Annotated in this window: 190 protein-coding genes and 1 tRNA gene (1 of these 191 cut by a window edge); 86 read left to right on the plus strand and 105 right to left on the minus strand. The window is 33.7% G+C overall.

Annotated elements, in window-relative coordinates; translation table 11 throughout:
- Positions 1 to 122: 122 nt before the first annotated feature.
- Positions 123 to 1,466: an RIP metalloprotease RseP gene (gene rseP / locus ACTJIW_RS03820; protein WP_012023243.1), complete on the minus strand. Its 1,344-nt coding sequence runs from the start codon at positions 1,464 to 1,466 to the stop codon at positions 123 to 125.
- A gap of 200 nt (positions 1,467 to 1,666) precedes the next feature.
- Between rseP and ACTJIW_RS03825 the strand changes: the two genes are divergently transcribed.
- The 9 genes from ACTJIW_RS03825 (at position 1,667) to ACTJIW_RS03865 (ending at position 13,078) form a co-directional block, all read left to right on the plus strand.
- Entirely contained in the window at positions 1,667 to 2,737 is a 1,071-nt protein-coding gene (locus tag ACTJIW_RS03825; RefSeq protein WP_440714727.1) for an NADH:flavin oxidoreductase/NADH oxidase, read from the plus strand.
- 186 nt (positions 2,738 to 2,923) lie between these two features.
- Positions 2,924 to 3,964, plus strand: a complete 1,041-nt coding sequence (locus ACTJIW_RS03830; RefSeq protein WP_440714726.1) for a Gfo/Idh/MocA family protein — start codon at positions 2,924 to 2,926, stop codon at positions 3,962 to 3,964.
- Between the two features lie 308 nt (positions 3,965 to 4,272).
- On the plus strand, positions 4,273 to 5,490 hold the full coding sequence (locus tag ACTJIW_RS03835) for an MFS transporter (protein ID WP_012023251.1): 1,218 nt from the start codon (positions 4,273 to 4,275) through the stop codon (positions 5,488 to 5,490).
- A 235-nt stretch (positions 5,491 to 5,725) separates the two neighbouring features.
- Positions 5,726 to 8,545 carry a carboxypeptidase-like regulatory domain-containing protein gene (locus tag ACTJIW_RS03840; protein WP_440714725.1) on the plus strand — a complete coding sequence of 940 codons (2,820 nt, stop codon included), beginning with the start codon at positions 5,726 to 5,728 and terminating at the stop codon, positions 8,543 to 8,545.
- 19 nt (positions 8,546 to 8,564) lie between these two features.
- Positions 8,565 to 9,914, plus strand: a complete 1,350-nt coding sequence (locus ACTJIW_RS03845; protein WP_440714724.1) for a DUF5689 domain-containing protein — start codon at positions 8,565 to 8,567, stop codon at positions 9,912 to 9,914.
- 126 nt (positions 9,915 to 10,040) lie between these two features.
- On the plus strand, positions 10,041 to 10,898 hold the full coding sequence (locus ACTJIW_RS03850; protein WP_012023254.1) for a hypothetical protein: 858 nt from the start codon (positions 10,041 to 10,043) through the stop codon (positions 10,896 to 10,898).
- A 148-nt stretch (positions 10,899 to 11,046) separates the two neighbouring features.
- Positions 11,047 to 12,276, plus strand: a complete 1,230-nt coding sequence (gene hflX, locus ACTJIW_RS03855) for a GTPase HflX (RefSeq protein WP_121362647.1) — start codon at positions 11,047 to 11,049, stop codon at positions 12,274 to 12,276.
- A gap of 87 nt (positions 12,277 to 12,363) precedes the next feature.
- Entirely contained in the window at positions 12,364 to 12,936 is a 573-nt protein-coding gene (locus tag ACTJIW_RS03860; protein WP_440714774.1) for a zeta toxin family protein, read from the plus strand.
- The gene (locus ACTJIW_RS03865; RefSeq protein ID WP_165768436.1) at positions 12,923 to 13,078 is read left to right on the plus strand and encodes a hypothetical protein; all 156 of its coding nucleotides are present in this window, start codon (positions 12,923 to 12,925) and stop codon (positions 13,076 to 13,078) included. Before ACTJIW_RS03860 ends, ACTJIW_RS03865 begins: the two co-directional genes overlap by 14 nt.
- 53 nt (positions 13,079 to 13,131) lie before the next feature.
- Here ACTJIW_RS03865 and ACTJIW_RS03870 read toward each other — a convergent pair whose 3' ends face one another.
- The 6 genes from ACTJIW_RS03870 to ACTJIW_RS03895 all read right to left on the minus strand — a co-directional run bounded on the left by ACTJIW_RS03870 (position 13,132) and on the right by ACTJIW_RS03895 (position 17,326).
- The gene (locus ACTJIW_RS03870) at positions 13,132 to 14,082 is read right to left on the minus strand and encodes a DUF3078 domain-containing protein (RefSeq protein WP_073408210.1); all 951 of its coding nucleotides are present in this window, start codon (positions 14,080 to 14,082) and stop codon (positions 13,132 to 13,134) included.
- 77 nt (positions 14,083 to 14,159) lie between these two features.
- Positions 14,160 to 14,669, minus strand: coding sequence for a DUF2480 family protein (locus ACTJIW_RS03875; RefSeq protein ID WP_440714723.1), 510 nt, complete (start codon positions 14,667 to 14,669; stop codon positions 14,160 to 14,162).
- Positions 14,670 to 14,752: 83 nt separating this feature from the next.
- On the minus strand, positions 14,753 to 15,076 hold the full coding sequence (locus ACTJIW_RS03880; RefSeq protein WP_012023258.1) for an SUF system Fe-S cluster assembly protein: 324 nt from the start codon (positions 15,074 to 15,076) through the stop codon (positions 14,753 to 14,755).
- Positions 15,077 to 15,244: 168 nt separating this feature from the next.
- Positions 15,245 to 15,670, minus strand: a complete 426-nt coding sequence (locus ACTJIW_RS03885) for a SufE family protein (protein WP_440714722.1) — start codon at positions 15,668 to 15,670, stop codon at positions 15,245 to 15,247.
- A gap of 2 nt (positions 15,671 to 15,672) precedes the next feature.
- Positions 15,673 to 16,098 carry a hypothetical protein gene (locus ACTJIW_RS03890; protein ID WP_440714721.1) on the minus strand — a complete coding sequence of 142 codons (426 nt, stop codon included), beginning with the start codon at positions 16,096 to 16,098 and terminating at the stop codon, positions 15,673 to 15,675.
- Between the two features lie 13 nt (positions 16,099 to 16,111).
- On the minus strand, positions 16,112 to 17,326 hold the full coding sequence (locus tag ACTJIW_RS03895) for an aminotransferase class V-fold PLP-dependent enzyme (protein ID WP_440714720.1): 1,215 nt from the start codon (positions 17,324 to 17,326) through the stop codon (positions 16,112 to 16,114).
- 219 nt (positions 17,327 to 17,545) lie between these two features.
- On the opposite strand from ACTJIW_RS03895, the gene ACTJIW_RS03900 reads away from it, so the two are divergent.
- Complete coding sequence (locus tag ACTJIW_RS03900; RefSeq protein ID WP_440714719.1) at positions 17,546 to 18,895, plus strand: serine hydrolase domain-containing protein; 1,350 nt, start codon at positions 17,546 to 17,548, stop codon at positions 18,893 to 18,895.
- A 122-nt stretch (positions 18,896 to 19,017) separates the two neighbouring features.
- Here ACTJIW_RS03900 and sufD read toward each other — a convergent pair whose 3' ends face one another.
- The 6 genes from sufD to ACTJIW_RS03930 form a co-directional block, all read right to left on the minus strand.
- Entirely contained in the window at positions 19,018 to 20,334 is a 1,317-nt protein-coding gene (sufD, locus tag ACTJIW_RS03905; RefSeq protein ID WP_440714718.1) for a Fe-S cluster assembly protein SufD, read from the minus strand.
- A 117-nt stretch (positions 20,335 to 20,451) separates the two neighbouring features.
- Positions 20,452 to 20,820 carry a four helix bundle protein gene (locus ACTJIW_RS03910; RefSeq protein ID WP_012023264.1) on the minus strand — a complete coding sequence of 123 codons (369 nt, stop codon included), beginning with the start codon at positions 20,818 to 20,820 and terminating at the stop codon, positions 20,452 to 20,454.
- 50 nt (positions 20,821 to 20,870) lie between these two features.
- On the minus strand, positions 20,871 to 21,617 hold the full coding sequence (sufC, locus tag ACTJIW_RS03915) for a Fe-S cluster assembly ATPase SufC (protein WP_008466070.1): 747 nt from the start codon (positions 21,615 to 21,617) through the stop codon (positions 20,871 to 20,873).
- Positions 21,618 to 21,628: 11 nt separating this feature from the next.
- Entirely contained in the window at positions 21,629 to 22,117 is a 489-nt protein-coding gene (locus ACTJIW_RS03920) for a flavodoxin family protein (protein WP_440714717.1), read from the minus strand.
- 7 nt (positions 22,118 to 22,124) lie between these two features.
- Complete coding sequence (gene sufB / locus ACTJIW_RS03925; RefSeq protein ID WP_012023266.1) at positions 22,125 to 23,573, minus strand: Fe-S cluster assembly protein SufB; 1,449 nt, start codon at positions 23,571 to 23,573, stop codon at positions 22,125 to 22,127.
- Between the two features lie 79 nt (positions 23,574 to 23,652).
- Positions 23,653 to 23,982: a HesB/IscA family protein gene (locus ACTJIW_RS03930; RefSeq protein WP_012023267.1), complete on the minus strand. Its 330-nt coding sequence runs from the start codon at positions 23,980 to 23,982 to the stop codon at positions 23,653 to 23,655.
- A gap of 375 nt (positions 23,983 to 24,357) precedes the next feature.
- On the opposite strand from ACTJIW_RS03930, the gene ACTJIW_RS03935 reads away from it, so the two are divergent.
- The gene (locus ACTJIW_RS03935; RefSeq protein ID WP_440714716.1) at positions 24,358 to 25,284 is read left to right on the plus strand and encodes a hypothetical protein; all 927 of its coding nucleotides are present in this window, start codon (positions 24,358 to 24,360) and stop codon (positions 25,282 to 25,284) included.
- An 84-nt stretch (positions 25,285 to 25,368) separates the two neighbouring features.
- A complete protein-coding gene (locus ACTJIW_RS03940) occupies positions 25,369 to 26,226 on the plus strand; it encodes an MBL fold metallo-hydrolase (protein ID WP_440714715.1) in 858 nt (285 codons plus the stop codon).
- A 79-nt stretch (positions 26,227 to 26,305) separates the two neighbouring features.
- On the opposite strand, the gene ACTJIW_RS03945 is transcribed toward ACTJIW_RS03940, so the two are convergent.
- Positions 26,306 to 30,475 (minus strand): T9SS type A sorting domain-containing protein, encoded by a 4,170-nt coding sequence (locus ACTJIW_RS03945; RefSeq protein ID WP_440714714.1) that lies wholly within the window; start codon positions 30,473 to 30,475, stop codon positions 26,306 to 26,308.
- 182 nt (positions 30,476 to 30,657) lie between these two features.
- Positions 30,658 to 35,697, minus strand: coding sequence for an RCC1 domain-containing protein (locus ACTJIW_RS03950; RefSeq protein WP_440714713.1), 5,040 nt, complete (start codon positions 35,695 to 35,697; stop codon positions 30,658 to 30,660).
- A gap of 275 nt (positions 35,698 to 35,972) precedes the next feature.
- Between ACTJIW_RS03950 and ACTJIW_RS03955 the strand changes: the two genes are divergently transcribed.
- The 11 genes from ACTJIW_RS03955 to ACTJIW_RS04005 all read left to right on the plus strand — a co-directional run bounded on the left by ACTJIW_RS03955 (position 35,973) and on the right by ACTJIW_RS04005 (position 48,868).
- A complete protein-coding gene (locus ACTJIW_RS03955; RefSeq protein ID WP_440714712.1) occupies positions 35,973 to 37,607 on the plus strand; it encodes a S8 family peptidase in 1,635 nt (544 codons plus the stop codon).
- A 64-nt stretch (positions 37,608 to 37,671) separates the two neighbouring features.
- The gene (locus tag ACTJIW_RS03960) at positions 37,672 to 39,552 is read left to right on the plus strand and encodes a M1 family metallopeptidase (protein WP_440714711.1); all 1,881 of its coding nucleotides are present in this window, start codon (positions 37,672 to 37,674) and stop codon (positions 39,550 to 39,552) included.
- A 188-nt stretch (positions 39,553 to 39,740) separates the two neighbouring features.
- Positions 39,741 to 40,532, plus strand: coding sequence for a hypothetical protein (locus ACTJIW_RS03965; protein WP_440714710.1), 792 nt, complete (start codon positions 39,741 to 39,743; stop codon positions 40,530 to 40,532).
- Between the two features lie 5 nt (positions 40,533 to 40,537).
- A complete protein-coding gene (locus ACTJIW_RS03970; RefSeq protein ID WP_012023275.1) occupies positions 40,538 to 41,383 on the plus strand; it encodes a hypothetical protein in 846 nt (281 codons plus the stop codon).
- 5 nt (positions 41,384 to 41,388) lie between these two features.
- On the plus strand, positions 41,389 to 45,456 hold the full coding sequence (locus ACTJIW_RS03975) for a PAAR-like protein (protein WP_440714709.1): 4,068 nt from the start codon (positions 41,389 to 41,391) through the stop codon (positions 45,454 to 45,456).
- Positions 45,434 to 46,456, plus strand: coding sequence for a hypothetical protein (locus ACTJIW_RS03980; protein WP_440714708.1), 1,023 nt, complete (start codon positions 45,434 to 45,436; stop codon positions 46,454 to 46,456). Before ACTJIW_RS03975 ends, ACTJIW_RS03980 begins: the two co-directional genes overlap by 23 nt.
- Positions 46,449 to 46,688 (plus strand): hypothetical protein, encoded by a 240-nt coding sequence (locus ACTJIW_RS03985; RefSeq protein ID WP_440714707.1) that lies wholly within the window; start codon positions 46,449 to 46,451, stop codon positions 46,686 to 46,688. Before ACTJIW_RS03980 ends, ACTJIW_RS03985 begins: the two co-directional genes overlap by 8 nt.
- The gene (locus ACTJIW_RS03990) at positions 46,685 to 47,458 is read left to right on the plus strand and encodes a hypothetical protein (RefSeq protein WP_440714706.1); all 774 of its coding nucleotides are present in this window, start codon (positions 46,685 to 46,687) and stop codon (positions 47,456 to 47,458) included. The genes ACTJIW_RS03985 and ACTJIW_RS03990 overlap by 4 nt, the downstream gene beginning before the upstream one ends.
- A 26-nt stretch (positions 47,459 to 47,484) precedes the next feature.
- Positions 47,485 to 47,649 carry a hypothetical protein gene (locus ACTJIW_RS03995; RefSeq protein ID WP_440714705.1) on the plus strand — a complete coding sequence of 55 codons (165 nt, stop codon included), beginning with the start codon at positions 47,485 to 47,487 and terminating at the stop codon, positions 47,647 to 47,649.
- Between the two features lie 42 nt (positions 47,650 to 47,691).
- Complete coding sequence (locus ACTJIW_RS04000; RefSeq protein WP_440714704.1) at positions 47,692 to 48,036, plus strand: hypothetical protein; 345 nt, start codon at positions 47,692 to 47,694, stop codon at positions 48,034 to 48,036.
- Positions 48,020 to 48,868 (plus strand): hypothetical protein, encoded by an 849-nt coding sequence (locus ACTJIW_RS04005; protein ID WP_440714703.1) that lies wholly within the window; start codon positions 48,020 to 48,022, stop codon positions 48,866 to 48,868. The genes ACTJIW_RS04000 and ACTJIW_RS04005 overlap by 17 nt, the downstream gene beginning before the upstream one ends.
- Positions 48,869 to 49,103: 235 nt before the next feature.
- Here the strand turns inward: ACTJIW_RS04005 and ACTJIW_RS04010 are convergent, their stop codons facing one another.
- The 3 genes from ACTJIW_RS04010 to ACTJIW_RS04020 form a co-directional block, all read right to left on the minus strand.
- On the minus strand, positions 49,104 to 50,303 hold the full coding sequence (locus tag ACTJIW_RS04010; RefSeq protein WP_440714702.1) for a DUF418 domain-containing protein: 1,200 nt from the start codon (positions 50,301 to 50,303) through the stop codon (positions 49,104 to 49,106).
- Between the two features lie 148 nt (positions 50,304 to 50,451).
- Positions 50,452 to 51,648 (minus strand): DUF418 domain-containing protein, encoded by a 1,197-nt coding sequence (locus tag ACTJIW_RS04015; RefSeq protein WP_149205758.1) that lies wholly within the window; start codon positions 51,646 to 51,648, stop codon positions 50,452 to 50,454.
- A 176-nt stretch (positions 51,649 to 51,824) separates the two neighbouring features.
- Positions 51,825 to 52,763: an L-threonine 3-dehydrogenase gene (locus ACTJIW_RS04020; RefSeq protein WP_012023282.1), complete on the minus strand. Its 939-nt coding sequence runs from the start codon at positions 52,761 to 52,763 to the stop codon at positions 51,825 to 51,827.
- A 296-nt stretch (positions 52,764 to 53,059) separates the two neighbouring features.
- Here ACTJIW_RS04020 and ACTJIW_RS04025 point away from each other — a divergent pair, with 296 nt between their 5' ends.
- The 6 genes from ACTJIW_RS04025 to ACTJIW_RS04050 all read left to right on the plus strand — a co-directional run bounded on the left by ACTJIW_RS04025 (position 53,060) and on the right by ACTJIW_RS04050 (position 59,693).
- On the plus strand, positions 53,060 to 53,668 hold the full coding sequence (locus ACTJIW_RS04025; protein ID WP_073408196.1) for a hypothetical protein: 609 nt from the start codon (positions 53,060 to 53,062) through the stop codon (positions 53,666 to 53,668).
- Positions 53,661 to 57,026, plus strand: coding sequence for a transcription-repair coupling factor (gene mfd, locus ACTJIW_RS04030; RefSeq protein WP_440714701.1), 3,366 nt, complete (start codon positions 53,661 to 53,663; stop codon positions 57,024 to 57,026). The genes ACTJIW_RS04025 and mfd overlap by 8 nt, the downstream gene beginning before the upstream one ends.
- Before the next feature lie 200 nt (positions 57,027 to 57,226).
- Positions 57,227 to 57,991, plus strand: coding sequence for a hypothetical protein (locus ACTJIW_RS04035; protein WP_440714700.1), 765 nt, complete (start codon positions 57,227 to 57,229; stop codon positions 57,989 to 57,991).
- A 28-nt stretch (positions 57,992 to 58,019) separates the two neighbouring features.
- A complete protein-coding gene (locus ACTJIW_RS04040; RefSeq protein WP_121362621.1) occupies positions 58,020 to 58,481 on the plus strand; it encodes a hypothetical protein in 462 nt (153 codons plus the stop codon).
- Between the two features lie 26 nt (positions 58,482 to 58,507).
- Entirely contained in the window at positions 58,508 to 58,972 is a 465-nt protein-coding gene (locus ACTJIW_RS04045) for a hypothetical protein (protein ID WP_149205753.1), read from the plus strand.
- 166 nt (positions 58,973 to 59,138) lie between these two features.
- Positions 59,139 to 59,693: a DUF5683 domain-containing protein gene (locus ACTJIW_RS04050; RefSeq protein ID WP_012023289.1), complete on the plus strand. Its 555-nt coding sequence runs from the start codon at positions 59,139 to 59,141 to the stop codon at positions 59,691 to 59,693.
- Positions 59,694 to 59,792: 99 nt separating this feature from the next.
- On the opposite strand, the gene ACTJIW_RS04055 is transcribed toward ACTJIW_RS04050, so the two are convergent.
- The 12 genes from ACTJIW_RS04055 to ACTJIW_RS04110 form a co-directional block, all read right to left on the minus strand.
- Entirely contained in the window at positions 59,793 to 62,909 is a 3,117-nt protein-coding gene (locus tag ACTJIW_RS04055) for an Ig-like domain-containing protein (protein WP_440714699.1), read from the minus strand.
- A 323-nt stretch (positions 62,910 to 63,232) separates the two neighbouring features.
- Positions 63,233 to 65,380, minus strand: a complete 2,148-nt coding sequence (locus tag ACTJIW_RS04060) for a glycoside hydrolase family 97 protein (protein ID WP_440714773.1) — start codon at positions 65,378 to 65,380, stop codon at positions 63,233 to 63,235.
- Between the two features lie 81 nt (positions 65,381 to 65,461).
- The gene (locus ACTJIW_RS04065; protein ID WP_440714698.1) at positions 65,462 to 66,844 is read right to left on the minus strand and encodes an alpha-amylase family glycosyl hydrolase; all 1,383 of its coding nucleotides are present in this window, start codon (positions 66,842 to 66,844) and stop codon (positions 65,462 to 65,464) included.
- Positions 66,845 to 66,949: 105 nt separating this feature from the next.
- Positions 66,950 to 68,032 (minus strand): SusE domain-containing protein, encoded by a 1,083-nt coding sequence (locus ACTJIW_RS04070; protein WP_433814694.1) that lies wholly within the window; start codon positions 68,030 to 68,032, stop codon positions 66,950 to 66,952.
- 13 nt (positions 68,033 to 68,045) lie between these two features.
- Positions 68,046 to 69,554 carry a RagB/SusD family nutrient uptake outer membrane protein gene (locus tag ACTJIW_RS04075; RefSeq protein ID WP_440714697.1) on the minus strand — a complete coding sequence of 503 codons (1,509 nt, stop codon included), beginning with the start codon at positions 69,552 to 69,554 and terminating at the stop codon, positions 68,046 to 68,048.
- Positions 69,555 to 69,562: 8 nt separating this feature from the next.
- Positions 69,563 to 72,775, minus strand: a complete 3,213-nt coding sequence (locus ACTJIW_RS04080; RefSeq protein ID WP_440714696.1) for a TonB-dependent receptor — start codon at positions 72,773 to 72,775, stop codon at positions 69,563 to 69,565.
- Positions 72,776 to 72,965: 190 nt separating this feature from the next.
- A complete protein-coding gene (locus tag ACTJIW_RS04085) occupies positions 72,966 to 74,144 on the minus strand; it encodes a FecR family protein (RefSeq protein ID WP_440714695.1) in 1,179 nt (392 codons plus the stop codon).
- A gap of 543 nt (positions 74,145 to 74,687) precedes the next feature.
- Positions 74,688 to 75,248 carry an RNA polymerase sigma factor gene (locus ACTJIW_RS04090; RefSeq protein ID WP_440714694.1) on the minus strand — a complete coding sequence of 187 codons (561 nt, stop codon included), beginning with the start codon at positions 75,246 to 75,248 and terminating at the stop codon, positions 74,688 to 74,690.
- Between the two features lie 390 nt (positions 75,249 to 75,638).
- Positions 75,639 to 76,295 carry a hypothetical protein gene (locus tag ACTJIW_RS04095; protein ID WP_012023298.1) on the minus strand — a complete coding sequence of 219 codons (657 nt, stop codon included), beginning with the start codon at positions 76,293 to 76,295 and terminating at the stop codon, positions 75,639 to 75,641.
- Positions 76,296 to 76,416: 121 nt separating this feature from the next.
- The gene (locus ACTJIW_RS04100) at positions 76,417 to 76,788 is read right to left on the minus strand and encodes a YraN family protein (protein WP_440714693.1); all 372 of its coding nucleotides are present in this window, start codon (positions 76,786 to 76,788) and stop codon (positions 76,417 to 76,419) included.
- A 163-nt stretch (positions 76,789 to 76,951) separates the two neighbouring features.
- Entirely contained in the window at positions 76,952 to 77,851 is a 900-nt protein-coding gene (locus tag ACTJIW_RS04105; protein WP_012023300.1) for a S66 peptidase family protein, read from the minus strand.
- A gap of 139 nt (positions 77,852 to 77,990) precedes the next feature.
- Positions 77,991 to 79,064 (minus strand): serine hydrolase domain-containing protein, encoded by a 1,074-nt coding sequence (locus ACTJIW_RS04110; protein WP_440714692.1) that lies wholly within the window; start codon positions 79,062 to 79,064, stop codon positions 77,991 to 77,993.
- 139 nt (positions 79,065 to 79,203) lie between these two features.
- Between ACTJIW_RS04110 and ACTJIW_RS04115 the strand changes: the two genes are divergently transcribed.
- From ACTJIW_RS04115 to ACTJIW_RS04125, 3 genes are all read left to right on the plus strand, one after another.
- Positions 79,204 to 80,295 carry an endonuclease/exonuclease/phosphatase family protein gene (locus ACTJIW_RS04115; protein WP_440714772.1) on the plus strand — a complete coding sequence of 364 codons (1,092 nt, stop codon included), beginning with the start codon at positions 79,204 to 79,206 and terminating at the stop codon, positions 80,293 to 80,295.
- A 98-nt stretch (positions 80,296 to 80,393) separates the two neighbouring features.
- Positions 80,394 to 80,933 carry a 3-hydroxyanthranilate 3,4-dioxygenase gene (locus ACTJIW_RS04120; RefSeq protein ID WP_121362613.1) on the plus strand — a complete coding sequence of 180 codons (540 nt, stop codon included), beginning with the start codon at positions 80,394 to 80,396 and terminating at the stop codon, positions 80,931 to 80,933.
- Between the two features lie 141 nt (positions 80,934 to 81,074).
- A complete protein-coding gene (locus ACTJIW_RS04125) occupies positions 81,075 to 81,386 on the plus strand; it encodes a hypothetical protein (protein ID WP_121362612.1) in 312 nt (103 codons plus the stop codon).
- A gap of 2 nt (positions 81,387 to 81,388) precedes the next feature.
- On the opposite strand, the gene ACTJIW_RS04130 is transcribed toward ACTJIW_RS04125, so the two are convergent.
- Positions 81,389 to 81,679, minus strand: a complete 291-nt coding sequence (locus tag ACTJIW_RS04130; RefSeq protein ID WP_440714691.1) for a type II toxin-antitoxin system RelE/ParE family toxin — start codon at positions 81,677 to 81,679, stop codon at positions 81,389 to 81,391.
- Between the two features lie 109 nt (positions 81,680 to 81,788).
- Complete coding sequence (locus tag ACTJIW_RS04135; protein WP_440714690.1) at positions 81,789 to 82,748, minus strand: MBL fold metallo-hydrolase; 960 nt, start codon at positions 82,746 to 82,748, stop codon at positions 81,789 to 81,791.
- 182 nt (positions 82,749 to 82,930) lie between these two features.
- Here ACTJIW_RS04135 and amaB point away from each other — a divergent pair, with 182 nt between their 5' ends.
- From amaB to ACTJIW_RS04165, 6 genes are all read left to right on the plus strand, one after another.
- Complete coding sequence (gene amaB / locus ACTJIW_RS04140) at positions 82,931 to 84,484, plus strand: L-piperidine-6-carboxylate dehydrogenase (RefSeq protein WP_012023307.1); 1,554 nt, start codon at positions 82,931 to 82,933, stop codon at positions 84,482 to 84,484.
- A gap of 103 nt (positions 84,485 to 84,587) precedes the next feature.
- On the plus strand, positions 84,588 to 85,334 hold the full coding sequence (locus ACTJIW_RS04145) for a hypothetical protein (RefSeq protein WP_440714689.1): 747 nt from the start codon (positions 84,588 to 84,590) through the stop codon (positions 85,332 to 85,334).
- 10 nt (positions 85,335 to 85,344) lie between these two features.
- The gene (locus tag ACTJIW_RS04150) at positions 85,345 to 86,157 is read left to right on the plus strand and encodes a leucine-rich repeat domain-containing protein (protein WP_440714688.1); all 813 of its coding nucleotides are present in this window, start codon (positions 85,345 to 85,347) and stop codon (positions 86,155 to 86,157) included.
- Between the two features lie 39 nt (positions 86,158 to 86,196).
- Positions 86,197 to 87,240, plus strand: a complete 1,044-nt coding sequence (locus ACTJIW_RS04155; RefSeq protein ID WP_440714687.1) for a hypothetical protein — start codon at positions 86,197 to 86,199, stop codon at positions 87,238 to 87,240.
- A 6-nt stretch (positions 87,241 to 87,246) separates the two neighbouring features.
- On the plus strand, positions 87,247 to 87,810 hold the full coding sequence (locus tag ACTJIW_RS04160; RefSeq protein WP_440714686.1) for a LemA family protein: 564 nt from the start codon (positions 87,247 to 87,249) through the stop codon (positions 87,808 to 87,810).
- Positions 87,794 to 88,195 (plus strand): hypothetical protein, encoded by a 402-nt coding sequence (locus ACTJIW_RS04165; RefSeq protein WP_440714685.1) that lies wholly within the window; start codon positions 87,794 to 87,796, stop codon positions 88,193 to 88,195. The genes ACTJIW_RS04160 and ACTJIW_RS04165 overlap by 17 nt, the downstream gene beginning before the upstream one ends.
- A gap of 61 nt (positions 88,196 to 88,256) precedes the next feature.
- On the opposite strand, the gene ACTJIW_RS04170 is transcribed toward ACTJIW_RS04165, so the two are convergent.
- The 18 genes from ACTJIW_RS04170 to aspS all read right to left on the minus strand — a co-directional run bounded on the left by ACTJIW_RS04170 (position 88,257) and on the right by aspS (position 108,264).
- Positions 88,257 to 91,016 (minus strand): pectate lyase family protein, encoded by a 2,760-nt coding sequence (locus ACTJIW_RS04170; RefSeq protein ID WP_440714684.1) that lies wholly within the window; start codon positions 91,014 to 91,016, stop codon positions 88,257 to 88,259.
- 432 nt (positions 91,017 to 91,448) lie between these two features.
- Positions 91,449 to 92,222, minus strand: coding sequence for a Bax inhibitor-1/YccA family protein (locus ACTJIW_RS04175; protein ID WP_012023314.1), 774 nt, complete (start codon positions 92,220 to 92,222; stop codon positions 91,449 to 91,451).
- 163 nt (positions 92,223 to 92,385) lie between these two features.
- Positions 92,386 to 93,777 (minus strand): NADH-quinone oxidoreductase subunit N, encoded by a 1,392-nt coding sequence (locus tag ACTJIW_RS04180; protein WP_073408174.1) that lies wholly within the window; start codon positions 93,775 to 93,777, stop codon positions 92,386 to 92,388.
- Positions 93,778 to 93,856: 79 nt separating this feature from the next.
- Positions 93,857 to 95,308 (minus strand): complex I subunit 4 family protein, encoded by a 1,452-nt coding sequence (locus ACTJIW_RS04185; protein ID WP_012023316.1) that lies wholly within the window; start codon positions 95,306 to 95,308, stop codon positions 93,857 to 93,859.
- Positions 95,309 to 95,318: 10 nt separating this feature from the next.
- A complete protein-coding gene (gene nuoL / locus ACTJIW_RS04190; RefSeq protein WP_440714683.1) occupies positions 95,319 to 97,202 on the minus strand; it encodes an NADH-quinone oxidoreductase subunit L in 1,884 nt (627 codons plus the stop codon).
- A 7-nt stretch (positions 97,203 to 97,209) separates the two neighbouring features.
- Positions 97,210 to 97,530 carry an NADH-quinone oxidoreductase subunit NuoK gene (gene nuoK, locus ACTJIW_RS04195; protein WP_012023318.1) on the minus strand — a complete coding sequence of 107 codons (321 nt, stop codon included), beginning with the start codon at positions 97,528 to 97,530 and terminating at the stop codon, positions 97,210 to 97,212.
- Positions 97,530 to 98,069, minus strand: a complete 540-nt coding sequence (locus ACTJIW_RS04200; RefSeq protein ID WP_012023319.1) for an NADH-quinone oxidoreductase subunit J family protein — start codon at positions 98,067 to 98,069, stop codon at positions 97,530 to 97,532. The genes nuoK and ACTJIW_RS04200 overlap by 1 nt, the downstream gene beginning before the upstream one ends.
- Entirely contained in the window at positions 98,069 to 98,614 is a 546-nt protein-coding gene (locus ACTJIW_RS04205) for a NuoI/complex I 23 kDa subunit family protein (protein WP_012023320.1), read from the minus strand. Before ACTJIW_RS04205 ends, ACTJIW_RS04200 begins: the two co-directional genes overlap by 1 nt.
- Before the next feature lie 84 nt (positions 98,615 to 98,698).
- Positions 98,699 to 99,751, minus strand: a complete 1,053-nt coding sequence (gene nuoH, locus ACTJIW_RS04210) for an NADH-quinone oxidoreductase subunit NuoH (RefSeq protein WP_012023321.1) — start codon at positions 99,749 to 99,751, stop codon at positions 98,699 to 98,701.
- A gap of 6 nt (positions 99,752 to 99,757) precedes the next feature.
- The gene (locus ACTJIW_RS04215; RefSeq protein ID WP_012023322.1) at positions 99,758 to 100,786 is read right to left on the minus strand and encodes a 2Fe-2S iron-sulfur cluster-binding protein; all 1,029 of its coding nucleotides are present in this window, start codon (positions 100,784 to 100,786) and stop codon (positions 99,758 to 99,760) included.
- A gap of 93 nt (positions 100,787 to 100,879) precedes the next feature.
- Positions 100,880 to 102,250: an NADH-quinone oxidoreductase subunit NuoF gene (nuoF, locus tag ACTJIW_RS04220; protein ID WP_012023323.1), complete on the minus strand. Its 1,371-nt coding sequence runs from the start codon at positions 102,248 to 102,250 to the stop codon at positions 100,880 to 100,882.
- A 1-nt stretch (position 102,251) separates the two neighbouring features.
- Positions 102,252 to 102,782 (minus strand): complex I 24 kDa subunit family protein, encoded by a 531-nt coding sequence (locus ACTJIW_RS04225; protein WP_012023324.1) that lies wholly within the window; start codon positions 102,780 to 102,782, stop codon positions 102,252 to 102,254.
- Between the two features lie 146 nt (positions 102,783 to 102,928).
- Positions 102,929 to 104,167, minus strand: coding sequence for an NADH-quinone oxidoreductase subunit D (locus ACTJIW_RS04230; protein WP_073408169.1), 1,239 nt, complete (start codon positions 104,165 to 104,167; stop codon positions 102,929 to 102,931).
- 18 nt (positions 104,168 to 104,185) lie between these two features.
- Positions 104,186 to 104,707, minus strand: a complete 522-nt coding sequence (locus ACTJIW_RS04235; RefSeq protein ID WP_012023326.1) for an NADH-quinone oxidoreductase subunit C — start codon at positions 104,705 to 104,707, stop codon at positions 104,186 to 104,188.
- A gap of 1 nt (position 104,708) precedes the next feature.
- Entirely contained in the window at positions 104,709 to 105,257 is a 549-nt protein-coding gene (locus ACTJIW_RS04240) for an NADH-quinone oxidoreductase subunit B (protein WP_012023327.1), read from the minus strand.
- Between the two features lie 148 nt (positions 105,258 to 105,405).
- Positions 105,406 to 105,771: an NADH-quinone oxidoreductase subunit A gene (locus ACTJIW_RS04245; RefSeq protein ID WP_012023328.1), complete on the minus strand. Its 366-nt coding sequence runs from the start codon at positions 105,769 to 105,771 to the stop codon at positions 105,406 to 105,408.
- 241 nt (positions 105,772 to 106,012) lie between these two features.
- Positions 106,013 to 106,207, minus strand: coding sequence for a cold-shock protein (locus ACTJIW_RS04250; protein WP_007137066.1), 195 nt, complete (start codon positions 106,205 to 106,207; stop codon positions 106,013 to 106,015).
- Positions 106,208 to 106,512: 305 nt separating this feature from the next.
- The gene (aspS, locus tag ACTJIW_RS04255; RefSeq protein ID WP_440714682.1) at positions 106,513 to 108,264 is read right to left on the minus strand and encodes an aspartate--tRNA ligase; all 1,752 of its coding nucleotides are present in this window, start codon (positions 108,262 to 108,264) and stop codon (positions 106,513 to 106,515) included.
- A 157-nt stretch (positions 108,265 to 108,421) separates the two neighbouring features.
- Between aspS and ACTJIW_RS04260 the strand changes: the two genes are divergently transcribed.
- On the plus strand, positions 108,422 to 109,417 hold the full coding sequence (locus tag ACTJIW_RS04260; RefSeq protein ID WP_012023330.1) for a TlpA family protein disulfide reductase: 996 nt from the start codon (positions 108,422 to 108,424) through the stop codon (positions 109,415 to 109,417).
- A 210-nt stretch (positions 109,418 to 109,627) separates the two neighbouring features.
- Complete coding sequence (locus tag ACTJIW_RS04265) at positions 109,628 to 109,975, plus strand: toxin-antitoxin system YwqK family antitoxin (protein WP_012023331.1); 348 nt, start codon at positions 109,628 to 109,630, stop codon at positions 109,973 to 109,975.
- 47 nt (positions 109,976 to 110,022) lie between these two features.
- Here the strand turns inward: ACTJIW_RS04265 and ACTJIW_RS04270 are convergent, their stop codons facing one another.
- The 6 genes from ACTJIW_RS04270 to ACTJIW_RS04295 form a co-directional block, all read right to left on the minus strand.
- Positions 110,023 to 111,132, minus strand: coding sequence for a PepSY-associated TM helix domain-containing protein (locus ACTJIW_RS04270; protein WP_440714681.1), 1,110 nt, complete (start codon positions 111,130 to 111,132; stop codon positions 110,023 to 110,025).
- Between the two features lie 57 nt (positions 111,133 to 111,189).
- Positions 111,190 to 112,746 (minus strand): PepSY-associated TM helix domain-containing protein, encoded by a 1,557-nt coding sequence (locus tag ACTJIW_RS04275; protein ID WP_440714680.1) that lies wholly within the window; start codon positions 112,744 to 112,746, stop codon positions 111,190 to 111,192.
- Positions 112,747 to 112,751: 5 nt separating this feature from the next.
- Positions 112,752 to 113,051 carry a hypothetical protein gene (locus ACTJIW_RS04280; protein WP_440714679.1) on the minus strand — a complete coding sequence of 100 codons (300 nt, stop codon included), beginning with the start codon at positions 113,049 to 113,051 and terminating at the stop codon, positions 112,752 to 112,754.
- A 14-nt stretch (positions 113,052 to 113,065) separates the two neighbouring features.
- Positions 113,066 to 113,398, minus strand: coding sequence for a hypothetical protein (locus ACTJIW_RS04285; protein ID WP_440714678.1), 333 nt, complete (start codon positions 113,396 to 113,398; stop codon positions 113,066 to 113,068).
- A gap of 227 nt (positions 113,399 to 113,625) precedes the next feature.
- Positions 113,626 to 114,873: a 2-oxoglutarate dehydrogenase complex dihydrolipoyllysine-residue succinyltransferase gene (odhB, locus tag ACTJIW_RS04290; protein WP_440714677.1), complete on the minus strand. Its 1,248-nt coding sequence runs from the start codon at positions 114,871 to 114,873 to the stop codon at positions 113,626 to 113,628.
- Positions 114,874 to 114,956: 83 nt separating this feature from the next.
- Positions 114,957 to 117,731 (minus strand): 2-oxoglutarate dehydrogenase E1 component, encoded by a 2,775-nt coding sequence (locus ACTJIW_RS04295; protein WP_274252075.1) that lies wholly within the window; start codon positions 117,729 to 117,731, stop codon positions 114,957 to 114,959.
- 116 nt (positions 117,732 to 117,847) lie between these two features.
- On the opposite strand from ACTJIW_RS04295, the gene ACTJIW_RS04300 reads away from it, so the two are divergent.
- Positions 117,848 to 118,399 (plus strand): hypothetical protein, encoded by a 552-nt coding sequence (locus tag ACTJIW_RS04300; RefSeq protein ID WP_012023338.1) that lies wholly within the window; start codon positions 117,848 to 117,850, stop codon positions 118,397 to 118,399.
- A gap of 113 nt (positions 118,400 to 118,512) precedes the next feature.
- On the opposite strand, the gene ACTJIW_RS04305 is transcribed toward ACTJIW_RS04300, so the two are convergent.
- Positions 118,513 to 118,866 (minus strand): hypothetical protein, encoded by a 354-nt coding sequence (locus tag ACTJIW_RS04305; protein ID WP_073408162.1) that lies wholly within the window; start codon positions 118,864 to 118,866, stop codon positions 118,513 to 118,515.
- Between the two features lie 41 nt (positions 118,867 to 118,907).
- Positions 118,908 to 119,933 (minus strand): LacI family DNA-binding transcriptional regulator, encoded by a 1,026-nt coding sequence (locus ACTJIW_RS04310; RefSeq protein WP_440714676.1) that lies wholly within the window; start codon positions 119,931 to 119,933, stop codon positions 118,908 to 118,910.
- Between the two features lie 165 nt (positions 119,934 to 120,098).
- Here ACTJIW_RS04310 and ACTJIW_RS04315 point away from each other — a divergent pair, with 165 nt between their 5' ends.
- From ACTJIW_RS04315 to ACTJIW_RS04325, 3 genes are all read left to right on the plus strand, one after another.
- The gene (locus tag ACTJIW_RS04315) at positions 120,099 to 122,738 is read left to right on the plus strand and encodes a TonB-dependent receptor (protein ID WP_440714675.1); all 2,640 of its coding nucleotides are present in this window, start codon (positions 120,099 to 120,101) and stop codon (positions 122,736 to 122,738) included.
- A gap of 244 nt (positions 122,739 to 122,982) precedes the next feature.
- Positions 122,983 to 124,203: an MFS transporter gene (locus ACTJIW_RS04320; RefSeq protein WP_433814746.1), complete on the plus strand. Its 1,221-nt coding sequence runs from the start codon at positions 122,983 to 122,985 to the stop codon at positions 124,201 to 124,203.
- Positions 124,193 to 126,058 (plus strand): trehalase family glycosidase, encoded by a 1,866-nt coding sequence (locus tag ACTJIW_RS04325; RefSeq protein WP_440714674.1) that lies wholly within the window; start codon positions 124,193 to 124,195, stop codon positions 126,056 to 126,058. The genes ACTJIW_RS04320 and ACTJIW_RS04325 overlap by 11 nt, the downstream gene beginning before the upstream one ends.
- A gap of 128 nt (positions 126,059 to 126,186) precedes the next feature.
- Here the strand turns inward: ACTJIW_RS04325 and ACTJIW_RS04330 are convergent, their stop codons facing one another.
- Positions 126,187 to 127,161, minus strand: coding sequence for a polyprenyl synthetase family protein (locus ACTJIW_RS04330; protein ID WP_012023344.1), 975 nt, complete (start codon positions 127,159 to 127,161; stop codon positions 126,187 to 126,189).
- A 266-nt stretch (positions 127,162 to 127,427) separates the two neighbouring features.
- On the opposite strand from ACTJIW_RS04330, the gene ACTJIW_RS04335 reads away from it, so the two are divergent.
- The 5 genes from ACTJIW_RS04335 (at position 127,428) to ACTJIW_RS04355 (ending at position 134,427) form a co-directional block, all read left to right on the plus strand.
- A complete protein-coding gene (locus ACTJIW_RS04335) occupies positions 127,428 to 127,949 on the plus strand; it encodes a YceI family protein (protein ID WP_012023345.1) in 522 nt (173 codons plus the stop codon).
- Positions 127,950 to 128,058: 109 nt separating this feature from the next.
- Positions 128,059 to 128,658: a TetR/AcrR family transcriptional regulator gene (locus tag ACTJIW_RS04340; protein ID WP_012023346.1), complete on the plus strand. Its 600-nt coding sequence runs from the start codon at positions 128,059 to 128,061 to the stop codon at positions 128,656 to 128,658.
- Positions 128,659 to 128,746: 88 nt separating this feature from the next.
- Positions 128,747 to 130,081, plus strand: a complete 1,335-nt coding sequence (locus ACTJIW_RS04345) for a TolC family protein (RefSeq protein WP_440714673.1) — start codon at positions 128,747 to 128,749, stop codon at positions 130,079 to 130,081.
- A gap of 9 nt (positions 130,082 to 130,090) precedes the next feature.
- Entirely contained in the window at positions 130,091 to 131,158 is a 1,068-nt protein-coding gene (locus tag ACTJIW_RS04350) for an efflux RND transporter periplasmic adaptor subunit (RefSeq protein WP_121362590.1), read from the plus strand.
- Positions 131,159 to 131,250: 92 nt separating this feature from the next.
- Entirely contained in the window at positions 131,251 to 134,427 is a 3,177-nt protein-coding gene (locus ACTJIW_RS04355; RefSeq protein WP_440714672.1) for an efflux RND transporter permease subunit, read from the plus strand.
- Between the two features lie 138 nt (positions 134,428 to 134,565).
- On the opposite strand, the gene ACTJIW_RS04360 is transcribed toward ACTJIW_RS04355, so the two are convergent.
- From ACTJIW_RS04360 to ACTJIW_RS04385, 6 genes are all read right to left on the minus strand, one after another.
- Positions 134,566 to 137,196, minus strand: a complete 2,631-nt coding sequence (locus ACTJIW_RS04360) for a T9SS type A sorting domain-containing protein (RefSeq protein ID WP_440714671.1) — start codon at positions 137,194 to 137,196, stop codon at positions 134,566 to 134,568.
- Positions 137,197 to 137,247: 51 nt separating this feature from the next.
- Positions 137,248 to 137,685 carry a retropepsin-like aspartic protease gene (locus ACTJIW_RS04365; protein ID WP_012023351.1) on the minus strand — a complete coding sequence of 146 codons (438 nt, stop codon included), beginning with the start codon at positions 137,683 to 137,685 and terminating at the stop codon, positions 137,248 to 137,250.
- Complete coding sequence (locus ACTJIW_RS04370) at positions 137,637 to 140,291, minus strand: CHAT domain-containing protein (RefSeq protein WP_440714670.1); 2,655 nt, start codon at positions 140,289 to 140,291, stop codon at positions 137,637 to 137,639. The genes ACTJIW_RS04365 and ACTJIW_RS04370 overlap by 49 nt, the downstream gene beginning before the upstream one ends.
- Positions 140,292 to 140,383: 92 nt before the next feature.
- Entirely contained in the window at positions 140,384 to 142,336 is a 1,953-nt protein-coding gene (locus tag ACTJIW_RS04375) for a PKD domain-containing protein (protein WP_440714669.1), read from the minus strand.
- 111 nt (positions 142,337 to 142,447) lie between these two features.
- Positions 142,448 to 143,437, minus strand: a complete 990-nt coding sequence (locus ACTJIW_RS04380) for a hypothetical protein (RefSeq protein ID WP_440714668.1) — start codon at positions 143,435 to 143,437, stop codon at positions 142,448 to 142,450.
- 78 nt (positions 143,438 to 143,515) lie between these two features.
- Entirely contained in the window at positions 143,516 to 143,815 is a 300-nt protein-coding gene (locus ACTJIW_RS04385) for a hypothetical protein (protein ID WP_012023355.1), read from the minus strand.
- A 128-nt stretch (positions 143,816 to 143,943) separates the two neighbouring features.
- On the opposite strand from ACTJIW_RS04385, the gene ACTJIW_RS04390 reads away from it, so the two are divergent.
- From ACTJIW_RS04390 to ACTJIW_RS04415, 6 genes are all read left to right on the plus strand, one after another.
- The gene (locus tag ACTJIW_RS04390) at positions 143,944 to 144,528 is read left to right on the plus strand and encodes an RNA polymerase sigma factor (RefSeq protein WP_012023356.1); all 585 of its coding nucleotides are present in this window, start codon (positions 143,944 to 143,946) and stop codon (positions 144,526 to 144,528) included.
- A gap of 2 nt (positions 144,529 to 144,530) precedes the next feature.
- Positions 144,531 to 145,253 carry a tetratricopeptide repeat protein gene (locus ACTJIW_RS04395; protein ID WP_440714667.1) on the plus strand — a complete coding sequence of 241 codons (723 nt, stop codon included), beginning with the start codon at positions 144,531 to 144,533 and terminating at the stop codon, positions 145,251 to 145,253.
- A 126-nt stretch (positions 145,254 to 145,379) separates the two neighbouring features.
- Complete coding sequence (locus ACTJIW_RS04400; protein ID WP_440714666.1) at positions 145,380 to 147,023, plus strand: S41 family peptidase; 1,644 nt, start codon at positions 145,380 to 145,382, stop codon at positions 147,021 to 147,023.
- 228 nt (positions 147,024 to 147,251) lie between these two features.
- On the plus strand, positions 147,252 to 148,031 hold the full coding sequence (locus ACTJIW_RS04405; RefSeq protein ID WP_121362581.1) for a TatD family hydrolase: 780 nt from the start codon (positions 147,252 to 147,254) through the stop codon (positions 148,029 to 148,031).
- 64 nt (positions 148,032 to 148,095) lie between these two features.
- Positions 148,096 to 149,232, plus strand: a complete 1,137-nt coding sequence (locus ACTJIW_RS04410; protein ID WP_012023360.1) for a 1-acyl-sn-glycerol-3-phosphate acyltransferase — start codon at positions 148,096 to 148,098, stop codon at positions 149,230 to 149,232.
- A complete protein-coding gene (locus ACTJIW_RS04415; RefSeq protein ID WP_149205719.1) occupies positions 149,222 to 150,250 on the plus strand; it encodes an asparaginase in 1,029 nt (342 codons plus the stop codon). Before ACTJIW_RS04410 ends, ACTJIW_RS04415 begins: the two co-directional genes overlap by 11 nt.
- 259 nt (positions 150,251 to 150,509) lie before the next feature.
- Here the strand turns inward: ACTJIW_RS04415 and ACTJIW_RS04420 are convergent, their stop codons facing one another.
- Positions 150,510 to 151,751 (minus strand): MFS transporter, encoded by a 1,242-nt coding sequence (locus tag ACTJIW_RS04420; RefSeq protein WP_440714665.1) that lies wholly within the window; start codon positions 151,749 to 151,751, stop codon positions 150,510 to 150,512.
- Between the two features lie 91 nt (positions 151,752 to 151,842).
- Between ACTJIW_RS04420 and ACTJIW_RS04425 the strand changes: the two genes are divergently transcribed.
- Together ACTJIW_RS04425 and ACTJIW_RS04430 are read left to right on the plus strand one after the other, a co-directional pair.
- Positions 151,843 to 152,724, plus strand: a complete 882-nt coding sequence (locus tag ACTJIW_RS04425) for a LysR substrate-binding domain-containing protein (RefSeq protein WP_073408143.1) — start codon at positions 151,843 to 151,845, stop codon at positions 152,722 to 152,724.
- Between the two features lie 51 nt (positions 152,725 to 152,775).
- Positions 152,776 to 152,862 (plus strand) — tRNA-Ser (locus tag ACTJIW_RS04430).
- 353 nt (positions 152,863 to 153,215) lie between these two features.
- Here ACTJIW_RS04430 and ACTJIW_RS04435 read toward each other — a convergent pair.
- The 6 genes from ACTJIW_RS04435 to ACTJIW_RS04460 form a co-directional block, all read right to left on the minus strand.
- Positions 153,216 to 153,722, minus strand: coding sequence for a GNAT family N-acetyltransferase (locus ACTJIW_RS04435; protein WP_440714664.1), 507 nt, complete (start codon positions 153,720 to 153,722; stop codon positions 153,216 to 153,218).
- Positions 153,723 to 153,796: 74 nt separating this feature from the next.
- Positions 153,797 to 154,762: a nitrilase family protein gene (locus ACTJIW_RS04440; RefSeq protein ID WP_440714663.1), complete on the minus strand. Its 966-nt coding sequence runs from the start codon at positions 154,760 to 154,762 to the stop codon at positions 153,797 to 153,799.
- A 69-nt stretch (positions 154,763 to 154,831) separates the two neighbouring features.
- Positions 154,832 to 155,656, minus strand: coding sequence for an AraC family transcriptional regulator (locus ACTJIW_RS04445; RefSeq protein ID WP_440714662.1), 825 nt, complete (start codon positions 155,654 to 155,656; stop codon positions 154,832 to 154,834).
- Positions 155,657 to 155,721: 65 nt separating this feature from the next.
- Positions 155,722 to 156,486, minus strand: a complete 765-nt coding sequence (locus ACTJIW_RS04450) for an SGNH/GDSL hydrolase family protein (protein ID WP_440714661.1) — start codon at positions 156,484 to 156,486, stop codon at positions 155,722 to 155,724.
- Positions 156,487 to 156,548: 62 nt separating this feature from the next.
- On the minus strand, positions 156,549 to 157,331 hold the full coding sequence (locus ACTJIW_RS04455) for a DUF3050 domain-containing protein (RefSeq protein ID WP_012023370.1): 783 nt from the start codon (positions 157,329 to 157,331) through the stop codon (positions 156,549 to 156,551).
- A gap of 85 nt (positions 157,332 to 157,416) precedes the next feature.
- Positions 157,417 to 158,598, minus strand: coding sequence for an acyl-CoA dehydrogenase family protein (locus ACTJIW_RS04460; RefSeq protein WP_073408136.1), 1,182 nt, complete (start codon positions 158,596 to 158,598; stop codon positions 157,417 to 157,419).
- A 171-nt stretch (positions 158,599 to 158,769) separates the two neighbouring features.
- Here ACTJIW_RS04460 and ACTJIW_RS04465 point away from each other — a divergent pair, with 171 nt between their 5' ends.
- Positions 158,770 to 160,527, plus strand: a complete 1,758-nt coding sequence (locus ACTJIW_RS04465; RefSeq protein ID WP_440714660.1) for a helix-turn-helix domain-containing protein — start codon at positions 158,770 to 158,772, stop codon at positions 160,525 to 160,527.
- Between the two features lie 6 nt (positions 160,528 to 160,533).
- Here ACTJIW_RS04465 and ACTJIW_RS04470 read toward each other — a convergent pair whose 3' ends face one another.
- Entirely contained in the window at positions 160,534 to 160,686 is a 153-nt protein-coding gene (locus tag ACTJIW_RS04470) for an rSAM-modified peptide (protein ID WP_440714659.1), read from the minus strand.
- A gap of 55 nt (positions 160,687 to 160,741) precedes the next feature.
- A complete protein-coding gene (locus tag ACTJIW_RS04475; protein ID WP_012023374.1) occupies positions 160,742 to 160,879 on the minus strand; it encodes a hypothetical protein in 138 nt (45 codons plus the stop codon).
- Positions 160,880 to 161,139: 260 nt separating this feature from the next.
- Here ACTJIW_RS04475 and ACTJIW_RS04480 point away from each other — a divergent pair, with 260 nt between their 5' ends.
- The 6 genes from ACTJIW_RS04480 (at position 161,140) to ACTJIW_RS04505 (ending at position 168,408) form a co-directional block, all read left to right on the plus strand.
- Positions 161,140 to 162,702: a vitamin K epoxide reductase family protein gene (locus ACTJIW_RS04480; RefSeq protein ID WP_440714658.1), complete on the plus strand. Its 1,563-nt coding sequence runs from the start codon at positions 161,140 to 161,142 to the stop codon at positions 162,700 to 162,702.
- Positions 162,703 to 162,766: 64 nt separating this feature from the next.
- A complete protein-coding gene (locus tag ACTJIW_RS04485; RefSeq protein ID WP_159436628.1) occupies positions 162,767 to 162,943 on the plus strand; it encodes a hypothetical protein in 177 nt (58 codons plus the stop codon).
- Between the two features lie 612 nt (positions 162,944 to 163,555).
- Positions 163,556 to 163,747, plus strand: a complete 192-nt coding sequence (locus ACTJIW_RS04490) for a hypothetical protein (protein ID WP_012023376.1) — start codon at positions 163,556 to 163,558, stop codon at positions 163,745 to 163,747.
- A 219-nt stretch (positions 163,748 to 163,966) separates the two neighbouring features.
- The gene (locus ACTJIW_RS04495; protein ID WP_012023377.1) at positions 163,967 to 166,159 is read left to right on the plus strand and encodes a peptidase domain-containing ABC transporter; all 2,193 of its coding nucleotides are present in this window, start codon (positions 163,967 to 163,969) and stop codon (positions 166,157 to 166,159) included.
- 2 nt (positions 166,160 to 166,161) lie between these two features.
- The gene (locus ACTJIW_RS04500; RefSeq protein WP_012023378.1) at positions 166,162 to 167,457 is read left to right on the plus strand and encodes an HlyD family secretion protein; all 1,296 of its coding nucleotides are present in this window, start codon (positions 166,162 to 166,164) and stop codon (positions 167,455 to 167,457) included.
- Positions 167,458 to 167,481: 24 nt separating this feature from the next.
- Complete coding sequence (locus tag ACTJIW_RS04505) at positions 167,482 to 168,408, plus strand: DUF6625 family protein (protein ID WP_073408130.1); 927 nt, start codon at positions 167,482 to 167,484, stop codon at positions 168,406 to 168,408.
- Positions 168,409 to 168,436: 28 nt separating this feature from the next.
- Here ACTJIW_RS04505 and ACTJIW_RS04510 read toward each other — a convergent pair whose 3' ends face one another.
- The 3 genes from ACTJIW_RS04510 to ACTJIW_RS04520 form a co-directional block, all read right to left on the minus strand.
- The gene (locus tag ACTJIW_RS04510) at positions 168,437 to 169,144 is read right to left on the minus strand and encodes a tRNA1(Val) (adenine(37)-N6)-methyltransferase (RefSeq protein ID WP_121362568.1); all 708 of its coding nucleotides are present in this window, start codon (positions 169,142 to 169,144) and stop codon (positions 168,437 to 168,439) included.
- 77 nt (positions 169,145 to 169,221) lie between these two features.
- Positions 169,222 to 169,746, minus strand: coding sequence for a ribosome maturation factor RimM (rimM, locus tag ACTJIW_RS04515; RefSeq protein WP_012023381.1), 525 nt, complete (start codon positions 169,744 to 169,746; stop codon positions 169,222 to 169,224).
- Positions 169,747 to 169,761: 15 nt separating this feature from the next.
- Positions 169,762 to 170,328 (minus strand): 30S ribosomal protein S16, encoded by a 567-nt coding sequence (locus ACTJIW_RS04520; RefSeq protein WP_149205706.1) that lies wholly within the window; start codon positions 170,326 to 170,328, stop codon positions 169,762 to 169,764.
- 186 nt (positions 170,329 to 170,514) lie between these two features.
- Here ACTJIW_RS04520 and ACTJIW_RS04525 point away from each other — a divergent pair, with 186 nt between their 5' ends.
- Positions 170,515 to 171,006, plus strand: coding sequence for a DUF6252 family protein (locus ACTJIW_RS04525; protein ID WP_440714657.1), 492 nt, complete (start codon positions 170,515 to 170,517; stop codon positions 171,004 to 171,006).
- A 126-nt stretch (positions 171,007 to 171,132) separates the two neighbouring features.
- Positions 171,133 to 171,477 (plus strand): RNA recognition motif domain-containing protein, encoded by a 345-nt coding sequence (locus ACTJIW_RS04530; protein WP_012023384.1) that lies wholly within the window; start codon positions 171,133 to 171,135, stop codon positions 171,475 to 171,477.
- A gap of 154 nt (positions 171,478 to 171,631) precedes the next feature.
- Here ACTJIW_RS04530 and leuB read toward each other — a convergent pair whose 3' ends face one another.
- From leuB to ACTJIW_RS04560, 6 genes are all read right to left on the minus strand, one after another.
- Positions 171,632 to 172,687 carry a 3-isopropylmalate dehydrogenase gene (gene leuB, locus ACTJIW_RS04535; RefSeq protein WP_121362566.1) on the minus strand — a complete coding sequence of 352 codons (1,056 nt, stop codon included), beginning with the start codon at positions 172,685 to 172,687 and terminating at the stop codon, positions 171,632 to 171,634.
- 98 nt (positions 172,688 to 172,785) lie between these two features.
- Positions 172,786 to 174,306, minus strand: a complete 1,521-nt coding sequence (locus ACTJIW_RS04540) for an alpha-isopropylmalate synthase regulatory domain-containing protein (protein ID WP_440714656.1) — start codon at positions 174,304 to 174,306, stop codon at positions 172,786 to 172,788.
- Between the two features lie 248 nt (positions 174,307 to 174,554).
- On the minus strand, positions 174,555 to 175,151 hold the full coding sequence (gene leuD, locus ACTJIW_RS04545; RefSeq protein WP_012023386.1) for a 3-isopropylmalate dehydratase small subunit: 597 nt from the start codon (positions 175,149 to 175,151) through the stop codon (positions 174,555 to 174,557).
- A gap of 169 nt (positions 175,152 to 175,320) precedes the next feature.
- Positions 175,321 to 176,715, minus strand: a complete 1,395-nt coding sequence (leuC, locus tag ACTJIW_RS04550) for a 3-isopropylmalate dehydratase large subunit (protein WP_012023387.1) — start codon at positions 176,713 to 176,715, stop codon at positions 175,321 to 175,323.
- Positions 176,716 to 177,233: 518 nt separating this feature from the next.
- A complete protein-coding gene (locus ACTJIW_RS04555; protein ID WP_440714655.1) occupies positions 177,234 to 178,154 on the minus strand; it encodes a helix-turn-helix domain-containing protein in 921 nt (306 codons plus the stop codon).
- Positions 178,155 to 178,395: 241 nt separating this feature from the next.
- A complete protein-coding gene (locus ACTJIW_RS04560; protein ID WP_440714654.1) occupies positions 178,396 to 179,199 on the minus strand; it encodes an SDR family oxidoreductase in 804 nt (267 codons plus the stop codon).
- A gap of 471 nt (positions 179,200 to 179,670) precedes the next feature.
- Between ACTJIW_RS04560 and dnaE the strand changes: the two genes are divergently transcribed.
- Positions 179,671 to 184,203: a DNA polymerase III subunit alpha gene (dnaE, locus tag ACTJIW_RS04565; protein WP_440714653.1), complete on the plus strand. Its 4,533-nt coding sequence runs from the start codon at positions 179,671 to 179,673 to the stop codon at positions 184,201 to 184,203.
- Positions 184,204 to 184,380: 177 nt separating this feature from the next.
- Positions 184,381 to 185,352 (plus strand): outer membrane beta-barrel protein, encoded by a 972-nt coding sequence (locus ACTJIW_RS04570; RefSeq protein ID WP_440714652.1) that lies wholly within the window; start codon positions 184,381 to 184,383, stop codon positions 185,350 to 185,352.
- Positions 185,353 to 185,450: 98 nt separating this feature from the next.
- Here ACTJIW_RS04570 and ACTJIW_RS04575 read toward each other — a convergent pair whose 3' ends face one another.
- The 4 genes from ACTJIW_RS04575 to ACTJIW_RS04590 form a co-directional block, all read right to left on the minus strand.
- Positions 185,451 to 186,446, minus strand: a complete 996-nt coding sequence (locus ACTJIW_RS04575) for a Gfo/Idh/MocA family protein (RefSeq protein WP_440714651.1) — start codon at positions 186,444 to 186,446, stop codon at positions 185,451 to 185,453.
- Between the two features lie 293 nt (positions 186,447 to 186,739).
- Positions 186,740 to 188,842, minus strand: coding sequence for a prolyl oligopeptidase family serine peptidase (locus tag ACTJIW_RS04580; protein WP_440714650.1), 2,103 nt, complete (start codon positions 188,840 to 188,842; stop codon positions 186,740 to 186,742).
- Between the two features lie 246 nt (positions 188,843 to 189,088).
- On the minus strand, positions 189,089 to 191,296 hold the full coding sequence (locus tag ACTJIW_RS04585; protein WP_440714649.1) for a TonB-dependent receptor: 2,208 nt from the start codon (positions 191,294 to 191,296) through the stop codon (positions 189,089 to 189,091).
- 156 nt (positions 191,297 to 191,452) lie between these two features.
- Positions 191,453 to 191,803, minus strand: coding sequence for a hypothetical protein (locus tag ACTJIW_RS04590; protein ID WP_044047550.1), 351 nt, complete (start codon positions 191,801 to 191,803; stop codon positions 191,453 to 191,455).
- A gap of 223 nt (positions 191,804 to 192,026) precedes the next feature.
- On the opposite strand from ACTJIW_RS04590, the gene ACTJIW_RS04595 reads away from it, so the two are divergent.
- Positions 192,027 to 192,734, plus strand: coding sequence for a porin family protein (locus tag ACTJIW_RS04595; RefSeq protein WP_012023396.1), 708 nt, complete (start codon positions 192,027 to 192,029; stop codon positions 192,732 to 192,734).
- Here ACTJIW_RS04595 and ACTJIW_RS04600 read toward each other — a convergent pair.
- Positions 192,729 to 193,163 (minus strand): hypothetical protein, encoded by a 435-nt coding sequence (locus tag ACTJIW_RS04600; protein WP_235023002.1) that lies wholly within the window; start codon positions 193,161 to 193,163, stop codon positions 192,729 to 192,731. The two genes, ACTJIW_RS04595 and ACTJIW_RS04600, sit on opposite strands and share 6 nt — an antisense overlap.
- 436 nt (positions 193,164 to 193,599) lie before the next feature.
- On the opposite strand from ACTJIW_RS04600, the gene ACTJIW_RS04605 reads away from it, so the two are divergent.
- The 7 genes from ACTJIW_RS04605 to ACTJIW_RS04635 all read left to right on the plus strand — a co-directional run bounded on the left by ACTJIW_RS04605 (position 193,600) and on the right by ACTJIW_RS04635 (position 200,534).
- Positions 193,600 to 196,068, plus strand: coding sequence for a bifunctional UDP-N-acetylmuramoyl-tripeptide:D-alanyl-D-alanine ligase/alanine racemase (locus tag ACTJIW_RS04605; protein ID WP_440714648.1), 2,469 nt, complete (start codon positions 193,600 to 193,602; stop codon positions 196,066 to 196,068).
- Positions 196,069 to 196,136: 68 nt separating this feature from the next.
- Positions 196,137 to 196,517: a large conductance mechanosensitive channel protein MscL gene (mscL, locus tag ACTJIW_RS04610; protein WP_012023399.1), complete on the plus strand. Its 381-nt coding sequence runs from the start codon at positions 196,137 to 196,139 to the stop codon at positions 196,515 to 196,517.
- 126 nt (positions 196,518 to 196,643) lie between these two features.
- Complete coding sequence (locus ACTJIW_RS04615; protein WP_440714647.1) at positions 196,644 to 197,309, plus strand: hypothetical protein; 666 nt, start codon at positions 196,644 to 196,646, stop codon at positions 197,307 to 197,309.
- Between the two features lie 151 nt (positions 197,310 to 197,460).
- Positions 197,461 to 198,450, plus strand: a complete 990-nt coding sequence (locus tag ACTJIW_RS04620) for an aspartate-semialdehyde dehydrogenase (RefSeq protein WP_440714646.1) — start codon at positions 197,461 to 197,463, stop codon at positions 198,448 to 198,450.
- A gap of 172 nt (positions 198,451 to 198,622) precedes the next feature.
- A complete protein-coding gene (locus tag ACTJIW_RS04625; RefSeq protein WP_440714645.1) occupies positions 198,623 to 199,462 on the plus strand; it encodes a hypothetical protein in 840 nt (279 codons plus the stop codon).
- 117 nt (positions 199,463 to 199,579) lie between these two features.
- The gene (locus tag ACTJIW_RS04630) at positions 199,580 to 199,981 is read left to right on the plus strand and encodes an immunity 22 family protein (RefSeq protein ID WP_440714644.1); all 402 of its coding nucleotides are present in this window, start codon (positions 199,580 to 199,582) and stop codon (positions 199,979 to 199,981) included.
- A gap of 43 nt (positions 199,982 to 200,024) precedes the next feature.
- Complete coding sequence (locus tag ACTJIW_RS04635) at positions 200,025 to 200,534, plus strand: SMI1/KNR4 family protein (protein WP_440714643.1); 510 nt, start codon at positions 200,025 to 200,027, stop codon at positions 200,532 to 200,534.
- A 51-nt stretch (positions 200,535 to 200,585) separates the two neighbouring features.
- On the opposite strand, the gene ACTJIW_RS04640 is transcribed toward ACTJIW_RS04635, so the two are convergent.
- The 4 genes from ACTJIW_RS04640 to ACTJIW_RS04655 form a co-directional block, all read right to left on the minus strand.
- On the minus strand, positions 200,586 to 200,903 hold the full coding sequence (locus ACTJIW_RS04640; protein WP_012023404.1) for a 2Fe-2S iron-sulfur cluster-binding protein: 318 nt from the start codon (positions 200,901 to 200,903) through the stop codon (positions 200,586 to 200,588).
- Positions 200,904 to 200,959: 56 nt separating this feature from the next.
- On the minus strand, positions 200,960 to 201,439 hold the full coding sequence (locus ACTJIW_RS04645; protein WP_012023405.1) for a hypothetical protein: 480 nt from the start codon (positions 201,437 to 201,439) through the stop codon (positions 200,960 to 200,962).
- 213 nt (positions 201,440 to 201,652) lie between these two features.
- Positions 201,653 to 201,892, minus strand: coding sequence for a NifU family protein (locus tag ACTJIW_RS04650; RefSeq protein WP_012023406.1), 240 nt, complete (start codon positions 201,890 to 201,892; stop codon positions 201,653 to 201,655).
- 74 nt (positions 201,893 to 201,966) lie between these two features.
- Positions 201,967 to 203,097: an Mrp/NBP35 family ATP-binding protein gene (locus ACTJIW_RS04655; protein WP_012023407.1), complete on the minus strand. Its 1,131-nt coding sequence runs from the start codon at positions 203,095 to 203,097 to the stop codon at positions 201,967 to 201,969.
- Positions 203,098 to 203,475: 378 nt separating this feature from the next.
- Between ACTJIW_RS04655 and ACTJIW_RS04660 the strand changes: the two genes are divergently transcribed.
- Entirely contained in the window at positions 203,476 to 205,095 is a 1,620-nt protein-coding gene (locus ACTJIW_RS04660; RefSeq protein WP_012023408.1) for a L,D-transpeptidase family protein, read from the plus strand.
- A gap of 61 nt (positions 205,096 to 205,156) precedes the next feature.
- On the opposite strand, the gene ACTJIW_RS04665 is transcribed toward ACTJIW_RS04660, so the two are convergent.
- From ACTJIW_RS04665 to ACTJIW_RS04675, 3 genes are all read right to left on the minus strand, one after another.
- Complete coding sequence (locus tag ACTJIW_RS04665) at positions 205,157 to 207,586, minus strand: ABC transporter permease (RefSeq protein WP_440714642.1); 2,430 nt, start codon at positions 207,584 to 207,586, stop codon at positions 205,157 to 205,159.
- 133 nt (positions 207,587 to 207,719) lie between these two features.
- Positions 207,720 to 208,427, minus strand: coding sequence for an ABC transporter ATP-binding protein (locus ACTJIW_RS04670; RefSeq protein ID WP_012023410.1), 708 nt, complete (start codon positions 208,425 to 208,427; stop codon positions 207,720 to 207,722).
- Positions 208,428 to 208,539: 112 nt separating this feature from the next.
- Entirely contained in the window at positions 208,540 to 209,778 is a 1,239-nt protein-coding gene (locus tag ACTJIW_RS04675) for an efflux RND transporter periplasmic adaptor subunit (protein WP_073408110.1), read from the minus strand.
- 157 nt (positions 209,779 to 209,935) lie between these two features.
- Here ACTJIW_RS04675 and ACTJIW_RS04680 point away from each other — a divergent pair, with 157 nt between their 5' ends.
- Together ACTJIW_RS04680 and ACTJIW_RS04685 are read left to right on the plus strand one after the other, a co-directional pair.
- Positions 209,936 to 211,279: a sigma-54-dependent transcriptional regulator gene (locus tag ACTJIW_RS04680; protein WP_440714641.1), complete on the plus strand. Its 1,344-nt coding sequence runs from the start codon at positions 209,936 to 209,938 to the stop codon at positions 211,277 to 211,279.
- Positions 211,280 to 211,403: 124 nt separating this feature from the next.
- A complete protein-coding gene (locus ACTJIW_RS04685; protein WP_440714640.1) occupies positions 211,404 to 212,729 on the plus strand; it encodes a sensor histidine kinase in 1,326 nt (441 codons plus the stop codon).
- Between the two features lie 28 nt (positions 212,730 to 212,757).
- On the opposite strand, the gene ACTJIW_RS04690 is transcribed toward ACTJIW_RS04685, so the two are convergent.
- From ACTJIW_RS04690 to ACTJIW_RS04710, 5 genes are all read right to left on the minus strand, one after another.
- Positions 212,758 to 213,084 (minus strand): MGMT family protein, encoded by a 327-nt coding sequence (locus ACTJIW_RS04690; protein WP_149205683.1) that lies wholly within the window; start codon positions 213,082 to 213,084, stop codon positions 212,758 to 212,760.
- A 128-nt stretch (positions 213,085 to 213,212) separates the two neighbouring features.
- Positions 213,213 to 213,851 carry a LysE family transporter gene (locus ACTJIW_RS04695; RefSeq protein ID WP_440714639.1) on the minus strand — a complete coding sequence of 213 codons (639 nt, stop codon included), beginning with the start codon at positions 213,849 to 213,851 and terminating at the stop codon, positions 213,213 to 213,215.
- Between the two features lie 39 nt (positions 213,852 to 213,890).
- Entirely contained in the window at positions 213,891 to 214,568 is a 678-nt protein-coding gene (gene trmB / locus ACTJIW_RS04700; protein WP_073408106.1) for a tRNA (guanosine(46)-N7)-methyltransferase TrmB, read from the minus strand.
- A 312-nt stretch (positions 214,569 to 214,880) separates the two neighbouring features.
- The gene (locus tag ACTJIW_RS04705) at positions 214,881 to 216,263 is read right to left on the minus strand and encodes an ammonium transporter (RefSeq protein ID WP_012023417.1); all 1,383 of its coding nucleotides are present in this window, start codon (positions 216,261 to 216,263) and stop codon (positions 214,881 to 214,883) included.
- Between the two features lie 262 nt (positions 216,264 to 216,525).
- Positions 216,526 to 217,014: a nuclear transport factor 2 family protein gene (locus ACTJIW_RS04710; RefSeq protein ID WP_012023418.1), complete on the minus strand. Its 489-nt coding sequence runs from the start codon at positions 217,012 to 217,014 to the stop codon at positions 216,526 to 216,528.
- Between the two features lie 256 nt (positions 217,015 to 217,270).
- Between ACTJIW_RS04710 and ACTJIW_RS04715 the strand changes: the two genes are divergently transcribed.
- The gene (locus tag ACTJIW_RS04715; protein ID WP_440714638.1) at positions 217,271 to 217,939 is read left to right on the plus strand and encodes a hypothetical protein; all 669 of its coding nucleotides are present in this window, start codon (positions 217,271 to 217,273) and stop codon (positions 217,937 to 217,939) included.
- 193 nt (positions 217,940 to 218,132) lie between these two features.
- On the opposite strand, the gene ACTJIW_RS04720 is transcribed toward ACTJIW_RS04715, so the two are convergent.
- On the minus strand, positions 218,133 to 218,447 hold the full coding sequence (locus tag ACTJIW_RS04720; protein ID WP_012023420.1) for an HPF/RaiA family ribosome-associated protein: 315 nt from the start codon (positions 218,445 to 218,447) through the stop codon (positions 218,133 to 218,135).
- A gap of 341 nt (positions 218,448 to 218,788) precedes the next feature.
- Here ACTJIW_RS04720 and ACTJIW_RS04725 point away from each other — a divergent pair, with 341 nt between their 5' ends.
- The gene (locus ACTJIW_RS04725; protein ID WP_440714637.1) at positions 218,789 to 219,022 is read left to right on the plus strand and encodes a hypothetical protein; all 234 of its coding nucleotides are present in this window, start codon (positions 218,789 to 218,791) and stop codon (positions 219,020 to 219,022) included.
- A gap of 88 nt (positions 219,023 to 219,110) precedes the next feature.
- Here ACTJIW_RS04725 and ACTJIW_RS04730 read toward each other — a convergent pair whose 3' ends face one another.
- Together ACTJIW_RS04730 and ACTJIW_RS04735 are read right to left on the minus strand one after the other, a co-directional pair.
- Positions 219,111 to 219,911, minus strand: a complete 801-nt coding sequence (locus tag ACTJIW_RS04730) for an HNH endonuclease (RefSeq protein ID WP_440714636.1) — start codon at positions 219,909 to 219,911, stop codon at positions 219,111 to 219,113.
- A gap of 118 nt (positions 219,912 to 220,029) precedes the next feature.
- Complete coding sequence (locus ACTJIW_RS04735; RefSeq protein ID WP_440714635.1) at positions 220,030 to 222,492, minus strand: AsmA family protein; 2,463 nt, start codon at positions 222,490 to 222,492, stop codon at positions 220,030 to 220,032.
- A gap of 243 nt (positions 222,493 to 222,735) precedes the next feature.
- Between ACTJIW_RS04735 and trxA the strand changes: the two genes are divergently transcribed.
- A complete protein-coding gene (gene trxA, locus ACTJIW_RS04740; RefSeq protein WP_012023423.1) occupies positions 222,736 to 223,053 on the plus strand; it encodes a thioredoxin in 318 nt (105 codons plus the stop codon).
- A 189-nt stretch (positions 223,054 to 223,242) separates the two neighbouring features.
- On the opposite strand, the gene ACTJIW_RS04745 is transcribed toward trxA, so the two are convergent.
- Together ACTJIW_RS04745 and ACTJIW_RS04750 are read right to left on the minus strand one after the other, a co-directional pair.
- Positions 223,243 to 225,333 (minus strand): ATP-binding protein, encoded by a 2,091-nt coding sequence (locus ACTJIW_RS04745; protein WP_440714634.1) that lies wholly within the window; start codon positions 225,331 to 225,333, stop codon positions 223,243 to 223,245.
- A complete protein-coding gene (locus ACTJIW_RS04750) occupies positions 225,334 to 226,038 on the minus strand; it encodes a LytR/AlgR family response regulator transcription factor (RefSeq protein WP_274252144.1) in 705 nt (234 codons plus the stop codon).
- 202 nt (positions 226,039 to 226,240) lie between these two features.
- On the opposite strand from ACTJIW_RS04750, the gene ACTJIW_RS04755 reads away from it, so the two are divergent.
- From ACTJIW_RS04755 to ACTJIW_RS04770, 4 genes are all read left to right on the plus strand, one after another.
- On the plus strand, positions 226,241 to 226,804 hold the full coding sequence (locus ACTJIW_RS04755) for a collagen-like triple helix repeat-containing protein (protein ID WP_440714633.1): 564 nt from the start codon (positions 226,241 to 226,243) through the stop codon (positions 226,802 to 226,804).
- A gap of 65 nt (positions 226,805 to 226,869) precedes the next feature.
- Positions 226,870 to 227,454: a hypothetical protein gene (locus ACTJIW_RS04760; protein WP_440714632.1), complete on the plus strand. Its 585-nt coding sequence runs from the start codon at positions 226,870 to 226,872 to the stop codon at positions 227,452 to 227,454.
- 134 nt (positions 227,455 to 227,588) lie between these two features.
- Complete coding sequence (locus ACTJIW_RS04765) at positions 227,589 to 230,177, plus strand: M1 family aminopeptidase (protein WP_440714631.1); 2,589 nt, start codon at positions 227,589 to 227,591, stop codon at positions 230,175 to 230,177.
- Positions 230,174 to 230,686, plus strand: partial view of a DUF58 domain-containing protein gene (locus tag ACTJIW_RS04770; protein ID WP_149205674.1) — the 5' portion only. It continues 414 nt past the right edge of the window; only the first 513 of its 927 coding nucleotides appear in the window; it begins with the start codon at positions 230,174 to 230,176; the stop codon falls past the right edge of the window. Before ACTJIW_RS04765 ends, ACTJIW_RS04770 begins: the two co-directional genes overlap by 4 nt.

Consider the following 230,686-nt stretch of genomic DNA (forward strand, 5'->3'; position numbering starts at 1 on the left):
TTAACAGTCAGATGCTCTAACCAACTGAGCTAAGGAGGAAGTTGTTGCTCTTTTTAGCGAGTGCAAATATAAAACTATTTTTAGTTTCTCAAAAACATTTTCGCTCTTTTTTTGACTTTTTTTTACTTGCCTACAATTGCCTTGTAAATGTCGTTACCATTAGCAAACAGTAGTAGTGAAATAAGTAAAACAAAACCAACCATTTGTGCGTTCTCTAGGAATTTATCACTCGGTTTTTTACCGCTGATCATTTCGTATAATAAAAACATCACATGACCACCATCAAGTGCCGGAATTGGCAATAAATTCATAACTCCAAGCATAATTGATAATAAAGCCGTAATTGACCAGAAAGTTTCCCAGCTCCAAAAACTAGGGAAAATGTTGTAAATCGCAGCAAAACCACCTACTTGTTTGTAAGCTTTTGTTTCTGGATTAAAAATCATTTTTAATTGCTTTCCGTAACCTACCAACTGATCTTTTCCTTTTTCAAGACCAACCGGAATCGATTCGAAGAAACCATATTCTTTTGTGCTTACTTTATAGTAACCTAATTTTTCTAAAGAGTCCATTCCTAAACCGCCCACAGCAACCCCAAGTTTCCCTGCATTAGATACTTTTACGGTAATAGGAGTTTCTTTTAAATCACGCAAAACAACAGCAGGAATAGATTTTCCTTTATTGCTTTCTAAAATAGCTTTAGCTTCATCAAAATATTTAATTTTCTGCCCATTCAGGCTTACAACTAAATCTTTTGGTTTTAGAGCAGTATTTTCAGATTCTTCAGAAATTTTGCCCACAACAAATGGCATTCTAATGCCAACTAATAAGCCTTTTTCATGTTTAGACAACTGATCGACAAAATCAGTAGGCATTTTAATAGTCTGCTGTTCGCCGTTTCTTTCTATAAGAACTTGTTTTGCCATAATGATATTCATATTCATATCACTGTCAAAATTCTCTACTTTTTTTCCGTCAATAGAAATAATCTTGTCTCCAGTTTTAAATCCGGCTTTAAGCATTGCAGGATTGTCTATTGCCACACCATCTTTTAAATCAGAGTTTGCAATATACGTATCGCCATAAGCAAATGCCATTCCTATATAAATGATAAACGCAAGAATAAAATTTACAGTAACACCGCCAAGCATAATAATTAAACGCTGCCAAGCTGGTTTAGAACGAAATTCCCACGGCTGCGGAGGAAGCGCCATTTGCTCTTTGTCCATACTTTCATCGATCATTCCGGAAATTTTTACATAACCTCCAAGCGGTAACCATCCGATACCATATTCAGTTTCGCCGATTTTCTTTTTTAACAGCGAATATTTAACATCAAAAAATAAGTAAAATTTTTCAACCCTCGTTTTAAATAATTTAGCAGGAATAAAATGTCCTAATTCGTGAAGAATAATAAGTAAAGATAAACTCAATAAAAATTGAGAGAGTTTGATAACTATATCCATTTTGTATTTTTAATTCGTATTTAACGCACAAAAGTAGCGTTTCTATTTTAATTTGATAGTGCAATATAATACATAAGGTTTTAAATGTTTGTTAATTAATAAACATTTCAATTTCTCGTTTTAGCAAGATGCCGTAACTTTACTTTTTATAAAGGCTCCTATTTTTAATTGGTAGCACTAATCTATTAAAAGTTACAAATATGGCTTCACAATTATTTTCTCCCTTAACTTTAAAAAGCATCACCTTAAAAAATAGAATCGTTATTTCGCCAATGTGCCAATATTCAGCCGTTGACGGATTTGCAAACGACTGGCATCTGGTTCACTTAGGAAGCCGTGCAAGCGGAGGCGTTGGTTTAATTATTCAGGAAGCGACTGCCGTTTCTCCCGAAGCCAGAATTTCTCCTTCAGACCTAGGGATATGGAAAGACGAACATGTCGAAAAACTCAAACAAATCAACGCATTTATTGTTTCTCAAAATTCAGTTCCGGGAATCCAGCTGGCACATGCCGGAAGAAAAGCAAGTGTTTCGGCTCCGTGGCTCGGAAATAAAAAATTAGATTTTGCTCAGGGCGGATGGCAGACTGCTGCGCCAAGCGCGGTTCCGTATCACGAAGGAGAACCTTTTCTTCCCGAAGCTTTAGACCAAAACGGAATTCAAAAAATAATCTCCGATTTTAAAACCGCAACAAAAAGAGCCGTTGAAGCCGGATACAAAGTATTAGAAATTCACGGTGCGCACGGTTATTTACTGCACCAGTTTTTATCGCCTTTAACAAATATCAGAACCGACGAATATGGCGGAAATTTCGAAAACCGAATTCGTTTTACACTCGAAATTGTAGAAGCAGTTCAAACCGAATGGCCTTCAGATTTACCTTTAGTTGTTAGAATCTCAGCAACAGACTGGGCAGAAGGCGGATGGAATCCTGAAGAATCTGTACAGCTTTCAAAAATTCTAAAAGAAAAAGGAGTAGATTTAATTGATGTTTCGTCTGGCGGATTAGTTTCACATCAAAAAATTGCAATTGGTCCGGGTTATCAGGTTCCTTTTGCAGAAAAAATCAAGAAAGAAGCCAATATTCTTACAGGCGCTGTAGGTTTGATTACCGAAGCGAAACAAGCCGAGGAAATTTTAAATAAAGGCCAGGCCGATTTAATTTTCTTTGCCAGAGAATCGCTTAGAAACCCTAACCTGCCATTAGATTTCGCCAAAGAATTAAACGACGATATTCAATGGCCAAAACAATACGAAAGAGCTAAAATTTAAATTTTTATTGCCCGCAGATTGCACAGATTAAAGTGATTTTTTAGTTTTATTTGCCACTAATTTCACGAATTTGCACAAATCGGTACGTTTAAAAAGGCTTAAAAATTCGTGATAATTCTTGGAATTCTTGACAAAAGAAAAAATCCTTTTAATCACATTAATCTGTGGCAAAAAAACACACACAACATGCAAAAAATAAAAACAGCACTATTATCATACGGAATGTCAGGAAAGGTTTTTCATGCGCCTTTTTTAGATATTCATCCCGGTTTTGAATTATTAGGATCTTGGGAAAGAAGTAAAAAACTCATCCAAGAAGATTATCCCTATGTAAAAAGTTATCCTTCAATCGACGATTTATTGGCAGATGATGTTGATTTGGTAATCGTAAATACGCCCGTTGGAACGCATTACGAATATGCAAAAAAAGTGCTTTTGGCAGGTAAACATGCCGTTGTAGAAAAAGCATTCACCACAACTGTAGCCGAGGCTCAGGAATTGGCAAAAATTGCAGAAGAAAAAGGAGTAAAATTAGCCGTTTTTCAAAACAGAAGATGGGACAGCGATTTTAAAACCGTTCAAAAAATTATAGACGAAGGCGTTCTGGGAGATTTGGTTGAAGCAGAAATCCATTTTGACAGATACAATCCGTTATTAAGTCCAAAAGCACATAAAGAAACAGCAAACGACGGCGCAGGAGTTTTAAAAGATTTAGGTCCGCATATTATCGATCAGGCCGTTTGTTTATTTGGTTCACCAAAGTCGGTTTTTGGAGATATCAGAATTACAAGAGAAAATTCATTAGTCGATGACTGGATCGACTTGTTATTGATTTACGAAGATTTCAGGGTACGTTTAAAAGCTGGTTTCTTTGTGAGAGAAGCAAATCCTGCTTATACAATTCACGGAAAAAAAGGATCTTTCTTAAAACCTCGCGGAGACGTTCAGGAAGACGAATTGAAAGTTGGAAACAAACCAAATTTAGAAACATGGGGAACAGAATCTGAAGATTTAAAGGGAATTCTGCACACTGAAATCGACGGAAAAGTGGTTCGCGAAAAAGTACCGACACTTCAGGGAAATTATTTCTCATTTTTTGACGGTGTTTTCAATTCTATTACAAACAATGCTGCAGAACCTGTTATTGCACAAGACGGCGTAAAAGTAATGCAGATTATAGAAGCGGTCATTGCAAGTAACGCGCAGCGTACTGTAATTAATCTGTAACGATTATAGCCCGCAAATTTTACAGATGAAACGGGTTTACACTGGTTTGATTTTATGATTTGTGTTGAAATATATAACGACGATCAAAGACGCACAACAGTGCGTCTTTTTTTTATGTGTAAAATAAAAATATCATCTGTGTAAACCCGTTTAATCTGCTAAATCTGCGTGCAAAATTTGTCAAAGTCTGCGTGCAAAACCAAGCAATTTATAAACAATAACGTTGTAAATAATCGAACAATTTGTACTTTTAAGTAAATATGCTGCTTTTTTGTAATTTTATAACATAATCCCGTAAATACACTATTTTGATAAACTTCAATCCGTTACAACTTTTTCAGACAAAAGGAAAAATCAAGAAAGTTTTTAGAGAAGCAAAAGCATCTTATCTAAACAGAATTCGTTTTGCTGTTGGAATGTTTTATTTTGGAATGGGATTAAGTTTTGCAACCTGGGCAAGCAGAATTCCGGATATCAAAACTGCTTTGCATTTAACCGAAGGAGATTTGGGTTCTATACTTTTTGCCCTGCCAATGGGACAATTAATTGTAATGCCCTTTTCGGGAAAAATGGTAACAAAATTCGGGAGTCATCGTATTTTGATTTTCTCCTTAATAATGTATGTTTTGTGTCTGGCTAATTTAGGTTTGGCTACAACTGGTCTGCAGTTATCAATTGGATTATTCTTATTTGGATTATTCGGAAATCTGGCAAATATTGCTGTAAACACACAAGGCGTTTACACCGAAGTGCTTTTCAAAAAAACAATCATGTCTTCTTTTCACGGAATGTGGAGTTTTGCCGGATTTACAGGAGCATTAGTTGGTTTAGGAATGCTGGCTTTAAAATTATCTCCTTTACATCATTTCCTTATTGTGGGCGGAATAGTGCTTTTGATGATTGCTTTTAACTTTAAATTTTTAATTAGAGCCAAAGAAAAAATCAAACATAGTACAGAGAAGAAAAAAATGTTTACCAAACCAGACAGCGCTTTAATCTGGCTGGGCGTTATTGGTTTTTGCAGTATGGCCAGCGAAGGCGTAATGTTTGACTGGAGCGGGGTTTATTTTAAAGATATTGTACAGGCTCCGGGACCTTTAGTGGTTTTAGGTTATACTTCATTTATGATTATGATGGCCGGCGGAAGATTTTTGGGCGACGGATTAATCAATAAATTTGGACGCGAACGTGTTATGCAGATTAGCGGCGTTATGATTTCTGCCGGACTTTTCACAGCAGTTTTTCTTCCTTATATCATTCCTTGTACAATTGCATTTATGGCTGTGGGTCTGGGTGTGGCGACGATTGTGCCAACCGTTTACAGTCTGGCAGGAAAAAATCCAACAGTTCCGGCAGGCGAAGCTTTAACAATAGTTTCAAGTGTAAGTTTCTTAGGGTTTTTAATGGGACCGCCTGTTATTGGACACATTGCACAAAACTTCGGGCTTCAGTTTTCTTTTGCTTTTATAGGAATCTTTGGCGTTTTAATCGCTTTTATGGTTTCTAAAATTAGAACATCTGCTTAATTTATTGCCCGCAGGTTTAACGGATTAAACTGATTTACTCTGCATTTTTTTTAATTTCCAAGTCTATAATAAATTATTTTTTGTAAGAATTTATTTTCTTTTATAATAATTTATCTATATTTGAAACTTCTATCGTTTGTATTATAAACGAGACAAAACCTTTTCCAAAAACCAATTTTATCTTTTGAATAGGATGAATATCCGAAAACAATTTTGAAAGTTAATTGGAATTTTAATGGTAAAAAAATACGCAGTCTTCCTTATTTTATGGTCTTTTAATCTGGCATTTGCACAGCAGGAAATAACAGTGACGGGAATTGTTATTGACGCCCGCACACAAAATCCGCTGGAAAATGTAGTGGTAACTTTACAGAACACAGCAGTAATGCAGCTTACTTCCAAAAAAGGAAAATTTGAGCTTCATGTATTTCCAACTAAAGAAAAACTGCTTTTGCTGAGAAGTCAGGGATACAAAGATTTACTTTTAAAACTTCAATACAATTCAGGACAAAATATAAATCTTGGTATTTTGCAATTAGAAGATACTTATACAGATGAAGTTCCTGCGGCCTTGATTACTTTGTCAGATAATGATCTTTCTGATGATAACAGCTCTTCAGAAATGACATCGGGTTTATTGCAGTCTTCAAGAGATGCTTTTATGCAGGCGTCGGCATTTAACTGGGGTCAGGCCCGATTTAGAATGCGCGGTCTCGACAGCGAGAACGCAACGATGATGCTCAACGGTATGACCATGAATAAAATCTACGATGGCAGACCGCAATGGAACAATTGGGGCGGATTAAATAATGTACTTCGTAATCAGGAATTTTCAGTTGGAAATGCAGCATCTAATTATACTTTTGGCGGTGTTTTAGGAACACAGCAAATATTTACACAAGCTTCTTTATATCGAAAAGGAACACAGCTTACCTTTTCAGGAAGTAATGCCTCTTACACTCTGCGTGCTATAGGAACGTATGCTTCAGGAATGAGTACTTCGGGCTGGGCTTATGTGGTTTCTGCTGGTAAAAGATGGGCAGACGAAGGTTATTTTGAAGGAACAAATTTCGATGCCGATTCCTTTTTTATGAGTGTTGAAAAAAAACTAAATAGCAAACATTCAATCAATTTTACCGGGTTTTACACGCCGAATTCACGCGGAAAAAATTCTCCAAATACAAACGAAGTGACAGCTTTAATGGGAGAAAAGTACAATTCATACTGGGGGTTTCAGAATGGAAAAAAACGAAACGCAAGAGTAAAAATGGTAGAAGAGCCTTTGTTTATGCTGAATCATTATTTTAAAATTGATGAAAAAACAAAGCTGAATTCAGGTGTAATGTATCAATTTGGAAAAGTTGGAAACAGCAATATTGATTATCAAAATGCTGACAGTCCAGATCCGGTTTACTATCGAAAAATGCCAAGTTATTTTAGTTCACTTTATGGAAAAGACAAAGGTGAATTTTCTGGAGACTTTACTCCGGATTATGAAAATGCAGACAAAAGCAGAACGACATTTTTAGCCAATTCCCAAATTGATTGGAACGCCATGTATCTGGCCAATCAAAAACCAGGTCAAAATGGTTACGAACCTTCGCAGAGTCATTATGTTTTATATGAAGACAGAACCGATGATAAAACTTTTGCAGTAAATTCTAACTTAAATACGCAGCTTACTCCAAATATTTCTTTTGATGGAGCAGTTATGTATCGAAATTTAAAATCACATAATTTTCAATACTTACTGGATCTTCTTGGCGGAAAATACTTCGAAGATATTGATCCGTTTTATAAAGGAGACCTTTCTCAATCTGATTTACAAAATCCAAACAGACAGGTAAAAGAAGGAGATGCTTACGGTTACAATTATAACTTTTTAGCCAACACGATTGATGCTTTTACACAGTTTAAATTTTCATATAATAAAACCGAATTTTATTTGGCTCAGTCTTATTCAATGTCAAATTATCAAAGAGAAGGTTTATACCAAAACGGACTTTATCCAACAGCATCTTTAGGGAAAAGTGAAAAAGTAAACTTTGAGAATTTTGGCTTTAAAGGCGGATTCGTCTATAAGGTTTCAGGTAAACAATGGCTGTTTTTTAATGCAGCACATTTAACAAGAGCACCTTCACTTCGAAATACATTTGCAAATTCACGCTTAAATAATAATGTAGTAAATGGAATTGAAAATGAAAATGTTACCAGTGCTGAGGCGAATTATGTCTATAGTTCTCCAAAACTTAAATTAAGGCTGACGGCTTATTACACTTTAATTAAAAATTCTTCAAAAACGTCTTTTTTCTATGCAGAAGGAATTTTTGATAACGGAGCCGGATATGATCCAACAGACGCTTTTGTAAGTCAGACTTTGACAAAACTGGACAAGAAAAATACTGGTGCAGAATTGAGTTTGGAATATCAGATTACATCTACTTTAAAGTCAACCTTAAGTGCTGCTTACGGAAATTATATTTACAACAGCAATCCAAATGTTTCGATTACAAATGATGCAAATGCATCAAAAGATGGAGTACAGACTACTTTTGATTTTGGCAAAGCTTATCTTAAAAACTACAAACAGTCCGGAACACCGCAAAATGCACTTTCGTTGGGGTTGGAATACCGTGACCCTAAATTTTGGTGGATTGGAACCAATATTAACTATTTGACAGATAATTATATTGATGTTTCGCCTATTTCCAGAACCTCTCAATTTTACATTAATCCGGCAAACGGATTTCCTTTTCCAGAAGCATCTTCTGAAAGAGGAAATGAATTATTAAAACAGGAAAAATTTGACCCTGTAACCTTATTAAATATTAATGGGGGAAAATCCTGGAGAGTTCATAAAAAGTACATTGGTCTTTTTGCCAGCGTTAATAATGTTTTGAATGCAGTATATAAAACCGGTGGCTTTGAACAGGCGAGAAATGCCAATTTTAGAGCTTTAAACCAAGATGTATCAAGCGGAACACCTTCATTTGGACCCAAATATTATTACGGTTACGGAAGAACTTATTTTTTAAATCTTACTATCGGTTTATAAACCGAAATTTTAATTTGTTATGAAAAACATCGTTTTAAATTTATTTTTTGGAATAGCATTATTGTCTGTCTGCAGCTGTAATAATGAAATAGAAACACCAGTATTAGGCTGTACTCAGCCGGATTTTAAAGTCAATAAAACAGTTGAAAAGGTTTATGAACTTTCGGCAAATACAGCAAAACAATATTTATATGATGACATAGTTGAAGCCTACGTTGTTTCAAGTGATGAAGGAGGGAATTTTTTCAAAAGCATATCACTTCAGACAAAAGCCTCAGCAAATAATCCTGCAATTGGTTTTAGTGTTCCTGTAGATGCTTCAAATACATATATTGATTATCGAGTTGGGAATAAAGTATATGTGAAACTTAAAAATCAATTCACAGATTTGTATTATGGCGGATTAAGAATTGGAAGTTTATATGTGAGTAATGCGGGAGATCCAACAGTAGGAAGGATTTCTCAAAATGAATACAAGAATGTTTTAAATGCATCATGTACAATCATTGATGAAAATGAATTAGTACAATCTCTTTCTGTAGAAGAAGCACTTTCAGATAATAAATTAAATACCCTAATAGAACTTAATAATGTTGAATTTACCGAAGCAGCATTGGGACGTCATTATTTTGAAGAATCAAATAATGTAGGAGGATCAACAAATTGGTATTTGAGAGATAAAACAGGAAATCAAATTATTTTTAGAACCAGCAGTTATGCAAAATTTGCAGATCATTTTGTTCCTGAAGGAAGCGGAAAAGTAAAAGGAATTCTAACAAAATTTGGTACCGATTATCAATTTATGGTGCGATATGAAAGTGATATTGTAATGAATGGAAAAAGAAATATTCCGTTTTTTGCAGAAGACTTTCAGTCGGTTAAAAACAATGTGAATTTTGCCTTGCCGGGATGGAGCAACATTGTAGAAAAGGCTTCAAAATTATGGAAAAGCATGGTATATGCCGGAAATGGTTATGCCGAATTTAATACTACAAGTACAACAGCTGCAGAAAATATTGCCTGGCTGGTTTCTCCTAAAATTAATTTAACAGGCTACAAAAATGCGGTACTTTCTTTTAGAAGTGCTCAGCACGATTTAAAAGTAGATTCTCCATTAAATACGCTGGAAGTATACGTGTCGACAAATTTTGACGGTTCGAGTGTAACGAAAGCAAAATGGACAAAACTTGAAGCAAAAGTTCCAACGCTTTCAAATCCTTCTCGTGAATTTATGAGTTCTGGCGGAATAGATTTATCGGCCTATTCAGGAAATATAAATATTGCTTTTCGATATGTAGGTTCAGGGAAAGATAAAACACTAAATGGGGCTTTTATGGTTGATGATATAAAGATTTTTGGCGAGAAATAAGTGTCGCGTTTTTAAGTGTTTGATTTTTAGTTTTATAAAGATGTTTTTTAGTTTTTTTAAACTTATAATTGTTGATTTCTGACAGAATTTTGTATTTTGGTCATCCCAAATCAATACAAAAACAACATGAAAACCTACTTTATTGCCATCTTAATGATGGTGTTTCCATTCTTGATCCATAGTCAGGACAACGTTCGACTAAAACAGATCAACATTGTAAAAACAAATTACCAAAACTCTAAAGACGGCGAGATTGTTAATAAAACAATGGTTTTTAAAGATGGTAAACTTCAAACGATTACAACTTCAGATGTTGTACAGCATTTCTATTACAACAAAAACGGACTGTTGGATATGACAGTAAAAGACAAAGTAGGAAGTGACTGGAAAGAAGTAATCAATTATACTTACGATGCTGATAACAATATTATCAAGTTTGTAAAAAAATATCAGGAAGGGCCAAACTATATTACAAAAGTGGTTTCATTCGTTTATGAAGGAGCAAGAGTAAAAGTAACAACCAAAAAGAGTACAAACCACCAGAATTTAGTTGATGATATTGAATATCTGGTTGAAAACGGAATTATTGTAAGACGTACTTCACGCGATAGAAATAAAGCAATTATTGGAAAATTAGAATACGTTTATGTAAATGATAATGTATCTAAACATAAAGGATTGGTTGGAGACAAAATATCTAAATCATATACTTATGATGATAAAAAATCAGTAGATCAATTAATTGTTCAAAGTCTTTTTGGAGATAATTATAAAGTAATTGTTCCAATGATCTCATATCATGAAGATGAATTTGCCTTTGAATCGATTTCATATAATAATGAAGTAAATTTCAGCCCTTCGTCTGCAGCTTTGGTAGCAGTAAGCAGAAAATACAAATACAACAAATTAAACTTCCCAATTTCTTGTTCACAAATTGAAGAAAACGGAATCGTTAAAACAGAAAAAACATTTATTTACGAATAACACTGTTTTTTAAATTATACTTTGAACCATTTATAAGTCAAGTTAATGCCTGATTTGTAAATGGTTTATTTTTTTATAGAATTTAAAATTGAAATTCTATAATTGTAGTAGTTTACAAATGATTAAATTTGCAGGATTATTTTAAGATATGCTAGAGAAAGAAGTTATAAATTTTGAGAAAACAGCCATTGTAGGTATTGTAACTCAAAATCAGAGTGAGGAAAAACTTAATGAATATTTAGACGAATTAGAGTTTTTAACTTTTACCGCTGGCGGGGAAGTTATTAAACGTTTTTCGCAGAAAATGGAACGCCCTAATCCGAAGACTTTTGTTGGAACGGGAAAAATAGATGAAATCAATCTTTTTGTAAAAGAAAATAAAATATCGACAGTTATTTTTGATGATGAGCTGACCCCTTCTCAGCAAAAAAATATTTCAAGAATTATCGATTGTAAAATCCTTGACAGAACCAATTTGATTTTAGATATTTTTGCGCAGAGAGCTGAAACTTCGTATGCAAGAACACAGGTTGAATTAGCACAGTGTATTTATTTACTGCCAAGACTTTCTGGTTTATGGACACACCTTGAGCGTCAAAAAGGAGGAATTGGTATGCGTGGTCCCGGTGAAACGGAGATTGAAACAGACAGACGTATTGTTCGTGACCGTATTTCGTTATTGAAAGAGAAAATCAAAACGATTGATAAACAAATGAGCATTCAGCGCAGCAATCGTGGTGCAATGGTTCGTGTGGCACTTGTTGGTTATACCAATGTTGGAAAATCGACTTTGATGAATGCTATTGGAAAAAGTGAGGTCTTTGTTGAAAATAAATTGTTTGCAACTTTAGATACAACCGTTAGAAAAGTTGTAATTAAAAACCTGCCGTTTTTACTTTCGGATACGGTTGGATTTATTCGAAAACTGCCAACTCAATTGGTTGATTCTTTCAAGAGTACACTTGATGAGGTTCGTGAAGCCGATTTACTTTTACATGTTGTAGATATATCTCACCCGGATTTTGAAGATCACATTGAATCTGTAAATCAGATTTTACAGGAAATCAAAAGTAATGATAAGCCAACGATTATGGTTTTTAACAAAATCGATGCTTATAAACACCTTACAATTGACAACGATGATTTAATCACCGAAAGAACCAGAAAGCACTGGACACTTGATGAGTGGAAGCAAACCTGGATGAGTAATGTAGGTCATGATAAAGCATTGTTTATCTCGGCAACCCAAAAGGAAAATTTTGAAGAATTCAGAGAAATGGTTTACGAAGCTGTTCGCCAGATTCATATTACCCGATTTCCATATAATAACTTTTTATATCCTGATTATAAGGATGCTATTGAAAAGGAAGAAGAATAAAATAGAAACGGCTTTTGAAATTTCAAAAGCCGTTTTTTTATAAATTAGATTAGAAGTTATATTCTTATCTTGTAGTAATGAGTAAGAATTTATATAATTTCAGGCTGTAATGGCGCAGGCAAAACTACTGCTTCTTTTACTATATTACCTGAAGTTTTAGATTGCAGAGAATTTGTAAATGCAGATGAGATTGCAAAAGGTCTTTCCCCATTTCAACCTGAAAAGGTGGCTTTTGAGGCTGGTAGAATAATGCTTCACAGGATAAGTGAGCTTTTAGAAAGTGGCCAGGTATTTGCTTTTGAAACTACACTTGCTACAAAAAGTTATAAATCTAAAATTGCTTTAGCCCAAGAAAAAGGTTATAAAGTTATTCTTTTATTTTTTTGGCTGCAGGATGTTGAACTTGCTATTGAAAGGGTAAAAACAAGAGTTTTGGAAGGAGGCCACAATATTAAAAAAGATGTTATTAGACGTAGATATATAAACGGAATAGCAAACTTATTTAATATATATTTGCCAATAGTTGATGAGGTTATGATTTTTGATAATTCATTTGGCAAACCTGAATTGATTGCAGAAAAAATGTTAGATACTGAAATTGATGTAATAAACGAAATGAAATACGATAAACTTAAAAATATCTACAATGAAAACATATAAAAGATCAGCAACACAAACTAAAATTTTGGATGCAATGGATCAGGTTTATGACAAGTTAATTGAATTCAAAAAAAAATCAAATAGTGAGTTGGTTATCATGAAAGATAATAAAATTGTGAAGATAAAACCTAAATCATTATAGAATAAAAAAAGATAAAGCCTCAATTCAATTGAGGCTTTATCTTTTTTTATTTATTAAAATCCAAAATTGATTCCTAAACCAAATACTTCTCTTGTTTGAAGACCTCTAAAAGCATTGTCGTCATAAATGGCTTGGAAAGCTAAATTAGCCGACAAAAACTTGTTTACTTTCATGACAATATTTAAAGAGTAATTGATGTCTACGTTTTGAGGATCTTCCAGATAATTAGAATATAAATTTAGCGTATTTTCGGCCGTTACATTGGTCATAATGGCTAATTTATAATAAACTGAAGCATAAAAACCGAGCTCATATCGCATAGTTTTGCCTTCGTCAACTCCAAAATAATCACCATCTACATAAGGCAGACCGGTAAATCTATCTATACCGCTTGTATAAGCGTTGTCTACAAAAGTGAATTTTGAAGTCAGCGGTGCGAAGTTTATTTTCAGGTTTTCATCTTTAGACCAGTAAATACCAGGTCCAGTGGTAAGATATCCAGGAGACATAAATTTAGTCTGCTCGGTTCTAATTTCTTTACCGTTGGCATCCTGACCATAAATATAACCTGTTGTAAATTGTGTTCTAAAGTTTAAAAAGAATGAGTAATACCATTCACCGAAAGCTTTTTTTCCAACAATTGAATTAAACTCTAAACGGTCATCAGTCTTTTTTCCAAAATCGGTATTTTTAGTTTGTAAAAGACCGTATGAAGCAAGAATTTTATTATCCCAGGTTACATCGTCTTTTTTGTAGTTAAAGTCATAGTTTATTCCTAAAGTTCCGGAGAAACTATCTTCGCCTCCTGCAATCCAGTTATTAAAGCTGGATTGATTTAATAAAAGTGATACAATTCCTTTTGCTTTCCAGCCTTCTTCTTCGATGGTATCATTGATTTTTTTTACGGCTTTTTCTGTATTTTGAATTAATTCTTTTTCTGAATTTTGTGCCTGAACAATAGTAAAGTTCGCTAAAATGCATAGTAATAACGCCAGCTTTCTCATGGTTGTTTAGTTTAGTGTATTACCAAATATACTAAAAACGAATGGAAAACTAAATGATAATCTCTTGTAATTGCAGGTTATTTCTTAGATTCCTTGTACAAAGGTACTGCAGAACATGCTTCGCCATACATAATACTGCGGGCAAATGGCTGTAAATAGTTTGTAGCCAAAATGTAGGCACGCATTGGAACCGGTTTTTTAGAACAGCCTTTTACAATAACGGGTTTACTTTTGTAAACAGAATAATCTATTTTGCTTAAAATTTCTTCGTAAAGACTTGCATCAAGATCTTCGATAGTTCCGTTAACTACTTTTTTTGCAAAAGGAGCTAAATGAACGCCAACTAAAATTAATGCCCAAGCGGGAATAATGGCATCTGTACTGCAGTGTACAGCAACGTATTGGTCCTGATATTGCGACCAGTCGTGATTTTTAAGATGCTCTCTAAAGTCTTTTTCTTTCAATAAAAATCCTTCCAAAAGCCATTGCGAAATGTCAATCTGCACACGCAAACCTTTTGGATAATAATCCTCAAGATCAAAAACTTCTAAAGCACTATTAGCAACTTTATTGATGATTTCTTCCATTCTTTAAGTCTTAAAGTCGAAGGTCGAAAGTCATAAAGTCTTTTTACTTTGGACTTTATGACTTTCAACTTTATGACTATTTTTTAAAGCATTCCTAATTCTAATTTTGCTTCTTCGCTCATTAAATCCTTGCTCCAAGGTGGATCAAAAGTAATTTCTACGTCTACATCTTTGATGTTTTCAATTGTTTTTACTTTTTCTTCTACTTCCCTTGGTAAACTTTCAGCAACTGGGCAGTTTGGAGAAGTAAGTGTCATAAGGATTTTTACTTCGTAATCTGTGTTTACCATTACGTCATAAATTAATCCTAATTCATAAATATCTACAGGAATCTCAGGATCGTAAATGCCTTTTAAAACTCTTACGATTGATTCTCCTAATTCGTTTGTGTCTATTTCTTGTTCCATTGTTTTTTGTTTTTGAACACTAAGTGTTTTTGTTTTTTACCATTAAGACATTAAGAAAATTAAGTTTTGCTTTGTGTCAAAACGGTAAGCTTAATTTACTTTTGACTATTAAGGAAATTAAGCATGTCATCTTTATGAAACTTAATTTCTTAATGGTTTAATTAAAATTTAATTTTTGTTTTTAGCATCAAAAGCCAAAGCGTACATTTTGATGTTTTTTATCATCGAAACCAAACCGTTGGCACGTGTTGCAGATAAATGTTCTTTTAAACCGATTTCGTCTATAAAATCAGTATCAGCTTCTAAGATATCTTTTGCTTTTTGATTAGAGAAAGCACGAATTAAAATCGCAATTATTCCTTTGGTCAAAATAGCATCACTGTCTGCTGTAAAAACGATTTTATCATCGTTTTGTTCACCTTGCAGCCAAACTTTTGACTGACAGCCTTTGATTAAATTATCGTCGGTTTTGTATTCTTCTTTAATTAGCGGAAGACTTTTTCCTAATTCGATGATGTATTCATAACACTGCATCCAGTCATCAAACATTGAAAATTCGTCTATTATTTCGTTTTGTATTTCTTTTATCGTCATAATTATTCTTTAGAAAAATCAACTAATAGATCAACTAGTTTTTTAATTTCTTTTGGCGGAAAACCATTGTCAAAACCTGGTGTCTCGTATGTTTTTCCATCTTTTGTTATTTTTAAATTTCCTATTGCAGCACCATCATAAGTACGTTTGTCTGTTGGCGCTTTTAAGGAAGAAAGACTGTCTAAATTCACTTTTGAATATGCAGAAACAATCTCGCTCCATTTTGCATCATCAATTTTGCTTTGAACAGCTTCACCGTTACGTTGTTTAACAACAGAAACAGATTTGTTTTGTACTACAATACTCTTGTAATAACCTCTTGACATTGCAGAGTATTCAATTTGAGTTGATGTCATATCTGCTTTTTTTTGACTGCAGCATCCCGTAGCAATAAAAAGTGTCAGGAGTAATAATGATACTATTCGCATATAATTTGTTTTTTTAGCTTAACATAGTTTGTGCTTTCTTAACAGCATCAACCATTTGATCGATTTCTTCTTTTGTATTATAGAAAGAGAAAGAAGCACGAATTGTTCCCGGAATACAGAAGAAATTCATAATTGGCTGTGCACAATGGTGTCCGGTTCTAACGGCAATTCCTAATTTATCTATAATAGAACCAACATCATACGGATGAATTCCATCAATATTAAACGAAACTACAGAAGCTTTATTTTTAGTGTTTCCGTAAATTCGGATACCTTCAATTTCGTTAAGGCGTTTTGTAGCGTGTTCTAACAATTCATTTTCATATTCATGAATTTTATCAAAACCAATCTCGTTTAAATAATCAATTGCAGTTCCTAAAACAATTCCGCCAGCAATATTTGGCGTTCCTGCTTCAAATTTATGAGGAAGATCAGCGTAAGTCGTTTTCTCGAAAGTAACTTCTTTGATCATTTCGCCTCCGCCTTGATAAGGAGGAAGTTTGTTTAACCATTCTTCTTTTCCGTATAAAATTCCAGTTCCGGTTGGCCCGCACATTTTATGTCCTGAAAAAGCATAAAAATCGCAGTCTAATTCCTGAACATTTGGTTTTAAGTGCGGAACTGCCTGTGCACCGTCAATTAAAACTGCAGCGCCAACTGAGTGTGCTTTGTCAATAATATATTTGATTGGATTGATAACACCCAATGCATTTGAAATATGATTTACAGTAACAATTTTCGTTTTGTCTGAAAGCAGTTTGTCAAATTCCTCAATGATTAATTCTCCATTGTCATTGATTGGAATAACTTTTAAAACAGCTCTAGTTTTCTCGCATAACATCTGCCAAGGCACAATGTTACTATGGTGTTCTAATGAAGAAACAACCACTTCATCGCCTGGTTTTAAAATCGAAGCAAAACCGTTTGAAACTAAGTTAATTCCGTGTGTTGTTCCCGAAGTAAAAAGCACTTCATGAGCATGTTTTGCGTTGATGTGATCTTTTACTTTTCCGCGAGCAACCTCGTAAGCATCAGTTGCTAACTGGCTCAAAGTGTGAACGCCGCGGTGAATATTGGCGTTGATTTCCTGATAATATTTTACTTCTGCATCAATCACAACTTGTGGTTTTTGCGAAGTAGCTCCGTTGTCGAAATATACTAATGGCTTTCCGTTTACAGTTTGAGAAAGTATCGGGAAATCAGCTCTTATTTTTTGAATATCTAGCATGTCTTATTTAGAAAAAATCTATTTACAAAAGTACTAAAACTAAATTTGTTTATACAGCAATTCTATAATTTCCTTTTATGATACCATTGTTACAGGTCTTAAATGCTGATTCCTTAAAAATCAATTCTGTTTTCTGAATTATCCGAAACAGATTTATAATTTGGGTTCTAAAATCGTGAACATAAATTATTTATATTGCATTAAAAATAACTAACTATCATGAAAAAATTTCTCAAAGTACTTTTGCTTGTTGTGGTTCTTGCTTTTTTATATTTTGGATTTACGACTTATCCAAAGCTTGATTTAATTTCAGGTTTCTCTGCCAAAAGTGTTGCGTCTGGGCATTTTATAGATAATCGCCCGTTGGATTTAATTCAGAAAACCGACAATGATATCAATTTGGTTGACTTGGCTAAAAACTCGATTGATGATGCTGGAAAATATGCCATTTCTTCTGTTTATGGGTTAAAAGAAAGAAAAGCGATTTATCGCGAAGGATTAGGAGCGACTTTGATTAATGATGATTTTGATGTTTCGAAACCGTATCTTCTTCCAAAAAGAACGAAATTAGAAAGCAATCTTCCTTTTCCATACGGAAATAATGAACCAAAAGATACTTCATTTTCTAATGTTGACTATTCGAAACTGAAAAAAGCAGTTGATAATGCTTTTGACAAAACAGGTGGAAGAATTAAAAGAACTCGCGCTGTTGTAGTTTTATATAAAGATAAATTGATTGCCGAAAAATACGATAAAGGTTTTAATAAAGACAGTAAAATTTTAGGTTGGTCAATGACAAAAAGCATCACAAGTTCAGCTTTCGGAGTTTTGGCAAAACAAGGGAAAATTGATATTTATAAACCTGCTCCAGTTGTAGAATGGAAAAATGATGAGCGTAAAAATATTACGCTTAATGATTTGCTTCATATGAATTCTGGTTTAGAATGGGAAGAAAATTACAGCACTATCTGCGATGCTACAAAAATGCTTTTTCAGGCCGAAGATATGGGAAAAGTACAATTGGATAAACCAGCACAATTTAAACCCAATACACATTGGAATTATTCATCAGGAACGACCAATTTATTGTCTCTGATTTTAAGAAGACAATTTAAAACACAGCAAGAATATCTTGATTTTTGGTACAGCGCCGTAATCGATAAAATCGGAATGAACTCGATGATTGTGGAACAAGATATGTCGGGAACTTTCGTAGGTTCATCTTACGGATGGGCAACGCCACGCGATTGGTCAAAATTTGGTTTGTTATATCTTCATAAAGGAAACTGGAATGGCGAACAAATTCTGGATGAAAGCTGGGTAAAATATACTGCGACACCAACCAATACTTCTGAAGGAAAATATGGTGCGCAATTTTGGTTAAATGCGGGAGGAAAATTCCCAGATGTTCCTAGAGATATGTTTTATTGCAGTGGATACCAAGGGCAAATGGTGGCAATTATTCCGTCAAAAGATATGGTAATCGTGAGAATGGGAGTAAGGGAAGAAGAGCCTGGATTTGATTTTAATGGGTTTTTGAAGGAAGTGATTGCTTCAATTGGGAAATAGATTTAACCGCAATCCCGATAGCTATCGGGAGCGCAAGGTATAAATGCGCAAAGTTCGCAAAGCTTAATGAAAAACTTTGCGAACCTTGCGTAAACCTTAGTGCTCTTTGCGGTTAAGAATATCTACAAATCAAATCCTAAATTCACACCTAGTTTCGTGGCAATGATTTTAGTAATTCTTTGTTTTAATTCTGGTATTTTAATGCTTTCGATTACTGCATTTGAGAATGCATACATCAATAGAGCTTTAGCTTCTTTTTTCGGGATTCCGCGTGACTGCATGTAGAACATTGCTGTTTCATCAAGTTGTCCAACTGTACATCCGTGAGAACATTTTACGTCATCAGCGAAAATCTCTAATTGAGGTTTTGCGTTGATTGTCGCTTTATCACTCAATAAAATGTTGTTGCTTTTTTGGAAAGCATTTGTTTTTTGAGCTTCTTTTTCTACCAAAACTTTTCCGTTGAAAACTCCTGTCGAACGATCAGAAAAAATTCCTTTATAATCTTGGAAACTTTCGCAGTTTGGTTGTGCGTGGTTTACCAAAGTATAGTGATCAACGTGTTGTTTGTCATTTAAGATCGAAATTCCATTTAACGTACTTGTTAATCTTTCTCCGTAGTGGTAAAAGTTTAGGTTGTTACGAGTTAAATTTCCACCAAAAGAGAAAGTATGCACATAAGCATGGCTTTCTTGTTGTTGCGAAACGTAAGTGTTGTCAATTAAATTCGCTTCACTATTATCGTTTTGAATTTTGTAATAATCAACAATCGCACGTTTTTGAGCAAAAATCTCAGTAACAGAGTTTGTTAAAACTGGATTTTCGTTCAAACTTTGGTGACGCTCAATAATTTGAACATGTGAATTTTCACCCACAATAACCAAATTTCTTGGCTGAACCATTAATGCAGCTTCGTTTCCAGTTGAGAAATACATGATCTCGATTGGTTTATCAGCTACTTTTTTCTTTGGGATATTGATAAACGCACCTTCAATTGCAAAAGCCGTATTCAATGAAGTCAAACTATCATCTTTACTTGCAATTTGATTAAAGTAGGTATCAATAACCATTTTATATTTTGGTTTGGTCAATGCCGATGACATCAAGCAAACATCGATTCCATCGTGAGTTGTAGAAGACAAATGCGAACTGAAAACCCCATCGATAAATACTAATTTGTAAGTATCAATTTCATGTAAAAAGTATTTTTTTACCTGATTAAATTCGATTGCATTTTCCTGCTTTGGAAAAACCGTAAAGTCATTTTTTAAGATGGCATTTAGCGATGTATATTTCCAAGCTTCTTCTTTTTTGGTTGGGAAACCTTTATTTTCGAAGTTTTTTAAAGCATTTGTGCGTATGTCATGTAAATCTGAATGTACATCGACACGCTCTTCAAAAGCCATAAAAGACGATACTAATTTTTCTTTTAAATCCATTGTTCTTTTTAGTCTTAAAGTCGAAAGTCGAAAGTCGAAAGACTTTGGATTGTCGACTGTTTTGCCAAAAGGTTAAAAATTTAAAGCATAAAGTTTGAGACTTTATGACTTTCGACTTTATGACTTTGGGCTCAAATATTTAATGAAACCGCTTAATAGTTTCGATATTTCTGTTATCGATTCTAAAAGCATTTCAAATTCTTCTTTTATAATATATTCTAAATCAAAAGCTAAATATAATTGAGATCTTACTTCTCCTGCGGATGCTTTGGCTACATATAAAAAGTAAATAAACTCTTTGTCTGTATTTCTCTCAAAACCTTCTGCTATATTTGACGATATAGAAAGTGATGCGCGTCTTATTTGTCTAACAAAATCAAAGTCTTTTTTGAAATTAGAATTTTCGGTAATCAAATATATTTTCTTATTGAAGATTCGAGATTTTTGCCAAGAATTTATTTCCTCAAAAGATTTGAACTTACTCATATTGTATTTCCGACTTTACGACTTTTGACTTTCGACTTTACGACTTAGAATTAGTTTTCTGCCTTGATCCAGTCGTATCCTTTTTCTTCTAATTCGTATGCTAATTCTTTTCCGCCAGATTTTACAATTCTTCCGTTGTAAAGAACGTGAACGAAATCAGGAACGATATAATCTAACAAACGTTGGTAGTGCGTGATCACAATAATAGCGTTTTTGTCGCTTTTTAATTTGTTTACACCATTCGCCACGATTCTTAAAGCATCGATATCAAGACCAGAATCTGTTTCGTCTAGGATCGCTAATTTTGGCTCTAACATTGCCATTTGGAAAATTTCGTTTCTTTTTTTCTCTCCTCCAGAAAAACCTTCGTTTAAAGAACGAGAAAGAAATTTACGGTCGATTTCTAATAACTCAGATTTCTCACGAATTACTTTCAGCATTTCGTTTGCAGGCATTTCTTCCTGACCATTTGCTTTACGAGTTTCGTTGATAGCAGTTTTCATGAAGTTAGTAACGCTAACTCCAGGAATTTCTACCGGATATTGAAAAGAAAGGAAAACACCTTTGTGTGCTCTCTCCTCAGGAGCTAAATCTGCAAGATCTTCTCCGTCAAGGATAACCTCTCCATCTGTAACTTCATAGTTTTCATTTCCTGCAATAACAGCAGAAAGCGTACTTTTTCCAGAACCGTTTGGTCCCATGATGGCGTGTACTTCACCAGCTTTTACTTCTATGTTAATTCCTTTAAGGATTTCTTTATCACCAATTGCGGCGTGAAGGTTTTTTATTGATAACATTGTTTTTTATTTTATATAAATGTCAATTCTATTTTTGTTGTTTGGTTTAGAACATTGGCATTAAAATGCGCATGTCCTAAATATTCCATGCCTAAATAATCAGACGTTTTTTTGAACGGAATGTAAAAACTGTCTTCAATTATATTGTCGTGTGAATTAGATATTACACCAATTTTCTTTCCTCTCAGTTTTCTTCCTGTTTCTTTTTCAATTCGGATTAAATCTGAAAACCGATCAAAAAAGACTTTTAAAATCCCGCTCATATTATACCAATAAACAGGCGTTGCAAAAATAAGAGTGTCATATTTTTCGATAATTCCTCTAATTAAAGGCAAAAAATCATCGTCTATATTTTTGCTTTCGTAATCATAATACGAAATATTATAATCACTTAAATTAACTACATCAATGTTGTGTTCTTTTGAAAGAACATCTACAATTTTTGTTGTATTTCCGTTTTTTCTGGAAGAACCTAAAATGATGATTTTTTTATTTTCCATCTTCAAATTATCCTACAGAACCTTCTAAAGAAATCTCTAATAATTTTTGCGCTTCAACCGCAAATTCCATTGGAAGTTTGTTCAATACATCTTTACTGAAGCCGTTTACAATTAAGGCAATCGCTTTTTCAGTCGGGATACCTCTTTGGTTACAGTAAAATACTTGGTCTTCTCCAATCTTACTTGTAGTTGCTTCGTGCTCGATTTTTGCTGTTGGATTTTTACTTTCGATATAAGGGAAAGTATGTGCTCCGCAATTGTTACCCATTAACAATGAATCGCATTGCGAAAAGTTTCTTGCGTTTTCTGCTCTTGGAGAAATCTGCACTAAACCACGGTAGCTGTTTTGTGATTTTCCTGCCGAAATACCTTTAGAAATAATAGTCGATTTAGTGTTTTTACCTAAATGGATCATTTTTGTTCCAGTATCTGCTTGTTGGAAATTATTAGTAACAGCAATAGAATAAAATTCTCCTACTGAATTGTCTCCTTTAAGTACACAAGAAGGATATTTCCAAGTCACGGCAGAACCTGTTTCAACTTGTGTCCAAGAAATTTTAGCGTTAGTTTCGCATAAACCTCTTTTGGTTACGAAGTTGTAAACACCACCTTTTCCTTCTTTGTTTCCTGGGAACCAGTTTTGAACTGTAGAATATTTAATTTCTGCATCGTCAAGAGCGATTAATTCAACTACAGCAGCGTGTAATTGATTTTCGTCACGGCTTGGAGCAGTACATCCTTCAAGGTAAGAAACATAACTTCCTTCATCGGCAATAACCAGCGTTCTTTCGAATTGCCCAGTTCCTGCCTGATTGATTCTGAAATACGTTGAAAGTTCCATTGGGCATTTAACGCCTTTTGGAATATAACAGAAACTTCCGTCAGAGAAAACTGCTGAGTTTAATGCTGCGTAGAAGTTGTCTTTTTGAGGAACAACGGTACCTAAATATTTTTTTACTAATTCTGGATGTTCTTTAATTGCTTCAGAAATCGGGCAGAAAATAATTCCTTTTTCAGCCAGTGTTTTCTTAAAAGTTGTTGCTACTGAAACAGAATCGACAACAATATCCATAGCGACATTGTTCATCTTTTTTTGCTCATCAACAGAAATCCCCAGTTTTTTGTACATCTCTAATAATTCCGGATCAACATCGTCCAGCGTTTTATTAGGATCTACTTGTTTTGGAGCTGAATAGTAAGAGATTGCCTGAAAATCTGGTTTTTCGTATTGTACGTTTGCCCATTCTGGCTCGATCATTTCTTTCCAGGCACGGAAAGCCTCGATGCGCCATTCGGTCATCCATTCAGGTTCTTCTTTTTTAAGCGAAATAGCTCTTACAATTTCTTCGTTTAAGCCAATAGGGAAAGTTTCGGATTCAATATTGGTATAAAATCCGTACTCATATTCTTTAGTTTCCAGTTCGATTTTTAAATCGTCTTCTGTGTATTTGCTCATTGTTGATTTTAAAGATTCAAAGATTTAATTCAGAAATTTCAAAGAATTAATCTTTATTAGTCTTGGTATTCTCTATTATTTATAGTGAAAATGATTCACCGCAGCCACAAGTTCTGCTTGCATTTGGATTATTGAAAACAAATCCTTTTCCGTTTAATCCGCCAGAGAATTCTAAAATTGTTCCGGCTAAATACAGAAATGATTTTTTTTCAACTGCAATTTGTATGTCGTTATCTACGAATATTTTATCATCTTCTCCTTTGGTTTTGTCAAACTTTAAATCATAAGACAAACCAGAGCATCCACCGCTTTTAACGCCTACTCTTACGTAGTCGCTTGCGGCATCAAAACCATCATCAGTCATCAAATCGATGATTTTCTTTTTGGCTGTATCAGAAACCTTTATCATTGTTTATGGTATTTGTTTTTAAAAGATCATTTTAATTTGCATTTCGATAATAATCAAATTATTACAGAAAATTTAAATGCCAATTTCAATGTTCAAATGAAATTGTCTGCAAAGATACGACTTAAAAACCTTTTTCCATAACGGTTCACATTATTATAACAAATGTTAAAATAGATAGAAGTTATTTTGCGAAAAAGAAATCAATTGAAGTCTCTTTTATTTTACAACAATTAAACGTTTTGAAAGAAAAGCTTTATTTTTATGTAAAATACTGATATTATGGCGATTAAGTTGTCGTTAAATGATAAAAAACAGTATTTCTACTTGTTTTGTCGAATAAAATAATATTATTTTTACAAGAAATTGTGACGAATCATGAAGAAAAACTACACTAATGAATGGTTAAGAGCATTTTTAGCTATATTTTTTATTTTAGGAATAGGAGCTACATTTTTTTTGTTTAGTAATGAACTAAAAGAAAGTGCAGAGAAGGCTAAAATAATCACCAAAAAGTCTGAACTTACCGGACCCAGTAAAGAAACAATCGCACAAAAAAGCATACTGGATTCTTTAAATATTTTAAAATTAGAATACGATGTAGCACTTCTTGAAAAAACATCGTTATCTGAGCAATTAGAACTTGAACGTAAAAATGTTCAAAATTTAATGGAAATTATAAAAGTTTCTAAAAATCCTTCGATTGTTCAAATACAAATTTACAGAAAACAGCTTTTAGATTTAAAAACGGCGTTAGCAGCCAAAATTGTAGAAATTAAAAATTTAAAATCTCAGAATAAAAGTCTGCTTACTGAAATCGAAAGCCAAAATGTGGTAATGTATAAGCAGAAAACAGAAAATGATACACTCTTATTACATCAAAAAAAATTAGAATTAGCGATAAAAGATGCTGCGAAACTTTCTCTCAGTAATTTTAAAGTAGCAGCATTTCGCGAAAAAAAATCAGGAAAAGAACTTGAAACTGAAAAAGCCAGAAATGCTCAAAAATTAAAAGTAAGTTTTTCTGTTAATGGAAATTCAATTGCAAAAACCGGAAAAAGAGTGTTCTACATTCAGGTTTTAGATCAAAAAAATACAGTTTTAGGGGAGAATAAATTAATCGAATTTGAAAATGATAAAGCTTTGGTTTACAGTTTTATCGTTGCTGTAGATTTTCAGGGAAAACCCCTAAATGCCTATGGCGTTTTAAATTCTGATGGAAATGAATTTAAAAAGGGAACTTACTTTGTTAACTTTTTTGACAAGCAGGAAATAATGGGAAGTGCTTCTGTTACTTTAGAGTAATGGCTGTTTTGAGTTTTTAAATAGAATTTTAGCATAACGAAATTGGATTTCCTAGCTTTGTTTTCTTATTAGAAATTTATACTCATGAAACTTTACCCAATAGAATCCGGAAATTTTAAATTAGATGGCGGCGCTATGTTTGGTGTTGTGCCTAAAACAATTTGGAATAAAACTAATCCGGCAGATTCAAATAATCTGATAGATATAGCCGCGAGATGTTTGTTAATTGAAGACGGAAACAGATTGATTTTAATTGATACCGGAATGGGAGATAAGCAGTCTGAAAAATTCTTCGGATATTACTCGCTTTGGGGATCATATTCAATAGATAAATCGCTTGCAGAATATGGTTTTAACCGAGATGATATTACGGATGTTTTTATGACGCATCTGCATTTTGATCATTGCGGAGGAAGCGTTCAGTGGAATTCTGATAAGACTTTTTATGAACCGGCTTTCAAGAATGCAAAGTTTTGGACAAATGAAAACCACTGGCAATGGGCAGTAAAACCTAATGCCCGCGAAAAAGCTTCATTTTTAACAGAGAATATTATCCCAATGCAGGAAAGCGACCAATTGAATTTTATTGAAAGACCTGAAAGCGATTTTGGTTTTTCAAAAGAATTGGGTTTTGGAATTTTTTATGCAGACGGACATACAGAAAAACAGATGATTCCGCATATTCAATATCAGGATAAAACAATTGTTTTTTGTGCCGATTTATTAGCAACAGCCGGACATATTCCGCTTCCATATGTAATGGGATATGATACAAGACCGCTTTTGACTTTAGATGAAAAAGCAAAATTTTTAAATTCAGCTGCTGATAATAATTATTATTTGTTTCTGGAACATGATGCTCATAATCAAATTATAACGGTTGAGCATACAGAAAAAGGTGTTCGATTAAAAGACGTTTTTACCTGCGAAGATATTCTGTAGAAAAAAGTTTAAGACATAAAAAATCCCATTTTCAAATAATTATGAAAATGGGATTTTTAGTTTAACTAAATTCTAATTTTTATTCTACAATCACTTTTTTAGCCGAAGCTGTATCCTGATTGATTAAATACACATAGTAAACTCCTTTTGGTAATCCAGATAAATTGATTGTGTTATCTGTGTTATTTGAGTTTAGTGTAAATGATTTTACAAGCTGTCCTAAAACATTATAAACATTTGCTTTTTCCAGGTTTACATTTTTAATGTTTAATTCGCCTTTGGTTGGGTTTGGATGTATAACAACATTATTAATAGCAGATTCTGGAACACTTAGAGTCTTACAAGTATTTGAATAGGTGGTAGTTGATTCTTTGATGTTTGACCAATTTGCGTTCGAATAAGCCTCATTATCAACTTGTATACAGCCAAGAGTTTTAAGTCCTAAAAATGTAGTGTATAAACCAGATGCAGATTTACCAGTATTTGATGGCAGAATAAAGTTTGCATTGTTTCCGTTTCGCAGATTTAATGAAACCAGTGGATTGTTAACTACATACACAATTCTGAGCTTAGTATTATTTGATAAATCTATCGTGGTAAGCTGATTTGAAGAAGCGTTTAATGTTTCTAATTTAATATTCTTACTTACATTTAAAGCTGTTAATTGGTTGCTGCTGACATCTAAATAGGTTAAAGAGGTAAAATATTCAATCCCTGTTAGATCTTTAATACTGCTGTTTGATAGATCTAGAGTAGTCACAGCAGTTGCATCTGCAATCGTAATTTTTCCGTTTAAACTATCAGTATCTATTCCTAAATCAATTAGTTTTTGTTCGAAATTTGAATCTGAGATTTGAACAAATTCGGTAGAACAATCTAGACTGTATTTTGTTGCTGCATCTTTTAGATGTGCCCAATTTGCATTAGAATAGTTAACATCATCAACAAGAATACAAGTTAAATCTGGGTTATTGTTGAAATTTGTATACTTACGGTCTAATATGGTGTTATTTCCATTTTTTAGATTCAATGATGTTAATTTATTCAGATCGACCTGTAAACGAGTTATTTTCGTATTGCTAGAAATATCAACGCTTGTTAATAGATTAGAATAACAATAAAAAGTATTCAATTCAGTATTTTTTGAAACATCAAGAGTTGTCAAAGAATTGCCATAAACACTTAAGGATACAAGCAATATGTTTTTTGATACATTTAAAGCTGTCAATTGATTTACATCGCAATATAAAGAATACAAGTTAATGTTCTTTAAAAGATCAAGAGAGGTAAGATTGTTCTCAGAACAATCTATAGAGTTTAATTGTATGTTATTTGCAGTATTAAGACTTGTTAAAGCATTTTTTGAGCAGATCAAATTTCTTAAAGCAATATTGTCTGATAAATCTAAGGAAGTCAATAAATTTTGCTGACATTCTAACATAGAGAGAATCGAGGCATTTTTGATGTTTAAACTTGTCAATTTGTTATTACCACATTGCAGATATTCCAGAATAGTATTTTTAGATAAATCTAAAGTTGTTAATTGATTATATGTAAGATTTGTAACATATAACAGTTTGTTGTTAGATAAGTCTAAAGTTGTTAAGTTGTTATACTCTGCATTTAAAGAAGTTAATTTTGTATTTTGACTTAGATCTAGTGTCGTTAATTTATTTTTTCCAATTGATAAATTGGTTAATTGAGTATTTTCTCTAACATTTACATTTTCCAATTTATTTTCTCTAACAAGTAATGAGGTTAATTTTGGATTTGAAGAAAGATCTAATGTTGTTATTTGATTTTTATTTGCATACAGTCCTGTTAATTCTCTAAAATCTTCAATTCCCGTTAGGTCTTTAATAGAAGAATCTGTAAGGTCTAAGTTAGCTATAGAAGCAATATTTGTGGTTAAAACTTTTCCATCTGGAGCTCCTGAGTCGATTCCTAAACTAATTAATTTATTTTCAAAATTGAGATCAGGAATTAAAGTATAAGGTCTGCAATCTGTACTAAAACTTGCTTTTGGGTTTTTTTGGTTTGACCAGCGTGCATTTGCTTCTTCTACATTGTCGACCTGAATACATGCCAGATAATCATTATTATCAAAGCGTATGAGGGAACCGGAATTATAGAATAGATTATTTGCTCCATTTTTGATATTTAAACTACTTAGGCTGTTAATATTGGCAACCATAGTAGTCAATTTGTTATTTTTACTTAAATCAAGACTTTGTAAGCTATTAGCATTACAGAGCAGAGACTGCAGATTTACATTGAAAGACAGGTCGATATTTTGTACTCTGTTATAACCAAAATCCAGACTTTCTAATGCTAATTGTTTAGAAACATTTATATTAGAAATGAAATTGTTGTAGCATCTAATCGATTTAAGCGCTGTGTTATTAGAAAAATCAAGTCCAAATATATTATTGTTAGAAACTTCCAATGTCAGTAACGCTGAATTATTAGACAAATTCAGTGCGGTTAACTGATTATTATTACATTCTAAAGAGGTTAGTAAAGTGTTTTTAGACACATTTAATTGAGTCAGTCGATTGTTCGAACAATTTAAAGTTTTTAAAGCAACAAAAGCTTCAATCCCGGTAAGATTTGAAATGGAGCTTTGTGATACATTCAGAGAAGTCAAAGAAGCTACTTTAGAAGTTAAAATTTTTCCATCGGCAGTTCCTGATTCTATACCCAGACTAATCAGTTTGTTTTCAAAATTACTATCGGGAATTAAGGTAAAATATTCTAAAAGTAAACAAGCAGTTGACGAAAATGATGTCATTGGGTCTTTTTTATCGAACCAATTTGTGTTTGCATATGCTAAGTCACTAACCTGAACGCAATACAATTCTGGATTTGATTTAAAAGAGACTGCATTGGTAAGTAAAGTATTATTAGTAAGATTTAAAATCGCTAATTTATTTTTCTCTAAAGATAAAGTTGTTAATGCTTTATTGTTTAATAAATCTAAACTTGTTATTAAATTTTCATCTAATTTTAAAGAAGTTAATGCTCCATTGTGGTTTACTTCTAACTTATCAAGTTTGTTTTGGCTGATATCCAAAACCTGTAAAGAACTATTATAAGACAAGTCAATTTTTGTCAATTGATTGGAAGAGCAGTATAGCGTTTTTAGGGCTCTATTATTAGACAGATTTAGAGCTGTTATTTTATTTTGATTACAGTTTAAATCTGTTAAATAAACGTTTTTGGTAATATCCAGTGTGCTGAGTAAGTTTCCGTTACAGGATAAATTGGTCAAATTGTGAAAATCCTGAATACCAGTCAGATCAGAAATAGAACTATTTGATACATTCAGAGAAGTTATAGCAGTAATATCTGCTGTTAAAACTTTACCATTTTCACCATCCTTGTCAATACCCAAAGCAATTAGTTTTTTCTCAAAATTGGTATCAGGAATTATCGTATAAGGAGAACAATATGTACTGTATTGTACATCACCTTTTACACTGGCCCAGCGAACATTTGCTTCTTCGACATTGTCAACCTGAACACATTTTAGATTTGGACTGTTGAAGGTTAATGTAGAAAGAGATGCATCAAACAAATAGTTTGTACCATTTTGGATATTGAAACTGATTAAAGGATTGTTATGGGCTTGTACATAATGGACTTTAGTATTTTTGCTTAGGTCAAGATTCTTTAGCAGATTAGTGTGACATGCTAAGCCAGACAAATTCACATTAGAAGACAAATCGAGAATTTCGATTTTATTGGTATAACAAAAAAATTGCTCCAGCATTAACTGCTTAGAAACATTTAAAGCTGTAAGTTGATTACTGGAGCAATAAATAGTTTTAAGTGCCGTATTATTAGAAAAATCAAGTGCTGTAAGTTTATTTTGAGAGCAGTCTAATTTCAGCAGTAATGGATTGTTGGATATGTCCAATGCAGTTAATAGATTGTTGCTGCATTCTAAAGAGGTTAAAGCCTTGTTTTTAGACAGGTTTAACTGTGTCAATCGATTGGAAGAACATTTTAACTCTTTTAATGATATAAAGTCTTCAATGCCGGTGAGGTCTGTAATCGAACTTGTATCAACATATAAATAAACTATAGAAGCCACATTGGATGTTAAAACCCTCCCATCGGGAGCACCAGAATCGATACCCAGGCTAATCAGCTTGTTTTCAAAATTCACATCAGGAATAGAAGTGTATTGTTGGGCATGAATAGAAAAGCTTGCTAATAATAGCAATAAGAGTAGTTTTGTTTTCATAGATTGAATTTATGGTTAGGTCGCGCAATTGTACAAAATTTAAACGGATATTCCTTACGGGAAACCGTAAAGCAGAGCTTCTTTTATTTATATTATTTGAGAATTCTAAAACAGACATTAGTAAATAAAAAAATCCCTTCTTCATTTAATGAAAAAGGGATTTTTACAAGATATTTTTTGATTTATTCTACAATCACTTTTTTAGCCGAAGCAGCATCCTGATTGATTAAATACACATAGTAAACTCCTTTTGGAAGTCCAGATAAATTGATTGTATTATCTGTATTATTTGAATTTAATGTAAATGATTTTACAAGCTGTCCTAAAACATTATAAACGTTTGCTTTTTCAAGGTTTACATTTTGAATATGTAATTCACCCTTGGTTGGATTAGGATGTATAATAACATTTTTAAGAGCAGATTCAGGAACACCCAGTGTCTTACAAGTATTAGAATAAGTTGTAGTCGATTCTTTGATATTTGACCAATTTGCGTTTGAATAGTTCTCATTATCAACCTGAATACAGCCCAATGTTTTCAATCCTAAAAAGGAAGTGTACAATCCAGAAACTGATTTTTTTCCGGTATTTGATGGCAGAATAAAGTTTGTATTGTTTCCGTTTCGCAGATTTAATGAAACCAGTGGATTGTTAACAACATATACAATTCTAAGTTTAGTATTTTTAGAAAAATCTAATGTTGTAAGCTGATTTGAAGAAGCATTTAATGTTTCTAATAAAATATTTTTACTTACATCTAAAGTTGTCAATTGATTATTGCTTACATCTAAATAAGTTAAAGAGGTAAAATATTCAATCCCAGTTAGATCTTTAATATTACTGTTTGAAAGATCTAAAATAGTCACAGCACTTGCATCTGCAATCGTAATTTTTCCGTTTAAACCATCAGTATCTATTCCTAAATCAACTAATTTTTGTTCAAAATTTGAATCTGGAATTGAAATAGAACCACAGTTTTCGCTGAAAGATGCTGCAGCATCTTTTGCTGCCGGCCAATTTGTATTAGAATATGCAGCATTGTCAACCTGAATACAAGTTAAATCAGGATTTTGCGTAAAATTTAAATCAATAGTTGCTAATAATGTGTTATTTCCATTTTTTAAATTTAATGCTGTCAGCTTATTGTTTTTACAGTCTAAATTAGTAAGTGCATTATTTTTTGATAGGTCAAGACTTGTGAGCTGATTGTTTAAACAATACAATTCTTTTAAAAGAGAATTATTAGATAAGTCTATCGAAGTTAACTGATTATTAAAAAAGTTAAGATGGAATAATGCAGCATTTTTAGTAACATTAAGAGTAGTTAATTGATTAGAATAACACTCTAAATAATACATTAAAGTATTGTTCGATACATCAAGAGTTGTTAATTTGTTCAATCCGCATTCTAATCCAAGTAAGTTTAAATTTTTACTAACATTTAATGAAGTTAACTGATTGCTAAAACAATAGAATTGTTCTAATGCTGTGTTATTAGTTACATCAATATTTGTTAACTGGTTATTTATGCAGTATAAATTCTTTAAAACCAGATTTTTTGAGATGTTTACATTTTGCAATTTATTGTAACTGCATTCTACTGTTATCAAACTAACATTATTACTCAGATCTAAAGTAGTCAGCTGATTTTGTTCACAATATAAAGTTTTAAGATTTTTATTATTTTTAAGATTTAAGGATGTAAGATTATTTTTTGCACAATTTAAAGTAGTAAGAGATGTAAAATCTTGTATCCCGCTTAAATTAGAAATACTTTTTGAAGACACATTCAAGCTTGTAATGTTTGAAATATTTGCAGTAAGCACTTTTCCATCTGCACTACCAGAATCATAACCCAAAGCGATCAGCCTGTTTTCAAAATTAACATCAGGAATTAAAGTATAATTATCGCATCTAACATTAAACGCAGCGCCGGCATCTTTTTTATCTGTCCAGTTTGCATTAGCAAAGGCCGCATCATCAACCTGAATACAATTTAAATTAGGGTTGTTTTTAAAATTTAGATATATAAGTTTATCATTGTTTCCATTCTTTAAATTTAGATTTATTAATTGATTATAATTAGGAAATAAACCAACTAAGGCAGTATTTGTGCTAATATCCAAAGTGGTTAGTTGATTTTTTGAACAATTTAAAAATTCTAAAACTTTATTTTTGCTTATATCTAAATCTTTTAATTCATTAGACTGACAATACAACTCTGTTAATGTAGTGATTTTAGAAACATCCAAGGTGGTTATTTTATTTTCACGACAATCCAGAAGTTTTAAAGCGGTATTATTGCTTACATCTATAGTGGTTAATTGACTGGTATTACATCCTAAAAATGTTAAAGCGGTATTATTGCTTACATCCAGTGAAGTATATTGGTTTGAACCAGAATCTAATTTTGTTAAAGCTGTATTTTTTTTAACATCCAAAGAGGTTAATTTATTTGAGTAGCAAGCTAAGTCAGTTAAGGCAAGATTATTACTTACATCTAAGTATGCAATCTGGTTGTTATTACAATCTAAAACTGTCAAAGCAGTATTATTACTTACGTTTAATGCTTTCAGATTATTTTGACCACAATTCAAATTAGTTAATGATACGAAGTCTTGTATTCCGGTTAAATCTGAAATAGAAGAAGAAGACACATTAAGAGATTCCACTGAAGCGATATCTGAAGTACGGACTTTTCCATCTACAACCCCGGAATCAATTCCTAAATTGATCAGTTTTTGTTCAAAACTCGGATCTGGAATTAAAGTATACGCAGGCTGCTCACCAGGGGTATACATAGCCGCAATTTCTTCCTGAGTCAAAACACGATTCCAGATACCAATATCATCGATTTGTCCTTTAAAATACTCATTAGTTGTATCTCCTGAAATTCGTTTTCCTATTCTAAAAAGATTGTTCGTAGTATTTAAGGCAGCATTTTTTTCTGAAACAAATACACCATTTACATATAATGATACTTTGGTTCCGTTATAGGTAAGTGTAAAAAAATACCAGTCATTACTTAAGTAATTAAAGTTGTTTACATAAAAATCATCGCCTATGGCATTTGGTCCGGTTGAAGTTTCAAGATAACCTTTTGAATAAACAGTAAGTCCAAATCTTTGTAATCTTGATAACGCGCCATAATTAAAAATACATACATCTCCATTTTCACCCGGATTTGGAGTATTTGTTTTAAACCAGCCAGAAACTGTTCTTGCAGCATTGCCTTGAGGAATATTGGCAATTGCAGCATCAATATAACTGCCGGCTCCATCAAAACTATAGGCGCTATTGCTGTTTCCAAATCGGTCAGATGCCAGATTTGTGCTTACAGCAGTTCCATTAAATCCATTTCCGCTGGTATCATTTGCATTTCCATTAAAAGTATAATAAGCAACCAAACCATTTGTTGGTATTTCGCCGTATGATGCAGGTAGAATAGTTATATCAACTGCAGCTCTTACACTTTCGCACCCGTTAATTGTTTGAGAAACATAATATTTACCCGTTTGCAGTGAAGCAGATGCCGCTAAAGCACTTCCTCCTGTAAGTGTAGTAAACCATTTTAGATTACTGCCAGCAGCTTTTAAATCAGCAACAGTTGCAGAAGCGCTCAGCGTTTGTGCACTTACGGTTGGAACTGGAGTACTTTCTTTTTCAATAGTTACAAAAGTGGTTACATAACATCCATTATTGTCCTTTACTATTATTTGATAATTTCCTGATGGCAGACCGGTAAAAATATTAGAATCTTGATAAATTATATCTGGCCAAACTGCATACTGATATGGTAATGTCCCTCCATTTGCTATAATTTCAATACTGCCATTATTGTTGTTGCAATTTGTATTAACAACTGTTACAATAGAAAAAAGCGCTGGTGGCTGTGTAATAGTAATGTTTTTTGTAATGGATAGTGAAGAAGCATCTGTTATAGTACAAGAATAATCACCCGCAGCCAATTCTGTAATCGAAGAAGTTGTTTTTCCATTAGACCAAAGATAAGTATATGGCGTTGTTCCGCCTGAAACAGATGTTATTGAAGCAGAGCCTTCATTACTGCCGGCACAACGTACATTGGTTTGAGATACATTTACTATCAATGAACCTGCACAATTTAAAAGTGTAGGAATATTTTTTTCAATAGATGTACCATCACCTAATTGACCAGAAGAATTATTACCCCAAGACCATAAACTTTCATCTGTTTTTACAGCAACTGTATGAACTGAACCGCCATTAACCATTTGCCAGTTCTTTTCTGTTCCTATTTGTACAGGGATTAAACTGTTAATTTTTGAACCATTTCCCAGTACTCCGTCTGCATTATAACCCCATGCCCACAAAGTGCCGTCTGTTTTTATAGCAACAGTATAATCTACACCGCCTTCTGCAGATTTCCAATCTGTATCTGTTCCAATTTTTGTTGGAACAATTTTATCTATTGTGGTATTATCTCCTAATGCGCCATTAGTGTTTTTCCCCCAGATCCATAAACTACCATCATTTTTTATAGCAATAGTATGATCACTTCCTGCGGCTATTGTTTTCCAATCAGTATCTGTTCCAATTTGTTTTGGTACACGATTATTTGTTGTAGTGCCGTCTCCCAATGTGCCATAAGTATTTTTTCCCCAAGCCCATAAAGTTCCGTCTTTTTTCAGTGCAATTGTATAAAGCCCACCTGCGGCTATAGCCAGCCAGTTAGAATCAGATCCTATTTTCGTTGGAGTGTTTCTGTCAAAAGAAGTTCCATTACCCAATTGTCCAGAAAAATTATTCCCCCAGGCCCATAAAGTGCCGTCGTTTTTTAAGGCGACTGTATGACCATGCCCAGCGGCTATTGTCTGCCAGTCATTTTCTGTTCCTATTTGTTGAGGAAGATTAAAATTAGTATTATAAGAACCATTTCCTAACTGTCCTAAGCCACCATATCCCCATGCCCATAATGTTCCGTCTGTTTTAAGAGCCACAGTATGTCCCCAGCCAGCTGCTGCTGTTTTCCAGTTATTAGCAGTTCCCATTTTTGTGGGAATATTTATTGCTGCAGGCGTACTGTTGCCTAGTTGTCCCTCATCATTATTTCCCCAGGTCCATAAAGTACCGTCATTTCTTACAGCGACAGTATGACTGTATCCGGCAGCTGCTGTTTTCCAGCACTGTGCATTTATTTGTATGAAAGAAAAGATTAAAATTAAAAGTAGAGTTTTTCTCATAAAGTGTTTTTAAGTTTTTGGCAGTACAATAATACAATATTGATCCTAAATCTTATTACGGGAAGACGTATTAATAAGAAATATTTTTTTATCTGCCGAAACTTTATACTTTGTTAATCTGTTAGTTAGAATTAAACATCGTAATACTTAAGAAAAATCTGCTTTGAAATCATTTTTTAATCAAAATTTCATAACACAGTGTTAACAGTTAGTTTTTTGTAACAAAAAAGCATAATTTAGACCCATCTTTTAACTTTACAATTATAATTAGATACATGAGTCATATAAAACCTCTTAAATTATCTGCTTTTGCATTGCTTGTTTTAGCAGGATGCAGCGCTACGGTACAAGCGCAAGTTTCTACTCAAAAAGAGTTTATTAAAGCGCCTGCGGCGATTGTTAAAAAAGCGCCTGTAAGCGAAAATGAATTAAAAAGATGGAGTCACCTTGATTTATTAAAAGATTCTATTCCGGGGATGAGTGTTGATAAAGCTTACGCTGAATTACTACAAGGAAAAAAAGGACAAAAAGTAATCGTAGGAATTGTAGACTCTGGTGTTGATATCGAACACGAAGATCTAAAAGGAATGATCTGGACAAATCCAAAAGAAATTCCTGGTAACGGAATTGACGATGATAAAAACGGATTTATTGATGACGTAAACGGCTGGAACTTTCTTGGAGATGCTGTTCACGAAAATCTCGAGTTAACACGTATCGTTAAAAAAGGAGACGACGGTTCAGCACAATATAAAGCTGCCCTTGCTCAATATACTGAAAAATACGAAGAAGCTTTGCAGGATAAACAACAAGTAGATTTTTTACTTGATGTGCACAATACAATCAAAAAAGAGCTTAATAAAACGACTTATAAGTTAGAAGACTTAAGCACCATTACTTCGGCAGATCCAAAAGTTCTGCAAAGTAAAAAAGTAATGACGCAGATTTTTACAAACGCAGGCTCAACTTTTGATCCTGAGTCTGAACTAAAAGAATATGGCGAGCAGGTTTACGATCAGTTAAATTACAATTTAAATAAAGAATTTGACGGAAGAAAAATCGTAGGCGATAATCCTGAAGATATTAAAAACACACGTTATGGAAATAACATCGTTTTTGGTCCAGACAAAGAAAAAGCACTTCACGGAACACACGTAGCCGGAATTATTGCGCAAATTCGCGGTAATAATTTAGGAGGAGACGGAGTAACAAATAATGTTGAAATTTTAACAGTAAGAGCTGTTCCGGATGGAGATGAATATGATAAAGATATCGCTTTAGCAATTCGTTATGCAGTTGACAACGGCGCAAAAGTAATCAACGGAAGTTTTGGAAAAAGCTTCTCTCCGCACAAACAATGGGTTTACGATGCTATCAAATATGCAGCAAAAAAAGATGTTTTAATCGTTCACGCAGCAGGAAATGACGGATACAATATTGATGAAACAAAAAACATCAACTATCCAAATGACTCTGAAGATAATGTAAAAGAATTTGCTGATAACGTGATCACAATTGGAGCAATTAATAAACAATACGGAGAAAATGTTGTAGCAGGATTTTCTAATTTCGGAAAAATAAACGTTGACGTTTTTGCTCCGGGTGAAGAAATCTACGCAACAGTTCCAAACAACAAATACAAGTTTTTACAAGGAACATCAATGGCATCTCCAAATGCAGCAGGTGTTGCAGCATTGATTCGTTCTTACTATCCAAAATTAAAAGCATCTCAGGTAAAACATATTTTAATGGATTCCGGAGTTGCGCTTCCTGCACAAGTTGTTTTAGGTAAAGGTGAAAATCCAGGTGAGAAACCTGCAGCAGTATCTTCTGCAGAATCATCAAAAACAGCTAAAATGGTAAATGCTTACAATGCTTTATTAATGGCAGATAAAATGTCTAAAAAATAAAGAATAATACACTATTAATCTAATGGAAGAGTTCGCACTCTTCCATTTTCTATTACATATAAACATGCGAAAAATTATCTTATTGTCATTTCTGAGTTTGGGTATAAACTCGACATTTGCACAAAGCGCTCCATATTGGCAGCAACATGCCGATTATAAAATGGAGGTTTCAATGGATGTAAAAAACTATCAGTACAAAGGAAAACAAGAGCTGGTGTACACCAATAATTCTCCTGATACCCTGAAAAAAGTTTTTTATCATTTATTCCCAAATGCCTTTCAGCCGGGAAGTGAAATGGATGCACGTCTCCATTTTATCAAAGATCCTGACGGAAGAATGGTCAATAAAGTAAAAGGTGCCGACGGAAAAGAGGTTAAACAAAGCCGAATAGAAACTTTAAAGCCGAATGAAATTGGATTTTTAAAAATCTCTGATTTCAAACAAGATGGTGTTACTGCACAGACACGAGTTTCAGGAACAATTTTAGAAGTAACTTTAGCAAAGCCAATCCTGCCAAATTCAAAAACTATTTTTACTTTAGATTTTGATGGTCAGGTTCCGGTTCAGATTCGTCGTTCAGGAAGAAACAATTCTGAAGGAGTTGAACTTTCAATGTCGCAGTGGTATCCAAAATTAGCCGAATTTGATTTCGAAGGATGGCATGCAGATCCATACATTGCAAGAGAATTTCACGGTGTTTGGGGTAATTTTGATGTTAAAATTACAATTGATAAAGACTATACAATTGGAGGTTCTGGATATCTGCAGGATAAAAATTCAATCGGACATGGTTATGAAGATGAAGGCGTAACGGTTACATATCCTAAAAAAACAAAAACTCTAACTTGGCATTTTATCGCACCAAATGTTCACGATTTTACATGGGCAGCCGACAAAGAATACACGCATGATATCGTAAAAGGACCAAACGATGTCGATTTGCATTTCTTCTACAAAAACAATCCAAAAACTACAGCAAACTGGAAACAGTTAGAACCATTAATGGTAAAAGTTATGGATTATTATAACCATAGAGTAGGACAATATCCGTACAAACAATATTCATTTATTCAAGGCGGTGACGGCGGAATGGAATATGCAATGTGTACTTTAATGTTAGGAAACGGAACTCTTGAAGGAATTCTTGGAACAGCAACTCACGAATTAGGACACTCTTGGTTCCAGCACATTTTAGCATCAAATGAATCAAAACACCCTTGGATGGATGAAGGTTTTACCACTTACATCGAAGACAGTGCTTTGAATGAATTAAAAGGAGACAAAAAAGAAGTAAATCCTTTTACAGGAAATTACAAAGCGTATTATAGTTTAGTTAATTCAGGAAAAGAACAGCCGCAAACAACGCATGGAGATCGTTATGACGAAAACCGTCCATACAGTATTTCATCTTATGTAAAAGGAAGTATCTTTTTATCACAATTAGAATACGTAATTGGAAGAGAGAATGTTGATGCTGCTTTAAAAAGATATTTCAACGATTTTAAATTCAAACATCCAACTCCAAACGATATTAAAAGAAGTGCAGAAAGAGTTTCTGGTGCCGAATTAGACTGGTATTTAACAGACTGGGCTCAAACAACTAATACAATTGACTACGGAATTAAAGATGTAGCAGATAATGCAGGAAAAACAACTGTAACTTTAGAGAGAATAGGAAGAATGCCAATGCCTATCGATTTAAAAGTTGATTATACTGACGGAACTTCTGAAACTTTTTATATTCCGTTAAGAATGATGAATTTCATTAAACCAAATCCAAATCCAAGCGAAAAAAGAACTGTTTTGGATGACTGGACCTGGGCACAGCAAAACTATAGTTTTACAATTGACAAAAACAAAACGTCAATCAAAAAAATCACTATCGATCCAAGCGGATTAATGGCTGATGTAAAACAGACAAATAACGTTTTTGAGGTAAAATAAAAAAATCTCAATTTTTTCAACAAAAAAACCAACGCTGTCAGCGTTGGTTTTTTTGTTTTATACTCAAATGAATAATATAATTATCTAAATAAGTTAGTCTTATAATGCTGCAAAAATACCGTTTAAGGGATAAAATATAGAATAATTGATCCATATTTTTAGCCGTTAATATTTTTAATTGTTTAAAAATGAGTGGAGAGGAAAAGTATAATTTCAAAATTCAACATAAAATAAATTATGAGCTATTTGACAAAAAACATGAAGCCGTTGCTGCTTATGAAATTGAAATTAAAAAATTTGAAAACTACAATTTTAGATTAGAATTAAACCGTCATAATTTTAAGATAAACGATCATAATCCAGAAGCAAAGTTTGAAAAAATAGCTCATGCTTATAATGATGCACTGTTTCCTGTTTTGTTTGAAGTACGAAATGGAAAATTTTTACTTGCTAATTTTGATGGTATTTCAGAAAGAATAGCTCAAAAAGATCAAGAGCTCAGATATAAACATCAAGGTCCAGGGTTAGAATATATTCGAAATAATTTTTTTGAAAAAACAGGAAAAGACGGCTATGCCATGGCTGAGTATATATATTCTTTTGAATTGATAAGAATACTATTGTTTTGTGTAGAAAAACCCGAAAACGACAATAATTACCATTTTAATTGGAAAATCCCGCTATTAGACAATGATGTTTTCTGGGAAGGCCAAAAAAGTTTTGACCCTCAAACGAATACCCTAAAATACAAAGGAGAAGATAATCAAAATGATGCACTTTTTCAGCATATAAAAACTGCTGGTAACGCATATCAATATCCCGACACAGTTACAGATCAGGAATCTGTAATTACTACATCAATTACTCACGAAACACAGTATAATACCACCCAGCTTGATTTTGAATTATCTGAAACAAATATCGAAATCAGTAATTCTTATTGTAATTACAGAGAAAATTTAATTCTAATTAAAAAATAGTGAACATGGATCAGGTTAATGGAGATTACAAGTTTAGGATTGTTAGAAATATACACTATAGATTAAATCAAAAGAGAGATGAAATTGTATATACGTATGAAATTCAATTTAAAACAATAGGAGAAAAAGAATTTACAGTAGAAATAAGTAATTTTTCATATACAGATTATGCAAAGAATCAAGCAACACCTGTTGTTCGAAATATGATTGAACAGTATGATGCTGTATTCTTTCCTGTTTTGTTAGATATAAAAGAAGATACCTGTTTTATAAAAAATAAAGGCGATATAATTAAAAGACTGGAGAGTAAAAATAATCAATTAAGGGTCAATCCAAAATATCTTATTGATGAAGATACCGCAAAAATTAAGAATATAACCAGACATCATGTTATAGATGATATAAAAGGGGCCTTTTTGCGAAATGCAATTGATGATTATATTCTGGAGAACTCCTGTTCCAAAGGAATAATGGAACTTTTACTTTTTAGTCTTAATGAGATAAGAGATTATGAAAGTTACGACTTACTTTTTAACCTTAGCCCGTTTAATGAGAAGATAAAGTGGGAATGCAAAAAAATATCCGAAGATGATATTCATAGTGTAATATATATTGGGCAGATAAAAGATAGAAATGAACTTTTTGAACAATTTGAGAAGTACGCAAAATTAGAAGGATATTGGTTAAATAAGATAGAAGGAGAAAAGCTGATCTATTCAGAATTAAAGCATGAAGTACATTTTGATTTAGAAAAATCTCTTTTTGATTTTTTTGAAATGAACGTAAAAATTAAACATGATTTTTATGATTATAAAGAAACCATTTACATATCAGCCATTAATAAAAAATAAGCACCATGAATCGTTCAATACCTTATTTAGTAAAAAAAGAAGATACACTTGAAAGTATTGCTAAAGAACTTGGAATAACAGATCCTTATGATTTGCGTCATTACCATAATATGAACGCAGAAATAAATGATGGAATTGGTCAGGAACCAGTTCAGGGGAAAACACTGCTGACTCCTTCTCCAGAAAAAATAAAGGAAATAAATGCCAAAAGAGCTAAACTTGATGAAGCCGAAGAAGCAGAAATACAAAAGGAAGAACAAGTAAAAGAAGAACAACATAAAGAACAGAAAGAAGAAAAAGAACAGGAAGAAAAACAAGAAAAAGAAACTGTCCAAAATGCACACAACGATAAATATTTTGTGGTGCATGGAGGTTTGTGCTCTTGTGATAAGGCAGAAAATCCAAAACAGACAGCCAAATTATTAGTTACTTCTCACAATAAAGTAATTCTAAATGCCGAGGCAGGAAAATTTTTTGCTACCGAGATTGATAAAACTTTCGATCCGGCCGCCGCGACTTTTGGTAAATGCACCCTAAAACCATCTTCAGGTGGTAATCAGCCTTGTGCGCTGGCGCCCGCACCAAAATGGACAAAGGTCTACGATAAAACAAGTATTTTTGGCAACAAAGTACTTACAGAGATTTCAACACTGCAATGCACTGTTGGAGGAAAAATAGAAGTTGCCAAACACGGACAAACCAATACCGTTATGAAAGAGCATGCCGAGAAAACAAATCCGGCGGCGCTTGCATTAATTAACCCGGCAGTAAAAATGCCCAATTTAAAAACAGCATATCCAAGTGTTTCAAGCATTGCTTTAAAAAGCTTAAAAAATGATCCTGATTTCAAAGCAGTATCATCAGCACAGACAAAGAATGTTGAGAAAATAGTTATACGCCCTAATCAGGAATGTACGTTTGAAGCAAAAGTAAGCAAAGGCAATGTCGATTTTGTTTCATGGGTAATTTATGAGGGTTTTGACGGAGATAAAGACAAGAGATTATACACAGAAGAACAAATAGGAACACGTTTTACGTACACATTTTCAACAGTTGGGAAGTACCGAATTGAAGGCTACGGAAAACCTAAACAAGACGATCCCGAAGCCGAAACAGCATATAAAAGTTATCCGGACTGCTGTCTGGACATCGAAGTGATTTTAAACAAACTGCAAGGAACTGAACTCCTGCCAATTGACGGTGGTAATTTTACCAAAATGATTGGAGGAAAAATGAGATTAAGACAAAACTTTCCTGCTAGTTTTAAAGCCAATTTTTTAATGCCTCCTACAGATGAGGAGCTTGAAAATTTGAAAATGTATGTTACAGATGCTTCAGGAAGTGTTTTAAAATCGACTAGAATTGAAAATACCATATCGTTTACTCCTTTAAATACAAAAGCAAAGTATACAATTACTGCTCAATATAAATTATCTGCCGAGGAAGTACAGAAACAAAGTTTTTCAGCAGAAACAATTACCAATTCTGTCTCTCAGATAACACATAATGCCGAGGTGATAAGACCAGGGACCCCTATGAATTTTGCTGTAAAAGAAAGCACATTTAGTCTTTATATCCCCGATGAGCAGGAAGCTGTAGCTAAAGAAGTGCAAGCTGTAAAATGGAATCTAAACGGACGCCTGATTGGCAACGGAAAAAGTATAACCATACCAGGGCATGAATTAATGAATTTTGGTAAATATGTTATAGAAGCTTATGTTACACTGGCAAATGCTTATGGGCAGAATGCCAAACATGAAGAAGACGACTGGCATTTTGAAGTAAAAGAAAATGATGTAATTTCTTTTAGTTATACAGGAGTTCCCAAAGTAGGTAAAACTACTTTTTTAGAAGCTGATCATTTAGTGTTTCCAGATTTGACTGCAAACGAAACAGTAATTTGGGATACCGCAATACCACATAAAACGACAGATAAAAAAACAATATCCATAAAGCCTCTTAAAGCTGGAAAAGAAATAGTAAAATGCCGTATAAACAGGCAGCAGGGCAAAACATTAAGTATAGATGTAAAACAGGCAAAAGTACTGGGAATGATGTTTACCGACAGCAATGGCATAGAGATCGAAAAGTCGGGCTGGCACCAAACCGTAAATATTTGGGTACAGCAGGAACATCTTATAGGAGAAGACCTCACGATTGAAATTTGGGATAATGATGCTTTTAAAGATGATTACTGCAAAGCAATTAATGTAAAAAGTTACGACGGGAATCTTATCCCGTTTACATTAGACAGCTACGTAAAAAGTAAAGCGGGAGATTGGGCTATGCTGTATGTAAAAATTAGTGCACCAAAATTGAAACTAGCCAATACCGAAGGTGTTTTTAAATCTAAAAACCGTCTGGATGTTCAGGATAAACGAGAAATTTATTCTGCTCAAATTGGATCACAAGATGCCAAACAAAGACATTATCATGTCGATTACAACCAAGTAAGTTATTTCTATGGAAAGTCTCGTGGTATAAAAGCCGGAGAAAAACTAAAAATCACAATTTACGAAAAAGGCAAGAAGTTATTTGAAGTAACTGATGCTGCAGTCGATACAAGCGGTGCTGTAAAAGCAAAGTTACAATGGGATAGAATTAGCGAAAAATTGCCATCGCGCGCAGTATATGCAGTGGTACAAGATGGTGAAGATAAGATTTTATATAATGGCAATAAAACAGCTAATGGCGGGGTTGCGATTACTAAAAAAAGCGCTTTGCTTGGTTTGGCGGAATATAAAAGTGCTGTTTTGGTTAAGAAGTCTGAGAGTAGTATTTCTAAAATGAATAATAAAAATTGTGCTTGTGAATGTGAGGCAAGAGTTAGGGCATTTATGAGTATGTTAAGGGTTAAGGAAGGAACTACTGGAGAAGTAGGTTATAAAAAATTATTTGGACATAGAGATTTTACGAAAGCTCCATATAATAAGGATTTTAGTACTCATCCCCAAATTTATATTCCTTATGGTGACACATCAACTTCTGCAGCTGGAGCTTATCAGATTATGTATGACACTTTTAAGGGATTAAATGGTTATTATAAAGATACAAATGGAGTTTGGCATTATGTAGAAAAAAACAATCGTGCAAAGCTTTATAATATTAATACTTTTAATCAAGAATCACAGGATAAATATTGCGTTACAATTTTAAAATATAGTTATGTAAGCGAGAGAAAAGAGAGTTTTTTTTGGAAAACAGATAGCAAGGGTGTCAAAACTGAAATTTCACAAAGAAGAAAATTTAGAGGGCTTAAAGGTGATATTGTTCAACTGATTATTGATGATAATCTTGAAAAGGCTGCTTTATTATCCTCTTTATGTTGGTCTAGTTTGCCAAATGCACCATATGGGCAGCAAGATCCGAATTATACTTTTGCAGATGTTAAGGATATTTATAATGATTTTTTAAAGAAAGAGTTGGCAGAAAAAAGTGATTTGTATCTTAAAAAGGGCTTTTTAAAAGAGTTTGGATATGAGTGCTGTGCAGTAAATGATAAAACTAACTGTCCAGATGATTGTTCTCAATGTTTTAATTATGCAGATGTATGGGATAATCCAGAAATAAGTTCAGACAACCATGGCAAAAATAACAATAGATATGGTACAAGCACAAGAGGCCATAAGGGGGTTGATATTCTTTCCGGCCCAAATTATAAAGATGTCCATTCCTTACTATGTGGTACAGTAGAAAATATTGTTACTTCATTTCGAACAAACGAATATGGATTTTTAAAATTAGGTAATGTTGTAAATATAAAATCTAAGGACAAAGATGGTAAAACTGTATATATTCTTTATTGTCATTTAGATTCCGTTTCTGTTAGAATAGGTCAAAAAGTGAAACACGGACAAAAAATTGCTGTTTCTGGTTCAACTGGAAATGCATCTTATGATGGATTGCCTAATGGATCAGCAGGACATGGAATTAAAAAGGAATTTTGGCATTGTCATATAGAAGCTTGTTCTGATGGCGCGAATGCAGTTACTTTTTTTGGAAAAGATAGATTAAATCCAGAAGATTATATGAAAACTAAATTTGATAAAGATGGTAATAGGATTGAGAAATAAAGGATTTTATATTTTGAGTTTAATTTTTGTTTGTATTTCATGTAAAAAAAATACTCAAAAATTTAACAATGTCGTTGTTCAAAAAACAAAAAATGAATTACATATAGATTTTTTTGATAAACATTATTTTTCAGGTTATCAATTGATTATTGATGAATCAAACTTGTCAGATCATCCTTTTTTTAGTTATTTAAATTGCAATAGAGAAGGATATTTTGCTGTACATTTTGTTCCTAAAAGCGATTCTTTAATTTCTTACTGGCAAGATAAATATTACGCAAATTTTAATTTTAATGATTTTGATAATGAAGTGGAGAACACAAAAATTAGCAAGAAACTTAAAAATAATTTTAAGAAATATAATATTTTTTGTTACTGTATTAAAAGAGAATACCTCGAATTCAAAGATGGTTGCACGCAGGAAAGTATATACCTGAAAAAAAATAGCTATGCAAATATTTATTTATATGATCAGGATTCAAAAAAATGGGTTTTAAAAAAACAGATTAAAAACGATTTGCTTCCACCTTACATCAATAATCTGTTCTTTATAAATTTATTTCCCAAAATATTTTCGATAGACAATTATAAGATTTTAAAGTATACAGATAATTCTACAGATGATTTTTTACTAAATGATAAATTTTCATGGTTTTATAATTGTAATAGCTCCAATAGTTTAAGTCTTGAAGAAAAATATTTTCAAATTACCTCGCCCGACAGAGGTTTTACTATTCAAGCGAAATTTGATAAAATCTCACCAAATTATTTTAACATGAAGTTTAATGATGCGCCATTATTTCCTTATCCTGAAAACATGGATTGGAGGAATTTTTCTAAAGATTCAATTATTTCAAACATTCAATATGTTGATAATCAAATTGAGTTTACATGGTTAGGGTTTTATAATACAAAAACAAAAAAAAGAGAGTTTTTAGAAAATCCATTCACAGGGAGAGTTGAACAATTACCAATAATTTTAAAGAAATGCGATGAATAATAAAATAATATTATTTATAGTACTTCAAATCTTTTTGAACTGTATTTCTCTATCTGCTAATAATGATGGTAATAAGCTAATATTTAATCAGCTGAGAAATTTGGAAGGAAATGATTTAGGGAGCACAATGAAACCTGAGTTTATTTTAATAGAACAAGGCGGTAAATATTACATTCAGTCAGAATGGATTGACAGTGAGTTTATTAATAAAAAAAAACAACCTAGGTTATGAGATTGAAAAAAAGTAAAAAGATATATTTATTGATAATTTTTCCAATTTTATTTGGTTGCAAAAAAACGGCAACACCAATTAAAAAACTAGAAATAAAACAAAACAAAGAACTTTTAGCTTTAGATAGAAATAGTGTTTTTAGTACAGGTGATGAATTTATAAACATCATTTGTTCAACTGCCATGGACAATGATGATTTTTATAATTTATCATGTGGTGATTTTATGATGTCGAATTCAATTATAAAATCGGATGCACAAAATCAAGTTGAGTTTATAAATATAAAGTTTAAGGATATAGACAAAGCAATTATTCGAAATATAAAAACTTCTGAATTACTAACATCTGGACCAACTGTTTTTAAAAAAAATAACACTTATGTCTTTTTGTTTCCACTGATAGGGGAATATAATTTTGGTTGGTTGCTGTATTATTACAAAGAGAATAAGTTATATTTTTTAGGAAAGCGAATTTGTTATTGGAATAATGAATATGAAGAAACAAAAACATCTTATAAAGATTTTACAAAAATTTACGAAAAAGATGAAATGATAATTGTTGAAATGGATTCTAAGAATATAATTGTTAAAGACAAAGACTATTTAAATTATCCGAATTATGATGATGGAAAACTATTTGAATTTAAAGAAAAATATCAATTTAGATTTGATTTAAAAAACATTAATTTCTTCAAAAAATATGATAATGGAGATTATGAAGGAGACTATAATAAGATGATTAATAATAACATAATTACTCCAATAGAGTAGTAAAAACAGTTTAAAATATTAAATTAATGAAAAGTGTTATCGCGATAATTTCATTGTTGTCCATTCTATCATGTAAGTATAACGAAGACAAAAAAGCAATACAAAAAAACATTAGAGAAGTTCCAGTCAAAAAAACTGAAACATTACTTAAAAAAAACAATCAGGGATTTGAAGATAAAAACTCATTATAATAATGCAAAACCAGTTCATTGGATACATCAGGAATCTAGCAAATGTTGGGTATTGCAGCTATTGAATATGTTGATGAATGTTTAGAAAGAGGTTATCCATTAAGAGCCGGTATTAATCATACGCTGGGTCTAGATTATAACGAAGAAGACAATCCAACAACTGATCACTATGTAGTAATTGTTGGAAGAAAGTGTGATAAGGGAACACTCACGTATTTATATTGGGATGTCGGCACAAAAAGAGGTGAATCAGCTGATTATAGATTTCAATTAATTGATGGATACAAATTAATAAATACAAATGCTCATGGAAAAGGGAATAATGACAATAATATATTTACAGTTACACAAATTGCAAGAAATTTTAAAGATGGAAAAATTATTTAAGTTACTATTATTAATTAGCACTTTTTCAAGCTGTCAAGAAATTAAAAATGATTTTACAGAAATTAAAAATCATTCATTTTATGAAGTAAAAAAAAATAATTCAGTAAATAGTATTTATGAGCCTTGTAACGCATCAAATAAAAAATATCTTTTAAAAGATTCAATTTTATTGTACACAAGTGCACAAGATGGTGATTTTAAATATAGGATTTTAAATATATCAAAGAATAAAGATACCTACCAGCTTAAAATAAAAAATACTGATCCAACTCAGAACATTTCGACACTAAGCATTAAAAAGATTGATAGTAAATACTTTTCTATAAATGATAAAATTTATATTGATAGTACTTTTATAAAGACGATTCCTCATATAAAACAATCATGTGAAGAATGTGGTAATTGTGATGATGCTAAGCCACAAATAAGGCCTGACAATCAAAGACTCAATGGCTATTGGAAGATTAATTGCATAAATGGAAATGCAAGTATGACAATAACTAATAAGACTGCATTTTTAGAAGTTATGTTTAATCAAATTTATGTAGAATTAGTTGAATTAAAAAGATATAATTCAGAAAACGGTATAGCATATAAATTAAAAGAAGTACCTGAAGATAGAGGTAGTTTTGGAGCAAAATTAAATTGGAATGAGTATTTAAATAATAAACCAATTGCATATGTAAAAGTAATTGATAAGAATACCCTATATTTTTATTGGTACGGTTTTTTTAATAAAAAAAAACAAAAAAGAGAGTTTGTAGAGTGTGAATTTCAACAAGAAAAAAGCAAGGATCAACAAGAAATAATTTTGAAGAAATGTGATGAATAATCATTGTCTTAAATAAAATGAAAATAATGTTTTTAAGTCTAAAAATCGACTTGATGTTCAGGATAAACGCGAAATTTATTCTGCTCAAATTGGATCACAAGATGCCAAACAAAGACATTATCATGTCGATTACAACCAAGTAAGTTATTTGTATGGAAAATCTCGTGGTATTAAAGCCCTTAAATTTAGTTTTAAGGGCTTTTTTATTTTCAGGCTTATTCCAAAATCGTAAAGGTTATATTGTTTTTATATCAGCAGGAGTAACCTCCGGCTGTATTTTTCTTAGAGGAAACCATTCTCTGTAACTTGCAGATCTCCATAACCATTCAATTGGGCCGTAGTTGTATTTTGAAAGCCACCATTTACTGATAAACAATTGAATGATAAAGATGAAAACAGCCAATAAAAAGTAAAACCAATACGGCATTGTATCAGCAATACCCAAACCAATTCCTGAGAAAATCAAGGCAGCCAATATATTTTGACTTATATAATTGGTCAGCGTCATTTTTCCGCCTGCACTAAAATAACTAAAAATCATTTTTAATTTTCCATTAATATATAAGAGGCAGATTCCTGTTGATATAAAAATCATCGTGCTTAAAACCAACCAGTAAAGCGGATGGAAAAATTTTAAAAACCCTGCTTTGTAGATTATAGCAATATTAAATCCTATTCCAATAACAACAGCACACAGAAAACTAACGATACAAACATATTGCAGCAGTTTTTTCAATTCTATTAAGCGGTTGAAAAAGTTTAGTTTTTGCAGCATAAAACCAAAAAGCATACATCCCAGCATTACATAATGAGCCGTAATCGCATAGCCCGGAACGATAATCTGCTCATACAATGAAGCCAGCAGATTAAACCTGAAAAAATCAATCCAGTTTCCAGAATGATATAGTTTTAAGTATTCAGGATTTGAAGAAATTGCAGTATGTTCTATTTTCAATCCGTTTATATAAGCCATTAAGAAAGGAACTGTAAGTACAATCACAGTAGAAATAATGGCTAAAGTTTTGGCAGAACATCTGTAAAAAAGCAATAATACAAGTCCTAGAAATGCATAATCTTTTAAGATGTCACCTAACCAGAAAGAAGAATTAATAAAGGCTAAAATAAATAGTAAAGCCATTCGCCAGGTAAAAAATGCAACGGGATTTTTTCCTTTCGAAGCGACATTATTAATTAAAATAGCAAATCCATAGCCAAATAAAAGAGTCAGTAATGTCCAGGATTTTGCCGCAAAAAAATAGCGGTTAATAGTTTGAAGTACTTCCGAAAATGTATCGTACTTAATATCTTTTTCTATACCGATGTATAAAAAATCTAAATAATTGCCAATGGCTACGCCCAGTATAGCCCAGCCCCGAAGTATGTCGACAATTGCAGTTCTTTTGCTCTGCTCGACAGGATGATAAGAATTTGTCATTTGATTGATGTTTTTGTTGTGATTTTGATTGATGATTTATGAATAAACTTGAAATTTTTTAACGCATAAGAGAATGTAGAAATTGTGTTTTGACTGTGTTATTGATTAAAGCCCTTAAACGTTCTTAAGGTATTATGTTTTTTAGAGATTAAATTGCTTTTATCTCTGTAACTACATGGGTTTCAGTTTTCTTAAAAGGAAATAATTTTCGATAACTAGCTGATCTCCATAACCATTCAATGGGCCCGTAATTGTATTTTGAAAGCCACCATTTGCTTATAAATAACTGGACAACAAAAATGACAACCGCCAGCGAAAAGTAAAACCAATATGGCATTGTATCAGCAATACCCAAACCAATTCCGGAGAAAATAAATGCACCTAAAATATTTTGGGCGATGTAATTGGTTAATGTCATTTTTCCGCCTGCACTAAAATAGTTGAATACTGTTTTTAGTTTTTTATGACTGTACAATAAACTAAGTCCAGATGCGATAAAAATCATTGTACTCAAAATGAACCAGAAATAAGGATGGAAGAATTGAAGAAACCCGGCTTTCCTTTCAATTGCAGAATAAAAAATAATACCCATTATAACAGCAATAACTAAGCTGATTACAAGTACATATAATAATCGTTTTTTCATTTCGTTTAAGCGGTCGAAAAAATCTATTTTTTGCAGCCAAACCCCAAAAAGCATACAAGCCAGCATAACAAGATGCGACGTAATCGCATAGCCGGGAACAATAACCTGCTGATAAAAAGAAGCCAATAAATTAAACCTAAAAAAGTCCAGCCAATTTCCTGAATAATATAACTTTAAATATTCTGGACTTGTAGTAATTGCTGTTCTTTCTATATTAAGACCTTTAATGTAAGACATTATAAAAGGAATGGCAAGGATAATTACTGTACAAATACAGGCTAATGTTTTTGCTGAGGTTTTGTAAAAAAACAGCAGTATGAGTCCTAAAAAAGCATAATCTTTTAAGATATCTCCAAACCAAAAACAAGAATCTATAAAAGCCAGACCAAAAAGCAGCAGCATTCGCCAGCTAAAAAAGATAACCGGATTTTTGCCCTTTGCCGCAACATTATTAATTAAAATCGCAAAACCATATCCAAACAACACTGTTAATAAAGTCCAGGATTTTCCAGCTAAAAAATACTGATCAAAGTAAGATAATATCTCAGACAAAATACTATCCTTAGTTTCGTGCGGTACACCAATGAGCAGAAAACCAGAATAATTACCAATAACAACACCCAATAAAGCCCAGCCTCGAAGTATGTCAACAATTGCAGTTCTTTTGCTCTGCTCGACAGGATAATAAGAATTTGTCATTTGATTGATATTTTTGTTGTGATTTTTATTGATGATTTTAGTATAAACCTGATTAATGTTTAAACATATTCAAAAATAGATAAATTATACAGCCAAAGTTTTTTCTATAAATAAATTTTACAAAAAAAGCGTGTTACTCTCAGAATAACACGCTTTAAAATTTTATTGTTTTTAGATTAACTCAAATGTTCAATCATATCTTTTGTCATCGATTCCAGATCAAATTTATGATTCCAGCCCCAGTCTTCTCTTGCAGAACTGTCGTCGATACTTGCCGGCCAGCTGTCTGCAATTTTCTGACGGAAATCTGGATTGTAGGTAATTTCAAATTCAGGAATATGCTTTTTAATTTCGGCAGCAATTTCAGTTGGAGTAAAACTCATTGCCGCTAAATTATAAGAAGAATGTATTTTGATCTGCTCAACAGGAGCTTTCATAATATTAATAGTCGCATCGATTGCATCATCCATGTACATCATAGGCATTTTGGTTTCAGACGACAAAAAGCATTCGTATTTTTTATCTGCGATTGCTTTGTAGAAAATATCAACTGCATAATCTGTAGTACCGCCGCCCGGAGGAGTCGACCAGCTTATTAAACCAGGATAACGTATGCTTCGAACATCAACACCATAAATATTATGATAGTATTCGCACCATCTTTCGCCAGATTGTTTACTGATTCCGTAAACCGTAGAAGGCTCCATAATCGTATATTGAGGTGTGTTTTCTTTTGGAGTTGTCGGCCCAAAAACCGCAATACTCGAAGGCCAGAAAATCTTTTGAATTTTTTTTGCTTTCGCTAAATTCAAAACATGAAAAAGTGAATTCATATTTAAATCCCACGCAAAAGCCGGATTTTTTTCAGCAGTTGCAGATAAAAGCGCAGCCATCAAATAAACATCCGTAATTTTATGAACTTCAACAAGATGTTCAATCTGGTTAAAATCTAAAGCATTTACCACTTCAAAAGGTCCGGAATTAACCACATCAGTATTTAATTTTCGAATATCAGATGCAATGACATTTTCGGTCCCGTATAATTTGCGAAGTTTTTGAGTCAGCTCAGTGCCAATCTGCCCACAGGCACCAATGATTAATATTTTTGGATTCATTTTGTTTAGATTTTAGTATTGCAAATATAACGTTTTCGCAAATATCAACGTTTTTTATAACATTAAATTATAAAATCAACAACAATAAAGATTGTTTTTTAGATTATTCTCTGACTGTGTATATTTAGTTTAGCTCACAGACAATACAGATTAAAATGATTTTTTGAAGAAATAATCCATTAAATCATTAAAATCTGTGACAAAAAAATAACCTTGATTTATAGAATCTTTAGCAAAAAACACAATTCGTAATTGTAAATTTACTTTGTAACTTTGCGGTCTAACATTATTATCAAATGAAATATAAAATAGCGCTGTTTTTACTTTTGATTTTTGCACTTCAATCCTGTCAGGATGAGAATGAAAAACGTCTTGCTGAGAATGCGAAAGAAGCTAAAAAAAATGCTAAGATTTTTAACAATATAAACAAAGCCTGGATTTTTATTGATGAACCTATAAATGAGGTTTCAGAACAAAATATAAAAACCTGGACAGAATGGCGCGATTTTATAAAAGAAATTGGAGATAAACCCAGAAAAACAATAGGGGCATTTCAGAAAAAATCTACTGCTATTTCAAAAAAAGCAATGGCTTTAAACAATAGCATTCCAAACGAATTTAATCAGCCGGCAATTAAAAGCCGAATCTCAGTTTTGATTACCAAAATTAAAATGATGGATTTATTTATTCATTTAAGCCAGATTCCAGATGATAAAGTTGCTTTTTTAATTGGCGAAATCAATAAAGAACTTGTCTCTTTAGAAAGACAAATGGATAAAATTGTTGAGAGAAGCAAAGTTCCAAAAGAACAGGGAGAAGAAGATTTTCTTAAAATGTTAGACACAACACGCGCTATTCCAAACGCATCAGTACCAATAGATCCAAATTTACCAAGAGTTGAGTAAAAACGTATTATATACAACATACGATAATCTGCCAAAAGCACAGCAGATTGCATCAGGTTTATTAGAAGGGAATCAGATAAAAATGAATATCAGCGGATTACTTGGATCTGCTGTTTCATTTATAATTCGTTCTCTTTTTAAGAAAACCGAACTGCCTTTTTTGATTGTTTTAGACAACAAAGAAGAGGCCGCATATTACCTAAACGATCTGGAGCAGATGATTGGCGAACAGGATGTTTTGTTTTATCCCGCATCATTTCGCCGTCCGTATCAGGTTGACGAAACAGACAATGCCAATGTTCTGCTTCGCGCTGAGGTTTTAAATCGAATCAATTCACGAAAAAAACCAGCTGTAATTGTTACTTATCCCGAAGCACTTTTTGAGAAAGTAGTAACGCGTCAGCAATTAGATAAAAACACTTTAAAAGTCTCTTTAAACGATAAAATTTCGATTGATTTTATTAACGAAGTTTTATTTGAATACGAATTTAAAAGAGTCGATTTTATTACAGAACCCGGCGAATTTTCAGTTCGCGGGGGAATTGTCGATGTATTCTCATTTTCAAACGACCATCCTTACAGAATTGAGTTTTTTGGAAATGAAGTAGACAGCATTAGAACTTTTGATGTTGAAACACAATTATCTGTTGAAACACATAAAAAGATTACGATTATCCCAAATGTTGAAAACAAAATTTTTCAGGAAAACCGTGAAAGTTTCTTAGATTATATTGCCGAAAAAACAGTTCTTTTTATTCAAAATACTGAAGGACTTTTCAGCCAGTTAGACAAACAATTTGCAAGGGCAGAAGAAGCTTTTGAGAAATTGTCTAAAGAAATTAAACACGCTGCACCAGAGCAGTTGTTTTTAAATCAGGCTTCGTTTATAAAACGAGCATTGGATTTTTCGGTTGTAGAATTGGCTTCAAGGCCGATTTTTAAAACGACTAAAAAATTCGAATTTCATATTCAGCCTCAGCCATCCTTCAACAAACAATTTGATTTATTGCTGAATAATTTAAGCGATAATCATTTTAACGGATATGTCAATTATCTGTTTTGTTCGAATGAAACGCAGGCAAAGCGTTTTCACGATATTTTTGAAAGCTTAGACGAAGCCAATTCAGAAAATATCAGAAAGCACTATCACACCATTGTATTGCCTTTATATCAAGGTTTTATTGATGAAGAAAATCAAATAACCGCTTATACCGATCACCAGATTTTTGAGCGTTATCATAAATTCAACATTAAAAACGGATATTCTAAAAAGCAGAATATCACGCTTAAAGAATTAACTGCACTTTCTGTTGGCGATTATGTAACGCATATCGACCACGGAATTGGAAAGTTTGGCGGACTTCAGAAAATTCAGGTTGAAGGCAAAACGCAGGAAGCCATAAAATTGGTTTATGCCGATAATGATATTGTGTATGTAAGCATTCACTCGCTTCATAAAATTTCGAAATACAACGGAAAAGACGGAACGCCTCCGAAAATCTATAAACTTGGATCGAACGCCTGGAAGGTTTTAAAACAAAAAACCAAAGCCCGTGTCAAACATATTGCATTCAATTTGATTCAGCTATATGCAAAACGTCGTTTAGAAAAAGGTTTTCAGTTTGCGCCAGACAGTTATCTTCAAAACGAATTAGAAAGTTCATTTATTTACGAAGATACGCCGGATCAAATGAAATCGACGCAGGAAGTAAAAGCCGATATGGAAAGCGATCGCCCAATGGATCGTTTGGTTTGCGGTGACGTTGGTTTCGGAAAAACAGAGGTTGCCATTCGTGCTGCTTTTAAAGCCGTTGACAACAGCAAACAAGTGGCAGTTTTGGTACCGACAACTATTTTGGCGTATCAGCATTATAGAACTTTTTCGGAACGTTTAAAAGATATGCCGGTTTCAATTGGCTATTTAAACCGATTTAGAACGGCAAAACAAAAAACACAAACGCTAAAAGATTTAGCCGAAGGAAAACTGGATATCGTAATTGGAACACATCAATTGGTAAACAAAAACGTAGTTTTTAAAGACTTAGGTTTGCTGATTGTAGATGAGGAACAAAAGTTTGGTGTAAACGTAAAAGATAAACTGAAAACTATTGCTGCGAATGTGGATACGCTGACATTAACGGCAACGCCAATTCCGAGAACACTTCAGTTTTCGTTAATGGCGGCACGAGATTTATCAGTAATTACAACGCCTCCGCCAAACCGTTATCCAATTGAAACCAATGTGGTTGGTTTTAATGAAGAAATTATCCGTGATGCAATTTCGTATGAAATTCAAAGAAACGGGCAAGTTTTCTTTATCAATAATCGAATTGAAAATATAAAAGAAGTGGCGGGAATGATTCAGCGTTTGGTTCCAAATGCAAGAGTTGGAATTGGCCACGGACAAATGGACGGTGCGAAACTAGAAGAATTGATGTTGGGCTTTATGAACGGAGATTTTGATGTTTTGGTGGCAACCACGATTATTGAAAGTGGTTTGGACGTTCCAAATGCCAACACGATTTTCATCAACAATGCCAATAATTTTGGATTGTCAGATTTGCATCAAATGCGAGGCCGAGTAGGACGAAGCAACAAAAAAGCATTTTGTTATTTCATCTGTCCGCCGTATTCATCAATGACCGAAGATGCAAGAAAACGTATTCAGGCGTTGGAACAATTTAGCGAATTAGGAAGTGGTTTCAACATTGCAATGAAAGATCTTGAAATTCGCGGCGCTGGAGATTTATTAGGCGGTGAACAAAGCGGTTTCATCAATGAAATTGGTTTTGATACGTACCAGAAAATCATGAATGAAGCCATTGAAGAGTTGAAGGAAAACGAATTCAAAGATTTATATCCAAAAGAAAATGATATAGATACCAAAGAATACGTAAAAGACATTCAAATCGATGCCGATTTTGAGCTTTTGTTCCCAGATGAATATATCAATAACGTTTCTGAACGTTTGGTTTTATACAACGAATTAGGCGCTATAAAAGACGAAGCAGGATTACAGGAATTCGAAAGAAAACTAATTGACCGTTTCGGACCTTTGCCAAAACAAGCGACAGCATTGCTAAACAGCATCAGAATAAAATGGATAGCTACGAAAGTCGGAATCGAGAAATTAGTCTTGAAACAAGGCAAAATGATTGGCTATTTCGTATCCGATCAGCAGTCAGATTATTACCAGTCTGTGAAGTTTAGAAACGTCCTGAACTTTGTTCAAAAACATAGTTCGCTTTGCAAAATGAAAGAGAAACAAACTGTAAACGGATTACGTTTGTTGTTGACTTTTGAAAATGTGAAGTCGATAAAACGAGCTTTAGAGTTAATGGAATTATTTGAAGAATAAGCTTAAATTAAAAAAGAAAAAGGCTTTTGGTTTTTAAAAATCAGAAGCCTTTTTTTATGTTATAAAATGTCTTAAACTTTTGTTTTTAAAACTTTTAAAGGATGTTTTTTCTTTTGAACTAAAATACTTTTGTTTTTTTAGAGTATTCCCTATGTGCGCTAAAAGATTAGTTTTATTTCACAATCAAAATAAAATCAAAAATGAAAAAAAATCTATTTCTGTTTCTTATACTAGCAGTTGTATCTTGTAATTCCTCTAAAAAGGAATCTAAAAATAATGAAAAACCAACTCTTTTGCTGAGTAAAGTAAAATGGACCACTGTATATAAAAATGAAGTATACAGAAAAGTTACCAGGGATTCCAATTTTTTTTCATACGACGATCATAATCGTTTAAAAACATTATCAATGTATGGTATTAAAGTAGACTCTCTTGTTTACGATCAGTCAGGTCAGGTTATTTCTTTTAGGAAATCAGATGTATCCGGAATTACTAAATCTACTGTTGTTTATCAACTAGATAGAATTACAATTAATAGTAAAATAGAAACAAACAAGAGTTTTCAATCTCCAAGAGAATATAATTTTACCACTACTTTATATAAAGATAAAACCGGCACAATAGAACTCGAAAAAGGATCTTGTTATGAATATGATAAAGATGGAGATATCTATGAAAAAGAAAGCTGTATGACCCAAAAAAGTAAACCGAAAGATACTGTGTATGCCAATGTTTACAACTTAATAGGCGATGCCATTTTTTGGCAGATTATTACGGGCAATGGTTACCAATATGGAAATAAAAAGAGAATAACATTTAACAGTCTTACAACACATTCTATTGAACCCTTTGATGTGTCAGGTTATAGTACGCCTTTGAATAAAAAATATCCTAAAAAGGAAGTTGTAGACTTTGGAGAAGGAATAACAACTGTTGAATATGAATACAAAAAAGGTATTCAATAGTAAGTCCACAATTTGAATCTGAATTAGAATGTTTGGGCAAAATAAATATAGACCTCCAGAAACTGATCGTTTAGATTTGTTTTTAGGAAAATGCATAGATGAAATGACTGAAAATAACAGTGAATATTTTTATCAAAAGCAGATGCTCTGCAGGATTAAGCTTGTAGAGAGTTTTAAAGAAAAAATGAGTCCTTTTCTTCAAGATAAGCTTCTAATTGCTGAACAATATTGGAACGCATTTATACCAAATGAAAATTATCCTACTTCAGAAATTGATTTTGAGTTTATCAATCTGAGCAAAAGAAGAGATTTTGAAAAAAATGATAATGCTCAATTACATCTTCGCATTATTAGATTATTGTTTAAAAAATATGATAGTGAATCTACTGATGAAAATATTGACTGTTTTATGTTATTTTTTGAATATTTAATTAAGTTAGGATTTTATAAAGAAGATCTCGCAGATGCAGTTGAAAATTTGTTTGAATAGAAATAGAAAGATAATAAACACATACTATGGAAACTTTAGTAGATTTAGTCAACTCAACAAATTATAATGTTTTATTAGAAAATGTTAGATCAAGAATTGAGATTGAAATCAATGATGATATCCCTCCTGTTGTTTGGAATTTTTCAATAAAAGGATTGAGTTTGGCAGATGTTAAGACTGATGAGTTAAAATCTCTAATTGAACTGCATACTGATTCAATATCGGCTTATGTAGAAGTAAAACTTAGAAAATATTCTGATGATACAGAACAAGAATACCCAAAAGGTTATGAGGTTGAAAAAGAAGATGATAAGATTGTAAATCTTCCATTTTACAAAAACTTTCTTATTGGTTATCTGTTGGAATATTGGATATTAAAAGAGAATCCATTAGAGATTGAAAAATATGTTCGCGCTATCCGTATTCCAAATGCAAAAAAATATGCTAAAGAAATAACAGTTATTTATAATGATATTAATTCGTTGAAATGATTGTGATATTTCACGATAAAGCTGTTTGATTGTAGATGAAGAAAATCCCCAAAATAGAAAGCGTTAGTTAGTTCTACTGAAAATTAAGTTTTCTTTATCTTTTATTTAAGAAATATCTTAGAACTAAAAAGTTTTCTTTGAGCAAAATTTTCAAAGCCAGCTTTATATGCAGAATCAACTCATTCTTCTATTCTTATTTTTTGGATTAACTTCAATTTTTGCTCAGGAAAAGACTAAAATCATTTCAAAAGACACTCTTACTTTAGAAGCCATTGATCCGCTTCGTCCGGCAAAAGCATCGTTTTATTCGGCAATCCTGCCGGGATTAGGACAAGTCTACAATAAAAAATACTGGAAAGTTCCATTAGTTTATGGAGCAATTGGAACAAGTACTTATTTGTATATTGACAACCAAAAGAAATATAATCTGTATCGAAACGAATATAAAAACAGATTAGCAGGAAATCCAAGTGAAACACCAAGTTTAGCTAGATTAGATAACAGCAGATTAATTACTGCTCAAAAAGGATTTCAAAGAAACCGGGATTTATCGGCTTTATTTATGGTTGGTTTTTATGTCCTAAATATTATTGACGCCAATATAGATGCCGCTTTATCGCAATTTAATGTAGATGAAAAACTGGCGTTTAAACCTGCTGTTATAAAAAACGAGATAACGTTAGATAATAATTTTGGCGTTGCTCTAAATTATTCATTTTAAGTTTTTCGCAGCGAATCGAACAATAGCGAACAGGTAAAGTAAAAAACAAAAAGGCGTATGATTTTTTCATACGCCTTTTAATTTTTAAACTAAGTGAGATTATTTAACGATTAGTTTTTTAGTTGTTTTATACTCTTTAGAAACAATATTTACAATATATATTCCAGAAGCCAAACGATGATCGATTTTTCCTGAAGAAGAAAGTCTTTCGGTTAAAACAGTTCTTCCGTTTATATCTGAAACAGAAATTAAAGCCATGTCTCCGCTTTCCAATTCTGGTAATACAACATTAAATTCATTGTTTACAGATGGGTTTGGATAAATACTGATTACTTGTTCAGTTTCTGAAACAGCATCAATTTTCAAAGCAGATTTTCCTGTTCCAACAGTTGTTGGTTCTAATTGCCATTGTGCGCTGTACCAGCTGTCCTGTGAATTTCCGTATTGCGCAGAACCTGTCTGGTTTTCAACATGAATAATATTTCCTGTCTGCCATCTGTTTCTTAAACGAACCCAGGTTCCATCTATATAATCGCTTGACCATTGTGCACTCCAGAAAGTAGTATCGGTTATGTTGCATTGAACGCTTCCGGTTTGACCTTCAATATTCATTAACTCACCTGTAGCCACATTTTTTAGAACAAAATAAGTGGCATCGATTGCAATTTTCTGCCATTTATAGTTGTTACCAGAAACGGTTGTTCCGTAACCTGTATTTGTTCCGGCATCAGATAAATAAGCGCCCGTCCATCTGTTTTTTATGGTATAATAATTTCCTCCTCCAGAAGTAGTTGAAACCGTTACAATACAAGTACTTGTTTTATTTCCATCAACAGTTGAAACGGTAATTGTTGCAGTTCCATTTGCAACCGCGGTAATTAAACCAGAACTGTTTACGGTTGCCACAGCCGTATTGTTTGAACTATAGGTTACTGATTTATTAGTCGCATTTGCAGGAAGAACCGTTGGAGTCAATTGTTGTGTTCCGCCAGCATTTAATGATGCTGAACTTGGACTTAAACTAACGCTGGTTACCGCAATACCCGTTCCCGGATTAGAATCGTACCAAGTGCTGTTCATATACCATCCTGTTTTATTTCGGCTTAAATCAGCAGTTTGATTGGTTCCGTCGTTAAAAATTAAGTTTGTTGAGTTTATATTTGTAAACGTATAGCTGTACCACCCATTTCCAGAATCGGTCATGTTTACACCTGGCCAGGTCGCATTTGCCAAAACTCCTGTTGGTAAAGCATTCCAATAGTAAATTTTAATTCCAGTTCCCCAATTTGATGGTTTATAGAAATAAACTGTAAAATTCGTATTTGGATTTACTGTAATTGCTGCCGACGCTGTTTTGTTTCCGTCTTGTGTTGTTGCTGTAATTGTTACTGTTCCAGCAGAAACAGCTGTTACAAGTCCGCTTGAATTTACGGTTGCAGCTGCACTGTTGCTTGAAGACCAGGTTACGTTTTTGTTTGTTGCATTTGCAGGTGAAATTGTCACAGTAAGCTGTTGTGTGTTTCCGGCATACAAACTTGCAGAAGTTGGAGAAACTGCTGCAGAAGAAACCGGAATTGCAGCAACAGTTATAGCAGATGTAGCTGTTTTATTTCCATCAACCGTTTTAACCGTAATGGCTGCTGTTCCTGCTGCAACTGCCGTAACTAAACCAGAAGCATTTACGGTTGCTACAGCTGTATTGCTTGATGTCCAGGTTACATTTTGATTTGTGGCATTTGCAGGAGCAATTGCTGCATTTAACTGCTGGGTTGTCCCTAAACCAACAGTTACCGTTGCCGGACTAACCGAAACTCCTGTAACGGCAACAACCGGAGCATTTGTATTAGTTAAAACCAAATATTCGAAAGCAGCAAAATTACGCGTTGCACCTGCGGTTAAAGTAACCGAAGCATTATTGTTATATGGATTTACATAAGTTCCCGCCAAAGCTGCTGGAATAACATACGATTTAGCGGCGTTTCTCAAATTCGACATTACAATTACTTTTTCTGAACCTAATGTTTTGGTGAAAATGCTGATGTCATCATTAGCATACGTCGTTAAATCGCCTCGTCTGATCGCTGCGCTGGCAGTTCTGAAATTTAAGATTTTAGCGAAGTCTGCAGCAGCAGTTGGATTTTGAGACCAGTTGAATTTAAAGTTTGTCCAGGGCCAGTCTGTTTTGGGTTCGTAGTCAATTTCCTGTCCGCTCATTAAAAAAGGAACACCTTTCATATAAGCCGAAACTAAGAAGTTAGCAACAATTCCGTTGTGATTTTTAAAGGCAACAAATGGTCTTCTTACTCCATCATCATTCGTATACGTGTCATGGTTTCCTGTGTATCTAACGATCTGCTGATTTCCCGTAGCTTTAGCATATTCATAAGTAGACTGATCCTGGAGTCTTTGAGAAACAGGTCCGCCATTGGCAATATCGTACAAACCGCTGTGAAACCATCTGTCTCCATAATTCATGTCAAAGCCAACCTGAAAGTTTTCTTGTCGGTCTCCTTCTGCTAACATTAATAAATTGTGAGAAGATATGCTTCGAAGGTTTGAATTAACTTCTGACCAAAAATCTAATGGAGGGTTATTGGCATAATCGCAGCGGTAACCGTCGATATTTGCTGCAAAAATCCAGTAACGCATAGCATCTTTTATAGCCGCTCGTGTAGCCGAATTATTAAGATCCAGCGCAGCAATATCAGAGAAGTTTCCTAACTGCTGAATTGTTGTTCCGGTTCGTTTATAATATTCAGGATGTGAAACGGTCCATCCATGATCCCAAGAAGTTCCGTTGATGGCAATATCTAAAATAACGGCCATGCCGCGACTGTGAGCGCCATCAACCAAAGTTCTTAAATCAGCCAGTGAACCGTATTCAGAACCAACGGCTTTAAAGTCTTTGATACAATAGGGCGAAGCCGAACTTCGGGAATCGGTGCCGTGCGGGAAAATGGGCATTAAATAAATTACGTTGGTGCCAAGTGCTTTTATATTGTCTAATCTGGCAGTTACTCCGGCTAAATTTCCGCTGGCACTAAATGGACGAATATGCACCTGATACATATTGACATCTCTAGGATCTGGTACTCCTGCAAATGGTGTTCCGTATTGCGGAGGATCCTGCGCATACACTGAACTTGCAAATAATAGTAGAAAGCAAATTAATGCTTTGGTAATATGAAATAATCTAGTGGTAATTTTGATTTTCATAATGATAGTTTTTTGAATGCTTGTCGGCATTTTTAACTAAAATTCATTCTCACTCGCATTGTTTTTAAATTCGACAAACATTTTGTGGTTAATAGTTTTCAAGTAGTAAAATTTTAATCTAATTATAATCGTTGAGTATACTGCATAACGATTTTATCTAACATATAGAAACATAGATATTATGATGTAAAAGGGTTCAGAAAAAGAAACAAATTTCTTCACACATAGATGGCTATGTGCGTTTTAAATAAATGAAATGTCTTTTTTTGGAGTTTACAAAATCTATGTTTCTATGTGTTAAAATAATTATGCTCAACGAAGAATTATAACTTTTTCAATCCTTTTAAATCTGAAGCAGTTCCTTCTTTAATGCTGATAGCAGCACCACCGCCCGGAGCTAAATATTGTTTCAGTTTGCTTTTTGAGTTTACGATAACTTTAGTAACGGTATACTTCTGTGGATTCTGATTCCAACTGGCATCTTTAGCATCGGCATAAATAGTGGCAACGAAATTTTTTCCTGCAGGTAAATAATCAAATGAAATGTCTGCTGTTCTGGCATTTTCATCTGTAATGCCGCCAATAAACCATTCGTTTTTGCCTTTTGCTTTACGTGCAATTGTAATATAATCTCCAGGTTCAGCTTCCAGAATGTAACTGTTGTCCCAGTCTACAGCAACGTCTTTAATGAATTGAAATGCATCTGGAAAACGCTCATAGTTCCCCGGAATATCAGCAGCCATTTGCAGCGGACTGTACATGGTTACATAATAAGCCAATTGTTTTACTAAAGTTGTGTTTACTCTTTGTGAACTTCCTGTTCCGTAATACGAAAGATCGGTCTGGAAAATTCCAGGCGTATAATCCATTGGACCTCCCATTAAACGGGTAAATGGTAAAATTGTAGTATGATCCGGAGCTAATCCTCCCATAGATTCGAACTCAGTACCGCGCGCTGATTCCTGAGCAATCCAGTTTGGAAAAGTACGGTTTAATCCTGTTGGACGAACGGCTTCGTGACTGTTAATCATAATTTTATAATCGGCAGCACGTTTTGCAACGTTAATGTAATGATTTACCATCCATTGTCCGTCGTGATGTTCGCCGCGCGGAATAATTTGTCCTACGTAACCTGTTTTTACAGCATCATAACCGTTATCATTCATAAATTGAAAAGCACGATCCAAACGACGTTCGTAATTGGTTGCCGATCCTGAAGTTTCATGGTGCATGATAATTTTTACACCTTTTGAAGCTGCATAAGCATGAACTGCTTTTACATCAAAATCAGGATATGCAGTTACGAAATCAAAAACGTCTTCTTTCCAGTTGCCAATCCAGTCTTCCCAACCAATGTTCCAGCCTTCGATAAGAATTGCATCAAAGCCATTTTTGGCAGCAAAATCAATGTATTCTTTTGCGCGTTCTGTTGTAGCTCCGTGTTTTCCGTTTGGAGTAAGTTTGGTGAAATCATCCGTCATTTTTACGTTGTTTTCTTTTCCAAAAGCCCACGTGCTTCTTCCTGCCACGAAATATTCCCACCAAATTCCAATGTATTTCACAGGTTTAATCCAGGAAACATCTTTGTAACTTGTTGGTTCGTTAAGGTTTAAAATTAGTTTTGAAGCTAAAATATCGGTTGCTTTATCGCTTACTACAATGGTTCTCCAAGGCGTTTGAGTATCAGTCTGTATATATCCTTTTGCACCAACGGCATCTGGAGCCAGATGACTTGTCATTTTGTTGGTTTTGGCATCAACTTCAAGGTACATTGCCGGATAATTGATTAATCCTGCTTCGTGAATGTTGATGTATAAACCGTCATCAGATTTCATCATTGATGGTGTTTGTACACACAATTCTTTGATTGGCTGCTGTGCATTGATTTCAATCGTAGCTTTTTTCATCAAAGAAGGAATTTCTGAAATCTTCGAAGTTGTATAAGCGTATTCGTTGGTATCATAATCTCCCGGAATCCAGAAAATTTTATGATTTCCTGCCAATTGAAATTCAGTGCGCTCTTCTTTAATTACAAAATAATTCAGGTCATTTTGTTTAGGAAATTCATATCTAAATCCCAATCCGTCGTTGAATAAACGGAAACGAATGCGGATAAATCTATTGTTGTTTTTTGCCTGAGCCAAAGTGACAACCAATTCGTTGTAATGATTGCGAATTGTTTTTTCTTCTCCTAAAACCGGATTCCAATTTTCATCAACAGAAGATTGAGCTGTGTTTGTAATGGTAAAACCATTCATAAACGAAGCATTGTTTTGAAGTTCTAAACCTAAAGAACTTGGTTTAATAACCGGTTTCTGTTTGTATGATAATTGGTAAGACGGAATGCCGCCTTCTTTTAATTCAAATTTTAGAGAAAGATTTTTGTCTGGCGAAGTTATTTCTTGTGCCTGAAGCCAAAATGTGCTTAGGAATATAAAAAATAAAAACGCTGTTTTTTTGCTCAAACGCATTTGAAGCAATGATTTTTGGGATTGAAAATTCATGTTATTTAGTTTTGTGCAAATCTAGTTTTATTAGAAGCTGCATTGGTATTAATTTTTCAATATTATGTATTGAAAAGGCTGTAAAGTTATATCTGCACCAACAGTTACAGACGCTCCGGTAAATGCGTCTTTCCAGTTTCCTTTTAAAGTATTTGGAATAAGATGTTTTACTGCAGAACTGGTTAAATTAGAAAGCACAAAAACCTTTTCAGCGTCTTTTTCCATAGTAAAAGCACTTACGGCATCACTGCTGTAACCTGTGTATTCTCCTGATTTAATGGCTTTGCTTGTGTTTCTAAAAGCGATGATTTTTTTGTATTCAGCCAGCATTTCATTATCGGCAGTACTCCAGTCGATTGGTGTTTTAGCAAAATAATTTAATCTTTTATTGTATCCAATTTCCTGTCCGTTATAAATCATTGGAACCGATTTTAAATACACAGCAACAACAAACGTCGCGATAGATCCGTTTCTGCCTCCAAAAAGTTCTAACGGCGTTCCGTCAGAAAGATTAACGTCATGATTACTTGTGTATCGTACAACTCTGTTTTCTGGATTGTAGTTGTTGGCATATTCAGTTGTATTAGATTCCTGAATAGTCACAGCTGATTTGTTTTCTTTGAAAAGTTTTTCCAGAGTGCTGAAGAAATTGAATCCAAACGTATAATCAAAACCTGATGCAAAATGGTTGTATTTTGAACCTTCAGCCAGCATTAAAATAGTCTGGTTTTTCTTGATTTTTCGAAGCTTTGAAATGGCATCTGCCCAGAAATTGTTCGGAACAAAATCTGCATAATCGCATCTGAAACCGTCAATATTGGCATTATAAACCCAATACGACATAGCATCGATCATAGCATCTTTCATTTCAGTATTATTGAAATTTAACTGCGCTACGTCATTGTAATTTGTTCCCGGCGGAATAATGATATTGCCGCTCGCATCCTGCTGATACCAGTCTTTATGCTGCGTAATCCAGGCATTGTCCCATGCAGTATGATTGGCAACCCAGTCTAAAACAACAGCCATATTTTTCTTGTGTGCTTCTTCAACTAAAGCCTGAAGGTCTTGTAAAGTTCCAAAATCTGGATTTACGGCTTTATAATCTTTAACAGCATAAGGAGATCCTAATTCGCCAGATGCTTTTTCTTTTCCAACAGGATAAATGGGCATTAAGTAAATCACATTTGCACCAAGTTCCTGAATTTGAGAAAGTCTTTCCTGAACTCCTTTCAGTGTTCCTGCCTGACTAAAAGCACGAATGTTTACCTGATAGATTATGGCGTCTTCTTTTTTGGGCATTTTTTCAAATGGCGCTCCATATTGTGTATAAGGAGAATCCGGCGTTTTGTTATCGTCATCAGAAGAACTGCAGGAAATAAAAGCCAATGCCAGCAGCAGTATATAAACGATCTTTATATTTGATTTCATGTTTTTTTGAGTTTTTTGTAATCGCTTAGACTTTTAGATAGCCTGCCTTTCGCTCAAAAAAGGCAGGTATCACTCAAACTAATCTAGCTATATTACAATGTTAGATTATTTTTTAACTATCGTACAAGTTGCAGTTTTTGGGTAACCATTGCTTACAGGATCTACTTCATCAATTTTGAAAGTTACTTCGTAAACTCCCGCTTCTGGGATGTCATAAGCACCTCCATTATCCAGGTTAATTGTGTTTGTTGAAGGATCTGCTGGTCCATAATTGATAGTCCAACTATTGTTTAGTCTAAATTTTAATGCTCCTGTTACTAAATTGGCAGTAATTTTCCATGTTTTAGTTTGATGGTCGTAATTCATAGGTGTACTGTTGTCCCATCCTCCGGCTTGAGAAGTTCCAACAATTCCCCATGAATAAGGCGTCGAGCTCCATTTTAAAGTATTTAAATTTACTTTTATTTGATAAGAGCCTGCTCCCGGAAGTACAAAGTTGGCATCGCTCATGTTTTTCAAATCAAAATTTGTATTACCCGCACCGTAGAATTGAGCCCAGTTTCTGGCTTTATTAAATTTAAAAATAGGATCTCTGTCTGGTGCAAGAGTCATATACCCTTGATACACTCCCAATTGAATTTCATTCAATGTTGCGGCTGTTTCTACATCCCATTCTCCCTGATAACTTCCCGGCATATAAATTTCGCCCATAACAACAGTTTTCAGGTAAGGAGTAACATTTATAGTGATAGGAGCAGAGTACACTTTATGATCCATAGCAGCTTCTACACGAATTACTAATTCTCCCGAAACATCTGTTTTAAGACCTAAATCTGTGGCAATTTTATTTAATTCTGCTCCGGTAAATGATTTGCTTAAAACATCTTCGCCTACAACAATTCGTTTAGCATGCAGCCATGCTTCACTTCCTTTAATATCTGTAGTCAAATCAAATTGTACAGCATAAGTAACCGGTGCTGCAATTGGAAACGTAACTTTTGGCCAGGACACCAGTAAGGCAGCATCATCTGAAGTATCTTCTTTAAGAACTATTGAAGTTGATGATACTTCAATTGCAGAAGGAAAACTAACAGATTGGAGTGTCGTTACTACGCCTTCACTTTCACAGGAAGCTGCTAAAAAAAGCAGGCTTCCTAGTAAGAATAATTTATTGATATATTTTTTCATGATAGTTTTGTTTTTAGTAACCTGGGTTTTGTTTAAGTCCGCGATTAGCATCTAGAGCAGATGTTGGAATTGGGAACAATTTTCGGTAAGCAGGAGATGCTGGTCTAAACTCGTTTGCCAATAAAAATTTGTCAAAACGAATCATGTCTTGTCTTCTGTGACCTTCCCAGTTTAATTCAAATCCTCTTTCGTTGTAGATATCATCAAGAGTAGGATTGTGGTCTAAAGCGTCTAAACCTGCACGTTGTCTGATCTGGTCTATAAAAGGCTTTGCAGCGGCAGGATTTCCTAAACGCGCATTACATTCAGCCATCATTAAAATTACATCAGCATATCTATAAATAGGAAAATCATTTGAAGCGCCGCCGCCGCTTTTAACCCCGGCCGGATAAAATTTAACGTTACGAACTCCCGCCTGAGGAGCTGCTCCAGGATTGTCTAATGAAGCAACCTCAAGTGTATAATTGAATCCTCCCGGCTGTTCTCCAACCAAAAATTGGTTTCTTCGGATATCATTTGCTGCATATTTTAAGTAGAAATCTTTAGGAACAATAGTTCCGTTCCAGCCGCTTAATCCAAACATATTTGTGCCCTGCGGACCGTATACACTTCGAACTGCATAAACATTACGAGAAACAACGTCAAGCGTAGCATAAATAGGAAGAATAGTTTCATCATCTGGAAGTATATCTCCAAATAACTCATAATATTTATTCTTTAATGGACTGGCGTCGTTTGCCTCACCTGAATGCAGCGTAAAACCGCCTTCGCTCACTTTGTTGCAGGCCGCTAAACATTCCGTCCATTTTGCTTCTCCGGTATATACTTCAGCATTCAAATACACTTTTGCTAATAAAGTATAACCTGCCCATTTGTTGAATCTTCCATAATAATTACCGCCTTTTGTTACCGAAAGTAATTCTACGTTATCTGTTAGTTCTTTAACTATAAAATTAAAAACTTCCTTACGGCTTGCCTGCGGAATTTTATCAACGGTAATATTGTTGTCTGTGTAAAAAGGTACATTACCAAAATCATCAATCAATAAATAATAAAAGAAAGCACGTAATACTTTTGCTTCGGCAATTTTTGAAGGATCGGCATTTGATTTTTCTAATAGCTCGACAGCTAAATTGGCATTGAAAACAGATTTGTATAACCAGTTCCAGGTATTGTTGATAATAAATTCAGAAGGCAGCCATTCGTGTTTGTGCAAACGGGCAAAATCCTGCTGCCAGTTACCGTCATTTCTATGCGGAATTACCTGCTCATCTGATGACATACAGTTCATGTCGTACCAGCCGTTATCTGCTCCGGCATAGCCTACACCGGGTACGCCTTTACGTTCAAAATCTCCCGGAATTTCAGCATAAACACTTGCAAGAGCAATATTAGCTCCTTCCGGTGTTCCATAAAAGCTGTCCGGCTGATATTTGTCGTATATATTTTCGTTGATATCTGTACAGCTGAAAAGTGTTAGGAAACATACGCTTCCTGCTGCTACTATATTTTTAATTTTCATCTCTTTTACTATTTAAATTTTACAGTCAAACCAAATGCAACACTTCTGGTACGAGGATAAATTCCTTTATCGCCTCCAAAATTATCATTAGGGTCGCCGCTTCCGCTTATATTTAATTCAGGATCAACGCCTGTGTAATCTGTAATTAACAGTAAGTTGTTTCCAGTAAGCGAAAGTCGAACAGAGTCTACATATTTATCAGTAAAACGGAAAGTATATCCTGCAGTTACGTTTTCTAAACGAACAAATGAACCGTCTTCTAACCATGCATCAGATCCATAAGGAGAAGAAAATATTCCTCTGTCAACAGCACTGGCCAATACATTTGAACTACCTGTATTTTCCAGCATGCTCAATCTTTGGTTAAGATTGTTATAAATTTTATTTCCTCCTGAACCTCTTACTAACATAGATGCATCAAAATTTTTGTATCTGTAAGATGGGTTAAATGCAAAAGTGTAAGTTGGGAGAGCAGAACCTGCATAGTAACGATCCGGACTTGTAGCTCCTTGATCGATTTTACCATCTCCATCGCGGTCTTTTACGGTTTCGACACCATTTTCATTTGTACCGGTACTTTCTAAAATATAGAAGGAACCAATTGGTTTTCCCTGCACTAATAAAGAATTTGGCGCTCCCCAGTTTACGAAGTTTGTATTTAAAGGAATACCGTTAATACTGCCGCTTAAATTAAGCACTTCATTTTTCATAAAAGATACATTTCCTGCTAATGTCAGTGTGCTGTTATCTGTTCTAATAACATCATAAGCAAGAGCTGCTTCTAAACCTTTGTTTGAAATACTTCCTACATTGGCTTTGATTTTATTGTAAGGATAAGGAGGCTGAGGTACAGTATAATCGAATAGAAGATTATCTGTTCTTGAGTCATAAACATCTATGCTTCCTCTTAATCGATTATCTAAAAGAGCAAAATCAAGTCCAATATTGGTTTGTTTTTTAGTTTCCCATTTCAAATCAGCATTTGCATTTTGAGAAATACCAAAATTGGTAATAATAGATCCTCCAAAATAAATATTTCCGGCACTGTCGACTAACGGCAGTGAAGTCTGCGGATAAAGACCCTGCTGATTACCAGTTTCACCATAACCTGCACGCAGTTTTAATTCGCTGAATAAAGTCTGATTCATCATAAAAGGCTCTTTGTTAATCTGCCATGCCACAGATGCAGAAGGGAAATTCCCCCATTTGTTATTGGTGCCAAATACAGATGAACCATCACGTCTGATACTTGCTGTAAGTAAATAACGATCTAATAAAGAGTAGTTTAATCTTCCTAAATAAGAAACCAATGATCTGTCGTTTTTATAAGATCTGATATCTCCGGTTCTTACTTTAGACAAATCGCCAAACTGAAGCGCATTGTAAGTAGCTTCGTCACTTATAAAACCTCTTGCCTGCGTATAATTTCCCTGATAAGTCTGGCTTTGCCATTCGTATAAAGCCAAAGCATTAAAGCTATGGATCCCGAAAGTTTTTTTATAGGTAAGACTTAAATTGGTTAATTTTTCGTTCTGTTTCTTATTATCTATATTGGCAAAACCATGCTGTTCAACTGCGTTAAAATCTGTTGATTCTGCCGGCATATAATAACCTGCCGTATAGTTTGTTTTTCTCCAGCTTCCAAACCAGTTTGCTGTAAAGCCTTTTCCTAAATCTAAATCGGCTTTTAAGCTTCCAAATAAATTATCTTCTTGTCTTTCATTTGTTACTTCATGCGCAGCTGCATAAGGATTTAAATAATGAAATACGGTTGGATCTGTAAAATACGTTCCATCAGTATTATAAACAGGATCTGTTGGTCTTGCTAATAACGCATTTGTAATCAAGTTTGATGTATAAGCAACTGTTCCAATACTTCCAATGCTGCTTGTGATATTATTTACACCGCTGTTTAAATTAAAGGTTAGTTTTAATTTATCATTTAAAGCCAATTGAGTTGCCTGAATGCGTCCAATGTATTTTTGGTTGCTCGAATTAATTACAACACCATCTTGCATAATAGCCGTTATAGAAGCTCTGTAATTAAATTTATCAGTTCCGCCTCCAAAAGACAAAGTATGAGTCTGTGTAATTCCGGTTTCAGTCAAAAGACCATACCAATTTGTATTTGAACCGTGATTAGAAGATGCCGGAACGCCAACACTTTGAGCAGTCTGCCACCATTGGTCAGCATTAAGCATGTCTAGTTTTTTCGGGATAAAATCTACTGATGTAGAACCTGTATATTCAATTGTAGTTTTCCCGGCTTTGTTTTTCTTAGTTGTAACAATGATAACTCCAGGTGCTCCTCTTGATCCATAAACAGCAGTAGCCGAAGCATCTTTTAAAACATCTATGCTTTCAATTTCACTTGGCGGAACCTGGTTTAGCAAATCCATATTTCCCTGAATTCCATCTACAACCACCAACGGATCGTTTCCACCAATTAAAGACGAAATACCGCGAATACGAACACTTGGTCCAGAACCCGGTTCACTTCCTATTTGCGTAATATTAACCCCCGCAGCTTTACCAGAAATTAATTGCAGAGGATTTACAATGGCACCCTGATTCATGTCTTTTGCAGCGATTGAAGAAACTGCTCCCGTTACATCTTTTTTAGCAGCAGTTCCGTAACCTACAACAACAATTTCCTGTAAATCTGTAGCGTCTGGAAAAAGCTGAATGTTTATTACCGTTTGATTAGCCGTTACTTTTTTCTCTTTGTACCCCACAAAAGAGACAATAATAACCGATTGGCTGCTTTCTACAGTGAGTTTGTATTTTCCATCAAAATCAGTTACCATTCCGTTTTTTGTTCCTTCTTCGATAACAGAAGCGCCGGGTAAAGGCAGACCATTTTCATCGGTAATAATTCCGGTAACGGCTTGTTTTTGAAACTTAATAACTTCAGTTTTAAGTTCCGGTTTTTTGAGGATAATTTGAGTATCCCTGATTTTAAATTCAGTCAGAGTTCCTTTAAAAATTTTGTCTAAAACGACATATATAGATTGATCTTTTACAGAAATCGAAACCGTACGATCTAAGTCGATATCGTTCAATTTGTAAATAAATCTAAAGTCGGTTTTTTGTTCAATGGTCTCAATAACCTTTTCGATTGTTGAATTGTTTAGTTCAAGAGTAACTTTTGTTTTTTGGGCATAAGTATTCCCTCTAATATTAAACATGGCGACCAAAAGAAGTAGAGTAGTTAGTTTCAATTTTAGGTCATTTTGGAACAATGAGTATAGAAACCCATTATTCTTAGATTTTTTTTTCATAATTTTGTTAATTGATTGTAGTTAATTCGTTATATTCAATCACTTAGTTAATCGGAAATTGTTCGCAGCTCTTTCCGATTTTTTTATTCCCGTAATGTTATTTCATCATATATTGTATTGGTTTTAGTGGTTATTTAATTAGTATTTGATCGTTTTTTATCGTGTAATTAATACCGTGAATGTCGTTGAAATAACTCATCACTTTATCAATAGATTCGTCTCCAAAACTTGCATTGAATTTTTCATTGGCCAGTTTTTCGTTTTTGTTTACAATTGTAACATTATAGCGTCTTTCAAGCTTAGTAATAATGTTTTTGAAAGTCATATTTCTAAAAGTAAGTCCGCCGTTTATCCATGAAGTATAAATATCTGTGATAACCGCTTTGGTCGAAATTGCAGCATTTCCTTTATTGAAAGTTCCTTTAAAACCTGGTTTTAAAATCGTGTTTTTTAAAGCATCAAATTCTTCATCTGCCTTATACATTCCAACTGATCCTTCAACTAAAACAACATCTGTAGAAGCATCTTCGGGATAGTTTGAAACATTAAAATGCGTTCCTAAAACACGTACATTTAACTCATCGGCATTTACAATAAAAGGGTGTTTTTTATCTTTTGCAACATCAAAATAAGCTTCTCCATCCAGATAAACCTGTCTGTTTTCGCCAGCAATAAACTTTACCGGATATTTTAAAGTTGTTCCTGAGTTTAAGTGTACAAATGTTCCGTCTGAAAGCTGAAGGCGGAATTTTTTTCCGTACGGAATTTTAAGTGTATTGTAAACCAGTTTTTCAGGATTTGAACTATTCTCATAAACGATTTTATCTCCGTTTTGATTTCCAATAATGTTTCCTTTTTCATCTTTTACCTGAGCAGAATTGTGTTCAGATAAAATTTGAGTTTCACCATTTTCTAATTGAAGTACAATGTCAGAACTTTTGAAATCGAATTCTTTTTCAGCCGGTTTATCAGCAAGGCTTTGTTTATAGAAAAAGCCAATTCCAAGTAAAACCACAATTGAGGCTGCAATTGAAATATATTTTCTGAAATTTGATTTTCTTTCAGGCATTTCAATCAAAGTTTCTTCTTCTTTTGAAGCTGAAAGGATATTCATAAAAATAGCATCGGCAGTCTTTTGATCCATTTTTGGCATTTCGCCAAGAAGTTGTTGAATATCTTCTACAGTTGGAAAATCATCTGTAAGCTGATTTTTTTTGTAATAAGCCACGACCTCGTTTATTTCTTCGGGTGTACATTGGTTTAAAACAAACTTTTCTAAAAGACTTTTTATTTCAGAATTTGAATTCATTACGAATTGTTTTTGGTGGGGTTTTAGTATAATACAATTGAAAAGCATTTGAGTACTACTCAAACGTTGTAAATTTTTAAATTTTAACATTTAAAAGAGTGAAAACCGCTTTAAGTGGTTGTTTTTGAGAAGGTTTTAGAATGAAGTTTTTTCTGAAAAAAATAACTTGAGATGTTTTTTTGCCCGCAGATTTAGCGGATAAAACAGATTTACACAGAGTTTTTAATTGCATTTGATTCATCTTAAAAACTGATTTTCACAGAATCTCCACAATTATATTAGCCCGTGGTTTTAACCACGGGAACGCAATATATTATACAATCCGTAGTACCTCGTGGTTAAAACCACGAGCTATGTTTGATAATGATTACGAATTATTCGAGGAAAATTTTTTCGTAAATGGAAGAAAAATATGTAGAGAGAAATAAAAACTCTGTGTAAAATCTGTTTAAACCAGTTCAATCTGTGGTCCATAATTTTCATAATAAGCAAAAAAAATCACTCTGGAAGGAGTGATTTTAATTGGTTAACATGTGGTTTTGGTTAGATAATTTCATCATGAACTTGAAAAAAGACCCGCATCGATTCTAATGCCTTGCTCATTTGGTTCCTGACAGTATTTATAGAAATGCCGAGTTCCTGACTTATTTCTTCGTAACTCATGCCTTTCTTTCGTGACATTTTAAAAATCTGCTTCCGTTTTGGGGGCAGTTGTTTTATTGCTTGTTTTCGGAGTTTTTTGCAATCTTCTTCGCGAATCGCATAATCTCCGTATTCATGCGATTTCTGGCTTTCATAAAAGACAGCTTCTTTCAATGCCAGATCATTTGCTGCTTTATTTAATATATTAAAAGCCTGATTTCGGGCAATTGTAAAAATATAAGCTTTAAAAGACTGTTCTAAATTTAGGTTTTCACGATGCTGCCACACTTTCATAAAAACATCCTGAACATTTTCTTCTGCCGCCTCTCTCGATTTTAATAAACTTATGCTGTAACCATAAATATCCTGATAATACAAATCAAAAAGGGAACGAAATGCCTTTTCGCTGCCATTTTTGAGTTCGCTCACCAATAATTTGTCATTATAGTCTTTGGCTTCCAAAATTAAATTAATTAGTTTCTATTTTAATCTAATTATATTACGATACTATCAAAAATCGATACTCTAATGCTTTGAGAGGTTAACAAATATATAAAAATAATATTCTCATAAAAAAGTGGTAAAAAAAACTTATTTGTGTTTTTTTTGGATGATTATCTCTAAAATCTCAGTAAACACGGTAGTATCTGCATTTTATGAAGTTGGTAAATTTTTGGCTGAAATTTTAAAAATTAACTATTTTGCAATTCAGTTTTTGAGAATATTCCTATTATGGAGAAAACAGAACGGAATGTTTGCTATATAATTATAACAAAAAACCCTTTCATCAAAAGACAAAAGGATTCTCGAAATTGAAATATTAATAAGATCTAAAATTTAGATGTATTTTAATTAGTTTTTTAGGTCTTTGATTACTTTAAAAGCAACATCAACCTGGTCTTCGCCTACTAAAATAGTAAACTCGTTTGAAGTAGAAATTACTTCGTTGATGATGATTCCTTCCCAAGCCAAACGCTGGAAAATGAAGTAATAAATACCAGGAACAACAATGTTTTCTTTTGGTAATTTTACAGTAATCGAAGCCAGATTATCTAATTTCTGAATTAGTTTTTCTCTCATAAAGTGTTTTTCAACTAAATGATTTACACTGCTGCTCACCACAATATTAGTTTCGTTTACCCCGCGAGATGAGGTGTAGAAAATATCAGATAAAGCATTAATGTCTGAAATTAAATCGGCTTGTTTGTTTAAAACAGTTTCAGAAGCTGCAAAAGTGTAATCTGTCAATTCAGATCTAACAGTAATCTCACCAATGTTTTTAATTACTTTGTTGATTTTGTGGTTTAATTTAAAATCTAATTCTTCAGTAAGTCTTTTTAAAGACATTACAACTGCACCCTGTTTTACCTCTTTACCAAACTCATTTTCCAGCTCAGTCATAATGTTCCGAGAGAGAGAAGTTAAGTTGATAATCCCTAGAGATAAAGCGTTTAAGAGAAATGGTTTCGTTTTGATGTAATTTTCGACGATTGAAGAAACGGTTTTCATAGTTTTTTTTCTTTTTTTTTTTGTAACTTAATTGGGTTGGTTTAGTTAATTTGATGTTATAAATCTTTGCAAAGATAAATAAAAAAACAATTTGTTACAATTATAACAATAAAAAATTATGTTAAAAATGATAAAAAGCATCAGTAAGATGTTCAATTGCAAATGATTCCCCGTTTTTATGGATCGCAACGATGTCAAAACGAACATTTATATCTTCTTCAAAATCCTTTTCCCTATAGTTTATGTAGGCATTTACTGCCTTAATAAGCAGTTGAATTTTTTTTGGTTTCACAAAATCCTGCGGACAACCAAAATCTAAACTCGATCTTGTCTTGACTTCTACAACTACCAAAATGTTTTCTTTTTGAGCAATAATATCTACTTCTGCATTTTTATAAACCCAGTTTCGCTCCAGAATTTTATAATTTTCTTTTTCAAGATGTTCTGCGGCAAGATCTTCTCCAAGTTTTCCTAATTCATTGTGTTCTGCCATATTTTTTAAAGTTTCAGTCTTTCAGTTTCTTCTGATGGATATAAGATTATTTAAAATAGAAAACGCAAAGTCACAAAGAATTAAACTTTGCAACTTTGCGTCTCTGTGAGATTTTTTATGTGTGGTATTTAAGAGACTTTCTTAAATTGAATTTATAATGCTGTTATTTCTGAAAAGTAACCGTACTTCCGGATGCATTTACATCAATAGAAATTGTGCTTCCCATAATTAAGGCACGATTGTCCTGAATATGTCCTGCCGGGAAATTGAAAATAACCGGAATGTTGTATTTTTTGGTAACATCATCAATAATTTCTAATGCATTTTTGCCCCAAGGCACTTCATTATCCTTCATTTTGGTCATACCGCCAATTATGATTCCTTTTAAGTTTTCAATGCATCCGTTACGTCTTAAATTCATCATCATACGATCAATATGATACAGATATTCGTCCAGATCTTCGATAAATAAGATTTTATCTTTACAATCAATTGCCGATGGAGAACCTAATAAACTATACAAAATAGAAAGATTACCGCCCACAATTTCTCCCGTTCCCTGACCAAATCGGTTCATTGCATGCGGAGGAATTGAATAAGACAATGGCTCACCAAACAAACTCGATTTCATTGAGCTGATCGCAGCAGGTGTCGCACGCGGAATCGTAACAGGCATAACACCATGAATTGATTTGTAGCCCATGGTATTTAAATGGTTGTGCAGTACCGTAACATCACTAAAACCAATAACCCATTTTGGATGCTGCTTGAATTTTGTAAAATCTAATAAATCTAACATTCTAACAGTTCCATAACCGCCTCGAACGCACCAGATTGCTTTTATGTTTGGATTGTCTAACTGCTTTTGGAAATCGGCGGCGCGCTGTTCATCTGTTCCTGCTAATTGGTGATAATCCAGTCCAATTGAACTTCCAATTACAGCTTCGATACCCCAGCTTTTAAGCAGGTCTATTGTAGGTTTTAAATTATCGTCGATATTTTTTCTGGCTGTTGCCACAAGAGCGACAGTATCTCCTTTTTGTAAATAAGGCGGTGTTATCATGATTTGTTGAGATTGACAGGTGAATGATTGGAAAGCAAAAATAAGAAATGCCAGTTTACAAATAGTAAAGTGTCTCTTTATGTCTTGTAATGGTTTTAGTGTCATAGTCCTATTGCTTAATTGTATTTTTATTAAATAGTCAGCCGTTATATTTTCTTTTCAGTTCATCTAAGATAAGCATTAAGCCTTTATCTGCCTCCTCAGATTGTACATTTGCAAAGATGATAAAAGCTCTGTTGGATGCTTTACAAATATACACTTTGGTTAAAAAAGTTCCCGGGTTTCCATAATGAAAAGAATAATTTAGGTTCGTTTTTTTATCTGTTTCAGAATACCATCCAAACGAAAATTCAGGTAAACCATTGTGCATCATATCAAATTCAGAAGCTGAAAACACTTTTGATTTTCCTAATAAACCTTGTAAATGCATTTGTGTAAATTTACAATAATCAGGCAGGCTGACATTTATATTTCCTGCAGATGAAAGCCAGTTTAATTTATAATTTAAGGCTGGTTTTTCAGGCTTTAGGTTTTCGTCATGTCCCCAAGGCTGGTTAACATCCATTACATTTGGCTGACCAAACCCGAAATCAATATTTAAATTCTTTCCCAATTCTTTTACTAGTGTTTCATAACTTTTGCCAGTTGCTTTTTCGAGCATAAGTCCGGCGGCTACATAACTGGGATTTGACCAATATACTTCCTGTTTTTCAGAAATTATTTTATTCTGTTTAAAAAACCACGCCATAAATTCATAACGCTGCTGCTGGTCGTTTCCTTTTATTTCTTTTTGAGTTGGAGTTTCATTTCCATAAGACCAAGTTGGAATATGGGCTCTAAAAGTTATAAAATCTTTTAAGGTAAAATCAATATCAGCATTGCTTTTTGATTTCAATTCAGGATATAAGTCGAAAAACTTAGTATCCCAATTTATTTTGCCTTCTTTAACTAAAACAGCAGCTATATAACTTGTTACTGTTTTGGTGATAGAACCCAAACGGAATTTATCCGACAAATCAGCTTTTAAATCAGTTCCAATTCTCTTATTTCCCAAAGCACTTATTTCTAAAATAGAATCAGCTGAAACCACTGCATAAGCCACTTCTGGAATGTTATATTGTATTCGAATACTGTCAACAAACCTATTGTTCTTTTGCGAATAAGCGAAGCTGAAGAATAAAGAAAGCAATAAGAACAAATGATTTTTTTTCATTTTTTAAAGAGACAAATTAAGTCAGCAAGTTACATGAGAAATTGAAAATAAAAAAAGTAATGCAAAAATTAAATATTTAGAAAATTCTTACAAATGTATAAAATTTTATAAATTGGCTTTTTTTAATTCATTAAAAGATATGCGCCGTATTTTTTCTTTTTATTTGATTCTTTTCTGTCTTTTTAATTCAAACGCACAATCTAAAAAATATAGTATACATACTGCTGCATTTTACAATTTCGAAAATCTCTTTGATATTTATGATGATGCAATTACAAATGATGACGAATGGACTCCAACGGGCGCTCAGCATTGGACAAAAGAAAAATACGAACAAAAACTTAAAAATCTTTCGAGGGTAATTTCAGAAATTGGAAAACCGGAAAACTCAAATGCTCCAACCTTAATTGGCTGTTCTGAAGTTGAAAATCGAGGTGTACTCGAAGATTTAATAAAAGAAGAAAAAATAGCCGATTACGATTACGGAATCATTCATTTTGATTCGCCTGACCAACGCGGAATTGATGTGGCACTTTTGTATCAAAAGAAATATTTCAGGCCGACTTCGTACTCTAATATTCCATTATTGATTTACAAAAACAAACCTGTGCAGCAAGAAACAAATAATGAAGATTTAGGCGATGTTGAAATAAAAATCGACACTAAAAACAGGGTTTTTACCAGAGACCAGCTTTTGATTACGGGGTTTCTTGAAAATGAGGAAATTCATATTATTGTCAATCACTGGCCTTCAAGATCTGGAGGAGAAAAAGCCAGCAGTCCGTTTCGTGAAGCAGCGGGAAGATTAAACCGAAAAATAATTGATTCCTTACAGCAGATAAACCCAATGGCAAAAGTTATAACAATGGGAGATTTAAACGACGGCCCTTTTAATAAAAGTGTAAAAATAGAATTAGGAGCAAAAGCAAAAAAGGCTGACATTCCGGAGTTTGGTGTTTATAATCCGTTTGAAGAAATGGCAGAAAGAGGATTAGGAACCATCGCTTTTCGTGATTCCTGGGATATTTTTGATCAGATCATAATGACGAAATCTTTTATTGAACCTGATTTTTCAAATTTTAAATTTTGGAAAGCAGGTATTTTCAACAGATCCTATCTTATTCAGGCTTCTGGAAAATACAAAGGCTATCCGCTGCGAAATACATTAACAGAAGCAGGTTTTAGTGATCATTTTCCGGTTTATATTTATTTAATACGAGAAATAAAATAAGCCACAGTTTTTGATCAAAGGTTGCATCTGAATGCTGTGACCGCAACTGTATACTGAATACTTTTCACTACCTTAGCTTTTCATAAATTCTGAAAAAAATGGCTATAGCAAAACCATTCAATCTAACAAAATGGATTGAAGATAACCGACAATTACTAAAACCACCAGTTGGAAATAAAAATCTATATGTTGATTCAGGCGATTATATTGTAATGATTGTTGCCGGACCAAACGCACGAAAAGATTATCATTATAATGAAACCGAAGAACTTTTCTATCAGTTAGAAGGCAGTATTAAAGTGGTAATTCAGGAAGATGGTGAACGTAAGGAAATGGAATTAAATGCGGGAGATATGTATTTACATCCTGCAAAAGTACCACACTCGCCTGTTCGTTCCGAAGGTTCAATAGGATTGGTCATTGAACGTAAACGTGCAGGACTTGGATATACTGACGGGCTTCTTTGGCATTGCGACAACTGCAATCACAAATTGTACGAAGTGTATTTTGAGTTACATAATATTGAAAAAGACTTTCTTCCTCATTTTGAACATTTCTATAATTCAGAAGAATTAAGAACCTGCGATAAATGCGGCACCGTAATGGAAACAGATCCCAGATTTACGGCTAACAAGTAATTTTATTTATCTCGAATATGAATCGAATAATAAACCCGACAGGTTTTAAAACCTGTCGGGTTTATTTTTATGTTAAAGAAAATCACGTGTATCATTTTTGATATATATTTGTATTAAATATGATATTAAAAAAGATCAATTATGATACAAGAAATAATCGCATATAAGAATATAGTAGATAATATTGAATCTTTAATGGACAAATCTCCTTATAAAAAAAACTATATTATTGAAAAAGTAGGTATTCCAAGTCCAACATTTTATCGAAAATTAAAAACCCAATCATTTACTCCAGATGAAGTATTGTCTATTGCAAAAATTCTTTCTCCAGAAGAAAATTTCATGCTGGATTTGAAGGCTGATATTGAGCAAGGAAAACTTGATTTGAAGAATGGTGATTTTATAACACATGAAGAAATGTTAGCTGAATTAAAAAGTAAAAATCTTATATAAAATTACAAGTCAATTATATTTATTGGTTTTTGACGATTGTTATAAAAAGAGATTAATTTTATATTGTCTTCCTCTGTTTTATAATATAAATTGATATGTTTTGAAATAACTATTTCTCTACATTTCAAGTTTGAGTTATATTTTCCAAGCATTGTGTTACTTTTTAATAAACTCAAAATGTGTAAAACATTTTTGATGAACTTTTGAGCTATTGTTGGTGACCAAAATTGTTCGAGGTAATTTCGAATATTATAAAAAGTGTATTGTGCTTTTTTAGACCAAATAATTTCCATTGAATAAAATTTATCCGGCTAAAATATAAAAATTAACTTACAAATAATTTGAATTTACAATTCAAATCTTCGCTAATAAAATCCGTTTAATCTGTGGTCTATACAAAAACTACAATTCAATTTTTTTCCCCTGTTCAGGATAAATGATCTTCAATCCTAAATTATTTTGATTTTTTAACTGTTCTTTAATTTTGGCAATACTTTTTGCAGGTGGTTTTAAATGGGTTATAATAATTTTAAAATTATTTAGAGAACCTTTTCCCGCTAATTCTTCTAAAAGATGAAGCTCAGTCATTAAGTGATTTGGAGTTAAATGTCCGAATAAAAATTTATCAGGCTGTTCATTAGGAAACGAAACCTCAATAAAAATTCCTTTCAATTGTCTGCTCTGAACCAAAGGTGCAACAGCAGTCCATAAAGCTTTTAACTTATCACTTTTTTCAACAGAATCAGGTCCAGTATCACCTAAATATAAAGCATAGTCATTATCATTTTTGATTAAAAAAGCCGTACTCTCAAACGGATTCACATGGCTTAGAGGAAAAGCCTTAACCGACATTGTTGTATTTGAAAGCGGTGTTTCTTCACCTAAATTTAAAGTTTGAAAATGATATTTTTTCAACGGAAATCCGGGTCCTTTATCTCCAAAATTAGCCCAAGTCTGATCATTAAAATAATGGTTTTCCATCATTTCCATACATTTTTCAGTCGCATAAACCGTTTTAGAAGAATCAGCTGGAGAATTGATGATTAAACCCGAAACGTGATCTAAATGCGCATGCGAAATCAGATATCCTTTTATATATTTTTTTAAAACCTCGCTCGTCGAAACTTTAAAGACTTTGTTGTCAATGGCTTTTTCAATTCCGGCATTTATGGTTCCCGCATCCAAACAAATAAAATCTTTTGAGTTAGAAGGCGCTAATAAATAAGCCGAAAGATTTTTTTCGTCGATTCCGCCTTTTATCCCAAGAGGTACAACCTGAAAAGAAGTTTTATGTTCTTTTTGAGAAAAAGCATTAAACGAAACCAATATAAAACAAAGCAAAAGACGGCTGAAATGGGTCATATTTATAATTTTAGGAATGCAAATTTCATCAAATTTACTGAATAAATCACCCTTGATTTGCGTTAATACTTATATAATAACACTAATTTTACTTTGTTTTTAATACTTCAATTCGATTTGAAATTAATTCTAAAACAATATCTTTACATAAAAATATAACAATTTTAACTAAAAAAGTTACAATGACAACAATAGCATCACAATTTGGCATGAATGAAGCTTTGGAACAACTGGGAATTAAACTGGTTAATGAAGGAACTTCAACTGGAACAGAGAACTTTTCATCGGGCGAAATTTTAGACAGTTTTTCACCTGTAGACGGAAAATTAATCGCATCGGTAAAAACTTCTACACTTGAAGATTACGAAAAAGTAATGCGTGCAGCGACAGAAGCTTTTAAAACCTTTAGATTGATTCCTGCGCCGCAACGTGGTGAAATTGTACGTCAGTTTGGAGAAAAATTACGTCAAAACAAAGAAGCTTTGGGTAAACTGGTTTCTTACGAAATGGGGAAATCATTGCAGGAAGGTTACGGCGAAGTTCAGGAAATGATTGATATCTGCGATTTTGCTGTTGGATTATCACGTCAGTTACACGGATTAACGATGCATTCAGAAAGACCAGGACACAGAATGTACGAGCAATATCATTCTTTAGGAGTTGTCGGGATTATTTCTGCTTTTAATTTTCCGGTTGCGGTTTGGTCTTGGAACACGGCTTTGGCTTGGATTTCTGGAGATGTATGTGTTTGGAAACCTTCTGAAAAAACACCTCTTTGCGGGATTGCCTGTCAAAATATAATTGCTCAGGTTATTAAAGAAAATAATCTTCCAGAAGGAATTTCATGTTTAATAAACGGAGATTACCAAATAGGAGAGTTGTTGACAAAAGATACACGTATTCCGTTAATTTCTGCAACAGGATCTACTCGTATGGGGAAAATCGTGGCGCAGACAGTGGCAGGAAGATTAGGAAAATCATTATTAGAGCTGGGAGGAAACAACGCCATTATTGTAACACCGGATGCTGATATTAAAATGACCGTTATTGGAGCTGTTTTTGGAGCAGTAGGAACGGCAGGACAGCGTTGTACTTCAACCCGAAGATTAATCATTCACGAAAGTATTTACGATAAAGTAAAAGAAGCGCTTGTTGCCGCTTACAAACAATTACGAATTGGGAATCCGCTAGACGAAAACAATCACGTTGGACCGCTTATCGATACGCATGCGGTTGAACAATATGCGGTTGCTTTGAACAGAGTAGTAGCAGAAGGCGGAAAAGTTCTGGTTGAAGGAGGCGTGCTTTCTGGCGAAGGTTATGAAAGCGGCTGTTATGTAAAACCTGCTATTGCCGAAGCCGAAAATTCTTTTGCTATTGTACAGCATGAAACTTTTGCTCCGGTTTTATATTTAATTAAATATTCTGGAGATGTTGATAATGCTATCGAACTTCAAAATGGAGTAGCGCAGGGGTTATCTTCTGCAATTATGACAAATAATTTACGTGAAGCCGAAAGATTTTTGTCTGTAACAGGTTCTGACTGCGGAATTGCAAACGTAAATATCGGAACTTCAGGAGCAGAAATTGGAGGTGCTTTTGGTGGTGAAAAAGAAACCGGAGGCGGACGTGAATCTGGCTCTGATGCTTGGAAAATCTATATGAGACGTCAGACTAATACAATCAATTATACAACAAATCTTCCTTTGGCACAAGGGATTAAATTTGATTTGTAAAAACATAATTTAACACAAAAACCACTTTTTCTATTAAGAAGAAGTGGTTTTTTTATGCAAAATTTGTAGTAATTTATCTAGATTTGTAAATAAACCCAAATCAATGAAACATACATTACTTGCCTTTATAATTATATTTTTAGCCGTAAGCTGTAAAAAAGAAACGGTAAAAGTTTCTGAAACTGCAAAACCAACAACAGAAACTGCTGCTGATTCGTTATCTGATGGCGAAGAAGGTGAAATTTTTGACAGCGGTGTTCTTGCTGTCTTTCCTAAAACCGGAAAAAAAGTTCAGGATTTCGTTATAGAACCTTATGAAATACAACTTGAAACAGAAGGTCTTTTAAACGATGACGAGTTAAAAGACATTGTCATTGTTTTAAAAAACAAAAACGACAATAAAGATATCCGTGCAGCTTTGGTACTTATCAAACAACAAACAGGAGGTTATGTACAGCAGGAAACTTCCTGGCATGCAGTGAATGCAGAATATTCGTATGATGGTTATAAAACCTATGATTATGAAAATATTAATATTGATAAAGACAGGATACTTCGTGTTACATTACAGGGAATTGGACCTGTTGGAACAAGAGAAACAGAATACAAATACATAAATAACGAGCTGGTTCTTACCAAGATTCATACTTTTAATATGGGAGCGGGATCGCAGATAGGAGTCGATTATGATTTGATTAACGGAGTTGCAGAAGCAGAGTTGATTAATACAATGGTTGACAGTATGCCGAGTACAACTCAAAAGAAAAAATTTAAGCTCGACAGACAGCAGCTTTTTATAAACGACAATCCGGATAATGTGTTAAATAAACTTCCGCATGCCGATTGGTAAACCATAAAAAATGAATTTAATCTTTTTAGCCGGACTTACCCCTTTTGGATACGGATTTATAGGAGTACTTCTTTTGTCGTTTATATTGGCCTATTTTTGGCTGAAATCAAACAAAAAAGAGAGTAAACCAGGTTGTATTTCAATTGGTTTTGCTGCAATCATTATTTGGTTTATTTTAATGTTTCCCACTTTTATTACTTTTTCTATTATTGAAAACGGAAACACAGCTGCCAAAACAGGAACCGGCATTTTTTGGTTTTTAGTTTTGCTTTTGGTTCTCTATTTCAAATTCGCAAAAAATACTGCCAGCGTTAAAAATCTTATTTTCACGTTTTTTAAATATTTATTTTATTTAATCGTCTTAGGATTGTTTCTGGTGCTCTTTTTCGGAATGGCTTATTATGTGTACCAGAGACTCTTTACAACAGAAAAAAATGAAGATCCAGTTTGGCCTGCCTTCTTGTGCATCTTCTTTTTAGCCTCACTTATTTTAGCAGGTTTCGGGCTTTTGAATAAAAATAAAGAAGAAACTAAAAAAGTAAAATCGACTTTTTATAATCTAAAAGAAGCAAAACAAAAACCGGAATCAGTTGTAGAGCTGGATTTGTCAAAATCAAAACTGAACCAGTTTCCTTTAGAAATATTAGGATTTAAAAACTTGAAATTTCTTATTTTGAGCCATAATGAAATCAGTGAAATTCCTAATGATATCAATAAACTGCATAATCTTATTGGTCTTGATTTGAGTCATAATCCAATTTCTGATGCTGAAAGAAATAAGATCCGCAGACTGCTTTCAAACGAAGTCGAAATTGTATTTTAGAAATTAATACAATAAAATTAAATGTAACCTTTTTTTAAGATGAATGAATTTTTGGATTTTCTTACTCAAAACGAAATAGACGGAGCGGGCGTTATATTCCTGATGATTTTCAGTTTGGGAATTGCCTTCTTTCAAACGGTTATTTTTTCAGGTTTATTTAATCTAAAATTTCCGGACTGGCTTTTTTTCATTGTGTCTCCTTTGCTTGTCGGAATCAGTTTCCTGATTCATAAAAGTTATCCTTTTGCGGTTATTTTATTCTTATTTGCTTCTGTTTTTTTATTTGCCATTATCGGAATGATTTATTCCGGCATTCGAAGCAGTAAACAAGAAAAAGAAGAAAGAGAAAAATTCAATATTAAACATAATATTCAAAAAACACCTTTAGACAAAAAACTTCTTGGTTTTTTGGTAGGAGCCTGTATTATAGGCGCTTTCTTTTATCTGGCGCAAAGTGGTAATCTGAAACTTCTGTTTTTAATTATTCCCGGTTTTATTATCATTAGTAATATCTTTTTTCCAAGCAAAAAGAGTAAGTTTATGAGGCTTCAATCTATTCTGCCGACTTCAAAAATTGCTTCTGCAGCAATGGGACAGGTTGAAGTTGTAGGAGATTTAGAAGAAATAGAACCTATTATTTCGCCTTATTTCAGCAAGCCATGTATTGGTTATTATTATAAAATTGAAAAAGAAAGCAAGCCGGATGATGATGGAAGAACAACTTACAGCACCATATTTACAGAATGCAAAACGGGTAAGTTTAAAATAAAAGATGAAACCGGATCTGTAATTGTGGATGGGGAAGGACTGGAGTATTATTTTGATCGAATTGACAATCAGCAGGGAGGTAAAACGAGGCATACTGAAACGTATTTGAAAACCAACGATTATATGCTGCTTATTGGTTATGCTTCTTCAGATAATGGAGATGTGTTTATCAAAAAAGGCGATTCAGATTCTGTTTTTGGTATTGCACTTCCCAGAAGTATTTCCTTTAGAAATAAATACAAACCGCTTTTAGATTCTCTTTTAACAACCTTGTTTTTTATAACGCTTATACTCATTTATATCATTTTAAATTAAAGAATTATGACTGTTCAAAATATTGCATTAATTGCCGGAATACTGCTTCTGATTATATTTTTTAATTTATTTATCAGAATTTATAATAAGCTGGTTACGCTGAAAAATAACTACGAAAAAGCCTTTAGAAACATCGATGTTATTTTGATGCAGAGAGCAGATGAAGTACCGGAGCTGGTAAAAATAGTTTCTAAATTTATGGAGCACGAAACAGCAATGCTCACTAGTTTGACTAAATTAAGAACAGATTTTCTAAACTCAAAAACAGTCGATGAAAAAATTGAAAATGCGAATGAGTTTTCAAAAGCAATGAAAAATCTTTTTGCAGTTTCTGAAAATTATCCAACTCTTGCTTCTAACGCTAATTTTTTGGAATTACAAAAAAGAGTTTCGCAGATGGAAGATAAAATTGCAGACAGACGTGAGTTTTTCAACGACAGTGTTAATCTTTACAATGTAGGAATTCAGGAGTTTCCTAATTTTATTCTGGCCAAAATAGCCGGATACAAGACACAAAGTTTATTTGACGTTTCACCAGAGGAAAAAAAATACGATGGGATTCAGCTTTAATACTTTTTTTGGTTACGAAAATCAAATAAACGAACTTAAAGATCAGGTTTTGATTTATGGTTTTGCCGGAATAATTTTTGGTATTCTTGGGTTATTGATTATTGCTGTATTGTTAAGAAAGATTGGTTTAAATACTATAAACAGCTTTTTTATTAATCCGTTAATGCTGGTTTTAGGTTTAACACTTTTAGTATCAATTCTGCCTACGATTATTTTGTATGTTGTGGCTTTGGATATTTCGGGTGTAAAAATTGTGTACAGCTGGATTACCATTTTTCTCGGAATGGTTTTGTATGTAATGTTTAATCTGGAAACTATTAAAAGTTTTTTTAAAGAATTTGGTAAAATGACCGAACAGCAGGAATTTAGAAATAGAAAAAGATAAATGTAATATAGAAAAGGCTTCCATATTATTGGAAGCCTTTTTTTAGAAAATATTCTAATTGCTATTTTTTTACAATTGTCTGGCTGATCGAACCATCTGCAGTAAATATTTTTGCTAGATAAGTTCCTGAAGCTAAACTGCCCAAATCGATAGATTCATTTCCTTTTTGAGATGTTTTAACTAAAACTCCTAAAACATTGTAAATCTGTACCTTTTCAACTTTCTGATTTTGATCAGATAAGTATAACGTTCCAGATGCAGGATTTGGATATAAAAATGGTTTAGAGCTTGTTGTATCCAGAGATTCTGGATGAACTGTTTTAAGCGTTGCAGTATTGTAAGCCGTAACCATGTAGAATAGGTTTGAAGCATCTTTTTTGGCAATTGTATGACTTCCTGCAGCAAGTGATACCGTAACAATTCCATTTGAAGCCGTTTTATCTACATTATCAACTTTTATTGTAGCTGCAGCTTCTACAAAAACTAAAGTCAGTGTGCTGGCCTGAGTCGTTGTAAAAGTAATACTTGTAGCAGATTCTATTTTTAAACATTGTGTAAGAGTCAAACCATTGTAAGTAACAGTTCCTTTAGTGGTAGAAAGATTACCCGTTATGGTATAGAAATCACTTGTTTTACCAGATGTTGTAAAATTGTGTATTTCATCTCCGGCAGGATTGCCGGTAGTTACTGTAATGGTTCCTGAACCTGTTGCTGCAGTTCCTGTTCCGGTTGTTGTAATAGAATAAGAAACCGTTGCTGTAGGTGTTCCGGTAATCGTAATGGTTTTAGCTGAAGTGTTTTTTACAAAGCTGATGCCAGAAGCCGGCAAACCAGTTACAGTAGCATCTGCAGCAGTACCTCCCCAAGTAAATACAATTGAATTTATTGCAGTTCCGCTGGCAACAGTCTGGCTGTTATTGTTAGTCGATGTGAGCGTTTGAGTTCCTGCAGCATTAACCGTAATAGTTCCAGTTCCCGTTGCCGGAGTTCCAGCTGAACCCGTTGTAGCAATAGAATACGTTACTGTGGCAGTTGGAGTTCCTGTAATTGTGATTGTTTTTGCTGTTGTATTTTTTACAAATGATAATCCGGATGCTGGCAGTCCTGTCACTGTTGCATCTGTTGCGTCACCTCCCCATGTAAAAACGATTGTTCCAATTGCTGTACCGCTTGTAACAGTTTGGTTATTATTTGAAGTTGAGGTTAAAGTTTGATTTCCGGCCGGAGGATTTGTTCCGCCTTGTATAGAAACTAAACTTGTCTGGTAAGTATTTAATGCATCTCTTAAACCTATGTTTACACCATCGGCAGTATCATCTACAGCATTGTTAAATGTCCATTGAAAATCACCGCCAGAAACACGACCTGCATATTGCATAACTGTTGTTTTTGCATTTTCAGGACTTTCAGGAGTATAAGCATACATTACACTCGAATTGGTGTCAAAGTTATTATACGTTTTTGCCCCCTTTTTTGATTTAATAGTGCTGCTGATTGTTTCATTTCTTGTTGCTGCAACATAAGCATCAAATTCTACAGGATACGTTGTGGCATTATACCCAACAAAACGGTTTTGTCCGCTCATAGTATTATTGTAGGCTTTAATTGTACCGCCGTCTTCACTTGAAAAAGTTCCTGTTGCGCCATTGTAAACATCAGTTCCCTGCATTGAAGTCAGCATAGGATATTTACAATTTCTAAAAAAGTTTGCTTCTACAAATACCGAAGAACCTAATGTAGATCCTACACCGTATTTAGAGTTACCATCGTAATAATTATTATAAACGTGAGCTGAATAATAACGAATTCTTGGATGACGAGAATCTGAATGGTCATACCAGTTGTGGTGATAAGTTATAAATAAACCTTCGGTAGTTCCTTCGCTTAAGCCCAAAAGATTGCTTTTTCCATTATCCCAAAAGTGATTGTATGAAAAGGTTACATAAGTTGATTTTTTACAGTCTAAAGCTCCGTCACCTTTTATTTGGTCAGCATCGCTTCCAGGTTTTCCGTAAAAGAAATCACAATTGTGAACCCATACATAATCGTTGTCCTGCTGTAATCCAATATTGTCGCCTTCGCCACTGTCTACATTCATAATTCCGATGTTTCGGATTTCTATGTTTGACGCGTTTTTAACCCTAATTCCCCATCCGTCTGCTGTAGCATCGTTTCCAATTCCTTCCATTGTGATATAGCTTGCAGCATTATTGTTGTTCTCAATTACAAGATCACCATTCATCATATACGATAAATCAGTAATTTGACCAACCAGACGAATAATTAAAGGTCTTGTGTCTTTCCCTTTTTTATAGCCGTCAAGTATTGTTTGTAATCCAACACATGGGTTTGCTGATGCGCCAGTCACCGTTAAAGAAACTGTGTTTTTGGTTTGCTGTGTAATGTAAAGAATTACGGCGTTGCTTTTTGGTGTTCCATCTGCATTGTATGCGCCGGGAATGCGTGAATTTGCAAACGCAAATCCAGATCGGTCATGAGCTTTAACCGTTAAAGAACTTGTTGTGGTTCCCGTTCCTTCAACACCAGAAATAACGGGTTTAATTTTTACAGTATAAGATCCGGCTTTTAAACCCGGAATGTCCGCGCGAAAATAAGTTCCGTAACTTCTAATAAGTTCGTTGTCTATTTTTTGATCTACAAGTCCGCCACCGGTGTAATATACATTATAAGTTTGAGCATTGCTTACGGGCTGCCATTTTACAAATACTGATTCAAGCCATCCGCTTGCTTCATTAATCTGTTGTGACCATGTTTGAAAAGCAATTAGAAACATAGTCAGAAAAAGTAGGTTTTTTTTCATAATTGTTTAAGTTAGACATTAATAATAGTTTTTGTGGTTTTTTGTGATTGTCGACACAAATTAATTGTAATCGATTACACAAAGTTATGTAAAATTTACATATTCTCAGTTTAATGTCTATAAAAAAATGTATATGAAAAAAATAATTTATTTATTTTAGTTAAAATGTAATAAATTGCATTAATTGTAATTTATTACATAATTTAGATTTTATTCCGAAGCATCGATTTTACTGACTTTTCTACTTACAAAAAAGTGAACAATTCTTAAATGTTATTTTTATATCTTTTTTTGATGTTTTTGTGAAATTTTCAGTTTATTGAAAAAACAATTCACTTTAGATGATTCAAATTATTGTGCAGTAAAGTTTTGAGCATAAAAAAAGCCTTTTTGAATTTCAAAAAGGCTTTTATATTTTTAGTTGAGAAATAATTAATCTCTGCTTGCAAATTTAGATAGTAATCTTAAAAATTCAATATACAACCAAACTAATGTTACCATTAATCCCATTGCACCGTACCATTCCATGAATTTTGGCATTCTTTGTTCAACTCCTTTTTCGATTTGGTCAAAATCTAAGAATAGATTCAAAGCAGCAATTACGATTACAAAAATGCTGATTCCAATACTCATCATTGAATTTCCGTGATGAACTGGCTGATAGTTTATAAACATAGAAACAATCCATGAAATTAAATAATAAGTAGCGATTGCCAGTGTAGCAGCAATAACAACCGATTTGAATTGTTCTGTAACTTTTACGATTCTAAATTTATATAATCCCAGACATACCAAGAAAGTAACCAAAGTTGCGCCTACGGCATTAATTACAATTCCAGGGTACATAGCTTCAAAAATAGCTGAGATTCCCCCAATAAATAATCCTTCAAATAAGGCATAACCAGGAGCCAGGTATGGTGATAAATGTGGTTTGAATGCAGAAATAAGTACTAAAACAAATCCAACAATTGCACCTCCAATAGCAGGAATCATAATATTCATTCCGTTAAATGCCATCCACCATGTTACCATTGCAGAACCGCATAAAATTAAAAATAAAATAGCTGTTTTATTTATTGTACCTGACAAGGTCATTTCCTGATTGTAGTCAATAATCTTCGCTTCGTGTACTTCTTCAGCTCTCGAAACAGCATTTGATGAAAAACGCTTGTTACTTAAAAATGGATTTTTTGAATTAAAGGCCATAGTTTTTATGCTTTTAGTGAACCCAAATATATGGAGTTTTTTCGAAGTCTAAGGATTAAGCTGAAATTTTTAACATGAAATTTTCTTTTGAAAAAACAGCTTTAAAACAAAAAATCCATCAAAAGAAACTCTTGATGGATTTGTATATTTTTAGTTTGAATTTTTAATTCAATAAGTCTAAAACTAATGAAGGGAATAAACCTAAAGCAATATTTAAACCAATAGAAATTATAGCAACAGCATAAATAAGAAATGGTTTTCCTGTACGCTCTTCGTTAGGTTCTTTAGAATACATTGCCAAAATTAATTTGAAATAGTATCCAACACTAATGATAGAGTTGATTACTGCTGCAATTACGATTGCTACATAACCGGCATGAAGCGCCTGATTAAACAAGAATAATTTTGCAAAGAATCCTGAGAAAATTGGAATACCAGCCATAGATAATAATGAACCAGTCAAAATCGCAGCTAATAATGGATTTGTTTTTCCTAAACCGTGAAAGTTTGTGATATCTTCGTTGTCCTGATTTTTACAAACGTACAAAATAACGCTAAATGCAGCAATTCCGGCTAAAGCATAAGCAGCAGTGTAATATAAAAGAACACCAGCAGAAGTTGCGATAGTTAAGAATGTCATTAACATGAAACCTGCGTGAGAAATTCCAGAAAATGCAAGCATACGTTTTACGTTTACCTGACGTAACGCCATGATATTACCAACTGTCATAGAAGCAATTGAAATAGTTAGGATAACGTTTGTAAATGTGTTTGAAAGATCCTGATTTTCTAAAGAAGGAATTAAGTTCAATCCTGAAACTAATTTAAATAAAGTTGCAATCGCTACTACTTTTGCCAAAGTACTCATCAAAGCAGTGGTTAAAGCTGGAGAACCTTCGTAAACGTCCGGCGCCCAAAAGTGAAATGGTACAGCCGCTATTTTAAAGAACATTCCAATAGTCATTAAAATCATACCGATAGGAAACCAGATTGGCAGCTCAGCAGATAAAGAGCTTTCGTGAATTTCTGCAATATCAAAAGTTCCCATTGCTCCGTAAATCAAACAAATCCCAAATAAGATAATTCCAGATGCGAAAGATCCCATTAAGAAATATTTCATACCAGCCTCATTACTTTTAATGTTCAAACGATCGCTCGCTGCAAGAACATATAATGCGATAGAAAGAATTTCGATTCCAAGGAAAAACATTGCTAAGTTTCCAAAAGAAACCATTGCAACAGCTCCTGCCAATAAAAATACTTTTATGGCAATAAAATCAGAGATTTTTGTCTGGTGATTTTCGTAAAAATTATGGCTTAATGCTACCAGGAAAATAGTCAAAATAATAAATAATGAAGAGAATGCAGTAGAGAACTTGCTTACTGTAATCATATTATTGTAATAACTTGCTGTTGTTCCAAATTCATAGAAATTAAGTGCTAAGACACCCAATAAACCCAAAATGGTAAACGGAACGATGCCTTTTCTAAAATTTAGAATTTCAAACAATAGGCAGAAAATACCCAATCCTGTTATAGCTATTAATGTATTCATTTTTGTTTTTTTGATTTAGGAAATCTAAAACGCCCTAATTTATTTTATTTAAAATATATTTTATTTTGTGTATTACAACTTAAAGTGTACTATATTTTTTTTCAATAACACTTAATATAGTTTCTAAACTTGGTGTGATCAAATCTGTAATTGGTTTTGGATAAAATCCAAAGAATATTAAAACAGCAATAATCGCGGCCATAGAAATTCCTTCGTTTATAGAAACGTCAGCAAATATTTTTGAATTTGTTTCACCTAGCATTACATTCTGGAACATTTTCAACATATAATAAGCTCCTAAAATAATAGTTGTACCTCCTAAAACTGCAAACCAGATATTAATTTGAGAAAGGCTGTATAATACTGTAAATTCTCCAACAAAGTTAAATGTAGTTGGTAAAGCAACAGATGCTAAAACCAAAATTAAAAACATAGAAGTAAACTTTGGAGATTGTGTACGGATACCGCCCAATTCACTAATATTTCTAGTTTCAAATCTTCTGTAGATAATTTCTGCTGCATAGAATAATCCAACAACCACAAAACCGTGAGCGATCATTTGTAATACAGCTCCGCGGAAACCATCAAGAGTTAAAGTGTAAGCTCCAGCTGCAATTAATCCAACGTGAGCAAGAGATGAATACGCTAATAATTTCTTTAAATCTTTTTGTCTTAATGCTACGATTGAACCGTAGATAACTCCGGCAATTCCTAAAGCTATAAAGATATTTTTGAATTCTATTGCCGCATCAGCTGCGATTGGTAACTGCCAGCGGATAACACTGTACAATCCCATTTTTAGCATGATACCAGATAAAAGCATAGTTCCAACAGTTGGTGCTTTTTGGTACACATTTGCCTGCCATGTGTGGAAAGGAATAATTGGGATTTTGATAGCATAAGCAAGAAAGAAAGCCAGGAAAATCCAAAACTGTTCGCAGGCAGATAATTGTACTTTGTATAAATCTTCAATTAAGAAAGAACCTGCTTTTTGGTATAGATAAATAAAAGCAGTTAACATGAACAATGAACCGGCAAGTGTGTAGATAAAGAATTTAACTACTGCTTTTCTGCGTTCTTCAGCATCTCCATTACCCCAGATAAGAGCAATAAAGTAAATAGGAATAAGAGCTAACTCCCAGAAAATATAATATAAAAGACCATCTGCAGCAAGGAAAGTTCCTGTCATTGCAAACGCCATAAATAAAATTAGAGCATAAAAAGCTTTTGCATTTTTATATTCATTTCCAAAAGAAGAGAATATAATAATCGGAGTTAAAGCTGTTGTCAATAAAAGCATGGCAAGAGCTAATCCGTCAGCATTCAGCGCAAAAGAAATTTTAGGCTGAGTGATCCACGCATTAATAAGGCTGATGTTTTCTCCAGCATTAAAATGGTTTAACAATACAACCGAACAGCCTAAAGCTGCCAAACTAAAGAACAAAGCTACTTTTGAAGCGATTTTATCACCAGCGAAATAAGTGACAAATGCACCAACTAAAAGAATAATTAATATAAGAGAAACGTTCATAGTTATAAAATTATTGAGCTAAAAATATATAAGAAACAATGGCGCAAAGACCTAAAACGAAAGCGAAAAGATATAATCCGATACTTCCGGTTTGAAGTTTTTTACCCTGAAACGCTAATTCGTTTGCTGCTTTTCCTAATCCAAAAACAACTGCAGATAATCCCGTTTCAATATAGTCTCTAAAGAATCTTGATAATGCATTTACCGGGCGAACAAAAATCGCATCGTAAGCTTCATCTACATAATATTTGTTATACAACACTTTTGTTAAGCCTGTAATGTTTTCGTCTGCTTCAGGAACATTATCTTGTTTAAAGTATTTAACATAAGCAATTAAGATACCTAACAATCCGCCTAATACAGCTACACCCATTAAAGTATATTCTGTTGCGCCTAAATGATGTTCTTCGCCAGCTGCTTTAGTGAAAAGAGGAGCAAGATATTCATTTAACCAGCTGTTTCCAGGTAAACTGATTAATCCGCCAAAAGCTGCTAAAATAGCTAAGATGATAAGCGGAATAGTAATTAATGAACCGCTTTCGTGTAAATGATGTTTTTGCTCTTCAGTTCCTCTAAATTCTTTGAAGAAAGTTAAGAACATTAATCTAAACATATAGAAAGCCGTCATGATTGAAGCTACAGATCCAACAACGTATAATGGAATACTGTAGTGGAAAGCTGTCAATAAAATTTCATCTTTTGAAAAGAATCCAGAGAAAAACGGAACTCCTGAGATTGCCAATGAAGAAATCAGCATAGTCCAGAACGTAATTGGCATTGCTTTACGCAATCCACCCATGTTACGCATATCCTGCTCTCCGTGTAATCCGTGAATTACAGAACCAGAACCTAAGAATAAACAAGCTTTAAAGAAAGCATGTGTGATTACATGGAAAACCGCTACTTCATAAGCTCCAAATCCTAATGCCAAAAACATTAAACCTAATTGAGAAACTGTAGAGTAAGCTAATACTTTTTTGATATCGTTTTGAACTAATCCAATCGTAGCAGCAACCAATGAAGTGATTGCTCCAATAACTGCAATTACAGTTTGTACATCAACAGCTAAATCAAAAACAAAGTTTAATCTTGTTACCATGAAAATACCAGCTGTAACCATCGTTGCAGCGTGAATCAAAGCTGAAACCGGAGTTGGTCCAGCCATCGCATCTGGCAGCCAAGTGTATAATGGAATTTGAGCAGATTTACCACAAGCTCCAATAAACAAACATAAAGCAGCTAAAGAAAGTAATGAAACATCTAAGTTAGCAGCTCCGGCAATTGCTGTTTTTAAAGTTACATAATCTAAAGTTGAGAACATTGAACCGATGATGAACATTCCGATTAAAAGACCTAAATCTCCAATTCTGTTCATGATGAAAGCCTTTTTTGCCGCATCGTTGTAATCCTGGTTTTTATGCCAGAACCCGATTAATAAATAAGAGCAAAGTCCAACACCTTCCCAACCAATAAATAATACTAATAAGTTGCTTCCAATTACAAGGGTGATCATGAAGAAAACGAACAAATTCAGGTAAGAGAAGAATTTGTGCATGTTTTCGTCATCATGCATGTAACTGATAGAGTATAAGTGAATCAAAGATCCAATTCCGGTTACGAACAATAACCAAAGAACAGATAACTGATCTAATAAAAATCCAAGATTGATTTTTAAGTTACTAATCTGAATCCAGTCAAATAAAGTAACTTCAATTCCTTTTCCGGTAGAAGTTATTTGATTAAAAAGTACAAGAGTAACTATAAAAGAAATCGCTACGGCAGCAGTTCCGATAAATCCAGAAACTGTTTTTCCTAAGCTTTTCCCAAAGAAAACATTGATTAAAAATCCTAAAAAAGGAGTTAATACTAAAAGTAAAGCTAAATTGGTATCCATTTTTTATTTATCCTTTTAAGTTTTTTAAATTATCGATACTAATTGAGCCGATGTTTCTGAAAATAGAAACTAAAATCGCTAAACCTACCGCAACTTCGGCAGCGGCAACAGCCATCGAGAAGAATACAAAAACTTGTCCTTGTGCATCCTGATGATAAGTTGAAAAAGCCACAAATAAAAGGTTTACTGCATTCAGCATAATTTCGATAGACATGAAAACGATAATTGAATTTCGTCTGTACAATACACCAAAAACACCAATACAAAAAAGTACAACACTTAAAAAGATGTAATTTTCAATACCTATTTGATTTAATATATTACCCATTACTTATTTAATTTTTCTTTTTTAGACAATAATACAGTTCCAATCATTGCAACTAAAAGTAAGATTGAAGCAAATTCAAACGGCACCATATATTCGTTCAATAATATTTTACCCAATACTTCAATAGACTGGAAATCCTCTCCTGTTGAATCGTAATCACCTACAATAGGTTTAGAGTTGATGAAAATTGCGATTAAAACAATAACAATTAAACAGAAAGATACAATAGCTCCTAAACGTGTAATTCTAGGCCTGTGAACGTCTTTTTGTTCGTTAAGGTTCATCAACATAATCGTAAACAGGAACAAAATCATGATTGCTCCAGAGTAAACTATAATATGTACGACTGCTAAAAATTGAGAATTCAATAATAAATAATGACCAGCAATAGAGAAGAAACAAATCACTAAGTAAATAGCGGAGTGAATAGGGTTTCTGCTAAAAATAGTCAGGAAAGCGGTGATTACCGTAATTAACGCTAAGATACAAAATATCACTCCTACAGGAGTTGCGTTTGCAAGATCTGGAATGTGTATCATTAGTTAGCGTTATTAAGTTGAGTATTTTTAATTGCCATTTCTAAAGGCATCACTAATTTATCTTTTCCAAAAATGAAATCTTCTCTGTCATAATTAGCAGGAACTAATACTTTAGATGTTGTCAAATAGATCGCATCTTTCGGGCATGCTTCTTCACATAAACCGCAGAAAATACAACGAAGCATGTTGATCTCATAGATTTCAGCATATTTTTCTTCTCTGTATAAATGTTTTTCATCTGCTTTACGTTCAGCTGCTTTCATTGTGATAGCTTCTGCAGGGCATGATAAAGCACATAATCCGCAGGCAGTACAGTTCTCACGTCCTTGTTCATCACGTTTCAACATGTGTTGTCCGCGATAAACAGGGCTCATTTCACGAACCTGCTCTGGGTAATGAATGGTAATTTTTTTTCTAAAAAGGTGTTTAAGCGTAATTGCCAAACCTTTTACAATCGCCACAAGATACAATCGCTCAATAAAAGTCATCTCTTTATTAGAGACCACTTTTTTTCTACCCGATAATGATATAGTTTCTATTGACATTTTTACTATTATAATTATGATTCAAAATTTGATGGCTCAAATTCAAATCTATTTTGTTTTTTATTTGAAGCTGATTACAGTTTTTTAGAATCCTAAAGCTGCTGCGATATCGTGTCTTAATATAACTGCACCTGTAATCATAATGTTAATAATCGAAAGCGGAATTAAAATTCTCCAGCCTAAGTTCATTAACTGGTCATATCTAAATCTTGGAATTGTCCAACGCACCCACATGTAGAAAAATATGAAGAAACATATTTTTACAAACAATACCGCGATTCCTAATAAGTTAGCTGTATTTACACCTACATTATCAACCATCCATTGCATTCCAGGATAGTTATATCCTCCAAAGAACAATACAGAAATAATAGTAGAAGAGATAAACATACTCGCATATTCAGCAAATAAATAGAATCCCATTTTCATAGATGAGTATTCTGTATGGTAACCTCCAATTAATTCGTTTTCACATTCAGCTAAGTCAAACGGAGTTCTGTTTGTTTCTGCAAATGAGCAAATTAAGAAAATTAGGAAAGATAATGGCTGATAGAAAACGTTCCAGTTCATTCCGGCTTGCTGCTCAGAAATAACTTTTAAACTCATTGTTCCTGTCATCATTAATAAAGCGATCATAGATAATCCCATTGCAATTTCGTAAGAAACCATTTGAGAAGCCGCACGAACAGCTCCCATTAATGAGAACTTGTTGTTAGAAGCCCATCCACCAATCATGATGCCGTAAACACCTACAGAAAGAACTCCAAAAATGTATAATAAAGCAATGTTAACATCAGTTGCCTGAAGAATAATATCTTTTCCAAAAAGATGAAGTCTGTCTCCCCACGGAATTACAGCACTTGTCATTAAGGCTGTACTCATGGCAATTGCAGGACCTACAACAAATAAAAATCTATTTGGTGTATTTGGAAAAAACTCTTCTTTAGAGAATAATTTCATACCATCGGCAAGCGGTTGTAATAAACCTCCCCATCCGGCACGGTTTGGACCAACACGATCCTGAAGGAAAGCAGCAACTTTACGTTCTGCCCATGTAGAATACATTGCCATAATCATTGTTACCGCAAAAACGACAACAATAACAACACTTTTTTCTATAATAAATGCACTTTCCATTTCTTACTATTTTTTATCTTTATTAGTTAATGGAATTGATGCCATACTAATTTTTTTACGGTCAATATCACGGCCTAAAAGAATGTTCTTTTCAGTATCGATTTGAACTTTCTCTAATTTCTGAGTATAATTATTTTGGTTGATTACAGAATCTTTTTCAAATTCTCTCGGACCTTCAATTACCCAGTCATTCACATCTTTGTGATCAAAACGACAGCTGTTGCAGATAAATTCTTCTACTTCATGGTACTCGTCTTTACGACCAGTTACACGCTGAATTTCTCCTCCAAACATCCATACGGTAGTTTTACCGCAGCATCCAGGAGTTGTACATTCTCTGTGTGCGTTATAAGGTTTGTTAAACCAAACTCTTGATTTAAAACGGAAAGTTTTGTCTGTTAAAGCTCCAACCGGACAAACGTCAATCATGTTTCCAGAAAACTCATTGTCGATTGCTTTAGAAATTCCGGTTGAAATATTAGCGTGGTCTCCACGATCTAATACTCCGTGAACTCGGTTGTCTGTCAATTGATCTGCCACTTGTACACATCTTTGACATAAAATACAACGGTTCATATGCAGTTGAATATTTGGACCAATATCTTCTGGTTCAAATGTTCTTTTTTCTTCAATATAACGTGATTTTGGGTTTCCGTGCTCAAAACTTAAGTTTTGAAGATCACATTCACCAGCCTGATCACAAATAGGACAGTCTAATGGGTGGTTGATTAATAAAAATTCTGTTACAGACTTACGGGCTTCCATAACTCTGGCAGAAGATTTACTATTTACTTCCATTCCGTCCATACATCCTGTTACACAAGATGCCATTAATTTTGGCATTGGTCTTGGATCAGCTTCGCTTCCTTTCGAAACTTCAACTAAACAGCAACGACATTTTCCACCGCTGCCTTTTAATTTTGAGTAATAGCACATGGCTGGCGGCACCAAATCTCCACCAATCATACGTGCAGCCTGCAGGATTGTTGTTCCTGGCTCTACGTCTATACTTTGACCGTCTATCGTTACTTTCATCTCTATATGATTTGAATGTTGAAAGTCGAAATATTGAAAAGAATTGCTGTCCTTTTTAACATTATGAACTTTATAACTTTCTGCTTTTTATTTTTATACGATTACTTTACCGCCTACTAAATGCTTTACTTGTGAAAAAGGTTCAGCAACAAAGTGATCTCTATTTTTGATTTTTTCAGGGAAACGAACGTGATATTCGAACTCATCTCTAAAGTGACGAATCGCAGCAGCTACTGGCCAAGAAGCGGCGTCTCCCAGAGGACAAATTGTGTTTCCTTCAATTTTGCTTTGAATGCTCCACAATAATTCGATATCTTCTTCACGGCCTTGACCGTTTTCGATTCTCCATAAGATTTTTTCTAACCATCCTGTACCTTCTCGGCAAGGTGTACATTGTCCGCAAGATTCGTGGTGGTAGAAACGAGCAAAGTTCCAAGTGTTTCTTACGACACAAGCTGTATCGTTATAAACAATAAATCCTCCAGAACCTAACATAGATCCGGTAGCAAAACCACCATCACTTAAAGATTCGTAAGTCATTAAACGATCTTCTCCGTTTGCTGTTTTGAAAATTAATTCAGCTGGTAAAATTGGCACAGAAGAACCTCCTGGCACAAATGCTTTTAATGGACGGCTTGAAGACATTCCTCCTAAGTATTCATCTGAATTCATGAATTCGTCAACACTTAAACCTAATTCAATTTCGTAAACCCCAGGGTTTTTAATGTGTCCAGAAGCAGAAATTAATTTAGTTCCTGTAGAACGTCCAATACCAATTTTTGCATAATCGTCACCAGAATTGTTTACAATCCAAGGCACCGTTGCAATTGTTTCAACGTTGTTTACCACTGTAGGATTTGCCCAAAGCCCTGAAACCGCTGGGAAAGGTGGTTTAATACGAGGATTTCCTCTTTTACCTTCCAAAGATTCAATAAGTGCAGTTTCTTCTCCGCAGATATAAGCTCCGGCACCACAGTGTACGTGAAGTTCAAGGTCGTAACCTGAACCTAATATATTTTTTCCTAACCAGCCTGCAGCTTTAGCCTCGGCGATTGCTCTTTCTAAAATTTTGAAAACCCACATATATTCTCCACGAATGTAGATATACGAAAGGTTTGCTCCTAAAGCGTAACTAGACGTAATCATTCCCTCGATCAACAAGTGAGGAATGTATTCCATCAAGAATCGGTCTTTAAAAGTTCCCGGTTCAGATTCGTCGGCGTTACAAACTAAGTGTCTTGGTCTTCCTGATTTTTTATCAATAAAACTCCATTTCATTCCGGCAGGGAAACCTGCACCACCACGACCACGTAATCCTGATTTTTTTACTTCTTCAGTAACTTCGTCCGGCGTAAGTGTTTTTAAAGCTTTTTCTACAGAAGCATAACCACCATTTTGGCGATACACTTCGTAAGTTTTAATTCCAGGAACATTGATTTTATCTAATAATATTTTTTGTGACATCTTATTTATCGTGTAATATTATTTTATCATCTCTACAATCAGCAATGATCTGATCGATTTTCTCTTCTGTTAGTTTTTCTTTGTAGAAATCACCCAGCTGCATCATCGGAGCGTATCCGCATGCACCTAAACATTCTACACCAGCAATGGTAAACATTCCGTCTGGAGTAGTTTCACCCATTTTAATGCCTAGTTTTTCAGAAGTATAATCCATTAAATCCTCAGCACCACGTAAGCAGCAACAAGACGTCTGGCAGAATTCAAACATATATTTTCCAATTGGTTTTTGGTTGAACATGGTATAAAAAGTAACCACTTCATAAACCTCAATTGGTTTTATCTGAAGAATTTCGGCAACCTTGTCCTGCAATTCAATGCTGAGCCAGTTGTTATGCGCATCCTGCACTTCGTGCAAAACAGGCAGTAAAGCCGATTTTTGTTTGCCTTCCGGATAATGACTGATCAATTCATTGATGCGTGCGATCAATGCCTCAGTCATGTTTATTTCTTGTTTGTAATGTTTACGTTCCATTTTTATTTTAGATTTTAGATTTAAGATTTTAGATTTTAATCTGTTGTCTTTAAATCCATATTCTGCAATCTGTATTAATTTAGATTTTTGATTTCAGATTTAGATTTGTTAATCTGAAATCTGCATTCTAAAATCTGCAATCTTTATTACGCGTCTAATTCTCCGGCAATTACATTTAAACTTGATAAAATGATAATCGCATCAGAAAGCAATGCTCCTTTAATCATTTCAGGGAATGCCTGATAGTAAATAAAACAAGGTCTTCTGAAATGTAATCTGTATGGAGTTCTGCTTCCGTCAGTAGATAAATAGAAACCAAGTTCTCCATTTCCTCCTTCAACAGCATGGTAAATCTCTGAAACCGGTACAGGAACTTCTCCCATAACGATTTTAAAGTGATAAATTAAAGATTCCATTGAATTATATACATCTTCTTTTGGAGGAAGGTAATAATCCGGAACTTCTGCATGGTATTCGTTTCCGGCAGGCATTTTTTCTAAAGCCTGGCGAATGATGCTTAAACTTTCCCAAACTTCAGCGTTACGGACACAGAAACGATCATAAGTATCACCTGATTTTCCAACAGGAACAATAAAATCAAAATCTTCGTAAGATGAGTAAGGATGTGCTACACGAACGTCGTAATCAACTCCGGCCGCACGTAAGTTTGGACCTGTAAATCCGTAAGCCATTGCTTTTTCAGCAGTAATTCCACCTACGTTTACAGTTCTGTCAAGGAAAATTCTGTTTCTTTCGAATAAGTTTTCGAATTCTTTCCAGGCAGGCGGGAATTCTTCCAGGAATTTGTCTAGTTTTCTGAAAGCTTCTGGAGACCAGTCTCTTTCAAAACCACCAATTCTTCCCATATTTGTAGTCAAACGAGCTCCACAAATTTCTTCGTAGATTTCGTAGATTTTTTCTCTAAATTGAAAAACGTATAAGAAACCTGTATACGCACCAGTATCTACCCCTAAGATCGAGTTACAGATAATGTGGTCTGTAATACGCGCCAGCTCCATAACGATAACTCTTAAATATTGTGCTCTTTTTGGAACTTCAATACCTAATAGTTTTTCTAATGTCATCCACCATCCCATATTATTAATAGGAGAGGAACAATAGTTCATACGGTCTGTAAGAGGTGTAATTTGATAAAAAGGACGATTTTCGGCAATTTTTTCGAAAGCTCTGTGAATGTAACCAATGGTTGGTTCAGCTTCTAGAATTCTTTCACCATCCATCAATAGGATATTTTGAAAAATACCGTGGGTCGCAGGGTGAGTCGGACCTAAATTCAGAACTGAAAGCTCGCTTCCGTCTTCATTGTGTCGCTCCTTAATTATTTTAGCATAACGATGCTCTGGTGGTAGTAATAGTTCTGACATTTTATAATGTTGAATTATTTAGCAATTTGATACTGTTCTTCCGAAGAATCTGTCGTCTTTATCAGTTCTTCCGCTGTCTTCCATTGGGAATTCTTTTCTCATTGGGAAAGACACCATTTCATCCATATTTAAAATACGTTTTAACTGCGGGTGGCCAACGAAATTGATTCCGTAAAAATCATACGTTTCTCTTTCCATCCAGTTTGAACTTAAGAAAATATTTGAAATAGTTTTGATCTCTGGTTTTTCACCGTTTAGGTAAACTTTGATTCTAATACGTTTGTTTTCGAACCAATTGTGTAAATGATATACAACTGCAAACTGACGTTCTGATTCGTTATCAGGATAGTGAATGCCGCATAAATCTGTTAAAAAGTGAAATTGCAGTTCAGAATCGTTTTTTAAGAATAGAATCAATGCTGTAATTTTATCAGCAGAAGCTTCTAAAGTAAAAATATCTCTTTCTTCGTGAAAGTTGAAAACATCATTATTAAATGTTTCCGTAAGTTTATTTTGAATCTGGGTGTTTTCTAAAGCCATCTTATGAAATGTTATAGGAAGCTAATAATTCCTGGTATTCTGGTGAGCTTCTGCGTCTAACAGATTCGCTTTTTACCAATTCTTGCAGTCTCATTACACCGTCAACAATCTGCTCTGGTCTAGGAGGGCATCCTGGAACGTAAACGTCAACCGGAATAACTTTATCAATTCCTTGTAAAACTGAGTAAGTGTCGAAAACACCACCTGAAGAAGCGCAAGCTCCTACAGCAATTACCCAGCGCGGCTCAGACATTTGTTCGTAAACTTGTCTTAAAATTGGTGCCATTTTTTTAGAAATGGTTCCCATTACCAGCAACATGTCTGCCTGACGAGGAGAGAAACTCACACGTTCAGAACCAAATCGTGCTAAATCGTAGTGTGCTGCCATTGTTGCCATAAACTCAATTCCGCAGCAAGAAGTTGCAAATGGTAAAGGCCAAAGAGAATTCGCGCGTGCCAAACCTACAACATCATTAAGTTTTGTAGCGAAGAATCCTTCACCAGTAAGACCTTCTGGAGGAGACACCATATTTACTTTTGAATCGCTCATTTTATTTTAGATTTCTGATTTTAAATTTTAGATTTTTTTAAAATCGTAAAAAGTAAAATCAATTTTTTTAAATCAGTTTTATTTGGTGAGATTAAATTTTAATTCCGGATTTAATCTAAAATCAGAAATCTAAAATTTAAAATCGAATTTATTCCCACTCTAATGCTTTCTTTTTGATAATGTAAAAGAAACCAACAAGAAGAAGTGACATAAAAACAATCATTTTCAACATTCCTTCTATACCAAGATCTTTAAAGTTTACTGCCCATGGGTAAAGGAAAATAACCTCTACATCAAACAACACAAATAAGATTGCAACAAGGAAATATTTTACAGAAAAAGGAATACGGGCATTACCAACAGATTCGATACCGCACTCGAAGTTTTTATCTTTAACTTCAGAGTTTCTTTTTGGGCCTAATTTTCCAGAAATAATGATTGTTCCTACCACAAAACCAACAGCAAGAATTAACTGCATTAAGATAGGAATGTAACTGTATTGATCAGATTGCATAAGCTTAACTTTTTTACTTAAAGAATAAGCCACAAAGATAACTTTCAACGATGTAAATCACAAACTAAAGGAGGATATAAGTAGGCTATGAAACCGCGTTTATATGTAATTTTTATTGATTATAAATAACATTCGGTTTTTTTAATATTTTTTTAAGAAATGGGCAAAAAAAAACGCCCCGATACTTCGGGACGTTTTTAAAACCATTCAGAGGCAAAAAAAATAAATTGCTATATTTTTCTTAGATTACTGCTACTTTAGCAGCAACTTTCCCTTTTCTTCCTTCTTCTTCTTCATAGCTTACACGGTCTCCTTCGCGTAATTCTTCCGCGTTAATTCCTGAAGCGTGAACGAAGATGTCCTTTCCTGTTTCTTCGTCTGTAATGAATCCATAACCTTTAGATTCATTGAAAAATTTTACTGTACCTGTACGCATTGTAATTGTAATAATAATTTATAATAAAACAAATGTAATATTTAAATTCATACAAAAGACATATACCTGTTAAAATTTTGTAAAAATTATTGATTTACAGTGTTTTTACGTGGTTTATTGCGTCAATTTGTTTATAAAACACCAATATTTGAGAATCATTAATTGTAAGAATATAAAAAAAGGCAAATTGTAGGAATTTGATAAAACCAAAAACGAATGTTCTAGGATTATTTTTACAGTTTTAAACAAAACAGAAAAGCGGCTGATGTTTTCAGCCGCTTTTTTGTATCTAAACTCTACAATATTTATATAGAATCAATTTTAATGTGTAATTCTTTCAATTGAGCATCGTCGATTGCAGCTGGTGCATCAATCATTACATCACGTCCGGAATTGTTTTTAGGGAAGGCAATAAAATCTCTAATAGTTTCCTGACCTCCTAAAATAGCAACTAATCTATCTAAACCAAATGCTAAACCGCCATGAGGCGGTGCTCCAAACTGAAATGCATCCATTAAGAAACCAAATTGCGCTTTTGCTTCTTCTTCGGTAAATCCTAAATATTTGAACATTAATTGCTGCGTTGCTTTATCGTGAATACGAATAGAACCACCGCCAATTTCGTTTCCGTTTAAAACCATATCGTAAGCGTTTGCACGAACTTTTCCTGGTTCTGTTTCTAGCAATGCCATATCTTCTGGCTTTGGAGAAGTAAACGGGTGGTGCATTGCGTGGTAACGGCCGCTTTCTTCGTCAAGTTCTAATAATGGGAAATCTACAACCCATAATGGAGCAAATTCTTCAGGATTACGTAATCCTAAACGAGTTGCCAATTCCATGCGAAGTGCAGATAATTGAGCACGAGTTTTGTTTGCCGGACCAGAAAGTACAAAAATCATGTCGCCGGGATTTGCTTCTGTTACTTTTGCCCATTTTGCTAAATCATCATTATCGTAGAATTTATCTACAGATGATTTGTATGTTCCGTCTTCGTTGCATTTTACATAAACCATTCCAGATGCGCCAACTTGAGGACGTTTTACCCAGTCAATTAATCCGTCGATTTCTTTACGAGTATAATTTCCTGCTCCCGGAACAGCAATTCCGACAACTAATTCAGCTGCATTGAAAACAGGGAATTCTTTATGCTGTGAAAATTCGTTTAACTCACCAAACTTCATCCCAAAACGAATGTCCGGTTTGTCATTTCCGTATGTTTTCATAGCATAGTCGTAAGTAATTCTTGGAAATTTATCTACTTCAATGCCTTTAATTTCTTTTAATAAATGTCTTGTCAAACCTTCAAAAACATTCAAAATGTCTTCTTGCTCCACAAATGCCATTTCGCAGTCGATCTGAGTAAACTCAGGCTGACGGTCTGCACGCAAATCTTCGTCACGGAAACATTTCACGATTTGGAAATATTTATCCATACCACCCACCATCAAAAGCTGTTTGAAAGTTTGCGGCGATTGCGGTAATGCATAAAATTGTCCTTCGTTCATACGGCTTGGTACGACGAAATCTCTTGCTCCTTCTGGAGTTGATTTGATTAAATAAGGTGTTTCAACTTCGCAGAAATCTAAATCAGAAAGATATTTACGAACTTCCATTGCCACTTTGTGACGGAACAATAAACTGTTTTTTACAGGATTTCTACGAATATCCAAATAACGGTATTTCATTCTGATATCTTCACCTCCGTCAGTTTCATCTTCAATTGTAAATGGAGGAGTTAAAGCAGTGTTTAGAATCGTTAATTCAGAAACTAAAATTTCGATTTCACCAGTCGGGATGTTTTTGTTTTTAGCTTCACGCTCAATGACAGTTCCTTTTACCTGAATTACAAATTCACGTCCAAGTGTTTTTGCTAATTCAAAAACAGTTTTATCAGTACGACTTTCGTCGAAAATAAGTTGTGTAATTCCATAACGGTCGCGTAAATCGACCCAATTCATAAATCCTTTATCACGTGATTTTTGAACCCAGCCCGCAAGTGTAACTTCGGTATTAATATTTGAAGCGTTTAATTCGCCGCAATTATGACTTCTATACATAATCTCAATTTTAGACTGCAAAAGTAAATACAAAATTCAAGATAATATAGTAAAGAGGTAAACTTGATACGTATAATTTTAAATATTTTGTTAATTCTGAAATTTCGAAGCTGTTATTTCTTTAGATTTGAATCACTAAAAACAAACTTTAAATAGTATGAAAAAACTTTTTGTTACGGGTCTGTTGATTTTTAGTGCTTTGAATGTTATAGGTCAAGCCAAAAATCAAATAAAATTTACAGCTAAAATCGATAATAGAAACAGCGATACTTTAGTTATTAAAGGAAGAAATAATTTTAAACAAGTTATTCCAATTGACAAAAAGGGAATTTTTGCTGCAACTTTTGAAGCTCCAAAAGGATTCTATATGTTTTCTGACGGAACTGAATCTTCAAACATTTACTTAAAACCAGATTCTGAAGTTAATTTGACCATGAATGCCAAAGAATTTGATGAAACAATTGTTTATAAAGGTAAAGGTGTAAACGAAAGTAATTTCCTTGCGCAGCAATCTTTAAAAGATGAAAAATTTCAAAATGAAGCATTTGCTAAAGAAGCAGCTGAATTTACATCGCTTTTAGAAAACAAGAAAAAAACTGATTTTGAGAATCTGGAAAAAAGTGATCTTGATCCGGAATTTAAAACTGCTTTAAAAATGAGTTTTGAAAGTTTTAATCAATATGCAGTTCAGGAATATGAAAGAACTGCAAATGCAAGAAAAATGGTTGGAAAACCTTCTCCTCAATTTGATTACGAAAATTTTAAAGGAGGAAAAACTAAACTTTCAGATCTAAAAGGAAAATACGTTTACATTGATCTTTGGGCAACCTGGTGCGCACCTTGCAGAGCTGAGATTCCATATTTGCAAAAAATTGAAGAAAAGTATCACGGAAAAAACATCGAGTTCGTGAGTATTTCTATTGATAAAGCAAAAGACAATGAAAAATGGAAAAAGTTTGTGACTGATAAAAAGTTAGGCGGCGTTCAGTTATTTGCTGATAAAGACTGGGAATCTGAATTTGTAGTCAATTATGGTGTAATGGGAATTCCAAGATTTATTCTTTTAGATCCAAATGGAAACATTGTGAGTTCTGATGCCACAAGGCCCTCTGATCCAAAGCTTCAGGATCAGTTAAATACTTTATTGAACTAATTTATTTACGAAATTTATAACGTTATCGTAATTTTAGTTTTTAGCTAAAATACCAGTAAAACCAGTGCCTGAGCGCTGGTTTTTTTGTTTTTGGGAAATTTCCAATGTTAAGTTTTTATTCAATGTTACCAAATTGTTAAGTAAAAGTTTTTTTAATGTAAACAATTAACTATATTTGATAATGATTTCTTAACATTAATACCTAAAGATATGAAAAAGAGTGTAATTTTAGCAGCAGTATTGTTCTCTGGAATATTAGCTGCACAAGAAGTAAAACCTGAATTAGAAGCTGTTGGAAACAAAGTAAAAGCTACCTATTATTATGATAATGGTAAAGTACAACAAGAAGGCTTTTTTAAGGATGGTAAATTAGATGGTGTATGGGTATCTTATGACGAAAAAGGAAATAAAAAAGCTGTTGGAGAATACACAGAAGGAGTGAAAACCGGAAAATGGATTTACTTTAATGAAAACAATTTAAGTGAAGTTGCTTATGTAGATAACAAAGTAAGTTCAGTTAAAAATTTGCAGAAAAATGCTTTAGCAAACAGAAATTAATAAATTTCGACAATTATAAAGAAACCGCTTTTATTAAGGCGGTTTTTTTATTTCTTGTTTTTAGATTTTTTTCTTCTTCCAAACCAAATTACAAAACCGGTTACAGGTAAAGCCGAAGCAATTAAACTTACTGTAAATGCAATTATTTTTCCGGGCAGATCTAAAATTTGTCCTGTGTGAATTCCGTAATTCATTTCGACAACCTGTAAACCGAGAGTTTTTGAATGATACGGATCGTTTTTAATTAATTTTCCATCGTTGGGATGAAAATAATAATTGCTTTGATGATCGTAACGCAATGTATGCGGATATGCTCCAGTACTTATAATATCGCCTTTTTGCTGCGGAATCATTACAAAGAACATTTCGGCTTTTGGCTGTAATTTCATGGTTTGAATAAAAGCACGATCGACTGCGGTAATCGAGTTTGATTCGAATTTTGTTGTGTCAATAACAGGTGTTTTTGTTTCTGCGGCTTTATCTCCTCCAAAATTGAAAGTTTTGTAAATACTGTCGCCAACCCATTCGTAAGTAAAAGTTAAACCTGTTATGGCAAGAATAAGCGCAATAAGCGCAATATAAAATCCTGACGTGTTATGCCAGTCGTAATTTACACGACGCCATTTTGCGGACCATTTTACGCTGAAACTCCTTTTAATGTCACTTTTTCGTTTTGGCCACCATTGAATTATTCCCGAAATCAGTAAAAGAATAAAAATGATAGTAGCTCCGCCAATAATATGTTTTCCTATATAATCCGGCAGAAGCAAATACAGGTGAATATATTCGACAATAATGAAAAAGTCAGTTTCGGGATTTTCTGTTTTTAAATATTGACCGGAATAAGGATTAAAGTACAGATATAAATTCTCAGTATCAGAATAGGTGTAAACAATAGCCGAACGGTTTTTTCCGTAATACGCCGTCATGCTTATTTTATTCTTTGGAACAATTTCTTTTGCCTTTTCCTGCAAAACCGAAGGCATTAAAAAAGGTTTGTTCTGAGGTTCAACCAAACGCCATTCTTTTCGGGTAATGTCTTTTATTTCATCATGAAAGCAAAAGATACAACCCGTAATACAGACTATAAAAACAATAAGCCCGGAAATTAATCCGAGCCATTTATGCAGAAAACGTATTTGCGTTTTGAATCCCATTTTTTGATTAAAGCCGTAAAAGTATAAGCAAAATCAATAGAGGGCAAATTATTTAAGCTAATTTTTCGCGGCTTCTTTTTTAGGCTTTAAATGATAAGCTGTATAAAGTGTTATTGAAGCCAAAACAATCCAGAAAACATCAATAAAGAAAATCTGAATTTTATTTTCCATAAATGAAGTCCAGAACCATTGTCCAGAAACAATTCCGTTTGTAATTGGAATTAAAAAACCTAAAATACTTCCTGATATTAAGCAGAATCTATTTGTAAATGCATCATTCTTTTTGATGATAAAGAATATTGCAAGCAATAACCATCCGCCAAAATATAAACGGAATAAGTTAGACTGGCTTAAAGGATAAAATATTTTTGAACCAATAAATGCTAAAGCGGTAATAGGGTACATACTTAGGCAGATAGCCAGATAAATGCGAACAACAGCTGCGTTGAAACGTCTTTTCTTTTCAGGCAGATTATTTTTTTGTCTTGCTACTAACCAAATCATTACTCCTGAAATGATGACAAAACAAGTTATAATTCCTAAAACGAAACTCACAATTTTTAAGGCATAACCGCCATAGTCGCCAAAATGTATTCTGTATAAAACATTTTTCACAACATCAAGATAGCCGTTTTGGGTAATTGGATTTTTTCGGGCAATTTCCTTTCCGTCAGAAACGCGGTAAACGATTTTTCCAATTCCGGTAAATTTTTTATGGCTCGGCAATTCTCCTTCTACTAAAACGTGCATATTGACATCGCCATAGTTTTGAATAACAACACGTGTAATTTCAAAATCTGCCCAATTGCTTTTGGCTTTGTTAATCAATTGTTCTACATCGAATGGATTGGCTAATTTTTTGTATTCAAATTTATAATCGGTATCTGTGTATTCTAATTCTTTATAAAGTTTATCCTGATCGCCTTTGTATAATGCCATTACAGCCGGGGCAACGATTAAAAGTTTAATCATAAAGAAAGCTCCGGTTACGGCATAAACAAACTGAAACGGAAGTCCTATCATTCCCAGCGCAGTATGAGCATCTGTCCATAATGTTTTTAGTTTTTCCTTTGGACGGAAAACATAAAAATTAGACACGATTTTTTTCCAGTGCAATAAAAGTCCGGTTACAATAGCAAACAAGAAGAATAAGGCGGTAAATCCGGAAAGGTAATAGCCAACCGGATAAGGAATTTGTGCCAGAAAGTGTAAACGGTATAAAAGTTCTCCTAAAGAATAAGATTCTTCGTAAGTATAGGATTTAAAGTTTTTGTTGTCTAAATAAAAGAATGATCCTTCTTTTTGTTTGGCGGGGGCCAAAGTATCTCTGGAGCCTTCCATGTAAACCGCAACTCTATTTTCTATAGATGGTTTTGATATAGTTATCTTTCTCCCGTGTAAAACGTATTTTTTATCAAGATTTTCTAAAGCTTTATTGTAATCTAATTTAATTTCTCTGGTAACTGCAGTCGATTCACTTCTTTCCCAATTGATGATTTCGTCTCTAAAAAAAGAAAAAGATCCTGCAAAGAAAATTACAAAAAGCACAACGCTGATCACAATACCGCTGACAGTATGTGTGTGAAAATAGATATTATAATGACGGTTATTCATAAGGATTACGCAGTAGTGTTATAAGTTTGGCCAAGGTAAATAAGAAGCGAAAAAACTAAGCTGAGCAAAATATAAATGCCCCAGATTTTCCAGCCGCTTTTTGCCAAAAATGCAAAAACCATTAATACAACCCAAAGTATAAATCCAGTAAAGGCTGTTGTCATTAGTACTTCGGGACGGTTAAACCATGAAGCTAAAGCAAGATGAAAAGTTACTGAAACGAAGTATCCGCCTAATATTGCTGCTGTAATTTTAGAAAAACGAGGCCAAAAAGATGGGTTTAAATATTTTGGATTTGCTGGCATTGGTCAGTTATAATTTAGTTGTAATAAAGTTCTAATAAGGCAACGATAACTAGGAGTGCCAAAAGTGCTTTACTGTTTACTTTTTTTAATGGTGCAAGAATGATAATAAGGCTTCCAATGGTCATCAGCTGAATAAAAAACATCAAAGTACCGCAGCCCAAAGACTGTGTAAAAAGCCAGATTGCATAAGCCGAAACAAGAAGTACTAATCCGGTGATTTTGGTTTGTTTCGGATTTTTTTTCATCCATTTTTCAAAACCTAAATCATACGATAAAACTGCTCTTTTTGAGGTGTAATAAAGTGTGTAAAAAGCTAAAAAAACGATAAGGCTTGCTATTGTTATCATGTCTTTGCAGAATTAAATTGATACTATTCTTTTTCTGTAAATAGATTTAGAATAGTTTAAAATTGTTTTCGATTGTGCAAATCTAAGGTATCAGACGAAACAAAGCAAGTTATTCTTATTCATTCTAAATTAATTTTTAAAAATATAAGTGTTCACTTATAAAATAGCTTTAAAATAAAAAAACCTGCTCATTTGAGCAGGTTTAGATATATTGAAAATTATAATGATTACAATTCTAAAGCACGTTTAGCATCACCGTTCATTAATAATTCTACCGGGTTTTCTAATGCTTCTTTCACAGCAACTAAGAAACCAACAGACTCACGTCCGTCAATGATTCTGTGATCGTAAGAAAGTGCAACGTACATCATTGGGTGAATTTCAACTTTTCCGTTTACAGCAATAGGACGCTCGATAATGTTGTGCATTCCTAAAATTCCTGATTGAGGAGGGTTGATGATTGGAGTAGATAACATACTTCCAAAAACACCACCATTTGTAATTGTGAAAGTTCCTCCAGTCATATCGTCAACTGTAATTTGACCATCACGAGCTCTTAAAGCTAATCTTTTGATTTCAGCTTCAATTCCACGGAAAGTTAAAAGTTCAGCATTACGAACAACAGGAACCATTAATCCTTTTGGTCCAGAAACTGCGATAGAGATATCAGCAAAATCGTAAGCGATTTTGTAATCACCATCCATCATTGAGTTAACATCTGGATATAATTGTAAAGCTCTTGTAACTGCTTTTGTAAAGAATGACATAAATCCTAAACCTAAACCACCATGTTTAGCTTTGAAAGCATCTTTGTATTCGTTACGAATTTGGTTGATTGGCGTCATGTTTACTTCGTTGAAAGTAGTAAGCATAGCTGTTTCGTTTTTAGCTGAAACTAATCTTTCTGCTACTTTACGACGTAACATAGATAATTTTGTACGCTCAGTTCCACGGCTTCCTCCAGTTGGAGTTCCCATAGACGGTACTGCATTTACAGCATCATCTTTAGTAATTCTGCCGCCTTTACCAGTTCCAGAAACTGTTGCTGGAGCAATATTTTTTTCGTCTAATATTTTTCTTGCTGCAGGAGATGGAGTTCCAGCTGCATAACTTGTTGCAGCCGGAGCTGCTTTTGGAGCTTCAGCTTTTACTTCTGCCTTTGGAGCCTCAGCTTTAGGTGCCTCTGCTTTTGGAGCTTCAGCTGCTGGAGCTGCAGATCCGCTTCCTGCTGGTTTAGCAGCATCTGTATCAATTAAACAAACTACAGCGCCTACAGCAACTGTATCACCTTCTTCAGCTTTTAATGTAATTACACCGCTCATTTCAGCAGGTAATTCAAGAGTAGCTTTATCTGAATCAACTTCAGCAATAGCCTGATCTTTTTCTACATAATCTCCGTCTTTTACTAACCAAGTTGCAATTTCAACTTCTTTTATTGATTCCCCTGGTGATGGGACTTTCATTTCTAAAATCATCTTGTTTTTGTTTAAAGTTTAGTTAGTTTAAAGTTTCATGTTTCGCATAACTTGAAACTTTAAACTTGAAACAATTTTTTTAATTATCTGAATAAATTTTTATCGAATACCATTCTAATTGCATCTGCGTGACGACGTTTTGCACGTGTGTAACTTCCTGATGCAGGAGCAGAGTATGCTTTTAATGAAGCTAATCTCCATTTTACAAGGTCAAAGTTCATTAACATAAAGCTGTAAGCTCCCATATTTTTAGGCTCTTCCTGTGCCCAAACATAATCATCTGCATTTGGATATTTTGCAATGATTTCTTTGATCTGCTCAACTGGGAAAGGGAATAATTGCTCGATACGAACAACTGCAACGTCTTTTCTTCCGTTGTTTTCTCTTTCTGCCACAATATCGTAGTAGAATTTACCTGTACAGAAAACTAAAGTTTTTACATCTTTTTTGTTTACTGTAGTATCGTCGATAGTTTCCTGGAAACTTCCAGTTGCTAATTCTTCAACAGTTGATACGCATCTTGGATCACGTAATAAACTTTTTGGAGAGAAAACTACCAATGGTTTACGGAAATTCGTTTTCATTTGTCTTCTCAATAAGTGGAAGAAGTTAGCCGGTGTTGTACAATCTGCAACATACATATTATGTCTTGCGCAAAGTTGTAAGTAACGCTCCATTCTTGCAGAAGAGTGCTCAGCACCTTGTCCTTCATATCCGTGAGGTAATAATAAAACAATACCGTTTTGGTTGTTCCATTTGTCTTCTCCACAAGAAATATACTGGTCAATCATGATTTGAGCTCCATTAGAGAAATCTCCAAACTGTGCTTCCCAGATTGTTAAGGCTTTTGGGTTTGCTAATGCATATCCGTAATCAAAACCTAAAACACCATATTCAGATAAAAGTGAATTGAATACGCCGAATTTTCCTTTTTTGTTTTCAATTGCATCTAATAGAATTACTTCTTCTTCTGAGTCTTCTACTTTAACAACAGCATGACGGTGAGAGAATGTACCACGCTCAACATCCTGACCAGAAATACGAACATCAAATCCTTCTGTTAAAAGAGATCCGTAAGCAAGTGCTTCTGCAGTTCCCCAATCAAGAGTATTGTTGTCGTATCCAACTTTTCTATCCGTAACAATTTTAGTTATCTTGTTAATGAATTTTTTGTCTTCTGGTAAAGTTGAGATGGTTTTGATGATAGAATCTAAACCTTCTTTAGCAAAAGTAGTATCAACTTTTTGAAGCATTTGTGTATCAGTTACCTGAACAAATCCTTCCCATTCGTTTTTCATGAATGGGGTAATGATAGTCAAATCTTTTTTACGAGAAGCTTCTAAGTTTTCTTCTAATTGAGATTTGTATTGTTTTTCTAAACCGTTTACATAAGAAGCATCGATTACACCGTCAGATAATAATTTCTCTGCGTAGATGTCTCTTGGGTTTTTGTGTTTAGCAATGATTTTATATAAAACAGGCTGTGTAAAACGAGGCTCATCACCTTCGTTGTGACCGTATTTTCTGTATCCTAATAAATCGATAAATACGTCACGTCCAAACTGCATTCTGTAGTCTAATGCAAAAGATACAGCATGTACAACAGCTTCAGCATCATCAGCATTTACGTGTAATACCGGCGATAAAGTTACTTTAGCAACGTCTGTACAGTAAGTAGAAGAACGGGCGTCTAAGTAGTTAGTTGTAAAACCAACCTGGTTGTTGATTACAATGTGGATTGTTCCTCCAGTTTTGTAACCATCTAATTGAGCCATTTGAATGATTTCGTAAAGAATACCCTGACCTGCAATTGCAGCATCTCCGTGAACGGCGATTGGTAGTACTTTAGAGAAATCGTCATTGTAATATTTATCTTGTTTTGCTCTTGTGATACCTTCAATTACTGCTCCAACAGTCTCTAGGTGAGAAGGGTTTGGCGCTAAATTGATGTTGATGCTTTTTCCAGATCTTGTTTTTTTGTCAGCCGTAAGACCTAAGTGGTATTTTACGTCACCGTCAAAATATTCCTGATCGTAATCTTTTCCGTCAAACTCACCAAAGATATCCTGAGTCGATTTTCCGAAGATGTTTGCTAAAACGTTCAAACGACCACGGTGAGCCATTCCCATTACGAATTGTTCAACACCTTTTTCTGCAGCCTGCTCGATTAAAGCATCAAGAGCCGGAATGATAGATTCCCCGCCTTCTAATGAGAAACGTTTTTGTCCAACATATTTAGTATGAAGGAAGTTTTCAAAAGAAACAGCTTCGTTTAATTTATTTAAGATTGTTTTCTTTTCTTCTGTAGAGAAATTAGGCTGATTAACATTTACAGCTAATTTATCCTGAATCCATTTTACAACGCCAGGATTTCTGATATACATATATTCAATTCCAATATGCTGGCAGTAAATAGCTTTAAGACGGTTTACGATAGCTTCTAAAGAAGAAGGTGTCATTCCAATTGTCTGTGCAGCATCAAAAACAGTTGAAAGGTCAGCTGCTGATAAACCAAAGTTTTCGATATCTAAAGTTGGAGAAGACTGCCTGCGATCGCGAACTGGGTTTGTTTTTGTAAACAAGTGCCCGCGCGTACGGTAACCATCGATTAATTTTAGAACGTTAAATTCTTTTTGCAGTTTGTCTGAAACCTGACTGTAATCTGTGTTTGGGCTAGTCACATACTCAACAATGGTCTGCACTGGATTTTCGTCATTATAAGTAGTTTGTCCAAAGTCAAAACCTTGAAAGAAACTTCTCCAGCTAGGCTCTACGCTGTCTGGGTTAACTAAATATTGATCGTATAATTGTGCAAAAAACTCGGTATGCGCTGCATTTAAAAATGAAAACCTATCCATAATATTAGTGAATATACTTTTTGTTAAATAGAATGGCAAAAGTACAACAATCGCCTTTATTTAAATCTTTTTTTTACGTACTTTTACGTAAAAATTTGTTAAAATAAACGTTAACTATGAATAAAATTCAATTTTCAATCGATTGCAAATATTTTTTTGTGATTTTGGCAGTCTTATTCTCAAGTTATGCACAGGCACAACAAACCTATGTTATTGATAACAAAAACCATTTTTGGGATAAAGTTCAGTTTGGAGGCGGACTTGGTTTAGGAATTGGTTCCGGTTATACCGATATCTCTGTAATGCCAAGTGCGATTTACAATGTTAACGAAATTTTTGCTGTTGGAGTTGGATTACAATTCGGCTATTTGTCTTCAAAAAATTATTACGAATCCTATGTTTACGGCGGAAGTTTAATCACGCTTGTGAACCCAATTCCGGAAGTTCAATTATCGGCCGAATTGGAACAGGTAAGAGTAGATACTAGATATGAATCGAATATCAACAGACCTGCTTTTTCTGATAGTTACTGGAATACGGCTCTATATCTTGGAGCAGGTTACAGAACTGGAAATGTTACAATTGGTGCCCGTTATGACGTATTGTATAATCCTGATAAAAGTCTTTACGGATCTGGTTTTATGCCTTTTGTGAGAGTGTATTTCTAACAGGTTCAAAGATTCATAGGGGCAAAGGTTCAAAGGTTTTATTATTGGGCTTAAAATTACTCGCAAAGTGAGGAAACCTCTGTTGCTTTGTAACTCTGTACCTTTACATCTTTTTACTTGTAATGATTCCTAAACCAAACCTTCTGCCATTCTCTTTTTAAGATTAGAAAAGCAACTTGTTCAGCCAGAATTACTAAATCAGAACCATCTAGTTGTTTGATTTCATTTTCGGGAACATCAATAATGTAAAGCAGATTTAAGTATTCAGCAAATTTGTACTGAATCATGCGGTAGATTTTTTCGTGAAGCTGAATTTTTAATTCTTCAGGAGAAATACTCAGCGGAAAATCAATTCCTTCATTCGCCAGATTAAAGTCTTTATTAATCTGCTCAATCAGACTTAAATATAAATTTTCTTTTTCGGCATCAGCCAATAAAAAATCGGTATTTTCAGGAATCGGAAACATTAATGCTTTTTAAGAATTTGAGCAAAGTTAAAACTAAAAAATCATTTTACAGTCGATTCTCGTTCTATGATTCTTGTTGGAAGTTCTATAATTTGATGTTCGACTTTACGATGTTCTTTTATGTCGGCAATTTCATCAATTAAAATAGAAACGGCGGTGTGTCCCATTTCAAATCCAGGCTGGTCAATTGTCGTTAATTTAGGCGAAATCACGGTACTCATAAACCAGTTGCTAAAGCCAAAAACCGCCACCTGATCCGGTGTTTTTATTCCCGCTTCATTAAAATATTTTATAATCCCGATAGCGACTAAATCTGTAATCGCAAAAATAGCATCGATATCCGGATGTTCAGCCATAATTTTTTGGGCATTTTCGTAACCGTCTTCAAAATCAGTATTGTTATCACAAACATAAACCAGTTTCGAATCGTATTCAATTCCGTGAGCTTCGAGTGCGCGTTTATAACCCAGAAAGCGATCAATGGAATTTTGAGGAACATACGAGCCTCTAAAATGGGCAATTTTTTTATAGCCTTTATTGATAAGATACGTAACGGCATCAAAAGCAGCTTTGGCATCGTTAATAACCACTTTAGAACATTCTACTCTTTTAGCAATTTTATCAAACAAAACAACTGGAGTATTTTTTCGAATGGCGTCATTAATATGAGAGAAATCATCCGTTTCATTCGAGAGTGACATTAAAACGCCGTCAACCCGCTTTTGAATTAACAACGCAAGCTGCTTTTTTTCCATTTCATATTTTTCATTCGATTGCAGAATGATGACCAGATAACCTCTTTTTTCAGCTTCTTCTAAAATGCCGTTTAAAACACTCGAAAAAAAGTGATGAACCGTTGCAGGGATAATAACGCCAATAGTTTTGGTTTCGTTGGTTCTTAAATTAACTGCTACAGAATTAGGCATATAGTTCATCGTTTCGGCCATTTCGATAACTTTGGCGCGTGTCGACTTACTAATGTCTGTATACCCTTTTAATGCCTTTGAAACGGTTGTAACCGATATTCCTAATGCAGAGGCTATATCTATTAATTTTGTATCATTCATGAAATAAATGTACTAAAAAATAAACTGCATTGATAAAAAATTAATTTCCGAAAACGTTTTAGGTGATTTCGAAAACGTTTTCGATTTTTTAATTCTTATATTCCTTATAATTTGTTTTTAAGTTTGACAGTGATAACCATAATTACTAACTAACCGAACAAAAAAATGAAAAAGCTGCACCATTATTTAGGTACATTATTTTTAATGTTTTGCCTATTTTTTTTACCAAATAATCTGTTTGCCCAAAATACAGCTAAAGTTTCAGGAAAAGTACTCGACGATAGCGGCGTAACAATTCCCGGAGCAAACGTAACGCTTAAGGAAACAGGAAAAAGCACCGTTACAGACGAAAACGGAGGATATTCTTTCTCAAACGTCGAAGCAGGAACCTACACTATTATGGCAACAAATGTGGGTTACAAAACTTTCGAGAAAAAAATTGCCTTAAAAGAGGGAGAATCTATAGAGGTAAGCTTACTTCTTGAAGGCGAATCGCAAAGTTTAAAAGAAGTTGTCGTAACAGGTTCATCTGCTCCAAGATCTAAACTTGAATCGAGCGTTGCCATTACTACAATGGGAGCGAAAGCTATTGAAGACCGAGCACCATCGAGCACGGCGGCGTTGCTGCAGACTATTCCGGGATTTGTGGTTGAAGCATCTGGAGGAGAAATTGGAAATAACCTTTTTGCAAGAGGAATTCCGTCTGCGGGAGCGTATGAATATGTACAGATTCAGGAAGACGGATTACCGGTTTTTGAAGATGGAGCTTTGCAATTTGCCAATGCCGATACTTTTTACAGATTGGACGAAACGGTAAGCAAAATGGAAGCTGTTCGTGGAGGTTCTGCTTCAATTTTCGCCAACAATGCTCCGGGGGGAATCATCAACTTTATTTCAAAAACAGGTCAGAATGATTTTCAAGGAAGAGCAAAATTTACAACCTCAGATTACGGAATGTTTAGAACCGACCTTAATTTATCAGGTGCTTTAATTCAGGATAAATTATTTTTCAATGTAGGCGGATTTTACAGAACTGACAATGGAGTAAGAAATACTGGTTTTACTGCCAACAAGGGTGGACAAATAAAAGGAAACATCACTTATAAATTTGATGACAACGATTATTTAAGAATCAATTTCAAACATCTTGATGACAGAAATACATTCTATTTACCAATTCCTTTAAAAAGCAACAACGGAAAAGTGGAAGGAATTCCAGGCTTTAATCCAAATTACGGAACATTGACTTCAGTAAATTTCAGTCATTTAAATGTACCTCAATACGGAGGCGGAACTTTCAGCGCAGATTTAGAAGATGGTTCACATCCAATTATCAACTCAATTGGAGCTGAATTTAAAAAGAAAATTTCTGAAAAAGTTACTTTCAAAAATGCTTTTAAACAAACAAGCATCGATTTAAATTACAATGCTATTTTCCCTAACGGAGGACCTTGGACACAAGATGCTTATGCAGCAGATGTTCAAAATACAACAGCAGGAAACCTTGCTTATACTTATGTAGATAATGGTGCAGCACTTGATCCAAACGCTTTAATTATGAGAGCAGATCTTTGGCACATCGAGAAGAAAATGAGCAATTTTGCGAATAATTTCTCTTTTTCTTTTGATTTAGATCCGGTGAAATTAACAGCTGGTTATTACTATTCTAACTGGAAATCAAATCAATACTGGAACTGGAATTCGTATTTAGTAAGTGTTTCAGACAATCCGAGATTATTAAATGTAAAAGATAATACAACCGGAGTTGACCATACATGGAATGGTGTAGAAAGAATTACGTGGTTAGAAAGAGACGCGCAGACAAAAGGGCTTTTAAATGATATTTATGCTGATGCCGAAATTAAAGCGACAGACAATTTAACCTTTAATGCAGGTTTAAGATACAACAAAGACAAATATTCCGGATACAGAGACAACGCCAGATTTTTTGCTGAGAACTTAGGAATTTTAGATAATAATACGGCCGATGATGCAGTAACAACAGTAAAAGGAAATCCGTATACTTATTGGAGATATGATGTAAGTGAATGGTCGTATACTGCAGCGGGGAATTATAAATTCAACGACAATATGGCTTCATACGTGCGTTACAGCCACGGTTTTAGATCTCCAATTGAAGAATCGTTTTATGATAATGCAGCCAATTTAAGCAAACTGGAAAATACAGAAGTAAATCAGTTTGAGCTGGGTTATAAATATTCAAGTTCTTTCTTCTCTGTAAATGCGAATTTGTTTCACATGAATTTAAAAAATGTGGCGTTCACGGATATTTTATCTGATGGATCTTCAGAAAATAAATTTGCCGATGTAAACAATATTGGTCTTGAAGTAGAAACGAATGCAAGATATAAATTTGCGAAACTGAACTTTACATTCACAGTTCAAAAACCAGAATACGACAACTTTACAGGAACAAATGCTGATGGTTCTACTTTTGATTTTAATGGAAATACTGCGCGAAGAATCCCTAAATTTTTCTGTAACCTAAGACCTGAAGTTGATATTACAAAAGATTTTACAGCTTATGTTCAGTTTTCTTATTACGATAAAAAATTCACGAATCAGGATAACAAACAAGTTTTGCCAGCTTACAAAGAAGTTGGAGCAGGTTTAAATTACATGTATAACAATCTTCGTTTTGCAGTAGATGCTTCAAACTTATTCAACGAAATTGGTTTAACAGAAGGAGATCCAAGACAAACAACATCTGCAGCGAGCGATGTGTTTATGGCAAGACCTATTTTAGGACGTGCTTTTAGATTTTCGGTAGCGATTAATTTCTAAATTTATATAAGAGTAAAAAGAATTAAACACATAGAAACATAGATTTTTATCACTCAAAAAAAGAGCAAAATAAGAAACTAATTTCCACACATAGTTATGTGGATTAATGCAAGTGAAACGCCTTTGAATACACACTAAACTATGTTTCTATGTGTTAAAATTTATATGGTATTGTAGAGGCGCACTGCTGTGTGTCTCTGCACCATAACCACAACGTATTACGTTCCATAACCACAAAATACAAATGAAAAACATAGGAATTAAAATCTCACTTTACCTCAATTATTTTGTCTTTGCTATTTTATTAAACAGCGTAGGAATTGTAATTTTAAAATCGCAGAAAAATTATGGAGTCGACGAGGTTCAGGCGAGTATTTTAGAAGCCTTTAAAGATATGCCAATTGCCATTGTATCCTTTTTTATAGCTTCTTTTCTGCCCCGAATAGGTTATAGAAAGGCGATGTTAACAGGATTGGCTTTGGTTACTTTGGCGTGTATTTCTATGTATTTTGGAAACTCATTTGACAATGCTAAAATCCTTTTTGCAACCGTTGGAGTTTCATTTGCCCTGATTAAAGTTTCTGTTTATTCGTTAATAGGAACCGTAACCGAAACCAAAAAAGAGCACAATGCTTTAATGAGCAGTATCGAAGGTTTTTTTATGGTAGGAATTGCGCTGGCTTATTTTTTATTTCCGGCTTTTAATAACGAAAATGATCCCAATTCATGGCTAAATGTATATTGGTTATTGGCAGGATTATCGTTTTTATCATTTCTGTTTTTACTCTTTATAAAATTCGAAGAAACCGAAGTCGCAGCAGGAGTAAATCTTAAAGATGATTTTTTGCAGATGTTTAAATTAATGGCAAAACTGCTGACCGTTATTTTTGTCATAAGCGTGTTTTTATTTGTAATGATCGAGCAGGGAATACTTTCTTGGCTGCCTACATTTAATACAAAAGTGCTGCATCTGCCTGAAAACATCAGCATTATGATGGCCAGTATTTTGGCAGTTTCATTAGCAATTGGAAGACTTATCGCAGGAATTGTAACTAAAAAAGTAAACTGGATTTGGGTTTTAAGTTTCTGCATTGTTTCCGCCATGCTTTTGGTAACATTTGTGCTTCCAAAAACGGTTGGACTAGAAGTAAAAAATATTGATACACTTTCAGATATTCCGTTAATTGGTTTTGCATTTCCTTTAATCGGATTGTTTATTGCGCCCATTTATCCATTGTTAAATTCAATTGTATTAAGTGCTTTACCAAAAAATCTGCAAAGTTCCATGACCGGATTAATCGTCATTTTTTCTGCTCTTGGCGGCACATTGGGGTCCAGAATTACAGGCTGGCTTTTTAAAAATGAAGGACCAGAAAAGGCTTTTTATTTTACCCTCATTCCAATGACTTTGTTACTAATCTCCTTTTTTATTCTTAAAAAAATAACTGCAAAAGATGAAATTTAAACTACATATAACCCAAACCATCGAAAAATTATTGGCTCAGGAAGATACTGACGGCGATAAAAAAATTACGATAGATGACAACGGTCCAAAAAGGTTTTTACTTTATGATCAAGATGGAAATCCGGCAGTTATTAAAGGAACTTACCAGCTCTCGAATTTATTGCAGGAACTGGCCTTGGCTAAGAAAAACAATGTCGAATCTGCGGAGATAGATTTAAACGAAATCACCGAAGATCCTGTCAAAAGAATTTCAAGAAAAATTAAAGACTTGTATTGGAACGGTCTGACCAGAACAATCGATGCCATTGGCGTAAAGAAAATCCTGGAAGATGATAAAATCGAAAATGAATTTGCTTATTTATATGTGCCTTTTGGCGACGAAATTGTTTTTGATTATTTCAAAAAATTAGAAGCTTCAACACCAAAATTAAAAGTGGTGCAGATGCCTAAAAATATTACTCCTGAATATGTTTTATCACTGAACAAAAAACCGGGAATTCTGGCTTTGGCACTTCAAATTAAAAACAATGAAGTTTCGGGCGTTCCGTTTGTGGTTCCCGGCGGAAGATTCAACGAAATGTACGGCTGGGACAGTTATTTTATTGCTAAAGGACTTTTAATTGATGATAAAATTGATCTTGCTTTGGGCATTGCCGAGAACTTTAAATATCAAATAGATCATTACGGGAAAATTCTAAACGCTAACAGAAGTTATTATTTAACCAGAACACAGCCTCCGTTGTATACATCGTTGATTATAGATGTTTTAGAAAAATCAAATCCGGATATTTTTTGGATAGAAAGACATTTAAAAACGGCTATAAAAGAATATTTAACCGTTTGGATGGAAGAAGGAAAAAGACTTACCGCAAATGGTTTAAATCGTTATAAAGCAGAAGGAATAGGGCTTCCGTTTGAGGTAGAAGAAGGGCATTTTGATGATATTCTGGAACAATATGCGCCAAAATACAACTTGTCTACACGAGAATTCGAAAAGAAATATCTGGAAAGGGAAGTGGTTGATGAAGAACTCGATAAATACTTTATTCACGATCGGAGCATGCGCGAAAGCGGTCATGACACAACCAATAGATTAGTTGGAGTTTGTGCCAATTTAAATACAGTTGCGATCAATAGTCTGCTTTATAAATACGAAACCGATATTGCTTTTTTGATTCAGAAATACTTTAAAAATGAATTTCAATATTTTGAAGACAAATCCTTTTCAAGTGAATATTGGCTGTTAAAAGCATCTTCGAGAAAAGAAAAAATAAACAAATTGTTATGGAATTCTAAAAACGGAATTTATTTCGATTATGATTTTGTGAATGAAAAACAGCATGTTTTTGAAGCAGCCACAACTTTTTATCCGCTTTGGGCAAAAATAAGTACTCCGGAACAAGCTGAAATTTTGGTAAAAAAGACACTACCAAAGTTTAAAATGAAAGGCGGAATTGCCGGAAGTACCAAAGAATCAATTTCTGGCGTTGATGAAAATGCACCAATACGCCAATGGGATTATCCATTTGGCTGGGCGCCGCATCAAATGCTTTTATGGGAAGGACTTTTGAATTATAATTTTAATGAAGAAGCGCAGGAAATGGTGTATCGATGGCTTTGGCTCATTACCAGAAACGCAGTCGATTACAACGGAACTATTCCTGAAAAGTTTGATTTATCGATAAGCTCGCACAAAATTTTCGCTGAATACGGAAACGTAGGAACGGAATTTAATTATATAACAGAAGAAGGTTTTGGATGGATGAACGCTTCGTATCAATTTGGTTTAACGATTTTAAAAGACGATTTAAAACAAAAATTATCAGATTTAGTTGATCCAGATGAACTTTTTTAATACTCATAAAATGAGAAACCCGACAGGTTTTTAAAAACCTGCCGGGTTTTCTATATGTAAATAATAGCCACAGATTTAAGGATTTTAAGGATTAAATCTGTGAAAATCTTTTAATCTGTGGCAAAAGATTATACCTTTCTTCCCATTAAATTTTCGCCAAAAGTTCTTAAAATATTCTTCTTTTCAGCGTTAATATCCATTTTTTCTAAAGTTTCAAAAGCTTTAAAAGTGTACATTTCAATTGCTTCCTGAGTTGATTTTGAAGCTCCTGATTCGTTGAAAATAGCTTTTGCAGTTTCTATTTTCTCTGAATTATCTTCTAGTTGCAAACTGAATAATTTTTCTAATTCTGAAGCTTTTTCCGGAGTCGAAAATTCTAAAGCTTTTAGATATAAATAGGTTTTTTTGTTTTCGATAATATCACCGCCAACCTGTTTTCCAAAAGTTTCCGGATCACCAAAAGCATCTAAATAATCATCTTGTAACTGGAAAGCGAGACCTAAATTCAATCCGAAATCGTAAATTAAATCGCCTTCTTTTTCAGAAGTTTTAGCCACAATTGCACCCATTTTCATGGCAGCAGCAACTAAAACAGCGGTTTTATATTCGATCATTTTTAAATATTCCGGGATCGTAACGTTGTTTCTTTGTTCAAAATCAACATCCCACTGCTGTCCTTCGCATACTTCAAGAGCCGTTTTGCTGAAAAGTTTCGCTAAATCTCTAAAAACCTCTGGCTCGTATTGTTCAAAATACTGGTAAGCCAGGATCAGCATGGCATCTCCAGAAAGAATTCCGGTATTTAAATCCCATTTTTCATGAACCGTAACTTGACCTCTTCTTAAAGGCGCGTCATCCATAATATCATCATGAACAAGCGAAAAATTATGAAAAACTTCAACCGCCATTGCAGCCGGAAGAGCCGTTTTATAGTTAGTATCAAAAACTTCTGCAGCCATTAAGGTAAGTACCGGACGCATACGTTTTCCGCCAAGTCCTAAAATATATTCAATGGGTTCGTAAAGATTTGTGGGTTCTTTGTGTATGTTTTGATTTTTTAGATAATCAATAAAAAAATCCTGGTACTGGCTAATATCGTGCATGATGAAATTCTAATTTACGAGCCTCAAAGATACGATTCATTATGAATTAATTCTTTCCTAAAATTTTAAATGATGAGTTTCCATTCAAAATCTCTGCGAAAACCACTAATTCTTAAGGTGTTAAAATTATTTTGAAAAAACTTGGAAACTTTTTTGGTATTTAGAGTTTCCTGTCTATATTTGCATCGTTATTTGGAAACTTAGAACACTGTAAAAGTTTCCACAAGAGTTTTAATAATTTATAAACTCATTTAAATCAGATATTTATGAAAACAACATGGACCTTAGATTCTACTCAATCAGATGTTTTAATTAAAATGAGACATTCGATAATTGCTTATTTGGGAGGAACAACAAACAAATTTGGCGGTTATGTGAATATTGAAGATAATGAAATTGAAGATGCATCGGTTGAGTTTTCACTGGATATTAACAATAAAACTGAAAGCTTTCAGCAGATTGATACCAATTTACAGCTTCAGGACTTTTTTGATGTAGATGAACATCCGATTATCAGTTTTAAATCGACTTCATTTCAAAAGATAAATAACAATATTAATTTTTTCAAAGGAGATTTAACCATAAAAGATGTTACGAGAGTTGTAGAACTTGATGCAGAGTTTATTGGAGTAAATACATATAACGGAGAGAAAAAAGTTGCTTTTGAAATTAAAGGAGATATTAAACGTCAGGATTTTGGTCTTGACTACAATTCTTTTCATCATAATGGAGGTTTAGCGCTTGGAAAAGACATTAAACTAATCGCTAATTTAGAATTTAGCATATAAATCTTACATGATTATTAATTTAATGTAAAATTATTACAAATAACATGGAAACTATTTTTTTAGATTTTAGTTTCCTAGTTATATTTGTAAGGCAATTGGGAAAATTAAAATGAAAGAGAAAATAATAGCAAAAGCAAGTGAACTTTTTTTGAAGCTTGGTTTTAAGAGTGTTACGATGGATGATATTGCAGGAGAAATGTGTATTTCGAAAAAAACGATTTACAAATATTTCTGTAATAAAGAAGTTTTGATTGAAGAAAGCACTTCAATGGTTCATAGTCAGGTTCACGAAATTATGGATACTATTATAGCTAAGAATTATAATGCTATTCATGAAAATTTTGAGATTAGAGAGATGTTTCGGGATATGTTTAAAAACAATATTGATACTTCTCCAATTTACCAGTTGAAAAAACATTATCCGGAGATTTACCAAAATATCCTTTCAATCGAAATTGATCAATGCACACAGTGTTTTAAAGATAATATTGATAAAGGAATTCGAGAAGGGCTTTACAGAAGTGATTTGAATGTTGAGGTTTATGTGAAGTTTTATTACACACTAATTTTTCATATTAATGAAAATACGGTTTCAGAAAGTGAAGCACAAAGAATAGAATTAGAAGCATTAGAATACCATACTCGAGCAATGGCTACTGAAAAAGGAGTCGAGGAATTAGAAAAGCAATTAAAACGAATTAAAAATTAACCATTCCAAAAATTGATCGTCATTTTTCTGTGAGGGTAAAGAAGAAATGACGGTCCCATCTCAAATTTAAAAATAAATAGTAACACTTATGAAAAGAATCTTTCTTATAGTTTTGTGTACAATAGGCTTGTCTGCCGCCGCACAAACCACTACTTTAACTCTGAAAGACGCCGTTAACTACGCGCTTCAAAATAAAGCCGATGCAAAAAAGGCAAAACTTCAGGTTGAAAACAGCGAATATAAAATTCAGGAAGTACGTTCAAGAGCATTGCCTCAAATTTCTGCAAACGGAAATTTAACGTATAACCCAATTATTCAGACTACGGTTATTGATGGAGCAGCATTTGGTGCGCCGGGAACTGCAATTCAGGCAGCATTTGGACAAAAATGGACATCAACTGCAGGGGTTTCTTTAACTCAGGCAATCTTTGATCAATCGGTTTTTACAGGATTAAGAGCAGCAAAATCTACTCGTGAATTTTATCAAATAAACAATCAGTTAACAGAAGAGCAGGTTATTGAAAGAGTGGCAAATAACTACTATTCGGTTTATGTGCAAAAAGAAAGATTAGTTTTATTAGACAGCAATTATGTAAACACAACAAAAGTTCGTGATATCGTAAAAGGCCAGTTTGACAACGGTTTGGCTAAAAAAATTGACTTAGACCGTATTATTGTAAAAATGTCAAATATCGATACAGAGCGCCAGCAGATTAAAAACCAAATTGCTTTACAGGAAAATGCTTTGAAGTTTTATATGGGTATGCCTATTGAAACTCAAATCGATATGCCAAAAGAAGAATTTGAAGTTGTTCCTGCAGCCTTAACTCAAGAACCAAATATTGAAAACAGAACAGAGTACCAGCTTTTGAAAAAACAAGAAGAGCTTTTGGTTCTTAACAAAAAAGCTGTTCAGGCTGGATATTATCCAACGCTTTCATTAACTGCGGGTTACAATTATATTGGTCAGGGACCTGAATTTCCTTGGTTTGCAAAACCAGAAAAAGGAGTTTACTGGTCAGACTTCTCTGCAATTGGATTAAACTTACACGTGCCAATCTTTACAGGTTTTGGAACTCGTGCAAAAGTAAGACAAGCTGATGTTGAAATCAGATCGCTTCAGGAAGATATCAAAGACACAAAACTTTCTCTTGATTTAGATTACAGAAACGCGATGACTGAAATCGAGAATAACTTGGTAACGATCGAAAATCAAAAAGAAAATATGCGTTTAGCAACTGAAATTTTAAGTAATACTAAAAACAATTATCTTCAGGGTTTAGCATCTTTAACCGATTTGCTTGACGCAGAAAATGCATCACTTGAAGCTCAAAATAATTATACAAGAGCAGTTTTAAATTACAAAATTGCCGAAATATCTCTAATCAAATCAAAAGGCGAACTTAAATCTCTTACTAAATAACAAATTACAATGAAGAAAATAATTATAACAATCGTGATCATAGCCGTAGCTTTTTTCGGGATAAGCTATATCTTAAATAAAAATAAAGCAGAAAACGAAGGTAAAACTGCTATCGTAGCCGAAAAAAATGCTGCAGTATCTGTAAAAGTAGCCACTGTTAAAACAGAAGATGTTAATCTTGGTTTTACTGCAAATGGAAACTTTGTGCCAATTCAGGAATTAACTTTCTCTGCTGAAAAATCTGGAAAAGTAATCAGTGTTTTAGCTAAAGAAGGTGATTATGTAAGAGTAGGACAGACATTACTAACAGTAAGAGGTGATGTTATTAATGTAAATGCTCAGCAGGCTCAGGCTGTTTATCAAAATGCAAAATCTGATTACGAAAGATATGAAAATGCTTTTAAAACAGGCGGTGTAACAAAACAACAATTAGATCAGGCAAAATTAGCTTTGACAAATGCACAATCTAACTTAACACAAGCTAACATCAACGTTGGAGATACTAAAGTAAAAGCTCCAATTAACGGATACATCAATAAAAAATATATTGAACCAGGATCTATTTTAGCAGGAATGCCTGCAACAGCTTTGTTTGATATTGTAAACGTTTCTAAATTAAAATTAACTGTTACAGTAAACGAAAGCCAGGTTGCAAGCTTAAAATTAGGAAACACAGTAAACATTACTGCTAGTGTTTATCCTGATAAAACATTCTCTGGAAAAATTACTTTCATTGCTGCAAAAGCAGATGCTTCATTGAACTTCCCGGTAGAAATCGAAATTACAAACAATGCTAATAATGACTTAAAAGCAGGTATGTACGGAACAGCAAACTTTGGTTCAAACAACCAAAAACAAAACTTAAAAGTGGTTCCTAGAAATGCATTTGTTGGAAGTGTAAGCAGTAACGAAATTTTCGTAGTTGAAAATAATGTAGCAAAATTGAAAAAAGTTGTTGCAGGAAGAATCTTAGGAGACAAAGTTGAAATCATCGATGGTTTAAATGACGGAGACGTAGTAATTACTACAGGACAAATCAACTTACAAGACGGAAATACAGTAGAAATTATTAAATAATTGTACCGCTTTAAGCCGTAAGCAATAAGCTTTAAGCCTTTTAAAAAAGCCTAAAGCCTACAGCGTATAGCCTACAGCCTAAAACAAAATATATGAAATTAGCCGAAATATCCATAAAACGTCCGTCGTTAGTAATTGTATTGTTTACAATTCTAACTCTAGGTGGATTGTTCAGTTACAGCCAGTTAGGCTATGAGCTGATCCCAAAATTCGAAACCAACGTTATTACGGTTTCAACTGTTTATCCGGGAGCTTCTCCAAGTGAGGTTGAAAATACTGTTACAAAGAAAATTGAGGATGCGATTGCATCTCTTGAAAATATCAAGAAAATTGACTCTAAATCTTATGAGAGTTTATCTGTAGTATCGATTACATTAACTTCAAATGCGAATGTTGATATTTCGATGAACGATGCTCAGCGTAAAATTAATGCGATTTTGAGTGATTTGCCAGATGATGCTGATCCGCCTTCGTTAACTAAATTCTCTTTGAGTGATTTACCAATTATGACACTTGGTGCGAATGGTAAAATGGACGAAGCAGCGTTTTACGATTTGATCGATAAAAAGATTGCGCCAGTTTTATCTCGTGTACAAGGGGTTGCGCAGGTAAACATTATTGGTGGTCAGGAACGTGAGATTCAGGTAAATCTTGATGCTGTAAAAATGCAGGGTTACGGACTTTCTGTTCCTCAGGTACAGCAGACAATTTTAACTTCAAATCTGGATTTCCCAACGGGTAATATCCAGACTCGAAATCAAAAAATATTAATTCGTTTAGCGGGTAAATATAAAAATGTTGAAGAATTAAGAAACTTAGTAGTCTCTTCTCAAAACGGAATCCAGGTTCGTTTAGGAGATATTGCTGATGTTCAGGATACACAAAAAATCGCAGAGAAAATTGCGCGTGTAGATCAAAAAAGTGCGATTGTACTTCAAATTGTAAAACAATCAGATGCAAATGCCGTTGCGGTAAGTGAACAGTTGGTTAAAACAATTAAGACATTAGAGAGCGATTATAAATCGGCTCAATTAAAATTAGAAATTGCAAAAGACAGTACTGTATTTACGCTTGAAGCAGCAGATTCTGTTGTACATGACTTATTAATTGCGGTTATTCTGGTAGCATTTGTAATGTTGTTCTTCCTGCACAGTATTAGAAACTCATTGATTGTAATGGTATCTATTCCTGCCTCTTTGATCGCTACATTTATTGGAATTTATTTATTAGGTTATACACTTAACTTAATGTCTTTACTTGGTTTATCTCTTGTGGTTGGTATTCTTGTGGATGACGCGATCGTTGTACTGGAGAATATTTACCGACACATGGAGATGGGTAAAAGCCGAATTCGTGCCGCTTATGACGGAACTGCTGAAATTGGAGGTACTGTAACTTCGATTACTTTAGTAATTGTGGTAGTGTTCCTGCCAATTGCAATGAGTACAGGATTGGTATCAAACATTATTACACAATTCTGTGTTACGGTAATTATTTCAACAATGTTCTCATTATTGGCTTCATTTACTATTATTCCATGGTTGTCTTCACGTTTTGGAAAATTAGAGCATATTGAAGGTAAAAATCTTTTTGGAAAAGTTATTCTTGGATTCGAAAGCTATTTAACTCGTTTTACTGACTGGGTATCAAACTTACTAAACTGGTGTTTAGATCACTATATTAAAACTATGGCGATTGTACTGGTAATGTTCTTTGGATCAATCTTCTGGTTAATGGGAGGCGGTTATATTGGAGGTGAATTCTTCGCAGCATCTGATAGTGGTGAATTCTTAGTGCAGATTGAGATGCCAAAAGATGCTTCTTTAGAGCAGACAAACTTTATGACTCAAAAAGCAGAAGCTTTCTTAAAAGGGGAGAAATATGTTTTAAGCCAGATTACAACAGTAGGACAAACCAGTGAAGGATTAGGAGCTGCTCAGGCAACTGCTTACAAAGCTGAGATTGACGTTAAGATGATCGATCAAAAAGATCGTACAGATGATGCCAACGTTTATGCTGCTAAAACAAAACGTAAACTTGAAAAAGTATTAGTGGGTGCCAAAGTTAAAACGGTTCCTGTAGGTATCTTAGGAACGGCAGAAGATGCAACTTTAGGTTTGATCGTAACAGGTCCAAACGTAGAAAGTGCTATGAAATTTGCTAAAATGGCAGAAGCTGAATTACGTACTATTCCTGGAACAACTGAGATTAAATTAACAGTTGAAGATGGAAACCCAGAGATTAACGTTCAGGTTGACAGAGATAAAATGGCTGCTTTAGGATTGACTCTTCAAACAGTTGGTTTAACCATGCAGACAGCTTACAGTGGTAATACTGACGGTAAATTTAGAGCTGGTGAATACGAATATGACATCAACATCAAATACAACGAATTTGATAGAAAAAACATCACAGACGTTAGTAATTTGATTTTCATCAACAATGCAGGCCAGCAGATTAAATTAAACCAATTCGCTACTATTACAGAAGGTTCTGGACCAAGTAAATTAGAGCGTAGAGATAAAACAGCTTCTGTAACCGTACAAGGTCAGAATGTTGGGGTGCCGGCAGGAACAATTGTTCAGCAGTGGCAGGCAAAATTAGATAAGCTGCAAAAACCAACAGGAGTTAACTACATCTGGGGTGGTGACCAAGAGAACCAGTCTGAAGGATTTGGTACTTTAGGAATCGCATTATTAGCCGCTATTATTTTGGTTTACCTTGTAATGGTTGGATTATATGACAGTTTCGTTCACCCGTTTGTTGTATTATTTGCTATTCCGCTTTCGTTCATTGGAGTTTTATTTGCACTGGCATTAACAAACAATACATTAAATATCTTTACCATTTTAGGGGTAATCATGTTGATTGGTTTGGTGTGTAAGAATGCGATCATGCTTGTCGATTATACCAATCAGCGAAGAGCGGCCGGAGAATCGATTAGAAGAGCATTAATCCAGGCAAACCACGCTCGTTTACGTCCAATCTTGATGACAACAATTGCGATGGTATTTGGTATGTTCCCAATTGCATTAGCAGCAGGAGCAGGAGCAGAATGGAAAAACGGACTAGCATGGGTAATCATTGGAGGTTTGATTTCATCATTATTCCTTACTTTGATTGTAGTACCGGTTATTTATGATATTATGGAGAAAATTATTAGAAGATTCTCTAAAGGAGAAAAAATTGACTACGAAGCTGAAATGGTTGCCGATTATGAGCATACAGAATTAAGCGAAGACGGTTTTAATCCTAAACATACCCATTAATTGATTTAATTTTAGACGAAAAATCCCAAATTCCGAAAGGAGTTTGGGATTTTTTATTAGAATCAATTCTGATAATTTTCAAAATTGATTTGTATGCTAACTGGAATTTGGAATTTCTTTATTGAGATTTAGTTCCCGTTATTTTTTCACAATCTTAATGGTTTTAGTCTGCCCTTCTGATTTTACTTTTAAGAAATAAAGACCGGAAGAAACATTTGATAAATCAATTTCAGAATGTGTATTGTTAATTTGTTTTACCAAAATAGATTTTCCTGAAACCGAAATTACCTCAACTTCATCAATATTAGATGCATTGCTGATATTTAAAACATGCTGAACAGGATTTGGATAATATCTAAAATTCGGCAGAACAAAATCATCTGTAGAAAGAGAACCACTTATTTTTGCTGTTACAGCAAGGCGTTCTCTGCTTTCAACTCCGTCTACAGTCTGCGAAGCATAATACGTTACACCATCTACCAGAACAGTTGTCAGCGGTAAGGTTGGCTCAATTGCTTTTTTACCTGTTTTATTAGTTGAAAAACCTTTACTGCTGTACCATTTGATATTTTGACCATTAACGATAATATCTCCTAAAGTCTGTCCCGGTTTAAATTCGAAAACAATTTCTTTTTTTCCGTCTATTAATGGAGCAGGAGCTTCAATTACTACTTCTGATAAGTTAAAGCAGCCATTTACATCCTGTGCAATAATTTGATAATTCCCAGGTGCTAAATTCGTAAAAATGTTATTAGTAGAAAATTCAGCAAAATTTGGAGAGATACTGTATACGATTTGTCCAGTCCCGCCATGAGATTCAATTTTAATAGTTTGCTCTTCAACTATTACGTTTGTTACTAAAGGAGCAGCAGGTTCAGATATTGTAACAACTATCATTGCCTCACAGCCAGCAATATCTCTTCCTATTATGTTATATGTGCCAGCACTCAGATCATAAAAAGTATCAACTGCTGCAAATGGTCCGCCATTAATAGAATATTTATAAGAAGGCTGTCCTCCCAATGCATTAACTTTAATAAATCCACTATTATCTCCTTTACATTGTATGTTTTGCTGTTCAGATACAATTACCAGAGAAGGTGTTTGCTGTACTTCTACAGAAGTATTCGCTGTATTATTTTGAGAATCCTTAACTATGATAACATATATGCCAATAGATGCAACAAAATAAACATTCGAATTAGTAAATGTCTGTCCATTGTTAAATGAATATTGGTAAGAACCACTACCTCCGCTTGCAGTAACTGTAATTATTCCCGGCATATTACAGCTTATCGCAGTTGCTGTAGCTTGTACTGTAAGCGGTGATATTGGATTTATATCGATGTCTGATTTTGAAACCACACAGCCGTTAGAATCTTTAACATATACGGAATAAGTTCCTTTAGGCAGATTTTCAAAAACGTTACTATCCTGATAGTTTATCAAATCAACAGAATATTTATAAGTACCAGTTCCGCCGCCTGCCGTAACAGTTATAGTTTGATTGTTTACTGCGACAGTTGACGTAAGCATTTCTGGCTCTGTTATTGTGAAATTTAACGGATATGATGTACATCCGTAGTTATCCTTAACAACCGCCGTGTAAGTCCCGGCTCCTAAGTTGTAGAAAGTATTATCAACCTGAAAATTTACTGAATCCAGAGAATAGAAATATTGGCTTCCAACTCCAGATGCTAATAATGTTATTGATCCATCATTAGATCCTTTGCAAACAGCATTTTTTAGCAGTTCAGCCGTAACCGTTGGCGGATTTATAGTAGAAACTACTACAGGTATAGTTATTTCATTATTTTTTACATCACGAACTTTTATTACATAGTTTCCCGCTGGTAAATCATGAAATACATTTATAGAAGAAAAATCACTTCCATTAATAGAATAAACATAAGAAGGGTTTCCTCCAGCAGCTATAACTGTAATCATACCTAAATGATTACAAGTAACAGGTTCTGACTGGGCTGCAGCTGTAAGCGGAGGATAAATTACAATAGGATTAGTTTGAAATATACAGCGGTTAGCATCTCTCACAGTCACATTATATGTTCCTGGCAGCAGGTTCGTAAAATATTGACTTTTTTGATAGTCTAAACCATTTAATGAATATTCATATTCTGGTTTTCCTCCTGAGGCATTAACAATAATTACATTTTGATTATCAACTATTACATTGGCATTCAAAAGGGCAGGCTGTTCTATTTGTACTGGATAAACTGCAGTAGAACAATTTAATGCATCTTTTGCCTGAATAACGTAAATTCCCGGAGATAAATTATCTAATTGCAGAGGATTTAAGCCGCCGTTATAAACAGTAAAGGGACCTCCATTTACTTGATACGCATAAGGAGCTTTACCGCCAGATGGAATAACAGTTATATGACCATTGTTCATTCCGTTACAATTAACAGGCGTTGTAAGAGGTGTAATGCTTAACTGTCCATATATTTTTAAATCAAAATAATTTGTGGTAACAGTTCCGTTATTATCAATTCTGGCATAAATTGTTTTAGATGGTGCAGAGCTGTTATATTGCGCAGGCTGCGAAATAGGATTTAAATTATTATTCGCATCATCCTGACTTAAATGAAAACTAATAGTGGTTTCTGTGGGATTTAAATTACCAAGTAAAAGAGAATTATTGACCGTTAAATCAAAGTAATTATCTCCAAAGCAATGCTCAATATTATTGACTTGAGCATAAAATAGATTGGTAAACAGAAAAAGAAAACAGAGTAGAGTTTTTTTCATACGTATAGGTTTGTTAATTGGAGTAACAAATATATACGAAAAAACTTAATCCTACTTTAAATACAAATAATGATTAAAATAATCTATAATCGCCTTGCCTTCAAGCAGAACGTCGGCGCCAATAATGCCGTGAACAGGTTTAGCTTTGTACGATTCTAAAGCCTCATTTACATGCGAAAGATCAAAAATTACGATGCTGAAATCTTTGTTTTTCCAGCTTCCTAACTGTAATTTATTTTGAGATGAAATTTGGGTTGCCATTCCAGTTCCGCCCGCGCCAGAAGCTTTTGTTTTTGATTTTTTGGCAGACAATTCAAAACGTTCAATGCTTTCAAAACCAATGCAGGTGTTTGAAGCGCCCGTATCTAAAATGAAATTTCCTGAAATGCCGTTAATTTTGGCTTTTATCTGCAGATGTTGTGTTTTGGTAACTTTAAACTTTATTTTTTTGTAATTCTCTTTTTTGAGAATCTCGTGAAGATTTTCCATTTTCGATAATGATTGAAACCCAAAAATAAGCCAATTACAATCAAAAAGCTAATCACGTAATAGATATAATTTCCTGATTTTTCTTCTGCCGAAATTGAGCCGTAATACACAAAAGAACTCCAATAATAAGGCGATTTCTTAGCATTCGGAATCGATTTATCGTTCAAATATTCCCGTTTTGCATTAGTGTTGGCTTCAAAATAAGAAACATCATTTTTGACATTTTTATAAAAATCAGACATAAAAACCGAAGTCGTAAAATCATTTACTTTCCATAAAGAAAACAACAAATTCTGTGCTCCGGCAAACTGAAAACCTCTTGCAATACTCATCGCGCCTTCGGCTTTGTACAATTTTCCAATTCCGGTTTCGCAGGCACTTAAAACAACTAAATCAGGATTTATATGCAGATTATACAATTCTGAATACAGGATTTCCTGATCGTAAAATTTAATACTTGCCGGAGTTTCAATATCGCCAGAAGAAGCGTGCGTACTCAAATGAAGAATAGAATAATTTGAAGCATTATTTTTAAAATCAGCAAAACCTGCATTCGAATTTTCTAAATATTTCCCTTTAAAATTACGGCGAATAGATTCTAGTTCTTTTTTCGAATAACTAAGCTCGAAAGAAGTGCCTTCAAACACCGGAAAAACGCCCAAAACTGTTTTTTTAGATTTTGAAACAGGTTTAGCATTCAGATAAATATTTGCCGAAGTAGTATAAGCAATCCTGAAATCATTAAGTAAATAATGCATTTTAGCAAAATTCGTTGTATTAGATTCCTGAGTAATTAAAGCTTCAAAAGGGAGAAAATTTAAAATTCCGTCAGGAACAATGACAAGGTTTTTGTAAACAGAATTATTAGGAAGTTTTAATAAATCATAAACATCTTTTCCATAATGATTATAACCCGAAATATCATTTGTAATAGCATCCGGACTGTTAAAATAATCTATAAACTGGGCAATTCTTGGAATACCAAGATGAGTAATATTAATATGATTTAGATCAATTTGATCGTTTTGTAAAACAAAAAAATACAGCTTTTCAGATCCCATAAAATAATAAACCATCATCGCTTTATCTTTCTTTAATTTTGAAAGCAGCGCTTTGACATCGCATTTTTCAGGAATATAATCTGTATTTTCAGACTGCACTTTTTTCAGCGAAATCATCACTTCATTTTGCTGTTTTATTAGTGTATTGATTTTTGAAATATTGGCCGAATCTCCTTTTTGCTGTTCTTTTAAAATCGCATTATTTAAGTCTTGCAGTTCTTGCAAAAGCTGTTTTTCTTCTGCAGAAGCATTTTTAATATTCGAACGATAACCTTTTAAAATACCCGATTTTGTTTTTTCTGATAATTGAAAAGCTTCTTCCAGATATTTCGTTTTTCCTTCTTTACTGAACAGTTCATCATAAACAGAAATACATTTTTCGGTACGATTTCGGGATCGCAATTGCATCAGGATTTTTGAGTTTTCATAAACCAGACTATTCATCAATAAATCTTCAATGTAGAACGAAAGTCCAAAAGCCTTTAATGCATTTTTAGGATCTTTGATTTTTAGAATTTCTGCCTGTAAATCGAGCGCATCAACCAAAACAGTTTCAGCATACAATTGATTTTTATTCGGAAGAATATCTTTTGAATTATAATTTGGAATCAGGGTTTTAAAAACGATTGAAATCTGTTTGGCGCTTTCCTCATATTTTTGTTCATCAAAAAGCAGCAAAGCTTTTTCATAATAGAGTTTGGCCCGTTTTCTAGGTTGTTGATTTTTTGTTTCTAAAAGAAGTTTTTCTGCCTTCTGCATATAAGAATCAGCAATGTCAAATTGCTGCCATTGCCGGTTCATTGAAGCTAAATTGCGATAAGAATTGGATAAAGTTTCAAATTGGCCTTTTTCGTTTTTCAAATATTCTATTGAAGACAGGAATGCTTTTTCTGCATTTTGAGGAGCATTTTTAATGAATTGTTTAGAATTTAACCAATAATTATTTCCCAGATTATTGAGTAAAATTCCTTTTTGAGAATTCGATAATTTTTCTGTTTTCAGCGTATTTTCTAAAACTTCAATTGCCGAAGAAATTTTCCCAGAACTTTGATAAACATTAGATAAATTTAAAATTGCAGCAAATTTTTGGTTTTGTGCATCGGGATAATTTTTAGAAGTATTTACAATAAAATAATATTGTTTTATAGTGTTTTCGGCGCTGTCATAATCGCCCAGAACCGTATATAAGTTTCCTAAAGGTTTTAAGCAGAATTCTATAATATCGTAATTGCTGAGCTTTTGTTTCTGGTAAATCTGCCACGCTTTTTCATAACTTGAAATGGCATTTTGTGTCTGCCCAAATTGGTTTTCATAATAGGCTTTATTGCAGTTTAAAACCACGACAGCTAGTAATTCATCCTTGGTTTTTGGTTTTGGATTTCTCCAAAAATCAGCCTCGGTATTTGATAAATCCTGTATTGCTTTTGCAGAAGGATGAGCAGTAAAAACATCAATTGCATGGTAAATTTTATCTTCCTGATTCTGCCCGAAAGCATTCAGAGTTAGGAAAATAAAGATTAAACCATATAAGTTATATAAGTTCATATTATTTTTTTGCCACGAATTTCACGGATTTCCACAAATTATTTCAGCATTGATTCGTGGAAAATCTCTCCGAAAATCTTCGTGTAATAACTTTAAAACTTCCATATTCCATAAACCTGAAAATAATTGAAATTCTGTTCAAAATTAATTACATAACGCGCTCCCAAACTTGGACCAATTCTGGCGAAACCTGCAGTTAAATCAAATAAAAGCCCGGTTTTAAAATCGGCAAAAGAAGTTTTTGTTTGATTGCTTGTTGTAGTCGAATTAATTAAAAAGTTCTCTTTATCGCCTTCATACGTATCAACTTTTATATTTTGATTCTGCTCTTGCGAAACATTTATATTAGCCTGAATTCCGGCACCAATGCCAATATAATTATTAAGGTTATACCGAATTAAAACAGGAACTTCCCAATTGATGTTTTTGTTTTCAGTTGAGGTTGTCGTGCGTACCAATTGTCTTGTTCCGTTTGCATTCGTATTCAATTGGTCTGTAACTGTTACAGCACTATTGTACTGATTTAAGGCATTTGTCCATTCTACCTGCCAGTAAAAGCGATAAGATTTAAAAGGCGAAAGCGTTGCGCCCACAAAATAACTTGTTGATTTGTCTAAATCAGGATAAAAATTATATCCGGCTTTTACGCCAATAGAAATTCCGGGCAGAAATTGGGTAGTGGCGTAGTTCGTAATTATAGGTTCGTTTTTGTCGAATATAATCGAAGTCCGGCTTTTGGTTTTTACTTTATGAAAGTCCTCGCCAAACTTCATAGAATATTTTACAAAACCTTTTGTACTGTCTTTTTCTTTTACATTTTTCTGTTCTGTTCCCGGCAGATAAATGTTCTTAAAGGTAAAAATGATCTGTTTTTGTTTGATAATCGTATCGAGACAACTCACGGTTGGTTCTTCGCCTTTTGGGCAGATCGGACATTCTGGATACATACTTTCTATCTGGAAAGTTTTCTTGTCGAACATATCCGGAATATCAGTTTCTAAACGAATTTTTCGGGCCGGTCCTTCACCATTATTTTGAAAACGGGTTTTAAAATTAACCCTTTTAAAACGTACCAGTCTATAATTCATAAAACGTCCGTTCGACCCCATTTTATTTGGATCGTGAGACGTTACAATTTCCATCTCAAGGTTTTTAATCTTATGGTTTTTATAGCTTCGATTAGGAACAAAAATCCCGCGCATGGTAACCGTTGCGCTGGTATCTTTTATCATTTCGGGAGTGGTTTTAAATGTGTAAAAAACATTTCGTGTTTCTCCCGGATCAGCATTATCAAATTCTAAAACAGAAACATTATGGTAGATTTTATGAGCATCTAAAAGTGAAGCATCAAGATCTTCCTCAGTAGTTGTATTTCGGTATTTTTTAAGTTTGAAACTGTTTTCAGCAGAAGCCAGATAATTATTAGAATCGTCAAGATCGTTTACAGATGCCGTTAAGTTTTCTTTAATTTCACGTTCGTCAGCATAAGTTCTAAAATCACTTAATTCAAAGTTATTGTGTTTGAATTGTTTTTCATTATAAAATAAATAAAGCTTGCCGCTGGAAACATAATTCTCCAGATTTTGATAACTCACAACGACTACCATTTCCTGCTCCGGAATAGGATCGCAGTTTTTTAAAATTGCAAAACCGTTTTGATCTGCTATAGAAGCAATGTCTTTATAATTGGTATCGGTAATATCATTTACAGCGACTTTTTTCGGACGTGTTGCCGGCGGTTTTCCGTTGTCGTAATTATTTGTTACGGCAAGTCTTGTCGTGTAAGTTCCTTTCTTTTTATAAACATGCTTAGGTTCTGCTTCTTTGCTGTAATGACCGTCGCCCAGTTCCCATAAATACGAATAACTTGGTTTTGGAGCACCCGCAATTGGAATCAATGGCGGTGTTTCGGGTTTAAAATTTACAGCATTTCCATTTTGGATAAAACCAATAACAGCTCTTCGGGTTATGGTGTCTTTTACTTTGGTTTGCCCTATTGAAAAAATCGAGAATAGAATAAAGAAAATAGACAGTTGTGGTTTCATAACTAGATAGTTTTGGGTTCTAAAATCTTAAAAATCAATTTTAAAACAAGATTAAATGTAAAAAAAAGTGATGAGCAAATCATCACTTTTTCTTAAAAAAGCATTTGTTAGTTACTGAATGGCATTAATTGCAGCAACAAGCTGGGCTTCTGTACCGACTGTTGTTTCGGCTTGTGTAAAGGTATATGTAGTATTTGCAGTTGTTGTTACTCCCTTAATTGCATATCGCCAGCTGCCATTATCTTCTGTGGCAAAAATGATGTGGCAGGCTAATCCAACAGGAATTTGTCCGTAATGTTCACTAAACAATCCTTCGGCAGTATAAGTGTCCAGTTTTGCAAGAGCATTTGTTCCTTCGCCGTCATAAGAAAGATAAACAGCGCTGTTTGTGTTATTGTATCCGTCTGGAACATCTACTAAAATAGTTGTTTTTGGTCTTGGATCGCTGTAAAAACGGTCAACATTAGTCCATCCAAAGTTTCCAAAAGTTACATAATAATTGTTTCCTTCGCCTTGAACGCCGCCTTTTCCGCCGGTTCCGTCTGCATTTGCTTTTGCTTCTCTCCAGGCCAATTCTCCTTTATCATCAATTACTCCAGTCCATAAAGTCATTAAATTATCATAGCCGTCTGTTAAAGCAGTTGGAACAATCATGTTCATGGTGCAGGAAGTTTGAAGTTCTACACCGCCTTGAGTTGCTTTGATAAAAAATTCTCCACCAGAAATTAAAAGGTTTTTCTTTCCGTCGGCAGTAATTCCCATTGTTGGTTTATTGGTTACCAGCATATTTCCTTTATCAAAAAGTTCGATGTATTCAATATCAACTTGTCCGGTTACAGGATTTCCGTTTTTAGTTAAACAGTCTCCGTTGATATATAATTTTACTCCTTTTGCCGAAGTTAAAGTTACCACACCATTTCCTGCTGTCATGGTAAAATTTTGAGTATTTCTTTTTACACCTTTTTCGTTAATACTTTTAAATGCTGCCGAAGTTGGAGGTAAAATAAGATCACTGCCATTTTCTACGTCACTGTTATCACAGCTTATAAAAGAGATTAGTAAAAGGAATAAAAGTCCGATTGTTTTAAAATTTGTATTCATAATTTCTGGTTTTTAATGATTATTATATTGATAGATGTTCGAGGTAAATATTTTGTTACCCCTGTTTTTATTTTTTATTTATGCCGAAAGACATTTGTCTTCAAAAAGATTTCCATCTTCGTCAACAGCCACAAGAATGCTCTGCTTTCGCGAAAGCGTAATGATTAAATAAATCCATACAACAGACCAAAGTCCGAAAGTGAGACAGGTAAGCAGTAAATGAAAGGTATGTTTAACTGCTTTTTTTTCTTTAGACAAAACAACATACGGCAGTTTCTCGTTGTGTTCTACGATTACAAAACCATTTCGTGTTTTAGCCGAAATCATTTTGTAAAATTTATCTAAAGTCTTTTCGTCTGTAAATTGATACGTTTCCATTTTCTCTTAATTTTAACTGTTTTAAAAGATTTCTGTCTGCTTATATCAATTGAAATTGTTAATTGTTACCCATTTGATTGAAATTTATTTGAGATTCTTTTTAACTTTATCTGATTAAAAGTTTTTTTATGGATAAAAACAAAATACATCCTGACCAAAAATATATTGATGGTCTTGCCGAAAATAATTCGCTGGTAATTCAATCTATATATAAAAAGTTTGTTCCTAAAGTCGTTATGTTTATTATGAACAATTCCGGCGATAGAGACCAGGCACAGGATGTAGTTCAGGAAATATTGATTTTGCTTTTTAATCAGGCCAAAGCCAATTCGTTAAAACTAACCTGCCCTTTTGATGCTTATTTCTTTTTATTGTGTAAAAGAAAATGGCTCAATGAACTGAAAAAAACATCTAATAAAGGGGTAACAATTATTGAAGACGTTTTATCTATCAATGAATCTGCGCATGAGTTAATTGGTCAAACCGAACAATTTGATGAAAAACAAGAGCTTTTTGACACCATGTTTGAGAAACTGGGAGATAAATGCAAAGAGCTTTTAAAACTGAGTTTTGAAATTAAATCGATGGAAGAAGTGGCCGAAAAACTAAACGTAACGTATGGTTATGTCCGCAAGAAAAAATCATTATGCGTTGGTCAGTTAACACAGTGGATTCAGGAAGCAAAAAACTTTAAATCTTTAAAAAACAATTAGTCATGAACGAAGAACGTTACATATTATTTGATCAATATCTTCAGGGCGAATTAACTGCTGATGCTAAAAATGATTTTGAAAAACAATTGTTGGAAGATCCTGAATTTGCATCAGAATTTGAAACTTTTAAAGAAGTACAATTTCAATTAGGCAATAAATTTGGAATTGAACAGGAACGAGAAGCTTTTAAACAAAATCTGACTCAGATATCAGAGAAACATTTCAATAACAAAACAAAAGTAATTGGTTTAAAACCATGGTATTTAGCAGTTGCAGCTTCGGTTGCAGTTCTATTTGGGTTATTCTTTTTCAACTATAATCAAAATCCGGCTTTTGCTGATTATAACGATCCGGAACAAGCCTCATTTACAGTAAGAGGAACAGTCAATGAGTCTTTAAAACAAGCAGAAGAAGCTTATAACGCAAAAAGATATAACAAAGCCATTCCGCTTTTTGAAACCGTTTTACAGAAACAAAAAACAGCAGAGATTCAGTTTTTTTACGGCGTTTCTTTATTAGAAGAAAGCCATTATTTAAAAGCCGAAGCTGTTTTTAATGAAATACATGCAGGAACTTCTGTTTACAAAGAAAAAGCACTTTGGTATTTGGCTTTATCTAAGTTGAAACAAAAAGATTATGAAGCTTGTAAACAAATTCTTGAAAGCATATCTGAAGATTACGAAGGCTATGATCAGGTAGAAGAACTTTTACATCAGCTGGATTAGATTATTCTTAATAAAATATTTCTCCTTTACGGAAAACCTCAATCGAATTTGGAATTTTAATTCTAAATTCGATTTTCTATTTTACAGCATAACCAAAAACAATCAAAACCTAACCAGTCTCAATTAATGAAAAAAATTACTTTATTTCTTTTTATTACACTTTCACAAATTACATTCTGCGCTCCTAAAATTACTGAAACCGAAAAACTCTTTGCAACCTGCAAAGTCTGGGGTTTCTTAAAATATTATCATCCAAAAGCTGCCAGTGGAGAAATCAATTGGGATAAGCAGCTTTTAGAAAAACTTCCTAAAATTGAAAAAGCACAAACCAAAGAAGAGTTTTCACTGCTTCTTGAAAACTGGATTGACGATCTTGGACCAGTAAAAGAAATTGCGCCAATTCCTGCACCAAAAGATGTGGAGCTTTTTGATAAGAATTTCGACTTATCCTGGTTTAATAATAATTTGTTTTCTAAAAAACTTTCGAAGAAATTAAAATTTATTGAAGAAAACAGGTTTCAAAGCAATGAAGATTTTGAACATGGTTTTGATGGTTTAAAAATGACAAAAAACTATTTTGATCTTGATTATAACAATAAAGATTCCAGAATATTGATGCTTTTTGCCTATTGGAATTTAATTGAATATTATTTTCCATATAAATATGTTATGGATCAAAAATGGGATTTGAGTTTAGAACAGTCACTGCCATCTATCGCTGATGCTAAAAATGAAGCTGATTTTTATCTCGCACTTAAAAAACTAACTTCAAAACTTAATGACAGCCATGTCGAAACTCCAATTTATGGTCCAACTGTTTATCGCTCATTAAATCATTTCCCTGCAGCAGGCAAAATAATCGATGATAAATTGGTTATTACCGAGATTTTAGGAGATAGTCTTGCCGAAGCAGATAATATTAAAATAGGAACTGTAATTACTAAAATAAATGGTAAAACCATAAAAGAATTAATCGAGCAAAACAGAGATTTAGTATGTGCATCAAACGAAGCTAAACTTTTAGATAAAGTAGTTTATAGAATTTTGAGTACTGATCAGGATAATGTTTCGGTAGAATTTTTAAAAGATGGGAAGTACGAAATAAAAAATATGATTTGGCATGATTATCATGATTCTCATCGAAATGAATTTAAAAAAGGCGCTGTAAAACCAAAGGAAAAGTTTAAGCTTTTGGATAATAATGTCGGTTACGTAAATATGGGAGCTATAAAACCTAAAAATATTCCAGACATGATCGATGCCTTAAAATCTACAAAGGCAATTGTTTTTGATATGAGAAATTATCCAAACGGAACCTGGAAAGAGATCTCTGATTTTTTAAATGCTGAGGAAAAGAAATTTTGCGATTATACAGAACCTTATTTAAACTACCCGGGAAAATACAAATGGGTAGATGGACGAAAATGCGGATTTAATAATAAAGATAATTATAAAGGGAAAGCGATTGTACTGCTAAATGAAAAGTCACTAAGCCAGTCAGAATGGACAGCAATGTGTTTTCAAACAGCAGGAAATACAACAATTATAGGCAGTCAGACAGCAGGAACAGACGGGAATGCAGTAGATCTTGATTTTAAAGGTTTTCATACCAGATATACAGGACTTGGGGTTTATTATCCAGACCGCAGAGAAACACAGCGTATAGGAATTGTACCAGATATTGAAGTAAAACCAACCATAAAAGGGATTCAGGAAGGTAGAGATGAAGTTTTAGATCGTGCTTTGCTGTTTATTGAAACCGGAAAGTAAACATTGGTCTGTCTTCAGGAGAAAAGTCGAAGCATTGCATTTTGAATCGACTAAGATAAGCGATAATCTGTATTTGACTTCGACTTCGCTCAGTCTGACAAAAAGCATAAAAAAATCCGTTGAACTCAGCGTTTTTACAAAGTGAATCAGTTTCATCCGTGTGCCATTTCACACGAAATTGCTATTCTTTTAATATTGTCGTAATTTTGGCATTTTAAAATTAGAGCCTTGAATTCAACACCCATTATTACCGATACACATACCCATTTATATTCTGAAGAATTTGATCAGGATCGTAACGAAATGATTCAACGCGCCATTGATGCCGGAGTTACCCGTTTTTTTATTCCAGCAATCGATGCGGCGGCGACACAATCGATGTACGATTTAGAGAAAAATTATCCTGATAACATTTTCCTCATGATGGGGTTGCATCCAACCTACGTAAAGGATAATTATGAAACCGAATTAGCCCATGTTGAAACCGAATTATCAAAGCGAAAATTCTATGCAGTAGGTGAAATAGGAATCGATTTGTATTGGGATAAAACACATTTAAAAGAACAGCAAATTGCTTTTAAAAGACAAATTCAACTGGCAAAACAATACAAATTGCCAATCGTAATTCACTGTCGTGAAGCTTTTGATGAAATATTCGAAATTTTAGAAGAAGAAAAATCTGAAGATTTATTTGGGATTTTTCATTGTTTTTCCGGAACTTTAGAACAAGCATTGCAGGCCATTTCTTATAATATGAAATTAGGAATTGGCGGTGTTGTGACTTTTAAGAACGGAAAAATTGATCAGTTTTTAAATCAAATCAATTTAAAACACATCGTTCTTGAAACAGATTCTCCATATTTAGCACCAATTCCGTATAGAGGAAAAAGAAACGAAAGCAGCTATCTAGTCAACGTAATAGCTAAATTAAGCGAAGTATATGGCGTTTCTGCAGAAGAAATAGCAGTAATCACAACACAAAACTCAAAAGACGTTTTTGGGATTTAACCTGTGCCTTACAAAACTTTAATTTTTTTTTTGTTCTTTTGCCCACTTAAAACCTATATAAATAATGCAGAAATTTGATGCCATTCGACCTTTTTATGATACCGAAATAAATGAAGCCCTTCATGATGTTGTAAATCACCCAATGATGAAAACCATGATGAACTTTACTTTTCCGGATGTAGAAGATGAGGTTTGGAAGGAACAGTTAAAGAAAACACATTCTATTCGTGATTTTCAATGCAATTTTATTTATAACACCATCCAAAAAGTTCTTGAAAAAAGCTCAGAAGGTTTAACTACTTCAGGCTTTGAAAAATTAGAACCAAATACTTCTTATTTGTTTATCTCAAATCATAGAGATATTCTTTTAGATACTACATTATTAAATGTTTGTTTATTCGAACATGGTTTAGTAATGACAGCTTCGGCAATTGGAGATAATTTAGTAAAGAAAGCTTTCTTGGCAACTTTAGCAAAATTAAACCGAAACTTTTTGGTTTTAAGAGGTTTATCGCCTCGTGAAATGCTGCAAAGTTCTAAATTGCTTTCTGAATATATGGGACAGTTACTGCTTCGCGAAAACCGTTCGGTTTGGATTGCTCAAAGAGAAGGAAGAACAAAAGACGGGAATGACGAAACCAATCCGGGAGTTTTAAAAATGATTGGAATGGGGTCTGACGAACAAAACTTAATGGATTATTTTAAGAAACTAAAAATCGTTCCGGTTTCTATTTCTTATGAATATGATCCGACTGATGTATTGAAAATGCCGCAATTAATGGCAGAAGCAAACAACGAAGTTTACGTAAAAGACAAAAATGAAGATTTCATGACCATTTTGAGTGGAATCATGGGAACTAAAAAAAGAATACATATTTCTGTTGGTGATGTTTTAGATACAGAAATCGATCAGATTGTAGCCGAAAACGACAATGTAAACAAACAAGTTCAGGCTTTGGCACAGACTATTGACGATGTTGTTTTGAAAAATTATCAATTATGGCCGACTAATTTTATTGCTTACGATATTTTAAACGACACCAGCCGATTTGCAGACAAATACAAAGAAAGCGAAAAACAGCTTTTTGAACGTCGTTTAGAAATGAGAATTGGAAGCGATAATCCTGTTACCAGACAAGGATTTTTGGCTATGTATGCCAATCCTGTTGTCAATAAATTAAAATACCAAGATGTCATCTAAAGCAAAAATATTATTGATTTATACCGGAGGAACCATCGGTATGAGCAAAGACTTTGAAACTGGAGCGCTTAAAGCCTTCAATTTTGGTAAATTAATTCAGAAAATTCCAGAAATTAAACAATTGGATTGCGAAATCGAATCGATTTCATTTGAACATCCAATTGATTCTTCGAATATGAATCCTCAAATGTGGACCAAAATTGCCACAATTATTGAGGAAAATTACGCTTCATACGACGGATTTGTTGTTCTTCACGGATCAGATACGATGTCGTATTCGGCTTCAGCATTGAGTTTTATGCTCGAGAATTTAGCAAAACCAGTTGTATTTACAGGTTCGCAATTGCCAATTGGAGACTTGCGTACCGATGCAAAAGAAAACCTGATTACAGCCATTCAGATTGCATCACTTTTAGAAGACGGAAAACCGGTTATTACCGAAGTCTGTTTGTATTTTGAATACAAATTGTACCGTGGAAACCGAACTTCAAAAGTAAATGCTGAACATTTCAGGGCTTTTACAGCACCAAATTATCCGGAATTGGTAGAATCTGGAGTTCATCTAAAATTGAACAAACATTTATTTCTTCCTGTAAATAAAGATGCAAAATTAATCGTTCATAAAAACTTAGACAACCACGTAGCCATTATTAAAATGTTTCCGGGAATGAGCGAAATTGTTTTGGCTTCAATTCTGGCAACTAAAGGTTTAAGAGGAATTATTCTGGAAACTTACGGTTCAGGAAATGCTCCAACCGAAGATTGGTTTTTAAATTTAATTGAAAAAGCCATTAAATCCGGAATGCATATCGTAAACGTAACACAATGTTCTGGCGGAAGCGTGAATATGGGACAGTATGAAACCAGTACTGCTTTAAAATCTTTAGGTGTTATTTCCGGAAAAGACATTACTACAGAAGCCGCAATTACAAAATTGATGTATTTACTGGGTCATAATATTCCTCAAAACGAGTTTAAAGATATTTTTGAAACGGCACTTCGCGGGGAAATATCTTAAATTTAAATTACAATCTATTTTGAAATAAAGAACTTTGACAAAGTTGAAGATTCATCACGACGAGAATATTCCATAGGAATATCTCATTGGTAGAAAAAAAATAATAATATCGTTTTGTATTGTGTCCCATAGGGACACTTGTGTTTTTAACGAAAATAATGCATCTGCCACGTTAATCAAACGTTCCTACGGAACGTATAACCGTAATTCAAATTTAATTCTACCAAGCAGACATTCCTACGGAATGTTTTCTTTTGAATTAAAATTTCGAATTTCTATACTCAACGCGACAAGTCTTCAATTCATCAGAAGCTTTATGTTTTTTGTAATACACATAAACAATAACGGAAAGAATACAGATAATTCCCTGAATAGCAACGGTAGCTCTTACGCCAAGCGAGTGAGAAACATAACCAATAATTAGACTTCCAACAGGAATCATTCCCTGATACGCCATCATAAAATAACTGATGCTTCTGGAGCGCATGCTAACAATACTGTGTGTCTGAATATAAATATTGATAGATGAGGTTTGTCCCATCATTCCAATTCCGCTTAACGTCATACAGATCAAAGCGACGGTAATGCTGTTTGAAACAGCTAAAATAATAACACTTAAACCCAAAAGTAAACTTGCCGCGATTAGTAATTTGCTCATATTTTCAGCAGATTTTAGATTGGCAAGATAAATAGCAGATAAAACAGAACCAATTCCGGCAGCACTTTCAAACCAGCTGAATGTTTCGGCATTTCCGTGGAAGATGTCTTTTGCAAAAACCGGCATAAGAGTATTAAACGAAATCACAAATAGACTGCTGCATGTAAGCATTAAAAGCATTCTTGCCATTTCAGTTTCTTTCTTTACATAATCAAGACCTTCAATAAGATCGTCAATCATATTTAGTTTGTTTTCGGCTTTAATATGCGGTGTGATTTTCATTAACATTAAAGAAATCAAAACGGGAACATAGCTCACAAAGTTTCCAATGAAACAAATGTCTTCGCCATATTCATGCAGAATAATTCCCGCAAGTGCAGGACCTGCAATACGGGCAAAGTTGTTCATTGTTGAGTTAAGTGCAACCGCATTTGGAAGATCCTCTTTATTGTCAACAATATCAATCATCATGGTTTGACGGCAGGTCATATCAAAGGCATTGATAATTCCCTGAATTAAACTTAATGCTAAAATAAAGTTGATATTGTATATTTTAAAATAAATCAGCAAGGCCAAGGTTCCTGCTTGCAGCATGGCAAGAGACTGAAGAAAAACTAATGTTTTGTGTCTGTCGTAACGGCCAATAATACTTCCGGCCAGCGGGGCTAAAAATAAGGACGGAATCATGCTTAAAAACGTTGCCAATCCTAATAAAAATACAGATCCTGTTATGCTGTAAACCATCCAGCTTACGGCTGTTTTCTGCATCCAGGTTCCAATAACCGAAACGGATTGTCCGTAAAAGAATAACTTGAAGTTTTTTGATTTTAACGCTTTAAACATAACCTGAAATATTTTTTTACAAAGTTCGGGATTATGATTTCATTAGAAAAATTAATAATTTTACTGATAATAAGTAGTAAAACTTATCAATATGGAAATCTATCAACTCGAATATTTTATTAAAACAGCTGAGGTATTGCATTTTACAAAAGCCGCTGAATTGTGTTTTGTAACGCAATCCGGACTTTCGCAGCAAATAAAAAAACTAGAAGAAGAACTCGGTATGCCTTTGTTTAAGCGAATTGGAAAGAAAGTGCAGCTTACAGAAGCAGGTTCGGTTTTTTTAATTCATGCCAAAAAAGTGGTAGAAAATGTAGAAAATGGAAAGCAGGCCATTGAAGATTTAAACGAAATGATTGGCGGTGAACTTAGAATAGGAGTTACTTATATCTTTGGTTTATTAGTTCTCCCTGTTGTTAATGCATTTGCTAAAAGATATCAGAATTTAAAAATTATAGTAGATTACGGTACAACTGAAGCCTTAGAGCAAAAACTGATTAATAACGAACTAGATTTAGTATTAGTAATTTCATCACATGAAATTGGACCTCCAATTCAAAAAGTACCTTTGTTTACATCAAATATGGTAATGGCGGTTGCTAAAACGCACCCTTTGGCTTCCTTAGAAAAAATGCCATTTAAAAAAATAGAAGAAGTACCGCTGATTCTTCCCGGAAAAGGGTCGAATTCCAGAGAATATGTAGAAATATTGTTTGTAAAACATCATATGAAACCAAAGATTTCTATAGAGTTAAATTCGATTAATGCTTTATTGCAAATGGTAGAAAACAGCGACTGGGCAACCATTGTGGCAGAAAAAGCACTAAAAGGCTGGGAACATAGCCTTAAAGCCATTCAAATTACAGGAGTAGTAACCAAACGAGAATCTTTTATGCTCACGATTGGAAGCTACCAAAAGAAAGCCGTAAAATTGTTTATGGAAGCATTTAGCAAGAGCATAAACGAATCTTAAAAATTTACGTTGTGAAACTCGATTTTTTTTGTGTTCTTTGCAGACCAAAATAGAGAGGTGTCCGAGTGGTTGAAGGAGCTAGCCTGGAAAGCTAGTATATGGGTAACTATATCGAGGGTTCGAATCCCTTCCTCTCTGCAAAATTTAACTTAATAAAAACCCCGAAATACAGATTTCGGGGTTTTTTATTAACTTTCTTTTATCATTAAATCCATTAGTTGTAATTGTTTAGTGTGAAATGTTTTTATTAAAAAAATGGAAAAAGGAAAAAGTATAAATGTTGAAGGTAAAACCCCAGCGGGGTAAAATATTTATAGAACCACAATAAGACAAATAAAAAAACTCCGGAGGAGTGACATATATCTAGGCTGTAGAAAATCATTTCACTCCTCCGGAGCTTTATGTTGTAAACATTTATTCTTTGCTATAAATATTTCGCTTCTCTGAAGCTTACAAAAAAGCTATCCTTTGAGACAGTCTGTTTTTGGTTTTTAAATCTTAATCTCAAACAAACTAAAAGAACCTTCTTTATAATGTTCCGGTAATTCGTTTGTCCACTCAATTGTGCTTATTCCTTTGTACTCAAAACCACAGCTGGTGTAATATTTATTTATTCTTTCGTTACCGCTGTGCGTATCAAGCCGAATGTATTCTTTTCCATTTTCTTTGGCATATTCTTTAACCCATTCTACAATTTTTTTGACATAAGATTGTCCTCTGAATTTTGGATTAGTAGCAATACGATGTAAATAAACTGCAGGATCTTTGCTGGCTTCTTTCCAGATAATTAAATCATTAAAAGTAAGTACAAAAGTACAGGCAGCTTCGTTTCCTTCTTTGATTATAAAATGACGATTCTCAGCAATTTCTTTTTCTATTAATGCTCTTTCAAAACCTCTCCAGCTTTTATTATTTACTGTTTTCTGGTAAGATGTAGCTTCGTTATAAATATCGAAAACAGCATCGATATCCTGAGTTGTAGTTTTAAAAAATTCCATTATTGGGGTTTTGTTCTGTAAATTAATGAATCTTCAAAGATAAATCTTTCAACAGCTTTAAATAGGCGAAACGGTTAATTTATGCTTTTTTTATCAGAGTTCAGCCAGACAACATTTTGCTCTGATTGGTGATTTTGACCAATAATATCTCTATATAATTCTGGTCTTCTAGCTTTTATATAGCGATTTCCTCCAGCCAGATTGCATTTTTCTGGCGTAAGTACAGCTGTCGCAAAAGAATCATCAAAAGTGCGGCATTCTGCCAGAATATCTCCAAAAGGATCAATAATCATAGAACAGCCGTTTTTTAACTGGTCGTCGTCCATACCAATTGGGTTCGAAAATATCGCATAAATGGCATTGTCATAAGCCCTTGCCGGAAGCCATTTCATTAACCAGTCACGGCCTTTCATTCCGTCAAATTCTAATCGTAACGAAGTTGGATCTGTTTCACGGTTTTGCCAAAGCTGCGGGGCTACAAAGCCGGCGCCAGGTCGGGTAGAAGGCGTACACATCGTTACGTGTGGCATAAAAATAATATCGGCACCCAAAAGTTTTGTGGCACGTACGTTTTCGATAATATTATTGTCGTAACAAATTAAAATACCGCATTTCCAGCCTTCAATTTCAAAAATACAATAACGATCTCCAGCTGTTAAATACGAATTTATAAACGGATGCAGTTTTCGGTATTTGGCGACTAAACCATTTTTATCCACACAAATATAAGCTTTGAATAAATTGTCGTTTTCGTCTTTTTCAAAAAGTCCTGCTAAAATTACAATATCATTTTTTTTAGCAATTTCAGTCAGTTTTAAAATGCTTTCTCCACTTGGAATTAATTCTGCAAGATCCAGCATTTGTTCTTTTGATAAACTTCTTGCAAACGTATATCCGGTTATAGAACATTCATGAAATGAAATTACATCACAGCCTTCAATTGATGCTTTTTGAGAAAGTTTTTCGATAACGGATAAGTTGTAGTTTTTATCGCCGCTTTTGTTTTCAAACTGAGCTGTGGCTATTTTAAGATTTTTCATATTGTATGCTATTAATTTTAGTCAAAAATAGCGGTATCAATATTTTAGAAATTGTATAAAACCGACATTTTAAAATCGCGAAACAGAAAACCTTTTGATAAGATTGTTGGTTAATTTTCCAGTACTGTGTACATATTCAGTCGGAGTTATTCCAGTATGTTTTTTAAAATCTTTTATTAAATGCGATTGGTCTGAAAATCCTGCATCGTAGCAAATTGTTGTTAGATTAGTGTCGTCTGGTTTGTCTTTTAATAATTTCAGGAAATGATGCAGTCTCACAACGTTTCCAAATTTCTTCGGATTCAATCCAATGCATTCTTTAAATTTTCTTTCCAGATGCCTTTCTGTGTAACCTGTATATTCAACTAATTGTTTTATAGAGAATTGCCCTTTATTTTTGATAATAAAGCTTAGAGAATGATCTATTAAAAATTGATTTGAAGCTGTTTTTGAGCCGATTAACGAATTAAAAAAAGAATTAAGCAGTTCTGTCCGTATTTGATTATTTTGGTCAAACAGGCTTTCCTGTAGTGCTATAATTTTTTTATCAAATACATCTTCAACAGGAATAATAGAATCGTGAAATTCATGGGCAGGGATTCCTAATAATTGGTGAATTCCGTTGGGTTGAAAAACGACAATAATTAAGGTTATTTCATTTTCAGAATAAAGATCTTTAAAACCATTAAGCTGTCCGTATAAAAATGAAGCAGGCAGATATTCTTTTATTTCATATTTATTAATTCCGGAAATGAGTTTGCTTTTTACCGAAAATACAAGTCCCGTATTGCCATCAGAAAACAGACGAAATTTTTGTACAGCCGTTTCGGTATTATCTAAAAACAGATAATGTTTAATATAAGGAGATAACTCTTTTGAAGGTGAAACTTGCATGAATTTAACTGATTTTCAAGATAATCTGCTTTAGCAAAATTAGCTATATTTTTTCTTAAAACCATTTAATCCTGCAGTGCGGTTTTTACCTTTGGCAGCATACGTTCTACAAACATTTTATAAGCAGTTTCTGAAGGATGAAGACCATCTGAAGCAACCAGATTTTTATTTGTAAGTCCCTGACGTGAAATATCAGTAATCGAAACAAATGCTATTTCTTTGTTTATACAGTAGTTTTGAGCAAAAGCATTGTACTTGTCTATTTCTTCTGAAATTTTCTTTTGATTTTCAGTTCCATACATCATTCCAAAAGAAGTGTAGGCATAATCAGGAATAGAAACTACGACAACATTTTTTTTATCGCCTTTGGCTAAAGTAATTGCTTTGGTGACTAATTCAGGGAATTCTTTTTCATATACTGAAAAATCCCGCCCTCTGTATTGATTGTTTACGCCTATTAAAAGTGTTACCAGATCATAATTTGAATCCGGATTCTGCTCTTTTATGGCCGAAATTAAGTTAGAGGTTGTCCAGCCTGTAGTGGCAATTATTTTTAAAGAAAAACTGGTTTGGGGATAGAGTGCTTTTAAACTGGTTTTGAGCTGTTCCGGAAATCGGCAGGTTTCGCAAACACTTTGTCCAATAGTGTAACTGTCGCCTAAAGCGAGATAATTGACAGATTTTGAAATAGAATTATCTGGATTTGGTGTTACCGGCGACAGAACAACTGGTGGCGTTACGGCAATTTCTGGCTTTGATTCGTCAGTATTGCAGCTTAATAAGAATATGGAAAGAATAACAGTAACTATTTGTTTAAATTGAGGCTTCATAATTTGTTTAAATTTTGGCTTGTTTAAACAAATAGTTACGTTAAATGTATTGTTTTGGTTTTTTAAACCATTTCTGTTTTCATTATAATTTCTTCTTCAATGGCATTCCAAAGTCCGATTCTTTTTTCTAAAGCCAAGATCGAAACTTCTTCTACTTCTTTCCATTTTTGTGCATCATTTTCACATAAATCTGTAATCATCTGCATAGCCATTGGTCCGTGTTCGTCGGCGTCTAATTCAATGTGTCTGTCGAAATAGTAAACCAATTTGCTTAAATCAGTATCCGGAAGATTTTTTTGAAAGTTTTTAAGGATTTCAGAAAACATACTCGGAATCAAATCTTCTCTTCCAAAGGTAAAGGCTGCCGCGATTTGATGTGGTTTTCCTTCTTCAATCACTCTAAAAGTAAAGTCTAAGAAAGCTTTAATTTCAGGATGAAGTGAACTTTGCTTGATGGCAACAAAAATATTGTGAAGAGAATTTACAGAGTCTAAAAACTTGTTGATTTCTGTTGTGTCTGCACCACAGTCTTCCATTGCTTCAAGATACATTTCATAATGACTTTGTCTTCTTCCATCGATGCTCAAATCTGTTTCTTCGGCAAGAACAATTTCATTGATTAAATATCTTGTTTCCGGGTTTTTAGTAGCAAACCAAGGAGTTGTTGTGCAGGTAAGTTTGGCTTGTAGTGCTTTTAAAAGAGACATAAAATCCCAAACGGCAAAAACGTGATTTTGTACAAAACTGTGTAAATCATCAATAGTTTGGATTTTGTTGTATAAAGAGTGTTTTAAAAGCTGTTCTTTTTGAGGTTGAATGCTATTGTTTATAGTTTCAATATTCATTTATGTAAATTTTGGTGCAAAGATAAAAAGCTTCTCGGTTAGAAGAAGCTTTTTAAATTGTTTTTATATATAATTTAATAGATGTTTATGATTTAAATGCTGGAATTCCAGTTACATCCATTCCGGTAATCAACAAATGAATGTCATGAGTTCCTTCATAAGTTATTACACTTTCAAGGTTCATCATGTGGCGCATAATAGAGTATTCTCCGGTAATTCCCATTCCGCCTAACATTTGTCTGGCTTCGCGGGCAATTTCAATTGCCATGTTAACATTATTACGTTTTGCCATCGAAATTTGAGCCGTTGTTGCTTTTCCTTCGTTTCTTAAAACGCCTAAACGCCAGGTTAATAATTGCGCTTTTGTGATTTCTGTAATCATTTCGGCCAATTTTTTCTGTTGCAGCTGAGTTCCTCCAATTGGTTTTCCAAACTGAATTCTTTCTTTAGCATAGCGCAAAGCCGTGTCATAACAATCCATTGCAGCGCCAATTGCTCCCCACGCAATTCCGTATCTTGCTGAATCTAAACAGCCAAGCGGAGCGCCTAATCCTGATTTATTTGGTAAAAGGTTTTCTTTTGGAACTTTTACATTATCAAAAATTAATTCTCCGGTTGCAGAAGCACGAAGCGACCATTTATTGTGAGTTTCTGGAGTTGTAAAACCTTCCATACCGCGTTCTACGATTAAACCGTGAATTCGTCCTTCTTCATTTTTTGCCCAAACAACAGCAATATCTGCAAATGGAGCGTTTGAAATCCACATTTTAGCACCATTTAAAAGGTAATGATCTCCCATATCTTTAAAATTGGTAATCATGCTTCCAGGATCAGAGCCGTGATCGGGTTCTGTTAAACCAAAACATCCTATATATTCACCAGTGGCTAATTTTGGTAAATATTTCATTCGTTGTTCTTCGTTTCCGTATTTCCAAATAGGATACATTACTAAAGACGATTGTACAGATGAAGTAGATCTTACACCTGAGTCGCCTCTTTCGATTTCCTGCATAATCAATCCATAAGAAATCTGGTCTAAACCTGCACCGCCATATTCTACCGGAATATAAGGTCCAAAACCGCCTATTTCGCCAAGACCTTTTATAATTTGTTTTGGAAATTCTGCTTTTTGAGCATATTCTTCTATGATAGGAGAAACTTCTCTTTTAACCCACGCACGCGCAGATTCGCGGACTAATTTATGTTCATCTGTTAATAAATCGTCAAGGTTATAATAATCTGGAGCTTGAAATAAGTCTGGTTTCATTTTTGATAGTTTTTTGCAAAACAAATTTACGCAATAAAAATATAACAAAACAAAGCATTATTGTTATATTTTTACATCTCAGTTAGAAAATAATCACAAATAAGGTGAATTAATTTTAGTTTATTGATAATATATAAACTAATTTTGAGATTCCAAAAAAACATATATTGAATGAGGCTAATCATTTCTTTTTTACTTTTTTTTGTTGTGAATGTCTCTTTTTCTCAACAAACTAAAGAATTAACAGAACAAGAATATTTACTCTTGCAGGATAAGATTCGATTAAATTTGAATGCAAACAGAGATAGTGCTGCAGTATATGCTAATGAAATGGCAAAATCCGGTAATTATAAACACTTAGCTTTTGCAAATGTCGCACAAGCTTATTTACTTCAGTTAAAAGATAATACCGCAAAATCTAAAGAAAAATACGATCAGGCATTTAAATACTTAGAGAAAATGCCGGACTCAAAAGATAAAGATCAGCTCAAAGCTTATTTGTATAATTATGGAGGATTAATAGAAGGGGCAAGAGGAAACTATAGTAAAGCCCTTGAAAATTATCAAACAGGAATGAAGATCTCTACTAACATTGGAGACATTATTCAAATTGTAAAATTTAAAAGCAATATTGCTTTTATAAACGAGGCCATAGGAAATTATCAGTTAGCTATTAAAAATTTAAAACAGTTAAATACTTTTATAGATAATAATGAAAGCTATTTTACCAAACAGCAGTTTAATACAGTTAAAAGCAGTAATAATTTAACTTTGGCGGCATCTTATGAAGGCTGGTATATGAAAAACCAGTCTCCAATGTATCTGCTGGATTCTGCAGCATATTTTTATAAAAAGACGGTTTCGTATTCTCAAAACTTACCCATAAATAATATTAAGGCAAAAATTAGTCTGGGGAATGTTTACTATATGAAAAATGATTATGAGAATGCTGAAAAGACGTATTATAATATTGTTTTTTATGCCAAACAAAATAATCTGAAAAGAGAATATAAGATTGCCAATTACAATTTGGGGAATTTATATTATGAAACCAAAAAATATGATAAAGCGCTTGTATTTTTTAAGAAAGTAGATTCGATTTCAGAAATAGATAATTTAAGAGACGAAAGCTTTTTAAAATCAAATTACTATCAGGCCAAAATATACAATATATATAAAGAACCTCAGGAAGCCTTTAAGCACTCAAAGATATACTTAGATAATTATGAAAAATCTGAAGCAAAATTAAATAATGAAGCTTTAGAAGTAAATTATAAACTTGGTACCGACGATTTGAGTGACGAAATGGTTACCATTCAAAAGAAATACGAAAATGATGTTTTGTTAAATAAGGCATTAAAGGTATTTTATGTACTGCTGGTAGTAGGGATTGTATTTTTGCTTATTAAAAATATAATAGACAAAAATAAGGCACATAAAAAAATGAATGCCTTGATTGAAGAGTTTAAAGCAAATCTTGAGAAAAAAAGTATTGCCGAAGCTTCTGAAATTGAAGAAATAGAGCAAGTTCCGGATTTAGAAGAGATTAGTCTTAAGAAAGAGAATGTTGCTTTAAGTATTGATGAAGCAAAAGAGAATAAAATTGTCGAAAAGTTATTAGCTCTGGAAAGTAAATTAGAGTACTTAAATGCCGATTTCACCCTGCCTTATGTGGCCAAAAAAATCAAAACCAATACAACTTATTTGTCATACGTTGTAAATAAACGATTTGGTAAATCTTTTGGTGAATACTCTAATGAGCTTAAGATTAATTATGTAATCAATGAAATGATTACGAATCATATGTATCGAAAATATTCAACACAGGCTATAGCAGAAAGCGTAGGTTTTAAAAATGCTGTGTCGTTTGCTAAATCATTTCGCAAAAGAACTGGAGTTTCTCCAGCTCAATTTGCGAATAATATTTAAGTTTTTTTATCCAAGTGTTCCTCCGCCTCCTTTAATAGGATCTTTGTTACCGTCAATTGGAGGAGTTGTCGGGTCATCGCCTCCACGAATTGCTTTCTGTTGGTTTCTATCTATTTTTTCAGCTTTAAAATTTTCTATATTTAATTTTTTACTTGTCATGATTTAATATTTTAAATTGTTTGTATGAGTTTAAAATTTTAATTGATTTATTTTCTTATCCAACTGTACCTCCTCCAGTTCTAATAGGGTCTTTATCAGGTCCTGGTTCCTCACCTCCTCGAATCATTTTTTTCTCGTTTTTTGATAATTTTTCTGATTCAAAATCCTCAAATTTTAATTTCATATTTCCCATCTTTTTATGTGTTAAGGTTACTGATATGTCAAAACTAAATAAAATGAGAAGTCTTTGATCGAGAATTGGGTTTTTGAGGTTTTTGAGATTTTTTTTTAAATATAAAAAACTGAAAATCAATAAATTAAATAACTAATACAGACTGCTATAATTTATAAATTGTATGTAGTATAATTAATAAAATGTCTGTGTTGAGCATCATATTTTGAATAAAAACAACAATATTTGTACTGGAAATACGATTTAAAACAGTCCCAAAAATGTTAAAACTTATTCAAAAATTTCTTCAAATAAATAGATACTCGGAAGTGAAAAATGAGTTCAAAGATTTATTTCTTTCTCATCCAAATTTTCCAAGTCTATTTGCGATAACAGATTCGTTGGATTTGTTGTCAATTGAGAATGCTGCAATAAGAGTTCCAAAAGAACAAATTGTAGATTTACCGTCAAACTTTCTTGCTTATTTTAAAGATGAATTGATATTGGTAGAAAGAGCAAAAGATTTTGTTCGAATTAATACAATTAAAAAAGGTTCGCAAAAAATATCATACGAAAAGTTTCTTTTAGACTGGAATGGTGTTATTGTTGCTATTGAACCAAACAATGTTGTAGCGAGAGAAAATTTAAAGGTAGAATTGAGCTGGTTAAAATACCTTGTCCCGTTTTTACTTTTAGGAGGTTTATCTTTTTTCTATAACTCTTTTGACCTTTTTAGTTTTACATTTTTACTAACATCTTCTTTAGGGTTAGTTGTGAGCATTTTAATTGCTCAGGAAAAACTTGGTTTTAAAAACAGCATAATTTCAAAATTTTGCAGTCTAAGCACTAATTCTTCATGTAACTCAGTAATTAATTTTAATGAGAATTATGAAAACAAATGGGTTAGTTTCTCTGATTTGCCGCTGTTGTTTTTTGGAGCAAGTTTTATTTCAGTTCTAGTTCAGCCATTAAGTTCTTCTGTTTTTGTTGGGTTTTTGAGTTTATTGGCGATACCTATTATTGTGTCTTCAATATGGATTCAAAAATTTGAACTTCAAAAATGGTGTGTTATGTGTTTAATGGTTTCGTTTTTGATTTTTACCCAAAGTTTAATATGGTTTTCATCAGACTTATTTACACTAAGTTTTAGTTTCAATACGATGTTTCCATTTTTATTTTCATTAGTGCTTCTTGTACCAATATGGTATGTAATAAAATCTGTGGCAAAAAATGTATTAGAAAATGAATACTCATTAAAAGAACTTAAAAAATTTAAAAGAAATTACTCATTACTTAACTTTTTATCTAAAAAAGTGCCAGTTACGAATGGGTTTGAAGATTTAAGAGGATTAAATTTTGGAAACAGAAACGCAGTAGTTAAACTGTCAATAATTATAAGTCCAAGCTGTGAACATTGTCATAAAACATTTCAGGAAGCTTTTGATTTGGTTTTAAAATTTCCTGACAAAATATTTTTAAGCGTTTTATTTAATATTAATCCAGAAAATGCAGACAATCCTTATAAAGCAGTTGTAGAACGTCTGTTAATAATAAACAGATCAACTCCGGGAAAAACTGTTGAAGCAATTTCAGATTGGCATATTAAAAAAATGAGTTTGAAAAAATGGCTTAAAAAATGGTCAATTGATTCTGTCAGCATTATGATTAATCAGGAAATAAATAAACAATACGAATGGTGCTCTAAAAATGATTTTAATTACACACCAGTAAAAATTGTAAATGAAAAATTATTTCCAAATGAATATGAGTTAAGTGAATTGAAATATTTCTTGAATGATTTTGTTGAAGAAAAAGAAACAACAGTTCTAGAAAAGACGGCCTAATACTTACATAATTTAAAGTAAGTATTTCAGAAAAAGGAATACCCCAAAATTAAAAACAATGGTTATGTTAAAAAATATTTTAAATCTAGAAGGATCACAAGAAATAAGTGCAAGTGAACAAAAAACAATTCTTAGCAGTAATGTCAAAGAAATAACATCAAAATGTGATTCGTGGAACTCTATGCTATATGAAGATTGTACAGAATATTATCCAGAGTTAACCTATGCTAATGCAAATTAAAACTTGCGTTAATATACAGATTTTGATCGAGTTAATTTAAAGAGATCAAGAAGAATTATAATAATTATGATAAAAGAGATTTTAAATCTAGAACACGCACAGCATATTAGCAAGAGCGAGCAAAAAAACATAAAAGGAGGAATTCCTGAATGTTGGATTTATGCAATAGAAGCAGGATGTGTGTTAATACCAGCCGGAGGAGTTTGTCCGGTTAATACAGAAGCAGGCATCTGCGATACGAATCGTCTTTGCTGCTAGTTTAATTTGAAAATTATTTAAAGTAATATACAATAAAGCCTTTTTAAAATTTAGTCATGTTTTTTTTAATTTGTAGGCGCTCGATCGTGGAACATTGAGCAATTTATCCCAACATTGATGATTGGTGTCGGGATTCTCAGGATAATTGGTCACTTGGATCGGTTTTATTTGGTTAGGGCTGATCAAGTGCCATCTCCTAGAGAAATTGGTATTACTAAAATATATTGAATATAAGAGAGGATTAAATTTCTCTCTTTTTTTTTCTCAAAACAAAAGGGTAGTAAAAATACTATAAATGAATTTCTACTAATTTAATGCACGTTCTTAAATATTAACATCAAACAAAATCAAATTATGAAAAAATTAAAAAACCTTGCAGGAGTTGAAGTTTTAAGCGTTAATGAGAGAAAAAATATAATTGGCGGAGGACCTGGTATCGAAGCATGTTATTGTCCGGGAACTGGAATTTTTGCTGGTGTAATACATCCTGGTGAAGGAGAAACTTGTGCCACAGTTATTGAAGAAAACTGCCCATTAGAATCTTAAAAAAAATTATTAAATAATAGTTGAAAGCTTTGTTATTTACTTAACAAGGCTTTTTTCTTTTTATAAACCTGAAATACTAAAAAGTGTATAAAACAAAAGGTTTGACAAAAACTAAAACATTTAATTATAACAAAGTTGAATTGATATAATTTAAGCCTATTTTTTATTTTTTTAAGAATTTTTGTATAATATTGCTATAAACAAACCCAAATAACAGAATTGAAAAAATTCACAAATTACAAGCAGGCAGATTTTAAAGATTGCGGCCCGACATGTTTAAAAATTATTGCCAAACATTACGGCAAAACAATCAGTATTCAGGAGTTGCGAGACAACAGCGAAACAACTCGTGAAGGAAGCAATTTGCTTTTTTTAAGTGATGCTGCAGAGAAAGTTGGTTTTAGGACTCTGGGTGTAAAATTAAATTTAGAAAGATTAGAAGAAGCTCCTCTGCCTTGTATTCTGCATTGGAATAAAAACCATTACGTTGTACTTTATAAAATCAAAAAAGGTATTTATTATATTTCTGACCCTGCTTTTGGTTTAATTGAATATAATAAGCAAGATTTTTTAAAATTCTGGATAGGAAACAATGCAGACGATTTTACTCAGGAAGGAGTTGCTTTATTAATTGAAGCTACACCAAAATTTTATCAGACCGATTTTGATAAAGAAGATAACAAAGGATTTGGTTTTGGCATATTATCGCAATATGTACTTCGTTATAAATCATATCTTTTTCAGTTAAGTATCGGGTTATTGGCGAGCAGTTTATTACAGCTGATATTTCCGTTTTTAACCCAAAGTATTGTTGATGTTGGAATCCAAAATCAAAATATTCATTTTATTTATCTGATTCTTTTTGCCCAGTTGTTCCTTTTCGCAGGAAGAACCGGTTTAGAGCTTATAAGAAGCTGGATTCTGCTCCATCTTTCAACACGTATCAACATTTCATTAATTTCAGATTTCTTTATCAAATTAATGAATCTGCCTATTTCTTTCTTTGATGTAAGAATGACAGGTGATATCATGCAGCGAATAAATGATCATCACAGAATCGAAAAAATACTAACCACGTCCTCTTTAAATGTTTTGTTCTCGGTTATTAATATGTTTGTGATGGGAGCTGTGCTGGCTTATTTCAATCTCAAAATATTTTTAGTGTTTTTTGCCGGAAGCCTCCTTTACTTTGGATGGATTACATTGTTCTTGAAACGCAGAGAAACTTTAGATTATAAACGTTTTGCAGAAGTTTCTAATGAGCAGGGAAAAGTTATGGAGCTTATTAACGGAATGCAGGAAATAAAGCTTCATAATGCCGAAAAACAAAAACGCTGGGGCTGGGAATATGTTCAGGCAAGACTTTTTAGAGTTTCGATAAAAGGATTGGTTTTAGAACAGTCACAAACCATTGGCTCATCAGTAATTAATGAGTTGAAGAATATTTTTATTACGTTTTTGTCTGCAAAACTAGTAATCGATGGTTCAATAACATTAGGGATGATGCTTGCCATTAATTCAATTGTAGGGAGCTTAAATGGCCCAATTACCCAGCTTATTCAGTTTGTGAGAGAACTTCAGGACGCTAAAATTTCATTGGCCAGATTGTCTGAAATTCATGAAAAGGAAGATGAAACACAACAAGAAGAACATCAGTCACATGATGTTCCGTATGATTCAGATATTGAATTAAAAAATGTCTCTTATAGGTATTTAGGTTCAGATATTCCTGTTTTAGATAATTTGAGTTTACAAATTCCGGCCAATAAAGTCACGGCAATCGTAGGTGTAAGCGGCAGCGGAAAAACAACACTCATGAAACTGCTTCTTAAGTTTTATGAACCCGAAAAAGGAGAGATTATTATTGGAAATTCTCAGCTTAAAAATATTTCACAAAAGGCCTGGCGTTCTTCTATTGGATCTGTAATGCAGGAAGGATTTATTTTTAGCGACACGATTGCTAATAATATTGCTTTTGGAGTAGATAAAGTTGACAAAGAACGATTGGTTTATGCATCGGATGTAGCGAATATCAAACAATATATCAGCGAACTTCCATTAGGATATAATACCAAAATTGGAGCAGAAGGATTAGGAATGAGCACCGGACAAAAACAACGTTTGTTAATTGCCAGAGCAGTATATAAAAATCCTGAAATTTTATTTTTTGATGAAGCAACTTCGGCTCTTGATGCAAACAATGAAAAAGAAATTATGCAGAAACTTGATATTTTCTTTAAAAATAAAACCGTAATCGTAATTGCACACCGACTAAGCACAGTGATAAATGCAGATCAGATTGTGGTTTTAGACAAAGGGAAAATTATCGAAATAGGAAATCATACCGCTTTAGTAGAGCAAAAAGGAAATTACTTTGAATTGGTTAAAAATCAGTTACAGTTAGGAAATTAATTATGGCAGAAAATAACGATACGTTTGAATTAAGAAGTGAAGAAGTTCAGGACATTCTCACCAAAGTGCCTCATTGGATGATACGCTGGGGAACAGTTATGATTTTTGCGATTATTGTCATACTCTTTTTTGTTTCATGGTTTATTAAATATCCCGATGTTGTAAATACTGAAATTATAATTACAACCAATATTCCGCCAGAGAAAATCGTATCAAAATCATCTGGAAGAATTGAAGCAATTTTGGTGAAAAATAAAGCAATAGTGTCTAAAAATAAAACACTTGCAGTTATAGAAAATACAGCAAATTATAAAGATGTTTTTTTGCTGAAAAGTATAACCGACAGTTACAATATTAACGATCCGCAAGCCCAATTTCCGTTTTCGAAGTTAAAAAACACGCAGTTAGGCGAAATAGAAAGTGCTTATGCTGTTTTTCAGAAAGATTACCAGGCGCAGCAATTGAATCATGATCTGCAGCCTTTTGCTATAGAAAACAGAGCTCAGGTTTCAGAGAAAATTCAAATCAAAGAAAGGCTGGAAATTTTAGAACAGCAAAAAGTAATTAATGAAAGCGAATTACAGCTTCAGAAAAACGAGATTGCCCGTTTTGAAGTTTTGTTCAACAAAGGAATTATTTCGGCTCAGGAAATGGAAGCAAAGAAATTAGGTTTTCTTCAGGCGCAAAAGAGTTATAGAGGGCTTTTGTCGTCTATTTCCCAATTAAAGTCCTCACTTATTGATAATACAAAATCAAGTCAGAATTCGCATATAAACAGCACTAAAGAGGAAGTTAACTTAGGAAGGAATATGGCACAGTCCTTTTTTCAGCTTAAAAAAGTTATAAAAGACTGGGAACTGGCTTATGCTTTAAAATCTTCAATCAGCGGAAAAGTCACCTTTTTGCAGATCTGGACAGAAAACCAAACTATAAATTCCGGAGATAATGTTTTTTCGATTATTCCCGATGCTAAAAATGGTTTTATAGGAAAAGTAAAAGCGCCTGCATTAAACTCAGGAAAAATAAAAATAGGGCAGAGGGTTAATATACGTCTGGCTAATTTTCCTGATAAGGAATTTGGTGTTTTAAAAGGAAAAATTCAAAATATTTCTCTGGTTCCGGATAAAGATGGAAATCTTCTTATAGATGTAGCTCTTCCAAACGGTTTAAAAACATCATACAATAGACAAATTACTTTTCAGCAGGAAATGAAAGGAAGTGCAGAAATTGTAACAGAAGATCTTCGATTAATAGAAAGAATTTTATATCAGTTTAAAAGTATTTTTGAGCAGGTTTAGAATTTCAAAATAAATATTTTATATATGAAAGATTTACCTTCAATTGCAATAATGACCTGTTGGTATGGAGATTATCCATGGTACTTTCCTTATTTCGTAAAATCCTGTAAATACAATCCTTCGATTGATTTTATTATCGTTACAGACAATACGAATGTAATACCTGAAAAACCGGATAATATTAAAGTCGTATATAAAACACTAGAAGATTTTAAAATCAATGCCTCACAAAAGCTGGGATTTGAAGTTGTTATAAATAAGCCGTATAAATTATGTGATTTTAAACCTGCTTACAGATTTTTATTTCCTGAGATTCTTGGTTCTTATGATTTTTGGGGCCACGGAGATATTGATATGGTTTATGGAGATATTAGAGGATTTATGACCAATGAACTATTGGCAGATTTTGATATTTTAAATAGCCGGGTAGATTTTATAACAGGGACATTTTGTTTATATCGAAATATAGAGAAATTGAATACGCTTTTTATGCAAAGCAGAGATTATAAACATGTTTTTACAAACGAAGAATATTTTTCTTTTGATGAATGCAGCTTTTTGTTTAATGACTTAGCTTTAGGTAATTCTATTTTGGATTATCCGGATAGTATTCAAAGTATGACGTATTTAGCTGTAAAAGGAGAACTTGAAGGTAATTTTAAAGTCTTTTTTGATCATATAATAGCACAAGGCGTTTCAGATGAAATAAAATGGCAGAATGGTTTAATACTATTTAAGAACCAATTCGAATGCATGTTTTATGATATGATTGAGTATAAAGTAAAATGCGAAAATAAAAAAGCAGTTTATCCAATTCCTGATGTTTTTTACTTTAACATAAAAGGGATAAATAAAAACAGTTTTTTTAGACTGCTGTATTCAAAAATTCTTGATAACTGGGAAAAGTTAAAAGATTTCATTCAAAAAAAAGAGCCTCAAACTGCTGAATAAATATCTCAGACAAAATCGGATTAAGAATTTACATTTTCAGATAAAATTCTTTAGTCAGGTCAATATATTCTGGTGTATAAACATGCCTGTCGATTTCGATAACTAATTCGTCAATTTCAATTTCAGAAACTTCGTTTCGGCTGAAAGCTAATAAACTGCGTTTAATTTCTGATTTTGGAGTGCCTTTGACGTGTGTAATTTTTATTGGATACAATTCAAAATCTTTAGCCAAAGCAGTAAATTTTGCTTCTTCTCTAAAAGGAATAATGACAGCTAAAATTCCGTTTTCAGAAAGCAGTAAATCAGCAGCTTCAACAATCTCTTCAAAAGGCATTGCATCCTGAAATCTTGCTAAATCCCGTTGTTCGTCATTCGTTTTATAATCTTCGGCATAAAAAGGCGGATTCGAAACAATCAAATCATATTCGTCTTCAGGTTCTTCTATAAATTCATCCAAACCAGCATGAAAACAAAATAATCTATCACCCCACGGAGAAGCTTCAAAATTTTCTACAGCTTGTTCATAAGCATCTTCGTCAATTTCCAGAGCATCAATTTGTTCTGCGTGAGTTCTTTGCGCCAGCATTAAAGCAATAATTCCAGTTCCTGCACCAATATCTAAAATGCTGAAAGGATTATGAGAAACAGGAGCCCAAGAACCAAGCAAAACACCATCTGTGCCAACTTTCATAGCGGTTTTGTCTTGTTTAACAGAAAATTGCTTAAACTGAAACATAGTAAATTCTAATTTATTATTAAGATTTTGAATTCAGATAAGAAACTGAACACTTAAAACTGAGACTGAACACTAAATTAAAGGTACATCTCAACAAGACCTACAGGAAGGTCCATGATTACTTTTTTGTTTTCACGATCGATTTTTACAAGAAAATGATCGATCATTGGTACTAGAATTTCTACTTCGCCGTTTAAAACTTCAAAAAGAGGCTGAGCAGAAGAATCATTAATAGAAGTTATTTTTCCGAAAACACCTAAACGTTTGTCTTCGATTTCAAAACCAATAACTTCGTGGAAATAAAATTTGTTGCCGGTAAGTTTCGGCAGCATAGTTAGAGGAAGATAGATAGAATTACCAACAATAGCGTCGGCATCTTCTTCAGTATTTACATCTTCAAAGCGAACTCTTAAGAAATCACCTTTGTGTAAAGAACTTGTTTCAATAAAAAAAGGAACCAAGTGTTTGTTGTGCTCAACAAACACTGATTCCAGGTTTTCGTATAACTCAGGTTCGTCTGTATCTAAATAGATCAGAACTTCACCCTTGAAACTAAATTTTTTAGCGATTTTACCTAAATAAAAACATTCTTCTTTACGCATTATCGCTAAGTAAAATTATGCTTCAGTTGTTTCGTTATTCTCTTCAGCAACAGGTGCTTCTTCAGCAGCTTCAGCAACTTCTTCAGTCGCAGCTTCTTCAGTTGCAGATGCAGCAGCGATAGCATCAGCTTCAGCTTTTGCAGCAGCAGCGATACGCTTATCGTTAACTTCTTTTTCAGCTTTTAAAGCTTTAGCTTTAGCATCAGCTTGTGCTTTTGATAAACCATCTTTTTTAGCATCAACTTTTCCAGCTTTAGCTTCTAACCATGCAGTTAATTTAGCATCAGCTTGTTCTTGAGTTAAAGCTCCTTTACGAACTCCTCCATCAAGGTGGTGTTTCAATAAAGCACCTTTGTAAGAAAGGATAGCTCTTGCAGTATCAGTTGGCTGAGCACCATTGTGTAACCATTTAACTGCGCTGTCAAGGTTTAACTCAACAGTTGCTGGGTTTGTGTTTGGATTGTAAGTACCTATTTTTTCTAAGTATTTACCATCTCTTTTTGAGCGTGCATCTGCAGCTACTACCCAGTAAAAAGGTTTTCCTTTTTTACCGTGTCTTTGTAATCTAATTTTTACTGACATAATCTAGTGATTAAATTTTGAGGTACTCGACCTCCGTTAATTAAGGGCGCAAAGATATAATTTTTTTGTCAAAAATTCGTTTTAAAGTCATTAAATATATTTGAGAATCATTTTTTAGCATTTTTTTGACTTTTATTTTTTAGCACCCTATGTTTTTATGCAATATTTTTGTGTCAAATTTCTTTTATGAAAAAAATCTTTTATTTTTTATCGCTTCTATTTGTTTTGGGGTCTTGTACAGAAGATGTAAAATTTAATAATCCAGCTTTTCAAACTTTAAAAAATAATGTTTTTTGGAGAGCTCAAACTTATAAAGCTTATTCAGGTATAAATGGAACCATTATAATTGAAGGTTCTTTAGGATACGAAAAAGTTGCTTTGCAGGCAGCTTCTAAAGAAAAAAAAACTTTTGCTCTGGGTGTTAATGATGTTTCTAAAGCTGTTTACGAAAATACACTTCCTTCTGAAGCGGCTTCATTTTCTACCGGAACTAATATTGGTAACGGACAGATAACAATTACAGACTACAATGCAGTCAATAATACAATATCAGGGACATTTAAATTTACTGCACTAAATAATGATGAAACAGATATAGAAAATCCTAATATTAATTTTACAGAAGGGGTTTTTTATAAAGTTCCAATTCAAGAGAACGATTATGTTCTTCATTTATAATTTTTTATCAGCCCCTTTATTTTACTGATCAGTGCTTTTAAATCTAAATAAAAACTTAAATAAACTAATATATAGTAGATTACAGAAAAATAAGACTACATTTGTCGTTATTATAAAAAAGTATCTATGAATATTTTCGTTGGAAGCCTTCCATTCAGTATTGAGGAAGCAGATTTAAGAGAGTCTTTTGAGGCTTATGGAACAGTTGACTCTGTTAAAATTATTACTGATAAATTTACTGGAAGAAGTAAAGGCTTTGGTTTTGTTGAAATGCCAAATGATAGCGAAGCTCAGAAAGCTATCGACGAATTGAACGGTGCTGTTGTTTCAGGTCGTACAATCGTTGTAAATAAATCTGAGCCAAAACCAGAAGGCGAAAGAAGAAGTTTTAATAACAACCGCGGAGGAAACGATCGTGGTGGTTACGGAAACAACCGTGGCGGAGATCGCGGAAACAGAAGAGAATATTAATGTTTTTTTTCTAAAATATAAAAGGGATCAACGAAAGTTGATCCCTTTTTTTGTTTCAGGTTTTATTTGTTTCAAGTTTCACGTTCCAGCAACCTGAAACTTGAAACCTGACCCAAGGCTTTAGCCGAACCAGCGAAGCAAACAAAATAAACTGTTATACATTCGCAGCTAACCAGTCACCAACTTCTTTAGTACCGTGTGCTTTACCTCCGTTAGCTAAATCTTCAGTAACTACTCCAGCTTCTAAAGCTTTGTTTACAGCATCTCTCATTGCTTTCCCTTCTTCCATCAATCCGAAGTTTTCGAACATCATAGCAGCAGATAAAATAGTAGCCATTGGGTTTGCTATGTTTAATCCTGTAGCTTGTGGATAAGAACCGTGAATAGGTTCGAACAAAGATACTTCAGCTCCCATAGAAGCAGAAGGCATTAATCCCATTGAACCAGAAATTACAGAAGCTTCGTCTGTTAAGATATCTCCAAATAAGTTTTCAGTAATTAATACGTCATAAGAATTTGGCCATTGAACCAAACGCATAGCAACCGCATCAACAAATTCGTAGCTGACTTCAACCTCTGGATAATCTTTTTCCATTGCCTGAACCGTTTCTCTCCACAAACGAGAAGTTTCCAAAACGTTTGCTTTATCAACGCAGCATAATTTTTTAGAACGAGTCATTGCTAATTCAAAACCTTTTTTAGCTAAACGCTGTACTTCGGCTCTAGTGTAAACACAGTTGTCGTAAGCTGTATCTCCGTTATCTTTTCTTCCTTTTTCACCAAAGTAAATACCTCCAGTTAATTCTCTTAAGAAAACTAAATCAGTTCCTTCAATTCTTTCTCTTTTTAGCGGCGATTTATCTAATAAAGATGGGAATGTAAAAGTTGGTCTTACGTTTGCGAACAAACCTAATGCTTTACGCATTTTTAATAAACCTTGCTCTGGACGTACTGGTGCAGAAGGATCGTTATCGTATTTTGGGTGTCCGATTGCTCCAAAAAGAACGGCATCAGCATTTTTACAAATTTCGTGTGTTGCGTCTGGATAAGGTTCACCTACTGCATCAATTGCAGCCGCACCGGTTAAAGCTGGTTTCCAAGTAATTTCATGTCCGAATTTTTTTGCAACAGCATCAGATACTTTTACAGCTTCATTTATTACTTCTGGTCCGATTCCGTCGCCGGCTAAAAGGGCTATGTTTAATTTCATTCTATATGTTTTATTAAGGTTCAAAGTGACAAAGTTGCAAAGGTTCAAAGTTTAAAAGCAGGTGTAGACCTTTGTCACTTTGAACCTTTGTACCTATATTAAGTTATAATGTTAAGCATTTTTTGTGTTGCAATAATCGCTGCAACGGTTTGATCTGAATCTAATCCGCGGGTTTTGAATTCTTTTTCGTTGTTTGTCCATGTAATAATGGTTTCACACAATGCATCAGAACTACTTCCTGGTGGGATTCTAACTGCGTAATCAATTAATTTTGGAAGCGTAAGTTTCTTGCTTTTGTAAATCTTTGATAAAGCATTCATAAAAGCATCAAACTGACCGTCTCCCTGTGCATTTTCTTCGATTATTTCTCCGTTTAAATTCAAAGATAAAGTCGTAGATGGGCGCATTCCTTTTGAATGAACCAGCATATAAGAGTTTATTGTGATTCTTTCTTCGTAAGTATGGCTGTCCAAAACATCCGAAATAATGTATGGAAGATCTTCCTTAGTTACGGTTTCTTTTTTGTCGCCTAGTTCGATAATTCTTTGGGTAACCAATTTCAAATCTTCGTTGTTAAGTTTTAAACCTAATTCCTGAAGATTTTTTTCAATATTGGCTTTTCCAGAAGTTTTTCCTAAAGCGTATTTTCTTTTTCTTCCAAAACGTTCCGGAAGAAGATCGTTAAAATACAAGTTGTTTTTGTTGTCTCCGTCAGCATGAATTCCAGCAGTCTGTGTAAAAACATTGTCACCTACAATAGGTTTGTTGGCAGGAATTCTGTAGCCTGTAAAAGTCTCAACCAATTTGCTTACAGAATACAAAGAAGTTTCTTTTACATTGATTTTTACTTGTGGTAAATAATCGTTGATTACAGCAACAGTGCTTTCAAGCGGAGCGTTTCCGGCACGTTCTCCCATTCCGTTTACCGTAACGTGAAGTCCGTTGATTCCCGCTTTTATCGCTTCCATAACATTGGCAACGCTTAAATCGTAGTCGTTGTGAGCATGGAAATCAAAATGAATGTTTGGGTATTTTGCTCTGATTTTCGAAATAAACTCAAAAGTTAAAGATGGAATTAAAACACCTAAAGTATCAGGGAGTAAAACTCTTTTGATTGGCTGTGTTGCTAAGAAATCTAGAAATTGAAAAACATAATCTGGAGAATTTCGCATTCCGTTGCTCCAGTCTTCCAGATAAACATTGGTTTCTATATTGTTTTCTTTAGCTAAAGCAATGATTTGAGCGATTTCAGAAAAATGCTGTTCCGGAGTTTTCTTTAATTGATGTGTTAAGTGATTCATTGAACCTTTGGTCAATAAATTCTGTACTTTGGCACCGGCTTTTTTCATCCAGTCAATTGAAACGCCTCCGTCAACAAACGTCAAAACTTCAATTCTGTCAATGTATCCTTTTTCTTCGGCCCATGAAGTAATGCCTTTTACGGCCTGAAATTCTCCTTCGCTCACGCGGGCAGAAGCAATTTCGATTCTATCAATATTTAATTCCTCCAACAACAATTGCGCAATGGTTAATTTTTCTGCAGCAGAAAAAGATACTCCTGAGGTTTGTTCGCCATCACGGAGTGTCGTATCCATTATTTCAATTTTTCTTTTTTCCATATTGATATTTCTAATTTCTAACTGTTTGAATGCAACAGATAAACGTATTCTAATTTTTGACGCTGATTTTACGGATTCGCTTTGCGAAGACGCTGATAAAAACGGATTTTTTATTATTAAATGAAATAAAATCTGCGTTAATCCGTGCTTTTGCGATAGTAAATCTGTTTTATCCGCGTTCTATATTCTAGAAAGACCCGACTGGTTTTTAAAGCCTGCCGGGTCTAATAGACTGAATGATATTTCTATTAGTACGGAAGTTTATCGGCGAAAGCCTTAATATCTTCCTTCATGTTTTGTAAATAATCAATATCGTCAAAACCATTAATCATGTTATTTTTTTTGTAACCGTTAATAGCGAATGATTCTTGCTCACCAGTTGACAATAAAGTAATCGTTTGGTTTGGAAGGTTGATTTCTAATTCAGTATTTGGATCAGCTTCGATAGCTTCGAAAATATTTGCTAAAAATTCTGGGCTGATTTGTACTGGTAAAACACCAATATTTAAACAGTTTCCTTTGAAGATATCAGCAAAGAAACTAGAAACTACAGCTCTAAATCCGTAATCGTAAACTGCCCATGCAGCGTGCTCTCTTGAAGATCCAGAACCGAAGTTTTTTCCTCCAACTAAAATTTTTCCGCTGTAAGTTGGATTGTTTAAAACGAAATCTGCTTTTGGAGTATCATCTCCATTATATCTCCAGTCTCTAAAAAGATTATCTCCAAAGCCTTCACGTTTTGTAGCTTTTAAGAAACGAGCTGGAATGATTTGATCTGTATCTACGTTCTCAATTGGCAGTGGCACTGCACTGCTCGTAAGTATATTAAATTTATCGTATGCCATTTGATTTTTGATTTTTGATTAACGATTTCTGATTTTAGATTTGTTGTTGTGTCTTAAAATTGTAATCGTTAATGTTTTTTGTAAAATGTAAATTGAAATTTTAGAAGATTTTTTAATGAAGCGTATCGAAATCTGAAATCAAAAATCGTTAATCTTCATTCCTAAATCTTTAAAAAAGCTCTCTTGGGTCTGTTAGTTTTCCTGTAACAGCAGCAGCAGCAGCCATAATTGGACTTGCTAAAAGCGTTCTTGAACCAGGACCTTGACGACCTTCAAAGTTTCTGTTTGAAGTACTTACTGCATATTTTCCTGCAGGAACTTTATCATCGTTCATTGCTAAACAAGCTGAACAACCCGGCTGACGTAATACAAAACCAGCTTCAGTCAAAATATCTAAAATACCTTCTTCTTTAATCTGCGCTTCAACAACGTGAGAACCCGGAACTAACCAAGCGGTAACATTCTCTGCTTTTTTTCTTCCTTTTACAATTTCAGCAAAAGCTCTAAAATCTTCAATACGTCCATTTGTACAGCTTCCTAAGAAAACGTAATCGATTTGTTTTCCAATCATTACATCGTCTTCGTTGAAGCCCATGTAAGCCAAAGATTTTTTGTAAGTTTCCTCGCCGCCTTCAACCTCTTTTGCACTTGGGATATGTTTTGTGATACCAATTCCCATTCCAGGGTTAGTACCATAAGTAATCATTGGTTCGATGTCTTCCGCTTTGATGTTTAATTCAGCATCAAACACAGCATCAGCATCAGTTTTAAGAGTCTTCCAGTATTCAACAGCTTTTGTCCAAGCTTCTCCTTTTGGAGCGTAAAGTCTTCCTTCAAGAAAATCAAAAGTAGTTTGGTCAGGAGCAATCATTCCTCCGCGAGCACCCATTTCGATACTTAAATTACAAACTGTCATACGACCTTCCATAGTCATGTTTTCGAAAACATCACCAGCATATTCAACAAAATATCCTGTTCCTCCAGAAGTAGTTAACTGAGCAATAATATAAAGCGCAACGTCTTTTGGACCAACACCTTTGCTTAATTTACCGTTTACGTTAATACGCATTTTCTTTGGCTTAGGCTGCATAATACATTGAGTAGAAAGCACCATCTCAACCTCAGATGTACCGATACCAAAAGCGATAGCTCCAAAAGCACCGTGAGTAGACGTATGCGAATCCCCGCATACAATAGTAGCACCTGGCAAAGTAATTCCGTTTTCAGGACCTACTACGTGTACAATTCCATTTTTTTGGTGACCTAATCCCCAGTGCGAAATTCCGTATTCGTTAGCATTGTCTTCAAGAGCTTGAAGCTGGTTAGCAGAAAGTGGATCCTGAACTGGTAAATGTTGGTTTATGGTTGGTGTATTGTGGTCGGCAGTTGCAAAAGTACGTTCCGGATATAATACGTTAACGCCTCTTGATTTTAATCCTAAAAAAGCAACAGGACTCGTAACTTCATGAATGAAATGGCGGTCAATAAAAAACACATCTGGTCCATCTTCAATTTTACGCACAACATGTGAATCCCATACTTTGTCAAATAATGTCTTACTCATTTTTTATTTTTTTTAATTGTAATTTCTATAACCACAGCAATTTCCTGTTCATTATAATAGCAAAACAAAAGTAAAAAAAGATAGAAAAGCGTCAATTTCGATATTTCATTATATACGATACCCAAACTAAATTACAAATTGCCAAACGGCTTTTGCAGACTAAAATTTGAAAGAAAAATGATTAAGAAACTGATTTGCTTTTTCTTTTTCGGCTTTAATTTTTCTTGTTTGTTTTTTGTTTTAATAGTTTGCAAATTTATCTCATAATCACTATAAAATATAAGAATTTGATTGAAAAAATCTAACAAAATGTATAAAAATAGTAATAATTGTTAGTTTTAAAATTTTTGCAAAAAGAATGCTTTTTGGGTTTTTTAAAGCTTTTAAAGTAGTTTTCAAGACGTTATTTAGATTCAATAAAACATCAAAATACTACGACATCCAAGAAGTGTATTTTTATCAAATTTTATGATTTTTTGAGGCAGAAACTGATTTTTTGAAGACAATAATTTTGAAAATTAATTCAATGAGTTTTTAAATTCTAATGGGGTAAGACTGGTTTTCTTTTTGAATAATTTACTAAATGACTGCGGATATTCAAAACCCAATTGATAAGCAATTTCGGCTACTGAAAGATTGGTAGTAATCAGGAAATCTTTTGATTTTTCGATTAATTTCGAATGAATGTGCTGTTGCGCATTTAATCCGGTTAAATTACGAAGCATATCGCTGAGATAATGACTAGAAACATTAATCTGTGAAGCCAGAAATTCTACTGTAGGCAATCCTCTTTTTAAGGTTTCTGCATTGCTGATGTAGTTGTCTAAAGTTTCTTCGACTTTTAATAACAAATCGTGACTGATGGTTTTTCTGGTAATAAATTGGCGTTTGTAAAAACGATTGCTGTAATTCAGCAAAACATCAATATAAGAAACAATCACATCCTGGCTCATTTCGTCAATTGCCGTATTGAGTTCATTGTCGATGCTTTGTAATAATCCTATAATAATTGTTTTTTCACCGTCTGAAAGATGCAGAGCTTCATTGGTGTCATAAGAAAAGAAACCATATTTTTTGATGCTTTTTCCCAAAGGATAATTTCGAATGAAATCAGGATGAAATAGAAGTGTATAACCACAGTATGCAGCACCTTCCTCATTTTCAGTAAAGATCAACTGATTTGGAGAAGCAAACATAAGTCCGCCTTCGTTAAAATCATAATAACCTTGTCCATAACCCATTTTGCCATTAGTGGAAAATTTATAAGACACCTTGTAAAAATCAAGCAAAAAAGCATGATTTGCCAAATCTTCATTGATAACCAATAGCGTATTGTCTACCAAACTGACCATCGGATGAAGCGGTTTTGGCAGTCGAAGCAGGTCATGAAACTGTGATATAGAAGAGATTTTTTCCGGATTATTGTTTTTCTTTTCCATGATATAAAAGTATGAAAATTTGAGAGACTAAAATCAGCTTCGGAGAAGCGAAATATTTATAGAAATCATGTTTATTATTGAGAACAAAGCTCCAGCGGAGCGACATATTCATTGCGATAAATATTTTGCTCCGCTGGAGCTCTTTTGTGTCTGGATTATTGAATTTCTATACATAATTTCGCTCCGCTGGAGCTTAAAAAAAGAATATTGAAAGCTTTTTGGACAGTCTTATTAGGAGTTATTATGCTCCAAGAAACTGTTTTCCAAATTCAGTACGGAAAGTCTCTGCGCCTAATTCTAACCTTTGTTTGTAAAGTGCTTTTGCATCTTCTCCAGCAACATATCTTAGCTGATTTTTTCCGTCAGTTGCAGCTTCATAAACCACATCGGCAATTTGTTCTGGAGTTGATGCCATTTCAAACATCGTGTCAACACTGGCAAACATACTGTTGGTCATAGCTTCATATTCAGGTTTTGCTCCTGTGTCAAGAGAACCGTGTAAAAATTCTGTTTTAATACCGCCCGGAGAAACCGTTTTAATATGTACTCCAAACGGATTTAATTCGTAAGCCATACTTTCGCTCCAGCCTTCCAATCCCCATTTTGTTGCGTGGTAAACAGATCCTAAAGGAAAAGCGATCAATCCGCCAATAGAAGTTGTTGAGATAAATAAACCGCTTTTTCTTTCTCTGAAATACGGAATAAAAGCATTGGTAACTCGAATTACACCCAATAAGTTAGTGTTTAATTGTTTTGTAATTTGATCGTCAGAAAGGCTTTCCAAAGGTCCAATTAAACCATAGCCAGCATTATTAAAAACAATGTCGATATCGCTTAGTTCCAATGCCTTTTTTACTGTGTTTTGAATTTGATCGTAATTGGTGACGTCTAATGGTAAAAGCGTTACATTTTTTAATTGAGAAAGTTCTGTTTCTTTTTCAGGAGTTCTCATTGTGGCAATTACATTCCATCCTTTTTCGTGGAATAATTTTGCTGTTGCTTTTCCTAAACCTGATGATGCGCCTGTGATAAAAATTGTTTTCATGATTATTGTTTTTTTTAATTGTTGTAATTTGATGAAGCAAAGTTCAGGATACACTACAGCTTAAAAGTGTTCATTTTGGTGCAATGAGTATCCAAAATGAATAATCGAAGTTTTTTGGATTATAAAACTTTGAGTGTAATTTGTTTTAAACACATAGAGACATAGTTTTTCTTTGTCTACAAAGACGTTTCACTTATATAGCTATGTGTTAAAAATCTAGATTTTTTTTAGGCTTCTTTTTATAAAATTGAAATCTATGTTTCTATGTGTTTAAAATTTTAAGTATTGCAATCGAGGAGTTTTAATTAACGTTTTTGTTAACAACTTTCGCTTCTTTATTTCTCTAAAAAAAGCGTAAATTTGAATTCCTCCGATTTTTCATTTCGCATTTTGTTATGTTTCATGTTGTCAATGTTTTGCAATGTGTAGAATTTGGGATTTGGAGCTTTAAAATTTGACTTTTACAACTCTATGTATTTAATATTCGATACCGAAACAACCGGATTACCAAAACGCTGGGATGCCCCGATAACCGATTCTGATAACTGGCCTCGCTGTATACAGATTGCGTGGCAGCTACATGACGAAATGGGACAGCTTATTGAGCATCAGGACTATTTGGTAAAACCAGAAGGATTTAATATTCCGTATGACGCCGAGCGTATTCACGGAATTTCAACTGAATTGGCTGAAGCCGATGGAATCACTTTGGCCGAAGTTTTAGAAAAATTCAATATTGCTTTAAGCAAAACTAAATTTATCGTTGGACAAAATTTAGGTTTCGACGTTAATATTATGGGAGCTGAATTCCATAGAATGGGAGTGGAGTCTCAAATGGCTTCAATGCCTGTTTTGGATACTTGTACCGAAGTTACGGCTTCGTTATTACAGCTTCCTGGAGGTCGTGGAGGAAAATTCAAATTGCCGACTCTGACCGAATTACACAGCTATCTTTTCGATCAGCCTTTCGCGGAAGCGCACAATGCAACTGCCGACGTTGAGGCAACTACGCGTTGTTTCTTGGAATTGGTTAGAAGAGAGGTTTTTACAAAAGAAGAATTAGACGTTTCTAAGGAATATTTCAAAGAATTTCAAGAAAGAAATGCTGAGCCATTTAAGTTAATTGGTTTAAAACACATTAATTTAAAAGCTGCTTCAGATAAAATCAGGGAACAGCTTAAAGCTTTAGCTGGAGAAGGGCAGCAGACCGTTGTTTCAGAAGAAGATAAAGCTGATTTCAAAGCAGCAAAATTTGCGCATTTACACAATCATACGCAGTTTTCGGTACTTCAATCTACTATCGGAATTGGAAACATTGTCGCAGCAACAGCTAAAAACGGAATGCCTGCGGTTGCAATGACCGATACCGGAAACATGATGGGAGCTTTCCATTTTGTGAGTGCCGTAATGAATCATAACAAAGCAGCATCTGGTAAAAATAAAGCTTTGGTTGAAGCAGGAGAAGAACCAACAGAAACCGAAATAAAACCAATTGTAGGCTGTGAATTTAATATCTGCGAAAATCATTTAGATAAAAGTAAAAAAGACAACGGTTATCAGGTTGTGTTACTGGCCAAAAACAAAGCGGGTTACCACAACTTAGCCAAAATGGCTTCGATTGCTTATACTGAAGGATTTTATTATGTTCCGAGGATTGACCGCACGATTGTGGAACAATACAAAGGCGATATCATGGTTTTGTCTGGAAATTTATACGGAGAGATTCCGAGTAAAATCCTGAATATTGGTGAAAACCAAGCCGAAGAAGCATTGATTTGGTGGAAAGAACAATTTGGCGAAGACTTCTATCTGGAAGTTATGCGTCATAATCAGGAAGATGAAAATCGTGTCAACAAAACCCTGATTGAATTTTCGCAAAAACACAATGTCAAATTAATTGCGACAAACAATACGTATTACTTAAATAAAGAAGATGCAAATGCGCATGATATTTTACTTTGTGTAAAAGACGGTGAAAAGCAGGCAACGCCTATTGGACGTGGACGCGGTTACCGCTACGGACTTCCAAATCAGGAGTATTATTATAAGTCAGAAGAAGAGATGAAAAAACTCTTCGCCGATTTGCCCGAAGCCATTATCAATATTCAGGAAGTTATAGATAAGGTTGAAGGATATTCACTTTATCGTGATGTATTGCTTCCTAAATTTGAAATCCCTGACGAATTTATGGTTCCCGAAGATGAAGAAGACGGAGGTGTAAGAGGGGAAAATAAATACTTGCGACACCTTACGATGGAAGGTGCCAAAAGACGTTACGGCGAGATTACCGAATCGATTCAGGAGCGTTTGGATTTTGAGTTAATGACGATTTCGAACTCTGGATATCCGGGTTATTTCTTGATTGTACAGGATTTCATCGCCGAAGCAAGAAAAATGGATGTCTCGGTAGGACCAGGCCGTGGTTCTGCAGCGGGTTCTGCCGTTGCATACTGTCTCGGGATTACGAATATTGACCCTATTAAGTACGATTTGCTTTTTGAGCGTTTCCTAAATCCTGACCGTGTATCGATGCCCGATATTGATATCGACTTTGATGACGAGGGTCGTGGACGTGTAATGGACTATGTAATCAACAAATACGGTCAAAAACAGGTAGCACAGATTATCACGTATGGTAAAATGGCGACCAAATCGGCGATTCGTGATACGGCACGTGTACTGGATTTACCATTATTCGAAGCCGATAGAATTGCAAAACTGATTCCGGGAATGATGCCATCAAAATGGAATTTGGCGCGTTTTATTTCAGAGAGTGAAGATGAGGTTAAAAAAGCACTTCGTTCTGACGAATTTGATAACGTAAAAGAATTAATCGCGATTGCCAATGAAGATGATTTGGCAGGAGAAACCATTCAGCAGGCAAAAATCCTTGAAGGATCGATGCGTAACACGGGAATTCACGCCTGCGGGGTAATCATTACGCCGTCGGATATTACGAATTACGTTCCCGTAACAACAGCAAAAGACTCCGATTTATATGTAACACAGTTTGATAACTCGGTTGCAGAAAGTGCTGGATTGCTTAAAATGGACTTCTTGGGTCTGAAGACCCTTACGCTGATAAAAGATACCGTAAAACTGGTAAAATACAGAACAGGAATTGATCTCGATCCAGATAATTTCCCGATTGATGATGAAGAAACGTATGCGCTTTTCCAAAGAGGAGAAACGGTTGGAATCTTCCAATACGAGTCACCCGGGATGCAGAAATACATGAAAGATCTGAAGCCGACGGTTTTTGGAGATTTAATTGCCATGAACGCATTGTATCGTCCGGGACCTTTAGAGTATATTCCATCTTTCGTTCGAAGAAAAAACGGTGACGAAGAAATCAAATACGATTTAGATGCCTGTGCCGAATATTTATCTGAAACCTATGGAATTACAGTTTACCAAGAGCAGGTAATGCTTTTGTCTCAGTCTTTGGCAGGATTTACAAAGGGTGAGGCCGACGTCTTACGTAAAGCGATGGGTAAGAAACAAAAAGACGTACTGGATAAAATGAAGCCGAAGTTTGTTGAACAAGCGGCACAAAAAGGACATGATGCCAAAATTTTGGAAAAAATCTGGAAAGACTGGGAAGCCTTTGCAAGTTACGCCTTCAACAAATCGCACTCGACTTGTTATGCCTGGATTGCGTACCAAACCGCTTATTTGAAAGCACATTATCCTGCCGAATATATGGCAGCGGTACTTTCGAATAACATGAACGATATCAAACAAGTTTCGTTCTTTATGGAAGAATGTAAACGTATGGGATTACAAGTTCTTGGGCCAGACGTAAACGAATCGTACTATAAATTTACGGTAAACGATGATTATGCAGTTCGTTTCGGAATGGGAGCGATTAAAGGTGTAGGTTCTGGAGCTGTAGAAACAATTGTAGAAAATAGAAAAGACGGAAGATATAAATCGATTTTTGATTTGGCGAAACGAATTGATTTGCGTGCTGCCAATAAAAAAGCGATTGAAAACTTAGCATTGGCTGGAGGTTTCGATTCATTTGAAGGAACAACCAGAGCGCAGTATTTCCACGACGATGGTGACGGAATTACATTCTATGAAAAAGCAATGCGTTATGGATCGAAGTTTCAGGAAAATGAAAACTCATCCCAAGTAAGTTTATTTGGAGAAGCCAGCGAAGTACAAATCGCAGAACCAGTTGTGCCTCCATGTGAAGACTGGAGTACGATGGAAAAACTGGCAAAAGAAAAAGAGGTTGTTGGAATTTATATTTCTGGACATCCGCTGGATGATTTTAGATTTGAGATGAAATACTTCTGTAATGCTCGTTTAGAAGCATTAAAAAGCATGAATGAATATGTAGGTAAAAATCTAAATTTTGCCGGAATTATCAACAACGTACAGCATCGTGTGGCTAAGAATGGAAAAGGCTGGGCCGCTTTCAACTTAGAAGGATATGATGAAAGTTATGAGTTTAAGATTTTTGGTGAAGAATACCTGAAATTCCGCCATTTCTTAATTCAGAACAATTTTGCCTTTTTGAAAATATTAATCAAAGACGGCTGGGTAAATCATGATACCGGTAAAAAAACAGATCCGAGAATGCAGTTTGTTGAGATTCGACAATTGCAGGACATTTTAGAAGCTTTTGCTAAAAAGCTGATTGTTTTATTGAATATTAAAGATCTTCATCCGGAGTTTATTCATAAACTGAGTCATTTGTTTAATGAAAACAAAGGAGATAATTCTGTGACTTTTGAAATCATGGAATTAGAAAAAATAAAAAAACTGGTTGAGGTAGAGACTCCAACTGATTTTGAAGATGCTGATGATGCGGTTTTTGATGATGAAAATGAAGATGCCGCAATTGAAGATACCAAAATACAAGAAGTAAATGAGGTAGAAGAAATAAAAGTGGTTACAAAGCTTACGATGCCAAGCAGAAGATTGAAAGTAAGAATTTCCACCGAGCTGCTGCAGGAATTGGAAAAAATGCAGATAAATTTTAAGTTGAACTAAATTTTAACAGTTAAAATTTAGAAGAATGCATTTTTTTAGTGTTAAAATTATGCATGCATAATAGTTTTTTAGTAATATTGCTTGAAATTACAACGATTTCGTACCAAGTCTAACTAATCCAAATTACAGAATATGTTAAGATATTCTAAATTTGTATAAATCAATTAAATCAGAATTATGAAAAAGAACCTATTTTTATTAGGACTATTAGTTTGCTCAATGACAGCTGTGGCGCAGACAGAAAAAGCAGAAAAACCAGAAAGCTGGTATTTCAAATTAGGAGGATCATATTTCAACCAAACTGCTTCAACTGAGTTTCCAGAAGTGGGAGGTCAAGCGCCAAACAGAGACGTATATTCAGGTACTTTAACGAACAATAAATTAGTTTCAAGAGAAAGCATAACAGGTTCTTTTGGACAAGGATTTAGAAGTGGTATCACTGCTGGTTACCGTTTTTCTACTCGTTTAGGAGTTGAAATGTCTGCAAACTATTATATCAGTAATAGCAAGACTATGGCTCAGACAACAGATAGACTTTATGGATACGATCCAGCTACTACTGCTGCTACATACATTAGTTTTACAGCTGATGGACAAATCAAAGCATTTGATTTAGCGCCTTCTATTGTAATGTTTTTAGGTGATGCTCATGGTTTTGAACCATATACTAAAGTTGGAGTTATTGTGCCAATTCACGGTACATTAGATATTAAAACAGATAGAGAGCTTTTGACTTATGTAGGTGCTAATCAGGTAGCTAAAAATAGTATCTATTCTAAAGATGTTGTGAAACCAAATCCAACAATTGGATTTATGGCAGCATTAGGAACATCTTATAAATTAGGAAAAAACATTTCTGCTTTCGCAGAGTTGGAATACCGTAACTTTACTGTTCATGGTAAGACTAAAGAAACTACAGAATATACAGTGAATGGACAAGATGCATTAGCAACTAGAACTACATCACAGAGATATACAAACTATCATAAGAAATTAGATGTAAATTCTAATAATCCATTATTTAATCCAAACACAGCTACATCAGATACATCAGATACAACTAGACCAAATGATAAAATGGATGAGTTAAGCTCTTATGTAGGTATTTCAGGTTTAGGATTAACACTTGGAATTAAATACAGCCTTTAAATTTTATAGAAGTTTTTTAGTTTTTAGAAAAGAGGATATTCGTTAAGAATATCCTCTTTTTTTATGTGAGATTTCTTCTTTTTGGCGAAATACTGTTGCTACGATTTGGATTCTCTAAATTCCTTTAAAACTTCATCAATAACCCAGCTTGTTCTGGCTCCGGAAATCCCTTTTGATGGAGAAGCACCTTCTTTACCTAAAAGCTCAGTAATAACAGTTTCTATAAAAGGCTGTTGAATATGAAGCGGATTTTCGATAGCCAGACTTTCTTTTTCTCCATTTGCATATTGAATATGAATTGGATCATTTCCAAAAGTAGAGAAAGAAATTTTTCCTTTATCGCCTACAATTTCAGTATTGTCATAACGTTCAAAACTGGCAAAATTCCAAATTCCAGATCCGTGGATTCCATTTTCAAATAAAAATGACATTGAAACCGCATCTTCAGCCGGATATGCTTTTAACTGCGAAGTGGCATGCCCGCGAACTGATTTTATTGGACCTAAAACAAAATCAAGGAAATCTAAAGTATGACAGGCTAAATCAACAAAAATTCCGCCGCCTGAAATATGAAGCAGAACCGTCCAAGGAAGATTGATTTCATCGTCATAACGCTCTTCAAAAGGATGATATAAAACACAGTTTACATGTCGAATATTTCCTAATTTTCCCTGATCGATTATTTCTTTTATCTTTAAAAAACGGGTCAGAGCTCTTCTGTAATATGCAACAAATAAAGGAACATTATGTTCTTTGCAAACGCTGATCATTTCATTGCATTCTTCAAAAGTCAATGCCATAGGTTTTTCTACATAAACCGGTTTTCCGGCTTTGGCACATAAAATAGTATATTCTTTATGAGAAGAAGGAGGAGTAGCAATATAAACCGCATCAACTTCGGGATCGTTTATTAAATCGGCTGCGTTCGAATACCATTTCGGAACATTGTGGCGTTTAGCATAATCTTCGGCAAGTTTCGCATCTCTTCGCATCACAGCAACTAAAGCCGAGTTTGGTGCTTTCTGAAAAGCCGGTCCGCTTTTTACTTCGGTTACATTACCACAGCCTATAATTCCCCATTTTATAATTTTCATGGTTTAAGTTTTAAGTTTCTCAAATTTAAAAAAGGTTTGCCACGAATTACACGAATTTCCACGAATTTATTTTTTGAAGTTTTGCCACAGATTAAAGGATTTTCACAGATTAAAAAGTAAAAGCACAGTGGATAAATCATTTTAATCCTTTTAATCTGTGGCAAAAAAATTAGGATGCAGCTTTTAAAAATTTGAATTCGTGGAAATTCGTGTAATTCGTGGCAAAACAAAAAGCCACAAATTCACAAAAATAATTCGTGAATTCGTGGCTGAAAAAAACTTAGTTTAAAGTCTTACTTTTTAGGCAAAGCTTTAAAACCCATATTGTAAAGCGTGAAAGCCTGAATGTCTACATTTTCCTGAATTGTAGCTGCAACAGATTTTCCTGCACCATGACCTGCTTTTACATCAATTCTAATTAAAACCGGATTTTCTCCTGCTTGTTTGTCTTGTAATTCAGCAGCAAATTTAAAACTGTGAGCCGGAACAACACGATCATCATGATCTCCGGTTGTTACCATCGTTGCCGGATATTTTGTTCCCTTTTTAACGTTTTGAACAGGAGAATAACCTTTTAAGTATTCAAACATTTCCTTACTGTCCTGAGCAGTTCCGTAATCGTATGCCCAGCCCGCGCCAGCTGTAAAAGTATGGTAACGAAGCATATCCATAACACCAACTGCAGGCAGTGCTACCTTCATTAAGTCTGGACGCTGTGTCATAGTTGCACCAACCAATAAACCTCCGTTAGATCCTCCGCGAATAGCCAAATAATCAGATGAAGTATATTTTTGAGCAATTAAATATTCTGCAGCAGCGATAAAATCATCAAATACATTTTGTTTTTGAAGTTTTGTTCCTGCATCATGCCATTTCTTTCCATATTCACCGCCTCCTCTTAAATTGGCAACAGCATAAACTCCGCCGTTTTCCATCCAAACTGCATTAGCAATACTAAAACTTGGTGTTAAACTAATATTGAATCCACCGTAGCCATAAAGAATAGTTGGATTTTTACCGTCTAATTTTGTTCCTTTTTTATACGTAATAATCATAGGAACTTTTGTACCATCTTTTGAAGTATAGAAAACTTGTTTAGACTCGTAATCTTCACTTTTAAAATCAACTTTTGGTTTTTGATAAATTTCTGATTTTCCAGATTTTGGTTCAAAAGAAAAAATAGATCCCGGAGTTGTATAATTTGTAAAGCTGTAGTACAAAATCTTTTCTTCTTTTTTAGCACCAAATCCGCCGGCAGTTCCAACCGCAGGAAGTTTGATTTCGCGGACTAATTTACCGTTGTAATCATATTGTAAAACCAATGAAACGGCATCTTTTGTATAATTAGCAAAGAAATATCCGCCCCCTGTTGATGGAGATAAAACATTCTCTGTTTCTTTAATAAAATCTTTCCAGTTTTCCTGTTTTGGATTGCTGAAATCTACAGTAACCACTCTGCCGTTAGGAGCATTATAATCAGTGTGAATGAATAATTTTGTTCCTTCGTTTTCGATAATCGAATTGTCAGTATTAAAATTATCTACAATCGTAATAATTGGACTGTTTGGTGTTTTTAAATCTTTAATATACAGTTCGTTTCCGTAAGTAGAGTTAGCAGCTGTAATTACTAAATAATGATTGTCTTCGGTAACATAACCGCCAACATATCTTCTTTTTTGATCAGCTCCAAAAATTACTTTATCTTCTTTTTGAGAAGTTCCTAACTTATGGAAATACAATTTATGCTGATCTGTTTTGGCAGATAATTCACTTCCTTTTGGCTTATCATAACTAGAATAGTAGAAACCTTCATTTCCAAGCCACGAAATACCGCTGAATTTAACATCAACTAAAGTATCTTCTATAACTTTTTTAGACAATGCATCAATAATAATCACTTTTCTCCAGTCGCTTCCGCCTTCAGAAATTGCATAAGCAGCCTTGCTTCCGTCTTTAGAAAAATCTAAACCGCCAAGAGAAGTAGTTCCGTCTTTAGAAAAAGTATTCGGGTCAAGAAAAACCTCTTCTTTACCGCTTTGATCTTTTCTGTAAACAACAGATTGATTTTGAAGACCGTTATTTTTATAGTAATACGTAAATTTTCCTTCTTTGAACGGAGCGCCTATTTTTTCATAGTTCCAAAGTTTTTCCATTCGTTTTTTAAGTTCCTCACGAAACGGAATTTTATCTAAATAACCATACGTTACTTCATTTTCAGCTTTTACCCAAGCACCTGTTTCAGCAGATTTATCATCTTCAAGCCAACGGTACGGATCGCTTACTTTAGTGTCAAAATATACATCGACAGTTTCACCTTTTTTGGTTTCGGGATATTTAATTTGTGCAAACGAAATTCCTGCGGTTGTAAGTGCCATTAATAAAAATGTTTTTTTCATAGTTAGTTTTTATCTGTTGTAACAAAAATAGCGCTTTTTGTGAGATTGTTGTGTTACTAACCGCAAAGAACGCAAAGAGTTTACGCAAAGCACGCAAAATTAATCTCGCAAAGACGCGGAGGCGCAAAGTTTTAAAATTTCTTTGCGGCTTGGCGTCTTTGCGAGAATCTTTTAATCGTCATTTTATAAAATAAAACTTAGCGAACCTTGCGTAATACTTTGCGCTCTTTGCGGTTAAATTTAAAATTATAAATTAAAATTAACTCCCAAAACGATGTTTCTTCCAATGTTTGGAATACCGTCAGTTTTTAATCTTGAAAGGTGTGCAATATATTTTTTGTCGAATAAATTGTTTCCGTTTAAGTTAATGTCAAACGCAGTTTTTCCTAGTTTTACCGTTCCTCCAAAACCTAAATTTACCAAAGTATACCCTTTAGAAGCTGTTTCAAAACCGCTTACATTATCCTGGCTGAAAGTCGAAGAAACATTCAAAGAAGCAAAACCTTCGCTTAACCAGTCTTTGATGTTAAATTCAGTTCTAAGTGTATTGTTCCAGTTGTTAGCCGGAATTAACGGCAGATAATCATCATTGTCTTTTTTACCTGTAACCGTTTCAAAACTGGTCTCAAAATGTAACCAGTCTAAAGGATGCGGGTGAAAATGTAAACCAACTTCACCGCCATATAATTTTGCATTATCCTGAACATAAGCAAAAACATCATTATCATCACGAACTTCTCCAGTTGGCGAAGTATAGATATAATTGTTTACGTGATTGTAAAATCCGTTTACAAAGAATTCGAAATGTGTGTTTTTATATTCTAAGTTCAAATCAGTCTGAACGTTTTGTTCAGTTTTCAAATTAGCATTCCCAATTTCATAACGATTTGTTCCTTCGTGAACACCGTTTGAAGTTAATTCGGCTAAGTTTGGTGCTCTAAAACCAGTAGCAACATTTAAACGAAGCGTTAACGGTTCAGCTAATTTTGTTTTATATCCTAAAGAAGCATTAAAGCTGTCAAAAGATCTGTCAAGAGGAAGGAAATATCCTTCTTCGCCTTCAGTTCCATGTGCAATTGAAGTAATATTTCGGTTGTCAAAACGCAATCCAGCCTGAATAACGCTGTTGTCCCATTCGTAATTTGCAGTTCCAAAAACTCCAAAATCGTTTGTTGTAGCATCTGGAATTAAATATTCTTCACCCGAATTTTTATTCGTTTGATGCATTCCCTGAACGCCTAAAATAGTTTCAATTTTTCCGAATTTTGGAAAATGATATTTTGCATTATAGTTGAAAGTATTCAATTTCATGTGAAGAGAAGCTTCGTTGCTGTCTTCAAATTCGCTTCTGTCATTAGAGATGTATCCTAAATCAACATCAAGTTTTGAGTTTTCAAAAAAGATAACATTGTTTAAACTCAATAAATGATTAAAAATTCCCTGTCTTGGAAACTGCGTGTCTTTGCTTGAAGACTGCTCAGCAATTCCATCTTCAGGAATTCCAATATCCAATTTATTGTAATTGTATCTTAAAACACTTGAAAAGCTCGAATTGCTGTAGCCAATTCCGGTTTTAAAATCAGTTTCGTTGTAACGTGAATTAGTTACACGATCACCATCGGCAATTTTGTAATCTGAATGCGTGTTGTAACTTCCGCGAGCCAGGAATTTCCAGTTGTCTGTAGAAGTTTTTAAACCAATAGAAGAATTACTTCCCTGTGTATTTGTAAAATATTTTTGGCTGAAATTAGCTTTAAAAGTACCTGCATCAGCAAATTTTTCAGGATTGAAGTATAAAACTCCACCCAAAGCATCAGAACCGTATAATAAAGATGCAGGACCTTTAATTACTTCAACACTTTCAATTCCGGCATCGTTTAAACCTAAACCATGTTCGTCTCCAAACTGCTGATTTTCGATACGAACGCCTTGAGAATAAACCAATACACGATTACCGCTTAATCCACGAATTACGGGTTTCCCAATAGAAGTTCCGGTAGAAATCTGTGCTACTCCGGGAATAGTTGCCAAACCTTCAATTAAAGTTGAAGTTCCTTTTTGCTGTAATGTTTTGATGCTTTCATGCTCAATTTTCATTACGTTTTGTGACTGCAGTTTATTGAAAGGAGTTGAAACCACAACTTCATCCATTTCCAGAATCGATTCTTCAAGAGTAATATCTAAAGTATTTTGCTTCAATAATTTTGCAATAGTTTTATTTTGATTGGCATATCCAACATAAGTAAAAGCAATTCGAAGACTTCCGTTTGGAAGATTGTTCAATTCGTATTTCCCGTTTGCATCTGTAGTGGTTCCTTTATGTAATTCAGGTGCATAAACTGAAACGCCCGGTAATGGATTATTTTGATTATCGGTTACAGTTCCTGAAACTGAATTTTGGGCAGAAAGCAAGCCCGAAAACCCTAAAACAAGGGCTATTATGAATTTTTTCATTTGAAAAATGTGCTATAGTTAAATTGATTTTTTTCTTTTAAATGAAATTAAAACCAACAGCAAAGCATTCTGATCCTGATTGATAAAAATAGGATTAGGAAACTCAATGTCGTTTTGAATTTAATTTAAAAAGAAATGTGATTTTTTAATGGCGGTTTAAACTATAGCTGCCGGCGGCCCCCGAAGTAAATAAGAAGGTCTTGAAATTGAAAAAATCTTTTCTGACAGTGGTAAAAAATAAGGAATCTGACTGTCGAAAGAATGAAATTGGAAAGAGAAACTTTCTGGAACAATAAAGGTTTCAAAAGCAAAATTACAAACAAAACATAGATCGTAATTGTGGTGCTGATGCGTTATTTCGCCATTTGGATCGTTATAATCGTGATGACATTGTTTTTCAGAAAGCTGTTTTACAATATGCTCATAACTGTGTATTGACTGAAACAATATCGAGAACAATACTGTTACAGCAAATGAGAAACTTAATATGAGCTGTTTTTTCTTCATCAGCCACAAAGGTATAAAAGATCATACAATTACAAATCTATTTTTTAAATTCTGCTGCATAATCTTTGAAAAAACTTCAGTAAAACCAATTATTTGTAATCAAAAAAAGAATAATTACTTTCTAATCACATCCTGAACTAGCATTATATTATATTTGTAAGTGAAATAAATTGATTCTATAAAACGTTTATTTTGTAAAACCTCTTTTAAACTCAAAAAATCTATGCGATTAATTTTTAGCTGTTTGTTTTTAGTTTCATTTTTTAATGTTTTTGCACAGCAGGATGCAAAACCAGAAATAAAACCTATAGTTAAAATAGATTCTTTGTATAGAGAAGATCAGTTTTACTTTTCGGTAACGTATAATATGTTTACTGATATTCCTCAAAAATTTAAACAGAATAAATTCTCGCTGGGACTTTCGGGTGGTTTTCTTCGCGATATGCCAATTAACAAATCAAGAACAGTTGCCATTGCGGCCGGTTTAGGATTGAGCTATCAAAACTATTATCAAAATTTTGCAGTTTCAAAAGATGGAAACGGAACAATAGTTTATAATGTTGTAGATGCAGGAGAAATTGCTTCAAACCGATACAGACAATATTCTGTTGATCTTCCAATAGAATTTAGATGGCGTAATTCGACATATGAGAGTACAAAATTCTGGAGAATTTATGCAGGAGTAAAATTGAGTTATTTATTCTCAAACTCTTCAATTTTAGATGACGGTGAGAATAAATATAAAATAAACAATAACTCCAATATTAATAAATTTCAATACGGTCCGTATCTTTCTGCAGGATACAATACATGGAATTTATATTTGTATTATGGTTTGAGTCCGTTGTTTAAAGACGGAACCACAACATTAAACGGAGAAAAAGTAAGCATGAAAACCCTAAATGCGGGATTAATTTTCTACATTTTATAACCACAAATACAAAAACAGCACCTGCGGTAAAACGCCCACAAACAATCCAATTAATAATTCTTTAGGAGTATGTGCATTCATTTCTAATCGTGATGAAGCCGTAATTCCGGACAATAAAATTAAAAGCGCTCCCCAATACGGATTATGTAACTGCAGATGAAGGTTTAACCCAACTGCAAAAATTGTAAAACCGCTTATTGCCGCCATGTGCAGACTTGCTTTGATTTTAAAAAGAGAAAGCACCAAGGCCAGAATAGTAGTAAATAAAGCGCCCAGAAAAAAGAAATGAAGTTCTGGATAGCGCATAATCACAATACTTCTTTTTACCAGTAAAATATATAAAAAACATTGTAAAATAAGAGGAATACGGCGCTGCGAGTTCTCCGGCAGCATCATCGATTTTACATGACCTGTTGAGCGAAGAAGCATAAAAAATAATATTGGAACGATGATCGTTATGACCAATATTTGAAATAAAACAAAGTATTTTTCCTGGGTTGTAAAAATGTCATCCTTGCAATAAAGATAAAACAATGTTGCATACATCGATATAAAAATCGGATGAAGTATATAGGAGAATAGTGGAAGTATTTTTTTCAAAACGAATTATTTTGTGGTATTTAACAAATATAATAAATTAATGTTTTTTGCTGTGAATATTTAGTTTTTCCGGCGCCAATTATACAAATTTCCACAAATTATTTATTTGTTGAATGCTTAAAAATTAGCCACAGATTAAAAGATTATCACAGATTAGAAATCATTTAAATCCTTTTAATCTGTGGCAAAAAATAAAAAGTAATTTGTGGAAATTTGTGTAATTCGCGACAAACCTTTTTTTAAATTTGACAAAAAGAATTTCTAAATGAGCATAAATTTAAAAAGCCTGATTCCGGTTTTAAATGCCGAGTGGACAGGCTCAGATACTGATATTTTTGTAGATCATATTTCAATCGACAGCCGTTCTTTACAAAACGGACCTCAAACATTGTTTATTGCTCTTTCGGGCGCGAATAATGACGCTCATTTATATATTGCCGAATTAATAGAAAAAGGCGTTCAGAATTTTGCAGTTCAGTATATACCAGAAAATGTAAAAGGAAAAGCCAATTTTTTTGTTGTAAAAAATACGCTGAAAGCATTACAGGAATTAGCAGCCTATTATCGTGATTTATTCGATTTCCCTATTATTGGTTTAACCGGAAGCAACGGAAAAACCATAGTAAAAGAATGGCTTAATTTTCTTTTAAGCCCTGATTATAATATTATCCGAAGCCCAAAAAGTTATAACTCACAAGTTGGTGTTCCGCTTTCTGTTATTGCTATAAACGAAAAACACAATTTAGGAATTTTTGAAGCCGGAATTTCAACGGTTAACGAAATGGTTAATCTTGAAAAAATCATCAAACCCAATATTGGAGTTTTAACCAATATAGGTTCTGCACACGATGAAGGATTTGAAAATCTAACTCAGAAAATCAATGAGAAATTACTGCTTTTCAAAAAGTCGGCCGTAATTATTTATCAAAAAAATGAATTGGTAGATAAATGTCTTTTAGATTTTTCTGCTCAATATCCGCTAGAAAACAGAACCTTATTTTCATGGAGTTTTGCAGATGCTTCTGCAGATGTTTTTATTCTGAAAAAAGAAACCAAAAACGATTCAACCACAATAAAATATCAATACAAAGACGAAATTTTTAATTTAGAAATTCCGTTCAGCGATTCTGCTTCTATCGAAAATGCCATTTCATGTTTATTGGTTTTACTGCATTTTGAATATGATTTTACCGTTATTCAAAACAGAATGGAAATGCTTTATCCGGTTGAAATGCGTCTTGAAGTTAAAAACGGAATCCACAATTGCAGTTTAATAGACGATAGTTACAGCTCCGATTTTCAATCGCTGAAAATCGCTTTAGATTTTCTGGAAAGCCAGAAAAAAAATGCTTCAAAAGCCGTTATACTATCAGATATTTTTCAAAGCGGATTTTCAAATGAAGAACTTTATTCAAAAGTAGCGCAGTTAATTTCAGATAATAAAATAAACCGTGTCATTGGAATTGGAAGCACAATTTCATCTTTTCAGGATAAGTTTCCAAACAGTACGATGTTTCAAAATACAGCCGAATTTATTGCTGAAATCGAAAATCTGAATTTCAATAACGAAACCATATTGATAAAAGGCGCAAGATCATTTCAGTTTGAAGAAATTGTTTCACTGCTTGAGGAAAAAACGCATGAAACAGTTCTCGAAATCAACCTGGATGCTATAAATCACAATCTGAATTATTTTAAATCAAAACTGGCCGATGATGTAAAAATCATGGTTATGGTAAAGGCTTTTGGTTATGGAAACGGCGGACTCGAAATTGCAAAACTGCTCGAACATAATAAAGTAAATTATTTAGGTGTGGCTTTCGCCGATGAAGGAATTTCGCTGAAAAATGGCGGCATCAAACTGCCTATTATGGTTTTAAATCCAGAATCGACCAGCTTTCCTTCGATAATTCAATACAAACTTGAACCCGAAATTTACAGCATAAAAGGCTTAAATGCCTTTTTGAAAATTGCCAGAGAAAAGAACTTAAAAGATTTTCCTATTCATATAAAAGTCGATACAGGAATGCACCGTTTAGGTTTTGAGGATAATACGATCGACGAATTAATTGCGACTTTAAAAGGAAACTCAACCGTTCGTGTTCAAAGTATTTTATCGCATTTGGCAACGAGCGATGATCCGAAGCATTTTGGTTTTGTAGAAAAACAAATCAATTTATTTGAAAGATTATCATCAAAATTAATCTCAGAATTAAATATAAATCCAATCCGCCATATTTTAAACACTTCCGGAATCAGTAATTTCCCAAATGCACAATACAATATGGTGCGTTTAGGAATTGGTTTGTATGGCGTTTCCAACGATCCGGCTGAACAGAAATATCTGGAGAACGTAGGTACCTTAAAATCGATTATTTCGCAGGTTCGAACTATTCCCGCAGGCGACAGTGTAGGGTATGGACGCCGTTTTATGGCAGATAAAGAAACAAAAATTGCAACCATTCCAATTGGTTATGCAGACGGAATTTCGAGATTATGGGGCAATCAGGTTGGTTTTGTAACCATTAAAAATCAAAAAGCCTATATCGTAGGAAGCGTTTGTATGGATATGTTAATGGTTGATGTAAGTCATATAGACTGCAAAGAAGGCGATTCGGTAATTATTTTCGGCGAAAGCCCAACGGTTATAGAAATGGCTGAAGCATTAAAAACCATTCCGTATGAAATAATGACCAGTATTTCGCAGCGTGTAAAACGAGTATTTTTTAGATAGAGTACCGAACTTTCAGGAAAATTGCGTATTTTCGATATTCAATTATTATAAACAAAAACAGATCAGATATGGGATTTTTTTCAGAATTTAAGGAATTTGCAATGAAAGGCAACGTGGTTGATCTTGCTGTCGGTGTAATCATTGGAGCTGCTTTTGGTAAAATCGTGAGCTCATTTATAGAAGATGTAATTACGCCGCTGTTATTGAAACCGGCTTTAGATGCTGCTAATTTATCAACTATTGAGCAGTTAACTGCTTTTGGAGGAGTAAAATACGGACTGTTTTTATCGGCTGTAATAAACTTTATAATTGTTGCATTTGTTTTATTTTTGATCATTAAAGCAATGAACCATGCTAAAAAGAAAGATGTTGCGCCGCCACCGCCTCCAGCCGGACCAACTCAGGAAGAATTGCTTACACAAATTAGAGATTTATTAAAAAATAAATAAAAATATACCGCTGCACTAAGTCTAACTTAACCGCTTTCTAATTGAGAGCGGTTTTTTTATGTTTGATTGTTTTTTTTTGTAAGAAAAATAAATATATTTACGAAAATTAGATTTATATAAATCATTATGAAAGTGGAATTAGTGCCTGTTATTGAGATTTTTAATACTGATCAGAATATTGAATGGCCAGATGTTAGTCCTTCTTGGGAGTATCAGGATGAGTGGGCTGAATATTTTCGTTTAACTAGTATTGCTGCTGGATTTTCAGATACATTAAAACCTTATTCAAAAGGTTCTTCATTTTATCGAATAGATGAAATATCAGATGAAGATTTATTAAATGCTATTCAAAGAGAAATAAAAATACAGCAAACGGAAGAAAACAAGGGAATTGAAGATTTAACTTGTTCGTTTAGCGGAGGTTATATTTTAAAATTAAATGATGAATCAGTATATTTTCCTCAATGTTGCTGCTGTTTAGCTGATATAAAAATGTGGGAAGGATTGATAATTGGCAAAACAAAATTTTTTTATCCTGGACACCCTTTTCCCAGAGTAACAGAAAGGGACAATAAAATTCATTTTGATTTTATTGATATTGAAGTTAGAGAAAAATTTGCGCCGCCCTTTTTATATAATATCTTAGAATTGAAAAAGTCAGAATTAGAATTTGCAATTAAAGAAACAAATAAAGTACTTGAGGTTTTTGCCAATAGGCTTAAATTAATTAATCAAACGGAAAAAATTAACATTACAAATATTGACAAAATATTGATCTGGGGAGAAAGCTAATAATGAACTTACGTATTACCAACCTGATAATTTTCAATTTTTGTTTAAAATATAACATTTTGTTATTTTTTGTGAATCACCTTGCCAAGACTTTTATTATACTTATTTTTGCGTTATAAATTAGATTAATTGATTATTTAAAAATATAAAAATGAGAATTGCAGTTGTAGGTGCTACCGGAATGGTTGGCGAAGTAATGCTTAAAGTTTTAGCAGAAAGAAATTTTCCTGTTACGGAATTAATTCCTGTTGCATCAGAAAGATCAGTTGGAAAAGAAATCGAATACAAAGGAACCAAATATAAAGTAGTAGGATTACAAACAGCTGTTGATATGCAAGCTGATATCGCTGTTTTTTCTGCAGGAGGAGATACATCTTTAGAATGGGCTCCAAAATTTGCTGCTGCCGGAACAACTGTTATCGACAACTCATCTGCATGGAGAATGGATCCGACTAAAAAATTAGTGGTTCCAGAAATTAATGCCTCTGTATTAACAAAAGAAGATAAAATTATTGCAAACCCAAACTGTTCTACTATTCAAATGGTATTGGCTTTGGCTCCTTTGCATAGAAAATACAACATTAAAAGAATCATTGTTTCTACTTACCAATCTATCACTGGAACTGGTGTAAAAGCAGTTAAACAATTAGAAAACGAATATGCAGGAATTCAGGGTGATATGGCTTACAAATATCCAATTCACAGAAATGCAATTCCACACTGCGATAGTTTTGAGGATAACGGATACACTAAAGAAGAAATGAAATTAGTTCGCGAAACTCAAAAAATTCTTGGTGACAATACCATTAGAGTTACTGCTACTGCAGTTCGTGTACCAGTTGTAGGCGGACACAGCGAAGCTGTAAACGTTGAGTTTACAAATGATTTTGATGTAAGTGAAGTTCGTGAAATTTTACACAATACGGATGGAGTAGTAGTACAGGATAATTTAGATACCTTTACATACCCAATGCCATTATATGCAGAAGGTAAAAATGATGTTTTTGTTGGAAGAATCCGTCGTGATGAAAGCCAGCCAAACACATTAAACATGTGGATCGTTGCTGATAACTTAAGAAAAGGCGCTGCAACAAACACGATTCAAATCGCTGAATATTTAATTCAGGCTGGTTTGGTATAATTGAGAGATTAAATAAAATTGTTATAAAGAGAAAACCGTAATTGCAGTAATGTAATTACGGTTTTTTTGTGTTTTATAAATAGCTTATTTTGATAGTTTTATGACTTGTACTGTATAGTTCCAACTTTTATTCTTTTGTAATTTTAGCTTTTGTAGAATTAAATTCATTTAAATGAAAAAGAATAAAGACAATATAGAGTTTGGATGCTTCTCAATCTCATTACCTAATGAAATATCTGCCGTTTTTACAATATTTGAAGATCTGGCAGATTTTTTTCAAACGGAATTTCAATCTGAGGCTGTTTCTATTTTAAAAAAAGAATTAAATGATATTTCTTTAAAGCCAAAACCAAATATTGATTATGAGAGTGACTATACACATATTGACAGTCGAAGTGCTGATACAATTTTTGAAGTAGCAAAAGTAATTTGTAATTTAACTTTTCGCGAAAAGTGTAAAATGCCTTCAGAAATAGAACTTGAAAGTATTTATAATATACTTAAAAACTGGAAAAGACCCCAAAGCCAAAAATGGAGAGTAGGAGACATATTATCAATTCCTTTATTGGATAACACATTTGCATTTGGTCAAATAGTAGGAACTCATCTAACAAAAAGATGTCCAATTTTAGCATTATTTAATTTAAAGAAAGAAATTGAGCTTATTAGTCAAGATGAATTAAGAAACGTATTTCCGCTTGCAGTATATAATTCTAATCAAGATGAAATAGCTAATTATACTTTTAAAATTTTATATAATTATGAAATACTTGTAAGTCCTGATAGGGTAAAAAATAAGAATTCATCTGGTGGTATTAGCCTTAAAGCTCTTGGAAATGTTTATTTTGGACTAGCACCGTGGAATGTTATGTACTTGGAGAATTATTTTGATAGTTATTTACTGCCAGAAATTGAAAGACCAAAAAATATCATTTGGTTAAATGAAGAAGAAAGAAATCAATACAGAAGAAAAAATTTTAAAATTGATGAGAATAATAATCGTATCAAATAAGCCTCTTAATATAGAAGACTTTTGAGTATAATGTAACTACGGTTTTTTTGTGAGAAATATTTTGGTGATTGTACTTTTGAAATAATACTTTTGTTTTAATTATAAATCAATTTTTTAATGCGAACAGAAATCAGCCATTTTTGGTTTGGAAAATTTAAATCAGAAGATGAATATTTTGATTTCATTGGTGAAGATGAAAGTTATTATAGTGAAGATGACATAGAGGGAAAATATCTTTCTGAGTTTGCAAAATCACAAGATAGAAATCATTTAGATCATGACTTTATGGAAAGCGGTTTTGAAGATGAAAATATATTGTTCGAAGATAAATTTGAGAAATATTCTTATGCTTCAGAATGGATATTGACGGCAAAAGAAAAGTTAATTCAGCTAAATCAAAATACAGAAGAAATTAATACGGTTGTATTTATCTCAAAAGATCAGATTAAAAACCCTGTTTCGATAAATAATTCAAATTTCAATTTATTGTATATTGGTGAAATTGAATATGAAATTTGATTTTAACTAGATATCGGTTTAATTATTATAAAATACAAAACAAATGAATTTCGATAACTACAAGGTAATTCCAAATTATCAAACCAATAAAACAGATCTATTTACAGCCGATGAAGAAGATATTCTGGCGTGCGAAAAAATACTAAATGTAACTTTTGATGAAGATTATAAAGAGTATGTTTTGCAATATGGAAGCGGTATTATGGGCGGAACTTATGTAAGGATGTTTCTTCCGGAAACCATAATGCTTACACTTGATGAATGGAGAAAACGCATTACTGAATATTGGTTTTGGGATGAAGGAAAAGAAGTGCTGACAAAAGATGAAGTATTGAAATCGATTAGAATTGGTGATACTTTTGATGGAGATGAAATCATTTTTCTAAACAATCAATATTACATACTGCCGCGATACAGCGAAATGATTTACAAAGCTGGAAATACACTCGAAGAAACAATTACCTGGCTGTGTTCATCTGGTATTTTAACAGAAGCATTTTCAGAAAGAGAATTTGAACCTTTTGATCCGGAAGAGCTAATTAATAAATTGTAAAAATAGAACAGCATAAAAAAAGCGGGAAGCAATTGATTCCCGCTTTTTTTATTAATATTCTGGAGCAAGCTCCAGTTCTAAACCTTCTAATTCTTCAGTAATTGGTATCTGACAACCTAAACGGCTGTTAGATTTAACGTAAAATGCTTCCGACAGCATGGCTTCTTCTTCATCTCCCATTTCTGGTAATGCAACATCATTTAGAACATAACATTGGCAGGAGGCACACATTGCCATTCCTCCGCAAGTTCCTTCAACAGGAAGTTCGTATGCTTTGCATAACTCCATTATGTTCATTGCCATATCAGTTGGAGCTTGTAATTCGTGTATAACTCCTTCTCGATCTTTAATCTTAATTAATACATCCATTTATTATGGGATTTTATTGGTAGGATTCTATAACGTGAAAAAATCCTGTATTTATACTAACTAGCAGGTTTAGTGCTAAATGCGTATTCCTTTCTGTTACCTTCTTTAAGGCGCATTTTTACTCCTAAAACACTGTCGCTTTTTTCAAGGATTGTAATAACTGCAATAACCGAATAATAATCTCTATCTGATTGAAAAATCAATGTACCTTCATAAGTAGAGTTTAAAACTCCCTGTTTGTCTGTAGTTACAGAAATTTTCCTTGGATTTGAAAACTGGGCAGCACTATAAGTTGCCTTGTTTGAAAATTTACCCTTTCCGTCAACAAAGTCATATAAGAAATCATAATTTCCAATACTTAAGGTTCCTGGAGTATCATTAGGATTAATTGAAAATACAATTTTTCCTGAATATGTAAAATCTGACCATTCTTCAGATTCGCTTACCCAAGCTTTGTCAACAATAACTGTTTTGTTCTGAGCATAATTCACAGCTGCAAAAAACAATAATAAAAATAGAGCGTAAAACTTTTTCATAGATTTAAGATTTAGGTTATGTCACAAATTTAAGTTAAAAATGTAACAAATAGTTAACTAAAACTCTTAAATCTTCATATTGTTTTTTGCTAAATCCTCAAAAAACTATGATTATTAAGCTTTTTATTGAATTTTTACAAAAGTTATTGTATAAAGGCCTATTATTCTTGTTAATTCAGCAGAATCAAATTAACGGCCTAAATATCACTTTTGTTACATAATATTTACCACAGTTTCAATTTGCGGTGCATACTTTTTTATAGTTGTTTCTACCCCAGCTTTAAGTGTCATCTGGTTAACGCTGCAGCTTATGCATGCGCCTTCAAGACGAACTTTTACATGCTTATCATCGTCGATAGAGATTAGCGTAATGTCTCCGCCGTCGGATTTTAAGAATGGCCTGATTTCATCTAAAGCCAATAAAACATTATTTGTTAATTCTTCTGTTGTCATAATTATAATGTGTCAATTGTGAAATGTGCCAATTAGAAAATAGTATCTAATTGGCAGATTATCTCATTATCTAATTAATTTTTCTTTACTGCAGAACAACCTGCCATTGTTGTAATTTTGATTGCCTCAGTAGCCGGAAGACTTTCGTTTCTGTTTACTGTTTCCTGAACTACATTTCTTGTAATTTCTTCAAAAACAGCTTCGATTGGAGAAGCCGTCTGCAATGCTGCCGGACGTCCGTAATCTCCTGCTTCACGAATAGACTGTACAATAGGAACTTCTCCTAAAAATGGAACATCTAAGTCTGCTGCAAGATTTTTTGCTCCCTCCTGACCAAAAATATAATATTTGTTATTTGGTAATTCTTCAGGTGTAAAGTAAGCCATGTTTTCGATAATTCCCAAAACAGGAACATTAATGTTATCCTGCATAAACATCGAAACTCCTTTTTTAGCATCGGCAAGAGCCACAGCCTGCGGTGTACTTACTACAACAGCGCCTGTAATTGGAAGCGACTGCATGATAGAAAGGTGAATATCTCCTGTTCCCGGAGGTAAGTCTAGTAACATGAAATCTAATTCTCCCCAGTCAGCATCAAAAATCATTTGATTTAAAGCTTTTGCAGCCATTGGACCTCTCCAGATTACAGCCTGGCTTGGCGATGTAAAGAAACCGATAGAAAGCATTTTAATTTCATAACTTTCAATTGGTTTCATTTTTGATTTTCCGTCAACCGTAATCGATACCGGTTTTTCATTCTCAACATCAAACATAATCGGCATAGATGGTCCGTAAACATCGGCATCTAAAACACCAACTTTAAAGCCCATTTTAGCAAGCGTAACAGCAAGATTTGCAGTTACGGTAGATTTTCCAACTCCTCCTTTTCCAGAAGCAACAGCAATGATATTTTTAATTCCAGGAATAGCACGACCTTTAATTTCTGCTTTTTCCGGAGTTTCTACTTTAATGTTAACTTTAATTTTTGCATCGGCAGATATTAATTCGTGAATCGTTTTTTTAATATCGTCTTCTGCTCTTTTTTTGATATGCATAGCCGGCGTGTGCAATACTAAATCGACAACAACTTCGTCGCCAAAAGTAAGTACGTTAGCAACCGCACCGCTTTCAACCATATTTTTTCCTTCCCCGGCTATAGTAATTGTTTCTAAAGCTTTAAGAATTTCTTTTCTATCTAATTTCATTTTATTGTGCTATTATGTATGGAAAGAAATCAATTTAAAATTCCTATGTTAATTTAAACTGATTTCAGACTGCAAAGATAACAGATTAAGTTCGGATTCAAACGCTTTTAAATTGTATTTATTGATATTGAGATTAGTCAAAATGATGCATGTTATTTTAAAACCTCAATTTTTAACGCTTTTCATTTTTTAAAATTCGTATGAAATTTACGTCAATAAATGCAATAATGTCAATTATCTTAGTTAAATTTGAGTACCCTAAATCGAAGATTTCCAAATAAAACAAAAAAGTATATGAAAACTTATTTTGGAGCTTCATTATGAGTTTTCGGTATTTTTTAAAATAATTTTTGTTCAAAAAATTTAAAACTTAAAAATATGCGAAATTTTACTTTTTTATCTGTAATTGCTGCTTGTAGTTTTTTAATGTTTTCTTTTACCCCGGCGAGCAATACTCTTAAATTTAAAAACGAGATCAACGAATTTGATAACATTTTAAATGTCAAGACAACTATTGTTTTTGGAACAATCGATGCTGCTTCTATTAATTCTTTTTATAAAAAATATCCCAAACTAAAAAAATATCAAAAAGATGTTGAAGATCTTTATAAAAAGAAAGACTATAATACCATTTGGTACGACGATAAAAGTGTCAGCGAATTTGGAGCACTTTTGTATCACAAAGTCAGCCTTTTAGAAGATCAGGGAATAAATGCCGAAATGCCCTATATGGACTTGGTTGATGATGTTTTTAATGAAAACGTTACAAACAAACTTCCTAAAGCAGATACAGAGTTGTTATTGTCTAATATGTATGTTTTTTATGCCAGTAACGTTTATTCTGGTGTCGATCCGCAGACTTTAAAATCAATTGGCTGGTTTCTGCCAACTAAAACTATTTCTTATGATAGAATTTTAGATTCATTAATGGGCGATCCAAACCGATTAAATAAAGATGAAAATCTTCTTTTCAGTCAATATTATAAACTTCAAAATGTATTGCAGAGATACCGAAACATTGAAAAAAACGGACTTTGGAAAAAAATTGAAATCGACGAAGCAAATTACAAAGAATTAAAACCTTTAGACAGCGGTAAAGTTGTTCAGCAAATTAGAGAACGCTTATTTGTAGTCGGCGATTTAAAAGAAGATTCAAAAAGCCAGTATTATGATCAGGAAATGATGGATGCTGTTTTAAAGTATAAAAAACGATATGGACTAAAATTGAATTATACTTTTACGAAAGAGCAGATAGATCAAATGAACGAACCAATCAGCAACAGAATTAGAACTATTATGCTGAATATGGAACGATGCAGATGGATTCCGACTAAACTAGCTAAAGCAGACGAATATGTAATGGTTAATATTCCTTCGTTCAGGCTGATTTATGTTAAGGATGGAAAATATGATTTAGTTTCAGATGTTTTTGTGGGAACCCGAATGACAGAAACCGTAATTTTTAGCGGCAATATTGACCGAATCGTTTTCAGCCCTTATTGGTATGTTCCGGCAAGTATCATTAAAAATGAGCTGAAACTTAAAATGGCCGAAGATAAAAATTACCTTGCCGATCATAATATGGAGTGGAATGGCGGAAGTGTACGACAAAAGCCAGGTCCTAATAACTCTTTAGGGTTAGTAAAATTTATGTTTCCTAATCCAAACGATATTTATCTGCATGACACACCGGCAAAAAGTTTATTTGATTTTGAAAAAAGAACTTTCAGCCACGGCTGTATTAATGTAAGAGATGCTAAAAAATTAGCATTAGAAATACTAAAAGACAATCCAGACTGGCCGGTTGATAAAATAAATGATGCTATGAGCGGTGAAAAAGAAACTACCTGCATGCTCAAAAATAAAATTCCAATTTATATAGGTTATTTTACAGCCTGGGTTACAGATGATGGTGAAATTGGTTTTTATCCTGATGTTTATGATCGTGATAAGCAATTAGATAAACTTTTGTATGGCGATTCTGTTGCCTTAAAATAAAAAAGAAACCCTCGTTAGAATTAATTTCCGGCGAGGGTTTTTTAAAAAAATGGTCTACAAGTTATTCATATTTTAAATATTTCAAAATATCGATTTTAGTAACCTGATAGGCTTTAGTTATTACAATTAATAATGTAAGGACTAAAAGTGAAACCAATGCAATACTAAACGGAACGATTGAAATATTGACTCTAAAAGCAAAATCCTCCAGCCATTTTTGCAATAAAATATATGCTGGAACAATTCCAATTAAAAATCCCATTCCGCAGAAAACTATATATTGTCTGGATAATTCTTTCAATAAAATATCCGTTTCTGCTCCTAAGGTTTTTCTAATCGCAATTTCTTTCAGTCTTCTCTCCATCGAAAATGATGCCAAAGCAAACAATCCGAAGATAGCAATTATAATTACGACTAAATTTAAGATAAAAAACAGATTTTTTTGTTTGACCTGTTCTTCATAAGTTTTAGCAAATCCTTTATTAACAAATTCATAATCAAAAGGATAATCAGGATTTATGTTTTTCTCCCAATAAGTTTTTAATTTTGCCAGAGTTTCTGATAAATTATTTGGAGAAACTTTTAAATATACATTTTGAAAATTATTCCATTTTAAAGTTTTTAAGTTTATAAAAACCATTGGCGGAACTTTATTCTGCAGTCCGGTAATATGAAAATCTTTAACAACACCTACTACTTTAAATTTTAAATTTCCTTTTTCATTTCCCCAGCCAGAAGAAATAACAGTATTTATAGGGTTTTTAAGGCCCAAAGTTTTAGCTAAAGTTTCGTTTATAAGCCAGTTGTCAATTGTATCCGAGGCAAATTTTGGAGATAAATCACGGCCTTGGACAATTTTAATATTCATCATTTCCAGAAAATCAAAATCCATTTCAACATTTCTAGGTTGAACAGAAACCCCGTTATGCGTAAAACCTGAGCTCGAATTTGTACTGTTTCCAAAAGTACCTGCAAAAGTAGAAACCTGCTGTACTCCGGGCATTTTAAGAATTTCTTGTTTTGTAGTTTGATATTTTTCTCCTTTTTTATCGTAATCCTGATAGTTAAAAGGAATTCGTATTACCTGATCGCCGCTAAAACCAAGGTCTTTATTCATCATAAAATCTACTTGAGAATTTACAATTAAAGCACCAATGATAAAAAATGCTGCAATTCCGAATTGAAAAATAAGCATCGAATTTCGAATCCAGATACCGCTTTTACTTCTCGAAAAATTACCTTTTAAAACTTTTAACGTCTCAAAATTTGAGATATAAATGGCAGGGAATATACCCGCAAGAATGATTACTAATCCAAAAATCAAAATGAGCTGCAGATAAAATTCACTGCCATTCATAGTCAAAGTTTTTCTTAAAAAGGTATTGTAATAGGGTAATGAAAGTTCTACAATGGCCAAAGCAAACAAAATCGCAATGGTTACTATTATTGCCGTTTCAAATATAAACTGCGCAATAATCTGCTTTTTTGAAGCTCCCACAATTTTGCGTACGCCTACTTCTTTAGCACGTTTTATAGCAGAAGCCGTAGCCAGATTAATATAGTTTACTAATGATAAAACTAAAATTAAAAGAGATAAACCGGCCATAATATAAAGAAGCTGTAAATTTCCTTTTCCTTCAGGAGTGGCTGATCCAGAAGATTTTGTACCATGAAGATGCAGCGTTTCTAACTTATCAAGATAAATTTTAATTTCTCCGTTTTCTTTAATGTATTGTTCGATAGGCTGTCCGCTTTCTTTAGCATCCTTTAAAGTTCTGTTTACATAATTTACATGATGCATTTTCTTTGAAACCGTTGCAAGATCAGCACCTTTTTTGGTCTTAATCATTAACCCGTAGCTGAAATTTCCCCATTGAGTAAGATCATGCTCACGAACAATGCCGCCAAAAACATAATTTGGCTCAACAGAAGAAGGACGCATAATTCTGTAAACCGCTTTTACGGTGTATGGCTTATTGTCATAAGTAATGGATTTTCCTATTGGATCTTCATTATTCTTAAAAAGCAGTTTTTCCTGATCTTCAGAAATTGCGACACTGTTTTCTTCTTTCAAGATGTCTTTTTTGGCACCTTTTAAGATTGGAAATGGATAAAAATCAAAAAAGTTATTATCAGAAACAGTTATCTTTTTATCGATTACTTTTTTGTTCTGATATTTTATTACCCCCTGACTGTACCAATCATTAAGAAAACAAATTTGATCTATTTCGGGAATAGTTGCTTTACAAGCCATACCAAACGGAATTGTGCTGGTAGTCCATATATCGCCCGTTTTTCCCATTCCGTTCAGCACTTGATATACATTCTCTTTTTCAGAATTCCATTGATCGTATGCATGCTCATTATTCCAGTACAAAATAGCGAAAATCACACCCGAAATCCCGATACTCAATCCTAAAACATTTAAAAACGAAAACAATTTGCTTTGCTTTAAATGATAAATAAATATTTTAAACCAGTTAAAAATCATGGTATTTTATAATTATGTTAGTTATTTTTTTGATCTAAAGGCTGGTTCTGCCTTTTTAAAGAAGAGTAAAAATTTTGCACACAAATCCCACCAGGACTATATTGCAGTAATAACAAATTTTATCATTTTCGAATTATTTAGCGTCCATAAAAACATCAACATTTCGCTGATTTAGCTTTTCAGAAAAAATAACACCGTCTTTCATATGAATTGTTTTTTGTGAAAAAGAAGCATCATAATCAGAGTGGGTAACCATCAAAATTGTAGCACCTTTTGCGTGCAGATCTGTTAGAAGTTCCATTACTTCATTACCATTTTTACTGTCCAGGTTTCCTGTTGGCTCATCGGCAAGAATAATTTTTGGATCATTAACCAAAGCTCTGGCAACAGCAACTCTTTGCTGCTGACCTCCTGAAAGCTGCTGCGGAAAATGTTTTAATCGGTGTGATATATTTAGTTTTTCTGCGATAGCTTCAATTTTTTGTTTTCTTTCAGAAGCTTTTACGTTGTTATAAAGCAAAGGCAGTTCGATATTGTCGTAAACAGAAAGCTCATCGATTAGATTAAAATTCTGAAAAATGAATCCGATATTTTCCTTGCGAACCTGAGCCCTTCCTTTTTCCTTTAAACCAATCATTTCCTGATCCAGCAATTTGTAACTTCCGCCGTCTGCACCGTCCAAAAGACCGATAATATTCAATAAAGTCGATTTACCGCATCCAGAAGGTCCCATAATAGTTAGGAAATCCCCTTTTTTAATCTCTAAGTTAATTCCGCTTAGCGCAGCAGTTTCAACTTCTTCGGTTCTAAATACTTTGGTTAAATTTTGTATCGTTATCATATTTTTTTAAAGATTAGTTATTGATTATGTTTTTTGATTGATGATTGAAACCTTTTTATAATTGTGAATTGTAAATGATGAATTGTAAACTGAGACTGCGACTGAAAACTAATTACTGTATCGAAAGCTCCTCAATATCCTTGTAATCTGAATAAGAGGAAATCACTACAGATTCGCCTTCTTTTAATCCGTCCAGAACTTCATAATAAGAAGGATTTTCGCGTCCTAATTTTATATTTCTTTTTTCAGCTTTATTTCCTTTTACTACAAAAATCCATTTTCCTGCTGTTTCCTGATTAAAACTTCCTTTTTGAACAACCAGAATTTTATTTTTCTCAGATAAAATCAGCTTAACTCCAAAACTTAAACCGTCTTGCAGAGCAATATTTTCTTTTGATGTAAAAGCCAGTTCTACAATAAAATGACCGTTTTTTACTTCAGGAATCACTTTAGTAACCACAACTTCAAGCGTTTTGCCTTTAAATTCTACCTGACCTTTTAAACCTTCACGTATTTTTTCCAGATAAAACTCGTCAACATTGGCAGATAATTTATAACCTTGTTTTGAATCGATTCTACCAATACTTTCTCCAGCCTGAAATGTTTTCCCCAGCACAGGTTCAAACGAAGTTAATCGGCCGGATTCTGGAGCAGTAATCAAAAAGTTCTTTTTGTTGTTTCTTAAAATATCCAAACTTTTTTCCATGGTTTGAATCGAACGGTTAATTTGCGAAATCTGCAATTGATTCGATTGTTTTTCCTTTTGAATGCTCTGCTGAATCGTTTTACGACGTTCTTCCTGAAAACGTAAACTTTCTTTAAAAGTATTCCAGTCGTTTTTAGAAATCACATCTTTGGCAAACAATTTTGCATTTACATCGTATAATCTTTTGGCATCATTATAATCATGTTCGATTAAAACTAAATCCTTAGTCAAATTCAATTCCTGATTTCTAATGTTTAACTTTCCCGTATTCAAATTATTGATTTGCTCAATAATAGCCGTTTCCTGAGTTAAGTAATTCAGTTCTGTATTTGGGTTATACAAACGAGCCAGCGATTGGCCTTTTGTAACCGTTGCACCATTTTCTACAAAAATCTCTTTTACAGATCCTCCTTCTGTAACGTTTACAAGCATAACGTTAAGAGGTTCAACTTTTGCCTGAAAAACAACAAAATCTTCAAAGAAAGCTTTTTCGACTTTTTGAACCGAAAGTTCATCGGCTTTAACATTTAAACTTCTTTTTGAATTAAAAGAAAAAAACACGATTACAGCCAAAGCTAAAAAAACTCCAATTGCTATTGTGAGATATCTAAATTTTCTATTTTTACGAGGAATTACCTTGTCCATTTTTTAAATAATTTACTGATAATCAATAGGTAAATACTGTGCCATAAAATTTATTTTTTGTAAAGTACTGATTTTAAAGAAGCTCTAAAAACCATTCAAAAAACAAGTGTTCGATAATGAACAGTTGACCGTTCAAAAGCGGACAAAAAAACACAGCATGAGAAAAAAGCAAGCCCAAATATTAGTTGTTGACGACCAGGAAGAAATTCTTTTTTCGGCAAAAATGATTCTCAAAAAACATTTTGAAACCATTTTTACGACTAACAGCCCCAAAAAAATCATTTCAATTTTGAATGAAAATGAAATAAATGTGGTTTTGCTGGACATGAATTACCGAATTGGTTTTGAAGACGGGCGCGAAGGAATTCATTGGCTCAAAGAAATAAAAACGCTTTCGCCTAATACAATTGTAATTTTAATGACTGCTTTTGGGAAAATAGAAACTGCTGTTGAAGGCATTAAAATTGGCGCTTTTGATTATGTTTTAAAACCATGGCATAACGAAAAATTGCTTGAAATTATTGATAAGGCTGTCGCCGAAAGCAGAAAAAACACTAAAAAGGTAATTGCAGAAAAAACAGAAAAACGATATTTTACAGGAACTTCCCAAAAAATAAAACAAGCCTATTCTGTAGCCGAAAAAGTAGCCAGAACAGATGCTAATGTTTTGATATTGGGAGAAAATGGAACCGGGAAATATGTTTTTGCCGAATTTATCCATCAAAATTCTGAAAGAAAAAATCAGCCTTTTGTACATGTCGATTTAGGATCGTTGAGCGATAATTTATTCGAAAGCGAATTGTTTGGGTATGCAAAAGGAGCTTTTACAGATGCTAAAACTGATACGCCGGGAAGATTTGAAACAGCGCAGAACGGCACTATTTTTCTTGATGAAATAGGAAATATTCCGCTTCATCTTCAGGCGAAACTGCTTCATATTTTACAAACCAAAACATTGACCAGATTAGGAGAAAGTAAACCACGTCTGTTAAATGTTCGTGTTATTGCAGCTACAAACAGTGACATTAAATCTGAAGTAAAAAACAAAACTTTCCGAGAAGATTTGCTTTACCGAATTAATACGATGGAAATAAATCTTCCGCCCCTGCGTGAACGAAAAGACGACATAGTTCCGATGGCAAATTTTATATTAGAAAATATTGCCGAAAAGTACAATCAGGAAAATTGGCGTTTTGATGAAAACGTATCGCCATATCTGGAAAGATATCCGTGGAAAGGAAATGTTCGTGAAATGGAAAACAAAATCGAACGCGCTCTTATTTTAGCTGAAAACAATACAATTTCTGTAACCGATTTAGATATTCTTGATTTTGAGGAAATTCAGGAAAATGACGATAATCCGTTATCTGAAATGGAGAAAACAGCAATCGAAAAAGCACTTTTTAAACATCACGGAAATATCTCTAAAACCGCCGAAGAACTAGGATTGTCAAGAGCTGCGTTGTATAGAAGAATTGAGAAGTACGATTTGAAGAATTAAAAAGAAAAAGCAAGAGGCAAGAATCAAGGTTTTTTTATCGACTTAAATCTGCAAAATCTGTGTGAAACAAAAAAATAAAGACAAGAGCTAAAATCATTTTAATCTGTGGCTAAAAAATAAAGGAATGAAAAACTGGAAATTTTATAATGCATTTTTTGTGAGAGTTCTGTTCGTTATGATACTCTTCTTTATCTGCTTTTTCCTTATCTATAAAATGTTTTATTTCAATGCACTTTTGGTTGGTTTTTTTGCATTTTTAATGCTCGCCGAAATGTATTTTTTTGTAAAAAACCAATTGCAGTTTTACGACAGAACTTTGTTTTCGATTTTACAGAATGATTTTTCAACCAACTTTCCTGAGGAGAATAAAAGAGATAATTTTAAAAGTTTATATCTTTTATATGAAACGCTCAAAGTACAGCAGCAAGAACAAAAATCGAAGGAACTAATTTATCGTTCCCTTTTAAACAATATTGATTCTGCAGCTTTAATTCTGGAAAAAGAAAATGATGACTGGAATGTTTTCCTGATGAATGACTGCTTTTCGGACTTATTTAAAGTGCCAAAAGTAAGCCATTGGAAATATCTTAAAAACTACCTGCCTTCGCTTTGCAATGAAATTGAAAAAACGGAGTTCGGCGAATTAAAATCGGCAATTTCGATTAAAATTGAAGATCAGGATCTGCAGACTTTTATGCTCCAGACTTCCAGAACACAAACCTATAACAAAGAATATTATATTATTTTATTAGACAGCATTCAGCGTGTTATTGAGAAAAAAGAGAAAGAAGCCTGGATTAATTTAATGAAGATTATTTCGCATGAATTAATGAATTCCTTAACGCCAATTCGAGCGCTTTCGCAGAATCTGCTTCATATTGTCGATCAGGAAAATTTAGAAGAAGATGATTTTGATGACATTAAAAGCAGTATTTCCACGATTATAAACCGAAGCGATCATTTGCAGGTTTTTGTTGAAAATTACCGAAAACTGGCCATGCTGCCAACTCCATCAAAACAAATGACGCCAATTAATACTTTATTTGATGACTGTCTTAGAATCATGAGTCCTATTTTGAAAGCAGAAAACATTGAATTAATAAGTGATATTCATAGTTCGCGTTCGATTTTAATAGATAAAAACCAGATGGAACAAGTAATTATTAATTTGATTACCAACAGCATTTATGCTTTAAAAGAAAAGAATGAAAAGAAAATGTATGTGTCGAGTTATACCGAGAACAATCGTTTTTTTATCACGATTTCTGATAACGGAAAAGGAATCGATCCAGAAATTCAGGACAAAGTATTTCTGCCTTTTTTCACCACCAGAAAAGACGGTGCGGGAATTGGTTTAACGCTTTCTAAAAACATCATCGAAGCGCACGGCGGTTATTTAAGCTACCAAACCGATGAAGATAAAACGAGTTTTGTGATCTGTTTGATCTAGTTTTTTGAACCATATAAGTGATATAAGTCTAACCCTGAATTTCCGGTTTCCAAAAGTGCTTTTCAAAATCTACAATTTGATTGTTTACCACTTTAATGCCTTCACTTTCTAAAAGCTGCTGCATTAAATTCGTTCCTTCAAAATGATGTTTTCCTGTCAAAAGTCCTTTTTGGTTTACTACTCTGTGTGCCGGAACATCGTCCATGTTATGACATGCGTTCATTGCCCAGCCCACCATTCGTGCCGAACGTGCTGTTCCTAATGCTTTTGCAATTGCACCATAAGAAGTTACCTTTCCGTACGGAATTTGTCTGGCAACTGCATAAACTCTTTCGAAAAAATTTTCCTCAGCCATAAATTAGTTTTTTCGTCACAGATTAATATTAAAAAAAAACATCCCTTTAGATTGCAAAATCTGTGGGAAAAAATATTTACCACAAAGTAAAATAATCAATTTAATCCGTGTAATCTGCGGCCCTATTTTTATCCGAAATAATAATTCAAAATATTAAAAAGTGTTGCAATCGCAACAAGGCCTGTAATGCTTCCTATAATTGTGTTCATGTTCCGCATTAAATAATCGGTTTTCTTTTCAATTTTTCCAAAGAAAGCGATATAACTGTATAAAACGGCGAAAGAACCCAGAATAGACCCTAAAACAAAGGTGAAAATAATTATATTTTCAAATACAAAAAGATGGTATGAGGCCAAAGTTACACTCACAACAACATAATACGGAATGGGAAAAAAGTTCAATGCAGAAAGCAGCATTCCTAAAAAGAAACGACTTTTTTTACTGCTTTTTTTAATCTTTGATTTTTTCTTGGTTTTGGGGTCTTTGGCAATAAACAAAAAGTAAATCGTTAAGATCGCAAAAATAACAAAACCAACTTCACGCAATAAGGTTACAACATCTGGTCTGTTGTCGATTACTCTTGCAAATAAAACCGCAACATAAACCTGAAAAAATATTACCAAAACGGCACCAATAACAAACCAAAACGCATTCTTTTTTCCTTCTTTCAGGTTTATTTTGGCTGCCGTCATGTTGATTAAACCTGGCGGAATAATCCCAATTGCAGCAGCAATAAAGCCCGAAAGTAATGGAGTAAGATATACCATTCAGTTGTTTAAGCGGTTAGAAATGTTTCGAAAATTAAATTAGTCTTTAATTTTGAAACGAATATACGTAATTGCCTTGTTAATTTCTAAATATTGTTTTTCGTAAAAAGTCTGGATTGAAGTTACAACTTCTGGACTTCCTTCGTTTTTGTAAACATTATGATTGGCATATAAAACTTCGTGTCCTTCACCATGAAGAAGTCCAAGCGTATAGCCATGCATAAATTCGCTGTCGGTTTTTAAGTTTACGACACCGTCTTTTTTAAGGATTTTTTTGTACAATTTCAAGAACTCAGAATTCGTCATTCTGTGTTTTGTTCTCTTGTATTTAATTTGCGGGTCCGGAAAAGTAATCCAGATTTCGTCTACTTCACCTTCGGCAAAAATATGATTAATTAATTCGATTTGAGTTCGAACAAAAGCAACATTATGAAGACCGTTTTCGACAGCAGTTTTGGCACCACGCCAGAAACGCGCACCTTTAATGTCGATTCCGATAAAATTTTTGTTAGGATATTTTTCTGCTAATCCAACTGAGTATTCACCTTTTCCGCATCCTAATTCTAAAACCAGAGGATTATCATTTTTAAAGAAATCAGAATTCCATTTTCCCTTCAAAGGCATTAAATCTCCTACAACTTCTTCTCTTGTTGGTTGAAAAACGTTTTGAAATGTTTCGTTTTCTCTGAATCTTTTAAGTTTATTTTTACTTCCCACTTTTTATAAAAATTTTGAGCAAAATTAAGGAATATAAACGAATGAAAATAGCGGAATTAGGTTTTAAAATGTTTTCCGCAGAGATTTTACAGATTAAAAAGATTTTTTAACTAGTAATCATGTTTAGTCCCTACAAGACAACTTCAAGATGATGATATTGATTTTACCGATATATAATCTCTACGAGATATGCTCCGTTAGGAGCTAAATATTGGTAGAAAAAAGGTATGTTAAGAGTAAAATGAAATTTTAACCGCAGATTTCACAGATTTCAAGGATTTTTTAATCCGTGAAATCTGCGGCCTATTCTTTTTAACCGTAATGCGGTTCAGTAATTGGTTTTAATTTTGGATCAAGGGTTTCGTCATGCTGTGATAAATCCAATCCAATGTGTTCAGATTCTTCTGAAACTCTCAAAGGAATAATGAAATTGGTTACTTTAAATAAGAAATAAGCGCCGAAGAAAGTAAATACAGAAACCAAAACAAGTGCCATCATGTGATGACCAAAAACGTTCCAGCCTCCGTGCAGTAAACTTGCATTTTCACCATGAGCAAAAATCGCTGTTAAAATCATTCCCATGATTCCGCCGACACCGTGACACGCAAAAACATCAAGCGTATCATCAAATCTTTTAGAGTATTTACAATTTACAGCTGTGTTTGAAACCAAAGCCGTTACAAATCCGAAGAACATACTTTCTGGAACAGAAACAAATCCTGCAGCCGGAGTAATAGCAACCAGACCCACAACAGCTCCAATACAAGCGCCAAGAGCCGAAACCTTTCTACCGTTCATTCTGTCAAAGAAAATCCAGGTTAACATCGCAGCGGCAGATGAAGTAGTGGTAGTAGCAAAAGCCATTGCAGCGGTTCCGTTAGCAGCAAGAGCAGATCCGGCGTTGAAACCAAACCATCCAAACCATAACATTCCTGTTCCTAATAATACAAACGGAATATTGGTTGGAATGTGCTGGCTGTTTTTTCTTTTACCTAAAACAATAACTCCTGCCAAAGCAGCAAAACCAGAACTCATGTGTACTACAGTTCCTCCGGCAAAATCTTTTACGCCAAAATAACTTCCTAAAACACCCGTTGGATACCAAACGGCGTGACATAAAGGAGCATATATAAAAATAGTAAATAAGCTGATGAAAACTAAATAAGAGATAAAACGAACACGTTCTGCAAACGAACCCGTGATAATTGCCGGACATATAATGGCAAATTTCATCTGGAACAAAGCAAAAAGCATAAACGGAATCGTACTTGCCAATTGTTTATGAGGCAGAACGCCAACATAATCCATAAAGGCAAAAGTAGCAGGATTTCCAAAAAAGCTGTAAAAATGATCTCCAGAACCAAAACCAACCGGTTCTCCAAAAGCAAGACTAAAAGCGACAACAACCCATAAAAGTGTTACAACGCCCAGACAGATAAAACTTTGAAGCATGGTAGAAATAACATTCTTTCTGCCTACCATTCCGCCGTAAAAGAAAGATAATCCCGGCGTCATGATTAAAACCAGACAGCTCGACGTAAGCATCCAGGCAACATCGGCAGGTACAATGTGGTCTGTAGTTCCAAATTCAGATAAAACATAATTATTTTCAGTCACCGTTGGCCAAAATGCACCTATCGTGCAAACGACACTTATCATAATAAAGGAAATGATCCAGCGTTTTTCTATTTTCATTTTTAAAATACTTTAATGAACCCTATTTTTTTTGGGGTCAAAGTTATAAAAAATTAAATATTTTGATTTTAAGGGCTGTAAAAATAGTGGCTAGGCTTTTATTTTAGTCAATTTTATAAAATACAACTCGTTTTTTTGACGGAATTTCATTTTAAGGACTCAAAAAACGACCAATATTGTCAATTGTATTATAATTTATTTGATATCTGAATTTGTAACGTACTAGAAAAGTTATGTTTATAAGAATAAAACCAAAAAATGTTTATTTTTTTTGAAGCTTCGCAATCAAAGCGTCTTCAATAGGGGCTTTAATTTTGGTTACAGCATCAACCTCATCATTCGGGATCGTCATAGATAAAACATAGTGCTGAATTTTCCATTCTTTCCCCACTTTTACCAAAACACCAGAACCGCGGCAGATTTTCATTTGTGTATCTAATAATTCATCAAACCAAGCCAGTTTTCCTGATTTGTCAAAAAAGATGTGACGTTCTAAAGCTTTAAAATTCCAGGTTGTTCCTTTATCAAAAAATGGTTTTGCCCAAACAGCAAACTCTTTTTTAGTCCAGTTTTCGGTTGCATCAGTTCCAATGTAAACTGCATCATCTGCCAAAACATTAAAATAGGCATCAAATTTTACCTCACCTGCCGCTTTGTGCCACGCATCAAGAGTTTGATTGATTTTGTCTTTGTCAGTTTGAGCATTTGCAAAAGAAACCGTCAATAATAATAGTAAAAGTGTTTTTTTCATGAGAGATTTTATTTGAGTTTAAAGGTAAGAATTTTTTAAACTGATGTGAGAATGGCAAACGGATTTTACGGATTTAAACTGGTTAACAGCAGATAAAATTATTTAATTATCCGTCTAATCTGTAAAATCAGTGGTCCACAATTTGCAGACTAGTCAAAAACATATTCAAAGTTAAACTTAAATTATTCTTACATTTCTTATATGGCGTAATCCTAAAAAACAAGTATATTTGAGTGCTTTAAAAATATCCCAAATTATGAATCCAAAAATCTTTATAAGCTCACTTGCTATAACATCATTACTTTTTGTTTCCTGCAAGAAAGAATTAGAACCTCAAGAGAACACCTCGACATCTGAATTGGTTAGACTTGGACTTGCAAAAGATACAACCAAAACACCTTCGGTAGTACAGCAGACTCAAGCTTCACCATCAAATCCAAATACAGTTTTAAGTGATACAAAAGGATTAAATCCGGCTCACGGACAACCGGGACACCGTTGTGATATAGCCGTTGGAGCGCCTTTAAATTCGGCACCAACACAGCAGGTTCAGGCGACTCAGGCGCAAACGGGACAAACGGTTCAGGTAAATCCGAATCAAAAAAATGTGGTTACTACAACAACAACGCCTGTAAAAACAGCAAAAGGAATGAATCCGCCGCACGGACAGCCGGGCCATAGATGTGATATTCCGGTTGGAGCGCCTTTAAATTCTCCGGCTGCTAAAACTACCACAACGTCGACAGCACAAAGCGGAACATCTACACAAAATTTTACTGTTTCGCCTCCGCCGGCATCAAACCCTGTTCCGGCTTTATTGAGTACAGAAGCTGGTCAAACGGTAGCAGAAGGAATGAACCCGCCACACGGACAACCAGGACATCGATGTGATGTTGCCGTAGGAGCACCGTTACCGAAATCATAAAGAAGAGATACAGGCAGAAAAAATCAAAGGTGCAGAGGTGCAAAGATCCAAAGTGACAAAGACGAAAGTAACAAAGTAAAACAATCTCAAAAAAAACTTTGAACTTTTGTCACTTTGCATCTTTGTCACCTCAAAATAGATAAAAAAAAAGACGTTTCATTTGAAACGTCTTTTTTTTTATCTATTTTGAAACTTAATGCGCTTTCAATTTCTCGAAAGTCGTAGTAAGAGATTTTTTAATTTTACTCAAAGCACCGTTAAAAGCTTTTTCAAGAGTTTCTGCGTGTTCTGTTACAGTGATTGGCTGTAGTTTTGCAGTGCGGACTTCAAGAACACATTTTTTATCATTCAGGCTGAATTTCTCGCCATTTTCATCTCCAAAATGCACTTCGATTCGGGTGATTTTATCTTCAAAACGCGCTAAGCCTTTTTCTAATTCTTCGGAGAAATATTTTTCTAATCTTTGGTGTCCTTCGATGTTTTTGTCGGTGTTGATTTGAATTTTCATAACGGTTTGTATTTAATGATTGTTTCTCAAATCTATCTATTTTAAAAGCAAAAGCCAAGCGAGTTAATAAAACATTATGATATTTTTAGGGTTAAATTTTAATTTCTGCGAAAGATAAAACGCACTGTAAACTCTGTGTCAGCAGATAAAGTAAATTGTAAGAAATTCAGATAATCCTCTTAGGATTTTTAATATCTTTGCAGTCCTAAAATTTCAGATTATGAACACAACAAAACTTCTTGCCCGTGTGGTACGCTGGCGGTATTGAAAACAACTGCAACGCTCTGAAATGCGTAGGACAGCTAACCCATGCGGGTTTATATTCCTTAAAATTTCAGATTATGAGTGTAAACACCCTTTCGAAAGAAACCGAAATGCGTTTAGCCGAATTTTTCAATCAGGCGACAGATCCTAAAAGTTTCGCAAAAACAATTCGCAGAATAAATTATCTTCTCGCCATGTCTCTAATGCGAGAATGCGAAACCTTGCAAATTGATCCAAAGTCAGTTGAACAAGGTTATTTTTGGTTGAACGAACTAGCCGAGATTTTAAATCCTTATTTTGAGGTTGAGTAATTGAGGATTATGTAATAAATTTTGCCCGTGTAGTATGCTAGTGTTATTGGAAACAACCACAACGTTCTGAAAGCGTAGGAAGGCTAATCTATGCGGGCTTTATCTCTAAGTCTATTTCTTTATTAAAAATTGTATCTAAATGATATTCTAGAAATTCTTTTCTTGGGCAATATTTTTGAGCTGTAATGATTTTTTGATTTTCAATAGGATTAAAATATTTTAAATAAAATTCAGTATTTTTTTTCTTTTTAATTGTATCAGAAAGTATTATTTCATGATTTACATTGATGCCAATTAATCCTTTATCAAATGCTTTGTCATAAAGTGCAGAAAAACAAATTCCATTTTCAGGATTTAAACGAAACTCTTCATTTGCAGACCAAGGGATTATATGACTCGCGAATAACAGTTCTGGAATATCAATGCCTGTTATTGCACATTTATTATTGTAATTGGATAAAATCATTTGTCGAAAAACGGATTGATTTACTCTCGTTTTTACTGTCCGAAAAACATCTTCGCCTTTTAAGTTTTTTACATCAAAAAGAATATCTTCATATTTATCTTCAATTGAAATATTTTGTTTTTGAGCGAGAATTTGTTCACTCAAGAATATTAATTCTTCTTGGTTATGGAAAAATTCATCCCAAATAGGTTGAACTTGATTCATGCCATTTTTTAAACCACTAATACCTCTATTAATATGAAATGGATCAATGCTGGCAAAATTTCCTAATCTCATTACTATAGATGAAGGAGTTCTATCGATAAGACTAGCTAATTCAATTATTTTTGGATTACGTGAATGTGTTTTTCCAAAAGTGATTTTCAGATATAAATTAAAAGCAAGAATTAATTCGTCTCTTGTCCAAAGTCTTATAGTTGCCATTTGTGTGGTTTTTTCTTCTTCAAATATAACTATAAAGAAATATAGTCGCCAATCTTTGTCAACTGTCTAATATGATTCCTTCGTTCCTCGGAATGACATACTGTGGTGATAATGTTGTTTACTTATCTTTCTTTCCCCACTTAATTTTCATTTTCCCTTCATCATCAACGGCCAATAAATGAAGCACAATACCACGTTCGCGCACGGCGTCGCGTTCGGCTTTGCTGGCTAGTTTGGCGTCGTTTTTAGAATTTCTTAATGGGATTGTCAGGGCGAGATTGGTTCCTCGGCCAAAAGAGTAAATTCCGTCAACATCAATATTTAGAACGCTGGAACTTATGGTTAAATTATTTACGTCTATTTGTTCACCGCGCATATTTAAATGACCAGACAAATCACTGAAAGTAATATTATTGACATCACGAAACGGAAAAGCAAATTTGCCCACTTTTACAATAGGTTCAAAGTTGAGCAATGCACCTTGATTAACTTTAAAATCGAGCTTTCCGTGCATGGAGTTGGTAATTAATTCGCCTTGACTATTTATGAAACCACTTACGTTTGCAGTGCTGGTTAATTTTCCTTTTATGTTATTCGGATTAAAAGAAGTGATTCCGAAGTTGTTGAACGATCTTAAAAAACTAGCAATATCAACTCGGTTTACCTGCGCGTTTGAGCTAAAAGCGTAGTTTTTTCCACTTGGCAAAACTTCGCTGTTAAAAGTAATATTTCCGCCAGAAGTTTGGAGTGAACCGTTTTTTATAACCAATTTAGAATTCAGCATTGAGATTGTTGCTTTGGTATTGGTTGCGGTAAGTTTATTATAATTGATTTTATCTGCTTTAATGTCGATTACCACAACACAATTTTCGATTACGTTTCGCAAATGATTGGAAATCGTAGTTCTTTTATTGTTTTTTATAGCAGCTTTCTTTTTTTGTGAAGAAGCCAAAACCCCCATAAATTGTTTAAGATCGATATTCGGGCAATAAATATTCCAGTTTACGACCATTTTTTCGGGTGCGTCGTAATAGAGGTTTAGGAAATTATCGATTTTTCCGTCTATAAAAATGGTGTTCTTTTTATGTTTGTAGGCAATTTGTCTGATGATTAAGGCTTTTTCGGTAAAATTGAGGTGAATATTGGTTTTTACAGCCTGAATATTTTTTGGGATATAATGAAACGAAGCGTCATCAATATCAATATTTCCTATAAATCTTGGTTTAGTAATGTATAAATCGACAATGTCAAACTGAAATTTCAAATTGGCCTTGGCGTGGCCATTTTCAAAATGAATCCACTTTTCGTTGCTTACCTGGTTGAGTCTTTCGATATCAAAATCAGAACTTACGTTTCCGGTTGCAATTGGTTTTTCGAGATTGCTGATTACAACTTGCGGAATGCTAAGCGGAATGTTTTCGTATTCTCCTGAAAATCGGGTTAAAATTACAGCCGAATTTGGATCATTAAATCCGTCTTTTGGTTTGAAATTATTGGTAAAAATTCCTCTGAAATTACATTTGTCAATTTGCCCGTCGGGAATCGTAAGTTCGTTGTTTTTGGCTACGGCCTGAACCACAATTTTAGGATCGTCATGAACGTTTAAATCGCCTTTTAGATCGCAGTTTACATCGATTGGTTTCTTTAAATCAAACCGATTCAGTTTTGAGCTGATATTTCCGGACAATAAATTAGAAGCGTTACTCCATAAAATACGCGTATTAATATTGATTCCGAAAAGGGAATTGATTTTGCCAATATTGAAATACGCCGCGATATCAAAAGAATCAGAACCAATTTTTAGGTTTTTGGTCGAAACATCGATTTTTCGTTTGTCGGCATGGTACGTAACCGATAGCGTTCCTTTGAGTTCTTTTTCTTTGGCAAAACTTCCGTGAACGGTATTAAAAGCCAGACTTTTAATTTGGGTGTCGATAAACAAATCAGTATTCCAGTTGTCTCCGTCGTAATCTACTTTTGATTTTAAACTGTGAACATCAAAATCAAATAATTTATTTCCCAATTGATTATCTATAATAACGTGAACATCGCTTAGGTCGATTTCGTCAATTGTAGTTTCGGGTTTTGATTTGCTTTCGGGTGTTTTTTTCTTTTTTGGTTTAAAAATATCCGAGTTTGTGTAGCCGTCTTTGGTTTTGTAAATATAAATATCGGCGTCATTAATCAGAATTTTATGAATGTTGACTTCTTTTTGTAATAAACTCCAAACATTTAAACGCGCTTCGATTTCCTGTGCTTTCAGTAAAGTATGATGATGTGTATTCCATTTGTTGTCTTTGAGTTCGACATCTTTTAAAGCCAATGTGAAATTTGGGAAACCAGTTAAAAACTTGTACTGAAAATCGCCAATATGAAACTTTCCGTTTATGTTTTCGTTGATTTTGGTATTGATCTTGGCGATAATTTCGGTTTTGTTTTGATTGAAGTAAATCGATAATCCTCCGCAAGCCAATAAAAGCAGTCCAATAAGGACCAAAATAAAAATACCAAAACGTTTGGCGTATTTTTTAAAATGAACCGATTGGAAATAGTTTTTTATTTTGAGTAAAGTTTCCTTCATTGTTGTGGATTTTCGGGATCATTAAAGATAAGAATAAAAAACGAATATGTTTACCTGTAGGTTATGGCTTGTAAATAAAGCACATGGAAATGTTATAACTATTGACGATGCATTTATAACCAAAACTAATTTGTGAATGGTGTATGATTTGTTTTTAATTTTTAACTTTGTACCTCAGTTCTGAAAGTTTTTAAAAAGTCTCCCCGAGATAAGAGCTGAAGATAACTTTAAAGAAAAATAATTATGGCATTAGCAATAACAGATGCTACTTTTGACGAAGTAGTTTTAAAATCAGATAAACCAGTAATGGTGGATTTTTGGGCAGCATGGTGCGGTCCTTGTAGAATGGTTGGTCCAATCATTGACCAATTAAGCGATGAATATGCAGGAAAAGTTGTGGTTGGTAAAGTTGATGTAGATGCTAACCAGGAATTTGCTGCTAAATATGGTGTGCGTAACATACCAACCGTTTTGGTTTTTCATAACGGTGAAGTAGTAGGAAAACAAGTTGGAGTTGCTCCAAAACAAACCTACGCTGACAGCTTAGACGCTTTGTTGTAATCGTAAGATTATGATTTATATAAAAAAGGCCTGATATATTCAGGCCTTTTTTATTGGAGGATATATTTTAAACACATAGACATAGCTTTTTGTAAACTCAATACAATAAAAGGCATTTCATTTTATTTAAACAAACATAGCTATGTGTTTTAAAAAACAAGTGAAACGCCTTTTATGCACAATGAAAAACTATGTTTCTATGTGTTTAAAAACAATAGTAAAAGTTGTTCCTAAATCTGGTTTTGAAGAGACTTCGATTTTACAATTGATTGCTGTTGCGAGATCACGTATAAGATGTAATCCTAATCCGGTTTTAATTCCGATAACCTCTGAATCGTCGTAAAGAGCCTTGAATTTTTCCTGATTTCCGCCCGTACCGTTATCGGTTATAGAAAGCAATGTTTGGTTGTCTGCCTGCTGGGCTTTCCAGATTATTTTTGGGTTTTCACTTTTTTCGAGTGCTTTTATGGCATTTCCCGTTAAGTTTCTGATGATGGTTTTTAGATAATTTTCATCTGTATGTAAAATGAGATTTTCGGGGTTCTCAAATGAAATTGAGATGTTCTCATTACTCGAAAAATGTTTCTGTGTATCTGAAAATATAGATTCTACAGGAATTTCTTTAAAACGAGGTTTGAAGTTTTCCATCTGTCCCTTGCTCCAAAGCAGAATGTCTTCCATGGAGGATAATAAATTCTCTGCTCCCGAAATAATTTTAGTCTGCATTCTCGCCGCGGTTTCTTCATCTAACAATTCAGGATTTTCTTTTTGGAGATGTAAAAAGTGAATCAGATTTGAAATAGGACTTCTTAAATCATGATTTAAAATACTGAAAAACCTTGCTTTGATTTTATTGGCTTCGTCCAGTTCCTGATTTAAAACCTGTAATTTCTGATTGGTTTTTTTTCTGTTTTGATTTTGCCTGAACAGCAATAATCCAATAATGCCAACCAGTGCAAGTCCTGAAATTAAATAAATACGCTGCTTTTTAGCCTCTGCAATCTGAATGTTTTTGATTGTGTTTTCGCTCGCAAGATTCTTGATTTTCTGTTGTTTCGTTTTATTTTGATAACGGGCTTCGGCATTCGCAATATTTTGTTTCGCCGATTCGTTCATTATTTCGTCGTTGTATTTGCTGTAAATTTCGTTATATCGAAATGCCTCTTTCCAAAGACCAAGAGCAGCATAACTTTCAGATAGCTGTTTGTTAATGTTTACAAATGATTCTTTATCGTAATTGAGTGCGTTTACAGATGCTTTTTTAAGTGTTTCAATAGCATTTTTATACTCTCCTTTTTCATATAAAACCTTTCCCATTATAGCGTTGGCTTCCATTAAAATCTCTTCATCTGTTGATTTTTCTCCAAATGAAACCGCTTTTTTAGCATAATCATAAGCTGTTTTTATCTGACCTTGACCTGCATAAAATTTAGACATACTTTGATTGGCAAAACTCAAATTAAGAAACAAAGAATCTTTGGCAGTGGGGTAGGAATAGACTAAGGCGTAATACTTTTTTATGCTGTCTGGTTTTTTCTGCGCTGCAAAACACTGCATATAATAGTTACATGAAAATGCGCTTACATAAGGAGATGTTTTTATATAAGGTCTTGCTTCATTTAAGTATTCAATTGCTTTATCAAATTGTTTCATTTTGATGTAAGCACTCGCAATCTGACAATAAGAAACACCAATATTTTCGGTATTTGCGACGCTTCTTTCAAGTTGTTTTTTATAATTGATCGCTTTTAATTGATAATTGATAAAATTTTCATATTGAGCATAATCAAGGTAATATTCACCTAAACTTCCGTTAAGAACAGCCTGAGTATAAATATTTTTTGTAGTATCAAGAACTTGTTTTATATAAACAATTAAGTCTTTTCTTTTTAAAGTATCATTCAGCGAATAATAAATATAATTAAGCCTCATTAAAGCCGAAGTTTCATTTTGAAGATGATGTGCCTTACGGGCATATTTTAAAGATTCTTCATAATTAATCAATGCTTTTTGATATTGATTATTGCTGAATTCATAAGCAGTTCCTATATAAAGATAAAACCTGCTTGTGTAAACGGGATGATTTTTAGATAATATTATTCCTTTTTGAGAGGCAGCGATGAGTTTTGGATAATCTTCTAAATCTAAAAATTCTTCAGTGTATTTGAGCCAGGCTTTTAGTTTTTCGTTTCTGGTTTTAAGTCTTGCTAAATTTGGTTCCTGCTGTGCAAAAACAGAAATACTGATAAAAAACAAAAACACAAATCCGGCTTTTTTCATCTAAATCAGGTTTAGGTTTTCTTTATAGCTTCTGCCAACCGGAATTGTAATATTATTGTTTAAAATGATTTCTGTCGAATTCATTTTTTGAATAAACTGCTTTTGAACGGCATAACTTCTATGAATTCGTATAAAAGATTGAAAATGATCTTCTTTTAAAAGATTGCCAATGCTTGATAAAACACAATGTCTTTTTTTATCGGTAATAATCAAAGTATAATCCTTTAAAGCTTCGAGGTATAAGATCTCGTGAAGCTTAACTTTGGTCTGATCGTGGCCTTCTTTTATATAAATAGTATCACCGCCAATGCTGGCTTCAAAAAGAGAAGCTTTCAGCCGAACTTCCATAAACTCTTCAATTCGGTTTACAGTTTGGGCAAAACGGTCCAGTTTTAATGGTTTTACAATAAAATCAAGCGTTTCTATCTGAAAACTTTCAACCGCATGTTCAGGATGCGCGGTAATAAAAATACAAACCGGAATTTCCATTGCTTGTTTTCTGAATTCAATACCGTTTAATTCTGGCATATCAATATCCAGAAACAAAATATCAACTTTTTGTTTTTCTATAAAAGGAAGTGCTTCTTCGGCAGAATCAAAAACACCTAAAATATCCAGAATCGGGAATTTTTTAGCAAAAGACAATACAGTCAGCCTGTCGATTTCGTCGTCATCAATAATAATACAAGTGTATTTTTTCATCATCCAAACTTAAATTATGTCGTCTGTCTATTTAAAGTGTTGTTTGTCTATTGGCTGTTTTTACCGCGGTTTTATTGACGCAAATTTGTCTTGTAATTAATTCACGAGCTGAATATAACTATCCCTGACAGCCTTTTGATTTTTACAAAAATAATGTTATTGAATTAAATATGAATCATTTGACAATTTAAAAACCAAAATTATTATGAAATTTTCAAAAACCATTCTTACAATTTTATTTGTTGCAATTTCTACAATTTCATGCAGCAGCGATGACGGAACAGACGGAGTTAATGGAGTAGATGGTGCCGTTGGACCAGCAGGTCCAGCAGGTCCAACTGGAGCAACGGGATCAGCAAATGTTATTTACAGTGCATGGATAACAGCTCCTGCGGCAGCGGCAGAAACAATTGATGGAACTTCAGGATTGTCTACAACTATTAATGCTCCGGAACTATCAGCAGACATCGTATCTAAAGGAACGGTATTGGTCTATATGTCTTTTGGAGGAGGTGTTTACACACTGCCTTATACATCAACAGCAGGAGGATATATTAACACAATTACTGCCATTGCAAGCGTACAAAAAATTAAACTTTTTAGATTTAAACATGCCGCAGACGGCACTACGGTAAATCTTCCAACAACACTTAGCTGGCGCTATATTTTAATTCCCGGCGGAGTTGCCGCAACATCAAAAGCGGCAAAATTAGATTATTCTAAAATGAGCTACGAAGAAGTTTGCGCACGTTTAAACATTCAGCCATAATTTCTAAAAAGCAAATAATAACCCATTTATCCAACTAATAAGAAATAATCAAAAAATAAATTATTATGAAAACTTTAAAAATACTTTTTACCATATTATCTGCGGCGATTTTTACTGTTTCGTGCAGCAGTGACGACGATAAAGAAAATACACCAAAATTTGAGACAGAAAATCCACTAGCGGTTTATTATACTCAAACAGGATTTACAACCGTAACCAATTTTGTGAATTCTGGAGATTATGAATTTGGGCTGGTTTTTACACCAACTGTAAAAGGGAATATAAAGGCAGTCACTTTAAAATTGCCTGCAGTGAATTCGGCAGTGCGTGTAACGATCTGGGACTATACAACAAAAGCAGTGCTTCGTTCTGAGACTATAAATGCTGCATCTGCAGATGTTGAGGTGAAAAAAGAAATAAGCGTTTTAGCTCTTGAAAAAGACAAAAAATATTTGATAAGCATGAATTCTAATGACTGGTACAAAAAGAATAAAGCAGATCTTAGTAATGTTACTTATCCAATTGTTGCTGGACACATTACATTTAACGAATACAGATGGATAAGCGGAACTTCACAAACTTTCCCAACCAATGTTTCAGCTAATTACAATGCAGGAGATTTAAGTTTTGATTTTCAACAAACTGAATAATTTTATTTTTGGATAGCTTTGAATTAGTAAGTTTGGAAAAAGGTTTGGCAGTCGTCAAGCCTTTTTTTATTGTGTATGACTTTTTTTAAACGCTTGATTTTTGCTATTTTTAACCCATCTTATATCCCTTAAAAATGAAAATTCTATACACCTTTCTTTGTTTTGTTATGTTGATTCCGAGTTGTTTTTCGCAGTCTAAAGAAAAAGAAAGTGTGATTTTAGAGGAAGGCGTTTCAGAACAATTAGCACATTTTCGTAAAAAACAGGTTTCTGATGTTCGATATGATATGTATTTCGAGATTCCCTATAAAAAAGCGGAAGATATTAATACCAGACTAAATCTCAATTTAACGATATCAGATTTAAGTCAGCCGTTATATTTAGATTTTAAGGAGAAAACCTCAAATATAAAATCTATTAAAGTAAACTCAAAAGCGGTAGTAATTGTTCATGAAAAAGGGCATATTATTATTTCTCCGGAAGCATTAATTTTAGGAAAAAACAATGTTGAGATTTCTTTTATTGCAGGGAATTTATCCTTGAATAGAAATAATGATTTTCTTTATACTTTATTAGTTCCGGACCGGGCAAGCACCTTATTTCCATGTTTAGATCAGCCGGATATTAAGGCGGTTTATACTATGGCTTTACAAGTGCCGAAAGACTGGAAGGTTTTAGCTGCGGCTCCAATTACAGGAGTGCATGAAATGGTAATTGATGGTGTTGATTTTATGGTTTGGGGATTTGGTCAATCAGATAAAATGAGTACCTATTTATTTTCTTTTGTGGCAGGAGAGTTCAAAAGTGTGAAAAAGGAAACAGGTAAGTTGGAAATGACTATGTTATATCGTGAAAATAATCCTGAAAAAATACAAGTAAGCACTGATACGATTTTCAATTTACATAAGCAGTCTTTAGATTTTTTGGAAGAATATACCAATTATAAATTCCCGTTTCAGAAGTTAGATTTTGCATCAATTCCCGTTTTTCAATATGGCGGAATGGAACATGTTGGTGCAATTCAGTACAGAGAATCGACTTTATTTCTAGATAACAGCGCAACCGACAGCGAAAAACTAAACCGCGCAAAACTCATAGCACATGAAACATCACACATGTGGTTTGGTGATTTGGTAACGATGAAATGGTTTGACGATGTCTGGATGAAAGAAGTTTTTGCCAACTTCATGGCCGATAAAATCATGAACCCAATTTTTCCAAAAGTCAATCATAATCTGCAGTTTTTTACCGCGCATTATCCTAGCGCTTACGCAGAAGATCGATCTTTGGGAACGCATCCAATTAAACAACATTTGGCGAATTTAAAAGATGCTGGGTCGCTTTACGGCGCTATTATTTACAACAAAGCACCAATTATGATGCGTCAGCTTGAAGCTTCTATGGGAAAAGATGCTTTTCAAAAGGGAATTCAAAAATACATTCAGAAATACGCCAACGACAATGCGGATTGGAATAATCTCGTAGAAATTCTAGATGACGAAACACCGCTTGATATGAAAAAATGGAGCGAGGTTTGGGTAAACAAATCAGGACGAGCCATTTTTACAGATAAGATTGAATACGATTCTAAAAAACGAATCAAGAAATTTGAAATTCAACAGCAGGCAGAAGATAAATCCAATAACGTTTGGCCGCAGGTTTTTCAGATAGGTTTAGTTTATGCTAATGATATAAAGGTTTTAACGGTTAATATTAACGACAAAAGCCTGGCTTTAAAAGAAGCAATTGGACTTGAAAAACCATTGGCAATAGTTTATAATTATAATGGTTTTGGATATGGTGTTTTTCCGCTTGACGGGAATAATTTAAATTATATTTCGAATTTAAAAGATGAGGTTGCTCGAGCATCAAGTTACAGCAATCTTTATGAAAACACATTAATTGGAAATGTGCCGGCAGATAAAGCTTATGATAGTTTTTTAAAGGGAGTTCAAGAAGAAGAAAACGAATTGGTTTTAAGAATTGCTTCTAATAGTCTGAACACAATTTATTGGAGATTTTTCACCATAAAGCAGCAAAATAAAGTTCAGAAACAGCTTGAAGATATTTTATATCAGCGTTTACAAGGCAATTTATCGGCAAATATTAAAAAGACTTTATTTGGGTTGTTTAGTTCGATTGCATATTCAGATTCGGCGAAAGCCAAATTATATCAAATATGGAATAAAGAAATTGTAATTCCGGGTTTAAAATTAAATGAAGACGATTACACTAATATGGCGATGAATCTGGCGATTTTTAAACATCCAAAAGCCGATGAAATTTTGGAGAAAACCAGAACAACAATTACAAATCCGGATAAACAAAAACGTTTTGAGTTTTTATTACCTTCATTATCAAAAGACGAATCGGTTCGAAATGCCTTTATGGAATCTTTAAAAGACGATAAAAATCGAGAGAAAGAATCTTGGGTTGATGTTGGTTTAGTCAATATCCATCATCCGCTTCGTCAGGAAAGTGCGCAGAAATATATTAGATTTTCATTAGATTTGGTTGATGAAATTCAGCGAACGGGAGATATTTTCTTTCCGAAAGACTGGCTGGATAATACGGTTGGAAGATATTCATCAAAATTTGCTTTTGATGAAGTACAGCGATTTTTAAAAGAAAACCCTAATTTTAGTCCAATCTTGAAACGCAAATTGTTTCAGGCAACAGATTTGCTTTATAAAGCACAAAATATTAAAAAAGAAACCGAATGAAAATTGAATCGGAAATAGAAAAAGTCTCCAGTTTTCAGCACTTAGAAATGCTGGCGAATCAGGTTGTGGAAGGTTTTATATCGGGAATGCATAAGAGTCCGTTTCATGGATTTTCGGCTGAATTTGCCGAGCATAAAGTGTATAACGCAGGCGAAAGCACCAAACATATAGATTGGAAATTGTTTGCCAAAACAGATCGTTTGTACACGAAACGTTTTGAGGAAGAAACCAATTTACGCTGTCATTTAATTGTCGATAATTCTTCTTCGATGCATTATCCTGAACTCAAATCAAATCAGCCTTTTTACGAAAAAAAGATTGGTTTTGCAGTTTTGGCTTCGGCGGTTTTAATGAATATTCTAAAGAAACAGCGTGATGCTGTAGGTTTAAGCGTTTTCTCGGATAAATATGAATATTACGCTCCAGAAAAAGGAAGCGATCGTCATCACAGAATGTTATTGAACAAGCTGGAAGAATTATTGGTGCAGCCAAAAGTCAAAAAAACGACT

The sequence above is a fragment of the Flavobacterium sp. 22659 genome, assembly GCF_052044235.1.
In the GTDB taxonomy this organism is placed as follows: domain Bacteria; phylum Bacteroidota; class Bacteroidia; order Flavobacteriales; family Flavobacteriaceae; genus Flavobacterium; species Flavobacterium johnsoniae.

Coding starts and splice junctions, on each gene's coding strand:
- ACTJIW_RS04385 (WP_012023355.1), bottom strand. CDS start 143,815: ATGGAAACGTATCAATTTACAGACGAAAAGACTTTAGATAAATTTTAC.
- ACTJIW_RS04425 (WP_073408143.1), top strand. CDS start 151,843: ATGGAAATCTATCAACTCGAATATTTTATTAAAACAGCTGAGGTATTG.
- ACTJIW_RS03955 (WP_440714712.1), top strand. CDS start 35,973: ATGAGTCATATAAAACCTCTTAAATTATCTGCTTTTGCATTGCTTGTT.
- ACTJIW_RS03900 (WP_440714719.1), top strand. CDS start 17,546: ATGAAAAAATTTCTCAAAGTACTTTTGCTTGTTGTGGTTCTTGCTTTT.
- ACTJIW_RS04670 (WP_012023410.1), bottom strand. CDS start 208,427: ATGATAACGATACAAAATTTAACCAAAGTATTTAGAACCGAAGAAGTT.
- ACTJIW_RS04070 (WP_433814694.1), bottom strand. CDS start 68,032: ATGAAAAAATATATCAATAAATTATTCTTACTAGGAAGCCTGCTTTTT.
- ACTJIW_RS03945 (WP_440714714.1), bottom strand. CDS start 30,475: ATGAAAACAAAACTACTCTTATTGCTATTATTAGCAAGCTTTTCTATT.
- ACTJIW_RS04165 (WP_440714685.1), top strand. CDS start 87,794: ATGGGATTCAGCTTTAATACTTTTTTTGGTTACGAAAATCAAATAAAC.
- ACTJIW_RS04280 (WP_440714679.1), bottom strand. CDS start 113,051: ATGCCAGCAAATCCAAAATATTTAAACCCATCTTTTTGGCCTCGTTTT.
- ACTJIW_RS04215 (WP_012023322.1), bottom strand. CDS start 100,786: ATGAAAGTAACGATAGACGGTCAAAGTATAGACGTAGAGCCAGGAACA.
- ACTJIW_RS04765 (WP_440714631.1), top strand. CDS start 227,589: ATGAAAATTCTATACACCTTTCTTTGTTTTGTTATGTTGATTCCGAGT.
- ACTJIW_RS04345 (WP_440714673.1), top strand. CDS start 128,747: ATGAAAAGAATCTTTCTTATAGTTTTGTGTACAATAGGCTTGTCTGCC.
- leuC (WP_012023387.1), bottom strand. CDS start 176,715: ATGAGTAAGACATTATTTGACAAAGTATGGGATTCACATGTTGTGCGT.
- ACTJIW_RS03865 (WP_165768436.1), top strand. CDS start 12,923: ATGAAAACATATAAAAGATCAGCAACACAAACTAAAATTTTGGATGCA.
- ACTJIW_RS04435 (WP_440714664.1), bottom strand. CDS start 153,722: ATGGAATTTTTTAAAACTACAACTCAGGATATCGATGCTGTTTTCGAT.
- ACTJIW_RS04100 (WP_440714693.1), bottom strand. CDS start 76,788: ATGGCAGAACACAATGAATTAGGAAAACTTGGAGAAGATCTTGCCGCA.
- ACTJIW_RS04620 (WP_440714646.1), top strand. CDS start 197,461: ATGAGAATTGCAGTTGTAGGTGCTACCGGAATGGTTGGCGAAGTAATG.
- ACTJIW_RS04705 (WP_012023417.1), bottom strand. CDS start 216,263: ATGAAAATAGAAAAACGCTGGATCATTTCCTTTATTATGATAAGTGTC.
- ACTJIW_RS04305 (WP_073408162.1), bottom strand. CDS start 118,866: ATGTTTCCGATTCCTGAAAATACCGATTTTTTATTGGCTGATGCCGAA.
- ACTJIW_RS04440 (WP_440714663.1), bottom strand. CDS start 154,762: ATGAAAAATCTTAAAATAGCCACAGCTCAGTTTGAAAACAAAAGCGGC.
- ACTJIW_RS04510 (WP_121362568.1), bottom strand. CDS start 169,144: ATGTTTCAGTTTAAGCAATTTTCTGTTAAACAAGACAAAACCGCTATG.
- ACTJIW_RS04065 (WP_440714698.1), bottom strand. CDS start 66,844: ATGAAATCAAATATAAAGATCGTTTATATACTGCTGCTGGCATTGGCT.
- ACTJIW_RS04735 (WP_440714635.1), bottom strand. CDS start 222,492: ATGAAGGAAACTTTACTCAAAATAAAAAACTATTTCCAATCGGTTCAT.
- ACTJIW_RS03840 (WP_440714725.1), top strand. CDS start 5,726: ATGGTAAAAAAATACGCAGTCTTCCTTATTTTATGGTCTTTTAATCTG.
- ACTJIW_RS04710 (WP_012023418.1), bottom strand. CDS start 217,014: ATGAAAAAAACACTTTTACTATTATTATTGACGGTTTCTTTTGCAAAT.
- ACTJIW_RS03910 (WP_012023264.1), bottom strand. CDS start 20,820: ATGAGTAAGTTCAAATCTTTTGAGGAAATAAATTCTTGGCAAAAATCT.
- ACTJIW_RS04520 (WP_149205706.1), bottom strand. CDS start 170,328: ATGTCAGTAAAAATTAGATTACAAAGACACGGTAAAAAAGGAAAACCT.
- ACTJIW_RS04315 (WP_440714675.1), top strand. CDS start 120,099: ATGAAAAAGCTGCACCATTATTTAGGTACATTATTTTTAATGTTTTGC.
- ACTJIW_RS04725 (WP_440714637.1), top strand. CDS start 218,789: ATGAGTGTAAACACCCTTTCGAAAGAAACCGAAATGCGTTTAGCCGAA.
- ACTJIW_RS03850 (WP_012023254.1), top strand. CDS start 10,041: ATGAAAACCTACTTTATTGCCATCTTAATGATGGTGTTTCCATTCTTG.
- ACTJIW_RS04715 (WP_440714638.1), top strand. CDS start 217,271: ATGAATCCAAAAATCTTTATAAGCTCACTTGCTATAACATCATTACTT.
- ACTJIW_RS04640 (WP_012023404.1), bottom strand. CDS start 200,903: ATGGATGTATTAATTAAGATTAAAGATCGAGAAGGAGTTATACACGAA.
- ACTJIW_RS03890 (WP_440714721.1), bottom strand. CDS start 16,098: ATGCGAATAGTATCATTATTACTCCTGACACTTTTTATTGCTACGGGA.
- ACTJIW_RS04600 (WP_235023002.1), bottom strand. CDS start 193,163: ATGCTTCTTCGCTCAACAGGTCATGTAAAATCGATGATGCTGCCGGAG.
- ACTJIW_RS04010 (WP_440714702.1), bottom strand. CDS start 50,303: ATGACAAATTCTTATCATCCTGTCGAGCAGAGCAAAAGAACTGCAATT.
- ACTJIW_RS04665 (WP_440714642.1), bottom strand. CDS start 207,586: ATGATTTTTAACTGGTTTAAAATATTTATTTATCATTTAAAGCAAAGC.
- ACTJIW_RS04330 (WP_012023344.1), bottom strand. CDS start 127,161: ATGCACGATATTAGCCAGTACCAGGATTTTTTTATTGATTATCTAAAA.
- ACTJIW_RS04755 (WP_440714633.1), top strand. CDS start 226,241: ATGAAATTTTCAAAAACCATTCTTACAATTTTATTTGTTGCAATTTCT.
- ACTJIW_RS04395 (WP_440714667.1), top strand. CDS start 144,531: ATGAACGAAGAACGTTACATATTATTTGATCAATATCTTCAGGGCGAA.
- ACTJIW_RS04365 (WP_012023351.1), bottom strand. CDS start 137,685: ATGGAAAATCTTCACGAGATTCTCAAAAAAGAGAATTACAAAAAAATA.
- ACTJIW_RS03960 (WP_440714711.1), top strand. CDS start 37,672: ATGCGAAAAATTATCTTATTGTCATTTCTGAGTTTGGGTATAAACTCG.
- ACTJIW_RS03930 (WP_012023267.1), bottom strand. CDS start 23,982: ATGATAAAGGTTTCTGATACAGCCAAAAAGAAAATCATCGATTTGATG.
- ACTJIW_RS04310 (WP_440714676.1), bottom strand. CDS start 119,933: ATGAATGATACAAAATTAATAGATATAGCCTCTGCATTAGGAATATCG.
- ACTJIW_RS04380 (WP_440714668.1), bottom strand. CDS start 143,437: ATGAATACAAATTTTAAAACAATCGGACTTTTATTCCTTTTACTAATC.
- sufD (WP_440714718.1), bottom strand. CDS start 20,334: ATGGATTTAAAAGAAAAATTAGTATCGTCTTTTATGGCTTTTGAAGAG.
- ACTJIW_RS03830 (WP_440714726.1), top strand. CDS start 2,924: ATGCAAAAAATAAAAACAGCACTATTATCATACGGAATGTCAGGAAAG.
- ACTJIW_RS04260 (WP_012023330.1), top strand. CDS start 108,422: ATGAAAAAACTTTTTGTTACGGGTCTGTTGATTTTTAGTGCTTTGAAT.
- ACTJIW_RS04055 (WP_440714699.1), bottom strand. CDS start 62,909: ATGAAAATCAAAATTACCACTAGATTATTTCATATTACCAAAGCATTA.
- ACTJIW_RS04120 (WP_121362613.1), top strand. CDS start 80,394: ATGGCTATAGCAAAACCATTCAATCTAACAAAATGGATTGAAGATAAC.
- ACTJIW_RS04750 (WP_274252144.1), bottom strand. CDS start 226,038: ATGATGAAAAAATACACTTGTATTATTATTGATGACGACGAAATCGAC.
- ACTJIW_RS04630 (WP_440714644.1), top strand. CDS start 199,580: ATGCGAACAGAAATCAGCCATTTTTGGTTTGGAAAATTTAAATCAGAA.
- ACTJIW_RS04490 (WP_012023376.1), top strand. CDS start 163,556: ATGAAAAAATTAAAAAACCTTGCAGGAGTTGAAGTTTTAAGCGTTAAT.
- ACTJIW_RS04375 (WP_440714669.1), bottom strand. CDS start 142,336: ATGAAACCACAACTGTCTATTTTCTTTATTCTATTCTCGATTTTTTCA.
- ACTJIW_RS04595 (WP_012023396.1), top strand. CDS start 192,027: ATGCGATTAATTTTTAGCTGTTTGTTTTTAGTTTCATTTTTTAATGTT.
- ACTJIW_RS04275 (WP_440714680.1), bottom strand. CDS start 112,746: ATGAATAACCGTCATTATAATATCTATTTTCACACACATACTGTCAGC.
- nuoH (WP_012023321.1), bottom strand. CDS start 99,751: ATGGAAAGTGCATTTATTATAGAAAAAAGTGTTGTTATTGTTGTCGTT.
- ACTJIW_RS04025 (WP_073408196.1), top strand. CDS start 53,060: ATGAAATATAAAATAGCGCTGTTTTTACTTTTGATTTTTGCACTTCAA.
- odhB (WP_440714677.1), bottom strand. CDS start 114,873: ATGATTTTAGAAATGAAAGTCCCATCACCAGGGGAATCAATAAAAGAA.
- ACTJIW_RS04075 (WP_440714697.1), bottom strand. CDS start 69,554: ATGAAAATTAAAAATATAGTAGCAGCAGGAAGCGTATGTTTCCTAACA.
- trxA (WP_012023423.1), top strand. CDS start 222,736: ATGGCATTAGCAATAACAGATGCTACTTTTGACGAAGTAGTTTTAAAA.
- ACTJIW_RS03975 (WP_440714709.1), top strand. CDS start 41,389: ATGAATCGTTCAATACCTTATTTAGTAAAAAAAGAAGATACACTTGAA.
- ACTJIW_RS03980 (WP_440714708.1), top strand. CDS start 45,434: ATGGTAATAGGATTGAGAAATAAAGGATTTTATATTTTGAGTTTAATT.
- sufC (WP_008466070.1), bottom strand. CDS start 21,617: ATGTTATCAATAAAAAACCTTCACGCCGCAATTGGTGATAAAGAAATC.
- ACTJIW_RS04530 (WP_012023384.1), top strand. CDS start 171,133: ATGAATATTTTCGTTGGAAGCCTTCCATTCAGTATTGAGGAAGCAGAT.
- ACTJIW_RS04480 (WP_440714658.1), top strand. CDS start 161,140: ATGTTAAAACTTATTCAAAAATTTCTTCAAATAAATAGATACTCGGAA.
- ACTJIW_RS04135 (WP_440714690.1), bottom strand. CDS start 82,748: ATGACCCATTTCAGCCGTCTTTTGCTTTGTTTTATATTGGTTTCGTTT.
- ACTJIW_RS04390 (WP_012023356.1), top strand. CDS start 143,944: ATGGATAAAAACAAAATACATCCTGACCAAAAATATATTGATGGTCTT.
- ACTJIW_RS04450 (WP_440714661.1), bottom strand. CDS start 156,486: ATGAAGCCTCAATTTAAACAAATAGTTACTGTTATTCTTTCCATATTC.
- ACTJIW_RS04660 (WP_012023408.1), top strand. CDS start 203,476: ATGCGAAATTTTACTTTTTTATCTGTAATTGCTGCTTGTAGTTTTTTA.
- sufB (WP_012023266.1), bottom strand. CDS start 23,573: ATGAGCAAATACACAGAAGACGATTTAAAAATCGAACTGGAAACTAAA.
- ACTJIW_RS03995 (WP_440714705.1), top strand. CDS start 47,485: ATGAAAAGTGTTATCGCGATAATTTCATTGTTGTCCATTCTATCATGT.
- ACTJIW_RS04500 (WP_012023378.1), top strand. CDS start 166,162: ATGGCAGAAAATAACGATACGTTTGAATTAAGAAGTGAAGAAGTTCAG.
- ACTJIW_RS03875 (WP_440714723.1), bottom strand. CDS start 14,669: ATGGAAGAAATCATCAATAAAGTTGCTAATAGTGCTTTAGAAGTTTTT.
- ACTJIW_RS04685 (WP_440714640.1), top strand. CDS start 211,404: ATGAAAAACTGGAAATTTTATAATGCATTTTTTGTGAGAGTTCTGTTC.
- ACTJIW_RS04485 (WP_159436628.1), top strand. CDS start 162,767: ATGTTAAAAAATATTTTAAATCTAGAAGGATCACAAGAAATAAGTGCA.
- ACTJIW_RS04400 (WP_440714666.1), top strand. CDS start 145,380: ATGAAAAAAATTACTTTATTTCTTTTTATTACACTTTCACAAATTACA.
- ACTJIW_RS04525 (WP_440714657.1), top strand. CDS start 170,515: ATGAAAAAAATCTTTTATTTTTTATCGCTTCTATTTGTTTTGGGGTCT.
- ACTJIW_RS04150 (WP_440714688.1), top strand. CDS start 85,345: ATGAATTTAATCTTTTTAGCCGGACTTACCCCTTTTGGATACGGATTT.
- ACTJIW_RS04625 (WP_440714645.1), top strand. CDS start 198,623: ATGAAAAAGAATAAAGACAATATAGAGTTTGGATGCTTCTCAATCTCA.
- ACTJIW_RS04455 (WP_012023370.1), bottom strand. CDS start 157,331: ATGAATATTGAAACTATAAACAATAGCATTCAACCTCAAAAAGAACAG.
- ACTJIW_RS04645 (WP_012023405.1), bottom strand. CDS start 201,439: ATGAAAAAGTTTTACGCTCTATTTTTATTATTGTTTTTTGCAGCTGTG.
- ACTJIW_RS03825 (WP_440714727.1), top strand. CDS start 1,667: ATGGCTTCACAATTATTTTCTCCCTTAACTTTAAAAAGCATCACCTTA.
- ACTJIW_RS04760 (WP_440714632.1), top strand. CDS start 226,870: ATGAAAACTTTAAAAATACTTTTTACCATATTATCTGCGGCGATTTTT.
- ACTJIW_RS04615 (WP_440714647.1), top strand. CDS start 196,644: ATGAAAGTGGAATTAGTGCCTGTTATTGAGATTTTTAATACTGATCAG.
- ACTJIW_RS04555 (WP_440714655.1), bottom strand. CDS start 178,154: ATGGAAAAGAAAAACAATAATCCGGAAAAAATCTCTTCTATATCACAG.
- ACTJIW_RS04690 (WP_149205683.1), bottom strand. CDS start 213,084: ATGGCTGAGGAAAATTTTTTCGAAAGAGTTTATGCAGTTGCCAGACAA.
- ACTJIW_RS04415 (WP_149205719.1), top strand. CDS start 149,222: ATGTCATCTAAAGCAAAAATATTATTGATTTATACCGGAGGAACCATC.
- ACTJIW_RS04730 (WP_440714636.1), bottom strand. CDS start 219,911: ATGGCAACTATAAGACTTTGGACAAGAGACGAATTAATTCTTGCTTTT.
- ACTJIW_RS04340 (WP_012023346.1), top strand. CDS start 128,059: ATGAAAGAGAAAATAATAGCAAAAGCAAGTGAACTTTTTTTGAAGCTT.
- mscL (WP_012023399.1), top strand. CDS start 196,137: ATGGGATTTTTTTCAGAATTTAAGGAATTTGCAATGAAAGGCAACGTG.
- amaB (WP_012023307.1), top strand. CDS start 82,931: ATGACAACAATAGCATCACAATTTGGCATGAATGAAGCTTTGGAACAA.
- ACTJIW_RS04580 (WP_440714650.1), bottom strand. CDS start 188,842: ATGAAAAAAACATTTTTATTAATGGCACTTACAACCGCAGGAATTTCG.
- ACTJIW_RS03845 (WP_440714724.1), top strand. CDS start 8,565: ATGAAAAACATCGTTTTAAATTTATTTTTTGGAATAGCATTATTGTCT.
- ACTJIW_RS04720 (WP_012023420.1), bottom strand. CDS start 218,447: ATGAAAATTCAAATCAACACCGACAAAAACATCGAAGGACACCAAAGA.
- ACTJIW_RS04300 (WP_012023338.1), top strand. CDS start 117,848: ATGAATAAAATTCAATTTTCAATCGATTGCAAATATTTTTTTGTGATT.
- ACTJIW_RS04085 (WP_440714695.1), bottom strand. CDS start 74,144: ATGAATTCAAATTCTGAAATAAAAAGTCTTTTAGAAAAGTTTGTTTTA.
- ACTJIW_RS03935 (WP_440714716.1), top strand. CDS start 24,358: ATGAAGAAAAACTACACTAATGAATGGTTAAGAGCATTTTTAGCTATA.
- ACTJIW_RS04470 (WP_440714659.1), bottom strand. CDS start 160,686: ATGACAAGTAAAAAATTAAATATAGAAAATTTTAAAGCTGAAAAAATA.
- ACTJIW_RS04235 (WP_012023326.1), bottom strand. CDS start 104,707: ATGGCTTTAGAAAACACCCAGATTCAAAATAAACTTACGGAAACATTT.
- ACTJIW_RS04590 (WP_044047550.1), bottom strand. CDS start 191,803: ATGAAGAAAAAACAGCTCATATTAAGTTTCTCATTTGCTGTAACAGTA.
- ACTJIW_RS03950 (WP_440714713.1), bottom strand. CDS start 35,697: ATGAGAAAAACTCTACTTTTAATTTTAATCTTTTCTTTCATACAAATA.
- ACTJIW_RS04540 (WP_440714656.1), bottom strand. CDS start 174,306: ATGGAAAAAAGAAAAATTGAAATAATGGATACGACACTCCGTGATGGC.
- ACTJIW_RS04460 (WP_073408136.1), bottom strand. CDS start 158,598: ATGAAACCAGACTTATTTCAAGCTCCAGATTATTATAACCTTGACGAT.
- ACTJIW_RS03970 (WP_012023275.1), top strand. CDS start 40,538: ATGGATCAGGTTAATGGAGATTACAAGTTTAGGATTGTTAGAAATATA.
- ACTJIW_RS04370 (WP_440714670.1), bottom strand. CDS start 140,291: ATGAACTTATATAACTTATATGGTTTAATCTTTATTTTCCTAACTCTG.
- dnaE (WP_440714653.1), top strand. CDS start 179,671: ATGTATTTAATATTCGATACCGAAACAACCGGATTACCAAAACGCTGG.
- ACTJIW_RS04020 (WP_012023282.1), bottom strand. CDS start 52,763: ATGAATCCAAAAATATTAATCATTGGTGCCTGTGGGCAGATTGGCACT.
- ACTJIW_RS03940 (WP_440714715.1), top strand. CDS start 25,369: ATGAAACTTTACCCAATAGAATCCGGAAATTTTAAATTAGATGGCGGC.
- ACTJIW_RS04320 (WP_433814746.1), top strand. CDS start 122,983: ATGAAAAACATAGGAATTAAAATCTCACTTTACCTCAATTATTTTGTC.
- ACTJIW_RS04650 (WP_012023406.1), bottom strand. CDS start 201,892: ATGACAACAGAAGAATTAACAAATAATGTTTTATTGGCTTTAGATGAA.
- ACTJIW_RS04680 (WP_440714641.1), top strand. CDS start 209,936: ATGAGAAAAAAGCAAGCCCAAATATTAGTTGTTGACGACCAGGAAGAA.
- ACTJIW_RS04045 (WP_149205753.1), top strand. CDS start 58,508: ATGGAAACTTTAGTAGATTTAGTCAACTCAACAAATTATAATGTTTTA.
- ACTJIW_RS04250 (WP_007137066.1), bottom strand. CDS start 106,207: ATGCGTACAGGTACAGTAAAATTTTTCAATGAATCTAAAGGTTATGGA.
- ACTJIW_RS03920 (WP_440714717.1), bottom strand. CDS start 22,117: ATGGAAAATAAAAAAATCATCATTTTAGGTTCTTCCAGAAAAAACGGA.
- rseP (WP_012023243.1), bottom strand. CDS start 1,466: ATGGATATAGTTATCAAACTCTCTCAATTTTTATTGAGTTTATCTTTA.
- ACTJIW_RS04605 (WP_440714648.1), top strand. CDS start 193,600: ATGAGCATAAATTTAAAAAGCCTGATTCCGGTTTTAAATGCCGAGTGG.
- ACTJIW_RS04095 (WP_012023298.1), bottom strand. CDS start 76,295: ATGAAAACCGTTTCTTCAATCGTCGAAAATTACATCAAAACGAAACCA.
- ACTJIW_RS04240 (WP_012023327.1), bottom strand. CDS start 105,257: ATGAGCGATTCAAAAGTAAATATGGTGTCTCCTCCAGAAGGTCTTACT.
- ACTJIW_RS04035 (WP_440714700.1), top strand. CDS start 57,227: ATGAAAAAAAATCTATTTCTGTTTCTTATACTAGCAGTTGTATCTTGT.
- ACTJIW_RS04000 (WP_440714704.1), top strand. CDS start 47,692: ATGTTGGGTATTGCAGCTATTGAATATGTTGATGAATGTTTAGAAAGA.
- ACTJIW_RS04155 (WP_440714687.1), top strand. CDS start 86,197: ATGAATGAATTTTTGGATTTTCTTACTCAAAACGAAATAGACGGAGCG.
- ACTJIW_RS04205 (WP_012023320.1), bottom strand. CDS start 98,614: ATGTCAATAGAAACTATATCATTATCGGGTAGAAAAAAAGTGGTCTCT.
- ACTJIW_RS04125 (WP_121362612.1), top strand. CDS start 81,075: ATGATACAAGAAATAATCGCATATAAGAATATAGTAGATAATATTGAA.
- ACTJIW_RS04695 (WP_440714639.1), bottom strand. CDS start 213,851: ATGGTATATCTTACTCCATTACTTTCGGGCTTTATTGCTGCTGCAATT.
- ACTJIW_RS04270 (WP_440714681.1), bottom strand. CDS start 111,132: ATGGGATTCAAAACGCAAATACGTTTTCTGCATAAATGGCTCGGATTA.
- leuD (WP_012023386.1), bottom strand. CDS start 175,151: ATGGCATACGATAAATTTAATATACTTACGAGCAGTGCAGTGCCACTG.
- ACTJIW_RS04295 (WP_274252075.1), bottom strand. CDS start 117,731: ATGGATAGGTTTTCATTTTTAAATGCAGCGCATACCGAGTTTTTTGCA.
- ACTJIW_RS04285 (WP_440714678.1), bottom strand. CDS start 113,398: ATGATAACAATAGCAAGCCTTATCGTTTTTTTAGCTTTTTACACACTT.
- ACTJIW_RS04420 (WP_440714665.1), bottom strand. CDS start 151,751: ATGTTTAAAGCGTTAAAATCAAAAAACTTCAAGTTATTCTTTTACGGA.
- ACTJIW_RS04410 (WP_012023360.1), top strand. CDS start 148,096: ATGCAGAAATTTGATGCCATTCGACCTTTTTATGATACCGAAATAAAT.
- ACTJIW_RS04230 (WP_073408169.1), bottom strand. CDS start 104,167: ATGTCAGAACTATTACTACCACCAGAGCATCGTTATGCTAAAATAATT.
- ACTJIW_RS04130 (WP_440714691.1), bottom strand. CDS start 81,679: ATGGAAATTATTTGGTCTAAAAAAGCACAATACACTTTTTATAATATT.
- ACTJIW_RS04465 (WP_440714660.1), top strand. CDS start 158,770: ATGAGGCTAATCATTTCTTTTTTACTTTTTTTTGTTGTGAATGTCTCT.
- ACTJIW_RS04225 (WP_012023324.1), bottom strand. CDS start 102,782: ATGGAACGTAAACATTACAAACAAGAAATAAACATGACTGAGGCATTG.
- ACTJIW_RS04245 (WP_012023328.1), bottom strand. CDS start 105,771: ATGCAATCTGATCAATACAGTTACATTCCTATCTTAATGCAGTTAATT.
- ACTJIW_RS04360 (WP_440714671.1), bottom strand. CDS start 137,196: ATGAAAAAAACTCTACTCTGTTTTCTTTTTCTGTTTACCAATCTATTT.
- ACTJIW_RS04180 (WP_073408174.1), bottom strand. CDS start 93,777: ATGAATACATTAATAGCTATAACAGGATTGGGTATTTTCTGCCTATTG.
- leuB (WP_121362566.1), bottom strand. CDS start 172,687: ATGAAATTAAACATAGCCCTTTTAGCCGGCGACGGAATCGGACCAGAA.
- ACTJIW_RS04005 (WP_440714703.1), top strand. CDS start 48,020: ATGGAAAAATTATTTAAGTTACTATTATTAATTAGCACTTTTTCAAGC.
- ACTJIW_RS03985 (WP_440714707.1), top strand. CDS start 46,449: ATGAATAATAAAATAATATTATTTATAGTACTTCAAATCTTTTTGAAC.
- ACTJIW_RS04635 (WP_440714643.1), top strand. CDS start 200,025: ATGAATTTCGATAACTACAAGGTAATTCCAAATTATCAAACCAATAAA.
- rimM (WP_012023381.1), bottom strand. CDS start 169,746: ATGCGTAAAGAAGAATGTTTTTATTTAGGTAAAATCGCTAAAAAATTT.
- ACTJIW_RS04445 (WP_440714662.1), bottom strand. CDS start 155,656: ATGCAAGTTTCACCTTCAAAAGAGTTATCTCCTTATATTAAACATTAT.
- ACTJIW_RS04115 (WP_440714772.1), top strand. CDS start 79,204: ATGCGCCGTATTTTTTCTTTTTATTTGATTCTTTTCTGTCTTTTTAAT.
- ACTJIW_RS04040 (WP_121362621.1), top strand. CDS start 58,020: ATGTTTGGGCAAAATAAATATAGACCTCCAGAAACTGATCGTTTAGAT.
- ACTJIW_RS04475 (WP_012023374.1), bottom strand. CDS start 160,879: ATGGGAAATATGAAATTAAAATTTGAGGATTTTGAATCAGAAAAATTA.
- ACTJIW_RS04350 (WP_121362590.1), top strand. CDS start 130,091: ATGAAGAAAATAATTATAACAATCGTGATCATAGCCGTAGCTTTTTTC.
- ACTJIW_RS03965 (WP_440714710.1), top strand. CDS start 39,741: ATGAGTGGAGAGGAAAAGTATAATTTCAAAATTCAACATAAAATAAAT.
- nuoK (WP_012023318.1), bottom strand. CDS start 97,530: ATGGGTAATATATTAAATCAAATAGGTATTGAAAATTACATCTTTTTA.
- ACTJIW_RS04575 (WP_440714651.1), bottom strand. CDS start 186,446: ATGAAAATTATAAAATGGGGAATTATAGGCTGTGGTAATGTAACCGAA.
- ACTJIW_RS04745 (WP_440714634.1), bottom strand. CDS start 225,333: ATGAAAAAAGCCGGATTTGTGTTTTTGTTTTTTATCAGTATTTCTGTT.
- ACTJIW_RS04655 (WP_012023407.1), bottom strand. CDS start 203,097: ATGAAATTAGATAGAAAAGAAATTCTTAAAGCTTTAGAAACAATTACT.
- ACTJIW_RS04175 (WP_012023314.1), bottom strand. CDS start 92,222: ATGGCCTTTAATTCAAAAAATCCATTTTTAAGTAACAAGCGTTTTTCA.
- ACTJIW_RS04355 (WP_440714672.1), top strand. CDS start 131,251: ATGAAATTAGCCGAAATATCCATAAAACGTCCGTCGTTAGTAATTGTA.
- nuoL (WP_440714683.1), bottom strand. CDS start 97,202: ATGGATACCAATTTAGCTTTACTTTTAGTATTAACTCCTTTTTTAGGA.
- ACTJIW_RS04185 (WP_012023316.1), bottom strand. CDS start 95,308: ATGAACGTTTCTCTTATATTAATTATTCTTTTAGTTGGTGCATTTGTC.
- aspS (WP_440714682.1), bottom strand. CDS start 108,264: ATGTATAGAAGTCATAATTGCGGCGAATTAAACGCTTCAAATATTAAT.
- ACTJIW_RS03870 (WP_073408210.1), bottom strand. CDS start 14,082: ATGAGAAAGCTGGCGTTATTACTATGCATTTTAGCGAACTTTACTATT.
- ACTJIW_RS03880 (WP_012023258.1), bottom strand. CDS start 15,076: ATGGAACAAGAAATAGACACAAACGAATTAGGAGAATCAATCGTAAGA.
- ACTJIW_RS04200 (WP_012023319.1), bottom strand. CDS start 98,069: ATGATACACATTCCAGATCTTGCAAACGCAACTCCTGTAGGAGTGATA.
- ACTJIW_RS03885 (WP_440714722.1), bottom strand. CDS start 15,670: ATGACGATAAAAGAAATACAAAACGAAATAATAGACGAATTTTCAATG.
- ACTJIW_RS04105 (WP_012023300.1), bottom strand. CDS start 77,851: ATGATAACACCGCCTTATTTACAAAAAGGAGATACTGTCGCTCTTGTG.
- ACTJIW_RS04060 (WP_440714773.1), bottom strand. CDS start 65,380: ATGCGTTTGAGCAAAAAAACAGCGTTTTTATTTTTTATATTCCTAAGC.
- ACTJIW_RS04145 (WP_440714689.1), top strand. CDS start 84,588: ATGAAACATACATTACTTGCCTTTATAATTATATTTTTAGCCGTAAGC.
- ACTJIW_RS04585 (WP_440714649.1), bottom strand. CDS start 191,296: ATGAAAAAATTCATAATAGCCCTTGTTTTAGGGTTTTCGGGCTTGCTT.
- ACTJIW_RS04570 (WP_440714652.1), top strand. CDS start 184,381: ATGAAAAAGAACCTATTTTTATTAGGACTATTAGTTTGCTCAATGACA.
- ACTJIW_RS04335 (WP_012023345.1), top strand. CDS start 127,428: ATGAAAACAACATGGACCTTAGATTCTACTCAATCAGATGTTTTAATT.
- ACTJIW_RS04265 (WP_012023331.1), top strand. CDS start 109,628: ATGAAAAAGAGTGTAATTTTAGCAGCAGTATTGTTCTCTGGAATATTA.
- ACTJIW_RS04110 (WP_440714692.1), bottom strand. CDS start 79,064: ATGAAAAAAAATCATTTGTTCTTATTGCTTTCTTTATTCTTCAGCTTC.
- ACTJIW_RS04160 (WP_440714686.1), top strand. CDS start 87,247: ATGACTGTTCAAAATATTGCATTAATTGCCGGAATACTGCTTCTGATT.
- ACTJIW_RS04505 (WP_073408130.1), top strand. CDS start 167,482: ATGAAAGATTTACCTTCAATTGCAATAATGACCTGTTGGTATGGAGAT.
- ACTJIW_RS04015 (WP_149205758.1), bottom strand. CDS start 51,648: ATGACAAATTCTTATTATCCTGTCGAGCAGAGCAAAAGAACTGCAATT.
- nuoF (WP_012023323.1), bottom strand. CDS start 102,250: ATGTCACAAAAAATATTATTAGATAAAATCAATGTTCCTGGAATTAAA.
- ACTJIW_RS03990 (WP_440714706.1), top strand. CDS start 46,685: ATGAGATTGAAAAAAAGTAAAAAGATATATTTATTGATAATTTTTCCA.
- ACTJIW_RS04560 (WP_440714654.1), bottom strand. CDS start 179,199: ATGAAAACAATTTTTATCACAGGCGCATCATCAGGTTTAGGAAAAGCA.
- ACTJIW_RS04170 (WP_440714684.1), bottom strand. CDS start 91,016: ATGAAAAAAAACCTACTTTTTCTGACTATGTTTCTAATTGCTTTTCAA.
- ACTJIW_RS04675 (WP_073408110.1), bottom strand. CDS start 209,778: ATGGACAAGGTAATTCCTCGTAAAAATAGAAAATTTAGATATCTCACA.
- ACTJIW_RS03895 (WP_440714720.1), bottom strand. CDS start 17,326: ATGCTAGATATTCAAAAAATAAGAGCTGATTTCCCGATACTTTCTCAA.
- ACTJIW_RS04325 (WP_440714674.1), top strand. CDS start 124,193: ATGAAATTTAAACTACATATAACCCAAACCATCGAAAAATTATTGGCT.
- hflX (WP_121362647.1), top strand. CDS start 11,047: ATGCTAGAGAAAGAAGTTATAAATTTTGAGAAAACAGCCATTGTAGGT.
- ACTJIW_RS04050 (WP_012023289.1), top strand. CDS start 59,139: ATGCAGAATCAACTCATTCTTCTATTCTTATTTTTTGGATTAACTTCA.